Source organism: Bradyrhizobium sp. HKCCYLRH3059, assembly GCF_051168035.1.
GTDB lineage: Bacteria > Pseudomonadota > Alphaproteobacteria > Rhizobiales > Xanthobacteraceae > Bradyrhizobium.
In genome coordinates this window covers 337,528-564,783 of sequence record NZ_JBNPUF010000003.1, presented here as the reverse complement: position 1 = coordinate 564,783, position 227,256 = coordinate 337,528, and the positions used below count along the sequence as shown (strand labels likewise).

General features: G+C 65.3%; 202 protein-coding genes, 1 tRNA gene and 1 riboswitch (2 of these 204 cut by a window edge). Of the genes, 98 read left to right on the top strand and 105 right to left on the bottom strand.

The features are described 5' to 3' along the window. From ACQR13_RS13350 to ACQR13_RS13335, 4 genes are all read left to right on the top strand, one after another. A protein-coding gene (locus ACQR13_RS13350) for an ABC transporter ATP-binding protein (RefSeq protein WP_316193134.1) crosses the window boundary here: on the top strand, window positions 1-800 show its 3' portion. 766 nt of this gene lie to the left of the window's left edge; 800 of the gene's 1,566 nt are visible here — the last part of the coding sequence; its start codon lies beyond the left edge, outside the window; it ends in the stop codon at window positions 798-800. Continuing rightward, a complete protein-coding gene (locus ACQR13_RS13345) occupies window positions 784-1,875 on the top strand; it encodes an ABC transporter permease (RefSeq protein WP_316193135.1) in 1,092 nt (363 codons plus the stop codon). Before ACQR13_RS13350 ends, ACQR13_RS13345 begins: the two co-directional genes overlap by 17 nt. Next, window positions 1,862-2,779 carry an ABC transporter permease gene (locus tag ACQR13_RS13340; protein WP_315717789.1) on the top strand — a complete coding sequence of 306 codons (918 nt, stop codon included), beginning with the start codon at window positions 1,862-1,864 and terminating at the stop codon, window positions 2,777-2,779. Before ACQR13_RS13345 ends, ACQR13_RS13340 begins: the two co-directional genes overlap by 14 nt. A gap of 81 nt (window positions 2,780-2,860) precedes the next feature. Beyond that, window positions 2,861-3,940 carry a BMP family ABC transporter substrate-binding protein gene (locus ACQR13_RS13335; RefSeq protein WP_316171707.1) on the top strand — a complete coding sequence of 360 codons (1,080 nt, stop codon included), beginning with the start codon at window positions 2,861-2,863 and terminating at the stop codon, window positions 3,938-3,940. 75 nt (window positions 3,941-4,015) lie between these two features. Here the strand turns inward: ACQR13_RS13335 and ACQR13_RS13330 are convergent, their stop codons facing one another. Next, the gene (locus tag ACQR13_RS13330; protein ID WP_315717791.1) at window positions 4,016-5,362 is read right to left on the bottom strand and encodes an 8-oxoguanine deaminase; all 1,347 of its coding nucleotides are present in this window, start codon (window positions 5,360-5,362) and stop codon (window positions 4,016-4,018) included. Window positions 5,363-5,502: 140 nt separating this feature from the next. On the opposite strand from ACQR13_RS13330, the gene ACQR13_RS13325 reads away from it, so the two are divergent. Both ACQR13_RS13325 and ACQR13_RS13320 read left to right on the top strand, forming a co-directional pair. Further along, complete coding sequence (locus ACQR13_RS13325) at window positions 5,503-6,327, top strand: FAD binding domain-containing protein (RefSeq protein ID WP_316171706.1); 825 nt, start codon at window positions 5,503-5,505, stop codon at window positions 6,325-6,327. Next, on the top strand, window positions 6,324-9,038 hold the full coding sequence (locus tag ACQR13_RS13320) for a molybdopterin-dependent oxidoreductase (protein ID WP_316193136.1): 2,715 nt from the start codon (window positions 6,324-6,326) through the stop codon (window positions 9,036-9,038). The genes ACQR13_RS13325 and ACQR13_RS13320 overlap by 4 nt, the downstream gene beginning before the upstream one ends. Window positions 9,039-9,061: 23 nt before the next feature. On the opposite strand, the gene ACQR13_RS13315 is transcribed toward ACQR13_RS13320, so the two are convergent. Continuing rightward, entirely contained in the window at window positions 9,062-9,364 is a 303-nt protein-coding gene (locus tag ACQR13_RS13315; RefSeq protein ID WP_316171704.1) for a hypothetical protein, read from the bottom strand. A 199-nt stretch (window positions 9,365-9,563) separates the two neighbouring features. Between ACQR13_RS13315 and ACQR13_RS13310 the strand changes: the two genes are divergently transcribed. Next, a complete protein-coding gene (locus ACQR13_RS13310; RefSeq protein WP_316193137.1) occupies window positions 9,564-10,748 on the top strand; it encodes a urate hydroxylase PuuD in 1,185 nt (394 codons plus the stop codon). A gap of 432 nt (window positions 10,749-11,180) precedes the next feature. After that, window positions 11,181-11,480, top strand: coding sequence for a hypothetical protein (locus ACQR13_RS13305; RefSeq protein WP_315717796.1), 300 nt, complete (start codon window positions 11,181-11,183; stop codon window positions 11,478-11,480). A 310-nt stretch (window positions 11,481-11,790) separates the two neighbouring features. Here ACQR13_RS13305 and ACQR13_RS13300 read toward each other — a convergent pair whose 3' ends face one another. Next, entirely contained in the window at window positions 11,791-12,429 is a 639-nt protein-coding gene (locus tag ACQR13_RS13300; RefSeq protein ID WP_316173039.1) for a TetR/AcrR family transcriptional regulator, read from the bottom strand. Window positions 12,430-12,744: 315 nt separating this feature from the next. Here ACQR13_RS13300 and ACQR13_RS13295 point away from each other — a divergent pair, with 315 nt between their 5' ends. The 4 genes from ACQR13_RS13295 (at window position 12,745) to ACQR13_RS13280 (ending at window position 19,380) form a co-directional block, all read left to right on the top strand. Continuing rightward, entirely contained in the window at window positions 12,745-13,866 is a 1,122-nt protein-coding gene (locus tag ACQR13_RS13295) for an efflux RND transporter periplasmic adaptor subunit (RefSeq protein ID WP_316173038.1), read from the top strand. After that, window positions 13,866-14,939 (top strand): efflux RND transporter periplasmic adaptor subunit, encoded by a 1,074-nt coding sequence (locus tag ACQR13_RS13290; RefSeq protein ID WP_316226412.1) that lies wholly within the window; start codon window positions 13,866-13,868, stop codon window positions 14,937-14,939. Before ACQR13_RS13295 ends, ACQR13_RS13290 begins: the two co-directional genes overlap by 1 nt. Next, window positions 14,936-18,013, top strand: coding sequence for an efflux RND transporter permease subunit (locus ACQR13_RS13285; RefSeq protein WP_316173036.1), 3,078 nt, complete (start codon window positions 14,936-14,938; stop codon window positions 18,011-18,013). Before ACQR13_RS13290 ends, ACQR13_RS13285 begins: the two co-directional genes overlap by 4 nt. 92 nt (window positions 18,014-18,105) lie before the next feature. Continuing rightward, window positions 18,106-19,380 (top strand): DUF2130 domain-containing protein, encoded by a 1,275-nt coding sequence (locus tag ACQR13_RS13280; protein ID WP_316173035.1) that lies wholly within the window; start codon window positions 18,106-18,108, stop codon window positions 19,378-19,380. 113 nt (window positions 19,381-19,493) lie between these two features. Here the strand turns inward: ACQR13_RS13280 and ACQR13_RS13275 are convergent, their stop codons facing one another. The 6 genes from ACQR13_RS13275 to asd all read right to left on the bottom strand — a co-directional run bounded on the left by ACQR13_RS13275 (window position 19,494) and on the right by asd (window position 26,438). Then, entirely contained in the window at window positions 19,494-20,387 is an 894-nt protein-coding gene (locus ACQR13_RS13275; protein WP_410052122.1) for a DUF3313 domain-containing protein, read from the bottom strand. A 176-nt stretch (window positions 20,388-20,563) separates the two neighbouring features. Beyond that, a complete protein-coding gene (locus ACQR13_RS13270; protein WP_315750263.1) occupies window positions 20,564-22,768 on the bottom strand; it encodes a xanthine dehydrogenase family protein molybdopterin-binding subunit in 2,205 nt (734 codons plus the stop codon). Window positions 22,769-22,772: 4 nt separating this feature from the next. Further along, complete coding sequence (locus tag ACQR13_RS13265) at window positions 22,773-23,789, bottom strand: FAD binding domain-containing protein (RefSeq protein WP_315750262.1); 1,017 nt, start codon at window positions 23,787-23,789, stop codon at window positions 22,773-22,775. Further along, window positions 23,786-24,301: a (2Fe-2S)-binding protein gene (locus tag ACQR13_RS13260; protein ID WP_315750261.1), complete on the bottom strand. Its 516-nt coding sequence runs from the start codon at window positions 24,299-24,301 to the stop codon at window positions 23,786-23,788. The genes ACQR13_RS13265 and ACQR13_RS13260 overlap by 4 nt, the downstream gene beginning before the upstream one ends. A 153-nt stretch (window positions 24,302-24,454) precedes the next feature. After that, the gene (locus tag ACQR13_RS13255) at window positions 24,455-25,447 is read right to left on the bottom strand and encodes an NUDIX domain-containing protein (RefSeq protein ID WP_315750260.1); all 993 of its coding nucleotides are present in this window, start codon (window positions 25,445-25,447) and stop codon (window positions 24,455-24,457) included. 115 nt (window positions 25,448-25,562) lie between these two features. Further along, complete coding sequence (gene asd, locus ACQR13_RS13250; protein ID WP_315750259.1) at window positions 25,563-26,438, bottom strand: archaetidylserine decarboxylase; 876 nt, start codon at window positions 26,436-26,438, stop codon at window positions 25,563-25,565. A 35-nt stretch (window positions 26,439-26,473) separates the two neighbouring features. Between asd and ACQR13_RS13245 the strand changes: the two genes are divergently transcribed. Continuing rightward, window positions 26,474-28,138, top strand: a complete 1,665-nt coding sequence (locus tag ACQR13_RS13245) for an aminotransferase class III-fold pyridoxal phosphate-dependent enzyme (RefSeq protein ID WP_409998622.1) — start codon at window positions 26,474-26,476, stop codon at window positions 28,136-28,138. A gap of 285 nt (window positions 28,139-28,423) precedes the next feature. Here ACQR13_RS13245 and ACQR13_RS13240 read toward each other — a convergent pair whose 3' ends face one another. The 3 genes from ACQR13_RS13240 to ACQR13_RS13230 all read right to left on the bottom strand — a co-directional run bounded on the left by ACQR13_RS13240 (window position 28,424) and on the right by ACQR13_RS13230 (window position 30,997). Further along, window positions 28,424-29,056, bottom strand: coding sequence for a hypothetical protein (locus ACQR13_RS13240; protein ID WP_315717806.1), 633 nt, complete (start codon window positions 29,054-29,056; stop codon window positions 28,424-28,426). Between the two features lie 144 nt (window positions 29,057-29,200). After that, window positions 29,201-29,890, bottom strand: a complete 690-nt coding sequence (locus ACQR13_RS13235) for a class I SAM-dependent methyltransferase (protein WP_315717807.1) — start codon at window positions 29,888-29,890, stop codon at window positions 29,201-29,203. 51 nt (window positions 29,891-29,941) lie between these two features. Beyond that, on the bottom strand, window positions 29,942-30,997 hold the full coding sequence (locus ACQR13_RS13230; protein WP_315750258.1) for a glycosyltransferase family 4 protein: 1,056 nt from the start codon (window positions 30,995-30,997) through the stop codon (window positions 29,942-29,944). Between the two features lie 357 nt (window positions 30,998-31,354). Here ACQR13_RS13230 and ACQR13_RS13225 point away from each other — a divergent pair, with 357 nt between their 5' ends. From ACQR13_RS13225 to ACQR13_RS13210, 4 genes are all read left to right on the top strand, one after another. Then, window positions 31,355-32,053 (top strand): L,D-transpeptidase, encoded by a 699-nt coding sequence (locus tag ACQR13_RS13225; protein WP_315717809.1) that lies wholly within the window; start codon window positions 31,355-31,357, stop codon window positions 32,051-32,053. Between the two features lie 253 nt (window positions 32,054-32,306). Beyond that, the gene (locus ACQR13_RS13220; RefSeq protein ID WP_315717810.1) at window positions 32,307-33,944 is read left to right on the top strand and encodes a DUF4403 family protein; all 1,638 of its coding nucleotides are present in this window, start codon (window positions 32,307-32,309) and stop codon (window positions 33,942-33,944) included. 319 nt (window positions 33,945-34,263) lie between these two features. Continuing rightward, a complete protein-coding gene (locus ACQR13_RS13215; protein ID WP_315717811.1) occupies window positions 34,264-35,004 on the top strand; it encodes a response regulator in 741 nt (246 codons plus the stop codon). Between the two features lie 24 nt (window positions 35,005-35,028). Next, a complete protein-coding gene (locus ACQR13_RS13210; protein ID WP_315750257.1) occupies window positions 35,029-36,441 on the top strand; it encodes an ATP-binding protein in 1,413 nt (470 codons plus the stop codon). Between the two features lie 68 nt (window positions 36,442-36,509). Here the strand turns inward: ACQR13_RS13210 and ACQR13_RS13205 are convergent, their stop codons facing one another. The 3 genes from ACQR13_RS13205 to ACQR13_RS13195 all read right to left on the bottom strand — a co-directional run bounded on the left by ACQR13_RS13205 (window position 36,510) and on the right by ACQR13_RS13195 (window position 39,405). Continuing rightward, window positions 36,510-37,040, bottom strand: a complete 531-nt coding sequence (locus ACQR13_RS13205; RefSeq protein WP_315750256.1) for a PRC-barrel domain-containing protein — start codon at window positions 37,038-37,040, stop codon at window positions 36,510-36,512. A 461-nt stretch (window positions 37,041-37,501) separates the two neighbouring features. Then, window positions 37,502-37,768 carry a hypothetical protein gene (locus tag ACQR13_RS13200; protein WP_315717814.1) on the bottom strand — a complete coding sequence of 89 codons (267 nt, stop codon included), beginning with the start codon at window positions 37,766-37,768 and terminating at the stop codon, window positions 37,502-37,504. 122 nt (window positions 37,769-37,890) lie between these two features. Beyond that, on the bottom strand, window positions 37,891-39,405 hold the full coding sequence (locus ACQR13_RS13195) for a hypothetical protein (protein WP_315750255.1): 1,515 nt from the start codon (window positions 39,403-39,405) through the stop codon (window positions 37,891-37,893). A 216-nt stretch (window positions 39,406-39,621) separates the two neighbouring features. On the opposite strand from ACQR13_RS13195, the gene ACQR13_RS13190 reads away from it, so the two are divergent. The 7 genes from ACQR13_RS13190 (at window position 39,622) to ACQR13_RS13160 (ending at window position 46,462) form a co-directional block, all read left to right on the top strand. Continuing rightward, complete coding sequence (locus ACQR13_RS13190) at window positions 39,622-40,413, top strand: lytic transglycosylase domain-containing protein (RefSeq protein ID WP_315750254.1); 792 nt, start codon at window positions 39,622-39,624, stop codon at window positions 40,411-40,413. Between the two features lie 79 nt (window positions 40,414-40,492). Next, window positions 40,493-40,603: riboswitch (TPP riboswitch) on the top strand. Further along, entirely contained in the window at window positions 40,591-41,604 is a 1,014-nt protein-coding gene (locus ACQR13_RS13185; protein ID WP_315717817.1) for an FAD-dependent oxidoreductase, read from the top strand. (Overlaps the previous riboswitch by 13 nt.) Next, the gene (thiS, locus tag ACQR13_RS13180; RefSeq protein WP_434862894.1) at window positions 41,595-41,792 is read left to right on the top strand and encodes a sulfur carrier protein ThiS; all 198 of its coding nucleotides are present in this window, start codon (window positions 41,595-41,597) and stop codon (window positions 41,790-41,792) included. Before ACQR13_RS13185 ends, thiS begins: the two co-directional genes overlap by 10 nt. 103 nt (window positions 41,793-41,895) lie before the next feature. Continuing rightward, window positions 41,896-42,678, top strand: a complete 783-nt coding sequence (locus ACQR13_RS13175) for a thiazole synthase (RefSeq protein ID WP_316191907.1) — start codon at window positions 41,896-41,898, stop codon at window positions 42,676-42,678. Beyond that, window positions 42,665-43,273, top strand: a complete 609-nt coding sequence (locus tag ACQR13_RS13170) for a thiamine phosphate synthase (protein WP_315717820.1) — start codon at window positions 42,665-42,667, stop codon at window positions 43,271-43,273. Before ACQR13_RS13175 ends, ACQR13_RS13170 begins: the two co-directional genes overlap by 14 nt. A 324-nt stretch (window positions 43,274-43,597) precedes the next feature. Then, a complete protein-coding gene (gene thiC / locus ACQR13_RS13165; protein ID WP_434862893.1) occupies window positions 43,598-45,499 on the top strand; it encodes a phosphomethylpyrimidine synthase ThiC in 1,902 nt (633 codons plus the stop codon). 576 nt (window positions 45,500-46,075) lie between these two features. After that, window positions 46,076-46,462: a RidA family protein gene (locus tag ACQR13_RS13160; RefSeq protein WP_315750250.1), complete on the top strand. Its 387-nt coding sequence runs from the start codon at window positions 46,076-46,078 to the stop codon at window positions 46,460-46,462. 288 nt (window positions 46,463-46,750) lie between these two features. Here ACQR13_RS13160 and ACQR13_RS13155 read toward each other — a convergent pair whose 3' ends face one another. After that, window positions 46,751-47,095: a hypothetical protein gene (locus ACQR13_RS13155; protein WP_315717823.1), complete on the bottom strand. Its 345-nt coding sequence runs from the start codon at window positions 47,093-47,095 to the stop codon at window positions 46,751-46,753. 662 nt (window positions 47,096-47,757) lie between these two features. Here ACQR13_RS13155 and ACQR13_RS13150 point away from each other — a divergent pair. From ACQR13_RS13150 to ACQR13_RS13140, 3 genes are all read left to right on the top strand, one after another. Next, the gene (locus tag ACQR13_RS13150) at window positions 47,758-49,017 is read left to right on the top strand and encodes an acyltransferase family protein (RefSeq protein ID WP_434842853.1); all 1,260 of its coding nucleotides are present in this window, start codon (window positions 47,758-47,760) and stop codon (window positions 49,015-49,017) included. 226 nt (window positions 49,018-49,243) lie between these two features. Beyond that, window positions 49,244-49,498 carry a hypothetical protein gene (locus ACQR13_RS13145; RefSeq protein WP_315717825.1) on the top strand — a complete coding sequence of 85 codons (255 nt, stop codon included), beginning with the start codon at window positions 49,244-49,246 and terminating at the stop codon, window positions 49,496-49,498. Window positions 49,499-49,692: 194 nt separating this feature from the next. Beyond that, a complete protein-coding gene (locus ACQR13_RS13140) occupies window positions 49,693-49,962 on the top strand; it encodes a hypothetical protein (RefSeq protein ID WP_315827115.1) in 270 nt (89 codons plus the stop codon). 33 nt (window positions 49,963-49,995) lie between these two features. Here the strand turns inward: ACQR13_RS13140 and ACQR13_RS13135 are convergent, their stop codons facing one another. Beyond that, on the bottom strand, window positions 49,996-50,616 hold the full coding sequence (locus ACQR13_RS13135; RefSeq protein WP_315717828.1) for a glutathione S-transferase family protein: 621 nt from the start codon (window positions 50,614-50,616) through the stop codon (window positions 49,996-49,998). 109 nt (window positions 50,617-50,725) lie between these two features. Here ACQR13_RS13135 and ACQR13_RS13130 point away from each other — a divergent pair, with 109 nt between their 5' ends. Beyond that, entirely contained in the window at window positions 50,726-51,232 is a 507-nt protein-coding gene (locus ACQR13_RS13130; RefSeq protein ID WP_434842852.1) for a mismatch-specific DNA-glycosylase, read from the top strand. Between the two features lie 996 nt (window positions 51,233-52,228). On the opposite strand, the gene ACQR13_RS13125 is transcribed toward ACQR13_RS13130, so the two are convergent. Continuing rightward, entirely contained in the window at window positions 52,229-52,669 is a 441-nt protein-coding gene (locus ACQR13_RS13125; protein ID WP_315717830.1) for a hypothetical protein, read from the bottom strand. A 449-nt stretch (window positions 52,670-53,118) separates the two neighbouring features. Between ACQR13_RS13125 and ACQR13_RS13120 the strand changes: the two genes are divergently transcribed. Both ACQR13_RS13120 and ACQR13_RS13115 read left to right on the top strand, forming a co-directional pair. Then, a complete protein-coding gene (locus ACQR13_RS13120) occupies window positions 53,119-53,388 on the top strand; it encodes a helix-turn-helix domain-containing protein (RefSeq protein ID WP_315717831.1) in 270 nt (89 codons plus the stop codon). Between the two features lie 161 nt (window positions 53,389-53,549). Further along, window positions 53,550-54,077 (top strand): collagen-like protein, encoded by a 528-nt coding sequence (locus ACQR13_RS13115; protein ID WP_315717832.1) that lies wholly within the window; start codon window positions 53,550-53,552, stop codon window positions 54,075-54,077. Window positions 54,078-54,107: 30 nt separating this feature from the next. Here the strand turns inward: ACQR13_RS13115 and ACQR13_RS13110 are convergent, their stop codons facing one another. Next, window positions 54,108-54,380, bottom strand: a complete 273-nt coding sequence (locus ACQR13_RS13110) for a DUF2277 domain-containing protein (protein WP_315717862.1) — start codon at window positions 54,378-54,380, stop codon at window positions 54,108-54,110. A 96-nt stretch (window positions 54,381-54,476) separates the two neighbouring features. Here ACQR13_RS13110 and ACQR13_RS13105 point away from each other — a divergent pair, with 96 nt between their 5' ends. From ACQR13_RS13105 to ACQR13_RS13085, 5 genes are all read left to right on the top strand, one after another. Further along, a complete protein-coding gene (locus ACQR13_RS13105) occupies window positions 54,477-55,538 on the top strand; it encodes an alpha/beta fold hydrolase (RefSeq protein WP_316173033.1) in 1,062 nt (353 codons plus the stop codon). Window positions 55,539-55,559: 21 nt separating this feature from the next. Further along, entirely contained in the window at window positions 55,560-55,913 is a 354-nt protein-coding gene (locus ACQR13_RS13100) for a hypothetical protein (protein ID WP_409977983.1), read from the top strand. Window positions 55,914-56,100: 187 nt separating this feature from the next. Further along, window positions 56,101-57,222, top strand: coding sequence for an efflux RND transporter periplasmic adaptor subunit (locus ACQR13_RS13095; protein ID WP_315717834.1), 1,122 nt, complete (start codon window positions 56,101-56,103; stop codon window positions 57,220-57,222). Beyond that, window positions 57,223-60,297, top strand: coding sequence for an efflux RND transporter permease subunit (locus tag ACQR13_RS13090; protein ID WP_315717835.1), 3,075 nt, complete (start codon window positions 57,223-57,225; stop codon window positions 60,295-60,297). Then, window positions 60,294-60,605, top strand: a complete 312-nt coding sequence (locus ACQR13_RS13085; RefSeq protein WP_316173032.1) for a DUF3240 family protein — start codon at window positions 60,294-60,296, stop codon at window positions 60,603-60,605. The genes ACQR13_RS13090 and ACQR13_RS13085 overlap by 4 nt, the downstream gene beginning before the upstream one ends. 95 nt (window positions 60,606-60,700) lie before the next feature. Here the strand turns inward: ACQR13_RS13085 and bfr are convergent, their stop codons facing one another. Together bfr and ACQR13_RS13075 are read right to left on the bottom strand one after the other, a co-directional pair. After that, window positions 60,701-61,186 (bottom strand): bacterioferritin, encoded by a 486-nt coding sequence (gene bfr, locus ACQR13_RS13080; protein ID WP_315717837.1) that lies wholly within the window; start codon window positions 61,184-61,186, stop codon window positions 60,701-60,703. A 120-nt stretch (window positions 61,187-61,306) separates the two neighbouring features. After that, on the bottom strand, window positions 61,307-61,591 hold the full coding sequence (locus ACQR13_RS13075; RefSeq protein WP_315717838.1) for a (2Fe-2S)-binding protein: 285 nt from the start codon (window positions 61,589-61,591) through the stop codon (window positions 61,307-61,309). A 629-nt stretch (window positions 61,592-62,220) separates the two neighbouring features. On the opposite strand from ACQR13_RS13075, the gene ACQR13_RS13070 reads away from it, so the two are divergent. Both ACQR13_RS13070 and ACQR13_RS13065 read left to right on the top strand, forming a co-directional pair. Beyond that, a complete protein-coding gene (locus tag ACQR13_RS13070; RefSeq protein WP_315717840.1) occupies window positions 62,221-62,541 on the top strand; it encodes a hypothetical protein in 321 nt (106 codons plus the stop codon). Between the two features lie 214 nt (window positions 62,542-62,755). Then, window positions 62,756-63,037: a hypothetical protein gene (locus ACQR13_RS13065; protein ID WP_257169446.1), complete on the top strand. Its 282-nt coding sequence runs from the start codon at window positions 62,756-62,758 to the stop codon at window positions 63,035-63,037. A gap of 87 nt (window positions 63,038-63,124) precedes the next feature. On the opposite strand, the gene ACQR13_RS13060 is transcribed toward ACQR13_RS13065, so the two are convergent. The 3 genes from ACQR13_RS13060 to ettA form a co-directional block, all read right to left on the bottom strand. Beyond that, on the bottom strand, window positions 63,125-64,312 hold the full coding sequence (locus tag ACQR13_RS13060) for a lytic murein transglycosylase (protein ID WP_316167576.1): 1,188 nt from the start codon (window positions 64,310-64,312) through the stop codon (window positions 63,125-63,127). Window positions 64,313-64,443: 131 nt separating this feature from the next. Then, window positions 64,444-65,022: a TIGR00645 family protein gene (locus tag ACQR13_RS13055; RefSeq protein WP_434862892.1), complete on the bottom strand. Its 579-nt coding sequence runs from the start codon at window positions 65,020-65,022 to the stop codon at window positions 64,444-64,446. Window positions 65,023-65,164: 142 nt separating this feature from the next. Next, window positions 65,165-66,814, bottom strand: a complete 1,650-nt coding sequence (gene ettA / locus ACQR13_RS13050; protein ID WP_434862908.1) for an energy-dependent translational throttle protein EttA — start codon at window positions 66,812-66,814, stop codon at window positions 65,165-65,167. A 304-nt stretch (window positions 66,815-67,118) separates the two neighbouring features. Here ettA and ACQR13_RS13045 point away from each other — a divergent pair, with 304 nt between their 5' ends. Then, window positions 67,119-67,337, top strand: a complete 219-nt coding sequence (locus tag ACQR13_RS13045) for a hypothetical protein (RefSeq protein WP_315717844.1) — start codon at window positions 67,119-67,121, stop codon at window positions 67,335-67,337. A gap of 124 nt (window positions 67,338-67,461) precedes the next feature. After that, a complete protein-coding gene (locus ACQR13_RS13040; RefSeq protein ID WP_434862891.1) occupies window positions 67,462-68,424 on the top strand; it encodes a D-2-hydroxyacid dehydrogenase family protein in 963 nt (320 codons plus the stop codon). An 81-nt stretch (window positions 68,425-68,505) separates the two neighbouring features. On the opposite strand, the gene ACQR13_RS13035 is transcribed toward ACQR13_RS13040, so the two are convergent. Next, window positions 68,506-69,726 carry a L,D-transpeptidase gene (locus tag ACQR13_RS13035; RefSeq protein WP_316167573.1) on the bottom strand — a complete coding sequence of 407 codons (1,221 nt, stop codon included), beginning with the start codon at window positions 69,724-69,726 and terminating at the stop codon, window positions 68,506-68,508. A 364-nt stretch (window positions 69,727-70,090) separates the two neighbouring features. Here ACQR13_RS13035 and ACQR13_RS13030 point away from each other — a divergent pair, with 364 nt between their 5' ends. Beyond that, entirely contained in the window at window positions 70,091-71,104 is a 1,014-nt protein-coding gene (locus ACQR13_RS13030; protein WP_434842847.1) for a hypothetical protein, read from the top strand. 14 nt (window positions 71,105-71,118) lie between these two features. Here the strand turns inward: ACQR13_RS13030 and sseA are convergent, their stop codons facing one another. The 3 genes from sseA to ACQR13_RS13015 all read right to left on the bottom strand — a co-directional run bounded on the left by sseA (window position 71,119) and on the right by ACQR13_RS13015 (window position 73,799). Further along, window positions 71,119-71,976, bottom strand: coding sequence for a 3-mercaptopyruvate sulfurtransferase (sseA, locus tag ACQR13_RS13025; RefSeq protein ID WP_434862890.1), 858 nt, complete (start codon window positions 71,974-71,976; stop codon window positions 71,119-71,121). A gap of 113 nt (window positions 71,977-72,089) precedes the next feature. After that, window positions 72,090-72,503, bottom strand: coding sequence for a rhodanese-like domain-containing protein (locus ACQR13_RS13020; RefSeq protein WP_315717849.1), 414 nt, complete (start codon window positions 72,501-72,503; stop codon window positions 72,090-72,092). 120 nt (window positions 72,504-72,623) lie between these two features. After that, window positions 72,624-73,799 (bottom strand): vWA domain-containing protein, encoded by a 1,176-nt coding sequence (locus ACQR13_RS13015; protein WP_434842845.1) that lies wholly within the window; start codon window positions 73,797-73,799, stop codon window positions 72,624-72,626. A gap of 115 nt (window positions 73,800-73,914) precedes the next feature. On the opposite strand from ACQR13_RS13015, the gene ACQR13_RS13010 reads away from it, so the two are divergent. Together ACQR13_RS13010 and ACQR13_RS13005 are read left to right on the top strand one after the other, a co-directional pair. Beyond that, window positions 73,915-74,160 (top strand): GlsB/YeaQ/YmgE family stress response membrane protein, encoded by a 246-nt coding sequence (locus ACQR13_RS13010; RefSeq protein ID WP_315717851.1) that lies wholly within the window; start codon window positions 73,915-73,917, stop codon window positions 74,158-74,160. Between the two features lie 97 nt (window positions 74,161-74,257). After that, entirely contained in the window at window positions 74,258-75,100 is an 843-nt protein-coding gene (locus ACQR13_RS13005; protein ID WP_315717852.1) for an AAA family ATPase, read from the top strand. Between the two features lie 27 nt (window positions 75,101-75,127). Here the strand turns inward: ACQR13_RS13005 and ACQR13_RS13000 are convergent, their stop codons facing one another. Both ACQR13_RS13000 and ACQR13_RS12995 read right to left on the bottom strand, forming a co-directional pair. Continuing rightward, the gene (locus tag ACQR13_RS13000; protein ID WP_316167567.1) at window positions 75,128-75,511 is read right to left on the bottom strand and encodes a response regulator; all 384 of its coding nucleotides are present in this window, start codon (window positions 75,509-75,511) and stop codon (window positions 75,128-75,130) included. Then, entirely contained in the window at window positions 75,504-79,196 is a 3,693-nt protein-coding gene (locus ACQR13_RS12995; protein ID WP_434862889.1) for a PAS domain-containing protein, read from the bottom strand. The genes ACQR13_RS13000 and ACQR13_RS12995 overlap by 8 nt, the downstream gene beginning before the upstream one ends. Before the next feature lie 232 nt (window positions 79,197-79,428). Between ACQR13_RS12995 and ACQR13_RS12990 the strand changes: the two genes are divergently transcribed. Beyond that, window positions 79,429-80,943: an ATP-binding protein gene (locus ACQR13_RS12990; RefSeq protein WP_315750236.1), complete on the top strand. Its 1,515-nt coding sequence runs from the start codon at window positions 79,429-79,431 to the stop codon at window positions 80,941-80,943. Between the two features lie 45 nt (window positions 80,944-80,988). On the opposite strand, the gene ACQR13_RS12985 is transcribed toward ACQR13_RS12990, so the two are convergent. Further along, window positions 80,989-83,118 (bottom strand): phosphocholine-specific phospholipase C, encoded by a 2,130-nt coding sequence (locus ACQR13_RS12985; RefSeq protein WP_434841300.1) that lies wholly within the window; start codon window positions 83,116-83,118, stop codon window positions 80,989-80,991. Window positions 83,119-83,390: 272 nt separating this feature from the next. Between ACQR13_RS12985 and ACQR13_RS12980 the strand changes: the two genes are divergently transcribed. Further along, the gene (locus tag ACQR13_RS12980) at window positions 83,391-84,983 is read left to right on the top strand and encodes an ATP-binding protein (protein WP_315717857.1); all 1,593 of its coding nucleotides are present in this window, start codon (window positions 83,391-83,393) and stop codon (window positions 84,981-84,983) included. Window positions 84,984-85,799: 816 nt separating this feature from the next. Here the strand turns inward: ACQR13_RS12980 and ACQR13_RS12975 are convergent. Continuing rightward, the gene (locus tag ACQR13_RS12975; protein ID WP_316194326.1) at window positions 85,800-86,915 is read right to left on the bottom strand and encodes a helix-turn-helix transcriptional regulator; all 1,116 of its coding nucleotides are present in this window, start codon (window positions 86,913-86,915) and stop codon (window positions 85,800-85,802) included. A 324-nt stretch (window positions 86,916-87,239) separates the two neighbouring features. Between ACQR13_RS12975 and ACQR13_RS12970 the strand changes: the two genes are divergently transcribed. Further along, complete coding sequence (locus tag ACQR13_RS12970) at window positions 87,240-88,919, top strand: methyl-accepting chemotaxis protein (RefSeq protein WP_315718062.1); 1,680 nt, start codon at window positions 87,240-87,242, stop codon at window positions 88,917-88,919. Window positions 88,920-88,963: 44 nt separating this feature from the next. On the opposite strand, the gene ACQR13_RS12965 is transcribed toward ACQR13_RS12970, so the two are convergent. After that, a complete protein-coding gene (locus tag ACQR13_RS12965) occupies window positions 88,964-90,142 on the bottom strand; it encodes a cytochrome P450 (protein WP_316226436.1) in 1,179 nt (392 codons plus the stop codon). Between the two features lie 89 nt (window positions 90,143-90,231). Beyond that, window positions 90,232-91,023, bottom strand: a complete 792-nt coding sequence (locus tag ACQR13_RS12960; protein ID WP_315718060.1) for a helix-turn-helix transcriptional regulator — start codon at window positions 91,021-91,023, stop codon at window positions 90,232-90,234. A gap of 179 nt (window positions 91,024-91,202) precedes the next feature. Between ACQR13_RS12960 and ACQR13_RS12955 the strand changes: the two genes are divergently transcribed. Further along, window positions 91,203-92,348, top strand: coding sequence for an ABC transporter substrate-binding protein (locus tag ACQR13_RS12955; protein WP_434862888.1), 1,146 nt, complete (start codon window positions 91,203-91,205; stop codon window positions 92,346-92,348). A gap of 126 nt (window positions 92,349-92,474) precedes the next feature. On the opposite strand, the gene ACQR13_RS12950 is transcribed toward ACQR13_RS12955, so the two are convergent. The 5 genes from ACQR13_RS12950 to ACQR13_RS12930 form a co-directional block, all read right to left on the bottom strand. After that, window positions 92,475-94,109 (bottom strand): GMC family oxidoreductase, encoded by a 1,635-nt coding sequence (locus ACQR13_RS12950; protein WP_316173022.1) that lies wholly within the window; start codon window positions 94,107-94,109, stop codon window positions 92,475-92,477. A 63-nt stretch (window positions 94,110-94,172) separates the two neighbouring features. Further along, entirely contained in the window at window positions 94,173-94,766 is a 594-nt protein-coding gene (locus ACQR13_RS12945) for a GNAT family N-acetyltransferase (RefSeq protein ID WP_316173020.1), read from the bottom strand. Between the two features lie 112 nt (window positions 94,767-94,878). After that, window positions 94,879-95,805, bottom strand: coding sequence for an SMP-30/gluconolactonase/LRE family protein (locus ACQR13_RS12940; protein ID WP_315828293.1), 927 nt, complete (start codon window positions 95,803-95,805; stop codon window positions 94,879-94,881). A 171-nt stretch (window positions 95,806-95,976) separates the two neighbouring features. Further along, a complete protein-coding gene (locus ACQR13_RS12935; protein WP_315828294.1) occupies window positions 95,977-96,816 on the bottom strand; it encodes an AraC family transcriptional regulator in 840 nt (279 codons plus the stop codon). A 78-nt stretch (window positions 96,817-96,894) separates the two neighbouring features. After that, entirely contained in the window at window positions 96,895-97,275 is a 381-nt protein-coding gene (locus ACQR13_RS12930; protein WP_434862907.1) for a hypothetical protein, read from the bottom strand. A gap of 134 nt (window positions 97,276-97,409) precedes the next feature. Between ACQR13_RS12930 and ACQR13_RS12925 the strand changes: the two genes are divergently transcribed. After that, entirely contained in the window at window positions 97,410-97,682 is a 273-nt protein-coding gene (locus ACQR13_RS12925) for a hypothetical protein (protein ID WP_315718054.1), read from the top strand. Between the two features lie 23 nt (window positions 97,683-97,705). Here ACQR13_RS12925 and ACQR13_RS12920 read toward each other — a convergent pair whose 3' ends face one another. The 3 genes from ACQR13_RS12920 to ACQR13_RS12910 all read right to left on the bottom strand — a co-directional run bounded on the left by ACQR13_RS12920 (window position 97,706) and on the right by ACQR13_RS12910 (window position 99,928). Beyond that, window positions 97,706-98,182, bottom strand: a complete 477-nt coding sequence (locus ACQR13_RS12920) for an HXXEE domain-containing protein (RefSeq protein WP_315718053.1) — start codon at window positions 98,180-98,182, stop codon at window positions 97,706-97,708. 308 nt (window positions 98,183-98,490) lie between these two features. Beyond that, window positions 98,491-98,925 carry a cupin domain-containing protein gene (locus ACQR13_RS12915; protein WP_315718052.1) on the bottom strand — a complete coding sequence of 145 codons (435 nt, stop codon included), beginning with the start codon at window positions 98,923-98,925 and terminating at the stop codon, window positions 98,491-98,493. 349 nt (window positions 98,926-99,274) lie between these two features. Continuing rightward, the gene (locus ACQR13_RS12910; RefSeq protein WP_315718051.1) at window positions 99,275-99,928 is read right to left on the bottom strand and encodes a glutathione S-transferase family protein; all 654 of its coding nucleotides are present in this window, start codon (window positions 99,926-99,928) and stop codon (window positions 99,275-99,277) included. 190 nt (window positions 99,929-100,118) lie between these two features. On the opposite strand from ACQR13_RS12910, the gene ACQR13_RS12905 reads away from it, so the two are divergent. Beyond that, a complete protein-coding gene (locus tag ACQR13_RS12905) occupies window positions 100,119-101,339 on the top strand; it encodes a polyhydroxyalkanoate depolymerase (protein WP_315828296.1) in 1,221 nt (406 codons plus the stop codon). Here ACQR13_RS12905 and ACQR13_RS12900 read toward each other — a convergent pair. Then, entirely contained in the window at window positions 101,329-102,372 is a 1,044-nt protein-coding gene (locus ACQR13_RS12900; RefSeq protein ID WP_315718049.1) for an AraC family transcriptional regulator, read from the bottom strand. The genes ACQR13_RS12905 and ACQR13_RS12900 overlap by 11 nt on opposite strands. A gap of 131 nt (window positions 102,373-102,503) precedes the next feature. Between ACQR13_RS12900 and ACQR13_RS12895 the strand changes: the two genes are divergently transcribed. The 3 genes from ACQR13_RS12895 (at window position 102,504) to ACQR13_RS12885 (ending at window position 105,684) form a co-directional block, all read left to right on the top strand. Next, the gene (locus ACQR13_RS12895; RefSeq protein WP_315718048.1) at window positions 102,504-102,953 is read left to right on the top strand and encodes a cupin domain-containing protein; all 450 of its coding nucleotides are present in this window, start codon (window positions 102,504-102,506) and stop codon (window positions 102,951-102,953) included. 291 nt (window positions 102,954-103,244) lie between these two features. After that, window positions 103,245-104,732, top strand: a complete 1,488-nt coding sequence (locus ACQR13_RS12890; protein WP_316169160.1) for a flavin-containing monooxygenase — start codon at window positions 103,245-103,247, stop codon at window positions 104,730-104,732. Window positions 104,733-104,889: 157 nt separating this feature from the next. Further along, a complete protein-coding gene (locus tag ACQR13_RS12885) occupies window positions 104,890-105,684 on the top strand; it encodes a substrate-binding domain-containing protein (RefSeq protein ID WP_315718045.1) in 795 nt (264 codons plus the stop codon). Window positions 105,685-105,763: 79 nt separating this feature from the next. Here ACQR13_RS12885 and ACQR13_RS12880 read toward each other — a convergent pair whose 3' ends face one another. The 4 genes from ACQR13_RS12880 to ACQR13_RS12865 all read right to left on the bottom strand — a co-directional run bounded on the left by ACQR13_RS12880 (window position 105,764) and on the right by ACQR13_RS12865 (window position 109,424). Further along, window positions 105,764-106,561: a transporter substrate-binding domain-containing protein gene (locus tag ACQR13_RS12880; RefSeq protein ID WP_315718044.1), complete on the bottom strand. Its 798-nt coding sequence runs from the start codon at window positions 106,559-106,561 to the stop codon at window positions 105,764-105,766. Window positions 106,562-106,726: 165 nt separating this feature from the next. Continuing rightward, window positions 106,727-106,960 (bottom strand): hypothetical protein, encoded by a 234-nt coding sequence (locus ACQR13_RS12875; protein ID WP_315718042.1) that lies wholly within the window; start codon window positions 106,958-106,960, stop codon window positions 106,727-106,729. Between the two features lie 149 nt (window positions 106,961-107,109). Further along, window positions 107,110-108,069 carry a cysteine rich repeat-containing protein gene (locus ACQR13_RS12870; RefSeq protein ID WP_316194320.1) on the bottom strand — a complete coding sequence of 320 codons (960 nt, stop codon included), beginning with the start codon at window positions 108,067-108,069 and terminating at the stop codon, window positions 107,110-107,112. Window positions 108,070-108,230: 161 nt separating this feature from the next. After that, entirely contained in the window at window positions 108,231-109,424 is a 1,194-nt protein-coding gene (locus ACQR13_RS12865; protein WP_315750223.1) for an MFS transporter, read from the bottom strand. A 62-nt stretch (window positions 109,425-109,486) separates the two neighbouring features. Between ACQR13_RS12865 and ACQR13_RS12860 the strand changes: the two genes are divergently transcribed. Further along, the gene (locus tag ACQR13_RS12860; protein ID WP_315750222.1) at window positions 109,487-110,293 is read left to right on the top strand and encodes an AraC family transcriptional regulator; all 807 of its coding nucleotides are present in this window, start codon (window positions 109,487-109,489) and stop codon (window positions 110,291-110,293) included. A 126-nt stretch (window positions 110,294-110,419) separates the two neighbouring features. Next, the gene (locus tag ACQR13_RS12855) at window positions 110,420-111,769 is read left to right on the top strand and encodes a malonyl-CoA decarboxylase (protein ID WP_315718038.1); all 1,350 of its coding nucleotides are present in this window, start codon (window positions 110,420-110,422) and stop codon (window positions 111,767-111,769) included. Between the two features lie 845 nt (window positions 111,770-112,614). Here ACQR13_RS12855 and ACQR13_RS12850 read toward each other — a convergent pair. After that, window positions 112,615-113,031, bottom strand: a complete 417-nt coding sequence (locus ACQR13_RS12850) for an SRPBCC family protein (RefSeq protein WP_434862887.1) — start codon at window positions 113,029-113,031, stop codon at window positions 112,615-112,617. 133 nt (window positions 113,032-113,164) lie between these two features. Here ACQR13_RS12850 and ACQR13_RS12845 point away from each other — a divergent pair, with 133 nt between their 5' ends. Next, a complete protein-coding gene (locus ACQR13_RS12845; protein WP_434862886.1) occupies window positions 113,165-113,440 on the top strand; it encodes a hypothetical protein in 276 nt (91 codons plus the stop codon). 8 nt (window positions 113,441-113,448) lie between these two features. On the opposite strand, the gene ACQR13_RS12840 is transcribed toward ACQR13_RS12845, so the two are convergent. Genes ACQR13_RS12840 through ACQR13_RS12830 form a run of 3 tightly spaced genes read right to left on the bottom strand, consistent with a single transcriptional unit; the run spans window position 113,449 to window position 114,964 of the window. After that, window positions 113,449-114,414 (bottom strand): hypothetical protein, encoded by a 966-nt coding sequence (locus ACQR13_RS12840; protein ID WP_434862885.1) that lies wholly within the window; start codon window positions 114,412-114,414, stop codon window positions 113,449-113,451. 6 nt (window positions 114,415-114,420) lie between these two features. After that, the gene (locus ACQR13_RS12835; RefSeq protein ID WP_434862884.1) at window positions 114,421-114,675 is read right to left on the bottom strand and encodes a hypothetical protein; all 255 of its coding nucleotides are present in this window, start codon (window positions 114,673-114,675) and stop codon (window positions 114,421-114,423) included. A 19-nt stretch (window positions 114,676-114,694) separates the two neighbouring features. Continuing rightward, window positions 114,695-114,964 (bottom strand): hypothetical protein, encoded by a 270-nt coding sequence (locus tag ACQR13_RS12830; RefSeq protein ID WP_434862883.1) that lies wholly within the window; start codon window positions 114,962-114,964, stop codon window positions 114,695-114,697. A 247-nt stretch (window positions 114,965-115,211) separates the two neighbouring features. Between ACQR13_RS12830 and ACQR13_RS12825 the strand changes: the two genes are divergently transcribed. Then, a complete protein-coding gene (locus ACQR13_RS12825) occupies window positions 115,212-115,451 on the top strand; it encodes a hypothetical protein (protein ID WP_315828305.1) in 240 nt (79 codons plus the stop codon). Between the two features lie 203 nt (window positions 115,452-115,654). On the opposite strand, the gene ACQR13_RS12820 is transcribed toward ACQR13_RS12825, so the two are convergent. The 4 genes from ACQR13_RS12820 to ACQR13_RS12805 form a co-directional block, all read right to left on the bottom strand. Next, complete coding sequence (locus ACQR13_RS12820) at window positions 115,655-116,710, bottom strand: hypothetical protein (RefSeq protein ID WP_434862882.1); 1,056 nt, start codon at window positions 116,708-116,710, stop codon at window positions 115,655-115,657. A gap of 402 nt (window positions 116,711-117,112) precedes the next feature. Then, window positions 117,113-117,367: a DUF3297 family protein gene (locus ACQR13_RS12815; protein WP_315718031.1), complete on the bottom strand. Its 255-nt coding sequence runs from the start codon at window positions 117,365-117,367 to the stop codon at window positions 117,113-117,115. After that, entirely contained in the window at window positions 117,364-117,840 is a 477-nt protein-coding gene (locus ACQR13_RS12810) for a glutathione peroxidase (protein WP_316193159.1), read from the bottom strand. Before ACQR13_RS12810 ends, ACQR13_RS12815 begins: the two co-directional genes overlap by 4 nt. After that, the gene (locus ACQR13_RS12805) at window positions 117,840-119,234 is read right to left on the bottom strand and encodes an amidase family protein (protein WP_434862881.1); all 1,395 of its coding nucleotides are present in this window, start codon (window positions 119,232-119,234) and stop codon (window positions 117,840-117,842) included. The genes ACQR13_RS12810 and ACQR13_RS12805 overlap by 1 nt, the downstream gene beginning before the upstream one ends. A 363-nt stretch (window positions 119,235-119,597) precedes the next feature. On the opposite strand from ACQR13_RS12805, the gene ACQR13_RS12800 reads away from it, so the two are divergent. After that, entirely contained in the window at window positions 119,598-120,701 is a 1,104-nt protein-coding gene (locus ACQR13_RS12800) for a lactonase family protein (protein ID WP_315828309.1), read from the top strand. Between the two features lie 80 nt (window positions 120,702-120,781). After that, on the top strand, window positions 120,782-121,216 hold the full coding sequence (locus ACQR13_RS12795; RefSeq protein WP_315828337.1) for a group III truncated hemoglobin: 435 nt from the start codon (window positions 120,782-120,784) through the stop codon (window positions 121,214-121,216). A gap of 54 nt (window positions 121,217-121,270) precedes the next feature. Here the strand turns inward: ACQR13_RS12795 and ACQR13_RS12790 are convergent, their stop codons facing one another. Then, a complete protein-coding gene (locus tag ACQR13_RS12790; RefSeq protein ID WP_315718026.1) occupies window positions 121,271-121,528 on the bottom strand; it encodes a DUF6894 family protein in 258 nt (85 codons plus the stop codon). A 305-nt stretch (window positions 121,529-121,833) separates the two neighbouring features. Here ACQR13_RS12790 and pqqA point away from each other — a divergent pair, with 305 nt between their 5' ends. The 10 genes from pqqA (at window position 121,834) to ACQR13_RS12740 (ending at window position 132,674) form a co-directional block, all read left to right on the top strand. Beyond that, on the top strand, window positions 121,834-121,914 hold the full coding sequence (gene pqqA / locus ACQR13_RS12785; RefSeq protein WP_012029362.1) for a pyrroloquinoline quinone precursor peptide PqqA: 81 nt from the start codon (window positions 121,834-121,836) through the stop codon (window positions 121,912-121,914). 215 nt (window positions 121,915-122,129) lie between these two features. Then, window positions 122,130-123,059 (top strand): pyrroloquinoline quinone biosynthesis protein PqqB, encoded by a 930-nt coding sequence (gene pqqB, locus ACQR13_RS12780; RefSeq protein WP_315718025.1) that lies wholly within the window; start codon window positions 122,130-122,132, stop codon window positions 123,057-123,059. A 20-nt stretch (window positions 123,060-123,079) separates the two neighbouring features. Further along, the gene (pqqC, locus tag ACQR13_RS12775; protein WP_409977980.1) at window positions 123,080-123,835 is read left to right on the top strand and encodes a pyrroloquinoline-quinone synthase PqqC; all 756 of its coding nucleotides are present in this window, start codon (window positions 123,080-123,082) and stop codon (window positions 123,833-123,835) included. A gap of 245 nt (window positions 123,836-124,080) precedes the next feature. Further along, on the top strand, window positions 124,081-124,389 hold the full coding sequence (pqqD, locus tag ACQR13_RS12770) for a pyrroloquinoline quinone biosynthesis peptide chaperone PqqD (protein WP_315718023.1): 309 nt from the start codon (window positions 124,081-124,083) through the stop codon (window positions 124,387-124,389). Then, on the top strand, window positions 124,386-125,579 hold the full coding sequence (gene pqqE, locus ACQR13_RS12765; RefSeq protein ID WP_434862880.1) for a pyrroloquinoline quinone biosynthesis protein PqqE: 1,194 nt from the start codon (window positions 124,386-124,388) through the stop codon (window positions 125,577-125,579). The genes pqqD and pqqE overlap by 4 nt, the downstream gene beginning before the upstream one ends. After that, window positions 125,572-126,561 (top strand): prolyl aminopeptidase, encoded by a 990-nt coding sequence (gene pip / locus ACQR13_RS12760; protein ID WP_434862879.1) that lies wholly within the window; start codon window positions 125,572-125,574, stop codon window positions 126,559-126,561. The genes pqqE and pip overlap by 8 nt, the downstream gene beginning before the upstream one ends. Before the next feature lie 177 nt (window positions 126,562-126,738). Further along, window positions 126,739-127,410, top strand: a complete 672-nt coding sequence (locus tag ACQR13_RS12755) for a DUF4286 family protein (RefSeq protein ID WP_316226453.1) — start codon at window positions 126,739-126,741, stop codon at window positions 127,408-127,410. A 458-nt stretch (window positions 127,411-127,868) separates the two neighbouring features. Continuing rightward, complete coding sequence (locus ACQR13_RS12750) at window positions 127,869-129,668, top strand: FAD-dependent oxidoreductase (RefSeq protein ID WP_316193161.1); 1,800 nt, start codon at window positions 127,869-127,871, stop codon at window positions 129,666-129,668. Next, the gene (locus ACQR13_RS12745) at window positions 129,638-131,488 is read left to right on the top strand and encodes a 2-oxoacid:acceptor oxidoreductase subunit alpha (protein WP_315718017.1); all 1,851 of its coding nucleotides are present in this window, start codon (window positions 129,638-129,640) and stop codon (window positions 131,486-131,488) included. Before ACQR13_RS12750 ends, ACQR13_RS12745 begins: the two co-directional genes overlap by 31 nt. Before the next feature lie 130 nt (window positions 131,489-131,618). Continuing rightward, complete coding sequence (locus tag ACQR13_RS12740) at window positions 131,619-132,674, top strand: 2-oxoacid:ferredoxin oxidoreductase subunit beta (protein WP_315718016.1); 1,056 nt, start codon at window positions 131,619-131,621, stop codon at window positions 132,672-132,674. A gap of 368 nt (window positions 132,675-133,042) precedes the next feature. On the opposite strand, the gene ACQR13_RS12735 is transcribed toward ACQR13_RS12740, so the two are convergent. Continuing rightward, a complete protein-coding gene (locus ACQR13_RS12735) occupies window positions 133,043-134,314 on the bottom strand; it encodes a TMEM143 family protein (protein WP_315750209.1) in 1,272 nt (423 codons plus the stop codon). 147 nt (window positions 134,315-134,461) lie between these two features. On the opposite strand from ACQR13_RS12735, the gene ACQR13_RS12730 reads away from it, so the two are divergent. After that, a complete protein-coding gene (locus tag ACQR13_RS12730; RefSeq protein WP_315750208.1) occupies window positions 134,462-134,872 on the top strand; it encodes a VOC family protein in 411 nt (136 codons plus the stop codon). 25 nt (window positions 134,873-134,897) lie between these two features. Here ACQR13_RS12730 and ACQR13_RS12725 read toward each other — a convergent pair whose 3' ends face one another. From ACQR13_RS12725 to ACQR13_RS12715, 3 genes are all read right to left on the bottom strand, one after another. Beyond that, complete coding sequence (locus ACQR13_RS12725) at window positions 134,898-136,436, bottom strand: SpoVR family protein (protein WP_315750207.1); 1,539 nt, start codon at window positions 136,434-136,436, stop codon at window positions 134,898-134,900. Beyond that, window positions 136,433-137,710, bottom strand: a complete 1,278-nt coding sequence (locus tag ACQR13_RS12720; RefSeq protein WP_315718011.1) for a YeaH/YhbH family protein — start codon at window positions 137,708-137,710, stop codon at window positions 136,433-136,435. The genes ACQR13_RS12725 and ACQR13_RS12720 overlap by 4 nt, the downstream gene beginning before the upstream one ends. 225 nt (window positions 137,711-137,935) lie before the next feature. Next, the gene (locus tag ACQR13_RS12715; protein ID WP_315718010.1) at window positions 137,936-139,879 is read right to left on the bottom strand and encodes a PrkA family serine protein kinase; all 1,944 of its coding nucleotides are present in this window, start codon (window positions 139,877-139,879) and stop codon (window positions 137,936-137,938) included. A gap of 602 nt (window positions 139,880-140,481) precedes the next feature. On the opposite strand from ACQR13_RS12715, the gene ACQR13_RS12710 reads away from it, so the two are divergent. Genes ACQR13_RS12710 through ACQR13_RS12680 form a run of 7 tightly spaced genes read left to right on the top strand, consistent with a single transcriptional unit; the run spans window position 140,482 to window position 148,545 of the window. Further along, window positions 140,482-141,003, top strand: coding sequence for a hypothetical protein (locus tag ACQR13_RS12710; RefSeq protein ID WP_316172471.1), 522 nt, complete (start codon window positions 140,482-140,484; stop codon window positions 141,001-141,003). Between the two features lie 9 nt (window positions 141,004-141,012). Beyond that, a complete protein-coding gene (locus ACQR13_RS12705; RefSeq protein WP_316172472.1) occupies window positions 141,013-143,859 on the top strand; it encodes a bifunctional transaldolase/phosoglucose isomerase in 2,847 nt (948 codons plus the stop codon). 14 nt (window positions 143,860-143,873) lie between these two features. Next, complete coding sequence (gnd, locus tag ACQR13_RS12700; RefSeq protein WP_315718007.1) at window positions 143,874-144,911, top strand: phosphogluconate dehydrogenase (NAD(+)-dependent, decarboxylating); 1,038 nt, start codon at window positions 143,874-143,876, stop codon at window positions 144,909-144,911. Further along, entirely contained in the window at window positions 144,908-146,431 is a 1,524-nt protein-coding gene (zwf, locus tag ACQR13_RS12695) for a glucose-6-phosphate dehydrogenase (RefSeq protein ID WP_316172473.1), read from the top strand. The genes gnd and zwf overlap by 4 nt, the downstream gene beginning before the upstream one ends. A 2-nt stretch (window positions 146,432-146,433) precedes the next feature. Continuing rightward, window positions 146,434-147,183, top strand: a complete 750-nt coding sequence (gene pgl, locus ACQR13_RS12690) for a 6-phosphogluconolactonase (protein WP_316172474.1) — start codon at window positions 146,434-146,436, stop codon at window positions 147,181-147,183. Window positions 147,184-147,205: 22 nt separating this feature from the next. Then, window positions 147,206-147,700, top strand: coding sequence for a gluconokinase (locus tag ACQR13_RS12685; RefSeq protein WP_316166626.1), 495 nt, complete (start codon window positions 147,206-147,208; stop codon window positions 147,698-147,700). Between the two features lie 20 nt (window positions 147,701-147,720). After that, complete coding sequence (locus tag ACQR13_RS12680; protein ID WP_316172475.1) at window positions 147,721-148,545, top strand: HAD family hydrolase; 825 nt, start codon at window positions 147,721-147,723, stop codon at window positions 148,543-148,545. 11 nt (window positions 148,546-148,556) lie between these two features. Here ACQR13_RS12680 and ACQR13_RS12675 read toward each other — a convergent pair whose 3' ends face one another. Both ACQR13_RS12675 and malQ read right to left on the bottom strand, forming a co-directional pair. Then, on the bottom strand, window positions 148,557-150,368 hold the full coding sequence (locus tag ACQR13_RS12675; protein ID WP_434862878.1) for a glycoside hydrolase family 15 protein: 1,812 nt from the start codon (window positions 150,366-150,368) through the stop codon (window positions 148,557-148,559). A gap of 41 nt (window positions 150,369-150,409) precedes the next feature. Continuing rightward, on the bottom strand, window positions 150,410-152,362 hold the full coding sequence (gene malQ, locus ACQR13_RS12670; RefSeq protein ID WP_316201588.1) for a 4-alpha-glucanotransferase: 1,953 nt from the start codon (window positions 152,360-152,362) through the stop codon (window positions 150,410-150,412). 355 nt (window positions 152,363-152,717) lie between these two features. Between malQ and treS the strand changes: the two genes are divergently transcribed. The 5 genes from treS to treY are packed head-to-tail and all read left to right on the top strand — an operon-like array spanning window position 152,718 to window position 164,804. Beyond that, the gene (gene treS / locus ACQR13_RS12665; RefSeq protein WP_434862877.1) at window positions 152,718-156,023 is read left to right on the top strand and encodes a maltose alpha-D-glucosyltransferase; all 3,306 of its coding nucleotides are present in this window, start codon (window positions 152,718-152,720) and stop codon (window positions 156,021-156,023) included. Continuing rightward, complete coding sequence (gene glgB / locus ACQR13_RS12660; RefSeq protein WP_434862876.1) at window positions 156,020-158,158, top strand: 1,4-alpha-glucan branching protein GlgB; 2,139 nt, start codon at window positions 156,020-156,022, stop codon at window positions 158,156-158,158. The genes treS and glgB overlap by 4 nt, the downstream gene beginning before the upstream one ends. Window positions 158,159-158,162: 4 nt before the next feature. Beyond that, on the top strand, window positions 158,163-160,238 hold the full coding sequence (glgX, locus tag ACQR13_RS12655) for a glycogen debranching protein GlgX (protein WP_315750201.1): 2,076 nt from the start codon (window positions 158,163-158,165) through the stop codon (window positions 160,236-160,238). Then, window positions 160,235-162,001 (top strand): malto-oligosyltrehalose trehalohydrolase, encoded by a 1,767-nt coding sequence (gene treZ, locus ACQR13_RS12650; RefSeq protein ID WP_434862875.1) that lies wholly within the window; start codon window positions 160,235-160,237, stop codon window positions 161,999-162,001. The genes glgX and treZ overlap by 4 nt, the downstream gene beginning before the upstream one ends. 1 nt (window position 162,002) lies before the next feature. Beyond that, window positions 162,003-164,804, top strand: a complete 2,802-nt coding sequence (treY, locus tag ACQR13_RS12645) for a malto-oligosyltrehalose synthase (RefSeq protein ID WP_434862874.1) — start codon at window positions 162,003-162,005, stop codon at window positions 164,802-164,804. On the opposite strand, the gene ACQR13_RS12640 is transcribed toward treY, so the two are convergent. Beyond that, entirely contained in the window at window positions 164,805-165,116 is a 312-nt protein-coding gene (locus ACQR13_RS12640) for a polyhydroxyalkanoic acid system family protein (RefSeq protein ID WP_316172481.1), read from the bottom strand. 170 nt (window positions 165,117-165,286) lie between these two features. Between ACQR13_RS12640 and ACQR13_RS12635 the strand changes: the two genes are divergently transcribed. Further along, the gene (locus tag ACQR13_RS12635; RefSeq protein WP_006614022.1) at window positions 165,287-165,451 is read left to right on the top strand and encodes a DUF3309 family protein; all 165 of its coding nucleotides are present in this window, start codon (window positions 165,287-165,289) and stop codon (window positions 165,449-165,451) included. Between the two features lie 95 nt (window positions 165,452-165,546). Here ACQR13_RS12635 and ligD read toward each other — a convergent pair whose 3' ends face one another. Beyond that, entirely contained in the window at window positions 165,547-168,237 is a 2,691-nt protein-coding gene (gene ligD / locus ACQR13_RS12630) for a DNA ligase D (protein WP_434862873.1), read from the bottom strand. A 640-nt stretch (window positions 168,238-168,877) separates the two neighbouring features. On the opposite strand from ligD, the gene ACQR13_RS12625 reads away from it, so the two are divergent. Then, the gene (locus tag ACQR13_RS12625; RefSeq protein ID WP_315717994.1) at window positions 168,878-169,759 is read left to right on the top strand and encodes a Ku protein; all 882 of its coding nucleotides are present in this window, start codon (window positions 168,878-168,880) and stop codon (window positions 169,757-169,759) included. Between the two features lie 232 nt (window positions 169,760-169,991). On the opposite strand, the gene ACQR13_RS12620 is transcribed toward ACQR13_RS12625, so the two are convergent. From ACQR13_RS12620 to ACQR13_RS12585, 8 genes are all read right to left on the bottom strand, one after another. Beyond that, on the bottom strand, window positions 169,992-170,270 hold the full coding sequence (locus ACQR13_RS12620; RefSeq protein ID WP_315750196.1) for a DUF6496 domain-containing protein: 279 nt from the start codon (window positions 170,268-170,270) through the stop codon (window positions 169,992-169,994). A 183-nt stretch (window positions 170,271-170,453) separates the two neighbouring features. Further along, on the bottom strand, window positions 170,454-170,633 hold the full coding sequence (locus ACQR13_RS12615; protein ID WP_315717991.1) for a hypothetical protein: 180 nt from the start codon (window positions 170,631-170,633) through the stop codon (window positions 170,454-170,456). 622 nt (window positions 170,634-171,255) lie between these two features. Continuing rightward, window positions 171,256-171,945, bottom strand: a complete 690-nt coding sequence (locus ACQR13_RS12610) for a response regulator transcription factor (RefSeq protein WP_316186787.1) — start codon at window positions 171,943-171,945, stop codon at window positions 171,256-171,258. After that, the gene (locus tag ACQR13_RS12605) at window positions 171,942-174,659 is read right to left on the bottom strand and encodes a sensor histidine kinase KdpD (protein WP_316186786.1); all 2,718 of its coding nucleotides are present in this window, start codon (window positions 174,657-174,659) and stop codon (window positions 171,942-171,944) included. The genes ACQR13_RS12610 and ACQR13_RS12605 overlap by 4 nt, the downstream gene beginning before the upstream one ends. A 52-nt stretch (window positions 174,660-174,711) precedes the next feature. After that, window positions 174,712-175,317 (bottom strand): K(+)-transporting ATPase subunit C, encoded by a 606-nt coding sequence (locus tag ACQR13_RS12600; RefSeq protein WP_316186785.1) that lies wholly within the window; start codon window positions 175,315-175,317, stop codon window positions 174,712-174,714. 122 nt (window positions 175,318-175,439) lie between these two features. Continuing rightward, window positions 175,440-177,557 carry a potassium-transporting ATPase subunit KdpB gene (kdpB, locus tag ACQR13_RS12595; protein WP_434862872.1) on the bottom strand — a complete coding sequence of 706 codons (2,118 nt, stop codon included), beginning with the start codon at window positions 177,555-177,557 and terminating at the stop codon, window positions 175,440-175,442. Between the two features lie 16 nt (window positions 177,558-177,573). Next, a complete protein-coding gene (gene kdpA / locus ACQR13_RS12590; RefSeq protein ID WP_316191928.1) occupies window positions 177,574-179,277 on the bottom strand; it encodes a potassium-transporting ATPase subunit KdpA in 1,704 nt (567 codons plus the stop codon). A gap of 34 nt (window positions 179,278-179,311) precedes the next feature. Continuing rightward, window positions 179,312-179,401, bottom strand: coding sequence for a K(+)-transporting ATPase subunit F (locus ACQR13_RS12585; RefSeq protein ID WP_042340291.1), 90 nt, complete (start codon window positions 179,399-179,401; stop codon window positions 179,312-179,314). Between the two features lie 440 nt (window positions 179,402-179,841). On the opposite strand from ACQR13_RS12585, the gene ACQR13_RS12580 reads away from it, so the two are divergent. Both ACQR13_RS12580 and ACQR13_RS12575 read left to right on the top strand, forming a co-directional pair. Then, window positions 179,842-180,294 (top strand): hypothetical protein, encoded by a 453-nt coding sequence (locus ACQR13_RS12580; protein ID WP_316166610.1) that lies wholly within the window; start codon window positions 179,842-179,844, stop codon window positions 180,292-180,294. A gap of 78 nt (window positions 180,295-180,372) precedes the next feature. After that, a complete protein-coding gene (locus tag ACQR13_RS12575; RefSeq protein ID WP_315717982.1) occupies window positions 180,373-180,675 on the top strand; it encodes a hypothetical protein in 303 nt (100 codons plus the stop codon). On the opposite strand, the gene ACQR13_RS12570 is transcribed toward ACQR13_RS12575, so the two are convergent. The 3 genes from ACQR13_RS12570 to mobB all read right to left on the bottom strand — a co-directional run bounded on the left by ACQR13_RS12570 (window position 180,662) and on the right by mobB (window position 183,931). Beyond that, window positions 180,662-182,317: an OFA family MFS transporter gene (locus tag ACQR13_RS12570; RefSeq protein ID WP_315717981.1), complete on the bottom strand. Its 1,656-nt coding sequence runs from the start codon at window positions 182,315-182,317 to the stop codon at window positions 180,662-180,664. The genes ACQR13_RS12575 and ACQR13_RS12570 overlap by 14 nt on opposite strands. A 710-nt stretch (window positions 182,318-183,027) precedes the next feature. Then, the gene (locus ACQR13_RS12565; protein ID WP_409999286.1) at window positions 183,028-183,291 is read right to left on the bottom strand and encodes a sulfurtransferase TusA family protein; all 264 of its coding nucleotides are present in this window, start codon (window positions 183,289-183,291) and stop codon (window positions 183,028-183,030) included. Window positions 183,292-183,397: 106 nt separating this feature from the next. Beyond that, window positions 183,398-183,931, bottom strand: coding sequence for a molybdopterin-guanine dinucleotide biosynthesis protein B (gene mobB, locus ACQR13_RS12560; protein ID WP_316169186.1), 534 nt, complete (start codon window positions 183,929-183,931; stop codon window positions 183,398-183,400). 241 nt (window positions 183,932-184,172) lie between these two features. Between mobB and mobA the strand changes: the two genes are divergently transcribed. The 5 genes from mobA to ACQR13_RS12535 all read left to right on the top strand — a co-directional run bounded on the left by mobA (window position 184,173) and on the right by ACQR13_RS12535 (window position 188,104). Further along, window positions 184,173-184,802 carry a molybdenum cofactor guanylyltransferase MobA gene (gene mobA, locus ACQR13_RS12555; RefSeq protein WP_316172488.1) on the top strand — a complete coding sequence of 210 codons (630 nt, stop codon included), beginning with the start codon at window positions 184,173-184,175 and terminating at the stop codon, window positions 184,800-184,802. Between the two features lie 9 nt (window positions 184,803-184,811). After that, entirely contained in the window at window positions 184,812-185,402 is a 591-nt protein-coding gene (locus tag ACQR13_RS12550) for a cation transporter (RefSeq protein ID WP_315717976.1), read from the top strand. 184 nt (window positions 185,403-185,586) lie between these two features. Beyond that, window positions 185,587-186,798, top strand: coding sequence for an ABC transporter substrate-binding protein (locus ACQR13_RS12545; protein WP_315828332.1), 1,212 nt, complete (start codon window positions 185,587-185,589; stop codon window positions 186,796-186,798). 83 nt (window positions 186,799-186,881) lie between these two features. Continuing rightward, a complete protein-coding gene (locus tag ACQR13_RS12540) occupies window positions 186,882-187,853 on the top strand; it encodes a Bug family tripartite tricarboxylate transporter substrate binding protein (RefSeq protein ID WP_315750189.1) in 972 nt (323 codons plus the stop codon). A 175-nt stretch (window positions 187,854-188,028) separates the two neighbouring features. After that, window positions 188,029-188,104: transfer RNA gene (locus ACQR13_RS12535), tRNA-Ile, on the top strand. Between the two features lie 21 nt (window positions 188,105-188,125). Here the strand turns inward: ACQR13_RS12535 and ACQR13_RS12530 are convergent. The 3 genes from ACQR13_RS12530 to ACQR13_RS12520 form a co-directional block, all read right to left on the bottom strand. Then, entirely contained in the window at window positions 188,126-188,470 is a 345-nt protein-coding gene (locus ACQR13_RS12530; protein ID WP_316172501.1) for a hypothetical protein, read from the bottom strand. 288 nt (window positions 188,471-188,758) lie between these two features. Next, on the bottom strand, window positions 188,759-189,847 hold the full coding sequence (locus ACQR13_RS12525; RefSeq protein ID WP_316172502.1) for a hypothetical protein: 1,089 nt from the start codon (window positions 189,845-189,847) through the stop codon (window positions 188,759-188,761). Between the two features lie 224 nt (window positions 189,848-190,071). After that, window positions 190,072-191,430: a hypothetical protein gene (locus ACQR13_RS12520; RefSeq protein WP_434862871.1), complete on the bottom strand. Its 1,359-nt coding sequence runs from the start codon at window positions 191,428-191,430 to the stop codon at window positions 190,072-190,074. 107 nt (window positions 191,431-191,537) lie between these two features. On the opposite strand from ACQR13_RS12520, the gene groL reads away from it, so the two are divergent. From groL to ACQR13_RS12505, 3 genes are all read left to right on the top strand, one after another. Beyond that, window positions 191,538-193,160 (top strand): chaperonin GroEL, encoded by a 1,623-nt coding sequence (gene groL, locus ACQR13_RS12515; RefSeq protein WP_434862870.1) that lies wholly within the window; start codon window positions 191,538-191,540, stop codon window positions 193,158-193,160. 156 nt (window positions 193,161-193,316) lie between these two features. Continuing rightward, window positions 193,317-194,171, top strand: a complete 855-nt coding sequence (locus ACQR13_RS12510) for a universal stress protein (RefSeq protein ID WP_434862869.1) — start codon at window positions 193,317-193,319, stop codon at window positions 194,169-194,171. A 104-nt stretch (window positions 194,172-194,275) separates the two neighbouring features. Continuing rightward, complete coding sequence (locus ACQR13_RS12505) at window positions 194,276-194,701, top strand: DUF2267 domain-containing protein (protein ID WP_316169622.1); 426 nt, start codon at window positions 194,276-194,278, stop codon at window positions 194,699-194,701. A 193-nt stretch (window positions 194,702-194,894) separates the two neighbouring features. On the opposite strand, the gene ACQR13_RS12500 is transcribed toward ACQR13_RS12505, so the two are convergent. The 4 genes from ACQR13_RS12500 to ACQR13_RS12485 all read right to left on the bottom strand — a co-directional run bounded on the left by ACQR13_RS12500 (window position 194,895) and on the right by ACQR13_RS12485 (window position 198,833). Then, complete coding sequence (locus ACQR13_RS12500) at window positions 194,895-195,242, bottom strand: c-type cytochrome (protein WP_315718648.1); 348 nt, start codon at window positions 195,240-195,242, stop codon at window positions 194,895-194,897. Between the two features lie 58 nt (window positions 195,243-195,300). Further along, window positions 195,301-195,630 (bottom strand): hypothetical protein, encoded by a 330-nt coding sequence (locus ACQR13_RS12495; protein WP_434862868.1) that lies wholly within the window; start codon window positions 195,628-195,630, stop codon window positions 195,301-195,303. Between the two features lie 76 nt (window positions 195,631-195,706). Then, window positions 195,707-197,422 carry a DNA polymerase/3'-5' exonuclease PolX gene (polX, locus tag ACQR13_RS12490; RefSeq protein WP_434862867.1) on the bottom strand — a complete coding sequence of 572 codons (1,716 nt, stop codon included), beginning with the start codon at window positions 197,420-197,422 and terminating at the stop codon, window positions 195,707-195,709. A 67-nt stretch (window positions 197,423-197,489) separates the two neighbouring features. Beyond that, on the bottom strand, window positions 197,490-198,833 hold the full coding sequence (locus tag ACQR13_RS12485) for a nicotinate phosphoribosyltransferase (protein ID WP_434862866.1): 1,344 nt from the start codon (window positions 198,831-198,833) through the stop codon (window positions 197,490-197,492). Between the two features lie 162 nt (window positions 198,834-198,995). Here ACQR13_RS12485 and ACQR13_RS12480 point away from each other — a divergent pair, with 162 nt between their 5' ends. Next, window positions 198,996-199,214 carry a ChaB family protein gene (locus tag ACQR13_RS12480; RefSeq protein ID WP_315714354.1) on the top strand — a complete coding sequence of 73 codons (219 nt, stop codon included), beginning with the start codon at window positions 198,996-198,998 and terminating at the stop codon, window positions 199,212-199,214. A gap of 11 nt (window positions 199,215-199,225) precedes the next feature. Here the strand turns inward: ACQR13_RS12480 and ACQR13_RS12475 are convergent, their stop codons facing one another. Further along, the gene (locus tag ACQR13_RS12475) at window positions 199,226-199,888 is read right to left on the bottom strand and encodes a phosphoribosyltransferase (protein WP_315714353.1); all 663 of its coding nucleotides are present in this window, start codon (window positions 199,886-199,888) and stop codon (window positions 199,226-199,228) included. Between the two features lie 52 nt (window positions 199,889-199,940). Here ACQR13_RS12475 and ACQR13_RS12470 point away from each other — a divergent pair, with 52 nt between their 5' ends. Continuing rightward, on the top strand, window positions 199,941-201,056 hold the full coding sequence (locus ACQR13_RS12470) for a hypothetical protein (protein ID WP_315827734.1): 1,116 nt from the start codon (window positions 199,941-199,943) through the stop codon (window positions 201,054-201,056). Window positions 201,057-201,078: 22 nt separating this feature from the next. Here ACQR13_RS12470 and ACQR13_RS12465 read toward each other — a convergent pair whose 3' ends face one another. The 4 genes from ACQR13_RS12465 to ACQR13_RS12450 form a co-directional block, all read right to left on the bottom strand. Beyond that, window positions 201,079-202,071, bottom strand: a complete 993-nt coding sequence (locus ACQR13_RS12465) for a ribose-phosphate diphosphokinase (protein WP_315714351.1) — start codon at window positions 202,069-202,071, stop codon at window positions 201,079-201,081. A 51-nt stretch (window positions 202,072-202,122) separates the two neighbouring features. Then, entirely contained in the window at window positions 202,123-202,689 is a 567-nt protein-coding gene (locus ACQR13_RS12460; protein WP_315714350.1) for an HPF/RaiA family ribosome-associated protein, read from the bottom strand. A gap of 182 nt (window positions 202,690-202,871) precedes the next feature. After that, entirely contained in the window at window positions 202,872-203,294 is a 423-nt protein-coding gene (locus tag ACQR13_RS12455; RefSeq protein WP_315827733.1) for a hypothetical protein, read from the bottom strand. A 537-nt stretch (window positions 203,295-203,831) separates the two neighbouring features. Continuing rightward, window positions 203,832-204,761 (bottom strand): hydrogen peroxide-inducible genes activator, encoded by a 930-nt coding sequence (locus ACQR13_RS12450; RefSeq protein WP_315714347.1) that lies wholly within the window; start codon window positions 204,759-204,761, stop codon window positions 203,832-203,834. Window positions 204,762-204,990: 229 nt separating this feature from the next. On the opposite strand from ACQR13_RS12450, the gene katG reads away from it, so the two are divergent. Next, on the top strand, window positions 204,991-207,171 hold the full coding sequence (gene katG, locus ACQR13_RS12445) for a catalase/peroxidase HPI (protein WP_315714346.1): 2,181 nt from the start codon (window positions 204,991-204,993) through the stop codon (window positions 207,169-207,171). Between the two features lie 95 nt (window positions 207,172-207,266). On the opposite strand, the gene ACQR13_RS12440 is transcribed toward katG, so the two are convergent. Beyond that, entirely contained in the window at window positions 207,267-208,082 is an 816-nt protein-coding gene (locus tag ACQR13_RS12440; RefSeq protein WP_409977953.1) for a lytic murein transglycosylase, read from the bottom strand. Window positions 208,083-208,259: 177 nt separating this feature from the next. On the opposite strand from ACQR13_RS12440, the gene ACQR13_RS12435 reads away from it, so the two are divergent. Beyond that, window positions 208,260-208,505 carry a hypothetical protein gene (locus tag ACQR13_RS12435; protein WP_434862865.1) on the top strand — a complete coding sequence of 82 codons (246 nt, stop codon included), beginning with the start codon at window positions 208,260-208,262 and terminating at the stop codon, window positions 208,503-208,505. 190 nt (window positions 208,506-208,695) lie between these two features. Further along, the gene (locus tag ACQR13_RS12430; RefSeq protein WP_315714344.1) at window positions 208,696-209,283 is read left to right on the top strand and encodes a PepSY domain-containing protein; all 588 of its coding nucleotides are present in this window, start codon (window positions 208,696-208,698) and stop codon (window positions 209,281-209,283) included. A gap of 9 nt (window positions 209,284-209,292) precedes the next feature. Here ACQR13_RS12430 and ACQR13_RS12425 read toward each other — a convergent pair whose 3' ends face one another. The 9 genes from ACQR13_RS12425 to ACQR13_RS12385 form a co-directional block, all read right to left on the bottom strand. Beyond that, window positions 209,293-209,985 (bottom strand): TetR/AcrR family transcriptional regulator, encoded by a 693-nt coding sequence (locus ACQR13_RS12425; RefSeq protein WP_315714343.1) that lies wholly within the window; start codon window positions 209,983-209,985, stop codon window positions 209,293-209,295. Between the two features lie 148 nt (window positions 209,986-210,133). Further along, window positions 210,134-210,856: an HAD-IA family hydrolase gene (locus ACQR13_RS12420; protein WP_315714342.1), complete on the bottom strand. Its 723-nt coding sequence runs from the start codon at window positions 210,854-210,856 to the stop codon at window positions 210,134-210,136. After that, complete coding sequence (cbbX, locus tag ACQR13_RS12415; protein WP_434844558.1) at window positions 210,853-211,797, bottom strand: CbbX protein; 945 nt, start codon at window positions 211,795-211,797, stop codon at window positions 210,853-210,855. The genes ACQR13_RS12420 and cbbX overlap by 4 nt, the downstream gene beginning before the upstream one ends. A 170-nt stretch (window positions 211,798-211,967) precedes the next feature. Further along, window positions 211,968-212,384, bottom strand: a complete 417-nt coding sequence (locus ACQR13_RS12410) for a ribulose bisphosphate carboxylase small subunit (RefSeq protein WP_315714341.1) — start codon at window positions 212,382-212,384, stop codon at window positions 211,968-211,970. A gap of 75 nt (window positions 212,385-212,459) precedes the next feature. Then, the gene (locus tag ACQR13_RS12405; protein WP_434844498.1) at window positions 212,460-213,920 is read right to left on the bottom strand and encodes a form I ribulose bisphosphate carboxylase large subunit; all 1,461 of its coding nucleotides are present in this window, start codon (window positions 213,918-213,920) and stop codon (window positions 212,460-212,462) included. A 35-nt stretch (window positions 213,921-213,955) separates the two neighbouring features. After that, a complete protein-coding gene (fba, locus tag ACQR13_RS12400; protein ID WP_316191936.1) occupies window positions 213,956-215,038 on the bottom strand; it encodes a class II fructose-bisphosphate aldolase in 1,083 nt (360 codons plus the stop codon). Between the two features lie 44 nt (window positions 215,039-215,082). Beyond that, the gene (tkt, locus tag ACQR13_RS12395) at window positions 215,083-217,110 is read right to left on the bottom strand and encodes a transketolase (RefSeq protein ID WP_434844497.1); all 2,028 of its coding nucleotides are present in this window, start codon (window positions 217,108-217,110) and stop codon (window positions 215,083-215,085) included. Next, window positions 217,107-217,982 carry a phosphoribulokinase gene (locus ACQR13_RS12390; RefSeq protein WP_315714337.1) on the bottom strand — a complete coding sequence of 292 codons (876 nt, stop codon included), beginning with the start codon at window positions 217,980-217,982 and terminating at the stop codon, window positions 217,107-217,109. The genes tkt and ACQR13_RS12390 overlap by 4 nt, the downstream gene beginning before the upstream one ends. A 35-nt stretch (window positions 217,983-218,017) precedes the next feature. Beyond that, a complete protein-coding gene (locus ACQR13_RS12385) occupies window positions 218,018-219,073 on the bottom strand; it encodes a class 1 fructose-bisphosphatase (RefSeq protein WP_315714336.1) in 1,056 nt (351 codons plus the stop codon). Between the two features lie 146 nt (window positions 219,074-219,219). On the opposite strand from ACQR13_RS12385, the gene ACQR13_RS12380 reads away from it, so the two are divergent. Then, the gene (locus ACQR13_RS12380) at window positions 219,220-220,140 is read left to right on the top strand and encodes a LysR family transcriptional regulator (RefSeq protein ID WP_315714335.1); all 921 of its coding nucleotides are present in this window, start codon (window positions 219,220-219,222) and stop codon (window positions 220,138-220,140) included. Between the two features lie 48 nt (window positions 220,141-220,188). Here the strand turns inward: ACQR13_RS12380 and bchJ are convergent, their stop codons facing one another. The 8 genes from bchJ to puhB all read right to left on the bottom strand — a co-directional run. Continuing rightward, window positions 220,189-220,854: a bacteriochlorophyll 4-vinyl reductase gene (gene bchJ / locus ACQR13_RS12375; RefSeq protein WP_315714333.1), complete on the bottom strand. Its 666-nt coding sequence runs from the start codon at window positions 220,852-220,854 to the stop codon at window positions 220,189-220,191. Window position 220,855: 1 nt separating this feature from the next. Beyond that, window positions 220,856-222,460, bottom strand: coding sequence for a magnesium-protoporphyrin IX monomethyl ester anaerobic oxidative cyclase (gene bchE, locus ACQR13_RS12370; protein WP_316172511.1), 1,605 nt, complete (start codon window positions 222,458-222,460; stop codon window positions 220,856-220,858). Window positions 222,461-222,554: 94 nt separating this feature from the next. Continuing rightward, window positions 222,555-223,766 carry a 5-aminolevulinate synthase gene (hemA, locus tag ACQR13_RS12365; RefSeq protein ID WP_434862864.1) on the bottom strand — a complete coding sequence of 404 codons (1,212 nt, stop codon included), beginning with the start codon at window positions 223,764-223,766 and terminating at the stop codon, window positions 222,555-222,557. After that, window positions 223,763-224,806: a putative photosynthetic complex assembly protein PuhE gene (gene puhE, locus ACQR13_RS12360; RefSeq protein WP_316169204.1), complete on the bottom strand. Its 1,044-nt coding sequence runs from the start codon at window positions 224,804-224,806 to the stop codon at window positions 223,763-223,765. The genes hemA and puhE overlap by 4 nt, the downstream gene beginning before the upstream one ends. A gap of 13 nt (window positions 224,807-224,819) precedes the next feature. Then, window positions 224,820-225,881 carry a magnesium-protoporphyrin IX monomethyl ester (oxidative) cyclase gene (gene acsF, locus ACQR13_RS12355; RefSeq protein WP_316169205.1) on the bottom strand — a complete coding sequence of 354 codons (1,062 nt, stop codon included), beginning with the start codon at window positions 225,879-225,881 and terminating at the stop codon, window positions 224,820-224,822. Continuing rightward, complete coding sequence (locus ACQR13_RS12350; RefSeq protein ID WP_315714327.1) at window positions 225,878-226,183, bottom strand: hypothetical protein; 306 nt, start codon at window positions 226,181-226,183, stop codon at window positions 225,878-225,880. The genes acsF and ACQR13_RS12350 overlap by 4 nt, the downstream gene beginning before the upstream one ends. Further along, window positions 226,180-226,647 carry a photosynthetic complex assembly protein PuhC gene (puhC, locus tag ACQR13_RS12345; protein WP_316169206.1) on the bottom strand — a complete coding sequence of 156 codons (468 nt, stop codon included), beginning with the start codon at window positions 226,645-226,647 and terminating at the stop codon, window positions 226,180-226,182. Before puhC ends, ACQR13_RS12350 begins: the two co-directional genes overlap by 4 nt. Window positions 226,648-226,663: 16 nt before the next feature. Beyond that, window positions 226,664-227,256, bottom strand: partial view of a photosynthetic complex putative assembly protein PuhB gene (puhB, locus tag ACQR13_RS12340; protein ID WP_315714325.1) — the 3' portion only. Its footprint extends 58 nt past the window's final position; 593 of the gene's 651 nt are visible here — the last part of the coding sequence; its start codon lies beyond the right edge, outside the window — the gene reads right to left on this strand; its stop codon occupies window positions 226,664-226,666.

The following is a 227,256-nucleotide window of genomic DNA, read 5'->3' as shown; positions in this document are numbered from 1 at the left end:
AGCGGCACGCCACCGTGCCGCGTCTGGTCGTCAATGATCTCACCCTCGCCCCCAGCGAGCCGCATGGCGTGGGCCTCAAGAACATTTCCCTCGAGCTGAAGGGCGGCGAGATCCTCGGCATCGCCGGTGTCGCCGGCAACGGCCAGGACGAGCTGTTTGCTGCGTTGTCCGGCGAACGCCTCGTCAAAGAGCCCGGCGCGATCATCATCGACGGCCTCGCCTGCGGCAATCTCTCGATCACCGAGCGCCGCAAGATGGGCGCGGCGTTCGTGCCGGAGGAGCGGCTGGGGCATGGCACCGCGCCGCGGATGAGGTTGTCCGAGAATGCGCTGCTGACCGGACACGCCGCGGGCGACATGGTCCGGCACGGCTTCATCAACGCCGCAGCGACATTGCGGACGGTCGATCTGACGACCGAGACGTTCGATGTCCGCAAGGCCAAGCGCGATCCGGAAGCGGCGAGCCTGTCCGGCGGGAATCTGCAGAAGTTCGTCGTCGGCCGCGAGATCCTGCGCACGCCGGCGGTGCTGGTCGTCAACCAGCCGACCTGGGGCGTCGACGCAGGCGCCGCCGCGATCATCCGCCAGGCGCTGATCGATCTCGCCAGCGCGGGCGCTGCCGTCCTCGTCACCAGCCAGGACCTTGACGAACTGCTCGAGATCGCCGACCGCATCGCGGTGATGTTTCACGGACACTTGTCGGAGGCGCTGCCACGCGCGGAGGCGACCCGGGAAAGGCTAGGCCTGTTGATGGGCGGCGCCAGCCTCGAGAAGGAGGCGGCGCATGCAGCTCGTGCTTGAGAAGCGCGCCGAGCGTTCGCGCACCATCGCGCTGGTTTCGCCGCTGATCGCGATCGGACTGACGCTGGTGACCATGAGCGTGCTGTTCGCCGTGCTCGGCAAGAACCCGATCACCGCGCTCGGCGTCTACTTCATCGCGCCGCTCACCGACGGCTATTCGCTACAGGAGATCGCCGTGAAGGCCACGCCGCTGGTCATGATCGCGATCGGCTTGTCGCTGTGCTACCTCGCCAACGCCTGGAACATCGGTGCCGAGGGCCAGTTCCTGATCGGGGCCGTTGCCGGCAGCTGGATCGCGGTGAAGACGCAAGGCACCGAAGCGGGACACTGGGTGCTGCCGGCGATGCTGGTCGCGGGCGCCGCAGCCGGCGCGCTCTATGCGCTGATCCCCGCGCTGTGCCGCGTCAAGTTCGGCGCCAGCGAGATCCTCATTAGCCTGATGCTGGTCTATGTCGCCGATCTCCTGCTCGACTATCTCGTTCGCGGCCCCTGGCGCGATCCCGCCGGCTTCAACTTCCCCACCACGGCGGAGTTCGATCCGGTCGCCACCGTGCCGGTGCTGATCGAGGGCGGACGCCTGCATCTCGGCAGCATCATCGCGCTGATTGTCGTTGCCGGCGCCTTCGTGCTGCTCGAGCGCACCATCAAGGGGTTCGAGATCCGAGTCGTGGGCGTGGCGCCGCGTGCGGCGCGCTTCGGCGGCTTCAATGCGAACCAGCTCATCCTTCTGACGTTCGCCGTGTCGGGCGCATTGGCCGGTCTCGCAGGGATCATCGAGGTGGCGGGACCCATCGGACATCTGCAGCCTGGCATCTCGCCGGGCTATGGCTTCACCGCGATCATCGTGGCCTTCCTCGGACGGCTCAATCCGGTTGGAATATTGATTGCAGGGCTTTTTCTCTCATTGACGTTCATTGGCGGCGAGCAGGCCCAGATCACGATGAAGATTCCGCTCGATGTGACCAAGGTGTTCCAGGGCATCCTGCTGTTCTACGTGCTCGCCTGCGATTCGCTCATCCTCTACCGTTTCAAGCTCGTCTTCGCCGCGCGGCAGGTGCAAAGTGGTGCTGGTTGAAGCAATCATCCTGTCGGTGCTCGCAGCATCGACGCCGCTGCTGCTGGCGGCCACCGGCGAGCTGGTCACCGAGCGCTCGGGCGTCCTCAACCTCGGCGTCGAGGGCATGATGATCGTCGGCGCGGCCTGCGGCTTCGGCGGGGCCTGGCTGTCCGGCTCGATCATCGTCGGCGCGCTGTGCGGCATCGTCGCCGGCATGCTGATGTCGCTGATCTTCGCGTTCATGACCCTCGGCCTCGCCGTGAACCAGGTGGCGACGGGCCTCGCGCTGACCATTCTCGGCACCGGTCTGTCCGGCCTGATCGGCGCGCGCTTTGTCGGCGAACGCATCAGCACCGCGCCGCACCTTTCCATTCCCGGCCTCAGCGACATCCCGCTGGTCGGCCGTATCGCGTTCGGCGAGGATGCGTTCGTCTATCTGTCGCTCGTCTTGATCATCGCCGTCTGGTGGTTCCTGTACCGCACCCGTGCCGGCCTGGTGCTGCGCGCCTGCGGCGACAACCATGTCTCCGCCCACGCGCTCGGCTATCCCGTGCTGCGCATCCGTTTGCTCGCGGTGCTATTCGGCGGCGGCTGCGCCGGGCTCGCCGGCGCCTATCTGCCGCTGGCTTATACGCCGTTCTTCATCCCCGGCATGACCGCGGGGCGCGGCTGGATCGCGCTGGCGCTGGTCGTGTTCGCATCCTGGCGACCGGGCCGCCTTGTCATCGGCGCCTACCTGTTCGGTGCGGTGACGATCCTGCAGCTGCATGCGCAGGGCGCCGGCGTCGGCATCCCCTCGCAGTTCATGTCGGCGCTGCCGTACCTCGCCACCGTGATCGTCCTGGTGCTGCTGTCGCGCGCCCGCACCGGCGGCTCCACCGCGCCGGCAGCGCTGGGGACGGTGTTCGTGCCGGATCGCTGAACCAATCATCCGGAGCGCCAGCGATGGGGCGCTGCGCTCTGGCTCACGAGGTTTTCCCCGGATTGTTTGGAGGCATGGACGATGATGAAAAGGCTTCTGGGGGCTGCCGCCGCGCTGGTGCTGGCGGGAAGCGTCGCCGGCGTGGCGCACGCCGCCGACAAGCTGAAGGTCGGCTTCATCTATCTCGGGCCGATCGGTGACCTCGGCTGGACCTATCAGCATGAGCTCGCGCGCCAGGCGTTGGTGAAGGAGCTCGGTGACAAGATCGAGACGACCTATCTGGAGAACGTACCGGAAGGCCCGGACGCCGAGCGCGCCATCGAGCAGTTGGTCCGCGCCGGCAACAAGCTGATCTTCACGACCTCGTTCGGCTACATGGATCCGACCCTGAAGGTCGCCAAGAAGTATCCCAACGTGCATTTCGAGCACGCCACGGGCTACAAGCGCGACAAGAACATGTCGACCTATTCGGCGCGCTGGTATCAGGGCCGCTACATCCAGGGCATCATCGCCGGCAAGATGTCGAAGGCCGGCGTGCTCGGCTATATCGGCTCGTTCCCGATCCCGGAGGTCATTTCGGGCATCAACGCCACCATCATCGGCGCGCAGACGGTCAATCCGAACATCAAGGTCAAGATCATCTGGGCCAACACCTGGTTCGACCCGGGCAAGGAAGCCGACGCCGCCAAGGCACTGATCGACCAGGGCGCCGACATCATCATGCAGCACACCGACAGCCCGGCTGCCATGCAGATCGCAGCCGAGCGCGGCAAGCTCGCCTTCGGCCAGGACTCCGAAATGATCAAGTTCGGCCCCAAGGCGCAGCTCACCTCGATCCTCGACACCTGGGGCCCCTACTACATCGCGCGCGTCAAGGCCGAGCTCGACGGCACCTGGAAGTCGGAGGACACCTGGGGCGGCCTCGATTCCAAGATGTTCGAGATGGCGCCCTATACCAACATGCCCGATGACGTGAAGAAGCTGGCCGAGGAGACCCAGGCCGCGATCACCGCCGGCAAGCTGCACCCGTTCAAGTGCCCGGTGCTCGGCCAGGACGGCAAGGAGATCGAGTGCAAGGGCGGCGACCATCTCGCCGACGGCCAGATCCTCGGCATGAACTTCTACGTCAAGGGCGTCGACGACAAGGTGCCGGGCAAGTAGACGCAGCACCCGGCAAGAACTCCCCCCACACGTCGGGGGGAGTTCTCAAGCGGATATTTTCCAACGCTGCGCGCTTCACCCTCCCCGCATGGCCTTGGCGGCCGCGCTGTGCCGATCGATCAGCCCGCCGACGTCCAGCCCCGGAATGGCACCGTCGATCACGGTCCATCTTCCGCCGACCATCACGCGATCGGCGCGATGCGCACCGCACAGCACCAGCGCCGCGATCGGATCCCCTGAACCCGAGAAGCGCAGCTCGTCGAGCTTGAACAGCGCGAGGTCGGCGGCCTTGCCGACCGCGATCTCGCCGAGCTCCGGCCGGCCGACGCAGGCGGCCGAGCCCTTCGTCGCCCAGCGCAGCGCATCCTTGTGGCTGATCCGGCCAACGCCGTAGCGCGCCCGCTGCAGCAGGAACGCGGCACGCACCTCCTGCATCAGGTTTGAGCCGTCGTTCGACGCCGAGCCGTCGACGCCGAGGCCGATCCCGACGCCCGCCTCCTCCATCTCGCACACCGGGCAGCAGCCGGATGCGAGCAACTGGTTCGAGCAGGCGCAGTGAGTGATCGCGGTCTTGGCCTTGCCGAGCCGTTTCATCTCCTCGGCATTGAAGAAGATGCCGTGCGCCAGCCAGGTTCGCGGTCCGAGCCAGCCATGCTTCTCCAGATAGTCGAGCGGACGGCAGCCGAACATCGCCTCGCAGAAGCGGTTCTCGTCCTCGGTCTCCGCGAGATGGGTATGCAGCCGCACGTCGAGCTTGTCGGCGAGATCGGCCGTCTTCTGCATCAGCGATCCCGTGACCGAAAACGGCGAGCATGGCGCCAGCGCGATCTGCACCATCGCATCCGGCCCGCGCTCGTGATAGGTCGCGACCACGCGCTCGCTGTCGGCGAGGATCGTATCCTCGTCCTGCACCACACTGTCCGGCGGCAGTCCGCCGTCGCGCTCGGACAGGTTCATCGAGCCGCGGGTCAATAGCACTCGAATGCCCAGCCGCTTCGCAGCCGCCACCTCGATGCCGACCGCGTCCTCGAGGCCGGCCGGAAACACGTAGTGATGATCGGTCGTCGTCGTGCAGCCGGACAGCATCAGCTCGGCCATCGCAACCGTGACCGCCGCATCCAGTGCCTCCGGCGTCAGCTTCGCCCAGATCGGATAGAGCGCCTTCAGCCAGGGGAACAGCTCGCGGTCCATCGCAGCCGGCAGCGCGCGCGTCAGCGTCTGGTAGAAGTGATGATGGGTGTTGATCAGCCCGGGGATCACGACATGCCCGCTGGCATCATAGATCGCCGCATCAGCGGTGGCCGGCTCGGCCCCGGCAGGCACCAGCTCGGCGATGCGGCCGTCCTTGACGACGACACCGCGCGCAGCACCCTCGGCGAGAATGGCGAGCGGGTCCTTGATCCAGATCGGCGTCGTGCTCATGGCTGCCTCGTCTCGGTGATTGGGCGTTTGCATGTGCCGGTAACTTGCAAGCGGAAGGCCAGCGTCATCCTATTGCCAGTTGGCGCTGGTCTTGCAAGGATTCCACCCGCGATAGGCTGCGCCCACGAGCTGGCTTCACCATGGATCTGAACACCATCACGGCGGTCGTGCGCCCGAGGACGCGGGCCGAACTGCCCAGCTGGCAGGCAGGCGATGCCTGGCTGGCCGGCGGCACGTGGCTTTTCTCGGAACCGCAGCCGCGCCTGTCGCGGCTGATCGATCTCAGCGATCTCGCCTGGCCGTCTCTCAGCATCAGCGATCAGGGCCTGTGCATCGCCGCGACCTGCAGCGTCGCCGATCTGGACGCGCTGCCCTGCCCGGCCGAGTGGATCGCGGCGCCGCTGATCGATCGATGCTGCCGCGCGTTCCTCGCTTCGTTCAAGATCTGGAAGACGGCGACCGTGGGCGGCAATCTCTGCATGTCGCTGCCGGCCGGGCCGATGATCTCGCTGCTCGCCGCGCTCGAGGGCGTCTGCACGATCTGGAAGAACGACGGCAGCGAGCAGCGCATCCAGGTCACCGACTTCGTCACCGGAAACAACAGCAACGTGCTCGCGCCTGGAGATCTGCTGCGCCAGATCGACGTTCCGCTGGCCGCGCTCAAGCGCCGCACTGCCTTCCGCCAGATCGCCCTCACACCGGTCGGACGCTCCGGCGCGCTGCTGATCGGCACCTCGGGCCGCAGCGGCGACCTGCTGCTCACGGTAACCGGATCGACGATCAAGCCGCAGCAGCTGCGCTTCGCCACGATGCCCGACCCAACCGAATTGCGCGCCGGCATTCTCGGCAGCATCCCAGACGCGTCGTATCATGATGATGTTCATGGCAAGCCCGCCTGGCGCAAGGCGATGACTCTGCGCCTCGCCGAGGAGATCCGCGCCGAGTTCGCGGGCTTCAGGCCATGAGCGTGATCGTGGATGGCAAGGAGGTCGATGCTGCCCCGCGCCCCGGGCAATGCCTGCGGACCTTTCTGCGCGACACCGGCCATTTCGGCGTCAAGAAGGGCTGCGACGCCGGCGATTGCGGTGCCTGCACTGTGCTGCTCGACGGCGAACCGGTGCATAGCTGCCTGATCCCTGCCTTTCGTGCCGATGGCAAGGCGGTCACGACTGTCGAAGGCCTCGCGACCGATGACGGCCTGCATCCGATGCAGCAGGCCTTCCTCGATGCGCAGGCGTTCCAATGCGGCTTCTGCACCGCCGGCATGATCGTCACCTGCGCCTCGTTGAACCAGGCGCAGAAGAAGGATCTCGGCGCGGCGCTGAAGGGCAATCTATGCCGCTGCACCGGCTATCGCGCCATCGAGGACGCGCTGCTCGGCCACGTTCATGTCGAGCAGGTCACAGCCGGCGAAGCCTTCGGACGCAGCCTGCCCGCCCCCGCCGGCCCCGACGTCGTACGCGGCCGGGCGCGCTATACCTTCGACACGACGGTCGAAGGCCTGCTGCACGTCAAGCTCGCGCGCTCGCCGCACGCGCATGCGCGCATCGTCGGCATCGACAAGAGGGCTGCGCTGGCCGTGCCCGGCGTGCATGCGGTGCTGACGCACGAGGATGCGCCGGCGGCGCTGTTCTCCACCGCGCGCCATGAGCAGGCGTGGATGGATCCGGCCGACACCCGCGTGCTCGACGATCTCGTGCGCTTCATCGGCCAGAAGGTCGCGGCCGTCGTCGCCGAGACCGAGGCAGCGGCCGAAAAGGCCTGTCGGTGTCTCGTCGTCGACTACGAGATCCTGCCTGCCGTGGTCGATCCCGCTGACGCGATCGAGCCCGGCGCGCCGGTCATTCACGCCGGCCGTGGCAGCGCGCATCGCATCGCGGACGTCGCCCGCAACATCGTCGCCGAGACCCATGGCGAGTTCGGCGACGTCGCCGCCGCGCTCGCGTCCGCCGCCGCGACCTATGAAGGCACCTTCACCACCCAGCGCGTGCAGCATGCGGCGCTGGAAACGCACGGCGGTCTCGCTTGGCTCGACGAGAAGGGCGTGCTCACCGTCCGTTCCAGCACGCAGGTGCCGTTCCTGACGAAACGGGCGCTGTGCGAGATCTTCGACCTCGCGCCCGATAATGTCCGCGTGTTCTGCGAGCGCGTCGGCGGCGGCTTCGGCGGCAAGCAGGAGATGTTCGTCGAGGACATCCTCGCGCTCGCCGCGCTGAAGACAAAGCGCCCCGTGAAGCTCGAATTCACCAGAGAGGAGCAGTTCATCGCGACCTCGACGCGGCATCCGATGCGCGTCACGGTCAAGGCCGGCGCCGACAAGGATGGCAAGCTGACCGCGCTGCAGCTCGATGTTCTTTCCAACACCGGCGCCTACGGCAATCATGCCGGGCCCGTGCTGTTCCATGCCTGCGCCGAGTCGATCTCGGTCTACAATTGTCCCAACAAGAAGGTCGACGGCCTCGCCGTCTACACCAACACGGTGCCGGCCGGCGCCTATCGGGGCTACGGCCTGCCGCAAACCACCTTCGCGGTCGAAGCCGCGATCGACGAGCTCGCGCGGCAGCTCGGCATCGACGCTTTCGAGATGCGACGCCGCAACATCGTCAGGCTGGGCGATGCCATGCTGGCGCCGCCGGCATCGGAGCCCAGCGACGTGCTGTACGGCTCCTACGGGCTCGACCAGTGCCTTGATCTGGTCGAGCGCGCGATGGCCGAGGCCACGCCGACGCCGGAGCTGGCGGCCGAGTGGCTGAAGGGCGATGGCATCGCGCTGACGATGATCGACACCGTGCCGCCCGATGGCCATATCGCCGATGCCACCGTCAGCCTGCGCGACGACGGCGGCTTCGTGCTCACCGTCGGCACCGCCGAATTCGGCAACGGCACCAGCACCGTCCATCGCCAGATCGCCGCGACCGTGCTCGGCACCACCGTCGATCGCATCACGCTGAAGCAGTCCGACACGGCGCATGGCGGCCACGACACCGGCGCCTATGGCTCGACAGGCACCTTCGTCGCGGGACGCGCGACCCAGGCTGCGGCCGAGGCGCTGGCCGAGACGATCAAGCGGTTCGCTGCCGACAGGTGGAACGTCGCTCCCGGCGCCTGCGTGATCGCCGATGATGCAATCACCTGCGGCGCACACCGTCTCGCTTTCGCCGAGCTCGCGAACGCCAGCGGATCGCCGCTCACCGCGAGCGGCAGTTCGCAGGGCACGCCGCGCTCGGTCGCGTTCAACGTCCAGGGTTTTCGCGTCGCTGTGAACAAGGGGACCGGCGAGGTCAGGATCCTCAAGAGCGTGCAGGCCGCGGATGCCGGCCGGGTCGCCAATCCGATGCAGTGCCGCGGCCAGGTCGAGGGCGGCGTGGCCCAAGCGCTCGGTGCCGCGCTGTACGAGGAGATCGTGATCGACGACACGGGCCGCGTGATCAATCCGCGCTTCCGCGACTATCACCTGCCGTCCTATGCCGACGTGCCGCGCACCGAGGTGCTGTTTGCCGACACCCACGACACGATCGGCCCATTGGGGGCGAAGTCGATGAGCGAGAGCCCCTATAATCCGGTCGCCGCCGCGCTCGGCAACGCGCTGCGCGCCGCGACCGGCATCCGCTTCACGGCCGTGCCGTTCAAGCCGGACCGGCTGCTTCCGCAGTTGCAGGAGAAATTCGGTGAATGAGGCGGTCTGGGGAAACGGCTGCGCTATGGCTTGGGTCGGCGATCGTACGACCAACCGAACAGGCCGCTCCGCTGGGTCTCGGGCTCCGGTTCCGCAGCCGGCTCCGACGGCTGGGCGGCCGCCTGTGGCGGGGCGACGGGAGCGACCGGCTTGGGGATGCTCTCGCATTTCATCGCATAGACCAGCTTGCCGTCCTCGGTTCGTCCGATCGGCGCGCAGGCATCGGCGCGCTTGGCCGTGCTCTGCTTGGGTGCGGTCTGCGCCGCCGCCAGAGGCACACCAGCGAACTGTCCCAACACCAGCATGATCAGAACCAGTCTCGTCATTCCGCCCGTCCCGCTTGTCAGACCGCCACATTGGACGCAATCGCGCCGCCGGAGTCCACCGCATCACGCGCGCATGACAGCTAATCTGTTGTGCACTGACTGCCACAGCGACGCGCTGGAAATCAGATGCGATCGATGCCACAGATGAGACGCCGGCACTCGGCTCTGGACTTGCCCTGTCGAAGGAGATGAGCGCACGATGTGGGCTTCGATCATATCGGAATGGCTGAGCCTGATCTTCCGCTGGCTGCACGTGATCGCCGCCGTCGCCTGGATCGGCAGCTCGTTCTACTTCATCGCGCTCGACCTCGGCCTGAGACCGCGCGAGGGCCTGCCGACCGGCGTGATGGGCGAGGCCTGGCAGGTGCATGGCGGCGGCTTCTACCACATCGTCAAATATCTGGTGGCCCCGGCGCAGATGCCGAGCGAGCTGACCTGGTTCAAATGGGAGGCCTACACCACTTGGCTGTCCGGCTTCGTGCTGATGATCGTGGTGTACTATCTCAACGCCGACCTGTTCCTGGTGGACAAGTCGATCCTCGATCTCACGCCCCTTCAGGCCGGCCTGTTCAGCTTCGGCTCGCTGGCGCTGGCGTGGCTGCTCTACGAGGCCGCCTGCCGCAGCGGCCTTGCCCGGCACGAACTGCCATTCGCGATCGGCGGCTACATCTTCCTCGTCGCGCTCACCTACGCCTTCACCCACGTGCTGAGCGGCCGCGGCGCCTTCAACCAGATCGGCGCCATCATCGGCACCATCATGGTCGCCAACGTGTTCGCGGTGATCATCCCCAACCAGAAGAAGATCGTCGCCGCGCTGCTCGCCGGCGAGTCGCCGGATCCCAAGCTTGGCAAGGCCGGCAAGGAGCGCTCGGTCCACAACAACTATCTGACCCTGCCGGTGGTGGTGCTGATGATCAGCAATCACTATCCGCTCTTGTTCGGCACCCGCTACAATTGGGTGATCGTCGCCATCGTGGTCGCGCTCGGACCCGTCATCCGGCATTTCTTCAACGAGCGTCACAAGGGCAACCCGTCGCCATGGTGGGTGTGGGGCGTGGCCGCCGCCGGCATGATCGGCATCCTGCTGCTGTCCGCGGCCGGCCCACGCGACGCCAAGGTCGCCGCAACGGCACAGCCGAGTTTCGCGCAGGTCGAGGAGATCGTGACCTCCCGCTGCAGCATGTGCCATGCCGCCGAGCCGGTGTGGGACGGCATCGTCAGCGCGCCCCGGGGCGTGCGGCTCGACACCGCCGAGCACATCCAGCGCAATGCGCGGCTGATCGCGCGCAACGCCGCCTGGTCCAACGCGATGCCGCCCGGCAACATCACCGAGATCACCGGCGAGGAGCGCGCCGTGCTTGCGGCGTGGGCCAGCGCGCAGTAGCAGCACGTCTGCCGATCGTCTTGCTGGCCATCTCAAACAGCCGGTCTCGTCGGGTACTGATGCGCAGAAACGCATTTGATCCGTTACTCGGAGAGATGACGCGGCTTCGCGTTGCCGCGACGCGATGCGCCCGGATCGTGCGATATCTCGGCCCTCATCGTAACGAGAGGGCGCAGGGAAGGCCGGACCTCGGCGACGATGGATGCTCGCTTCGGTTCCCCACGACGAATGCGCGAAGCCGGCACAAGGACAACCGGATCTTCGCAACGCGGAGTTGAACTGCGACGCGTGCGACGACGATTGAGCTGGAGCACATCCGATTGTCGTCATGACCTTGCGGCAAAATTTACCACCCATTGGGACGCGGCTTGGCGGCAGAAAACATGGCGCTAGAGTGGCGCCCACAATCAGCTACCAGCGAAACGCCCCATCATGTCGATCTCCGTCAAAGGCCGGCTGGCCATTGTCGCGCTCATCGCGCTTGCCTGCTTCGCAAGCTCGGTGCTGAAGCTCTATCTGGGGCTGCTGTGCATCTCGCTGCTCTTGAGCTTTGCCGTGGTCGGCGTCGTGGCCCGGCTGGTCGAAGGGATCGCCATCAGGCGCGACCGGAGCAGCGAGCGGCGTCTGGCACGTCGTCGCGATCGCTCCGCTCTCATCGACGAGCCGCAGCCGGTGTCGATGACGACGATGGATCATGTCGACACGCCGTCGCCGGCGGGCCCCGTGCGATGAGCGGGATGCGTACGTCCGCGCCGGCCTCGTCGTTCCGCCTGATCGTCAGCATCGTCGCCAGCGCCGAACGACGTCTACGGTCATCGATCCACCGTCTCGCGATCGCGCGCTGAAGGACTGCGATTATCGCACATCGGAGAATGGCAAATGGCGCTACGAGCTCGACCGTTGGAACGTCGACGACCAGATCGTCCTTCCGGCCCAGCCGATCGCGGACACGGCGACGCCGCGCACAGTGGCGATGCATCGGAAGAGCAGCGCGTGGCCGTTCAGATAGCCGCCCTGATCGCATCGATACGCCGCCTGTACCTCATGCCTTCGTCCGCTTCCGCTTCGCCTCGAGAGCGTTCAGATAGGTAGCCATCATCTCCGGCAACGCGGCGACCACGACGTCGCGACTGCGCGGATCCTGCTCGCGCGTGAACAGCAGGGTGCCGAGCACGACGGCATCGAGCGTAGTGGCCGCCTGTTTGCCCAGTTCGTCGCCAAGCCTGGCGCGCATGACGCGGTCGATGACGGCCCTGAACTCGGCATGCACGGTCTGGTCGTGCAGATCGAGCGTCGCCAGCGCATCGGGGTGGCGGACGAAGTAGCGGATCGCCCAGCCGATCAGTTGCTCGATGACCTCGGCGGGCGCCAACGCTGCCCATTCCGCATCGCTCCGCTGCAGCACGCGATCGAATGCCGGCTGCAGCTCGGCATCGTGACGTTCGGCGAGCACATCCAGCATCTGATCCTTGTCACGGAAGAAGTGATAGACCGAGCCGATCGAGGCGCCGGCGCGCTGGGCCGCGGCATGCATGCTGACGGCACCAATCCCGGACTCGGCGATGATGGCGGCTGCGGCGTCGAGCAGCTGCTCGCGCCGCTCACGGCCCCGCGCCTGGCGCGGCGCACGTGATGTCGTGCGCGCGGGGTCATTCAGGTCGGTCGCAGCTTTGCGTCGCACGTTCGCGTCATGCCTTGGCTCACCGCGGCGGCAGCGATGGCCGATGTCCCAACGGGAGCGCCCGGCAACCCACACAGGGGGAATTCGAAACCGCCACGAGAATGTTACTAGACGAAATATTCTAGATTTGATTGTCTAATTCACGCACTGTCAAGAGGATGGTGTTCAACTTTCGCGTGAACCTTGCCTGCAACGGCGGGCGCTGCGCGGATTCTGCGGCGCTGCTGACGACCAACAGGCGCTTTCCTGTCCTTGCGTGCTTGCGCGGCAGGACGGGAATGATCGCCACCACCCAACCGGGCCGAAGATACGACCATGTCTCCAATCACAGGATTCCCCTTCCTTCGGGCGCCGGGCTCACGCCTGCTGGCCGCGGCCGGCTGTGCTGCCGTCGGCCTGCTGCTGGCCGGCTGCGAGCAGAAAACGGCCGCAACCGCACCGCCGTCCCGGCTGGTGCGAACCGAGGTCGTCAAGCTGTCGGAGCGCCGGCAATCAATCACGCTGACCGGCGACGTCCAGGCGCGCGTGCTCGCCGACCTGTCGTTCAGGGTCAGCGGCCGCGTCACGGAGCGGCTCGTCGAGGTCGGCGCGCACGTCAAGGCCGGACAGTTGCTCGCCAGGATCGATCCGGCCGAGCAGCAGGCCGACCTGGATTCCGCCGAGGCCGCCGTGACCGCCGCGGAGTCGCAGGTGAAGGTCGCGACCTCCAACTTCAATCGGCAGCAGACGCTGCTCTCCAGCGGCTTCACGACGCGCGCGACCTTCGACCAGGCCCAGGAGACGCTGCGGACGGCGGAAGGCTCGCTGGAATCCGCCAAGGCCCAGCGCGACACCGCCAAGGACGCGCTGACCTTCACCGAGTTGCGCGCCGACGCCGACGGCACGATCACCGCGCGCAATATCGAGGTCGGCCAGGTGGCACAGGCGGCGCAGTCCGTGTTCACGCTCGCGCGTGACGGCGATCGCGATGCCGTGGTCGACGTCTACGAGGCGGCGCTGTCGTTGAAGTTCGACGGCACCAAGGCCGCGATTGCGCTGCTCTCGGATCCCTCGGTGACGGCCAAGGGTCAAGTGCGCGAAGTCTCGCCGACCATCGATCCCAAATCCGGGACCGTCCGTGTCAAGATGGCAATCGAAAATCCGCCGCCCGAGATGATCCTCGGCAGCGCCGTCAGCGTCACCGGCTTCATCAAGCCGGAGCAACGCATCGTGCTGCCCTGGAGCGCGCTCACCGCGGCCGGCAAGACGCCGGCGGTGTGGCTGGTCGATGCCGCCGACAAGACCGTGTCGCTGAAGCCGATCACGATCGAGGACTACGAGACCGGCGCGATCGTGGTGTCGGCCGGGCTGCAACCGGGTGACCGCGTCGTGACCGATGGCGGCAAGCTGCTCAGCGTCGGCCAACAGATCGTATTCAACGAGGAGAAGCGGTCGTGATGACGCCCATGCGTTGTGTTCTTCCGCTCGGCGCGCTCGCTCTGCTCGCCGGCTGCAACGAAAAGGCCGCCGCTCCCGAGCCGGTCCGGCCGGTGCTGTCGATGAAGATCGAGCCGCAGGCGGCCAACGGCTCGGCCGTCACCGGCACGATCGAGCCGCGCTACAAGGCCGATCTCAGTTTCCGCGTGCTCGGACGGCTGATCGCACGGCCCGTCTATATCGGCGACATGGTCAAGCAGGACCAGGTCGTCGCGGCGATCGATCCCGCCGCGCTCGAGCTCGCCGTGCGTGCCTCGGCCGCCGAGGTCTCGCGCAGCCAGGCGCAACTGACCAATGCGACCGGCACCGAGGGCCGGCAGCGGACCTTGCTGGAAACCGACGCCACCACCAAGGCGACCTTGGAGAGCGCGGAGCAGTCGCGCGCAGCCGCCCAGGCCTCCGTCGTCAAGGCGCAGTCCAATCTCGCCAAGGCGCGTGAGCAGCTCGGCTACGCCCAGCTCAAGGCGGATTTCGCCGGCATCGTCACCGCGGTCGGCGCGGAAGTCGGACAGGTCGTCTCGCCGGGCGTGAGCGTCGTCACCGTCGCGCGGCCCGACATCCGCGAAGCCGTCATCGATGTCGGCGACGACATCGCCGGGGCCTTGCAGGCCGGCACGCCGTTCACCGTGCGGCTACAGGTCGATCCCAGCGTCAGCGCCGCCGGCAAGGTGCGCGAGATCGCGCCGCGCGCCGACGCCACCACGCGCACGCGCCGCATCCGCATCACGCTCGACAATCCGCCCGAGATCATGCGGCTCGGCACCACGGTGACCGCCTCGCTCGATATCGAGCAGAAGACCGTCATCCGGCTGCCGCGCTCGGCTGTGCTCGAGCAGAACGACAAGAGCTTCGTCTGGCTGGTCGACGCTACCAGCAAGACGGTGAAGCGGCAGGAAATCACGATCGCCCGCAACGAGGACGGCAGCGTCCGCGTCACCGGCGGCCTCGAAGCCGGGCAGCGCGTCGTCACCGCCGGCGTGCACAGTCTCAAGGATGGCCAGTCCGTCCGCATCGATCAGGAATCTCAGCCGTGAAGTCCTTCAACCTCTCCGACTGGGCGCTCGAGCACCGCTCGCTCGTCTGGTATTTCATGATCGCCTTCATGGCCGCGGGCCTCTTCTCCTACGTGCATCTCGGCCGCGAGGAGGATCCGTCCTTCACGATCAAGACGATGCTGATCCAGGCCAAATGGCCCGGCGCCTCCGCCGAGGAGATGACGCGGCAAGTCACCGACCGCATCGAGAAGAAGCTGGAGGAGCTGCCGGCGCTCGACTACACCAAGAGCCTGACGGTGCCCGGCCAGACCACCGTGTTCGTCAATCTGCGCGACACCACCAAGGCACGCGACGTCGTCCCGACCTGGCTGCAGGTGCGCAACCTGATCAACGACATCAGGGGCGACTTCCCGTCCGGCGTCGTCGGGCCGGGATTCAACGACCGCTTCGGTGACGTGTTCGGCAACATCTACGCCTTCACCAGCGACGGCCTCAGCCAGCGCCAGCTGCGCGACCGCGTCGAGGAGGTCCGCGCCAAGGTGCTGACCGTGCCCAATGTCGGCCGGGTCGACATCGTCGGCGCGCAGAACGAGGTGATCTATCTCGAATTCTCGCCGCGCAAGGTGGCCGCGCTCGGCATCGACCAGCGCACCATCCTCAACGCGCTGCAGGCGCAGAATGCGGTGTCGCCGTCCGGCGTGCTGCAGGCCGGCCCCGAGCGCGTCGCCGTACGCGTCTCCGGCCAGTTCACCTCCGAGGAGAGCCTCAAGGCGATCAACCTGCGCATCAACGACCGCTTCTTCCCGCTCACCGACGTCGCCACCATCACCCGCGGCTATGAGGACCCGCCGACGTCGCTGTTCCGCTTCAACGGCCAGCCGGCGATCGGACTTGCCATCGGCATGAAGGCCGGCGCCAATCTGCTCGACTTCGGCGAGGCGCTGAAGGAGGAGATGACCAAGGTCGTCGCCGACCTGCCGGTCGGCGTCGGCGTGCATCTCGTCTCGGACCAGCCCAAGATCGTCGAGGAAGCCGTCGGCGGCTTCACCAAGGCGCTGTATGAGGCCGTGATCATCGTGCTCGCGATCAGCTTCGTCAGCCTCGGCGTCCGCGCCGGCCTCGTGGTCGCGATCTCTATCCCGCTGGTACTCGCCATCACCTTCTTGTTCATGGCCTACACCGGCATCTCGCTGCAACGTATCTCGCTGGGCGCGCTGATCATCGCGCTCGGCCTCTTGGTCGACGACGCCATGATCGCGGTCGAGATGATGGTGGCGCGGCTCGAGGTCGGCGACTCCTTGCGCAAGGCCGCAACCTACGTCTACACCTCGACCGCCTTCCCCATGCTGACGGGCACGCTGGTCACGGTCGCCGGCTTCATCCCGATCGGCCTCAACAACAGCGCCGCCGGCGAGTTCACCTTCACGCTGTTCGTCGTGATCGCGGTGTCGCTGGTCGTGTCCTGGATCGTGGCCGTGCTGTTCGCGCCGCTGCTCGGCGTCACCATCCTGCCCGCGACCTTGCCGAGTCACCATGCCGAGGGCGGCCGGCTGACCCGGATCTTCCGCGCCATGCTCAATGCCTGCATGCGGAACCGCTGGACCACGATCGTCGCCACGGTCCTGATCTTCGGGCTGTCGGTGTTCGGCATGCGCTTCGTGCAACAGCAGTTCTTCCCCTCCTCTGACCGCAATGAGCTCGTCATCGACTTCAACCTGCCGCAGAACTCCTCGATCGCCGAGACCAACACGCAGATGGCGCAGTTCGAGAAGGAGGCGCTGAAGGGCGATCCCGACATCGACCATTGGTCGACCTATGTCGGCTCCGGCGCCCAGCGCTTCGTGCTGTCGTTCGACGTGCAGCCGGCCGACGTGTCGTTCGGCCAGATCATCATCGTGACCAAGAGCCTCGAGGCGCGCGACCGTGCCCGCGCCAAGCTGCAGGCCTATCTGACCAAGACGTTCCCCGGCACCGACGCCTATGTGCATCTGCTCGACATCGGCCCGCCGGTCGGCCGCCCGGTGCAGTATCGCGTCAGCGGGCCCGATGTCGCCAAAGTGCGCGAGATCGCGCAGGAATTGGCCGGCGTCCTGCGCGGCAACAGCCATCTCGGGGCGGTCATCTTCGACTGGATGGAGCCGGCGCGCGTCGTGAAGGTCGACGTGCTGCAGGACAAGGCGCGCCAGCTCGGCGTCACCTCGGAGGACATCGCGAATGCGCTGAACAGCGTGCTCGACGGCACCTCGATCACCCAGGTGCGCGACGACATCTATCTGATCGACGTACGCGGCCGCGCCCAGGCCAAGGAACGGCAGTCGCTGGAGACCTTGCGCGACCTGCAGCTCTCCGGATCCAACGGCCAGTCGATCCCGCTCGCGGCGCTCGCGACCCTGCGCTACCAGATCGAGCAGCCGGAGATCTGGCGCCGCTCGCGCCAGCCGACGCTGACCTTGAAGGCCAGCGTGATCGATCAGGTGCAGCCGAACACGGTGGTCGATCAGCTCAAGCCGGCGATCACGGCCTTCGACGCCAAGCTTCCGGCCGGCTACAAGGTCGTCACCGGCGGCAGCGTCGAGGAGAGCGCCAAGAGCCAGGCGCCGATCATCGCGGTCGTCCCGATCATGCTGTTCACCATGGCCACCATCCTGATGCTGCAACTGCAGAGCTTCCAGCGGCTGTTCCTGGTGTTCGCGGTGGCCCCGCTGGCCTTGATCGGCGTCGTCGCAGCACTGCTGCCGAGCGGCGCGCCGCTGGGCTTCGTCGCCATCCTCGGCGTGCTCGCGCTGATCGGCATCCTGATCAGAAACTCGGTGATCCTGATCGTGCAGATCGAGCATCTGCGCGAAGAAGGACGGCCGCCGTGGGAGGCCGTGATGGAGGCGACCGAGCACCGCATGCGGCCGATCATGCTGACGGCGGCCGCGGCCTCGCTGGCGCTGATCCCGATCGCGCGCGAAGTGTTCTGGGGTCCGATGGCCTATGCGATGATGGGCGGCATCATCGTCGGCACGGTGCTGACCTTGCTGTTCCTGCCGGCGCTCTACGTCGCCTGGTTCCGCATCAAGGCGCCGGACACGACGGCGACGTCCGAGGCCACGCCGCACGGGGCGTGAATCGCGGATAATTGCGTGGGATAAGCCGTTCGCGTGGGTTAAACGCCACGCGGCGGCCGGTTAGATTCGGCTTTCATGGAAGGAAGCGAATCATGACCGATCCTCAGATCGTCTGCCCCTCCTGCCGCACCGAGATCAAGCTGACCGAGCAGCTCGCAGCGCCCCTGATCGCGGAGACGCGCCGGCAGTTCGAGAGGCAGCTCCAGGCGAAAGAAGTCGATTTCGGCCGCCGCGAGGCGCAGCTCAAGGCCGCGCAGGAGCAGATCGCGCAGGCCAAGGCTGCGATCGACCAGCAGGTCGCCACCAAGCTGAAGGCCGAACGCGCTGCGATCGCGCAGGCCGAGGCCGAGAAGGCACGACAGGCGGTGGCCGACGAGATGGGCAACCGCGATCGCCAGCTCGCGGAGCTGCACGAGGCCATCGTCAGCAAGGACGCCAAGCTGGCGGATGCGCAGAAGGCGCAGGCGGAGATGATGCGCAAGCAGCGTGAGCTCGACGAGGCCCGCCGCGAGCTCGATCTCACCATCGAGACCAAGGTGCAGGAAAATCTCGTCGCGGTGCGCGACAAGGCGCGGCTCGAGGCGGAGGAGTCTCTGAAGGCCAAGGTCGCCGAGAAGGAGACCCAGATCGCAGGCATGCAGCGCCAGATCGAGGAGCTTCGCCGCAAGGCCGAGCAGGGCTCGCAGCAGCTGCAGGGCGAGGCACTGGAGATCGAGCTGGAGTCACAACTGCGCGCGCGCTTTCCCCGCGACCTGGTCGAGCCGGTTCCGAAGGGCGAGTTCGGCGGCGACGTGATCCATCGCGTGGTCGGCCCCGGTGGCCAGGCCTGCGGCGCGATCCTGTGGGAATCCAAGCGCACCAAGAACTGGAGCGATGGCTGGCTGGTGAAACTGCGCGACGACCTACGCGCCGCCAAGGCCGACATCGCGCTGATCGTCTCGAGCGCGCTGCCCAAGGGGGTCGACGGCTTCGACCTGATCGACGGCGTCTGGGTCGCCGAGCCGCGCTTCGCGCTGCCACTGTCGCTGGCACTGCGGCAGTCGCTGATCGACGTCGCCTGCAGCAAGCTCGCGCAGGAGGGCCAGCAGACCAAGATGGAGATGGTCTACGCCTATCTCACGGGGCCCCGCTTCCGCCACCGCATCGACGCCATCGTCGAGCGCTTCACCGAGATGCAGTCGGATCTCGACCGCGAGCGCAAGACCATGATGCGGCTGTGGGCCAAGCGCGAGGAGCAACTGCGCAGCGTGCTGGATTCGACGGCAGGCCTGTATGGCGACCTGCAGGGCATCGCCGGCCGCGCGATGCAGGAGATCGAGAGCCTCGACGTGCTGCTGATCGAGGGCAAGAGCGAGGCGGCGGAGTAGCGCACACCGGCCGCCGCCCCGATCCGAGGTGTGCCAACACCCGCAGCGCGTTTATGCTTTCCGACGCGGCCGCGTCTCGAATTCCCATGGCGGCATGCGGATGCAGATGACCGCTACTGCTTCGCGATCTGCGTGCTCGCCTGTGCGTCCCTTGGCACAGCGCCCTTGTCGACCCATTCCGGCGGTGCGCCCAGACGGTTGGCGACCATGCCGATGACCCCGGGATCCCTGCCGAACGCCTCGCACGCCGCGTTCTTCGGCTTGCCGCCGAGCGCCGCGCTGATCCGTTCGATCGACGGCAGCTTCGGCACCTTGCCGAACGGGGTCTCGCCGGTCACCAGCATCTGGCCGAAATCAGCGCTGAACGAACCTGCCAAATCATAGGCATCGCCGGCCTGCGACAGCACCGGCGAGTTGGTGAACGAATTGGCGCCGCGCGCCCATACCATTGCGGCCTGCTGCCGGCCCTTGCGGTCGAGCGCTTCAGCCTCGATCGTGAGACTGCCGAGCCCGATCGGCAGCCGCGGCACCGGAACGGGAACGCCGAGCGCGCCCGGCACGGCCGACACGACCTTCGACGCACCGGCGGCGACCGGATCGGTCGGCGTCGCCTGGGTGATGAAGGTGCGCGTCGTCAGATCGGCCCTCTGATTGGGCGCCACGACCGTGAAGCGTTCGCTCAGGTTGAGACACAGCGCGCGGTCGACGGCATTGGCGACGAGCTGCCGCTGCTGGTCCGTCAGCACCGCGCCGGCCTGGCCCGAGAAGGATGTCGGCATGATACGCACGGTCTGGGCCGCGAGCACATTGTCCTTGTCGACGTTGAGCTGCGACTTGGCGAGCAGACCGTTCGATTCCGCCAGCGACTGATAGGATGCGAGCGCGCCGCTCTGCGTCATCTGCGCCGTGGCGCAGCCCGACAGGCCGAGCGCCGCGCACAGCATCATCAGGCGGATGGTGGCGGGGGTACAGGATCTCACGAAAGCCGCGACGTCGATCTCGACCATGCTTCTCCCGCCTCACGCCCACGATGATCGCCCTCTCGCGGGCGGCGCATCCTTCTCCGAGATTTCGGACGGCGTGGGGCGGAAGCATGGAGAGATGTTTCGAAACGGCACCAACAAGGGAGACGGTGTGGCGAGCGCGGCTCGCTCCGGCGCCATTATGGCCGAGAGAAGACGGTTCACCCCACCAGCTTGTCCAACGTGATCGGCAAATCCCGTATGCGCCTTCCGGTGGCGTGATAGACCGCGTTGGCGATCGCCGCGGCGACGCCGACGATGCCGATCTCGCCGACGCCCTTGATGCCCATCTTGTTGATGATGCGATCCTCCTCGTCGACGAAGATCACCTTGATATCGTGAACGTCGGCATTCACCGGCATGTGATACTCGGCGATGTTGGCGTTCATGATGCGCCCGAACCGCTGGTCGATTTGGGCTTCTTCGTGCAACGCCATGCCGATGCCCATGACGACCCCGCCCATGATCTGGCTCAAAGCCGTCTTGGTGTTGAGGATGCGCCCGGCGGCGACGGCATTGACGATACGCGTCACCCTGATCACACCGAGCTCCTCATCAACCTTCGCTTCGGCGAAAACCGCCGAGTGGGTGTTGTGGGCGTGCTTGTCGTCGTCCTCGAAATCCGAGCCGCGCTCCTTCTCGATGCGGTCCTTGCCACCGTGACGCATCACGTCCGACATCGCCAACGACCGGCTGCGATCGGAAATGGCGACGATGGCGCCATCGGCGAGCGTCACTTCGTCGGCGGTGAGCCCCTGCAACGGCGAGCCCGGGATGGTGTGCGCGATCTTCAGCAGCTCCGCCCGGATATCATCGGCCGCGTTGACGATCGCATGCGAGATCGAGGCTGCGGTCCACGAACCTCCCTCCACCGGCGCCTTGGGCAGCGTGGAGTCGCCCAGCTTCACATTGATGCTGTCGAGCGGCACGCCGAGCATGTCGGCGGCGACCTGCGCCATGATCGTGTAGGTGCCGGTGCCGATATCGGAGGTCGCGCTCGCCACCTCGACATGTCCATTCGCCGTCATCACGATCCGCGTCGCGAACGGCATCTGCAATGCCTCCCAGGCACCACTCGCCATGCCCCAGCCGACGAGTTCTCGGCCGTCACGCATCGACCGCGGCTCGGGATTGCGCTTCGACCAGCCGAACGCCTCGGCGCCCTGCTGATAGCACTCCTTCAGCCGCTTGCTGGAGAACGGCAGATCCTTGTCCTGATCCCGAACACAATAGCAGCGCAGGCGCAATTCGAGAGGATCCATCTTCAGCGCGACGGCGAGCTCGTCCATCGCGCATTCCAGCCCGTAGACGCCACTGGCGGCGCCGGGAGCGCGCATGTCGCCGGGCGTCGGCACGTCGAGCTTGGCGAGGCGGTGCGTCGCGCGCGAAGTGGCGGAGGTGTAGAGCACATCGCCCCAGCCGATGTCGTTGCGCGAGAACGCCTCGTGCTGCGAGGTCATCGCAACGGCCTCGTGCGTCAGCGCCGCCAGCGTACCGTCCTCACGGGCGCCGAGCGCCAGCCGCTCGATCGTCGCAGGGCGATAGCACAGGCCATACATCTGGGCGCGGCTGAGCACGACGCGCACCGCGCGCTTCAGCTTCAGCGCGGCCATGGCGGCGAGCACCGCCTGGTATTGCGGCCGCAGGCCGGAGCCGAACGCGCCGCCGACGAACGGCGACATCACCTGGACGTCGTCCTCCTTCAGCTGGAACACGCTGCAGACGTAGCGCTGCACATTCTGCACGCCCTGGGTCTTGTCGTAGACCACGAGCTTGCCGCCCTCGCGCCAGAGCACTGTCGACGCGTAGAGCTCCATCGGGTTGTGATATTCGATCGGGACGCCATAGTCGGCATCGTGACGCACGGCTGCGCCGGCAAGCGCCTTTGTCGCGTCGCCGCGCGGCTTGAGCGGCTTGTCGACCTTGAAAGCCTGCTCGCGCCGCGCATGGAGGTCGGTCGCGAAGCTCTCGGCCAGATACTCTACCGCGACCAGCGTCGCCGCGAAACGCGCGGTGTCCTCGTCCTCGGCGACGACCAGCGCCACCGGCTGGTAGTTGAAATGCACCCGGTCGTCATAGAGCGGACGATAGGGCGAGCCGTCCTCCGGCGCGACCTCGTCGCGAAATGCGTCATCGTTGTCCGCCATCCTGACCCGGTTGGCGTGGGTCAGCACGTCGAGGACGCCGTCGACGGCCAGGGCGCGGCCGGTATCGATGCGCACGACCCGCCCCTTCGGAATGGTGGAATTGACCACGACGCCGAAGGCGAGATCGGGCGCGGTGAACTCGGCGGCATATTTGGCGACACCGGTGACCTTGGCGCGGCCGTCGATGCGGGAGGTGGCTGTGCCGATGCGAGCTGTCATGACATCACCGGATGGTCTTGATGGCTTGAATCTGGGGCGTTGCGTTCGCGGCCTGGGTCAGGGTGCGCACGATGGCGCGGCGCGCCAACGGGATCTTGAAGGCGTTGTGCGTGGCGGCTTTCGCATCGCTCAGCAGGATGTTCGCAGCGCGGCCGAACGCCTGGGGATCCGGCGCCTGCCCGCGCAGCGCGGCTTCGGCCGCCTCATTGCGCCACGGCTTGTGGGCGACGCCGCCGAGCGCCAGGCGCGCCTCGCCGATGCGGCCGCCGTCGAGCTCGAGCGCAGCGGCGACCGAGACCAGCGCGAATGCGTAGGACAGGCGATCGCGGATCTTCAGATAGCTGTGATTCGCGGCGAAGCCCTGCGGGGGCAGCTCGATCGCGGTGATGATCTCGTCGACGCGCAGCGTGTTGTCGAGATCCGGCCGGTCGCCGGGCAGCCGATGGAAGTCCGCAAGGGCGATGACGCGCTCGCCCGAGGAGCCCGCGACCTGCACCTTGGCGTCGAGCGCGGCGAGCGCCACGCACATGTCGGAGGGGTGGGTCGCGATGCAATCGGCGCTGGCGCCGAGGATGGCATGGCCGCGGTTGAGACCGTCGACCGCCGAGCAGCCGGCGCCGGGCGTGCGCTTGTTGCAGGGCGTGGCGACGTCGTAGAAGTAGGCGCAGCGCGTCCGCTGCAGCAGATTGCCGCCGGTCGAGGCCATGTTGCGCAGCTGCGCCGAGGCGCCGGCGAGGATCGCGCTCGCCAGCAGCGGATAGCGGCTCTCGATGAGGGGGTGATAGGCGAGCGTGTTGTTCGGGACCAGCGCGCCGATCCTGACGCCGCCGGCGCTCGTCTCCTCCACATTCGTCAGCGGCAGGTGGCTGATGTCGATCAGCTGACGCGGCTGCTCGACGTGATACTTCATCAGGTCGATCAGGTTGGTGCCGCCGGCGATGAACTTGGCCTCCGGCGTCGCCGCCTTCAGCCTGACGGCCTCGGCGACATCGCTGGCGCGCGCGTAGTCGAAATTGTTCATCGGCTGCCTCCCATCGCCTGCTCGATGGCGCCGACGATGTTCGGATAGGCGCCGCAACGACAGATGTTGCCGCTCATCAGCTCGCGGATCTCGTCCTTCGTCTTCGCCCTGCCCTCGGCGATCAGGCCGGCGGCCGAGCAGATCTGGCCCGGCGTGCAATAGCCGCATTGGAAGGCATCGTGATCGATGAAGGCCTGCTGCAGCGGGTGCAGCTCATCACCCTTGGCGAGTCCCTCGATGGTCGTGATCTCGGCGCCGTCTTTCATGACCGCGAGCGTCAGGCAGGAGAGCACGCGGCGGCCGTCGATCAGCACGGTGCAAGCGCCGCATTGGCCGTGATCGCAGCCCTTCTTGGTGCCGGTGAGGTCGAGATGATTGCGCAGGAGATCGAGCAGCGTGGTCCAGGGTGCCACCGACAGCGTGTGCGACTGGCCATTGATCTGAAGCGTGACGGACAGAGGGGCAGGCTTTGCGGTGGACGCGGCGCTCTGGCGCGGTGGCGACGGGCTCATGCGGGGTCTCCGTTGACGGACCCGCATCAACCCGCGATGGCGCGAATGGTTCTTGGCAATCTTCGAGCAGCGGACAGCAGGAATTGCTCAGCCGGCACGCGCAGAATGTGCACGGCAGAACCGCTTGCCGATCAATCGTTTCGTCAACCAGACTCAGGCGGCGCGGCCGAGCCACGCCCGCATCTTCTGGGCCAGGCTGCGGCGTGGCGCACCATCCAGCGCCTCCGCATCCGCGGCGGCCACGTCTTCGCGCGGCGCGGCGGCTTCTGCGCCGGCATTCGGCACGTCCGACGGCCTGTCCTTACTCGGGCTGCTTTCGGCATCCGGCGCGGCCTTGCTCGGCACGAGCGACTTGATCGCTGCGGCCACGGCCTCGATACGCTCGAGGTCCGCCGGCTCACGCGCGCTTGCAGCGGGTTCGGCCGCCATCGGGACCGGGTGGGCCTCCGCCGGCACTGCTGCCGGATCCGAAGCAGTCGGTTCGGATTGACCGAGGTCGGGCGCCGCAGCCGCAAGCACGGCTTCGGCGGGCTGCTCGCCCGGCACTGCGATCGCGAAGTCGGCGATCTCCGGAGCCGGCGCTGGGGCGGGCTCCACGACCCGGCTGCGGCGCTTCCTGGCGGTTGCAGGCTTTGCCGCGACCGCCGCCGTCTCCGCTGCGACCTTCTCGACCGGCTTCTTGTCAGCGGCGGTCTTCGCCACCACCTCGGGCGCGGACTTCGCCTTGGTCTTGCGGATCAGGCCTGCGAGCGCGTACGGCCCGACGGTCTCCAGGAACGTCTTCTCATGATCGCGCGACAGCCGCCCCACCGCCGCATCGAGCGGCAGCCAGTCGACGGCGCGGACATCGTCCATCAGCGGCTGCGACGGCTCGTCGGCCGCTTCCATGCGCCAGTAGTGCACGACCTTGGCACGCGTGCCGGTATCGTAGACCAGGGTGCCGAGGAATTCATGCACGGTGACCTTGTGGCCGGTCTCCTCCAGCACCTCGCGCCTGGCGGCGTCGCGCGGCGTCTCGCCGTCGTCGAGCTTGCCCTTCGGCAGCACCCATTCGTCGCGCTTGCGCAGGCGCACGACCGCGATGCGCGGCGGCTGTTCCCGCCGCAGCACGATGCCCCCTGCCGCCATGATCGGCGCTCTCGCCATCGCCTCTCCCGAGCCGCAACGACCGCAACTCCCGCGGTCTGATTCGTCAGTTGAACGCTCCGATATAGGACTGCGCAACGCCGAAATCGAGATTCCGCAAGCGTGGACCTGACATTCATCCGGCGGCGACGCGCCTGCGCCACAGTGGCTGTCCGGCCCGGATGCGGGCGCCTTCCGCCACATCGGGGCAGAATGTGAAGTCGCCGGGCGCGAGCAGGATGATGGTGGAGCCGTGCTCGAACCAGCCGAGCTCGTCCCCCTTGCGCACATTGTTGTTACAGGCATAGGCGAGCGGTCGCTCGGTCTGCGCGTTCAATACGCGGTCGAGCGCATGCAGGCGGATACTCGCCACCAGGATCGCCGCCACCGGCACGATCGTGAACGGCTCGCCGGAGGTAAGATGCGTGCGGATCACCGCGCGCTCGTTCTTGCAGAACAGCCGCTCGACCCGCTTCAGCGCGATCGGATTGACGTTCCAGACGTCGCCATGGATCAGGCTGACATGCTCGATCGTCATGTCGGCCGGCGCGTGGAAGCGGTGATACATGCTCGAGGTCAGACGCAAGGTGACGAAGCTGCCGTTGCGATGGGTCTCGACCACGGCCGGATCGGCGACGAGCTCGCGCAGCGAATAGGGCGCGCCCTTGATCTGGTAGAGCTCGCCGTCGCGGATCAGGCCGTGGGCGCCGATGATGCCGTCGGACGGGCTGGTGACGATGGCGGGATCGGGATCGAACGGCCGCAGGCCGGGCTTCAGCTCGCGCGTGAAGCAGGCGTGCAGGCTCTTGAAGCGGCTCTCCTTGGCCTCGGAGAGATCGAGGTCGGAGAACAGCTTCCACAGCGCGATCGACGCGTCCCGGACGAGCGGGTTCTCGATCTTGGAGAACCAGCCCATGAAGCGGGTCAGCGCGGCGCGCGGCACGCGGTTGGTGAGCAGGAAGTTGAGGTCTTCCTGTTGGGTGACGGAGGCGATCAGGCTTTTGACTGTCATGAATCTGTCAGCAGGAGGGGTTAGCGCTTTTGGACATGATGGAAAACTCGATTCCTTATGTATCGCTCGCCGTTGGCGCTGCCGTGACGGCCGCCATGGCCCCGAAGGTCAAGGCCCGCATCGAACTGTCGCGCGCCAAGCACCGCTCGCTGGCGGGCCATTCCAAGATGTCGCGCCGGATCTCCAGGCTGATCCCGCGCTATGAGTTCGAGATCGACGACTTCTTCCGGTCCGACGGCGCACCGCGGGCGATCGCCACGAAGCGCCAGGACGGCTTCTTCCGGCTCGGCGCGCTGTTCCAGGAGAAGTTCGCCAAGAGCCGCGCGCTGACGGCGGAAGCCGCAAGCCGCATCTCCGACCTGCAGTTCACCCAGAGCTACCGGGTCCCGTTCCAGTACAGCCGTCTGGTCAAGGAGCAGCTCGGCGCCGGCTCGTTCATGCAGGCTTCCTCCGGCGTGACCCTGACCGATCTCGACGGCAACCGGTTCTACGATCTCACCGGCTCCTACGGCGTCAACATCTTCGGCTATGACTTCTACAAGGAGTGCATCGCGGCTGCCGAGCGGCGCGCGAGCGCGCTCGGCCCGGTGCTCGGGCTCTATCACCCGGTCGTCGCTGACAACGTGAAGCGCCTGACCGAGCTGTCCGGCATGGACGAGGTCTCGTTCCACATGTCCGGCACCGAGGCGGTGATGCAGGCGGTGCGGCTCGCCCGCTACCACACCGGCCGCACGCATCTGGTCCGCTTCGCCGGCGCCTATCACGGCTGGTGGGGCGACGTACAGCCCGGCGTCGGCAACCCGATCGCGCCGCACGAGACCTACACCTTGGCCGAGATGTCCGAGCGCACGCTGCACGTCCTGCGCACGCGGCGCGACATCGCCTGCGTGCTGGTCAATCCGCTGCAGGCGCTGCATCCGAACGGCAATGCGCCCGGCGACTCGGCGCTGGTCGATTCCTCGCGCAAGGGTCGCTACGACCGCGAAGCCTACACCGCCTGGCTGAAGCAGCTGCGCGAGGTCTGCACGGAACGCGGCATCGTGCTGCTGTTCGACGAGGTGTTCCTCGGCTTCCGGCTCGCGCCGGGCGGCGCCCAGGAGTATTTCGGCGTCAAGGCCGACATGGTGACCTACGGCAAGAGCCTCGGCGGCGGCCTGCCGATCGGCGTCGTCTGCGGCAAGCGCGAGCTGATGCGCCGCTTCCGCGACGACCGCCCGGCCGACATCTGCTTCGCCCGCGGCACCTTCAACTCGCATCCTTATGTGATGGCGGCGATGGACGAGTTCCTGAGCCGGCTCGACAGCCCGAACCTCCGCGCCATCTACGACGGCCTGGATGAAACCTGGAATGGCCGCGCCGCGCAGCTCAACGCCGCGCTGGCCGAGCACGACCTGCCGGTGCGCGTCTCCAATATGCATTCGATCTGGCTGGTCGAATACACCGTGCCGTCGCGCTACAATTGGATGCTGCAATACTACCTGCGTGCCGAGGGCCTGGCGCTGAGCTGGGTCGGCACCGGCCGCTTGATCTTCAGCCTGAACTACACCGACGCCGATTTTGCCGAGGTGACGAAGCGCTTCGTCTCGGCGGCCGAGAAGATGAAGCAGGACGGCTGGTGGTGGAACGACGGCACGCTCACCAACAAGGCGATCAAGCGCCAGATTCTGAAAGAGATGCTCGGCGCCGCATTCGGGCGCTGACGGCGCAACCACCCTCCCCTGAAGGGGGAGGGTCGGCTCGCATGAGCGAAGCGAAATGCGCGCCGGGGTGGGGTGACGGCCTGTCCGCACATGAGGTGCGGGTGAGCAAGTGGAGAGATCACCCCACCCCGACGCGCGCTTCGCACGCGTCGACCCTCCCCCTCCAGGGGAAGGTGGCACGTGCCGCATGGCTGCAAGCTCGCTCGATTTCACCTCACAGCCCCCCACAAACACCGATGCCCGGGACCGGCCCGGGCATCGCTTTACTCTGGGCTTCAAGCCGGCTCAGGCGTGCTGCTCTTCGAGGCCTTCGTTCATCAGGTGCAGGCCGGGGTCGATCAGCTCGCCACGCAGCAGCGCCAGCGGAGCCGCGCGGTACTGCATGAAATCGTTGAACGGGTCGGTGATGATCTTGGTCATCCAGACCAGCCCGGTCTCGACGTCACGGATGAAGAACAAATGAATGGTGCGGAACAGCAGGCCGCCGATACCGATCACGAGCCACAGCTTGGCGGTCTCGCGCACGAATTCCATCGCCGAGGTCCAGGGCGGCAGCAGGCCGAACAGGGTCGGCTGCAGATAGAGCACCACCGGGGCCGCGGCCCAGATCGACATCAGCACGACCTTGCGCTGCAGGTTGTAGCCGACCTTGATCTCTTCCTTGTGCTCGTGGGTCGCCTGGTTGACGTGGTCGTAGCCCTTCGGCTCGAAGAAGAAGTGGCCCGCCTGGCGCGAGGTCATCGACACCAGCCAGCCGATCAGCGCCGAGACCAGCGGGTCGAACACCATCATCACGTAGGCGATCATGAAGCTGAGCGCGCTGACGAAGTGGAGGCTCTGGTTGATACGGCTGTGATGATAGTAGCGATGGTCGTCCCAGCGCTGGATCCGCAGCTGCTCCAGGAAATGCTTGATCATGGTTGCTCCGAAGAATGAGTTGCAGGTCGTTTACAGGGATTCGGTGTAGATCGCATGACATCATCAAGATGTCATGCGATCGGACGCAGCGAAACGTTTCGGACGACGTAGAACGTCGCAGGGCGATAGAGGGCGGCCGCGGCTTCAGGCCGCGGCGGCACGCTCCAGCTTGCGGAAGCGGACCAGCGAGAAATGGCCGAGCGGCGGGATCAGGCGGCGCTCGACCAGCTCCATGCGCTCGGCGCCGGCGAGCCAGCGCAGGTAGCGCGACCAGCCGAACTCGGCGGTACGGAAACCGAGCCGGCGCACCACCGGCTGCAGCGCCTGCTCGATCACCCGGCGCAGGCCGTCATCGGCGCTGACGCGGGTCAGGATGATCAGTTCGCCGCCCGGGCGCAGCACGCGCGCGAACTCGTCCAGCGCGACCTCCGGGTTCGGCACCGCGGTGACGACATATTGCGCCATAACGACGTCGAACGAATCGTCGGGAAAGTCGAGCTGCTCGGCGTCCATCACCGCGAGACCCTCGACGTTCTTCAGCCGCTGGTCGGCGACGCGCCGCATCGCCTTGCCGAGCATCGCCTCGGAGATGTCGGTGCCGAAGACGCGGACATGCGGCGCATAGAGCGGCAGCGAGATGCCGGTGCCGACGCCGACCTCGAGCACGCGCCCGCCGAGCTTGTTCGTGGCTGATATCGCGGCCTTGCGGCCCTTCTCGAACACGCCGCCGAACACGAGGTCGTAGATCGGTGCCCAGCGGTCATAGGCCTGCTCGACCTGTTCGCGATCGAAGTCGAGCTCCCGCGCGCCGCCGAGCTTCATGGTTTCTGCCATCGTTACATCTCACTTGGGTTTGGAATTGATGGAGTGACGCAAAGTTCGCCGTCAGCCGCGCACGGCGCTCTGACCGGCCAGCACCGGTGTCGGACGCACGACGCGGGACGGCTGCAGCACGGCGAGATTGCCGATGAACTGGCGCGCGCTGTTCTCCCAGGAGCGGTCGAGCGCAAATGCCCGACAGGTCTCGCGCGACATCGTCAGCGCCTTCAGGCAGGCGGCGCGCAGGTCCCTGTCGATCGCCCCGATCGGATGATCGGCGATGACGTCGAGCGGACCGGTGACGGGGAAGGCCGCGACAGGCGTGCCGCAGGCCAGCGACTCCAGCTGCACGACGCCGAATGTATCGGTCAGGCTCGGAAACACGAAGACGTCGGCGGCCGCCATGTGCGCGGTCAGATCGTTGCCGGTCTTCTCGCCGAGGAAATGCGCCGCCGGGAAGCGACGCTCCAGCTCCGCCTTTTGCGGGCCGTTACCGATCACCACCTTCGAGCCCGGCAGGTCGAGCGCAAGGAAGGCTTCCAGGTTCTTCTCGACCGCGACGCGGCCGACGGTCATGAACACCGGACGCGGCAGATCCAGCGCGACCGGCGCGTCCGGATTGAACAGCTTCGTATCGACGCCCCGGGTCCAGAAGCCGAGCCGCTTGAAGCCGCGCGACGCGAGGTCCTGCTTCAGCGAATTGGTCGCGACCATGGTCATCGCGGCGGCGTCGTGGAAGCGGCGCATCACCCAATAGCCGACGGCATCGGGAATGCCGGTGCGCACAGCGACGTACTCCGGAAAGCGCGTCGTGTAGGACGTCGTGAACGGCAGGCCATGGCGCAGGCAGTAGCGGCGCACCGCCCAGCCGATCGTGCCTTCGGTGGCGATGTGGATCGCATCCGGCGCCGCCGCCTCGATGCGCCGGGCGATCTCGCGGCCGTTGGTCACGGCGAGCCGCAGGCCCGGATAGGTCGGCACGCCGAACGACGGAAAGCCTTCCGGCGTGAGGAAGGTGATGTCGGCGCCGAGGCCGGCGGCCGCGCGAGCCAGCGAGGTGAGCGTGCGCACCACGCCGTTGACCTGCGGGTGCCAGGCGTCGGTTGCGATTAAGATCCGCATAAGGCGATCCGGAAAGTTGCAGCGATTCTGAACAGCCGCAAATTCCGACATTGTTATTTCAGGCGTGTGACGTCATCGAACTGTCGAAGGGTCTTTTTGCCCGCCAACTGCTGTTTTCCCCGCGATCTGTGGCTGTCCCGCGCGGCTGCTGTCGTGAAACCGTCATGAAACAAACGGTTAAGCCGACGAAACCTTTTTGCGCGCAGCGCGCAAACGCAACGAAACTTTTCTCCCCTATGAGTTGCAACATCGGGCGCGGGTCAATGCGCCGCAGAGAATGATGGCAGGCAACTGATTTTGACGACGCCGGTCGAGACAAGCACGGCGCGCACCAAGCGATCAAACGAGGGGACGTCCATGTTCACGTCAGGCACAGTCGGTTCGCGATCCCGCATCCTGTTCGCTGCGCTGATCGTCGGTACGTTCGCTGCGGCAACGCCGACGCAAGCCGCGCCTCCGGCCCCGCTCCCGTTCCCTTTCCTGCTGCCGCCGCCGATGGCGACCTACGAGCCGCCGGCAACGACGCCGCAACTGATCACGCCGCGCGAGGATGAGGCGACCGCTTATGAGATGCCCGCGCGCCTGCGCCGCCAGGTCGTGAGCTACGCCACCCGCGAGGCACCCGGCACGATCATCATCGACACACCAAACAAGTATTTGTACTACGTGCTCGGCAGCGGCCAGGCGATGCGCTACGGCATCGGCGTGGGCCGCGACGGCTTTACCTGGTCCGGCGTGCAGTCGGTGACCAGGAAGGCGGAATGGCCGGACTGGACGCCGCCGCCGGAGATGATCGCGCGCCAGCCTTATCTGCCGCGTCACATGGCCGGCGGTCCCGGCAATCCGCTCGGCGCCCGCGCGATGTATCTCGGCGGCACCGTCTACCGCATTCACGGCACCAACGCGCCCGAGACGATCGGCACGCATGTGTCGTCGGGCTGCATCCGTCTGACCAATCAGGACGTGATCGACCTCTATGCCCGCGTCAGCGTCGGCGCCAAGGTGATCGTGCTGCCGATGGAGCGCCGCGCCGATCTCGGCCGCATGACCCGCTGACCTGCGCGGGCCGCACCGCTCGTTCCTTCTCCCGGATCCTCCCTGACTGGACCGCCGAGGCCCGAAAGCCGCGGCGGTCATTTCTTTGCGCGCATGCCGCCGTTCACCATCACGGCCGATTGATGATGGTCCGCGTCACGGGCTGCCCTGGCGCGCCTCCGTCCGGCCCTGTAAGCTCGGCAATCTTGTATTAACCGCGATCTCGCCGCTTCCGGCATGGGCCGGCGCGGCAGTTGGAGTCCGTGGATCCGACATGAACCTTCCGACACCGCGACCGGATTGGCAGAGCAGGCCGCATCCGCTCGCCCCGAAAACGCAGCGGCCGCCGCGGCGCTCGCCGCCTCGGCTGCGGCTGATCCTGATCGGCGCCGCCGGCCTTGCCGCCGTCGTGCTGATCGGCATCATCATCGTGGAGGTGTTTCTGTTCTCGGGCAGCACGCCGGCGCCGCAGCTGACCCAACTGCCGCCGCTGCCGCCGGCCACGCGCAACTCGATCATCATGACGCCGGTATCGATCTCGCTCGGCGCGATTCGTGACGCCGCCGAAAAGGCCACGCCGCGCAATTTCTCCGGCAAGGCCGACAACCCCGTCAACCAGATCCTGCAGAATGCCGACATCGGCTGGACGGTCACCCGCGGCGCCATCGCCGCCACCGGCACCCAGGACACTTTGTCGCTGGCGACGCCGCTCTCGGGCCGGCTGAACGTCACCGGATCGCTGTCCGCCAAAGCGACCGGCGCGCTCGGCGACGCCATCGGCGGCCTGCTCGGCGCGGATGCCGCCAAGCAGATTGGCGGCATCAACATCAAGAACCTGAACGCCACCGCCGACATCAAGGGCAACGTCCTGATCGCGATGCGGCCACGGCTGGCCGCCTCCTGGTATGTCGAGCCGAACTTCACCGCCCAGGTCAATCTCGGCGACACCGCGCTGACCGTCGCCGGCGCCCGCGTCAACGTGCCCGCGCAGATGAAGCCGGTCATAGACAAGACCGTCAACGACCAGCTCAGCGCGCTCAGCGACAGGCTGCGCAAGGACCCGACCATGCGGCGCGTGGCGCAGGCGCAGTGGGCCCGCGCCTGCCGCTCGGTGCCGCTTCAGGGCACCACGCCGGGACTGCCCGCCGTCTGGCTCGAGATCAAGCCGACACGGGCGCTGGCCGCGCAGCCCGCGATCGATGCGAACGTCGTCAGCGTCACCATGGGGATCGAGGCGGAGACCCGGGTCACGGCAGCCGAGACCAAGCCGGAGTGCCCGTTCCCGGACAAGATCACGATCGTTCCGCCCACCGCGGGCACCGTCAACGTCGCGGTTCCGATCGATGTCCCATTCACCGAGCTCAGCAAGCTCGTCGACTCGCAGCTCGCCGGGCGGACGTTCCCCGAGGACGGCTCCGGCCCGGTCACGGTCACGGTGAAGCATGCGACCGTCGTGCCCTCGGGCAACCGGCTGCTGATCTCGCTGCAGGTGAAGGGAAAAGAGAAGGAGAGCTTCTTCGGCCTCGGCGCCGACGCGACGGTGCACATCTGGGGACGGCCGATGGTCGATCAGGCGCAGCAGATCCTGCGGCTGTCCGACCTGCAGCTCGCCGTCGAATCCGACGCGGCGTTCGGCCTGCTCGGCGCCGCCGCGCGCGCCGTGGTGCCACATCTGCAACGCGCGCTGCTAGAGCGGTCGGTGGTCGATCTCAAGCCGTTCGCCGACAATGTCCGCGACAAGATCGCGACCGCGATTTCCGAGTTGCAGAAGAACGAGAACGGCATCCGCGTCGACACCGACATCAACAACCTCGCTTTGACCGACATCGCCTTCGACGCCACCGTGCTGCGCGTGATCGCCTCGGCGGAGGGCACGATGTCGGTTCGAGTCAATACATTGCCAGGACTGTGACGGGCCGTTTCGGAACGTCGCATCCCGTCGCTGCACGCGTTTGCGGACCGTGCAACGACCGGCAATGATTCAATCGGACCTGCCCTGGTCTGGCGACACTTACGAATGTCCGCGCCGTTTCCGGTAACCCGATGCAGCCGTATCGCGCGAGCGTGCGGCGGCCCCGAGGCCATACGTTTCGCGAGGCTTGACGCGCCCTCACGAATTCCGCAACACGGCGCAGAGAGACGTTGTCGGGCCCTTTCCGCGCGCCCGTCGCAGGAAATATTCCGTAACAAAATTCTTCGCAAAACGCCGCGATTCTAGGTCACTTGTCGGTATGGCCCAGACACAACCACACATTCTTGTCGTCGAGGACGACCGCGAGACGCGGACGCTGATCGCGAAATATCTGCGCAACAATGCCTGCAACGTGACCACCGCGACCGACGGCCGCGAGATGACCCGCATCATGGGCGACCACCGTGTCGATCTCCTGATCCTCGACGTCATGCTGCCCGGCGAGGACGGCCTGACCTTGTGCCGCAAGCTGCGCGCGGAATCGCAGGTGCCGATCATCATGCTCACCGCGCGCGGCGAGGACGTCGACCGCATCCTCGGACTGGAGATGGGCGCCGACGACTATCTGCCAAAGCCGTTCAATCCGCGCGAGCTGCTCGCCCGCATCAACGCGGTGCTGCGCCGGCAGGCGGCCGCGATGACGGCGAGCGCAACCGAAGGCGCGACGGCGCTGAGCTTCCTCGGCTGGACGATCGACTTCCGGCTGCGCGAACTACGCAATCCCGAAGGCGCACGCGTCGCGATGACGAGCGCCGAGTTCGATCTGCTCCGCACCTTCTGCGAGCGGCCGGGCCGCGTGCTGTCGCGCGACAGCCTGCTCGACCTGACGCAGGGCCGCAGCGCCGGCTCGTTCGAGCGCTCGATCGACGTGCTGGTCAGCCGCATCCGCCGCAAGATCGAGCCGGACCCGCAGGAGGCCACCATGATCAAGACCGTGCGCTCCGGCGGCTACATGTTCACACCCGTCGTCGAGGTGGTGACTGGCCCGCAAAGCCATTGACCGGCCCGATCGAATGGCGATGTCATGATGTCGTTCGGCTTTCTCAACCTCAAGGGAATCCGCGGCCAGATCACGGCGCTGGTCGCCATTTCGATCGTGGCGCTCCATGCCATCATCACGGCGACGTTCCTGATCTATCGCGCCGAGCAGCCCGACCCCGAAAACGAAGTCGGGCCACTTCAGCTCGCGACCGCCATCCGCATTCTTGGACGCGCGCCCGCTGCCGAACGGCCTCGACTGATCTCCGACATTGCCCGCGCCTATCCTGAGTTCGAGCTCAAGCCTCACGTGGGGCCTCTGCCGGGTGCTTCCGGCCGCCGGCGCGAGCCGGCCGGCCCCGACGTCGAGGCCGGGACCGGTGGCGACGAGCGACGGCCGGCCCCTCCGGAGCTCGCCGACGGACGGCCTCACGGTCCAGGCGGCTTTCGTGGCCTTGGCCCAGGCTATCGCGTCTTCATGCCGCCGCCCGGCTCCCAGACGCGCACCGTCATCTTCGCTCTGCCCGATGGCAACATGGTTTCGGCTCGAATGGCCGACCGGCCGCACCGGCCACCGTTCTGGGGCGCCCCATGGCTGACGACGATCATGTTCGCGCTGATCAGCACGACACTGCTCGGCCTGTGGGCGGCCCGCGCGCTGACCTCACCGCTGTCGAGCTTCGCCAAGGCTGCCGAGAGCTTCAGCCTCGATGGCGATGCCACTGCCCTGCCCGAGCGCGGACCGGAAGAGATCCGGTCGCTGGCGCGCGCCCTGAACCGTATGCGCCAACGCATCACGGCGCTGATGAACGACCGGACCAAGATGCTGGCGGCCATCAGCCACGATCTGCGGACACCGCTGACCCGCATGCGGCTGCGCTGTGAGTTCGTCGAGGACGAGCTGCAGCGCAATCGCATGCTGGCCGATCTCGATCAGATGCATGCGATGCTGGGCTCGGTGCTGTCATTCCTGCGCAACGGCCGCAAGCTCGAGCCGATGACGCTGGTCGATATCGCGAGCATCCTTCAGCTCGTCGCCGACCAATTCGCCGATGTCGGCCACAGCGTCACCTATATCGGCCCGGCGCACGCGATGGCGACGGTGCGTCCCGACGACCTGATGCGTTCGGTCACCAACCTGGTCGAGAACGCCGTGAAGTACGGCAAGGAAACCGTCATCAGACTGGTGGCGTCGGGGAAGTGCCTGACGATCGACGTGGAGGATGATGGACCCGGGATCGCCGATGCGCGCAAGCCCGACATGCTGGAGCCCTTCGTGCGCGGCGACGATGCCCGCAACATGGACGAGGCCACCGGGTTCGGCCTGGGCCTCTCGATCGCGAAGGCGATCGTCCAGGCGCATGGCGGCGAGCTGTCATTGCACGATCGCAAGCCAAGCGGACTGATCGCCCGCATCGAGCTGCCGCTCGGCCAGACCACCTTGCGCCCCGCAGCATGACGCGCGAACGCGCCCGGACGGATCCGGGCGCGCCGCTTGGGCAGTCAGCTAGACGTCAGTGACGCCGTTTACTCCGAGTACTTGAACTCGGGCATCGACTTCAGCTGGTCCTTGGTGGCGTTGATCATCGCATGGTCGGGATACCAGCGATTCTTCGAGGAGCTCATCGACGAGGATGACGAAGTGCCGGTGGCGGCGCCGGTCGTCGTGGCCGGCGGCGTGGTCGCCTTGCCCGAGGCCGGAGCGTTGGAGGCGGTGTTGGCCTGAACCGGCTGGTCCGAGAACTTGACCTGATCGAACGAGACAGCGACGAGGTGCTCACCCATGCCGAGGAAGCCGCCGACGCCGATCACGACGCCCTTGACTGCGCCGCTCTTGTCGATCAGCAGATCGTCGATCGAGCCGACATTCTCGTTGTTGTTGTTGTAGACCTTCACGCCGACGAGCTTGGAGCTGCGCCAGTCGCCCTGATAGGACGCGACGGTGGTGTCGCTCTTGATCGTGGTGTTGGTTGTGGTGGTGGTGCTCTCCGCAGCAAAGGCGGCGGTCGCGAGCAGCAGGGAACCGGCGAGGCCGGCCGCAACAGTCTTCATCATCATGTGGTGTCTCCTCTAGGTGGATGGTGACGAGAGAACGGCAATGGACAGTCGGCGTTCCGCGGGAACCACGATTTCGTCATGCTGCGCGACAAGCAGCCTCAGTGCGCCGCGGCAGTGTCACTTTGTGACGTTCGGGGGATCCGGGTGACGTCGCTCACATCGCCAAGCCGCACCGCCGCGCCTAGCACGGGAGCCCGACTAACAGGTCTACATTGGCTGGAGCTGGTGTAAGCCTATTGCTGCTAGCTCGGTTTCACCTCTCCCCCGCCTGCGGGGTGAGGTCGGATTGCATCGCCAGTTGCGATCCGGGTAAGAGGGTACAGATCTCCCCATCGGCGCTTCCCGTGGGTCTGCCCTCCCCCCAACCCTCTCAGCGCGAGCGAAGCTCGTCGCGCCCCCGTAAGAACGGGGAGAGGGAGCCGACCGTCAGCGCTGCAACGACCCGCAATAGTCAATCGAGCCTACGCCGCCATCGCGCCGTTCTCGTCGACGGACTCGGCATAGAAGGCGATGGTTTCGTAGCGATAGTCGCAGAGGCGGCAGTGCCAGAGATAGGCGGTGCGGCGGCCATCCTTTTCGACCCAGGACGGCAATGCGATCGCCTCGCCACATTGGGCGCAGGGATTGTTGCGCGGCAGATCCACGACGCGAACCGTGGATGGCATCGCGTCGATATCGAATGAATGGTCGATGCTGGGTGAATGATCGTCGGCTGCCTTCACGGCCATGACGCGCTCCCTCTCTGTTCAGTCTTCTTGAATGAGTCAGGCATGCTGTCGAACTGACGGCCCTGATCTTAGCCGCGCGGCGGTTGTTTTGCACGCGCCGGGATGCCGCGCGACATCCGACCTCACGGAGATGGGATCAACGCGTTTGATTCAATTGCCGCCGGAGAGACCGCCGGTTCCGCGACATGACGGGCACCCGCCTTGCGCAGATGGATGGTGGCGATGTCGTCAGCATAAACCTTCTGCCAGCCGTCGACGTGATCGAGCAGCTTGGTCGCAGCACTCTGCGTGCGCAGCAGGGTCGCCTCGATGCCGTAGTCCTTGAGCAGGCGGAACAGATTGTCCGGCTCCATCAGGCCGGACGCGGCGTTGTGATCGACGAAGAACTTTTCGCCATAGAGCTCTGTGCGGCCGTCGATGAACGGCGCGACACCGGCTGAGATCAGGTAGCCGCCGAAATCATAGTCATTGAGAACCCGCGTGAGGTTGAGCTTCTTCAGCTCGGTCACGGCCGCGACCGGGGTGCCGCGCATGTTCGGCGTGTAGTTCAGGATCGAAGCCGAGGCGACCGTGCCGGCGCCGAGCGCGAGCATCACTGCCGCCGTCAGCGCCGCTCCCGACGCGCGCCCCGGCGGCAGCACGGGCGACGCGCCCGCCTGCCGCGCGAGCGGTGCGGCGAGCACCAGCGGGCCGACCAACGCCAGGATCTCCGCCGCGCGCGCCTGCGCCAGCGCCATGTGCAGCAGGCCGAGCAGCATCAGGATCCGCACCGGAGGCAGCCTGAGACCATGGAACAGCGCGACCCCGATGGCGATCAGCAGGCAGATCTCGAACGGACCGAGCCCCTGGAAGTCGGTCGCCTTCCATTCCACGATCAACGGCAACGCCTGGCCCAGCGAGAGGATCTTCTGCGACGCCAGCAGCGCATTCCAGCCATAGGGCGTGCAGCAGCTCGCCGCCAGCGCGAGCGCCGCAAACCCGGCCCAGCGCAGCGCAAGGCCGGAGCGGACCGAGCGATCGGCATTCACCAGCGCGTCGAGCGCGGCGGGCGCGATGAAGAACAGGCCGAACACGAATCCGCCATGCAGATTGGCCCACAGCGCGATCAACGGCACCAGCTGCCATGGCGGCGCAGCCCTGCGATCGGCCGCATCGACAAGTCCGGCGATCCAGGCGACCAGGATCGGAAACGCCAGCACATGCGGCCGCGCCAGCAGATGCGGCAGGCAGAGCAGGAACGCCGCGACCACGAACACCAATGTCGTGGCGTCGCGCAGATGCCGACCGAGGGCGCGCGCGAACAGCGCGAAGGACAGCGCGGTCGCCGAGGCCGCCAGCACCACCGGCCCGGTCCAGCCGGCGAACGTGTAAGCGGCGGCATAGGCGACCTGCGCCAGCCACTGCGTGGAGATCCAGGGCGCGCCGCGCATGGTGAAGGAATAGACGTCGACCTCCGGGACCGCGCGATGATCGATGATCCACTGCCCCACCGTGATCTGCCACAGCGTGTCGGGATCGTTGAGCAGCCGATTGCCGGAGATCAGCAGCAGCGCATAGGCGCCGGCGCCGACCCATAGTGGCAGCAGCGCCTGCGCGCGCCCGGCGGTCGCTTCGGTGTGGGTGACGGACAGCGTCATCGCGGCATGGCCCCGTTGGCGGAATTGCTCCGCCCAGCCAAGCATGCACGGCATAATTCGCGGTAAACCGCCGGCGCATCCGGACCCGACCGGGCGTCTTCGCCCCATTGTTGCCACATTATCGCCCGGCGTTTGCGCCAATTACGGTGTGCAAAGTGTAAAGCGCGTGCTGGGGGGCTACTCGGCATGCGTGTGGTTCCCGGGGGATCCTGACACATGAGACGTCTTGTGCTGACGGCCTGCATCGCAGGCTTCGCGATGGCTGGTCCCGTGCCGTCTGCAATGGCTGCCGATGATGCGAGCACCGCATCGGACAGTGCGGCCAAACCGAAGGCCGGCAAGGTCAAGCTCGCCCATGTCCGCTCTGACGGAACCAGGGAGCTGGCGGCACGCAGCGCGGTGACCAAGGCCGCGCGCGAGGTCGAGGCGATCGAGGCCGTCAGCAGCGCCGACACCTCCCCGCCGATGGACGCCAATGCCTCAGCGCCCGCCGACACCGATGCCATCCCGGCCGCTGCGGCCGAGCCCCGCGAGGCCGAGCGCAAGGCGGCCGAGGCCAAGCCGCGCCACATCGACACCGGCCATCCGCACATCGACGCGCTGGTGGCGGTGCATGCCGCCGCCAACAACATTCCGGAATCGCTGATCCACCGCGTCATCGTGCGCGAGAGCAAATACCAGAAGGACCTGGTCGGCCGCTGCGGCTGCATCGGCCTGATGCAGATCAAGCTCGGCACCGCGCGCGGCCTGGGCTACACCGGCGACGCACAGGGCCTGCACGATCCGAACACCAATCTCACCTATGGCGTGCGCTATCTCGCCGGCGCCTATCGTGCCGCCCGCGGCGATCACGACCGCGCCGTGCTCTACTTCGCCAGGGGCTACTACGAGGAGGCCAAGCGGCAGCGCTTGGCCGACGCGCGGCCCGCCGGCCGCTCCGAGCGGACGAGCGGCCCGCTCGACATCACCCCGAAGATTGCAACCGGCCGCCACGCGCGGGCGCACTGATCGCCATTGGTTCCAAGGGCCACCGGCTTTGTCTTTCCGTGACACTCCGTTGACACGGGGGGATATCGGTCTATTTTAAGTGCGTTCCGAGGGGAGCTCCGAGGGGAGCTGAGATACCGCAGCGTGATGCGGTGACCCTTTGAACCTGATCCGGGTCATGCCGGCGAAGGGACAGGGATGCAGCAGACAACCACGCGCGGGGATGTCCCCGTTTCCATCATCGGTGCGGGCATCGCGGGTGCCTGGCAAGCCTTGCTGCTCGCGCGCGCGGGCCGCGAGGTCACGCTGCACGAGCGCAGCGACGCCGATCTGATGCTCTCCACCAGCCATTGGGCCGGCGGCATGCTGGCGCCTTATTGCGAGAGCGAGGTCGCCGAGCCGATCATCAGCCGGCTCGGGCTCGCCTCGCTCGACATCTGGCGGCGCGAGCTGCCGGACACGCCGTTCAACGGTTCGCTGGTGATCGCGCATGCCCGCGACCGCGCCGACTACGACCGCTTCGCCCGCCGCACCTCCGGCTATCAGCGGCTCGACGCGCAGCAGCTTGCGGCGTTGGAGCCGTCGCTGGAGGGCCGCTTCCGCGAGGGCCTGTTCTATCCGACCGAGGGCCATGTCGAGCCACGCCGCGTGCTGCCGAAGCTGCATCAGCGCATCGTCGAGGCTGGCGGCCGCGTGCTGTTCAACAGCGACGTCACGGCTGATGATCTCGACGGCCTCGTGATCGACTGCCGCGGGCTGGAGGCGCGCGACGCCGAGCCCGAGCTGCGCGGCGTCAAGGGCGAGATGATCCTGATCGAGACCGCCGAGGTGCAGCTCGCGCGGCCCGTGCGGCTGATGCATCCGCGCTTCCCGCTCTATCTGATCCCGCGCGAGGACAACCTGTTCATGCTGGGGGCGACTTCGCTCGAGGCCGAGGACACCGGCGTCAGCCTGCGCTCGGCGCTGGAATTGCTCGGTGCCGCCTACTCGGTGCATCCGGCGTTCGGCGAGGCGCGCATCCTCGAATTCGGCTCGGGGCTCAGGCCGGCCTATCCCGACAATCTGCCGCGCATCACCATCAAGGGCGAGCGCGAGATCCGCGTCAACGGCCTCTACCGCCACGGCTTCCTGATCGCGCCGGCGCTGGCGCAGGCGACCTTGAACTATCTCGCGCACGGCCAGATCGACAACGAGGTGATGCGATGCGCGTGACCGTCAACGGCGAGGCCCGCGACATCAGCGCGACCAGCGTCGCCGCGCTGCTCTCCGAGCTCGACTACGAAGGCACCCATTTCGCGATCGCGCTGAACTACGACGTGGTGCCGAAGAGCCGCTGGGCCGAGACGCAGCTCAAGACCGGCGACGAGATCGAGATCATCGCCCCCCGGCAGGGAGGGTGATGCTCATGGAGCTCGCGCCACAACCACCACTGTCATCGCCCGCTTTCGCGGGGATGACAGGCTTCGTTGCGGCGACCACCGTCCGACATGACGGAGACCATTGATGCCCACCTTCTACGACAAGACTTTCGCCTCCCGCCTGCTGATCGGCACCGCGCTCTACCCATCGCCTGCGATCATGCAGGATGCGATCCGCGCCTCGGGCGCGCAGATCGTCACCGTGTCGCTGCGGCGCGAGTCGGCCGGCGGCAAGACCGGCGATGCGTTCTGGAAGCTGATCAACGCGCTCGATGTCACCGTGCTGCCGAACACCGCCGGCTGCCGCAGCGTGCGCGAGGCGGTGACGACGGCGAAGCTCGCGCGCGAATTGTTCGGCACGAGCTGGATCAAGCTCGAAGTGATCGGCGACAACGACACCCTGCAGCCCGACGTGGTTGGTCTCGTCGAAGCCGCTGATATCCTGATCAAGGACGGTTTCGAGGTGTTCCCCTACTGCACCGAGGATCTCACGGTCGCGATGCGGCTGGTCGATGCCGGCTGCAAGGTCGTGATGCCCTGGGCGGCGCCGATCGGCTCGGCCAAGGGCATCATCAACCGCGACGCGCTGAAGCTGCTGCGCGACCGCCTGCCCGATATCACCCTGGTGGTCGACGCCGGCCTGGGCGCGCCGAGCCACGCGGCGGAAGCACTTGAGCTCGGCTACGACGCCGTGCTGCTCAACACGGCGATTGCCAAGGCTGCCGACCCGGTGGCGATGGCCCGCGCCTTCCGGCTCGGGGTCGAAGCCGGCCGCACCGCCTACGAGGCCGGGCTGATGGACGCCCGCGATTTCGCCTCGCCCTCCACCCCTGTCGTTGGGACACCGTTCTGGCATGCCGTATCCTGATCGCTTCTATCCCGTCGTCGACAGCCTCGCCTGGGTCGAGCGCCTGACCAGGCTCGGCGTCGGCACCGTGCAGCTGCGCGCGAAGGACCTCAACGACGGCGAGGCGCTGCAGATCGTCACCGACGCGCTGGCGATCACCAAGGGCACGGCGACGAAGCTGATCGTCAACGACTACTGGCGCGCCGCGATCGTTGCCGGCGCGCAGCACCTCCATCTCGGCCAGGAGGACCTCGCCGACGCCGACGTCGCCGCGATCAAGGAGGCCGGCCTGACGCTCGGCCTCTCGACGCATGACGATGCCGAGCTGGAGACCGCGCTCGCCGCCAAGCCCGACTATGTCGCGTTGGGGCCGATCTTCCCGACGACGCTGAAGGCGATGCGCTTCGCCCCGCAGGGCATCGCGAAGATCGGCGAGTGGAAGAAGCGTGTCGGCACCATCCCGCTGGTCGCGATCGGCGGCATCAAGCTGGAGCAGGCCGCGGAGATCTTCGCCGCCGGCGCCGACTCCATCGCCGTCGTCAGCGACGTGACGCAGAACCCCGACCCCGACGCCCGCGTCCGCGCGTGGCTCGATGCGACCAAGGAGCCGGCATGATGCGCGCGGATTTTGCGAATGCGTCTGAGAATTGTTGCAGGAGATCACCTCCGCGAACGCGGTGTGCCCCCCTCCCCCTTGCGGGGAGGGGTCGGGGGTGGGGGTCCACGCGCACAGCTCTCCATGTGACGTCACGTCCGGCACGCTGCAGCTCTAAGGAATCGCCCACTCATCAGCATCGCATTCCGGGCACCCCCACCCCCAACCCCTCCCCGCAAGGGGGAGGGGGGCGCACTGCACTCGCCGCAAGACCTCCCGCCAACACATCGCCTCTGAACGCCGGGCGCTTTGGCCGGAATAACAACAATTGAGAAGGAGGATCCCATGAACATCCGCTCCAATCCCGACACCACCCTGCCCGCCGTCACCACCGGCCCGCTGCCGTCCTCGCGCAAGATCTACGCAACGCCGGACTCCGCGCCCGACCTGCGCGTGCCGCTGCGCGAGATCATCCTCTCGGAAGCGGCCTCCGAGCCGAACCTGCCGGTCTACGACACCTCCGGTCCCTACACCGATCCGACTGTGACGATCGACGTCAACGCCGGCCTGTCGCGCGCCCGCACCGCCTGGGTGCGCGAGCGTGGCGGCGTCGAGGAGTACGAAGGCCGCGACATCAAGCCCGAGGACAACGGCAATGTCGGCGCCGACAAGGCCGCAAAGTCGTTCACCGCGCATCACAAGCCGCTGCGCGGCCTCGACGGCCACAAGATCACCCAGCTCGAATTCGCCCGCGCCGGCATCGTCACCAAGGAGATGATCTACGTCGCCGAGCGCGAGAATCTCGGCCGCAAGACCCAGCTCGAGCGCGCCGAAGCTGCGCTTGCCGACGGCGAGAGTTTTGGCGCATCCGTGCCCGCCTTCATCACCCCGGAGTTCGTGCGCGACGAGATCGCGCGTGGCCGCGCCATCATTCCCTGCAACATCAACCATGCCGAGTTGGAGCCGATGATCATCGGCCGCAACTTCCTCACCAAGATCAACGCCAATATCGGCAACTCGGCGGTGACATCCTCCGTTGAAGAGGAAGTGGACAAGATGGTGTGGGCGATCCGCTGGGGCGCCGACACCGTGATGGATCTCTCGACGGGCCGCAACATCCACACCACCCGCGAATGGATCCTGCGCAACTCGCCGGTGCCGATCGGCACCGTGCCGATCTACCAGGCGCTGGAGAAGTGCAACGGCGATCCGGTCGCGCTGACCTGGGAGCTCTACAAGGACACCCTGATCGAGCAGTGCGAGCAGGGCGTCGACTACTTCACCATCCACGCCGGCGTGCGTCTCGCCTACATCCACCTCACCGCGAACCGCGTCACCGGCATCGTCTCGCGCGGCGGCTCGATCATGGCGAAGTGGTGCCTCGCGCATCACAAGGAGAGCTTCCTCTACACGCATTTCGAGGAGATCTGCGACATCATGCGCAAGTATGACGTCTCGTTCTCGCTCGGCGACGGCCTGCGCCCGGGCTCGATCGCGGATGCCAACGACCGCGCCCAGTTCGCCGAGCTGGAAACACTTGGCGAGCTCACCAAGATCGCGTGGGACAAGGGCTGCCAGGTCATGATCGAGGGCCCCGGCCACGTGCCGATGCACAAGATCAAGATCAACATGGACAAGCAGCTCAAGGAGTGCGGCGAGGCGCCGTTCTATACGCTCGGGCCGCTGACCACCGACATCGCGCCGGGCTACGACCACATCACCTCGGGCATCGGCGCCGCCATGATCGGCTGGTTCGGCTGCGCCATGCTGTGCTACGTGACGCCGAAGGAGCATCTGGGCCTGCCGGATCGCAACGACGTCAAGACCGGCGTCATCACCTACAAGATCGCCGCCCACGCCGCCGACCTCGCCAAGGGCCATCCCGCCGCGCAACTGCGCGACGACGCCCTCTCCCGCGCCCGCTTCGAGTTCCGCTGGACCGACCAGTTCAACCTCGGCCTCGACCCGGACACGGCCAAGAGCTTCCACGACGAGACCTTGCCGAAGGAAGCCCACAAGGTCGCGCATTTCTGCTCGATGTGCGGCCCGAAATTCTGCTCGATGAAGATCACCCAGGACGTCCGCGACTACGCCGCGACGCTGAATGATCCAGCCACCGTCGGCATGACCATCAGCGGCACCATCGAGGACGGCATGGCCCAGATGAGCGCCAAGTTCAAGGAAATGGGCGGCAGCGTGTATCTGGATGCGGAGAAGGTGAAGGAGAGCAACAAGGCGTTGTCCTGAAGCCCGCTCAGTTCCACTCTCTCCGTCGTCATGGCCGGGCTTGACCCGGCCATCCATCGAAGCCGGGCGCAAGCCCGGCTTTCTTGTTTGAGGTCTGCTCGGTCCTTCGATTTCGCAATTGATGCGTTGGTTGCCGCTTGTTGCGACAATGACGGAAGGTCGCTGATGTCCGCCTTCTCAATTTCAGCGACAAGGAACGGTCGACGAATGCAGAAACAGCCTCCTTCACGTTCCCAATCCACAACTATCCGCAAGGAACGCGAGTAAGTAAATCCAAGGGATTAGATCAATTTCGGTTTAGTGGCCCGTTAAACCGACCGCCAACTAAGTTATTTCATCATTGTACTTTGTAGGAAAGGACATCACCTTCGCGGCGAAAGAAGCAGGAGAATCTGATGTCCGGACGGTCTTCCCGCGAGCCAAAGCAGCACTGGTTGTTCGGTCTAGCCGCCTGCCTGTGGCCGGTCGCCTTTGCACTAGTAGGAATTTTCGGTAGCCTGCCGAAATCCACTGCCCAGGTCCTAGCGCGTGCTTTGCGCCTCTTGTGAATAGTTACGAGATCGAAATGGACGTCCCATGCCCATCCACCACATCCCCGCCCCACCCCACATCAAAGCCCCGCCGCTGTCGTTTGGCACCCGGATCGGCGACCTCCTCTTCATCTCCGGCATTCCCGGCTTCGATGCCCACGGCAACCTGCCCGCCGAGTTCGACGCGCAGTTCACCAATGTCGTGACCAACTTCACTCGCGTCCTGACCGAAGGCGGCGCGACCATCCGCGAGTTGGTCAAGGTCAACGTGCTGCTGACGCGAGCCGCTGATGTCGCGACCATGAACCGACTCTATGCCGCGGCGTTCGGGCCGGCACCCTACCCCGCGCGCACCACCTGCGTGGTCGCAGCGCTGCCTGATCCGAAGATGTTGATCGAGATCGAGGGTGTCGCGGCGGTCGCGAAACGGTAGGGTGGGTTAGCGGACGGCAACCGACGATCTCTCCACGCTCGCACATGGCTGAACGCCGTTCGCGTAACCCACCATTCCAGGCGGCGGGTTACGCGCCCTGGCAAACATTCCCTCCGCGGTGAAATCGTCCCGCGGGCGCTAACCCGCCCTACGTTCTGCCCGATCCGAAGATGCTGATCGAGATCGAGGGTGTCGCGGCGCTCGTCGTAACGTGAGCTGGTCAGGCCGAGGGCGTTGCGCGATCCGCTTCGGCGCGCGCGAATGCCCCCCACCCGACCGTCGACCGACCTACGGCACGTTGATCTGCTTCCTGCTCGTGGCGCCGATCACTTCGATCCCCTTCGTGCCGCGCACGTGTGTGATGTCGAGGACAACGTGATACGGCGCGGTCTGCGGCAAGCCGATGCCGCTTTGGCAGCCGACCACCTCGATGCCCCAATATTCGGGTTGCCGGATATAGATCAGCGGATGCAATTCGACCTTCATCGTGACCCAGGGCTTGGTGCCGGTGACGATCAGGAAGTAGGTGTTCGGAACGATGCCGGGCACCACGGTCGCGCTGTCGAACGTGATGATCCTGCATGAGGTGGACTGAGGTAGAGCCTCGAAAGCCTTGATATGCGCTTCTTCCATGACAAGCTCCGTTGAAATGAAACTCAAAAATTTGCCGCGCTCAAACAATCGCGGATTTTAGACTTCAATTCCGTGAATTACAACCAATGATTGTGACTCCATGTTGGTGACACTGACACCGTCGTGGACGCGCATTCACCCGTCTAGCGCCCCCACTCCAGAAGATGCTGATCGAGGACGTCGCGGCGGCCGCGACACCGCAGGGTGGGCAAAGCCGCCGTCGGCGCTCGCAGAGCGGCGGCGAAGGCGCGCCTACCGCGGAGAGCATGGTGGGCACGCGTCAGCCGACGCGCGGCGATGCAGCGAGACGTCGCTTCGCCCACCCTACGGTTTGGCCGATGAGGCGACGGTCAATGACTATGATCGTCGTCCAGCGATCGTGCTGCCGATCAGCGGACGCCGCTCTGCCGTTCACGCGACCTCGACGAGCGGAAGATGCCGGTCGAGCAACACGCCGTTGCGCTCCGCAGCAGCACCGCGAGTTTCCCTTCGCATCACCTGCACTGACGCCGCCGTTTGCCGCCACCGCGGCGGCCTGCCTCATTCCGCCGCAACCCTGCGTCGTGATGGCCCCCGGTCTGCTATTTCGTCTCTTGCGGTCGATTTAAATTTTAAATAAGATTTAATAGTCCGAAACATTATCTCCGAAAATTTCACGATAGATGTTTTATTCATTGCCGATCCATGCCCTGTTGCGCCTCGTCGGCGCCGCCACGGCGCCATTGCGGGAGGCGATCCGGGAGGCCTTCCAGGCCCAGGTCTATCCGCTCGGCTACGTTCCCTCGCATGACGGCATGCGCGGGCTGATGACGCTGGGCGTCGTCACGGCGCATGTCTCCCACAGCCTCGTACCGGGCGCGGTGCTCTATATCGACCTGTTCTTCGTCGCCAGCGCCTATTACATCACCGGCCTGCTGCTGCGGGACATCGACAAGCACGGCCACATCAGGTTCCGTCAGTTCTACGCCCGGCGCTTCGCCCGGATCGTGCCGCCGCTGCTCCTGATGCTCGCGGCCTATCTGCTGTTCACCTGGCTGCTGCGGCCGCCATTGCTGCCGGCGGTCGAGCGCGCGGCGATCGCGCTCTCCTACATTGCCAACTACTGGTACGTGCTCGATCCGAAGACGATCGAGGACATCGGCCACACCTGGACCCTGTCGACCGAAGAGCAGTTCTATCTGCTGTGGCCGCTGACCTTCGCCCTCCTGGTGAAGCGGTTCGGCGTGACCTGGCGGCTGGTCGGCGCCATCTGCGCCATCGCGGCCGCAATCTGGGCCTGGCGCGTGGCGCTGGTGATGGATGGCGCGGAGTGGCGTCGGCTCTACACCGCGTTCGATACCCGCGCCGATGCGCTGATGGCAGGCTGCGCCATGGCCGTCGTGCTCAGGCTGGTGCCGCAAGGCGCCTATCCCGCGCTCGATCGTCTGTGGCCTAAGCTCGCATGGCCGCTGTTGATCTACTGGATCACGGTCACCTTCCTGTTCTGGCCAGCGGACGGGCCGAGCATGAACTACTATCTGTTCGGCAGCATGGTGTGCGGCGTGCTTCCGGGCACCCTCGCGCTGACCATGCTGGGGCGGAGCCACGGCACGATCTGCCATCGCATCTTCGAATGGCCGGTGGCGATCTTCCTCGGCCGGATCTTCTACGGCATCTATCTCTGGCATCTGCCGATCCTGAACTTCCTCGACAGCTACGGCGTCTGGTGGCCGCTGCGGCTCGCGATCGGGCTGCCGCTGTCGATCGTGGCGGCGACGCTGTCCTACGCCTATCTCGAGCGCCACTTCCTGCGCCGGCGCGCGCAGCCGGTCACCTCGCCGCCGATCGTCGCGGGCGCGTCTCCGGTGCTGGTTCCGGCAGCGAGCTTCGGCGCGGATCTCCGCTTTTCGTCGCACGCGAGCACCGAAGGCGTCCGCCCCTGAGCCGTGCGCCGAGGTCGCCGAAACGACCGCGCCAGCCCCGCAATCAAGTCGACGCGCCGAGCCTGCAAACCCGCCTCCCCTTCCGCCGGGATCATCAGGAGTGATCAGGTGACCACGATCGCGCGCTTTTGACGCACGCGTTCTGCAGACTTGCCTTCAAAATGAACGAGACCGCTCCGACATAGGGCCACCCGCTGGCCGGGCCAGTTCGTTGCCGGAGTTGACGATGCCTCGTTTCACCACAATCTTTTTTGCTGCATCTCTCGCGGCCGCGCTGCTCGCCGCCGCGCCCGCCCAGGCCGGCTACTACATCATCCGCTGGGACAACACCGGCATCTGCCAGGTCTGGAGCGAGGCCTTCGCCTTCAAGCCGGTCGCATGGCCGTCGAGCTATCAGGTCATCAGCCGGCCGGTGCCGACGTTCAACGACGCCGTGACCCGGCAGATCAGGCTGCGCCAGCAGGGCCGCTGCACGCTGTGAGCCCGCGCGCGCCTTATGGCATCACGTGACGGCGGCAAGTCGTCGTTTCACATCCCGGACATCGCTGTGAATGACGGCACGCGCGGCTTGCGTTGCGCGCGCTTTTGTCGCACCACTTTGGCCTTGGTCCGGCCGCAAGGCCGGTGGCCCGCGCAGGCGGGCGATTGTCGTTGTTTTGTTTGAGGAGATTGATGATGCGTCGCCTGACCACGCTCGCCGCCGCCGCGGCCATTGCAGCCGCCTCGATCGTGCCCACCGCCTTCGCCGCGCCTGCGCCCAAGTCCGGCTACTACGTGATCCGCTGGGACAACACCGGCATCTGCCAGATCTGGAACACCGAGCTGCAGTCGAAGCCGGTGGAGTGGCCGTCGACCTACAAGATCGTGTCCAAGCCGGTGCCGACCTTCGTCGAGGCGACCAACATCCAGCTCAAGCTGCGCGACGAGCGCCGCTGCTTCCTGTAAGCGGCGTTCGCACGCAGTCGTACATGGCGGCGGTCAGGCTGCGCTGACCGCGCTCGCCTGCATCGGCACGAAGCCGGGCAGATCGGCGATCCGCGCCAGCCATGCTTGCACGTTGGGGTACGGCGTCAGCGATACGCCGCCTTCGGGCGCATGCGCGGTGTAACTATAGAGCGCGACGTCGGCGATGGTCGGCGTCGCGCCGGTCAGATAGGGTCGCGCGGCAAGTTCGCATTCCATCACCCCGAACAGGCTGTTGGCGAGCTGGTGCGCCCGCGCCATGTCCAGCGGCACGCCGAACAAGGTCGCAACCCGCGCCGCCGCCGGGCCGAACGCGAGCGGACCGGCCGCGGCCGACAGCCAGCGCTGGACCTGGGCCTGGCCGAGCGGATCGCGCGGCAGCCACGTGCCGGAGCCGTCATAGCGGCCGGCGAGATAGACCAGGATCGCATTGGAATCGGGGATCACGGCGTCGCCGTCGACCAGCACCGGCACCTGGCCGAACGGATTGAGCGCGAGGAAGTCCGGCCGCTTGTGCGCGCCGCCCTTGAGGTCGACCTCGACGAGCTCGCAAGGCAGGCCGAGCAGGCTCAGCATCAGCCGCGCGCGATGCGCGTGGCCGGAGAGGGCGAAATAGTACAGACGACGTTGCGACATCAGGTGCTCCCGTGGCTCCGCGTCACCTAGACCAGGGACGCCGCAGCAACAATGCGGCCTCCCTGCAACAGGCTGTTGCAGCGGCTGCAACAATGCGACAACGCCAGCCATGGACCGCCTGCCCGACCAGCTCCAGCCCGGCCTGCGCCTCGTCTTCGTCGGCACCGCCGCGAGCGAACGCTCGGCGGCGACCGGGCACTACTACGCCCATCCCGGCAACCGTTTCTGGCGCACGCTGTTCGCGGTCGGCCTGACACCGCGGCTGTACCAGCCGCAGGAATTTCCGGCGCTGCTGTCGCTCGGCATCGGCTTCACCGATCTGTGCAAGCTGGGCGCGGGCATGGACCATGTCGCGCTGAAGGCCGGCGTCGACGTCGCCGGTTTCGCCGCAAAGATCCGACACCATCGGCCGGCAACCGTCGCCTTCACCAGCAAGAAGGCCGCGAGCCTGTTTTATGGCAAGCCGATCGGCACGATTGCGCTGGGGCGGCAGCCGGAGCGGGAGCAGGATGATTTCCCGACCGTGTTCGTCCTCGCCTCACCGTCCGGCGCGGCGTCGGGTGCGTGGACGGAGCAGCCGTGGCTGGAGCTGGCGGCGCATGTGGCAAAGATCTGAGGCAAGCGATTTTGCCTCAGATCCCATGATGACCTCAGATCCCATGATGATGAGTAACATCATCATCACTGCGAGCAAACTACTGGCGACCTCCGCGCAGTGCCAATGACTGCGCCCTCGCCCCTTGTGGGAGAGGGCATGTAGGACAGAGCGGCAAACTCGCTTGGGTGAGGGGTTTACCTCGACGAGTTCAACTTGCGGAGGAGCCCCCCTCACCCAACCGATTACGTTGGTGGGCCGGCGATACCCTCTCCCACAAGGGGCGATGGCGCTGTGTTGTACAGCGCAACGCTCGAGCGCAAACGACTGATGTGCCCCGATCTCAGAACGGCCCTATCATTTTCGACCCTTACCCGACGGGCAATCTCCGCATCCCCGCCATGCACCAACTGCCCGTCGTGTTAGTTTGTCGCACGTCCGCGCGCTTGCCATGTCGGGCAAATCAGGACGATGTTTCCGCTCAACCCGCCTCATGCAGAGGGACGTACGCGTCGTCACGATACGTGGAGGTGGGCCGCGGTGGACGTGATCGCTGCGCCCGACGAGCGCGGCTGTCACGTACGGCGAAATCGTGATGTCCTGATACCCCGAAGCTGGTATCACGTGCGTGCTCATGCGGAAGCGTGACGCGTGCAATGGCGGCCAACAAGCCGGCGCGCCAGGGAGACCACGTATAAGCCGTCAGACCATGCGCGCAGGGAAGGCCGGGATGTCTCCGCCGAACCTGTGGTTCTGCCGCGTGCTTATCTGTTGCACGCGGACCATGGGAGCGGCGAGCTCCCGGCCTTCCCTGCCCCTCTCAATTTTCGATGGGGCTCGCACGATGCATCCCTCGCGCACGCGGTGCGGCGAGAACGCGGACTTATGAGCAGGAGTGAGGGAGAGAGATGGTGTTGGCAGTGCTCAGCACGCAACGACGGTCCTCGCCCGCGCAGGCGGGCGATGACACCTGTTGTGAGTTGCTACGCAGCCACGATGACGACGACGATGACGCAACTACCTGATCGTGATCGCGAGCCCGGACAGATCGACGTTCGCCAAGAGGCCGATCTGTTCACCCGAGAGTTCCAGCACCGCGCCCTTCTGGTTGGTCAGCACGATGCCGCGCACGCCGCGGCCGACGGCGAGGCCCGCGCCGGCGGCGCCGTAGACGCCCTCGACGTCGGACGGACGCCAGATGTTGCTGACGCGGCCGCGCAGCACCGTGCGCGAGCCGCCGAACACCAGGCCCCAGTCGAGGCCGCCGGTCGACAGCGGATAGGCGCGGCCGTGGAAGTTCAACACGCCGCTGCCGCCGGAGCCGCCGATGATCCACCCCGCCTTGTAGATGGTCAGCGTAATGAAGCCGCCATCCGCGTGCGCCGTGGCCGGAATGACGGCGCCGCAAGCAGCCGTCAGTGCCACCAGCAGACCGCGAAGCGAGGATGCAATTGTCATGGATGAAGTCTCCAGCGAAGTGAATTTGGGCTTGAGGTCATTCGATGGCCGTGTGTGACGATCGTGCCCCACCAAGCGAATCGATCGGGCCGAATTTAGCCCTTTGCGCGGCACCACGCATGCGCCGCCGCCGGTGTGTTCGAAATGACGCGCTCTCACCGCAGGAATTTGGCAATGCAAACGGCCCGCCGCCGACATTGACGATGGCTGTCGGAGGGCATGCCGACCGGGCGGGCCGTGATGTGCCGCCGGCCGCCGGCGAAATGGGTCGAGACCCGCGCAGAACCAAGGCGATTTCGGGGTATTTGGCGCGCTGGAGGCGGCCGGACGCCGGCGTTAAGGCCCCATTAACCTTGTCCGACCACGGTGATTTACGGGCTGGATGTTTAGTTGGTCTCGATGTTTACGCGTCGTTTCAGTGGCGGCGCGGGCGTTGATCGGGAGGAGTTATGTCGCAAGAGTTGTCATCCGAAGCCGCAAGTCCGTCACTCGTGCCGCTTGCCATGCCACCGTCGCGCTCCGCGGCGGAGGTCCTGCCGCTGTTGATCGGCACGCCCTTGTCCGAGATCGAGCGCGAGCTGATCGTGCAGACCCTGGCGCGCTGCAACGGCAATCGTACCCACGCCGCAAGGCTGCTCGGCATGCCCGTGCGTACCTTGCGCAACAAGATCCGCATCTACACGGCCGACGGCATCGCGGTGCCGGCCTATTCGGCCTGATCCGACGGCGGCCACGCGATATCCCATCGCGTGGAACTCATCAGGATGCGGCGCCGATTGATGTTGATCAATCGGCCTCGCAGCCCTGCTGCAATTGCTGCCGTCGTCGCGGCTCTGTTAGGCTTCGCTGCGAATCAAAGACGTGTAGCGGAGTTGCGGTAGTGGCAAGGAATCCGGCCGGACGCGGCCTGCAGGGCCCGGTGGGTCCACGTGGCCCGCAAGGGCAGCCCGGGCGGCGCGGACCGGATGGTCAGCGCGGCAAGCCCGGTCCCGACGGCAAGGCGGGTCCGCAAGGCAGGCCCGGTCCGCAGGGGCCCCGCGGCGAGGCCGGTCCGCCCGGCAAGCCGGGACCTGCCGGACCGCAAGGTCCGCAGGGCGAGCCGGGAGCGCCAGGCACGCTGCCGACGATCGATCAGCTGATGCCCTGGCTGGAGCAGATCTTCGCCGCCTATGACGACTACAAGCGCAACCGCGATCGCGAGGCGCATGAGCGCGAGGCCGAGCTGGTCGCGGTGCGCGACATCTTCGCCGCCACCACGCATGACGACGCACTGGACGAGGCCTTCGAGGACGACGATCCGCACGACATCGACCTCCCGAAGAAGAAGAAAAAGAAGAAGGGCAAGAAAAAGAAGAAGCACGACAAGCACGCCCAGGGGCGCGACGACCACGACGACGAGGGTTTCTGAGCTTCGCCCTCCGTCAGGGCACGATGGGCCTCAGCGCGGGCCGAACCGGGCCGCCGAGCGTTCCCGCGCCTTGGCCGCCTCGATCTCGCGGTCGCGCGGCGGCGCCTGGGTCTGCAGCGAGGTCAGGAGCCGCCGCGCGGCGTCGGCCACCTCCTCGACCGCGCGGGCGAAGGCGGCCTCGTTGGCCTGGGAGGGCGCGTTGAAGCCGGACAGCTTGCGCACGAATTGCAGGGCCGAGGCCTGAATTTCAGCCTCCGTCGCCGGCGGCTCGAAATTGAACAGCGTCTTGATGTTGCGGCACATGATGAGTCCCATCAATCCGGTACTGAACCAGGTCGCAGACCGTGCTATCATGCCTCCGACGCGGCCGGAAGAGTCGCGCATGATCAGGGGGAGTCCATGTTTCGACCGCTTGCCGCCGTTCTTGCCGCCGTCGTCGTTGTTTGCGCGCCGGCCCGCGCCGCCGACTATCCCGCCCCGAAGCAGGGCGACTTCGTCGTCAAGGATTTCAAGTTCCACACCGGCGAGACGCTGCCGGAGCTGAGGCTGCACTATACGACCGTCGGCGAGCCGACCGGGCAGCCGGTGCTGGTGCTGCATGGCACCGGCGGCTCAGGCGGAAGCATGCTGGTGCCGACCTTCGCCGGCGAATTGTTCGGCAAGGACCAGCCGCTCGATGCGAGCAAATACTACATCATCATTCCCGACAGCATCGGCCACGGCAAATCGTCAAAACCCTCCGACGGGCTGAAGACGAAATTTCCCGCCTATGACTATGCCGACATGGTCGACGCGCAGCACCGCCTGCTGACCGAGGGGCTCGGCATCAAGCACCTGCGGCTCGTGATCGGCAATTCGATGGGCGGCATGCATAGCTGGGTGTGGGCCACGCGCTATCCGGACTTCATGGACGTCGCGGTGCCGATGGCCTCGCAGCCGACCGAAATGGCGGCCCGCAACTGGATGCTGCGCCGGCTGATGCTGGAGACGATCCGCAACGATCCCGACTACAACGGCGGCAACTACACCGCGCAGCCGCGCATGATGAAATACGCCGTCACGGCCTATGCCACCGCCTCGGCCGGCGGCACCATCGCCTACCAGCTCGCGGCACCGACCGCCGCCAAGGCCGACAAGCTGGTCGAGGAGCGCCTCGCCACGCCGATCCCCACCGACGCCAACGACTTCATCTATCAGTGGGACTCCTCGCACGACTACAATCCGTCCGCCGATCTCGACAAGATCAAGGCAACCGTGATGCTGATCAACTCGGCCGACGACGAGCGCAATCCGCCGGAGACCGGCGTCACGGTCGACGCGATGAAACGCGTCGCCAACGGCAAGCTCTTCCTCATCCCGACCTCGGCCGAAACGCGCGGCCACCTGACCACCGGAAATGCGAAGTTCTACGCCGAGCCGCTGCGCGACTTGCTGGCGACGGCGCCGCAGCGCGGCATGTAGATCGGCGGAGGGAGCAAACGAATGCGCAGGACGATGCTGGCCGCTGTCACGATCGGCTCGTTCGCCTGCGCGACCGTCGCGGCCGCCTTCGACAACGGGCAGTTCGACAACGTCCCGCCCGACATCCGCGCGTGGTTCAAGAGCGTGATCGCGCCGAACGGCGTGCCATGCTGCGATGTCTCCGACGGCCACCGCACCACCTATGACGTCCGTGACGGCACCTATTGGGTACCGATCGAAGGCCGGTGGATGCCGGTGCCGGAACGCGCCATCATCCGCGACCGCGGCAACCCGATCGGCGAAGCCGTGGTGTGGTACGTCCATCACCGCGGCGACATCATCATCAGCTGTTTCGTTCCCGCCGATGCGGTATGACGCGCATGTGCGCCATCTGACTGCGACTGCTGCGAGTCGTTGGCGACAAGACAGGTCTCAAGCGAGATTTTCAGCTCGGCTCGCGGGCTCGTGACCGGACCCTGTTGACGCAGGTCAACAAATACGGAAATTGGCCGAAATAGTGTGCAGAATGCGTCATGCATGAACGCGAAGATTCCTGATCGAAATGCTCAAGCGATTGTTTTTCCGGTCCGCAGGCCGTCTGGCCCGCGCGTCTCTCGCGCTGGCTCTCGTCGTCGCGTCCTGCGCTGCGTTGGCCGATGATGAGCTGAAGCTCACGCCAAGCCAGGCGCAGAACCTCGGCGTGCGCGTGACGCATCCGATCTCCAGCCGGATGGACAGGACCCTGCCTTATCCCGCGCAGATCGTCATTCCCACGCCTCAACTATGGGTCGTCAGCGCGCCGGTCGCGGGGATGATCACCAACCTCGCTGTTGCCCGCGGCGATCGCGTGACCGTCGGACAGCCGCTGCTCACGCTGGAGAGTCCGAGCTTCGTCTCGCTCCAGCGCGATTACCTGCACGCGCTGGCACAGGAGGGACTCGCGGCTCAGCAGTTGAAGCGCAACGCCGACCTGTTCGAAGGCAAAGCCATCCCGCAACGCGTGCTGGAGTCGAGCCAGGCCGAAGCGCGCCAAGCCAGCATCGTCGTCGCCGAACGACGGCAGATGCTGCACATCAGCGGGCTGTCGGACGAAGCCATCGCCCGGCTCAGCAATGAGGCGGCGATCAGCGCGACACTCACCGTGACGGCGCCACGCGCCGCGTCCGTGGTCGAGATCGCGGTATCGCCGGGCCAGCGCCTTGAGCAGGCCGCGTCCCTGGTAAAGCTTGCGCGGCTGTCGCCGCTATGGGCCGAGATCGCGATCCCCGCGACCAACATCGGCGCCATCAAGACCGGCGCCAAGGTCGACATCGAAGGCTATGCGACACCGGGCCAGGTCATCCTGGTGTCCGAGACGACAGATGCCGCCACGCAGACCATTCTCGTCCGCGCCGAGATTCCAAACAACGGTGAGCTGCATTCCGGACAGATGGCGGCCGCTCGCATCGGCTTCATCTCGGCAGGCGAAAGCGCATGGGAGATTCCCTATAGCGGCCTCGTCCGTCGCGGCGAGCAGACCTCGGTGTTCGTCGCCACGGAAGGCGGTTTCCGGCTCGTCCCCGTGACGCTGCTCGCGGAGGATCAGGATCACGTCGTCATCGCCGGCCCCCTCACGGACAAGGACGAGATCGCCATCGGCGGCATCTCGGCGCTGCGCGGCATCCTCTCGCGACTGGGGCAGTAGATGCTGCAGCGGCTTGTCGCATTCGCGCTGTCGCAGCGGCTCTTCGTCATCCTGAGCACACTGCTGGTGATCGGCGCTGGCGCCGTCGTCCTGCCGAGCCTGCCGATCGATGCCTTTCCGGACGTCTCGCCGGTCCAGGTGAAGATCATCATGAAGGCCCCCGGTCTGACGCCGGAAGAGGTCGAGCAGCGCATCACGGTCCCGATCGAGCTGGAGCTGCTCGGATTGCCGAACAAGAAGATCCTGCGCTCGGCGACGAAATATGCGCTGGCCGACATCACCGTCGACTTCGAGGACGGCACCGACATCTACTGGGCCCGCAATCAGGTCTCGGAGCGGCTCTCCAACATTTCGCGCGACTTCCCCGAGGGCGTGAGCGGCGGCCTTGCGCCGATCACGAGTCCGCTCGGCGAGATGTTCATGTTCACGATCGACAGTCCCGATCTGTCGCTGGCCGAGCGCCGGACCTTGCTCGACTGGGTCATCCGCCCGGCCCTGCGCACCGTGCCCGGGGTTGCCGACGTCAACGCGCTCGGCGGCTATGTTCGCGCCTTCGAAATCGTGCCGCGGAACGATGCGCTGGCGGCGCGCGGCATCTCGTCCGAGCTGTTTCGCAAAGCCATCGAGGCCAACAGCCGCAACGACGGTGCCGGGCGGGTCAACCAGGGCGAGGACAGCGCGCTGGTCCGCATCGAGGGCAGCATCCGCGGCATCGACGACATCCGCGCGATCATCGTCGACACCCGCGACGGAATCCCGATCCGGGTCAGCGACGTCGCCCGGGTCAAGATCGGCGCCCTCACCCGCTATGGCGCCGTCACGAAAGACGGCAAGGGCGAGACGGTCGAGGGGCTCGTGCTCGGCTTGCGCGGGGCCAACGCCGGACAATTGGTGCGCGACGTTCGGGCGCGGCTGGATGAGCTGAAGCCGTCGCTACCGAGCAGCGTCACCATCAACGTGTTCTACGACCGCAGCCGGCTGGTCAACCGCGCCGTCGGCACGGTGGTGCGGGCGCTTGGCGAAGCCACGGTGCTCGTCGTCGTGCTGCTGCTGCTGTTCCTCGGCAATTGGCGCGCCTCGCTGGTGATTGCGCTCAGCCTGCCGCTCGCGATCGTGATGGCGCTGATCGTGATGCGGGCTGTCGGCATGTCCGCCAACCTGATGAGTCTCGGCGGCCTTGCGATCGCCATCGGCATGCTGATCGACGCGCTGGTCGTGGTGGTCGAGAACATCGTCGGCAATCTCGCAAAGCACGATCACGCAAGCACCACGCCGCTGATCCACATCGTCTACCGCTCGGTCTGCGAGGTTCTGCAGCCGGTCGCCTCGGGCGTCCTGATCATCATCATCGTGTTCGTTCCGCTGCTGACCTTGCAGGGGCTGGAGGGCAAGCTCTTCATTCCGGTCGCGCTGGCGATCATCTTCGCCCTGGCCGCGTCGCTGCTGCTGGCGCTGACGGTGCTTCCGGTCGCAACATCCTTCGTGCTCACATCCGCGTCGCATGACGATCCATTGCTGATCCGCGCAGCACAGCGCGTCTATGCGCCCGCGCTCGACTGGGCGCTCGGCAACGAGCGCAAGGTGATCATCGCGGCGCTGGTCTGCCTCGTTGCCGCGGGATATGGCTACACCCGGCTGGGCAAGACCTTCATGCCGACGATGGACGAAGGCGACGTCATCGTCAGCGTGGAGACGCTGCCGTCCGTCAATCTCGACGAGTCCCTCGCCATCAATGCCCGGCTGCAGACGGCGTTGATGAAGGTGCCCGACGTCGCCGGCATCATCGCGCGCACCGGCTCGGACGAGCTCGGGCTCGATCCGATGGGACCCAATCAGACCGACACGTTCTTGGTGCTCAAGCCGGCAGACCAGCGGCAGACCAGCGACCGGGATGTCCTGCTCGAGACGCTTCGCGAGGTTCTGACCGGCTTCCCCGGTGTCTCGCTCAGCTTCACGCAGCCCATCGACATGCGCGTGCAGGAGATGATCAGCGGCGTCCGCGGCGACGTCGCGGTCAAGATCTTCGGCCCGGACATCACCAAGCTCAACGAGATCGCAGCGAAACTGTCGGCGATTCTATCCGATATCGATGGAGCCCAGGACGTCTACACGACCCTTAACGAAGGCGCGCAGTACTACACGATCGTCGTCAACCGGATGGAGGCGGGCAGGCTCGGGCTCACGGTGGACTCGATCTCGGCCTCCCTGCGCACGCAGATCGAAGGCCGAACGATCGGCACCGCGCTCGAGGAGGGACGCCGGACGCCGATCCTGGTCCGCGGCGGCGAGGCCACGCGGCAGGCGCCGACGATGCTGGCGGCGCTGCCGCTGACGCTTGCGTCCGGCCAGCATGTTGCGCTCTCGCAGGTCGCACGCATCCAGCGGGTCGATGGCCCGGTGAAGATCGATCGTGAGGACGGCAACCGCATGAGCGTGGTTCGCAGCAATGTTCGCGGCCGCGACATGGTCGGTTTCGTCCAGGCGGCTCAGCAAAGGGTCGCAGCCGAGCTGCCGCTGCCGTCCGGCTATCGGCTGACATGGGGCGGGCAGTTCGAGAACCAGCAACGTGCGGCCGCGCGTCTGTCGGTGGTGGTGCCGGTGGCGATCGGCTTGATCTTCGTGCTGCTCTTCACCACGTTCGGCTCGGTGCGCCAGGCCCTGCTCGTCCTCGTCAACATTCCGTTTGCGCTGATCGGCGGCGTGTTCGCGCTGGTCTCGAGCGGCGAATACCTCTCCGTTCCAGCCTCCGTCGGCTTCATCGCACTGCTCGGAATCGCCGTGCTCAATGGTGTCGTGCTGGTGTCTTATTTCAACCAGTTGCGCGCTCACGGGGTCCCCGAGCAGCGCATCGTGGTCGAAGGCGCCAAGCGCAGGCTGCGGCCTGTGCTGATGACGGCGAGCATCACGGCGCTCGGTTTGATCCCGCTGCTGTTTGCATCGGGGCCCGGATCGGAGGTCCAGCGTCCGCTCGCGATCGTCGTGATCGGCGGCCTGCTGTCGTCCACGCTGCTGACGCTGATCCTGTTGCCGATCCTGTATCGCCGCTACGGCGCCGCTGCGAAGGAAGCCACATGAGCAGCCAAGCCGTCTGCCTGACCCTGATCGTGCCGGATGCGCTTCACAGCGAGGTGCTCGACCATCTGAGCGAGCAGACCGATCTCGTGACGGGCTTCACCGCCTCGGAAGCAGCCGGACACGGTGCGCGCGTCCGGCTGCGGAGCGCTGCAGAGCGGGTGAAAGGACATGCCGACGAGGTCGTCGTGCGGATCGTGTTGGCGGAAGAGGATCTCGAGCGGCTTCTCGAGCGGCTCAGAAGCGCGTTTGCGGGAACGCAACTCGTCTATTGGGTCGTACCCGTCACTGCCTTCGGCATCATCGCGTGAGCGGGTTCGACGTCAGGGGCGGTCGATTCAAGGCTTGAAACACCAGCCCTGAATCGCCACCCGTTCCGAAGCGGACTGCCGCCTCGCCGACGCCGTCAGTGCTCGCTCTCGAGGCCGCCGACGTGCTTCTGCGTGTAGAGTTCGAGACCGATGCGGTTGATGAGGTCGAGCTGGGTCTCGAGGAAGTCGATGTGATGCTCCTCGTCCTTCATCAGCTGCTCGAACAGGTCGCGCGACACATAGTCCTTGACGCCATGACAATAGGTTGCGGCTTCCTGATACAGCGTCCGCGCACCGATCTCGGCGGCGAGATCGCATTCGATGATCTCCTTGACGTTCTGGCCGATGCGCAGGGGATCGAGCACCTGCATGTTGGGGAAGCCGTCGAGGAAGAGAATGCGGTCGGTGAACTTGTCGGCGTGCTCCATCTCCTCGATGGATTCCTTGCGCCAGACCTTCGCCATGTCGAGAAGGCCCCAATTGTTCAACAGACGATAGTGCAGCCAATATTGGTTGATGGCAGTCAGCTCGCTGCGCAATCCCTTGTTGAGATATTCGATGACCTTGGGGTCGCCCTGCATGGATAAGCTCCGAAAAAGTTAGAGGCCGCAGGCGCTCAATAACAGGTTCGAAGTGCGGAGACGACCCCCGTTCATGTGCATTTTTCGGGCGGAGAACGATGCGACTGACGGCAATGCCTGTCAGCAGGCAGCGAGCGCGAAACGGCTCTGAAGGTCGTCATCGATCGCCTTCACCGGTGTCGTCCCATGGTGGTGGCCGTGCTGACAGCCGGCCTGGCAGGCGCGAGCACAGGGACCCAGCGCCTCGTCGATGATCGTCTTGATCGTGCGCGCACAGCGGCCGCATTCCGCGCTGCACCCCAGGCAACCGTAGACCTGCTTGGGGTTCCGCGGCAGTTCGTCCGCGGACTTCACCGCGTTGCGGATATCGTGATCGCTGATGACGTTGCAGGAACAAACAATCATGAGAAACCGGCCAATCGTCCTTGGTCAGGTATCGATAGTCATCCGCAGCTACCCGCGCAAAGGGAAAACGGCGCTTTTGAAGCTATTCCAATTTCCCGATCAATCTAGAATGCCTCCAACTGTACGAGCTTGCCGCAGATCAAAGTTACCGCCGAATAACAATGGTGGGCGGCGATCGAGCAGGCGCAACTCAGTCGCCCCCACCACCGTCCCCTCCACCACCGTCGCCACTGTCACCTCCGCCGTCGATCGGGTTTCCCATGACGTCCGACGAGGTATTGGAAAACCAACCTGCGAGACCGCCCCCCTGACTGGAGCTGGACCCCCCGTCGGAGTCGGCGCTGGCGCTGTCCGCGGACGAACGACGGCGGTTGGGCCTGCGGTCGGCACGAACCAACAGCGCGTAGCAGACGGCCGAGGTCAATCCGATCGCCACGACCATCGCCATCGTGGGGGTCATGCCGGCTCCAATGCGGCAGTGAATTTTGTGCAATGCAGCATTGAACGTATCCTGGACATGGGTCGTCCAATGGGACGCCCCCGTTCATTGATCATTCAAGCGGGATGTGTGAACCTGCCGTATCGCTTGATACGCGATCCGCCGACCTGGAGTGAGAGAGGTTAAGGTCATGAAGAAGACTCTTGCGGCCCTGGCCGCCGTCGCAACGCTGTCGACCGCAGCGCTGGCCCCTGCTCCTGCTGAAGCGCGCAATGGTCGTGTCGCCGCCGGTGTCGCTGCCGGCCTGCTCGGGGGTGCCCTCATCGGTGGCGCCATCGCTGCGGGCAGCAATCCCTATTATTATGGGCCCGGATATTCTTACGAACCGGGCTACTCCTATTACGGCGGGCCTGCCTACGTCGCCGATCCTGGCTACGCCTGCTATTGGCAGCGCCAGCGCTTCTGGGACGGCTACGGCTGGCGGATTCGCCGCGTCCGGGTTTGCGAGTGACCGTTCACCTTCATTAATTCCATGACCTTGCACCGGAATTTCGAGAACGGCGGCCGGCACGGCCAGAAAAAACCGTTTTTCCGTCGCATCAGGTCGAACAGAGTTTACGAAGGGTTGACGGATTGTCGTGTTTTCTCACGATGCTGACGGCCCAGATCGTGCGTGAATCACCAACCCGGCGCCTGCGAGGGCGCCTTCCAGGAGATCTCGGAACATGAAGAAGATCCTGACCGCAGTGCTTGCGGTTGCGACCATCGCCGGTTCGCTGAGCGTGACGGCACCGGCCGCCAAGGCTGGCGACGTGGGTGCCGGCGTGGCTGCCGGCCTGATCGGCGGCGCCCTGCTCGGCGGCGCGATCGCGTCCAGCCGTCCGGCCTATGGCGGTCCGGTCTACGTCGAAGCCCCTCCGCCGGGCCCGCCGCCGTGCGTGTGGCGCCGTGAGCGCTATTGGGACGGCTATGGCTGGGTGTCCCGCCCGGTTCGCGTCTGCTACTGATCCTGACGATACATCTCGATGCGAAAAGCCCGGCCTTGCGGCCGGGCTTTTTACTGCCGGCTCCGGCCTTCGCACCGAATCGGCCGCTCAGCGCGCGGCGTTGATCGCCTGCAGCACCGATTCGCTCGGCCAGCAGTCGACCTTCAGGCCGGCCTTTTTCTGAAATGCGCCGAGCGCGGCGCGGGTCTGCATGCCGGCCTTGCCGTCGAGCTTGTCGCCGTAGAGACCGAGCCGCGTCAGGCCCTTCTGCATCGCCTCGACGTCCTTGCTCCGAAGCTGCTTTGACGCCGACCATGGTGTCGCGAACGGAGCCGGGCTCGTCATGCGGTCCGCGAGGTGACCGACGAACAGCACATAGAGATCTGAGAAATTGTATTCCTTGATGACGAAGTAGTTCGCCGTCGTCAGGAACGCCGGACCATAGATGCCCTCAGGCTGCAGCAGCGACGCGGGCTGCTGCTGCTCGGCTGCGCTGAGCCGCTGGCCGCGTACCGGGACAAAGCCGGCGCGCAGCCATTCGCCGATCGGCTTCTTCACCTCCGGCACGCCGATCGCGCAGTCGACAGTCGCCGGCGGCTTGACCTCGTAGGCCCAGCGCAGGCCGCGCTGCCACCCCTTGTTGGCAAGCTGCAGCGCCGCCGAGCCCAGCGCGTCCGGCACCGAATGCCAGAGATCGACCTTGCCGTCGCCATCGAGATCGACACCGTGCTTGTAGTACTCCGACGGCAGGAACTGGGTGAGCCCGACCGCCCCGCCCCATGACGCCCTGAGATCGCGGCGCGACACCACGCCGTCGCTCAGCATCTTCAGCGCCATGATGAACTCGGTGCGGTACTGGTCCTTGCGGCGGCCGACATAGGCCTGCGTCGCCAGCACGCGCAGCGCATCGTAGGGCAGCGCATAGCGGCCGAAATCGGTCTCCCGGCCCCAGATCGCAAGCACGACCGGCCCCGGCACGCCGAAGCGGCGCTCGATCTCGGCGAGCGCCGGACGATATTGCTGGATCAGCTTCTCGCCGTGCGCGGCCAGCCGCGCGATCGACGCTTCCTTGATGTAGTCGGCTGGCACCTGCACGAACTCGGCCTGCGCCGGCGCCCCCGTCGCGGGCCGGCCGGGCAGCAGCAGATCGGGAAGCTTGTAGTCAGGCTCCAACCCGCGCGTCTCCGCCTCGAACGTCGCACGGGAGACGCCCTGCTCCTCGGCTTCGGGCCAGAGCGAGTTGATGAACTGCGTGAAGGCGGCGTCGGCCGCGCTCGCTTGGCCATCGCCGAACATGCAGAGCGCCAGACCGACGAGAACGAGCCTGCGCAAACGGAGTAGCAGCTGCCGAACCATACCTCAGGGCTACCATAGCCCGCGGCACTTGTGAACGTCAGCAGGCCACCGACGGAACCCGAGGCTGCCGCTCAATGCCCCGCCTGCTTCGCCTCTTCGATCGCGGCATTCGACAATTTGTCGACCACGGCGATGCCGATCGCGGAGAGGATGAAGACCGTGTGGATGATCGTCTGCCACATCACGCCGGTCTCTGTGTAGTTCGACTTGCCCGACGAAAGCGCGCCGGCCTCGATGAAGGTGCGCAGCAGGTGGATCGACGAGATGCCGATGATGGCCATCGCCAGCTTGATCTTCAGCACGCTGGCATTGACGTGGCTGAGCCATTCCGGCTCGTCGGGATGGCCCTGCAGATTGAGCCGCGACACGAATGTTTCGTAGCCGCCGACGATCACCATCACGAGCAGGTTCGAGATCATGACCACGTCGATCAGTCCGAGCACGGCGAGCATGATCTGCTGCTCGGAGAAATCGAAGGCGTGGGCGAACAGGTGCCAGAGCTCCTTCAGGAACAGCACGACATAGACGCCCTGCGCGAAGATCAGCCCGACATAGAGCGGCAGCTGCAGCCAGCGCGAGCCGAAGATCAGCATGGGAATGGGGCGCAGCGCTCCGCCCTTGGAGGACAGGGTCGCGTCGGAGGAAGACATGTGAAGAATCTCGCGGCTGGGAGGGATTGCGGATCATGTATCTACGCAATCGCAGCACGCGGAAAAGCGACAACTGGCCGCAGCCGGGGCGCGACGCTTTGTCTCGGAACAGAGACCGCGTCGCGCCTCGCGAGATCCGGGATCAGCGCGTCAGCTTCTTGTACTTGACCCGGTGCGGAATCACGCTGTCCTGGCCGAGCCGGCGCATCTTGTCCTTCTCGTAGTCCTGGAAGTTTCCTTCGAACCATTCGACATGGCTGTCGCCCTCGAAGGCCAGCATGTGGGTCGCGATGCGGTCGAGGAACCAGCGATCGTGGCTGATGATGACGGCGCAGCCGGCGAAATCCTCCAGCGCCTCTTCGAGCGCACGCAGGGTGTCGACGTCGAGATCGTTTGTCGGCTCGTCGAGCAGCAGCACGTTGGCGCCCGACTTCAACATCTTGGCGAGATGCACGCGATTGCGCTCGCCGCCGGACAGCGCCCCGACCTTCTTCTGCTGGTCGGCGCCCTTGAAGTTGAACGCCGAGCAATAGCCGCGCGAGTTCACTTCCTTCTTGCCGAGCAGGATCAGCTCGTTGCCGCCGGAGATCTCCTCCCACACGGTCTTGTTGCCATCGAGCGCGTCGCGCGACTGGTCGACATAGCCGAGATGCACGGTCTCACCGATGGTGATGGTGCCAGCGTCCGGCTTCTCCTGCCCGGTGATCATGCGGAACAGTGTGGTCTTGCCGGCGCCGTTCGGACCGATCACGCCGACGATGCCGCCCGGCGGCAACTTGAAGGTGAGATTGTCGATCAGCAGGCGGTCGCCGAAGCTCTTGGACAATCCGTCGAAATCGACAACGTTCTGGCCGAGCCGCTCGGCGACCGGAATGATGATCTGGGCGGTCTGGGTCTGCTTCTCGCTGGCCTTCTTGAGCAGCTCCTCATAGCGCTGGTAGCGCGCCTTGGACTTGGCCTGGCGGGCCTTCGGCGAGGCCGCGATCCACTCCTGCTCGCGCGCCAAAGTGCGCTGATGCGCGGCATCCTCGCGGCCCTCCTGCTCCAGCCGCTTCTGCTTCTGCTGCAGCCAGGACGAATAATTGCCCTCGTAGGGGATGCCCTTGCCGCGATCGAGCTCCAGGATCCAGCTGGTGACGTTGTCGAGGAAGTAGCGATCGTGGGTCACGATCAGGATCGCGCCCGGATAATTGCGCAGGTGACCTTCGAGCCAGGACACCGATTCGGCGTCGAGATGGTTGGTCGGCTCGTCCAGCAGCAACAGCTCGGGCTGGTCGAGCAGCAGCTTGCACAACGCGACGCGGCGGCGCTCACCACCGGACAGCTTGGTGACGTCGGCATCGTCGGGCGGACAGCGCAGCGCATCCATCGCCTGGTCGACCTTGCTGTCGAGATCCCAAAGGCCCTGCGCCTCGATCTCGTCCTGCAGCTTGGTCATCTCGTCGGCGGTCTCTTCCGAGTAGTTCATCGCCAGCTCGTTGTAGCGATCGAGGATCGCCTTCTGCTTGCCGACGCCGAGCATGACGTTCTCGCGCACTGTGAGCTTCGGATCGAGCTGCGGCTCCTGCTCGAGATAGCCGACGCGGGCACCCTCGGCCACCCAGGCCTCGCCGGTATACTCCTTGTCGATACCGGCCATGATCTTGAGCAGGGTCGACTTGCCCGAGCCGTTGACACCGAGCACGCCGATCTTGGCGTCCGGATAGAACGACAGGTGAATGTTATCGAGCACCTTGCGGGTCGGGTAGGTCTTGGACAGACCCTGCATGAAATAGACGAACTGGCGCGCCATCGCGTGTCCCTTGAAGCCTGCCGGAATTTTCGGAAAATGGTTGCCGCTGATGTAACCGCGCGGTCCCCAAAGGGCAACCGGCGAGCCGGTCTCGGCGGGAACAAATGCCGGGAGAATCACGGTCGTTCCTGCGCCGGCCCGGCCTGCCGCCCACGGACGAATACGGGTCCATTACCTTGTGTGTGGCGGATCACGACAATTGCAACCATCTTTTAATTAATTCGGCGGGACACTCGGTCTCGGCCCGCAAGACCCCGCGCGCCCAAGCGGCAAAAGCCGCGACCGACAACAGCGAGAGCCCGTCATGGCAGCCTTCACGTCAGCCTCTCTGCCCGCTCCGGCGGCACACCGCAAAGACCGATCCGGGATCGCGGACGACATCCGCGGCTTCTGGCGCGAATTCGTCGCACGCGCCTTCAACCCGTACCGGCCAGAATTGCACTACATGCGCGGCCCCGGCCCCGCCTGGCGCGCCAAGTACGGCCATGACGCCGCGTTCAGGCTGAAGACCCGCCTCGACTGATGTCTCCTGGTTCCGCGTGAGAGCGTGACGATGCCTTGCGCAACCAGCGCGTTGCGCGCAAGCATGGCGCCATTCCTGACGGCATTCACCATTGCCGCCGTCGCCCGATGAATGGACCCTGCCGATGACGCGGCTGCGCTGTGCGATCCTCGACGACTATTACGATACGGCCCTCTCATTGGCCGACTGGCCCCGGCTGGCCGACAGAGTGGATGTGACGGCTTTCACACAGCCGTTCGGCAACGAGGAAGCGGCCGCCGGCGCGCTCACCGATGCCGACATCATCTGTGCGATGCGCGAGCGGACGCCATTGCCGCGCTCCCTGATCGAGCGGCTGCCGAAGCTGAAGCTCCTGATCACCTCGGGCATGCGCAACGCCGCCATCGACATGGAGGCCGCCAAGGCGCGCGGCATCATGGTCTGCGGCACGCAATATGGCCGTGACCCCACCGCACCGCTGACCATGGGCCTGATCCTGGAGCTGACCCGCAGGATCGGCCAGGAGAATGCTCGCATGCATGCCGGGGAGCCCTGGCAGACGCTGGGTGGCGTGGAGATCGAGGGCAAGACGCTGGGCGTGATCGGGCTGGGCAAGCTCGGCACCAAGGTCGCCGGGCTCGGCAAGGCGTTCGGCATGAACGTGATCGCCTGGAGCCCCAACCTGACGCCCGAACGCTGCGAGGCGGCGGGAGTAGGCTACGCGACCAAGGAGGAGCTGTTCACCGCCGCCGACGTCATCACCGTCCACGTCGTGCTCAGCGACCGGTCACGCGGGCTGGTGGGCGCGGCCGACATCGCGCGCATGAAGGCCACCGCCTATCTCGTCAACACCTCGCGCGCGCCGATCGTCGACGAGGCCGCATTGCTGCAGGCACTGCGCGACAAGCGCATCGCCGGCGCCGGGCTCGACGTGTTCTCGGTGGAACCGCTGCCCGTCGCCCATCCGCTGCGCCGGCTCGGCAATGTCGTGCTCACGCCGCATCTCGGCTACGTCACCGAGGAGAGTTTTCGCGCCCATTACGGCCAGATGGTCGATTGCATCGCCACCTGGCTCGCAGGAGCCGAGCCGCCGCGCCGGCTGGCTTGACGCAGGCGAGCGCGGCGCTCACAGCAAAACACCCTCCGCGAGGAGGGTGTTTTCAACGTAATCAGCTCGCGCACGCCCGCCTCAGCGGATCGTCACCGGCGGCGGCAGCGGCTGCATGTTGGCGGGCTGGCCAGCCGCCGGCACAGTCGCCTGGGCCTGGACGGGCGCCGGAGCCGGTGAGGCCGCGGCAGCAGCCATGTTCTTGCTGGAACCCGGAGGCGCACCGCCCGGCATCACGACCACGCGGGTGCCGACCTTGACCCGGTCGAACAGGTCGGCGACGTCGTCGTTCAGCATGCCGATGCAGCCGGAGGACACGAACTTGCCGATCGTCGACGGCTGGTTGGTGCCGTGGATGCGGTACACGGTCGAGCCGAGATACATCGCGCGGGCACCGAGCGGATTGCCCGGCCCGCCGGCCATGAAGCGCGGCAGATAGGGCTGCCGTTCGATCATCTCGCTCGGCGGATACCAGTCCGGCCACTCGGTCTTCTTGGTGATCTTCTGCACGCCGGTCCAGGTGAAGCCTTCGCGGCCGACGCGGACGCCGTAGCGCATCGCCCGGCCGTTGCCGAGCACCAGATAGAGGTAGGTGTTGGGCGTATCGACGACGATCGTTCCCGGCGGCTCCTTGGTGACGAAGTCGACCTCCTGGCGGCGCAGGTTCGCCGGCAGCGGCGCCGGCGCCGCATCGGGTTGTTCCTCAGGCGGCAGAGCTGCTACCGTCATCGGACGATCCCCGGCGGACGGGGCCTGCGCCGCGCCCACGACGGCGCCGGGCGGCCGCGGCGCGCCTGCGTCGCCACTAGGCGCGCTGTTGCCATAGGCGCCACCATAGGCCTGTTGGCTGGAGGCGGGACGATCACCATAGATCACCGGGGGCGGACCAGCCGGGCGGCCATACCGCGGATCATCCGGGGACATCACCGGGCCGGTCGGAGCGGCCCCATAGACCGTCGCACCGGCCGGACGTCCGTATCGGGGATCGTCGGGAGAAAGGATGGGACCGGTCGGAGCCGCAGCACCATAAACCGGCGCATTGGCTGGACGACCGTAGCGCGGATCGTCCGGCGAGATCACCGGGCCGGGCGGCGGCAACGCCGCGGAATTGCCGGGCGCATCCTCATCGTCGAGCGCGTCAAAATCCTGCCCCTGCCCGCGCGCGTCGGCCGGGTAAGGCGTCGGCGCCGGTGAATACGCTCCAGGCGCGGTCTGATAGACCTGCTGTGCCTCGGCAAACGAAGTTGCCGTCACGCCCGCTGCCGCGACCGCGCAAACCGTCAGGATTTGTCTGATCATCATCGCCCTTGCAGTATCCCCAAGCCGCCGATTGGGACCTTTGCTGTGCCAGATGGCCGAAGATAGCGGCGCATTCAAGACAATTCCGGCCAGAGCGGCCCGACTTCGGCAATTTGTGATCATGTCTCCGTCGTTGCACGGAAGTCTCACGCCGCCGAAAAAGTGCGGCGTAGCCCCCGCAGGCCCTATCGATGCCGTGATTTGCCGAGCGAGCGGGAACACTTCCGGTATTCTGACCTGAGCCTGATTCGCGATGCACGGCAGAAGCCGGCCTCGTCGCGAACGCGGCTATTCCCTGTGATCACCGCGTTCCCTACTGGCTCGAATGTCTCGGCAGTCCCCGCTGCCGTGGCGAGAGTTACCGTCAATGCTTCCCGGCTTTCGTTTTCTGGTCGCCGCGATCGTCTGTTCCATCTCTCTCACCATCTTCGGCATGGGCGCCGCGGCCCTGTTGCGCGCCGCCCACGAGCAGTTCGCCAGCAACGCGTCCTGGCGCACGACTCAGGCGTCGGGCTTCACGACCTTCCTACCGCCAGCCGAGCCCACGCCGGTGCTCGCAGTGCTGCGGGTGGATTCGATTCCGACACCGCCGGTGACGCCGCCGCCGGTCGTTGCCGATGCTGCCCCGGCAACGTCCGAACAGCCGAGCGCGCCGTCGGCGGCGGCGCCGCTCACAGAAGCGCCCGAAGTGACACCCGTTGCGGTGGCCACCGACGTGCCGACGCCCTCGCTGCCCGCGGAAACGGTCGACACGTCCCGCACCTCCGCCATTGTCGCGACCGCGTCCGCGACGAACGACCGGATCGAGAGCACCAAGCCGGAGCGCCCCATTCCGGACACGACCGCTTCGATCGTCGCTCCGGTCGAAAAAGCGTCCGACAGGCCGAGCATGGACAGCTCGCCCGAGACTGCAGCGCCGGTCCCGCCGCGGGCGCCGAGCGAAGCAGCGGCCGCCGTGGTCGCACCACCGCCGCCAGTTCCTCAGGTCATCGCCAGCGCCGATCCGATGATGACGACCGCAGCCGCCGCTTCAACCCCGCTCGCGCCCGTTCCGGCGGTGCTCGATCCGATCGCGGCCAAGCTCGCCGCGCTGGCCGAACAGCCGGCTCAGGAGCGGCCTGCCGCCAGCGAGCATCGTGCCTCTGTGAAGGTCGCGAGCGTTCAGTTGCGCCGGAGCATCCTCAAGAAGCGCCAGGCCCGGGAGAAGCAGATCGCTGCGCGCCGCGCCAAGCAGCGGCGCATCGCCCAGCGGCTCCGGTCGGCTCGGCAAGCCGCGGCCGCCCAGCAGCAACAGACTGCCTTCCCCGATCCATTCGGACAGCAGCCGTTTGGTCAACCGCAGGCGGTCGGCCAGCAGGCTGCCGGGCCGCGCACGCGATAGGCGGAGCCAGCCGATCAGGCCGGCCCCGTCGCAACCGGCGGACCGTTCTCGATGCCCCACTCCGACCACGAGCCGTCGTAGAGCGCGGTGTCGCGGATGCCGAGACGATAGAGCGCCAGCGTCAGCACGGCCGCCGACACCCCGGAGCCGCAGGAGGTGACGATCGGCCTGGCGAGATCGACGCCGGCAGCGCCGAATGCCTCGCGCAACCGGTCGAGCGGCTTCATCACGCCGGTCGCCGCGTCAAACAGCTCCGCATAAGGCAGATTTCGGCTGCCGGGGATATGGCCGGATCGGAGGCCGGGCCGCGGCTCGGCGACCTCGCCCGCGAAGCGCGGCGCCTGCCGTGCATCGATCACCTGCTCGGCATTGCCGGCGAGATTGGCAACCATCTGCTCGATCCGGCGCACGCGCGCGGCATCGAACTTCGCGCTGAACGTGCCGAGCGCCGGCGTGACCTGTCCGCTCTCGACCGGGCGCCCCTCCGCCATCCACTTCTTCAGCCCGCCGTCGAGCACGCGCACATCCGTGTGGCCGAATGACAGGAACATCCACCAGGCGCGCGGCGCGGCGACCCAGCCGCCGGAATCATAGACCACGACCGTATCGCCATTGCTGACGCCGAGCCGGCCCGCGTCGCGGCCGAACTGCTCGGCGCTCGGATACATGTGCGGCAGCGGATTGGAATGGTCGGAGACCTCGTCGACGTCGAAGAACACGGCGCCGGGGATATGCGCCTTCAGATAATCGTCCTTCGGCAGCGGCAGCACACCTGGCATCTTGAAGGTCGCGTCGAGCACCTTCACCTTGGGATCGCCCAGATGCGCAGCGAGCCAGTCGGTGGAGACGAGGGGGTCGTCGTGAATGGTCATGCGCAAAAGCTCCGGACTTCACATTCAGTCGTCATCGCCGGACTTGAGATCCGGCGATCCACCTTGTCGAAGCGATGGACACGCGGGTCAAGTCCGCGCGGGATGGGCAGCGATCAATCCTTCTTCTTCGGCGCCCAGGCCTCGACCGGCCCGCCGGCGTCGCGCCACGCCGCGAAGCCGCCGCCGATATGGGCGACCGGCGTCAGACCCATGTCCTGTGCGGTCTTGGCCGCGAGCGCCGAGCGCAGGCCACCGGCGCAATGAAAGATGAACGTCTTGTCCTGCTGAAAGATCGGCTTGGCGTAGGGGCTCTGCGGGTCGATCCAGAACTCCAGCATGCCGCGGGTGCACGAGAACGCGCCGGGAATCCTGCCCTCGCGCTCGATCTCCCGGGGATCCCTGATATCGACGATCACGACATCGTCGCGCTTCGCCGCCGCGATCGCCTCAGCCGCCGAGAGCGTCTCGATCTCGGCGTTGGCTTCATCGAGCAGCGCCTTGATGCCGCGCGTGATGGTCTGGGGCATTCTCTCGTTTCCTCTTGGCGTCATTCCGGGCCGATACGAGGCATCGAACCCGGAATCTCGAAGTGGCAGGGCAATGTCGGGATTCCGGGTTCGCCCTTCGGGCGCCCCGGAATGACAGCATCACCGGACCAGCTCCTTCATCGCCGCTTCCAATCCCTCAATCGTGATCGGATACATGCGCTCGGAGAAGATGCGGCGAATGATGGTGGTGGACTCAGAATAGTCCCAGTGCTTCTGCGCCACCGGATTGAGCCACACCGCGTGTGGATAGGTGCGGATGACGCGGTCGAGCCACACCGAGCCCGGCTCCTCGTTGACGTGCTCGACCGAACCGCCGGGCACCATGATCTCATAAGGCGACATCGAGGCGTCGCCGACGAACACGACCTTGTAGTCGTGCGGGTACTTGTGCAGCACGTCCCAGGTCGGCGTGCGGTCGGTGAAACGCCGCTTGTTCTGCTTCCACACGCCCTCGTAGAGGCAGTTGTGGAAGTAGAAATATTCCATGTGCTTGAATTCGCTCTTGGCGGCCGAGAACAGCTCCTCGACCTGCGCGACGTGGGAATCCATCGAGCCGCCGATGTCGAAGAACACCAGCACCTTCACCGCATTGCGCCGCTCGGGACGCATGTGCACGTCGAGATAGCCGTGGTTGGCGGTTTCGCGGATCGTGGTGTCCAGATCGAGCTCGTCGGGCGCACCGGTGCGGGCGAACTTGCGCAGCCGGCGCAGCGCCACCTTGATGTTGCGGATGCCGAGCTCGACATTGCCGTCGAGATCCCTGAACTCGCGCCGGTCCCACACCTTCACGGCGCGGTTGTTGCGGTTCTTCTCCTGGCCGATGCGGACGCCCTCGGGGTTGTAGCCATAGGCGCCGAACGGCGAGGTGCCGGCGGTGCCGATCCACTTGTTGCCGCCCTGATGGCGGCCCTTCTGCTCCTCCAGGCGCTTCTTCAACGTCTCCATGAGCTTGTCCCAGCCCATGGCCTCGATCTCTTTCTTCTCCTCCTCGGTGAGGTATTTCTCGGCCAGCTTCCTCAGCCATTCCTCGGGAATCTCGGCCTTCTCCATCGCGTCGAGCAGGTTCTCCAGCCCCTTGAACACGGTGCCGAATACGCGATCGAACTTGTCGAGATTGCGCTCGTCCTTCACCAGCGCGGTGCGCGAGAGATAGTAGAAGTTCTCGACCGAATGCTCGGCGAGGTCGGCGTCGACGGCCTCCATCAGCGTGAGATATTCACGCAAGGAGACCGGGACCTGCGCATCGCGCAGCGCTGTGAAGAATTGCAGGAACATGCCCATTAGATCGCGCGGCTGGGAGGGCGCGTCAAGGGCCGCTCCACGCCCCACGCTGGACCCGCCGGCATTTTGCTCTACAATCCCTGGAACAACAGGTGGAATGGGGGCTTTGATGGGTATTATTGCAGCACTGATCATCGGCGCCGTCGCGGGCTGGCTGGCGGGGCTGATCGTGCGCGGCGCAGGTTTCGGCCTGATCGGCAACATGGTCATCGGCATCATCGGCGCGCTGGTCGCAAGCTACGTGCTGCCGGCCCTGCACATTGCGCTCGCCAGCGGCACGCTGGGGGCGATCCTGGACGCCACGATCGGCGCCGTCATCGTGCTCGTGATCCTCTCATTGATCAGGCGCGCTTGATTATTTCTGCTTCCGATGGCAGCCATCATCTTAAGGCCGCAGCGGCGTTGCCGCTGTGTAGCCACTCAACACAAGTTCGAACGATGAGCGAGACGCAATGAAATTTACCGGCACCCAGGACTACGTCGCCACCGACGACCTCAAAGTGGCCGTCAATGCGGCGATCGTGCTCGAGCGCCCGCTGCTGGTGAAGGGCGAGCCGGGGACGGGCAAGACCGTGCTGGCCGAGGAAGTCGCCAAGGCCGTCAACGCGCCGCTGCTCACCTGGCACATCAAGTCGACCACCAAGGCGCAGCAGGGCCTTTACGAATACGACGCCGTCTCGCGGCTACGCGACAGCCAGCTCGGCGACTCCAGGGTGTCCGACATCAAGAACTACATCAAGCGCGGCAAGCTGTGGGAGGCCTTCACGGCCGAGCAGCGACCGGTGCTCTTGATCGACGAGATCGACAAGGCCGACATCGAGTTTCCGAACGACCTGCTGCTCGAGCTCGACCGGATGGAATTCCACGTCTACGAGACCAACGAGACCATCAAGGCGAAGCTACGCCCGATCGTCATCATCACGTCCAACAACGAGAAGGAGCTGCCGGATGCGTTCCTGCGCCGCTGCTTCTTCCACTACATCAAGTTCCCCGATCCGGATACGATGGGCCGCATCGTCGACGTGCACTTCCCGAACATCAAGAAGCGACTGGTCGAGGAGGCCCTGCGCATCTTCTTCGAGGTCCGCGACGTGCCCGGCCTGAAGAAGAAGCCATCGACCTCTGAGCTGCTCGACTGGCTCAAGCTGCTGCTCAACGAGGACATCGGTCCTGAGCAGCTGCGCGAGCGCGACCCGCGCAAGCTGATTCCGCCGCTGCACGGTGCGCTGCTCAAGAACGAGCAGGACGTCCACCTGTTCGAGCGGCTCGCCTTCCTCAGCCGGCGCGAGGTGTGAGGCGCCCAGCTCCATCCGACCGGCGCGTCATTGCGGCGCCGTCCTCTCGATCAGGCGTCCGAGCGCGCGCATGATCCCGTCGACGGCAATCGGCTTCTCGCAGCGGAGGATCTTCGAGAAGCGGTCCGGGATGACCGATTCGTCGTAGCCGGTGGTGAAGACGAAGGGCACGCCGCGTTCGACCAGCAGATCGGCAACCGGAAACGCCATGTCGCCGCGCAGGTTCACGTCGAGAACGGCGCCTTCGATCCGCCCCTCGCGTTTGATCAAGGCGAGCGCGTCGGGAACGGTTCCGACCGGGCCCAGGATCGTGCCGCCGGCGTCGCCAAAGGCGCAGCGCAGCTCGTCGGCAAGCATGTACTCGTCCTCGACGATGAGGATATGACGGTCGCGAAGCGAGCGTTCAGGCATGATCCTCGAGCTCCAGTGTGGCGAGCGAAACGGGAATCGATATCGTGCAACGGACACCGTCGGATTCGAAGGCGTACGAGGTCCTCGCGCTGAGCTGATAGGGCAAGGCCTGTTCGATCAGCTCGCGCCCCTGCCCCGTGCCGCTGGGCATCGTGGCTGGCGGCGGCATGTCGACGCCGCTTTCGCGCCACTCGATATGCAGCCAGGGCTGTCCCTCCGCGCCTTCGCGCTCGAGCGACCAGACCACGCAGAGCCGGCCCGACGGCTGCGCCAGCGCGCCATACTTGACCGCGTTGGTGGCGAGCTCGTGCAGCGCCATGGCAAGGGTCTGAACGGTCGACGACCGCAGCCTTACGCCGGACGGCCCCGACAGCCCGATGCGCTCCGGACCGCCGGCGACAGCCGACAGCTCGCTACGGATCAGATCGTCGAAGGTGACGCGATCATGCTCCTTGAGGCGGGACAGCAGGCCCTGGGCGCGTGACAGCGTATCCAGCCGATCACGGAAGCGGGCTCGAAAATCGCCGAGATCGGTGCTGGCGCGCGCCGTCTTGTCGGCCATCGAGCGGACCACGCCCAGCAGGTTGCGGGTGCGATGCTGCAGTTCGGCCACCAGCACCTTCTGCCGCTCCTCCCATTCACGCCGCTCGGTCACGTCGACCATGGCGCCGGTCATGCGGATCGGTCGTCCCGCGTCGTCATAGAAGAAGCGCCCACGGCCGTAGAGGTAGCGAATTGCGCCGCCCGGATGCACCACGCGAAACTCGCTGACATACTCTTGGTGCGCCTCCATCGCGCGGTGAAGCGCAGCTTCGGCTGCGGGACGATCGTCGGGATGGATGCGTGCCGCCCAGGCCTCGTAGCTCGGAGTCAGTTCGCCAACGCCATAGCCTTCCATGCGGAAGTGCTCGTCCGACCAGTAGACCTCGCCGGTCGCGACGTTCCAGTCCCACAGGCCGAGCCGACCGACCTCGACCGCGCTGCGCAGGCGCTCCTCGCTCTTGCGCAACTCCCGTTCGGCCTTGTTCTGCTCGGAGATGTCGCGCGCCGTCCCGAACCACTCGATGATCTCGCCGTCACGCCCGAGAATGGGGATGGCGCGCGAATGGATCCAACCGAGGCTGCCATCGATCCGGATGACACGGTGCTCCAGCTCGAACATGCTTTTCGTCGCGACCGCCCTGCTGATCGCCGCAGTCACCTGCGCCTGATCGTCCGGATGAATGTATTTCGCGAGCCAGCCTTGGCTCGGGTTCATTGTATCGGCGATGAAGTCCTTGCCCTGCAACTGGCGCATCTCCCGCCAGTCGGGGCTCATGCGATAGATGACGTCGGAACTCGCGGTTACGAAAGCGCGATAGCGCTCCTCGCTGGCGCGCAGCCGCTCCGTCGCTTCGGCACGCAGACGAGCCATCTTGAGATGCGCCTCGACGCGCGCCAGCAGTTCACGCGCACTGAACGGCTTGATGAGATAGTCATCCGCACCGGCCTCCATGCCTTCGACGCGGCTCTCTTCTCCGGCCCGGGCCGACACCAGGATCACCGGAATGGTGCCGACCCGTTCATCGGCGCGCAGCCGCGCAAGCAACTGCATGCCGTCGATGCGCGGCATCATCACATCAGACAGAACGAGGTCGGGCTTGTCGCGGGCGATGGCCGCGAGCGCGGCTTCACCATCGGCGACGGTCTCGACATCGTAGCGCGTGGCGAGCAGGCGGCGGACATAGTCGCGCATATCGGCATTGTCGTCGGCCAGCAGGATACGAGGGCGCGGCCCGGCCCTGTCGGCTGACGGGGTGGTGATGTCGATGTCCGGAACGGCATGCGCGTCGAGCGGCGGCGGATCCGGCAGCCAGCGCAACGCCTCCTCGATGAAGGGCCGCGCACCGCGAAGGATCGGTTCCTGCGCTGGCGCCGCGTCGACCTGGTTGAACGGCAGATGACTTCGTCCCCTGGGAATCCTGACCGCGAACGTGCTGCCCTGCCCGGCTTCGCTGGTCGCTGCGACGGATCCGCCGTGCAGCTTGGCGAGCTCATGCACCAGCGCGAGCCCGATTCCCGAGCCTTCATGGGTGCGGCCGAACGCGCCGGCGACGCGATGGAAACGCTCGAACAGCCGCGGCAGCTCGTGCTGCGGGATGCCGGTCCCGGTGTCCTTCACGCTCAGTTCGAAATGACGATCGCAGGTGACGAGCCGGACCTCGATGTCGCCCGCAAAGGTGAATTTGAACGCGTTGGACAGCAGGTTGAGGACGATCTTCTCCCACATTTCGGGATCGACATAGGCCGGCTCCGGCAGCGGCGGGCAATCCACCATCAGCCTGAGGCCGGCGGCCTCGATCGCCGAGCGGAAGGTGCTGGCGATCTCCGCGGTCAGGCTCGCGAGGTCCACCGGCGCGTAGACCGCCTGCATCCTGCCGGCCTCGATCCGCGAGAAATCCAGCAGCGTGTTGACCAGCTTGAGCAGCCGCAAGGCATTGCGCTCGGCGATCTCCAACCGGTCGCGATCCGCAGGCGGCAAGGCCTGCGACCGCAGCAGGACATCTTCGAGCGGACCGAGCATCAGCGTCAGCGGCGTGCGGAATTCGTGGCTGACATTGGTGAAGAACGCGGTCTTGGCCCGATCGATCTCGGCGAGCGCCTCTGCGCGGCGCCGCTCCTGTTCATAGGCCAGCGTCTCCGCAAAGGAGCTGCCGAGCTGAGCGGCCATCAGATCGAAGAAGCCCTGGTGCTCGGCATCGAGGGCGCGGCGCGGATTGACGCCACAGATCAGGATCGCCGTCGCCTGCTCCCGGCCCGTCGCAACCGGCAGCACCAGCGCCAGCTGTGGCGGCTCGGGCCATGCGCCGGTCGGCACGCCGGCAAATTTCCCACGATCCAGCACGACGCGAATCGGCGCCACCGCGCGCGCCGCCGCCCGGATCGGCCACAGCCCGTCACAGTCGAGGGCAATCTGCGCCGGCGCGATTGCACTGTCCGGGTGCCCCCCCGCGGCGCTCAACAACCGTGCCGATCGCTGATCCTCGCTGAGTTGGTAGATCAGCGCAAACGGGACATCATGCGGATTCTCGGCGAGGACGTCGGTGGCTTCGCGACAAGCATGCGCCAGACTGTCGGCACGGCCGCGCGCGGCGAGATCGCGCAAGGTCCGCATACGGCGCTCGCCTACGACCCGGGCCGTCGTCTCGATGACGGGGGTGAAGACGCCGCCGACGCCGCCGGTCTCATCGCGAATCGGCGAATAGGAGAACGAAAAATAGGTCTCCTCCAGGTAGCCGTGGCGGTCGATGAACAGCGGCATGTCGCGTGAGCGGGTCGCTTCGCCAAGCCTAACGACGTGCCGCAGCATCGGGCCGATGACCTCCCAGATCTCGGACCATACCGCGCGCCCTGGCGCCCCCAGCGCCGCGGGATGCTTCTGCGAGCCGAGGATTAGGCGATACTCGTCATTGTAGAGCATGACGAGCTCCGGGCCCCACCAGATCAGGATCGGGAACGCGCAGTCCAGGCAGGTGCTGATCGAAGTGCGCAAGGACTGAGGCCAGCTCTCGGGCGGCCCCAACGGCGTCCGCGACCAATCATGGATGCGCATGAGCGCCCCCATCTCCCCGCCACCCTGCAGGAAGTCGGCTCCGCGCGCGAACGCCTTGAACGTCGCGTGACCGGCATCCGAATGCTCGTTCACTCCTGGCCCCTTTTTCGCCGCACAGTACCGTCAAATGCGCGCGGGCCCAAGCGCCGGCCCTCACGGCGAGAGGCGCGTCGACAGGGAACTGGGCAGCCCGCGATCGGGTTCCATCTGCGAACCATCCACAGCCCATCCCGCGATCTGGGACAGTCCATTGCAAACGCTCGACGTGCGCGCCCGCGCTTGTTAAGCGCCAGCCTCTGCGTGAAGCGGGCTTGAGTCGGGGCACATGACGGTTGCAATCGAGATGGGGCAGACGGCGGCGGGATCGCCTGCCGCCCTGGACCTCGAGGAACTGCTGGCGACCCGGCTCCTGGTGCAGGGCAATTCCGGCTCCGGCAAGTCGCATCTCCTGCGTCGCCTGCTGGAGCAGAGCGCGCCCTGGGTGCAGCAGACGATCATCGATCCGGAGGGCGACTTCGTCACGCTGGCCGAGCGATTCGGCCATCTCGTGATCGCGGCCGAGGACCACACCGAGCGCGCGCTGCAGGTCGCCGGCGAACGGGCGCGGATGCATCGCGTCTCGACGGTGCTCAACCTCGAAGGCCTCGACGCCGAGAATCAGATGCGGCGCGCGGCCGCCTTTCTCAACGGCCTGTTCGAGATCTCCCGCGACCACTGGTACCCGATGCTGGTCGTGGTCGACGAAGCCCAGCTGTTCGCCCCGGCCGTCGCGGGCGAAGTCTCCGACGAGGCCCGCAAGGCCTCTCTCGGCGCGATGACCAACCTGATGTGCCGCGGCCGCAAGCGCGGGCTGGCGGGCGTGATCGCGACGCAACGACTGGCGAAGCTCGCCAAGAATGTCGCGGCCGAGGCCTCGAACTTCCTGATGGGCCGCACCTTCCTCGACATCGACATGGCCCGCGCCGCCGACCTGCTCGGCATGGAGCGGCGCCAGGCGGAGGCGTTCCGCGACCTCGAGCGCGGCCAGTTCATGGCCTTGGGGCCCGCGCTGTCGCGCCGTCCACTCGGCCTGCGCATCGGCCCGACCGATACCAAGCCGCGCAACGCAACGCCGCGGCTGATGCCGCTGCCGGAGGCTTCGCTCGAGGACGCCCGCGCGGTGATTCTCGCCGCACCGCCGCCCGAGACCAACGCGCGGCCGCAGCGCAAGCCGCAACCGGAGTTGCTCGACCAGCTCATGGCGGCGAAGTCCGCCGCGCTCGAGCTGCGCCCCGAACCGCCAGCACCCGCCGTCAGCGAGGAGGAGCTCGCCGAACGCAAAGCCCGCGTCGAGCGCGTGCTGCGCGCGGTCTTGGCCGAGCCCGACGCCGGCTTCCGCGCCGTCGGCGTGCTCTACCAGGAATTCGTCGTCCGCTGCCGCATCGAGGGGCTGGGCACGGCCGTGCCCGACCTCAACGAGTTCCGCCGCATGCTGACCCGCGCCCGCGCCGGGCTCGGCGGCGACGAGACGGCCGACGATGCCGGCTGGCAGGACGTCACGCTGCGCGCCTCGCTGCTGCCTGAGGACATGCAGGGCGTGTTCATGATGATCGCCCGCGCCGCCAAGGACGGCCGCCCCTGCCCGAGCGATGCGGCGATCGCCCGCGCCTATGGCTCGCATTCGCTGCGCCGGGCGCAGCGCCTGCTGACCTATATCGAGGACCAGGGCCTCATCGTGTGCCAGCTCGACGGCGCCGGCCGCCGCATCGTCACCCTGGTCGAACTTGCCTGGGCGACGGCGCCCGGCGATCCCAATGCCGACGACGCAGCCCCCGAAGGTCTCGTCACCTCGTCATCTTGAGGATGCGCCCAAATCGCTCCGGGCGCATCCCGATATCGTTCGCGATCAGGTCGCGGCGATCCTGCCCATCGCCGGGTCGCTGATGCTGGGCCGGCCGTTCTCGACGTGACCCGCGAGCTGCCAGTTGAAGTTGGCATCGCTGTCCGTCGTGACCGTCAGGTCGTACCAGCCATGGGTCTGCTGCAGGCGAACCCGCGTCTCCAGCCGCTGGCCACGCTGCAGGCGGTGCCGCTCGCTGCGTCCCGTATAGTTGTCGGCCAGTGTCACGAGGCAGTTCGCCCCCTTGTTGGTGAGCGCGATCGCAAGGCTGCGCGAATCGTCGTCATCATCCCAATCACAGAGATGGACCGTATCGACGTCGACCAGCGCGGCCGTGGTGGCGATGCCGCCCTTGAAGTGGCGGAAGAAGCCGTTCGGGCCGTACACCGACAGATCATACTGGCCGGCGCTGGCGGCGAGGTCCCACACGCCGTGCAGCGACTTGCCGGCCTCGACCGTGTAGCTCCACGGGCCGGTCGCGGTGTTGCCGGAGCGGACGTGGAAGCAGGCGCCCGCCTGCCCCGGATTGGCGAAGCGGATCGCGAACGTCTTGTGCGCAGCATCGGCGTCGCCATCGACCCTGAGATCGTAGGGCAGCGGGCGCGCCGGGCGAATGCCCGGCTCCTGCTGCGGCAACGCCTGCTTGGCCGGCGGCACCGGATGATAGTCGTCGAAGCGGGCACCGGAGGTGATGTCGGCGGCCGGCGGCTTGTAGCCGGCCGTGCTCGGCAGCGGCGCCATGCCTTCGTTGGGCGAAGTGAAGTTGAACGCCGAGGTGAGATCGCCGCACACCGCGCGCCGCCACGCCGGGATGTTGCTCTCGAACAGATCGGGCGCCTTGTGATGGAAGCGGCGCTCGATGAAGCGGATCACAGACGTGTGGTCGAACACTTCCGAGCACACGAAGCCGCCGCGCGACCACGGCGACACCACCAGCATCGGCACGCGGACGCCTAGTCCGTAGGGGCCGGCAACGTGGCTTCCGTCGCCAGCGAAGAGGTCCGTGCTCACATCGACGGTCGACTGGCCCCAGGCCTGCGACATCGCCGGATACGGGCCGACGACATGGTCGAAGAATCCGCCGCCCTCGTCGTAGTTGATGAGCAGCGCGGTCTTGCTCCACAGCTCGGGGTTCGACGTCAGGATGTCGAGCACCTTGGAGATGTACCAGGCGCCCGGCCCGGGCAGCCAGTTCGGATGCTCGCTGAACGCCTCCGGAGCTGCGATCCACGACACCTGCGGCAGGGTGCCGTTGCGGACGTCGTTGCGCAGCCCGTCGAACAGATTCTCGAACGTGCCGCCATTGGCGATGTTGCTGCCGCGCAGCGCCTTCTCGTACAGCGGGCTGCCTGCTTGCGAATTCTGGTACTGGTGGAAATACAGCAGCGAGTTGTCGCCGTAATTGCCGATCCAGGGATTCTGGGTCCAGCCCCAGGAGCCTTCCGCCGTCAGGCCGAGACCGATGTCCTGGTAGACCTTCCAGGAGATGCCGGCCTTCTCCAGCCGCTCCGGAAACGTGGTCCAGTCGTAGCCGGCTTCCGCATTGGTGATGACTGGGCCGCCGCCCTTGCCGTCGTTGCCGTCCCAACCGGTCCACAAGTAGTAGCGATTCGGATCGGTCGGGCCCATCACCGAGCAGAAATAGGAATCGCACACCGTGAAGGCGTCGGCCAGCGCATAGTGCCAGGGCAGATCCTGCCGGTTCAAGCAGGTCATGGTCGTGGTGCCCTTGTTGGCGATCCACTTGTCGTAGTTGCCGTTGTTCCAGGCCTTCTGGCCGTCGTTCCAGCCATGGGCGACGTCCTCGACATAGACCTGGCCGGCATTGTCGACGCGGAACGGCATCACTGCCCCCGCGCCGTTCGGCTGCTGCCACACCGGATTGCCATTCGGCAGCTTCACGGCGCGCGGATCGTTGAAGCCGCGGACGCCGCGCATCGCGCCGAAATAATGATCGAAGGCGCGGTTCTCCTGCATCAGCACCACGATGTGCTTGACGTCCTCGATGCTGCCGTGGCGGTTGAACGCCGGAATGGCATGCGCGCGCTCGATGCTCTGGCCGAGGGCGGCGGTCGCAGCCGACGCTCCGAGCAGCCGCAGGAACTCGCGCCGGTTGTGCGCGATCGTGTTCGACATCTCGTTCATTCCCCATGGTGATGACGGTGTCGAGCGGCTTAGGTCGGCGCGTTAACAACCGCGTGACCGGGCGGTAAAGGATGTGTGGCAGGCTTTTGACGCCGCGCGGCGGAGCGGCATTCGCGGCGAGGGCGCCCTGCCGCGATGCGCGTCGAAGCCGCCATTGCCCTTGCGCCGGAGACGAAAAGCTGAATGATCCGTTCGGGTTGCGACGACGACCGGCCGGGCCGCCCCCGGATTTGGCGCGCTGCGTTGTTGAGGATGATTTGCATATGCCGACGTTGACGGTGCAAGCGGCGGGTCTGCAGGGAGCGCCGGTATGGGCATGGCTGCAGGTCGTATCCAACGGACTGATCGCCAGCGCCTTCTTCACCATCGCCTTCGTCGTCGGCACGTTCCTGCGGCGGCGCTGGCGCGACGTCATGTTCCGCGGAATCGTCGGGGCGCTTGCGACCTTCGTGGCCGTCGTCGGGGTCACCCGCCTGCTTGCGATCGTCGATCTCTGGGTACCGACCTCGACCATCACGGACGTCATCAACGTCTTTCTCGGCGTCACCTCGATCGGAATCATCGTCATCATGATCAAGATGCTGCCGCAGCTTCTGGTGCTGCCGACGCGCATCACCTTGCAGAAGGCCTATGCGCAGCTCGAGGAGGAGATCCGGCAGCGCCGCGCCGCGGAAGCGATGGTGCGGCGATTCCAGGAAATCGAGGCCAACGAGGCCCAGGTCCGTCAGGCGCAGAAGATGGAGGCGATCGGCCAGCTCACCGGCGGCGTCGCGCACGACTTCAACAACATCCTGACCGTCATCACCGGGACGATCGAGATCCTTGCCGATGCGGTCAAGGACAAGCCCCAGCTCGCCGGCATCGCCGGCATGATCAGCGCCGCCGCCGAGCGCGGCGCCGATCTGACCCGGCACCTGCTCGCCTTCTCGCGCCGCCAGCCGCTGCAGCCGCGCGCCACCGACATCAATGCGCTCATCGTCGAGGCCGGCCGTCTGCTGCGGCCGACGCTCGGCGAGCAGATCGAGATCGAATCGATGCTGGCCCATGACAGCGCGCCGGCGCTGATCGATCCGAGCCAATTGTCGACCGCGATCCTCAACCTCGCGCTCAATGCGCGCGACGCGATGCCGGACGGCGGCAAGCTGACCCTGGAGACCAAGAACGTCACGCTCGACGAGCACTACGCGCAACTGAACCGCGACGCCAAGCCCGGAAGCTACGTCATGATCGCGGTCAGCGACACCGGCCAGGGCATTCCGGCTCCACTGCTCGACAAGGTGTTCGAGCCGTTCTTCACCACCAAGGACGTCGGCAAGGGATCGGGCCTCGGGCTGAGCATGGTCTACGGCTTCGTCAAGCAATCGAACGGCCACGTCAAGATCTACAGCGAGGAAGGCCACGGCACGACGGTCAAGCTCTATCTGCCGCGCGCCGCCGGACTGCCGGAGACGCCGGCCGCAGAGCCCGGCCGGCCGGCGGTCGCGCGCGGCGACGAGACCATCCTGATCGTCGAGGACGATGCGCTGGTGCGCGACTACGTCGTGGCTCAGGTGCGCCGTCTCGGCTATCGCACGCTGTCGGCCAGCAATGCCGCCGATGGGCTGACAATCATCGACAGCCAGGAACGCATCGACCTGCTGTTCACCGACGTCATCATTCCCGGCGGCATGAACGGCCGGCAGCTCGCCATCGAGGCCGAGAAGCGCCGCCCCGGACTGAAGGTGCTCTACACATCTGGCTACACCGAGAACGCGATCGTGCATCATGGCCGGCTCGATGCCGACGTGCTGCTGCTGGCAAAGCCGTATGTCAGCGCCGATCTCGCGCGCATGATCAGGACGGCGCTGGAAGCGTAAGGCGAACCGCGATGGTGGCGCCGGTCGATGTCTCGTTTGCCAGAGCTCGCGCGTCACGACCGGTGTCGTCCCGGCCTTGCGCCGGGACCCATGGCCACCGGCCATGGTGGCGAAGCGAAATCGATCCACCAGCGTGCCTCACACAAATTCCTGGGGTTATGGGTCCCGGCGCAAGGCCGGGACGACGGCTGAGGTTGCGGTTGGCGCCTTCCATCACACTGTGCCCGAGACATCCCATAAGACACGACGCCGCCTTCCCGCCGCCCATGAGGCCCAGGTGATGCGGCAATCATGCCCCTCCTGAACAACGAGAGGGCGCGAGGAAGGCCGGACCTCGGCTGAGGCCCGTGGCCCGCCTGCTCAAAAGAATGCAGGCGGCAGGTACCACAGGTACAGCCGGACAGACCCGGCCTTCCCCGCGCAACGGTTTTAACGGTGTCCTTCGTGCTCTCCCTGGGGATCGGCTCTCTTGCCCCCATCGCCCGCGCGTGCCGTCAAGCAACGACCACGGACTTGACCTCAGCGTCGAGAGGCCAGGACCACACGACTTCGCCGTCCGTGCCGCCTGCGCTCGTCTGGCACAGCCGTCACGTCCATCGCAGCCCACCTCCACGTTCGTGACGACGCGTACGTCCCTCTGCTCGAGGCGGGATGGGCAAGACCATCGGTCTGATTTGCCCGACGACGCAAGCCGGCGCGGCTGCGGCAAACTAACTCGACGGGCATTTCGCGCATACGAAGCATGCGGAGATTGCTCGTCGGGCACATCTGGCCGGTGCTCCATCCAGACGTGATGCCGTGAAGGTCGGCTGACGATCAGCGGACGGACGGAGCAGCGGCGGCTTCACCCCGCGCCGCCAGCGGCAATGACGCCTGCCTCAGACTTTCCGACGGGGTCTCACCATAGATCTTTCGATACTCCCTGGCGAAATGCCCCGGATTGCTGAAGCCACATCGCAGGGCGATCGACGTCACCGTGTCACCCGCTTTCGCATCATACAGCATGCGGTGCGCATGTTGGATTCGCGTCAGCTTGATCTTCTCGGCCAAGGACACGCCACTCTTCGCGAAGTACTGATAGACCGTGCGGGGGCTGACGCCGTAGCGAACCGCGAGTTGCTGGATCGATATCTTCTGATCCCAGTTCGTCTCAATGTGTTCCAGGATCCTGCGAATGGGCTCCGGCACCTGGCGATCGCGATCGAGATGATCCGCGGTGACGTCGATCGTCGCGCCGACGAGATGGGTTCGTCCGTCGGACGGGCTGTAGACGGAGGTCGCCATGCCACGGACCCAGCGCACCGCACCGGCTTTGCCAAGCACCCGGTAGTCGCGCGTGTAGCCGGTTCGCTTCATGATCGCACGACGGATGACCTGCGCGAGCCCGTTCCGATCCTCGGGATGCACATGGCACAACATGTCGCGCAGCGACGATGGCGACGCCGGCGGAAAATCTCCCTTGGAATCGTCTGCATCGACGATCAGGTTGAACGTCGACAGCCCAGCGAGCTTCTCCGCAGCCGCAAGCTGTTCTTCCAGGATCCTGGTTGTCGTGATGTCCTCGACCACGGCGCAGAACCACTTCAGGCGGCCCCTGGCGTCCCTGACGGGATTGACGGTCACGCGTCCCCACACGACGCTTCCGTCCGGCCGAAGATAGCGCTTGTCGAGCTGATAGGTCGCGATCTCGCCTGCAAGCAGCTTGTCGTGCTGCAGCCGATTGCGCTCCCGGTCCTCTGGATGCGTCAGATCGACAAAGGTCAGCCCATCGGTCTTGAGCTGCTCCAGCGTGTATCCGACGATCCGGCAGCATTCGGCGTTCGCAAACCGGATATGTCCCGTTGCACTGTCGATGATCGAGATGCCGATGCCGAGGCTGTCGAGAAACACCCTCGGCACCGCGATGACTTCGGCAATGTCCTTCTCTGGCATGTCGAAGCCGATACCATCCAATCTGGTTGGAGCCTAGCGCCGAGGATCATGTCGATCGTGATCTAAGGCAATCCCGGCCCTGCGACACTTGAACACGCCCCGCAGATTCACGGCCATTCCTGCACAATCAGAACATCTCTGCAGATTGCTGCCTAACCGAATCTTACTGACGAGCTGTTAGATTGAACAAAGCCCCCGGGAATTTACGGGAATCATCGAGTTCGGGAATGATCGCAGTCAGCGCCGTCTCTGGATCACAGCAACTACCGCGTGATCACGAGGATGTGCACATCGCTGGCGTGATCGTTTGCACAGGAGACCATCATGTTTGGCCGCAAGAACAACGCCGCATCCCTGGCCGCCCTGGCCGCAAACGCGATCACCGCGAAGGTGATGGTCGCTGACGACAAGCTCAACATCGTCTACATGAACGAGGCGGTACGGGCGCTGATGCGTGAGGCGGAGGCCGATCTCAAGACGCAGTTGCCGAACTTCCGCGTCGACGGCCTCATCGGCACCAACATCGACGTCTTCCACAAGGACCCGACCCACCAGCGCCGCATGCTGCAGGCCCTCGCCTCCGAGCACCGGGCCACCATCAAGATCGGCAAGTGGACGTTCGATCTGATCGCGCAGCCCTTGAAGCACCCGGACGGAAGCCGCGCCGGAACGGTCGTCGAGTGGTCCGACGCCAGCGTGCGGCTGCAGAACCTCGACTACAGCGCTCAGGTCGCGGCCATCGGCCGATCACAGGCCGTGATCGAATTCAACCTGGACGGCACCATCGTCACCGCCAACGACAATTTTCTGAATGCGCTGGGCTACAGCCTTCCGGAGATCCAGGGCAAACATCACAGCATGTTCGTTTCGCCGGAGGAGCGCAACAGTGCCGCCTATCGCGAGTTCTGGGCCGCCCTGAACCGCGGCGAATATCAGGCCGCGGAATACAAGCGAATCGGAAAGGGCGGCAAGGAGGTATGGATTCAGGCGTCCTATAATCCGGTGTTCGATCAGAACGGAAAGCCCTTCAAGGTCGTCAAGTTCGCCACCGACGTGACCGCTCAGAAGCTTCGGAATGCCGATCTCGCCGGACAGATCGCCGCCATCAGCAAATCGCAGGCCGTGATCGAGTTCGAACTGGACGGCACCATCATCGACGCCAACAACAATTTCCTGCAGGCGCTCGGCTATACGCTGTCCGAGATCAAGGGCCGCCATCATTCGATGTTCGTCGATCCGTCAGAGCGCGACGGTGCGGCCTACCGCAACTTCTGGGCCGCCCTGAACCGCGGCGAATATCAGACCGCGGAATACAAGCGGATCGGAAAGGGCGGTCGCGAGGTCTGGATTCAGGCCTCCTACAATCCAATCCTCGACCTCAACGGCAAGCCGTTCAAGGTCGTGAAATACGCCACCGACGTCACCAAGCAAGTGCTGGTGCGGATGGGCAATGAGCGAGTACGCGGCATGATGGAGTCCGTCGCCGCGGGTGCCGAGGAATTGAACGCCTCGGTGCGCGAGATTTCCGAGGCCATGACGAAGTCCCGCGAGACCGCGATGGGGGCGGCTGACCGGGTCGCCTCCGCCGATTCGCAGGCCAAGCGCCTGAGCGAGGCGACGCAGGCGATGAGCGGCATCGTCGAGCTGATCGGCAACATCACCGGGCAGATCAACCTGCTGGCACTCAATGCCACGATCGAATCGGCGCGCGCCGGCGATGCCGGCCGCGGCTTTGCCGTGGTCGCGTCGGAGGTCAAGAATCTCGCCACGCAGGCCAAGGCCGCCACCGACAAGATCGGCGCGGAGATCGCCGGACTGAACGGGATCTCCAGCGAGGTCGTGAATGCGCTGAACGCGATCAAGGTCGAGATCCAGAACGTCAGCGAATACGTCACCTCGACCGCCGCCGCCGTCGAGGAGCAGAGCACGGTCACCGGCGAGATGTCGTCCAGCATGCAGCGCGCAGCCGCAGAGGCGCAGGCGATCGCAGCAGGCAGGGCGTAGAGGCCGCCTGAGCACGGCGCCCCCCGCAAGGGCCGCGGCGAGGATCAATCCTGCGTCGCGTCCCAGGTCACCGGCAGATTGAGCAGGCCGCGAAAGGCCCAGCCGCCGATGCGCACCGGCTCGGTGTCACGCAGGCGCAGGTTCTTGAGCCGCGCGAACAGCGTCGGGAGCGCGACGTCGGCGATCATCGCGCGCGAGGCCCAGGCGCCCGCACAGAAATGCGGGCCTGCGCCGAAGGCGATGCTCTTGGAGACGTCGCGGCGGATGTCGAAGCGATCGGGGTCGGTGAAATGCGCCTCGTCGCGATTGGCCGAGCCGAACATCAGGAACACGCGCTCCTCCGGTTCGAAGGCGACGTCGCGAATCGTCCAGGGCTTGGCGATGCGCCGGGGCGACATGCCGATCGGCGAGATCCAGCGGGCATATTCCTCGAACACCTGGAGCCAGCGCACCTCGCCATGGATGGCCAGCGCGAGCTGCTCGGGATGCGTCAAAAGCGCCCACACCGTGCCGGCGATCGCATCGCGCGGTTCGTTCTGGCCGCCCGAGATGGCGAGCTTGATGTTGGCGCGGATGCTCTCCATCGGCATTTGCGTGGCGAGCATCACGCCAAGCAGGCTCTGGTTCGGGGTCTTCTCCAGCACCGGCAGCATGTCGTCGATGGCAGCGTCGATGCCTGATGTCGCGGCGTTGCAACGCGCCTCGACCGCGGGATCCCCGGTGTAGTTGGCGATGCCGTCGATCATTGCCTGCGACCACGCATTCATGTCCTGGAAGCGCATGTTGGTGAGGCCGGTGATCAGCTTCAGGCACTCGGCCGAGAACGGCAGCGCGAAATCGCCGACGAGATCGACATCCCTCGCCGGGTCGAGCGCATCGAGCAGCCGGTCGGCGTGGGCCTGGAACTGCGCCAGCCAGTGCACGCGCACGGCGCGCGGCGACACCGCCGGCGCGATCGCCTGGCGCTCGGCCATATGCGCCGCGCCGTCCTTGCGCATCATGTTGTGGCCCATCAGCCGGTTCATCAGGCCCTGCGGCTGATGTGAGCTGAAGACGTCGATCTGCTTCTCGGAGACAAAGATGTCGTCGCGACGGCACAACAGCGTGCTGCCGAGCTGCGGCACGAAGGCGATCGGCGTCTCCTGGCGCATGCGAGCCAGCGCCGGATAGGGATCGGCCCAGAACGCGGCGGTATCGATGTCGAAATGCGGTGCTGTGCTCACTCTCGGTCTCCGGTTCTGACGGCGCAGGCTAGCCGCACGCTCCGGCAACGTCTGTCCCGGCGATGGGTGACAGCGGGCGAGCCCCTCGCTCAGTTCAGCGGCCGCGGTGTCGTCATCAGGCGGAGGGCGATCGCGAACAGCTCGTTCTGCGAGGCGATGCCGAGCTTCTCATAGGCGCGCTTGCGATAGGTGAAGACGGAGTTGAGGGCGATGCCGAGAGCCCCGGCGATCGCCTCGGAGGTGAAGCCTTCGAGGATGCGACGGCAGACGTCCTTCTCCCGCGCGGTGAGGACCGACAGCGGTCCGCCGGCGGCGAACAACGAAGCAAATCTGTCGGCCGGATCCATCGCGGCAGCGCGATCCTGGCAATGACGCGCGACGATGGCCCCCACGATCGGGGCGACCGCGGCGATGCGCTGGCGCTCGTGGGGCGCAAAACCGCCTTGGGCAGCAGTGCGATAGAAGTTCACGTAGGTGCAGTGCTCGCCGACCCAGATCGCGGTGGCGGCCTTGTCGACGATCTCGGAGTCCTCGAAGAACAGCTTCCGGTAGCCCTTCGGGTACATGCGGCGCGCGAAGTTCGGCAGCAGGATGTGGCGCGCCTCCGCGCGCTCGCGAAAGATCGTATCCCGGTTCGGATCGGCGATGTGGAAGTGCTCCGAATAGGCCGCGCCGAGGTCGGGCCCGATCGCGATGTTCCCCGTGCTGAGCAGGCAGCGCGCCGAGCGCTGGTCCTCGAAGGCGAACACCATGCAGTGGCCGACATCGGCAACGATGCGCAACGTCTCGATCAGGACTTGCGGAAATGCGGGCTGTCCGATCGCGAGCACCATCGCGCCGACGGCACCGGCCGCCTCGATGCCAGGCTCCTGAGCCTCCATGCGTTCCTCCCGGATCTCTTTGTTCGCCGAAACCTAGCAGCAACCCGCCCTGGCTGGAAGCGCCGCGCCCTGCGTCACCAACCACGGGGACAGACACGAGGCCGCCGGTCCGGCTACGCTCATCGGCCAAAGTCTCGGCCAGTCAACGCGCCGAGCACGCTCAACGGGGAGGATATGCGATGAGAGCCGCGCTCACGGCGATCGGAATTGCTGCAACGATGGCTTTCGGCTCGCCCGCGTGCGCCGACATCAAGGTCGGTATCGTGGTGTCCGCAACCGGGCCCGGCTCGGCGCTCGGGCAGCCGCAGATCAAGGCGGTGGCTGCGCTGCCGAAGGAGATCGACGGCGAGAAGATCGTCTACATCGCGCTCGACGACGAATCCGACAGCGTGAAGGGACTGCAGAACGCGCGCCGCCTGGTGATCCAGGACGGTGTCGACGTCATCATCGGCTCCTCGCTGACGCCGGTCACCATGCCGATGCTCGACGTCGCGCTCGAAAGCAGGACGCCGCTGCTGTCGCTGGCGGCCTCGACCGCGATCGTGCAGCCGATGGACGACAAGCGCAAATGGGCATTCAAGGTCGTGCCCAATGACGACATCATGGCCGCGGCGATGCTCAAATACATCGCCAAGACCGGGGTGAAGACGCTCGGCTTCATCGGCGTGTCCGACGGCTATGGCGAGGGCTATTATCAGGAGGTGACGAAGCTGGCGCCGAAGCTCGGGCTCACGGTGACGACGCACGAGGTCTATGCGCGCGGCGACACCAGCGTCACCGGCCAGGCGCTCAAGGTGATCGCCACCAATCCGGATGCGGTGTTCATCGCCTCCGCCGGCACGCCGGCGGTGCTGCCGCAACAGGCGCTGCGCGAGCGCGGGTATGCGGGGAGGATCTTCCAGACCCATGGCGTCGCGACGCAGGAGTTCATCAAGCTCGGCAAGGAGAATGTCGAGGGCGCGGTGTTCGCCGGCGAAGCGTTCTCGATCGCCGACGATCTGGCGCCCGAGGATCCGTTCCGCCGCGCCAACGACGCGTTCGTCTCCGCCTATCAGGCCGCCAATGGCGACAAGCCCAACATCTTCGCCGCGCATCTGTGGGACACCGCAACCCTGCTCAAGGGCGCCATTCCCGGCGCGCTGAAGGCCGCCAAGCCCGGCACGCCGGAATTCCGCGCCGCGCTGCGCGACGAACTCGAGCGCGGCAAGGATATCTATCTCAACAACGGCCTCTCCAACATGAGCCCGACCGACCACAACGGCTACGACGAACGCTCGGCGTTCCTGATCAAGGTCGAGGGCGGGAGATTCAGGCTGGTGAAGTAGTCAAGCTCGTGATCGGAAGCATAGTCTGCCGCGCAGGCGGTGCACTCCCCTCCCCGCTAGGGGGAGGGGGGCGCACTGGTCGTGCGGCACGACACGGGCTCGAACGATAAGCGGCGACGGCCCCAACTACGCCGACAAACTCTCCGCCACCGGCGCCTTGCCCAAAATCAGGTCCGCCGCCTTGTCGCCGATCATCAAGGTCGCGGCGTTGAGGTTGGCGGAGATCATGCGCGGCATGATCGAGGCGTCGGCGACGCGCAGGCCCTCGAGACCATGGACGCGGAGCTGGTCATCGACCGTTGCCCAGGTCGAGTCCGCTGGGCCCATCCGGCAGGAGCAGCCGGGATGGAAGGTGGTGGTGGCGCGCTGCGTCGCCGCGGCCAGGAACTCGTCGTCGCTGTTCACCTTCGGTCCCGGGAAATCCTCATAGGCGTAGTACGGCGCGAGCGGGGCCGAGGCCAGCAGCCGGCGCGCCAGCTTCATGCCGGCGACGACCACGCGGCGGTCGAGCTCGGCGGTGAGATAGTTGGTCTGGATCAGCGGCGGCGCGAACGGGTCGGCGGAGCGGATGCGGACGTAGCCGCGGCTCTCCGGGCGCTGCTGCCAGGAAGCGACCGTCATGCCGGGCTCGTCCTCGAGCTGGCCCTGCACGCCCTCCTTGTAGCTCGCCGGCGTGAAGGTGAGCTGCAGGTCGGAGCGCTCCGCGGTCTCGCCGGAGTGCCAGAAGCAGTAGACCATGGTCGGCGACAGCGACAGGATGCCGCGCCGCGTCACCGCCCATTTCAGCGCCTCGCCCCATAGATTGAGGCCGCGCGCGAGCTCGTTGACGGTCTTGATGTTCTTGACACGCGCCACCGTGCGCGGCGCGTAATGGTCCTGCAGGCCCTCGCCGACGCTGTTGAGCGCATGGCGCACCTCGATGCCATGCTCCTGCAGCAGCGCGGGCGCGCCGATGCCCGAGAGCTGCAAGAGCTGCGGCGAGTTGTAGGCACCGCCGGACAGGATCACCTCTTTTCGCGCGCGCACCTCGACCGGCGCCCCACCGCGCCCGCCGCGGCTGTAACGCACGCCGACCGCGCGTTTGCCTTCCAGCACAATGCCGGTGGCATGGGCGTGGGTGCGAACCTCGACGTTCGGCCGCTTGCTGGCCGGACGCAGGAATGCGGTCGCTGACGACACGCGGCGGCCGTTCTGGATGGTGCGCTGGACGTATGAGACGCCTTCCTGGATGGCGCCGTTGTAGTCCGGGTTGCGCGGGATACCGAGCGAGACAGCGCCATCCATGAAAGCCTCGCACAGCGTGTCCTTCCACTCCATGGTGGTCACGATGAGGTTGCCGTCGCGGCCGCGATACTGGTCCTCGCCGGCGCCGATGCGCTTCTCCATGCGCTTGAAATTCGGCAGCACGTCGGAATAGCTCCAGCCGCGATTGCCCATCTGCGCCCAGGTGTCGAAATCCTGGCGCTGGCCGCGATTGTAGACATGGCCGTTGATCGAGGAGGAGCCGCCGAGCGTCTTGCCGCGCGGCGCGTAGATGCTGCGTCCCGCCGTGTACGGCCCCGGCTCCTGCTGATAGCCCCAGTTGATGCTCTTCATGTAGAAGGTCTTGATGAAGCCGGCGGGCAGATGGATGTAGGGATGCCAGTCGCGCGGCCCCGCCTCCAGCACGCACACCGTGACCTCAGGGTCCTCGCTGAGGCGGCTCGCCAGCACGCAGCCGGCGGAGCCGGCGCCCACGATCACATAGTCGAAGGTATCCATCTGGTCGTTCGTCCCGGTCTCGTCATCATCAGCCGCGCGAGGCGGCAAGCGGCCATAGCGCGGTCAGCGCGGCTTGTCATTCAATTGGTAGTCGAGATGCGCCTTCACGGTCGGCCATTCGGCCGCGGTGATGCTGTAGACGACGGTATCCCGCAGCGTGCCGTTCGGCGCGATCTGGTGGCTGCGCAAAATGCCGTCCTGCTTGGCGCCGAGCCGCTCGATGGCGCGCCGGCTCTGGTGGTTGAAGAAATGGGTGCGGAACTCGACGGCGATACAGTCCATCGCCTCGAAGGCGTGCGCCAGCAGCAGCCGCTTGCACTGCGTGTTGAGCGCGCTGCGCTGCACCCGCTTCGCATACCAGGTCGAGCCGATCTCGACGCGGCGGTTGGCGGCATCGACGTTCATGTAGGTGGTCATGCCGGCGACACGGCCGTCGGCATCGAGCACCGTGAACGGAAGCATGCTTCCCGTGGCGAACAGGCCGAGCCGCCGCTCGATCTCCTTGGTCATGGTCTCGGGTTTCGGAACTGCGGTGTACCACAGCTTCCACAATTCGCCGTCACTGACGGCCTCGACCAGCGCGTCGTGATGGTCCGCCGACAGCGGCACAAGGCTCGCATGCGGGCCGCGAAGGGTGACTGGTTCAAGAAAGGGCATCAGCAGTGTCCGTCATTGCGAGGAGAGCGAGCGACGAAGCAATCCAGAGTCGCATGTGCCGCTCCGGATGGCTTCGCTGACGCTCGCGATGACGGAACTATCACGTAGAGCGTCACTTGTTCAGAAAATTCAGCGCCAGGCCCGGTCGCGGCCAGTCCATCGCCACCAGCTCACCCCTGCCCGACAGCGTGATGTAGGCCGTCTTCAGCTCGGGACCACCGAAGGCGATGTTCGTCGTGACTCGGTCACCGGTCGGCACCTGCTCTACCAGCGTGCCGTCGGGCGCGATGACGCTGATGCAGCCGGTCACCAGCGTGGCGACGCAGACATTGCCGTTCGCCTCGACCGCGAGCGAATCGAACATCTGGTAGCCTCCGAGCCCCGCGATCGGGCGGCCGCGCTCGCCGCGATAGATCACCTCGCGCGGCTTCACGGTGCCGGGCTCGGCGAGATCGTAGGCCCAGAGACGTGCGGTCGGCGTCTCCGCGATGTAGACCGTCTTCTCGTCCGGCGATAGCCCGATGCCGTTGGCCGGCAGAATGCCGTGGACGGCCTCGATGATCTCGCTCATGCCGGGCTTGAGGTAATAGAACGCGCCGACGTCCATGTCGCGGGCGCGGCGCTTGCCGAGGTCCGAGAACCACAGGCCGCCGTGACGGTCGAACACCAGATCGTTCGGCCCGCGCAGCGCGTGCTCGCCGCAGCGGCTGACGACGGTCTCGATCTTGCCGCTCTGCAGATCGACGCGCTGGATCGAGCCGCCGAGATAGTCCTCGGGCTGTGGGCCCGGCATGATCATCTTGCCGGTCGGAATCCAGGAAAAGCCGCCATTGTTGCAGATGTAGATCTTGCCGTCGGGCCCGAGGGCTGCGCCGTTCGGCCCGCCCGGAATCTGCGCCACGATCTCCTTGCGGCCGTCGGGAAACACCCGCGTCAGGCGCTTGCCGCGGATCTCGACCAGCACCACCGAGCCGTCGGGCATCACCACGGGCCCTTCCGGAAATTCCAGATCTGTGGCGAGCACGCGCATGTCGGACATCGGACGACCTCCCGCTTTCGTCGCCGCGCTGCGGCGCATGGTTGTTAGGCGTGAGTTATCGCAAAGCCGGCACGGCTTGCCAAGCAAGCGGCTGAGCGCGAGACCGCAGAGCAGCCCTGCTGAGGGAGACGCTTGCAGCGTGTCGACGCAAGTTGGTACCGCGCGCGATGTTTAGCGGATCACCGGCAGCCAGATTTCCAGGCCGCCATTGCCGGTGAGCGGGTCGAAACGCCGATCATAGCGCTCGAAGTTCGGCGCATCGGCGACCTCATAGCCCGACTGGGGCAACCAGCGATTCCAGATCGTGTGTACAGTGCGGCGGATCGACGAGACGTGGCCGGCATGGGTGAACACGGCGAACGTCGCCGCCGGAACCCGCACGCGGCTGAAGGTCCGAAGCAGGTCGGAAAAATCGGCCACCTCGACGCCGGCGATATAGTCGAAATTGCCGGCATCGTCGCCGTTGCAGCACACGCCATAAGCCACCACGCCGCGGCGCGCCGGAACCTCGTCCACGATCTCGTTGAAGCGACGCCACAAGGCCGGGATGCCGGCGCCATTGTCGACGCTGACGCGGTCGCCGAGGCCGGCGACGAGCAGCGGCTGCGCGGTGACGAAGCGTGGGGCGGCGAGATCATCGAGCGGGGTCTGGTCCATCAGGATCGGCTCCTGCAGTGCGAGGCCATCGAGGCGCGCACGGGCGCGCACCGCTTCCGGCGTGACGCCGAACTGGTCGCGGAACGCGCGCGTGAACGCTTCGTGGGAGCCGTAGTCAGCCTCGAGCGCGAGACTGAGAATGTCGGGTGCGCCAGAGGCCAGAGCCCGTGCCGCCTCGCTGAGACGGCGCAGCCTGACATAGCGCATCACCGAGACGCCGGTCGCCGCCGCGAACGCGCGCACGATGTGGAAGCGCGACACGCCGGCGATGGCCGCGACCTCATCCAGCGTCAATGGCGCCGACAGATGGCTCTCGATGAACCAGAGCGCTTTCTGGGCCGGGTTGGTGGACACGCCTCTCTCCTATCGAAGCGCCCGATCCTGCGCGCGGAGATCCACATGCGCTTGATCGTTGTTGCGCTGCGGGCCGTGCTATTTGCCGGCCGGCTTCGCCGGCGCCGCGTCCTTGGCGGCCGGCGGCGCATCGGCCTTCTTCCTCAGCTCGTCCGCAAGTTTCGCCTGCGACGCCTTGAGTTCGTCGATCAGGCCCTGCTGCGAGATCAGCGCAGCCTTCAGCGCCTGGATCTGCCGATTCGCCGCATCGAGCTTCTGCTGCTGATCGAGCGATTGCTTGGTCATCGTCTTCTGCAGGAAATCGATATTGCTCTGCAGACATGATGTCCGTCGATCCATCGCCTTTTCTGCAGTGCAGATTTCGATGCCCGGAATATCCTGCGCATGTCCGGCAGAACTCACACCTGTCGCGAGCGCGCTCGCGGCAAAGATGATTCGCGCGGCAATGAATTTTCGCATCACAATTTTCTCATTGGCTTGCCCAACACATGATTTTGCGTGGAACTGACGGAGTTTCCTGATTGATACCATACTGAGACCTCAATCGCGCATTGAAGTTCCGGCTGGGACCCGTTTTTAGGGAGATGGACAGAATGGCTACGCGCGAAAAACGGCTGGCGCAATTCGACGGCAGCGGTGAGCCGCCGCCCGGACAGACGGTCGAGGTGCTGTGCGAGGATCACAGCGGCACCTATCAACTGCCGTTCCCCTGCTTCTACATTGATGGCAAATGGCACAACAAGGAATCCGGCGGCGCGCTCGAAGCCACCGTCATCGGCTGGCGGTTCCCGCGCGCGCGATTTGACGAGCGCAATGGACGCCGTCCGCAGCCGAGCTTCGTTGCCGATCGCGCTTCGTCTTATTGATCATGCCGGGCCCTGAGTTCTGCTCAGGGCCGGTCTTGCCGAAAATATGGTTTTGAACGCAGATTGAGCATCACGACCGGATAGGCCATCAGCAGCGAGCCGGCGACGATCGCGAGGGCAGCCGTTCCAACGTCGAGCACACCGTCACCCCACGCTCGCCGCCACATCGCAATTGCAATCGGAAAGAACAGAATCAGCGCCGTCGCCAGCCCCGGCGAGAATCTGCCTCCGCTGCGCAGGAACGGCAGGATGTGGAAGAAGACGGCGTTGATGATCATCAGCGCCGCGTAGGTGAGCGCAGCCGGCGGCCACGTCTCGGCAAGCTCTGCCTGCACCGCGCCGAGCACGACCACCAGCGCGTTCGTCACGTAGAAGTCGCTCCACTCGACCGGCAGCTTCATCACCGTCCGCGCCCAATTGCGCCAATCGAACGTGTATTCCTCGAGAATATGCGCGCCGTAGGCCGCGAGCGCGAGCCAAGCCAATGTGGTCAATGTCATGATCGATGCTCCCCTCGCGGGTGATGGACCGGCGCCAGACCGGTCGCAAGGGGCAATGTAGAGCACCAAGGCGCGAGACGGGCAGCGCGCGTGCCGTGTTTCAAAATGCGACGGCGCTTCCTTGCAGTCTTAATCCTTGGAACGCTGCTGGAACGAATCGCGTCCGAATCGGATGCCGCATCTGGTGCGCGATCTGTTCACGCTAGATGTCGGACACATCGGAGACGACCCACCACATCGTGAGAGGAAGCCTCCGGCCGCTTGCCGCAACCGGATGCCAAAGACTAACGGAGAGGCAGATCTGGCGCTCAGGTCCAGGGCGTGACCGGCGGCACGTTGTCGGTCGCCGGCGGCATCTCGACCGTCTTGAAGTCGGCCGGGCTGACGATCTCCATATATTCCATGTCAGGGGAATAATCGTAGAGGTAGTGCACGATGCCGGGACGCTGGTGCACGACGTCGCCGGCCTTCACCAGGGTCGGCTTGTCCTCGTACATGAAGCGGGCCCAGCCCTTCATCATGATGACGATCTGGAAATCGCAATCATGGCGATGCCAACCTGTGCCATCCACCGGCGGACAATCCGGATTGGCCTTGACGAGGTGGCAGATCACCTGGCCGCCGGTGGCGTCGGCGATGCCGAGATCGCGGTACAGGAAGAAGTCGCGCAACCCACCGCCCTTGTAGTCGGTGTCCTCGGGCTTCACGTGCGAGAACTTGGTCACCACTGCATGCTGGTTCATGACGGCCTCCACCGGTTGATCGCGACATCGGCGACCGTTGCGGCCCATCGATCGGCCACAGCGGCCACCACGTCCGAAAGCGGATTGTGCCATGCGAAAGCCACGCCACGCTCTGTCTGCAACGCAGAGATCGGTAGGCCAGGGCGGCATCGCGAGCCGAACTGATTGCCAACAACCGGGTTTTGGCCGACGCCACACGGCAATGGTGACGTGCTGACAGCTCGCGCCACGCGCCGAGAAGACGCAAATCCGGCTTCAAATTGAGCAGCCGCTGCCCGCGGCGTGAGCCGTTCTCGCTGGAGCCGCGGCTGCAAAGGGCCGCGGGCACGCGCCGCTGACGGCAGAACACCTAGTACTCGACCTCCAGCTCCTCGATCTCCTCGGGCTCGGCCTTGGCGGCCTCGATCCATTGCTGCATCTCCGGCATCGCCATGATCAGGTCGGCATAGGCCCTGAGCCGCGGCTCGAGCTTCACGTCATAAGTCACGAAGCGCGTCACCACCGGCGCATACATCGCATCCGCCATGCCACGCTGGCCGAACAGAAATGGGCCGCCGGATATGTCCAGGCAGTCGCGCCAGATCGCCCAGATGCGATCGATGTCGGCCTGCGCCCGCGTCCAGACCTTGAAGCCCGGAAAGTGGCCCTTGAGATTGACCGGCAGCGACGCCCGCAGGGTCGTGAAGCCAGAATGGATCTCGCCCGAAATCGAGCGGCAATGCGCGCGCTGGATGCGGTCGGCTGGCAGCAGGCCCGCCTCCGGAAAGGTCTCGTTGAGATACTCGCCGATCGCCAGCGTATCCCAGATCGTCGCACCATCGTGGCGCAGGCACGGCACCAGGATCGAGGACGACAGCAGCAGGATCTCGGCGCGAGCCGATGCGTCGTCCGGACCGACGATCACCTCGTCAAAATCCAGTCCGGCAAACCTGGCGAGCAGCCAGCCGCGCAGCGACCACGACGAGTAATTCTTGCTGCTGATGGTCAACGTCGCTTTGGCCATGTCGCCCTACCCTCTTGCCGCATTGTCGTTTGTCGTTCGCCCATCGTGCCGCTCGTGCGACCGGCATCATGCGCGGAGCCGGATACGTCGGAGATATCATCGAGCAAGCGACATGCCAGTTTTTCAGGCAAGACTCGGCCGTTCTGGCTCCGATATTGCATACAGCAATGCATGTAATGGATCGGACGCGATGGCGCTGCTGTACCAAGCCTATCAGAACCACATGGACCTGACCGAGCCGTGGCGCCAGAGCGCGGCAGCCGCCATGCGCTATCTCAACCTGATCCCATCAGGGCTATCCAGCCGCGCCATGCGGCGTCTGTCCGCCGCGCTCGAGCTGATCTCCCGCTCAGCCTTGACCTACGCCCGCCCGGCGTATGGCATCGATAGCGTAATGGTCGGCAACCGCGAACTCGCCGTCACCGAAGAGGTCTCGTTCAAGACGCCGTTCGGCTCGCTCCTGCACTTCAAGAAGGACGCTGCGCCGGAGCAGCCCAAGGTGCTGCTTGTCGCGCCAATGTCCGGCCATTTCGCCACCCTGCTGCGCGGCACCGTGAAGACACTACTGCAGGATCACGACGTCTATATCACAGACTGGCACAATCCGCGAGACATCCCGCGCGATCATGGCCGCTTCGGTCTGGAAGATTACACCGATCATCTCATCAGTTTTCTCAGCCAGCTCGGTCCGCGGCCGCACATGGTCGCGATCTGCCAACCGTCGGTGTCGGCACTCGCGGCCACCGCCGTGATGTGCGAGGACGACCATCCGTCGCGCCCCGCCACCTTGACCTTGATGGCCGGACCGATCGACACGCGGATCCAGCCGACCAAGGTCAACGAGTTCGCCAAGAGCAAGCCGATCGACTGGTTCGAGGACAACCTGATCCACTACGTGCCCTTTCAATGCAGGGGCGCCTTCCGAAAGGTCTATCCGGGCTTCGTGCAGCTCACGGCCTTCGTCTCGATGAATCTCGAGCGCCACGTCAAGCAGCACATGGATCTCGCCAACCATCTCGCCAAAGGCGAGGTCGAGAAGGCCGAAACGATCAAGACCTTCTACGACGAGTACTTCGCGGTGATGGATCTGCCGGCGGAGTTCTACATCGAGACGGTGCGCGACGTTTTCCAAGAGCATCTGCTGCCGCAAGGCAGACTGATGCATCGCGGCCGTCCCGTCGACCCGAAGGCAGTCCGGCGCATCGGCCTGATGACGGTCGAGGGCGAGCGTGACGACATCTGCTCGATCGGCCAGACGCTCTCGGCGCAGGACATCTGCACCAATGTGCGCGCCTATCGCCGCGTCCATCACATGCAGGCCGGCGTCGGCCATTACGGCGTGTTCAGCGGCAAGAAGTGGAATAACGAGATCTATCCGCTGCTGCGGGATTTCGTGCACGTCAATTCGTGAAGCGACCGCGCTGCACGCGTTGCAGCGTGGCCGACGGCGCCTCCCCGAACTTGTTGCGATAGGCCCCCGCCATCCGCCCGAGATGGGTGAAGCCAAGGTCGAAGGCGATGTCGATGATCCGCGCCTCCGGTGGAGCCGCCATCAATTGCGCATTGAGCCGCGCCAAGCGGATGTCGAGCAGCATGTCGGAGATCGACATCCCGAAATGGCGGCGAAAGCCGCCCTGCAGCGCCCGGATCCCCACGCCTGACGACGCCGCAAGTTGCGCCAGATCGAGCGGTTCGGCTGCGTGCGCTGCCAGAAGATCACGCGCCCGGCGGACGGCCTGCGGCAATGTCTCGACCCGGCCGGAATGCAGCCTGATCGCTTCCGCCAGGCCATTGCCGGGCTGCTCGAACAGAATGTCCAGCAGCGTCTCGCGCCAATTGGCTGCCGCAACCGGTGGCAGGCCGCGCCCACCGCCGAGACGCTCGGCGAGGTCCGCGAGCCCGAGCATGTGAGCCCGGAGCCGCGAGCCAGGACATCCCGACAACGCGATTGCGGGATCGAATTCGATCGGTTGCACCGCGCGCCCGGACAGCGCTGCTGCGCGCTGTTCCACGAGACGGCGGTCGAGCAACAGGATCAACTGAGCGCAAGCGTCCCAGACCATCCGCGTGGGCAATGTCGGCGACAGCAGTGATGCCGCATGGTCTGGCGCCGTCGCGACCTCGCCGGCCCCGGCAAAGACCCGCGCGGTCCCCGCCAGCGGGAGCTGCAGCAGAAAGAAGCGGTCGAGACAGCCCGGATCGATGGTTACCGCACCGCCATAGGCGACGTAGTTGATGGAAAAGCCATCGAATGCCGCGCAATTATGCAGAGCGAGGAAATCGCGCGCAGTATCCGCCTCCGGTTGCAGCCCATGCGGACAGAAGATGCGGCCTATTTGTTCAGCCGCCTCATCGACATCGTGCGTTGCAACACGGCCATAGGCTGTAAGCCGCGGCACAGCCGGAGACTTCCAACTACGATCAGCGGCTGCATCTGCAGTCATGGCCTACGTCGCCCGTCGAGATCGTTTGAAACCTATAATAATTAGCAACTGACGTCGAGGGATTCGTTTTCTGGATAGACTCGGCGTCGCCCCGGCTTGATCCTCCCACGCGTGCAGCAAGGAGATCCGCCATGATCACACTCGAAAAAGGCATCACGCGCGCAGGTACCGGCTATGCCGGCAAGACCTGGAATATCCTGGGTCAGCTCTATTATCCGAAAGCCGTCACCGACTCCACGTTCGCCTTCGAGACCAACAGCGAGCCCGGGCAGTTCGTGCCGGTTCACGTTCATCCCACCCAGGACGAGTTCATCCTGGTGCAGGAAGGCGTCCTCGACCTCAAGCTCGACGGCGTCTGGGTCAAGGCGAATGCCGGCGACCTCGTGCGCATGCCGCGCGGCATTCCGCATGGCTACTTCAACAAATCCGACAAGCCGGCGCGCGCGCTGTTCTGGGTCTCCCCGATGCAGAAGCTGGAAGCGCTGTTCAACATGCTCGACAATCTCGCCGATCCAGCCGAAGTGGTGCGGATCTCGGCGGAACACGAGGTCGACTTCCTGCCCCCGGAGGCCAACGACTAGGCGGCGGCGCGGGCCCCAGCGGGCGCCCCCGCCCTTTTGTTGCGGTACGAACGGCGCGCGATCATCGCTATCGGCTCCGTGCGCCTGCGGCATGAGCAGCGGCTGCGCTCGAACGAGATGCGATCGGCGAGATCCTTCTCGCCCTGATTTCGATGCTGCCCCATCCGTCGGCATCGCACGCCTCGGTCGCGCCGGGCGACCTTCGTCACCATCAAACTCTCGCGGGCTTCTGCAGCGCGGCGGGCGAATGCCGCCCGAACGCGGCTGCGCGCTCGACAACAAGGAGGTCCCATGATCAGCCGAAAGAATGTCTGTGTGATCGGCGCCGGCGTCTCCGGCCTGGCTGCAGCCAAAGCATTCACCGCCCGCGGGCACGACGTCACCATCGTCGAGCGGAGCGTCGATCTCGGCGGCGTCTGGGAGCCCGCGCGGTCCTATCCCGACGTGCAGACGCAGAGCCCCAAGGAGCTCTATCGCTACACCGACAAGGCGATGCCGGATCACTACCCCGAATGGCCGAAGGGACCGCAGGTCCATGCCTATCTTGCCGACTACGCGAAATCCCACGACCTCATCCGCCTGATGCGGTTGAACACGACCGTGCTTGCGATGCAGCGCCGCAGTGACGGCAAGCCTGGATGGAGCCTCGACCTCAAAACAGGAGACCGGACGCGCCGGGAGGATTTCGATTTCGTCGCCGTCTGCACCGGTCAGTTCAACGAGCCGCAGACGTTGTCGCTTGGCGGCGAAGATCAATTCGCGGCCGCCGGCGGCTTGATCCTGCATTCCTCGAAATACAACGATGCCGCGCTCACGAAGGGGCGCGACGTGGTGGTCCTCGGCGGCTCGAAATCGGCAACCGACATCGCGGTCAACGCCGTGCGCTCCGGCGCGCGCTCGGTCACGATCGTGCTTCGTGAAGCGGTGTGGCGCATTCCCTACTTCATCGGCGGTCTGATCAACTTCAAGCGCATCCTCTATATCCGCGCCCAGGAGCAGATGTTCCCAAGCTGGGGCATGGGCCCGCTCTCGCGCCTTGCCCATCTGCTGGCCAAGCCGCTCGTCTGGGCCAATTGGCGCGGCCTGGAAAGCCTGCTCAAGATGCAGTTGAAGCTCGCCAAATGCAACATGGTGCCGAAGGGCAGGATCGAGGACGGCGTGAACTGCTCAGTCCCGATCGCGACGCCCGACTTCTTCCCGATGGTCGCAGACGGCCGGATCAAGGCCGTCTACGGCACCTTCGGCCATTACGAGCCGAACACCATCGTGACCAGCGGCGGCGAACGAATTCCGGCCGACGTCGCGATCCTCGCCATCGGCTACAAGCTCGGGGTCCCGTTTCTGTCGGATGCCGACCGCGCCAGACTGGTCGATCCGGACGGGCAGTACCGGCTCTATCGGCTGATCGCCAATCCCGATCTTCCCGACATGGGATTCGTCGGCTTCAATTCGAGCTTCTGCACCGTGCTCTGTGCGGACATGGCCGCCAACTGGCTGGTGCGGTATGCCGACAAACAGCTGGCGCATCAACCGAGCGAGCGCGAGATGCGCGACAACATCGAGATGATGCTGCATTTCAAGCGGATCGAGCGCCCTGCCGCGGGCGTGTATGGCGGACTTTGCGTCGCGCCCTATCACTTCAAGCATTTCGATGAACTGCTTGCCGACATCGGCGCTCAGCGCCGACGGCGCAATCCATTGGCCGAGATGTTCATGCCCCCCGATGCGGACGCGTATAACGACTTTCTCGCATCCGCGCCGGCCTATCAGGCCGGCTGAGGTGGCGGCGAACAGTCTCGCCGCGCTGCAGACACAGTGACGCCGCAAGCGCGACGCATTGCAGAGGGATGGCCGGCCCTGTGGAGCGCTGGCCTTCCCGACACAGTCGGGCTATCCAAGGCGCCCCGGCCTCCAGCCGTTCGCCTCGGAGCCTGCCATGATCCTCTCGACCCATCTCCGCACCATCGGTCTCGCCGCTTCGGCCGCGTTCCTCCTGACCACCGCGGCCCAAGCCGCAGAAGTCCACGTCATGATCTCCGGCGGCATGACCGCTGCGTTCAAATCCCTGGTGCCGGAATTCGAGCGGCGCTCGGGTCACAAGGTCACGATTGCCTACGGCCCGTCGATGGGAACAACCACGAATGCGATTCCCGTTCGCCTCGAGCGCGGCGAACCGGCCGATGTCCTCATCATGGTGGGCTACGCGCTCAGCGATCTCACCACCAAGGGCAAGGTGACGCCGGATAGCCGCGCGGACCTCGCCAACTCGCCGATCGGCGTCGCGGTCAAGTCGGGGACGCCGCATCCCGATATTTCGAACGCGGAAGCCGTGAGACGCATGCTGATCGCCGCCAAGACCATCGCCTATTCGGACAGCGCGAGCGGCGTCTACGTCTCCACCGAGATGTTCGACAAGCTTGGCATCAAGGACGAGATGAAAGGCAAGGCGCGGATGATTCCGGCCACTCCCGTCGGCGAGATCGTCGCCCAGGGCGAAGCGGAGATCGGCTTTCAGCAGATCAGCGAGCTCAAGCCGGTGAAGGGCATCGACATCGTCGGGCCGCTGCCGGCCGGACTGCAGAAGATCACCGTGTTCTCCGCCGGCATCGCTACGGCCGCCAAGGAGCCGGAGGCCGGCGAGGCGCTCATCAAGTTCCTGCAATCACCGGACGCGCGTCACGTCATCGCGGAAAGCGGCCTCGATCCGATTGTGAGGCGGGCGCCGAACTGACGATGAAGCGTGTCGGCTGAGACGATGGCTCTCCCCCGCCGGTGGCGTGGGAGAGTCGGCCACGCAGCGTCGGGTGCGCTTACTGGGTGAGCAAAGTCGACTCGCTCAGATTGTTGGCGCCGTAGGCCTTCTTGAGCAGACCGTTCGCCTTGGAATCCGTCATGAACTTGGTGACGAAGGCCAGCGACTGCGGATGCTTCAGCGGCACCGCGACCGCGGTGTCCGTCTTCTTGAAGGTCTCGGCGAGCACCTTGGTGCCGGAAATCTGCTTGGCGATGAGATTCAATTGATCGCGCGCCAGCGCGAGCGCGTCGATCTCGCCGGCGCTGAGCAGCGCATAGACTTCCTCGTAGGATTTGAAGCCGGTGACGGTCGCCTTCTTCAGGAAAGCCTTGGCACCGCGCAGCACGGTCGTGTCGTTGATGGCCGCAACCTCGGTGCCGGCCTGGTCCAGCGCGGCGATGTTGGCGACGTCGAGACCGGCGCGGATGATGAAGGTGGTCTCGACCGAATCGTAGACCGGACCGAACGAGACCTTGGTTTCGCGCTCCGCGTCCTTCGGCATGAAGGCCACATCCCAGACGCCCCGAGCAGCTTCATCGGTGATCGCATTGGAATTCGGATGCTCGACGAACTCGACGGGCACACCGACCTGCGCGGCCATGGCCTTGCCGAGTTCGACCGGAACGCCTGAATAGCCGCTGTCCGACTTGACGCACCAGAACGCACCGCCGGCGGGGCCAACGGCAATGGCGACACGAAGCTTGCCGGTCGGCGCGATTTCTTCCTTCAAGCCGGCTGCGCCGGCGGCGTTGCCGGCAAACGTGACTACCGCAGCTGCCAGGGCTGCGTCACGCAGCCAGCGCCAAAACGCCATGGCCCTCTCCCATTGGATTGCAGGTTGGATACGAGCCGCACCTTGCCGGGAGCACCGTTAAATACAACTTACCTCGCTTGCGCAAAGCAGCATGCGACGCGCAAAACTTGCGCGTCGCAATTACGGTTTCAAATAACTCGATACCGAAAACCGATTAAGCGTCGCTTAAACGCAGCGCCGAACCGCGACGCCATTGACGATGACCGTGCGGCACGCCGCAGCCGCCACCGGCGGCTTGCGAACCACCACGGCGCCCGCCGCACCGGCGCAGCCGGCCCGCACGACGCCCCGAGCGCAGACCACGGCGTTGGCATCCGACATCGACACGAACGGCATCGCCGCCAGGATGAACAATCCGCACAGCGTGGAAATAATGGCACGTGAGACAATGGCGCTCATCTTCAAACTCCTGATCATGATCTCATTGGTCAAATATCCACCCCGTCGCGACCTTGCCTGGGACTTCCCCGCCCGACAATTGTGACAATTTGGGTGGATCGCGCTCGTATGCATCTCGGATGGTAACCATGGACGGCAGCCGCTCCGCATCAGCGATTGGCCGCGAACTGCGCGAGCATGCCCTTGCAGCCAGGCGTCAGCGCGCCGGCATTGGCCGCGAGGCACTGCGCGATTCGACCGCCACCCGGCTCGATGCCGCTGCACAACGCCCGCGCGTCGGCGCCGCAGGCGGCCCTCACGATGCGCAACTCCTCGAGCGGCCGCAGCGGTCGCAGCACCAGCGCCGGCGCCGTCGGTGCAGCGGTGGTTGCCACCGCCGGCGCGGCGACAGCCGCAGTCGCCGGCGCGGCGCCGCCGCGCGAAGACGCCATCGCCTGGGCGCAGGGAGCGGACAGCTTGGCCTTGTTCTGCTCCAGGCATTGCAGCGCCGCGGCGCCGCCCGGCGGCACGCTGCTGCAGACCTTGCGGTAATCGGAGCCGCAGGCACTCCGGATCGCGGCCACCTGCGCCTCGCTCGGTTGGGCTGCGGGCGCTGACGCCGCTGCAGCCGGCTTGGCCGCCGGGGACTGCGTAGGCACGGCCGCAACGGCCGCGGCCGGCTGCGCCGCTGCCTTCGGAGGCTCGGGAGGCTTGCTCGCCTCGGCGACGGCCGGCTTGGCCGGGGCGGACGGCGCCGAAGCCGGCTTGGCTTCCGCGGCAGGCTTGGTTTCCGCCGGCGGCTTGGCCTCCGCCGCGGGCCTGGTCTCTGCCGCGGGCTTGACCTCTGCCGCAGGCTTGGCCTCTGCCGCGGGCTTGGCCTCCGCGGCAGGCTCGAGCGCCTTGACCGCCGTCTGACAAGATGAGGACAGGCTCGCGATGTTCTTCTGCAGGCATTGGAACGCCGCCGTGCCGCCGGGCGGCACGCTCGCGCATTTCGCCATGTAGTCGGACCGGCACGCCGACTTGATCGCGTTGCGCTGCGCATCGCTCTGCGCCAGCGCCTGCGTGGCTGCAAGGCCGGCCGCCGCGGCCATCCCGAGCACCAGCATTCTCCTGAAGCGATTGATCATCGGTCGATCCTCAATGGTGTCGTGCTTCAATGACTTGTCGCCAGCGCAGCCGCCCGCATGGTGGCCAATCGGGTCTCATCAGTATGCGCACGCGCATATCGGCCCAGGCTGCGCCGGCGGCGGATGCCTGGCAATTGGGAAAATTTGGGTGGATCGCATTCTCACTCCGCCGGCGCCGGCCGCAGCGCCGGCTGCGCCGCCGGAAGCTCCGGCGGCAGGATCAGCGCGGCGATGACCGCAACCAGGCAGAGCGCGGCGAAGGCCTGCAGCATGGTGACGAAGCCGCCGCGCTCATACAGCCAGGCGACGAGGCCGACGGAGGCGCCGGCCGCGGTGAAGCCGATGAAATAGCGCACCGCATAGGCGCGCGAACGCCATTCCTCGGCCGTGTACTTGCCGACCATGGCGTCGTTGACGGTGACCTGCCCGAACGCACCCATGACGATGCCGATCGAGGCCACGATCAGCGCCCAGTCGCGCGCGTCGGCGGCGAGATACAGCAGCGGCGCCAGCACCAGCGACAGCGGCAGCGCGATCGTCTTCAGCGCGTGGCGATCGAGCAGCCGCCCGATCGTGTACTGCGTCATCGCGCCGAACACGTAGACACCGGCCGCGATCACGCCGAGCAGTGCCGGGCTCTGCGTCAGCCCCGCCAGCCGTTCCGCGAACAGTTTTGGCAGCGCCACGGTGATCGCGTTGAACGTCGTCGAGATCGCGATCACCACCAGCAGCAGCGCCAGCACCACGCGCCACATCTGGTCGCGCGCGACGCGGGCCTGCGCCGCCGCCTGCTTCGATCCCCGGCGGTCCTCATGCGCAACCGCCAGCGCGAATACCACGCCGATCGCCACCGTGATCACCCCGGGTACGACGAAGGCGAAGCGCCAGCCGAGATATTGCCCGACCACGCCGGTCACCAGCGCAGACGAGGCGACGCCGAGATTTCCGAACACGCCGTTCAGCCCCATGTCGCGGCCGAGCCGGTCGGCATAGGACACCAGCATCGCGGTTCCCACCGGATGATAGATCGAGGCGAACAGTCCGATCGAAAGCAGCGCCGCGCCGAGCTGCCACGGCGTCCGCACCAAGCCGACCGAGATCATCGACAAGCCGATGCCGAGATAGAAGATCAGCATCATGTGCCGCCGGCTCCAGCGGTCGCCGAGCCAGCCGGTCAGGAGCGACCCGGCGCCGAAGGCGATGAAGCCCGGCGTCGCATAGGGCAAGAGGTCCGCATAGGCCATGCCGAGCGCCGGGCCCATGATGATGACCGCGGCTGCGAAGATCAGCATCGCATAATGGTCGATGAAATGGGCCGCGTTGACGAAGCCGATGACGCGGCGGGCGCTGTTCATGGGAGCTGTCCTCGATTCCTGACGGATCGGTTATAGTCGACGCGACCAACGAGAAGCCGCCAATGACCATCGTGGACACGCCATTGAAGCCGCTCGGCGCCGACCGGGTGACGACCGAGCCCGGCGTCCATCTGATCGCGCGCCTCTATCAAAAAGGTGCGCGGCTCGATCCGCACATGCACCGTGAATCCCAGTTGATCTACGCCTCGCGCGGCACGATGCAGGTGACGACGCCGCGGGGACGCTGGCTGGTGCCACCGGACCGCGCGGTCTGGGTGCCGGCGCGCCATGGCCACGCCATCGACATGCTGGCCGACAGCCAGATGCGGACGCTGTATTTCGAGCTGGACTGGCTGAAGCGGGAGACGCGGGGCGCGCGGCTCGACCGCGAGTTCGTGGTGCAGGTCTCGCCGCTGCTGCACCAGGCGATCCTGGCGCTGTTCGCGGCGGACGGCGGGCCCGAGCGCACGGCGCTGCTGGTGCGGCTCGCTCTGCTCGAATTGCGCCGCGCCGAGGATTCCTCGACCTTCATCCCCTTGCCGCAGGATCCGCGCGCGAGACGTGCCGCCCAGCTCGTCCTCGCCTCTCCCGCGAGCGAGGAGGACCTGGCGACCCTGGCGGGCAAGGTCGGCAGCTCGGCCCGCACTTTGTCGCGGCTGTTCGCGGCGGAGACGCGGCTGAGCTTCAAGGCGTGGTGCCAGCGCGCCCGGATCGCCGCCGCGATCGAGCGGCTGTCCACCGACCGTCACCTCTCCGTCAAGCAGCTCGCCGCCGATCTCGGCTATGCCAGCGTGCCGGCGTTTTCGCATGCCTTCAGGCAGGTCACCGGCCGCACTCCGACCGAATTCGCGGAGCAGACAGGTGCATGACTCGCCGGCCGCATATGCACGCCGCGACGGCGGCGTTGACGATTTGTTATGTTTGAATGTCGCCAGCTTTGCCATAAATCCATGTAACATCGCCCTCATCACGCTCCGGGATTCGACCGACATCAGATGGCCAATGCCTTTTTCACCGACCTGATCACCACAATTTCCGAGCGAGGCCGGACGCTGCTGCGCGGCGGCGGCGCCCCTGTCGACAAACATGATGCGAAAAGCCTGGCCGAGCTGTGCGAGGCGCTGGTGTCCGGCGCCGGCGAGGCCTCGGGCACGGCGATGGCCCGCGACGTTCTCGACGGCTATCACGATCTCGACCCCGAGGGCCGCAAGGCGTTCTTCACCGCGCTGGTGCATGATTTCGGGCCGGACAAGGCCAGGCTCGCCAAGGCGATCGACGACTGGCGCGCGACGCCTTCGGACGAAGGCGCGAGCGCGCTGCATTTCGCCTCCGAGCCGCGCCGGCAGGAGCTGATCCGCCGGCTCAACCGCGCGCCGGGCGGCACGCCCGAGCTGGTGGCGATGCGCACCGATCTCCTGGATCTCATCAAGGGCAATCCGGAACTCGCCGCGCTCGATCGCGACGTCGTGCATCTCTTGAGCTCATGGTTCAACAGGGGGTTTCTCGTGCTGCGTAAGATCGACTGGTCGACGCCGGCGAACATTCTGGAACAGATCATCCGCTACGAGGCAGTGCACGAGATCCACGACTGGGACGATCTGCGCCGCCGCATCGATCCGGTCGATCGCCGCTGCTACGCCTTCTTCCATCCGGCGATGCCCGATGCGCCCTTGATCTTCGTCGAGATCGCGCTGACCGAGACCATCCCCGGCGCCATCGCGCCGCTGCTCGCGGTCGATCGTCCGCCGGTGCCGGCCGACCGCGCCCGCACCGCCGTATTCTATTCGATCTCCAACACCCAGCGCGGCCTCGGCGGCATCTCGTTCGGCAACTTCCTGATCAAGCAGGTGGTCGAGGAGCTGCGGCGCGAGCTGCCGAAGCTGGACACCTTCGTCACGCTGTCGCCGGTGCCCGGCTTCATGCACTGGCTGAAGTCGACGACCGATGCGACCGAAGAGGATCGCAACGTGCTCAAGCTGCTGAACGAGCCGCGCTGGGTCGAGGATGCCGAGATGACCGCCGAGCTGCGCCCGGTGATCGAGCCGCTCGCCGCGCACTACTTCCTGAAGGCGCGGACGTCGAAGGGCAAGGTGATCGATCCCGTCGCCCGCTTCCACCTCGGCAACGGCGCGAGACTCGAGCGCATCAACTGGCTCGGCGACCTCTCGTCCAAGGGCCAGCGCGAATCCGCGACCGTGATGGTGAACTACCTGTATCGGCTCGAGGACATCGAGAAGAACCACGAAGCCTATGCCAATGACGGCGAGGTCGTGGCCTCGAGCGCGGTCAAGAAGCTGCTGCGCGCCGAGGGCCGGCGGCTGCTGGATATGCGGCTGTCGTCGTAGGACTTGCGGCAGACTGCAGCACTGTCTCACATCCACCTCGCGCCATTGCTGGGCACGCCGCCCACTCGGTCGTTGCGAGGAGCGAAGCGACGAAGCAATCCAGAGTCTTTCGCGTCGCCCTGGATTGCTTCGCTTCGCTCGCAATGACGCCGGTGAGAGACTGTGCTTACGCCACAGCCACCATCGTCATCCCGGCGAACGCCGGGATCCATAACCACAGGTCGTCGTTTGAGGCAGGCCAGTCGTTAGACCTCGCCAAGCCACATCCGCCGCGGCGTATGGGTCCCGGCGTTCGCCGGGACGACGATGAGGTTGGACCGGTTTCACATTTCAAACAGCTTGGGGACGCGCGATCATAGCCTCGCGGCGCATGGCGCCCGAGTTGCTGCGAAGCATGTCCCTCCGACAAATACAGAGGGCGCAGGGAAGACCGGGTGCTGGCCGCAACCCATGGCCCCCGTGCGTGAGAAAGTGCACGGGGCAGGAACCACAGGTACGACCGGTGCATTCCGGCCTTCCCTGCGCGATGGTTTGAACGGTGTCCTTCGTGCTCTCCCTGGGGATCGGCGTTCTTGCCCCCATTTTGCGACAACGCGCCTTTGGCGCGTTGCGCAGACCTCAGCGTCGAGAGGCCAGGACCACACGACTTCTCCGTCCGTAGCGACGCCGGTCGTCCACCGTCGCCGCTGCGGCCACCGCATCCCTATCCCGACGTTCGTGACGACGCGTACGCCCCTCTGCGAAAAGGACAGGACATGCGCATCATTGCTGATTTTCGGAATTTGTCAAGGTGAAAGATTCGGGCACCGCTCGCGGTGCCCGCCGGGACCTCGGCCCCCTCGCCCTCACGACGCCTTGCGTTTCGCTTCCACATGGCGCGCGAAGCTGTCGAGAATGGCCTGCCAGCCGCCCTGCTGCAGCTCGACGGAATGGGTCGTTTCGGCATCGAAGGCGACACGAACGACAACGCCATTCGGGCCGGGCTCGAAGTGGACCTCGGCCTTCCGGTCGCCGAAGGCATATTCGATCAGCTTGTGCTCGACGATCTTCGTGTAGGTGCCGGCGAAGTCGAAGCCCATGCTGCCGTCCTTGGCCTCCATCCGCGACGAGAACGCGCCGCCCTCTCTCAGGTCGACCGTGGCCTTGGTCGTATGCCAATCGTCGGAGGCCGCGTTCCATCTCACGATGTCGGCCGGCGTCGTATAGGCACGCCAGACCTGATCGATCGGGGCTGCGACGTTGGTTTCGACGGTGATCCTCATGAACATTGCTCCTAGTTCGTGTTGAACGATCACTGCACTTGTGCAGGAGTGATGCTCGAAGGACGATGGGGACCGGCCGGTCCCGACAGACGGTAGGACAAATCTTGCCTCTTGGGATACCGCAGGATTTTCGATGGGAAAAGCGATACGAGTGTCATTCGTTGCCGCCGCAGCGCTGACAGGCGGCGCTTTTGGAGCGGTCGGTCTCGGCTACGCGGCCTTGGCAGTCGGCTTCTTTGCTCTCAGTTTCGCGCCTGGGGGCATTCACAGCGACTGGAGCATGCTCGCGCTGTTGGGTGTCGTGGTTGGTGTCGGTCTCGGCGGCCTCCTTGGAATTTGGGCGGGCGTCCAACTCGCCAAGGTCCTGCTCCGGACTAAGCAGGAGCCCCAACGCCTGAACGACACCTGACGGTGCTTTTATCGGCGGACCGAACATTTGCCGCCGTCATCTCGCCTCCAGATCCTGGACGACTTTCCGGAAAGACCGTCTTCGAGATTTGATCTGAATTCGGGCGTAAGATCGCCGAGCGCGAGGACACGCTGGAGCACAGATTGCAACTGAGGCGACGCGTAGTCGCAAATGATCGCGACCGGAGGAAATGGCCGAAAGGCCCAAGCAAGATCATCCGAAGAGATCAGGTCCCGGTCACGCAAATCGACCATCTCTCGAAGGAAGCTAACATAGTCCTCGGTGCTGAGTTCGAGTTTCGGCCAGACGGCGATCGCGCGGCGGACGGTTTGCTGATCGGGTTCGGCGATGAAGCGGATAGCGAAATCTGGATGCTGGACTGACAGCTGCTGCAGCCTCTTGAAACTCGCTATATCAAGCCAGGGTTTCGACGGCCCGCTCAGAAGGAGGCCTACAGTCGGAGAGAACACCCCGCTGAAATCCTTTTCGACAGCGATGATCTGGTTGGTATAGGCTTGGTAGCTGTCGGTCTGCGCCAACAGGCGGGCCTGAAGATCGTCGGCGCGCGACTCCGCGGTCCAGCCAGCAACGACGCAGCCGCACAGCAGCAGACACGCCAGCATGACCTGCAGACGTGTCGACAGCCGCGTGCGGCGTTCCCGACCCGGGCTCGTGCGACCGCATTTGGCGCTCGGAGTGGTGCGCTCGTCCATCTCTACGTCGTCAAGGCCGGGCTTGTCCCGGCCGTCCACGTTGTCCTGCGCGCTGAGAACCACGTGGATGCCCGGGCCTTCGCCGCACCGAAGCGGCTTCGGCCGCGCAGGCGGGACAAGCCCGAGCATGACGGCGTCACTAACGTCAAACGTTATTCGTCGCGACAGCTCCGCATGTCCGTATGCGATAGCCTTGCGACCGCGCCGGAGCGTTGATTGCATGGGCGCCGTCGACAGATCAGACGGCTTGCCGTGCGACATCGCTGATCACATCCTCGGCTTGTCGATATGAAGTCCTCGCGCCGCCAGCGCCTCGATCAGATGCGGCCGGCGCTCGTCGATCCATTCGACGCACTGTTCGGGAATGACACGAATGCCGTCATTGACCATCCGCGCCAGCGGGCCCGGAGCCCACGCAAGGATATGGCTGGTAGTGGGCCCCTCCTGCAGGTAGGCCACCCACGTATCCCAGGGCGGCACGTTGCCTTCGGTGAAAAAGCCTTCGGTCTCGTCGTGGGCCACGCCACAATCGAGACTATCGTCAGGAAAAAACGCAAGCAACCGGCCTTGAAAGCTGCAGATGTTTGGGGGGGGTGATGTTGCCGCCACCCAGGCGGCAACGGCGCTGCTGGGCGACCGACTGAACCCAGGCCTTCCGCGTTCGGCTGCCGAATTCGGGCGCGATGTCGGCGCTCCGGAATGTCGTCGAGGGCCACCACGGGCGCGGACGCGAGGCGCACCAGGCGATGGTCTCGGCCAGATGCTGGATGACCTCGTCCAACGTGTGGCCGTTCTCGTGATCAAGATTCATGGCGGGCTCATGTCGTTGCTGTCAGTCGAACGCTAGCATCCACCGGCCCTCGCCTCCTGTCCAGCATAGCACTGCGTCCGAAGCTCCCGCGGCACACTGGCGATTCATCATTGCTCTCTGCGCAACGATTCATGCACTGTCGTTAAGATTTCACGGACACACGTGATGCGCTGTCTCACGCAAAATTCGTGACACGGTCTCGCCATGTGGGGCATAGTGACATAGGCTTCGCCTGAGGATGCATGACGTGAGGACTTCAGAGCTGATACGACTGCTGGCTGGTCACGGAATCTCAAGACAGGCTTTCAGCATCGACGGGGTTGGGGCCTGCGAAGAGCAGTACAGACTGGACCGGGACGGCCCCCTCTGGAAATTCTACTACTATGAGCGCGGCGAGCAGGCGGGAGTTCGGCAGTTTGCCAGCGAGGATGAAGCGTGTCGTTTCATGCTCGACACCCTGCTGGCGGATCAGACGACGCGGCGCTGAGCCCTCTCGCGCGAGCGATCTGAAGGTGAGTTGATCCGGAAGAGGCGCACAACTTGATCACAAGCACTCATAGTCGTGCTCTCCGGCCCCGCTTGCTCACTTGAGCATTCGGGCCTCATTGTTCTCAAGGCGATGCGAGAGCACCGCCTGAACGCGCCGCGCGCGGCACTCCTCACCATGAGGGTGTATGCTGTCGCCGCGCCTCACCCGACCGCCCCCTGCGGCCTCAGCCGCAGTATCGCCGGCGGGAGGTTCGCTGCCAGCCATTCCGCAATCACCTTCTGCTTTCGGTGATACGCCAGTCCCACCGCGACCACCGCGACGCCGATCAGCGACAGTGCGAACGGGAACAGCAGCGAGTCCTTGAAGACGACGTCGGCGAGGTGGCCGAGATACATGGTGATGCCGATGGCGCCGAACACGGCGTAGGCGCGGCGGACGATGATGACGGCGATCGCGAGCAGGCCGACGTTCAGCAGGCAGTAGATCGCCTTGCCCAGCTCGGTCGCGCCTTCCGTGGCGCTGACGCCGCCCCAGAAGGCCATCAGGCCGAACAAGTGCAGCCAAAAGCCGAAGTCGCGGCTGTGGCTGGTGTAGTCGACGATCCACGCCACCGCGAGAATGCCGAGGCCGAACCAGATCGACACGACGCGGCGCATCTCCCAGTCGAAATGGCTGACGTTGAAGATCCAGGGCGTGAGGTCCATCGACATGAACCACAGCGCGACCGACATGATCGCGACGATGAAGGGTACGCGATAGAAGCGCAGCGCGATCGCGCCCGCCGCGATGGTGGCGATCTCCATGAACAGCCAACTGCCCTTGATCCAGACGTAGAAGTCATGAACCGTGCCGGGCTTGCCGAACTTGCCCCACCAGCCGAATTCGGCCTGGACGCCGTAGACGGCGAGCGGTGCCATAGACACGGCGATGGCGATCAGCAGGCCGCCGGGGACGCGCAAGCTCCGGCGCCAGAGGTGGTCGCCGGCGAAGCCGAACGCGGCGGCATAGGCGAGCGCGCAGGCCGTCAGGGCGCGGCCCCCCATCTGCGAGAAGGCCACCGTCGAGAACAGGCCCATGGCGCCGATCACGATCAGCGCGCCGGCGTACCAGAGCAGATGCGCGGCATCGAATTTGGCGTGCGCCGCCGGACCCGCCTTCGCCTGTTGCTCGAGGTAGGTCAGCAACCGCTGCAACTCGTCGGGCCCGATCGCGCCTGCCCCGGCGGCGGCGCGCAGATCTTGTTCCGAATAGGCCATCGTCATCACCCTCTGTGACCCCGCCGGGAGACGGCACGCAGGGGTCCGATCGCGCAAACGCCTGGGGACGTCGCGCCTCGGGACCGGTGCCGACGGGGCGGATATGGGTGAGTGTAGCGGATTGTGAGCGACGTTCAATATAATTTTGAACGACGCTCAAATATCTACGACCAACGTTCTAAAATACCCATCGCGACGCGGGGGCTAAAGCTGCTTCGACCCCGCCCTTCTCCACACCGTCATGGCCGGGCTTGTCCCGGCCATCCATGTCGTGCACCTGGAATGACGACGGGGATGCCCGGGACAGGCCCGGGCATGACGAGTCCTGGGTTGGCGGTTTGCCTCATCGCTGAGGGCAGAGGTTGGCGGATACGACCACCACAGGCCCGCGGCGCAGTCGCCTCAATCCTTGAAATACGGCTCGACCGGGCCGTGGACCTTGATGGTCAGCGGGTTGCCGTGGCGGTCCTTGGCATTCCCTGCGGCGACGCGGATCCAGCCTTCGCTGATGCAGTATTCCTCGACATTGGTCTTCTCGGCGCCCTTGAAGCGGATGCCGACGTCGCGCGACAGGATCTCCGCATTGTAATAGGGGCTCTTCGGATCGACCGACAGCCGGTCAGGAAATGGGGTCGCAGTCGTCTCGTTGTCGCTCACAGCAGTGCCTCGATCTCTTTCTTCAACGCCTCGGGCGTGGTGGTCGGCGCATGGCGCGACACCACATTCCCACGGCGATCGACCAGGAATTTGGTGAAATTCCATTTGATCGCCGACCCCAAGAGGCCGGTCTTCTCGCCCTTCAGGAACTTGTAGAGCGGATGTGCATCGGTACCGTTGACGTCGATCTTCGCAAACAGCGGGAAGGTGACGTCGTACTTGCCGGCGCAGAACGCGCCGATCTCCTCGGCCGTGCCGGGCTCCTGGGCGCCGAACTGGTTACAGGGAAATCCGAGCACGGCAAAGCCCCTGTCCGCATAGGCGCGGTGCAGCGCCTCGAGGCCGCGATATTGCGGCGTGAAGCCGCAGGCGCTGGCGGTGTTGACGATCAGCAGCACCTGGCCTGCGAAGCGCTTCAGCGGCACCTCCTCGCCCTTCAGCGAGGTCGCGGTGAAATCATAGATGCTGGCCATCAGCCCAGCACCGGATCGATCGGCGACGGCGGGGTACCGCCAGCCTCGATCGCTTCGCCAGCGAGAAGGCACGCGTCCTCGCGAAAGCGCTGGCCGACAAGCTGGACGCCGACCGGGACGCGGCCGACCATGCCGGTCGAGACCGTCAGGCCCGGCAGGCCGAAGAACGGAATCGCGATCTGCGTGAGCTGCGCGTGCCAGACCTGCTGGAAGGACTCCTCGTCCTTGCGGTCGAGCTGATCGGCGAACGGCAGCATGCCCGACACCGGCATCAGCAGCAGCGGATGCTGCTCCATGAACAGGAGCCATTGCCGGGTCAGCGCGGCGCGGCGCGCGAGCGTCTGCGACAGGTCGAATGGGTGAACCTTGTCACTGACGCCGCGCAGGCAGGCCAGCGCGCCCGGGTCGCCCTCCTTCTCGGCCGCTGCGAGTTGCGCCTCGTAGCCGTCGCCGAGCCAGAGACGGGTCTGCAGCAGCGCGGCCTCCTGCATCGGCGGCGTGTCCGCGATCTCCTCGACGGTCCAGCCGGCGGCTTCGAGCCGCCTGGCGGCATCGCGCAAGGCGGCCACGACCTCCGGCACCGGGTTCAGCCCGTCCGGGTTGACGCAGAGGGTGACGCGCTTCGGCAGCGGCGGGCCCTCGAGCGGCACCGGCATCCACCAGACATCGCGGACGTCGCGCGCCGACATCGCGGCCAGCGCGATCCTGACGTCGTTGACCGTGCGGGCGAGCGGGCCGGAGACGGCGCTGATCTGCGGGCCGATCGGGCGCTCGGGGAACTGTGTATTGAAGGCCGGGATGCGGCCGACCGTCGGGCGCAGGCCGTGGATGCCGCAGGCATAGGCGGGATAGCGGACGGAGCCGGCGATGTCGGTGCCATGCCCGATATGGCCGATGCCCGCCGCGGTGGCCGATCCTGCGCCGCCCGAGGAGCCGCCCGGCGTGATGCCGGGGTCGCGTGGGTTCTTGGTGTGGCCGTGGATAAGGTTACTGGTGAACCAGCGATAGGACACCGCCGGGGTGTTGGTGCGGCCGAGCAGCACGGCACCGGCCTTGACCAGGTTGTTGACGACCGGATTGTGCGCCGAGGCGATCGCGTCCTTCTGCAGATTGAGGCCGTTGGTGGTGGCGAAGCCGGCCTGGTCGACATTGACCTTGATCGTCACCGGCACGCCGGCGAGCGGCCCCGGATCCTCGCCGCGCGCCAGCCGGGAGTCGATGGCGTCGGCCTGTTGCAGCACGTCCTCGGGGCGATGGTCGACCACGGCGTTGATCGCGGGGTTCACCGCATCGAGCCGCGCCAGCGCCGCGGTCGCGGCATCGCGGGCGGAGACCTGCTTCGACTTGATGAGGGCGGCGAGGTCGGCAGCCGGCAGGCGCCAGAGATCGGTCATGGGGAGCTCCGTGGTGTCGGGGCTTGTTCTAGCGCGAGCACTTGTCGGGAGAAAGCCGTCGCGGCGCGGCACTCCAGCATAGCTTCGGCAGCAAACCGCATGGGTCTTGTTGCACTCGCCCTCTCCTCCTCGTCATGGCCGGGCTTGTCCCGGCATCCACGTCGTGCAGCGCGCGTGGACCGACGTGGATGCCCGGGACAAGCCCGGGCATGACGGAGAGCCAAACTGGCCGCGTGTTAGGGGTGCGAAGTGCGGTCGCGATCAATACCCATCCTGCATCGATCGATCCGGAATCAGGCTTGGTCAAGCTTCACGTTCGACTTTAAGAGCTGAAGCAAGCACATCACAAAAGGGGGAAACCATATGATCAGACCGGGCACCATCATGGCCGCAACATTCGTTCTCGCCGCTGCAGCAACGCTGGCGCCGCGCGCGGGCCACGCCGAGACCTATGCCTATGTCGGCAACGCCGACAGCAACGACATCAGCGTCTTCAAGTTCGATGCTTCCACCGGCGAGATGACCCCGGCGCAGACGGCTTCCTTCGTCGGCGTCGACAAGCCGGGCTCGTCGACCCCGCTCGCGGTCAGCCCGGACAAGACGGTGCTGATCGCCGGAATCCGCTCGCAGCCGTTCCAGGCCGAGAGCTTTGCGATCAATGCCAAGACCGGTCAGCTCAGCCACATCGGCAACGGCCCGCTCGCCGACAGCATGGCCAACATCGCCTTCGACCGCACCGGCAAGGTGCTGTTCAGCGCCTCCTATGGCGGCAACAAGGTGGCGGTGAATCCGATCCAGGCCAATGGCGTCGTCGCGGCGCCGAGCCAGGTGATCCCGACCGGCCTGAACGCCCACGCCTTCCTGCCCTCGCCCGACAACCGCTTCGTGTTCGCGACCAATCTCGGCTCCGACCAGGTGCTCGGCTTCGCCTTCGACGCCGCGACGGGCACGCTGACGGCCAAGGAGGCGCTGACGGTGAAGACGCCGGAGAAGTCAGGGCCGCGCCACTTCATCTTCCACCCGAACGGCAAGTTCATCTACCTTCTGCACGAGCTCAACGCGGATCTCGCGGTCTATGCCTATGACGCGGAGAACGGCACCTGGAGCGAGCAGCAGCGCACCACCGCCCTGCCCTCAGGCTTCACCGGCAAGCCCTGGGCGGCCGATCTGCACGTGACGCCGGATGGCAAGTTCCTCTACGCCTCGGAGCGCGGCTCGAACACGATTGCCGGCTTCAAGGTCGATGCGGCCAGCGGGCGCGTGAGCCTGATCGGCAGCGTGCCGACCGAGACCCAGCCACGCGGCTTCGCCATCGATCCCACCGGGCGCTATCTCGCCGCCGTCGGCGAAGTGTCGAACGGGATGACGGTGTATCGGATCGACCCGGCCAGCGGCGCGCTCACGAGCCTGAAATCCTACGCCGTGGGCAAGAAGCCGAACTGGGTGGAGTTCGTCAGCCTGCCGTGAGCGAACGACAGGGCCGCCACAAGATCGGACGTGGCGGCCCGGCGTTTCCATCGGCGCTGCGAGTGCCTATATACAACGCCATGACGATGCCTGCCGCCCAGCCTGACCGCCATCCCCTCGCAGTTCAACATCCGGAACTCGACGACGCCTCGATCCGCCTGCTGGTCGAGACCTTCTACGGGCGCGCAAGGGAGGACGAGCTGATCGGCCCGATCTTCAACCGTACCGTGGAGGATTGGGACGACCATATCGGCAGGATCAGCGATTTCTGGTCGTCGATGTTCCTGAAGACCGGCCGCTACAGCGGCGCGCCGATGCGGCCGCATCTGTTGCTATCGTTGCAGGGGCCGCATTTCGACCGCTGGCTGCAACTGTTCGAGGCGACGGCGAAGGACCTGTTCGCGCCGGAGCTCGCGGAGCTCTTCATCGTCCGCGCCCGCCGCATCGCCGACAGTTTCGAGATGGGCATCGCCAGCACGCGCGGCGACATCGCGCGCCCGCGCCATTCGGTCTGATCTCGGCCGCAAGCACGCGGGCGTTCGGGAAACGGCCATGCGGCCGTTCTGCGCTCAATGGCGCGTCATCGATTGCGCCGGCATGTTGAAGATCGCTTCGGAGAACGGGAACTCCAGCACGATCTCACCGTCCTCGTCGGTCACCTCGATGACGGCCGTCATCAGCGCCGCGTTGCCGCCTTCGGTCCGCAGCAGTTCCTTGATCATGTCGCGCGCGACTTCCCAGGCGCGGTCGGGACTGCGCAGCACCTCGCCGTCGGTGTCGGAGACCAGTTCCTCGCCGATCCGTGTGTTGAAGAAATATCTAGGCATCATCAGCTTCCAATGGGGTCGCGCGCTGGGGTTTTGAAGTCTCGAACATCTCACGACTGCTTTATCCGGCCAGCTCAGCCCCCCAAGCTAGGGACCGAATTGAACGGTGTTGCGAAGCCATCGATCACGAATTCGTTGTTTTCACGGCTCGTTCCGACGAAAACGGCAGCAACTCGCATCTGCAACTTCGCACTGCAATAAACAGGCCTGAGAGGCTCAAACAAAAAGATTCCACTGGCGAACTTTTCGTAGCACGGTAGTTTATTGCTGAGGACGATAACCGTCCCGACTTGAAGGAGAGGACAATGGCCTGGAAAGCACCGAAGATCGTTGAAGTGCCGGTCGGCATGGAAATCAACATGTACGCCTGCGCGGCCCGCAAATAATTCGCGGGTGTGACGTCCAGGTCTCGGCGATCAGGACGTCGACGCTTGAGGGTGGGGATCAGCGACCGCGTATGTGCCAGCCCGTACGCTGGTCGGATGTCCCACCCTCGTCACCTTCCCTGCGGGCGGTCCTGACCGTTGGTCAGCCTGCCTGTCGGAGATCCTGCCGCTGGTAATCGCGTGCGCCACCACAGCTGAATTCCAGGAGACGGCTCATGCTTCGCCTCGTCGTCCTGGGCGCCGCCGCGGGCGGTGGAGTGCCACAGTGGAATTGCGGCTGCGCCGTGTGCCGTGCCGCGCGCACCGATCATCCCGAGATCAGCAACAGCCAGGCCTCGGTCGCGGTCAGCGCTGATGGCGCCAACTGGTTCCTGATCAACGCCTCGCCCGATCTGCGCCAGCAGGTTACCCGCACGCCGCAACTGCATCCGAAGCCCGGCGCCCTGCGCCACAGTCCGATCGCCGGCGTGATCCTGACCAATGGCGAGATCGACGCGGTCACGGGGCTGCTGTCGATGCGCGAGAGTTCACCTTTCTCGATCCATGCGCACCCCAAGGTGCTTGCGATCCTCAGATCGAACAACATCTTCGATGTGCTGAAGGACGAGACCGTCAAGCGCGTGCCGATCGTGATCGACGTACCGTTCCGGCCGCTGCTGCAGGACGGCCGGCCCTCGGGCCTGGAGATCACGGCCTTCGCCGTCTCGGGAACGAGCGCGTGGTATCTGCGCGACAAGCAGCATCCCGGCGGCAGCTCCTCGACCGGCGACACGCTGGGCCTGAAGATCGCCGATCTCGAAGGCGGGCAATATTGCTACGTCATCGCCGCCTGTGCCGGCGTGGACGATGATCTGAGAACGAGATTGAGGGGCGCGCCCTTGGTGCTGTTCGACGGCACGGTGTGGCGCGACGACGAGATGATCCAGGCCGGACTCGGCAACAAGACCGGGCAGAGCATGGGACATATCGCGATGTCCGGAGAAAGCGGCGCGATCAAGCAGCTGGCGGACCTCGCGATCGGCAGGAAGGTCTTCCTGCACATCAACAACTCCAATCCGGCGTGGCTGCACGCCTCACCCGAGCGGCAAACGTTGGAACGCGAGGGATGGGAAATCCCCGCTGAAGGGATGGAGATCGTACTGTGAGTGAGGTCAATCTGAGCGGAATGACGGCGCTGTCGATCGGACGCGGCGTGACGCTGAACAGTGCAAGCGAATTGGAAGCAGCACTTCGCCATATCGGCGCGACGCGCTATCACAACCACCACCCGTTTCATAAGCTGCTGCACGGCGGCAAGCTCAACAAGGGCCAGGTGCAGGCCTGGGCGCTCAACCGCTACTACTACCAGTCGACGATCCCGCTGAAGGACGCGATGGTGATGACGCGCTTCCGCGACCGCGCCACGCGGCTGGAATGGCGGCACCGCATCGAGGATCATGATGGCGATGTCGGCAGCGAGGGCGGCATCGAGCGCTGGATCAAACTGACCGAAGGTCTCGGCCTCGACACGGCCTACGTCGAATCGACCGAAGGCATCCTGCCGGCCACCCGCTTCGCGGTCGAAGCCTATGTGCATTTCTGCCGCGACCGCTCGCCGCTGGAGGCGATCGCCTCGTCGTTGACCGAGCTGTTCGCGCCGAGCATCCATGAAGAGCGCATCTCGGGCATGCTCGAGCACTACGATTTCGTCAACAACGACACCATGAGCTACTTCAAGCGCCGTCTCACCCAGGCGCCGCGCGACGCGAACTTCGCGCTGCATTACGTCAAGGAGCACGCCACCACGCCGGAGCAGCGCGCCGCCGTGTGCAACGCGCTGATCTTCAAGACCAACGTGCTGTGGGTGCAGCTCGACGCGCTGTATCATGCCTATGTCGAGGGCCACATCCCGCCCGGCGCCTTCGTGCCGAAGGAGGGCTGAGCGTGGTCTTCGCGGCTCTCTCAAGGGTACCGGTGCCACCCTCCCCTGGAGGGGGAGGGTCGGCTCGCGCGAAGCGCGAGGCGGGGTGGGGTGAAGCCACCTGCCGCGGTGCGCATGGAGAGATCGCCCCACCCCGTTGCGCATCGCGGGCGATGCGCAACGACCCTCCCCCTCCAGGGGAGGGTGGGCACCGCCGATGCCGCGGCATCGGACAGAACGCAACAATCATCGGCTAGAGACCCGCCATGGCCCCGCGTCACATCCAAGTTGCCGAGACCAGCCGCGTGGTGCTGCCGCGGCATGCCAAGCTGAAGTTCGACGAGACCCGGCAGGTCTGGGTGATCCTGGCGCCGGAGCGCGTGCTGGCGCCGGACGAGATCTCAGTCGAGGTGCTCAAGCTGTGCGATGGCGCGCGCAGCGTCGCTGATATCATCGACGAGCTCGCGGCGAAATATGCCGCGCCTCGCGACGTCATCGCGACCGATGTGGTTGCCATGCTGCAGGATCTCGCCGACAAGGGATTCCTGACCGAGGTTCGGGAGACGACATCATGACCGAGCTGACCGACACCTCACCGCCCATCGACAGCAATGACGGTCTCGCCGTGCTGGAGCGGCGCGGTTCCGTGGCCGAAACCTACGGCATTCCGCTCGCCGTGCTGCTCGAACTCACGCATCGCTGTCCGCTGCAATGCCCCTATTGCTCCAACCCGCTGGAACTCGATCGCGCCGGACAGGAGCTGACCACCACGGAATGGAAGAAGGTGCTGTCCGAGCTCGCCGAGATCGGCGTGCTGCAGATCCACTTCTCCGGCGGCGAGCCGACCGCGCGCAAGGATCTGGTCGAGCTGGTGCAGCATGCCAACGACGTCGGCCTCTACACCAACCTGATCACCTCGGCCGTGCTGCTGACGCGGGAGCGGCTGAAGGAGCTGGCCGATGCCGGGCTGTCCCATGTCCAGATCAGCTTCCAGAGCAGCGAGGCCGGCATCGCCGACCGCGTCGGCGGCTACAAGGGCGGCCACGTCAAGAAGCTCGAGGTCGCGCGCTGGACCCGCGAGCTCGACCTGCCGCTGACGGTCAACGCCGTGATGCACCGGCAGAACCTGCATCAGCTGCCCGACATCATCCAGATGGCGATCGATCTCGATGCCGACCGGCTCGAGGTCGCCAACGTGCAATATTACGGCTGGGCGCTGAAGAATCGCGCCAGCCTGATGCCGACCTACGCCCAGCTCGAAGAGACCGACCGCATGGTCGAGGAGGCGCGCGAGCGGCTGAAGGGCACGCTGACGATCGACTACGTCGTGCCGGACTACTACGCGCTGCGGCCGAAGAAGTGCATGGGCGGCTGGGGCCGGCAGTTCTTCAACATCTCTCCCTCGGGCAAGATCCTGCCCTGCCACGCTGCCGAGAGCATCACCGGGCTCGACTTCATGTCCGTGCGGTCGAACCATTCGATCGCCTGGATCTGGCAGAACTCCGAGGCCTTCAACCGCTACCGTGGCACCGGCTGGATGAAGGAGCCGTGCAAATCCTGCGAGTTCCGCGAGATCGATTTCGGCGGCTGCCGCTGCCAGGCGTTCGCGCTGACCGGCGATGCGGGGAATACCGATCCGGCCTGCACGCTGTCGCCGCTGCACGAGAGCATCTTCAAGCAGGCCGAGCGTGACGCGGCCTCGGGCAAGGACCGCTTCCTCTATCGCAACTTCGCCGGCGGCACGCCCGAGAGCAATGATGCCTGACGCCGAAGCCGGCCGCGCCTCCGCGCGCCGCAGCGATCCGTTCGCGCCGCTGACGTCGGAATGGCTGGATGTCTCCGGCGGTCACCAGATCTATGTCGAGAGCAGCGGCTGCGCTGGCGGCATTCCCGCGGTCTATCTGCATGGCGGGCCGGGCTCCGGATGCCAGCCGGATCACCGCCGCCTGTTCGATCCCGAGCGCTTCCATGCCGTGCTGTTCGACCAGCGCGGCGCCGGCCGCTCGCGTCCTGCGCGCAGCCGCGACAACAACACCCTGCCCGACCTGATCGCCGACATGGAGGCGATCCGCGAAAAGTTCGGTTTCGACCGCTGGATCGTCGCCGGCGGCTCCTGGGGCGCCACCTTGGCGCTGGCCTATACGCAGGCGCACCCGACGCGCGTCACGGGGCTGGTGCTGCGGGCAACGTTCCTCGGCACCCGTGCGGAAGTGGAGACGGCCTTCGGCGAGACGCTGGCGCGCTTTCACCCTGCGCTGCACCGCGACTTCCTGGAGATGCTGCCGGAGAACGAACGCGCCAACCCGTGCGACGCCTATTTCCGCCGCATCCTCGATCCCGATCCGGCGATTCATGGCCCGGCTGCGCGCGCCTGGCACGACACCGAGCGGGCGCTGTCCGAGATCAAACCGGCCCGCGCCCATCTGGATCGGCTCGCCATCCGCTCCGGCACCGCCTTGCCGGCGACGCCGTTCATGGAGGCGCATTACTTCTCGCAGGACAGCTTCATGGCGAAAGGCCAGTTGCTGCGTAATGCGAGCAGGCTGAGCGGGATTCCCGGAATCATCGTGCAGGGCCGCTATGACCTGCTCTGTCCGCCCTCCACCTCCGCGCGCCTGGCCGAAATCTGGCGCGACGCCGAAATCCGTGTCGTCGAAGCCGCAGGTCACAATCTTTATGATCCCGGCATCCGCGATGCGGTCATGAAAGCCATCTGCGATATGGCGACGCGCACGACTGCGCCTTAAACACATGGTCATCTCTCCTCATCCTGAGGAGCCATGCGCGGCATGGCGTCTCAAAGGATGAGGCCCCAGACATCCCCCCGCCTCATGGTTCACCGGGCAATGCGCAGCATTGTCCGGGAGACGCGCCAAGTGACGCCCTCACCATGAGGAATTGGCCGCTGAACAAGGACATCTGCAATGCCCATCGCCGGGAAAGGCATGCTTTTGACATCGATGAACATCGATGCTGAGCATGAAGCCGATTTCAACAATTGGTATGACAGCGAACATCTCGAAGAGCGCGTGGCCATCCCCGGCTTCATCGAGGCGCGACGCTATGTCGCCGAGCAGGGCAGCCCGAAATATCTCTGCCTATATTCGACCGAAACGATCGACGTGCTCGACAGCGCGGCCTACCGCGCCCGGCTGGAGTCGCCGACGGAATGGTCGAAGGCGGTGATGGCGCGGTTCAAGAACATGATCCGCAGCGTCGCGCGCATCACGATCTCGATCGGCGCCGGTCGCGGCGCCGTGCTGGGCATCATCCGCCTGCGGCCCAAACCCGGGCAGGACAAAGCGTTGCGCGACGCGCTGCAGATCGAGCTCGACCCAAGCAAGCTGAGGGGCATCATCTCGATGCATCTGCTCGAAGGCGATGCCGACCTCTCCGGTCCCGCCGCTGGAGTTCCTGCGAGCTCGCGCGATGCCGACTGGTTCATCCTCATCGACGGTACCGACAGTCATGCCATCGCCACCTTGATGACCACCCGCTTCGCGGCGATCGACGGTCCGCTGGCGACGCAGATCTCGGCCGGCATCTATCGCCTGATGTGGGACTTGAGCCGCGCCGACATCGCGGCGGCGAAGTGAGTTAGATCCCGCCTCTCTCCACATCGTCATGGCCGGGCTCGTCCCGGCCATCCACGTTGTGCGGCATCCTGGGAACGACGTGGATGCCCGGGACAAGCCCGGGCATGACGGCGGAGTGCGTGGCAGCCCGCGTGCTCCACCCTCCATTCTTTAATTTATCGTCATCCTCGCAATCTATCGTCACCGAAAATGCCGCATCGCAACACGTGGCAGCATCAGGCCGGCAATGCGGCGCCGCACACTGTGCATGAGGGGCAGCTTTGCAAATTTGCCTTTGTGCGCGCCTTGGAATGGCTCTAGTCTGATAAGACTATTCAATTGAGCCATTCAAAAAACAGAAGGGCGACGAACAGGACCTGCTCCGGACCCACATCGATCCCTAGCCGATCCTGAACAAGCAGTCGTCCTCACGTCAGGAAGGCCGCGCGCTCATGGTTCGCCGCGCGGACAGGGTATGAATGAGAGCGACTGATATCTCGGCCCCCGACTACTTTCACAAAGTGGTCGACTGCCAATGGGCTTGTCCCGCACACACTCCGGTCCCTGAATACATCCGCCTGATCGCTGAGGGTCGCTACAGCGACGCCTACATGATCAATTGGAAATCGAATGTATTCCCGGGCATTCTCGGACGCACCTGCGATCGCCCTTGCGAGCCCGCCTGCCGACGGGGGCGTGTCGAGGAAAGCCCGGTCGCGATCTGCCGCCTGAAGCGCGTTGCGGCCGATTTCAAGGACGACATCCATCAGCGCCTGCCGCGCCCTGCCCCGAAGAACGGCCGGCGCATCGCGCTGGTCGGCGGCGGCCCGGCCTCGCTGACGGTGGCGCGCGATCTCGCGCCGCTCGGCTATCACTGCACCGTGTTCGATGCCGACCCAAAGCCCGGCGGCATGATGCGCTCGCAAATCCCCAAATTCCGCCTGCCCGACAGCGTCATCGACGAGGAGACGGGCTACGTGCTCGGCCTCGGCGTCGACTACAAGGCCGGCCATCGCGTCGACAGCCTCAAGACGCTGCTGGCCGAGAACTATGATGCCATCTTCATCGGCTCCGGCGCGCCGCGCGGCCGGGAGCTGAACATTCCCGGACGCAAGGAAGCCGCCGCGAACATCCATCTCGGCATCGACTGGCTCTCCAGCGTCTCGTTCGGACACACCGACAAGATCGGCAAGCGCGTGATCGTGCTCGGCGGCGGCAACACCGCGATGGATTGCTGCCGCACCGCGCGACGGCTCGGCGGCGAGGACGTCAAGGTCATCGTGCGCTCCGGCTTCGAGGAGATGAAGGCGTCGCCCTGGGAGAAGGAGGACGCGCTGCACGAGGACATTCCGATCCTCAACTATCTCGTGCCGGTCGCCTTCAATCACGACAATGGCAGGCTCACCGGCGTCACCTTCCAGAAGGTGAAGGCCGAATATGACGCCAGCGGCCGTCGCTCGCTGGTGCCGTCGGGCGAGCCCGATGTGACCTATGACTGCGACGACGTGCTGGTCGCCGTCGGCCAGGAGAACGCGTTCCCCTGGATCGAGGCCGATTGCGACATCGCGTTCGACAAATGGCACATGCCGGTGGTCGATCCGACAACCTTCGTCTCGACCAACCCGAAAGTGTTCTTCGGCGGCGATGCGGCGTTCGGTCCGAAGAACATCATCTGGGCGGTCGCCCAGGGCCACGAGGCCGCGCTGTCGATCCACCGCCTGCTGTCCGGCGAGGACATCACCGAGCGGCCGCTGCCCGAGGTGCATGTCTCCTCGCAGAAGATGGGCATCCATGAATGGAGCTATGACAACGACGTTTCGTCCGAGAAGCGCTTCAAGGTGCCGCACCGCGACAAGGTGGTCGCGCTGAAGGACATCCGCGCCGAGGTCGAGCTCGGCTACGACGTCAAGCTTGCGCTCGGCGAGGCGCATCGCTGCCTGAATTGCGACGTGCAGACGGTATTCTCCGACACGCTGTGCATCGAATGCGACGCCTGCGCCGACATCTGTCCGATGGACTGCATCACCTTCACCGACAACGGCGAAGAGGCGGATCTGCGTTCGCGCCTGAAGGCGCCGGCGCCGCATCCCGACCAGAGCCTCTACGTGTCCTCGGATCTGAAGACCGGGCGGGTGATGGTGAAGGACGAGGACGTCTGCCTCCATTGCGGCCTGTGCGCCGAGCGCTGTCCCACCGGTGCGTGGGACATGCAGAAATACTTCATCGAGACGACTCACGCAGGTAACGCATGTCCCAGCAAGCGCCGCTCAGCAGCGTAAACGACTTCGTCGTCCGCTTCGCCAACGTCAACGGCTCCGGCTCGGCCAGCGCGAACGAACTCTTCGCGCGCGCCGTGCTCCGCCACGGCGTGCCGGTCAGCCCGCGCAACATCTTCCCGTCGAACATCCAGGGCCTGCCGACCTGGTACGAGGTGCGCGTCACCGAAGCGGGCCATCTCGGCGCCCGCGGCGGCGGCACTGATCTGATGGTGGCGATGAACCCGCAGACCTGGGACAAGGACGTCGCCGGTATCGCGCCGGGTGGCTATCTGTTCTACGATTCCACCAAGCCGATGCCGGCAACCAAGTTCCGCGACGACATCACCGTCATCGGCGTCCCGCTGACCGCGATCACCAACTCGACCTATTCGGATCCGCGCCAGCGCCAGCTGTTCAAGAACATCATCTATCTCGGCGCGCTCTCAGCGCTGCTCGACATGGATCCGAAGCTGATCGAGCAATTGATCGGTGAGCAGTACAAGGGCAAGGAGAAGCTGCTCTCCTCCAACGTCCACGCGCTGCATCTCGGCCGCGACTGGGCGCTGCAGAATTTGAAGTGCCCGATCGGCCTGCGCATCAAGAAGGCCGACAAGGTCGGCGACCGCATCTTCATCGAGGGCAACAACGCCGCCGCGCTCGGCGCCGTCTATGGCGGCGCCACGGTCTGCGCCTGGTACCCGATCACGCCGTCGTCGTCGCTGGCCGAAGCGTTCAGCAACCACTGCAAGAAACTGCGGCACGATCCGGAAACCGGGCAGGCCAAATACGCGATCGTGCAGGCCGAGGACGAGCTCGCCTCGATCGGCATGGTGGTTGGCGCGTCCTGGAACGGCGCCCGCGCCTTTACCACGACATCGGGCCCCGGCGTGTCGCTGATGACCGAGTTCATCGGCCTCTCCTACTTTGCCGAGATCCCGGCCGTGATCATGAACGTGCAGCGCGCCGGCCCCTCGACCGGCATGCCGACGCGGACGCAGCAATGCGACCTGATCGCCTGCGGCTATGCCTCGCACGGCGATACCAAGCATGTGATGCTGTTCCCCGAAGATCCGGCGGAGGCGTTTGAGTTTGCCGCTGCGGCGTTCGACCTCGCCGAGCGGCTACAGACCACGATCTTCCTGATGCTCGATCTCGACATCGGCATGAACCAGCGGCTGTCCCGGCCGCTGAAGTGGGACGACGCCAAGCAGTATGACCGCGGCAAGGTGATGACGGCGGAAATGCTCGACGAAGGCCGCGACTTCGGCCGCTATCTCGACGTCGACGGCGACGGCATTCCGTTCCGCACCTACCCCGGCACGCATCCGACGAAGGGCTCCTACTTCACCCGCGGCACCTCGCGTGACCGCTACGCGCGCTATTCCGAGGAAGGCGCCGTCTATGCCGACAACGTGCAGCGCCTGCTGCGCAAGTTCCAGACCGCGCAGGACATGGTGCCGCGGCCGCTGCAGGCCAATGCGAGCAAGCCGACCAGATATGGCGTGATCTATTTCGGCTCGACCGCGCCGGCGATGGACGAGGCAATCGGACTGCTAGAGGCGCGCGGCTGTCAGCTCGACCGCCTGCGCATCCGCGCCTTCCCGTTCCATTCGAGCGTGGCGAGCTTCATCGCCGAGCACGACTTCGTCTATGTGGTCGAGCAGAACCGCGACGCGCAGCTGCGCCAGCTGATCGTCACCGAGAACGGCATCGACCCGGTCCGGCTGGTGCCGATTCTGCATTATGACGGCACGCCGATCACGGCGCGCTTCATCGCCGATGCGATCGGCGACCACCAGGACCACATCAAGGTCACACCGCTGCGCAAGGCGGTGTCATGACTTTACAGCCACTCTCTCCACGGTCATGCCCGGGCTTGTCCCGGGCATCCACGCCTCTCTTTCCTCGGACTCCCACGTGGATGGCCGGGACAAGCCCGGCCATGACGGCACTGGGCGACAGGGTGCTCTCATGACCTACATCGCAAAGCCGAAATTCCAGCATCCCGGCATCAAGAAGAACGCACTCGGCTACAGCCATCGCGACTACGAGGGCAAGATCTCGACCTTGTGCGCCGGCTGCGGCCACGATTCGATCACGGCCTCGATCATCGAGGCCTGCTTCGAGCTGTCGATCGAGCCGCATCGGGTGGCAAAAATCTCCGGCATCGGCTGCTCGTCGAAGACACCGGACTACTTTCTCGGCAATTCGCACGGCTTCAACACCGTGCACGGCCGCATGCCCTCGGTGCTGACCGGCGCCAACCTCGCCAACCGCGAGCTGATCTATCTCGGCGTCTCCGGCGACGGCGATTCCGCCTCGATCGGCTTCGGCCAGTTCGCCCACGCGATCCGGCGCGGCGTGAACATGACCTATATCGTCGAGAACAACGGCGTCTACGGCCTGACCAAGGGCCAATTCTCGGCGACCGCCGACCGCGGGTCGAAGTCGAAGAAGGGCGTCACCAACACCGACAATCCGATCGACCTGGTCGGCATCGCGCTGCAGCTCGGGGCCACCTATGTGGCGCGGTCGTTCTCCGGCGACAAGAAGCAGCTGGTGCCGATCATCGAGGGCGCCATCCGGCACAAGGGCGCGGCGTTCATCGACGTCATCAGCCCGTGCATCGCGTTCAACAATCACGCCGGCTCAACCAAGAGCTTCGACTATGTCCGCGAGCACAACGATGCCGTGAACCGGTTGGACGTGCTGACCGGGCGCGATCCGATCGAGATCGACCAGGATCCGGGCACGGTGCAGATCGTCGAGCAGCACGACGGCTCCAGGCTGGCGCTGCGCAAGATCGACGCCGACTACGACCCGCACGACCGGCTCGGCGCCATGACCTTCCTCCAGAAACATGCCGCGCAAGGCCAGATCGTGACCGGCCTGCTCTATGTCGACCCTGAGGCCGACGATCTGCACAGCCACCTCAACACGGTGGAGCGACCGCTCAACCGGCTGGAGGCAGCGGATCTGTGCCCTGGGCAGGCCGCGCTCGACAAAATCAATGCGAGTCTGCGCTAGGCAGACCGCTGCGTGGAAAGCGTGTGCTCTGTAGCCGTCCATCGAGACGCCCGCCTCCGGCGGGCTCCTCAGGACAAAGGTGGAGTGCATTGCGCCCGCTTCTGGCGGGGCTATCGCATTTCACAATCGGAGTTTTGCGCTTGTCTATCTCCACGTCATGGCCGGGCTTGTCCCGGCCATCCACGTCGTTCGGCACGCTGATAACCACGTGGATGCCCGGGACAAGCCCGGCCATGACGGAGTAACTAACTGTCAGATCGTTCGTTGCGACAGCTCGGCATATCCTGGTGAGCCGCGCCCTCGCTCCTCATCATGAGGAGCGCCGCAGGCGCGTCTTGAACCATGAGGCCCGTCATCGTTGATGACGATTACGCCCGCAACGCGCTTGCCCAGACGCGATCGAGCTGCGCGATCGCCTCGCGCAGCGGCAGCGCGGACAGCGCGTCATCTCCGCCGGTCACAAGGCCGAACTCCCGCAGCCTGATCAAGGCCTCCTCGACATTGAACGCGCGGCTCAATCCAAACATCTGCTGCAGCAACTCCTCGACATGGCTGCACAATGCTGCACGCGAGAGCGGCACCGACGCCAGCAGCAGGCCGCCATAGGCCAGCATCGCTTCCTTCCAGTCCTGGTCCTCGGCCTCGCCGATCAAATAGTTGAAGATGCCGGAATTGTTGTTGACGTTGCGGAAGTAGATGTTGTCGGTGACCTGCTTCTGATGGATCAGCGACTGGCGATGGAAGTTGCCCCATTGCCGCAGGATGAAGGCGCCGAGCGCGAACAGGCCCGACAGCGCCGCCAGCGCCTGCTCCGTATCGTTGTCGTGCACGGTGCCGCTGAGGCCGAGATAAAAGCCGGCGACGATGAACAGCACGGTGAGCGTCGAAGCCAGCTTGAGCAGGATCGGTACGCCGCCGACCAGCGCCGGCACGCCCAGCGTCAGTTGCTCGCGCAGGCCCATGACGACGCGGACGTTCGGCAGCAGCGCCTCGAGGTCGAAGCGCGCGATGTGGCGGAAATATTTGAACAGCACCGCGCCGCCGCGGATCTTGTTGCGGCCACGCCAGGCGGCGGTCTTGCGCTTCTTCTGAGACGGCTCGTCTGGCCTGGTCGCGACCATCAGGATGATGTCGTCGTAGACCTCGATCTCCTGCTTGCGCCTCCGCAGGCCATACAGCATGGGGACCTCGATGGTCTCTTGATGCGTGCCGCGCCGGAACATGCGGACGGCGCGAAAGTCGGAGACCGGCGCCCTCAGCTTGACCCTGACAAGCGCGTGCTCGGCGAAGGCGCGCTCGATCTCATCGTGGCTGATCTCGATGAAGTTCGCTTCGCTCAGCACCCGGACGAATTCGTCGGTGAGGTTGCAATAGGCGGTGTCGAGCTCCTGAGCGGAGCGATGGCGGCCGGCGGGGACCTCGGGATCGAAGTCGAAATAGACGTCGCGCAGCCGATCGAGCTCGTCGAAATATTCGTGGTGCAGGATGGCGCCGAGCATGTGCGCCAGCTGGCGCAGGTCGGCCGCCAGGGCGTCATCCAGGCCGCCATGCGAAATGACGGTGTCCAGGACGTCGGACTTGCGTATCGGAATGAACCGGTCCCGCCGATCCGTTGCCGCCGTCTCCTTTGGTCCAACCACGCGCCTTACGCCCGAGCTTTGATCATCGTCCGCAACGGCCGGCTGCAACCACCCGGCCAACGGCGGGCACCATAGCGGGCTCATCAGCCTTGCGCCACTCGACGCGGGATGGAAAAGCTTGGTGAGGCCGGCCGGGAGGGAGAGATCGTGACCAATGATGTAAAGAGGGTGTCCGCATTTCGCGCCATTCGCGCCATCGACTACACGGTGATCCTCGCCCGCGACTGGGACGTCATGCGGCAGTTCTACGAGGAGGTCCTGGGCTTTCCGCTGCTCCGGGAACTGTCGCAGGGGTGGATCGAATTTCAGATCGGCTCCAACACGCTCGCGCTCGCTCGGCCGCAGCGGCTGACATCGCACCAGCCGACACCGCCGGGAAGCGCGGCGCTTCAACTCGCCTTCAAGGTGGGACGCGTCGACGTCGACCGCTGCGCGGCCGAGCTGACGGAGAAGGGCGTCGCGCTCCTGGAGCAGCCGAGGGACCAGCCCTTCGGCCATCGGACGCTGTTCTTCAGGGATCCCGACGGCAATCTGCTGGAGATCTTCGCGGAAATCTGACGTCGCTCAGGGCTTGGCGGCCGCGCTAGGCGGCCGCCGGTTGTATCCGGGGATTGAGCACGTACTCCTTCAGCACCTTGTCGGTGGCGGCGTCGACTTCGACCAGCGACACGTCGTAGCTCCAGAGATCGGCGAGATGCTGCAGCACGCGCTTGGTGTCGGTCTCGTTGAGCTGGGCGCCCTTGACCACCGTATGTCGCAGCATCAGGCGGCGATCGCCGGCGAGATCGACATCGACCACCTCGATGTTCGGGTCGATGTAGCCGACATCGTACTGTTTCGACAGCTCGCGCCGGATGCGACGATAGCCGCGCTCGTCATGGATGGCGTCGACCAGGATGCCGGCGCGTTCGGCCGGATCGTCATGCAAATGGAACAGCTTGAAGCGCCGGATCAGGTTGGGGCTGAGGAACTGGCTGATGAAGCTCTCGTCGCGATAATTCGCCCAGACGTCACGCAGCACCGCCATTTCGTCGCCGGTGCCGGCGATGTCCGGAAACCATTCGCGATCCTCGTCGGTCGGGTCCTTCACGATGCGCTCGATGTCCTGCATGATCGCAAAGCCGAGCGCATATGGGTTGAAGCCGGAGAAGCGCGGATCGTCGAACTCCGGCTGGAACACGACGTTGGTGTGCGACTGCAGGAACTCCAGGAAGTTGCCGTCGGTGAGGCGGCCGTCCTGGTGCAGCCGGTTCATGATGCGATAGTGCACATAGGTCGCCGTGCCCTCGTTCATGACCTTGGTCTGGCCCTGCGGATAGAAATACTGCGCGATGTGGCGAACGATGCGCAGCAACTCGCGCTGCCAGGGCGCCAGCCGCGGCGCGGTCTTCTCCAGGAAATAGAGCAGGTTCTCCTGCGGGAGGCCGAGCAGCGCGCGGCGCCGCTCGACGTTCAGCATCGCATTGGTCTTGACCGGGCCGGTCGGCACCGTGCGCCAGAGATCGTTGAACTGGCCCTCCTCGTAGAGCCTGCGCTTGCCGGCGCGCTTCTCCTCCTCGCGGAAGTCGAGCTTCTTCTTGCCCGGATAGCGGTCGACGCCGTGCGACATCAGCGCATGCGCCGCGTCGAGCGTATGCTCGACCGCGAGCCGGCCATAACGCTCCTCGCATTGCGCGATGTAGCCGCGGGCGAAATCGAGATAGTCGAGGATGCCGTCGGCGTCGGTCCACTGCTTGAACAGATAGTTGTTCTTGAAGAAATGGTTGTGGCCGAACGCCGCGTGCGCGATCACCAAGGTCTGCATCGTCGCCGTGTTCTCCTCCATCAGATAGGAGATACAGGGCGAGGAGTTGATCACGATCTCATAGGCGAGGCCCATCAGGCCCTTGCGGTACGAGGCCTCGTGATAGGCGAAGTGCTTGCCAAACGACCAGTGTTTGTAGAACAGGGGCATGCCGACCGAGGAATAGGCGTCGAGCATCTGCTCGGCCGTGATCACCTCGATCTGGTTGGGATAGGTGTCGAGCCCGAGCTCCTTCTCGGCGACGGCTTCGCAGGCATCGTGGATGCGCTGCAGGGTGAGGAAATTCCAGTCTGCGCCCTCGAACAGCAACCCGCTCATGACGCCGCCCTCTCCTGCGTGGTGCCGCGACGCTGAAACAGGTCGTGGAACACCGGGAAGATCTCGCTGCGGTCGCGGACCTTGCGCATCGACAGCGGCTCGCCATTGGCGCGCAGCCGCTCATACAGCGACCACAGCGCCGAGTCGGGCATCTCGAACGAATAGGTGCCGGATTCGCCGACCTCGAGATAGGCGAAGAACTGCGACACCGGCAGGATGTTGTCGGTCAAGAGCCGCGCGACGTTCTCGGAATCCGAGGTGGCGTTGTCGCCGTCGGAGGCCTGCGCCGCGTAGATGTTCCAGTCCGACGGGCGGAAGCGCGAGCGGACGATGTCGTGCATGCATTGCAAGGCGCTCGACACCAAGGTGCCGCCGGACGCCGGTCCGTAGAAGAACGTCTGCTCGTCGACCTCCTCGGCGCGATCGGTATGGCGGATGAAGACGATCTCGACATGGCGGTAGCGCCGGGTCAGGAACACGTAGAGCAGCATGTAGAATCGCTTGGCGAGGTCCTTCATGTGCTCCGACATCGAGCCGGACACGTCCATCAGGCAGAACATCACGGCCTGTGCGATCGGCTTCGGCACGGCCTCGAAGCGCCGGTAGCGGATGTCGATCGGGTCGATGAAGGGGATGCGCTTGGCCTTCGCCTTCAGCGCCTCGATCTCGGCCAGAAGCGCGGCGCGCTTGTCGTCGTCGGTCTCCTGCTCCAGCTGGGCTTCGAGCTCGGCAATCGCCTCCGGCCGCGGACGGCGCAGCGCGACGCGGCGGGCCAAGGCGCGGGTGACGGTGCGGCTGATCGAGATATTGGCCGGCGAACCCGAGGTCGAATAGCCCGCGCGTACCAGCCCCTCGCTCTCGGCCTCGGCGAATTTGCGCTTGGCGAGATCGGGCAGTTCGAGATCGTCGAGGAAGAGGTTGACGAACTCCTCCTTGCTCAGCACGAAGCGGAACGCGTCCTCGCTGTCGCCTTGTCCGGGCGCCGACTTGCGGCCGCTGCCGTCGCCGGAGCGCGGCAGGATGTCGCCTTCGACGAACTTCTTGTTGCCGGGCAACACCATGTCGCGGGTGCCGCCCTCGCGGCGGAAGCGAGGCTCGTCCATGCCGTCGAGCGGGATCGAGACCTCGCCGCCCTCCAGCACGTCCTTGATGTCGCGGTCCTGCGAGGTCTTCTTGACCGCTCCCTGAACCAGGGCCTTGGCGCGGCGCAAAAATCGCTGGCGATTTTCGAGACTTTTGCCGCCCGGATTCAGGCGCCGATCAATGATGTGCATGACCACGTTCCATACGCCTCCTGCTGCAGCGGCTTCGACTCCTGCTCTCCCCCGCCGCGATGCCGCGGTGCAGTATCGGACCCGACACTGCAACGGCACCCTCTGCCTGTCCGACGCCTCCCAGCGAAGCTCAGCGTCGAACGTTTCGCTCGTTTCGTAGCCCTGGCGCCGACGTCAGACCGATGGCCTGCCGCACCTGCAGTGAACATCGGCGCCGGACCACGATCAACCCGCCTGCTTCACGCGCATGTACCACTCGACCAGCCGGCGGACCTGCCGCTCGGTGTAGCCGCGTTCGACCATGCGCGCGACGAAGTCGTCGTGCTTCTTCTCGGTCTCGCCGTCCTTCTTGGTACCGAACGAGATGACCGGAAGCAGATCCTCGACCTGCGAGAATATCCTCTTTTCGATGACTTCGCGGATCTTTTCGTAGGAGGTCCAGGACGGATTTTTGCCACCATTCTGGGCCCGGAAGCGCAGCGAGAACTTGACAACCTCGTTGCGGAAATCCTTCGGGTTGGCGATCCCGGCCGGCTTCTCGATCTTGGTCAGCTCCTGGTTCAACAGCTCGCGATTGAGCAGCTGTCCCGTATCGGGATCCTTGAAGTCCTGATCTTCGATCCAGGCGTCGGCGTAGTCGACGTAGCGGTCGAACAGGTTCTGGCCGTAATCGGAGTAGGATTCCAGATAGGCCTTCTGGATCTCGTGACCGATGAACTCGGCGTAGCGCGGCGCCAGATCCGCCTTGATGAATTCGAGGTAGCGCTTCTCGATCTCCTCGGGCAGTTGCTCGCGCTTGATCGACTGTTCCAGCACGTACATCAGATGCACGGCATCGGCCGACACTTCCGCCGTGTCGTGATTGTAGGTCGCAGCCAGCACCTTGAAGGCAAAGCGGGTGGAGATGCCGTCCATGCCCTCGTCGACGCCGGCGGCGTCGCGATATTCCTGCACGCTGCGCGCCTTCGGATCGGACTCCTTGAGGCTCTCGCCGTCATAGACCCGCATCTTGGCGTACAACGTCGAATTCTCGTGCTTGCGCAGGCGCGACATCACCGAGAATCTGGCGAGCGTGTCCAAGGTCGCGGGCGCGCACGGCGCGGCGGAGAGCTCGGAGCCCTGGATCAGCTTCTCATAGATCTTGCGCTCCTCGGTGACGCGCAGGCAGTACGGCACCTTGATGACGCAGATGCGGTCGATGAAGGCCTCGTTGTTCTTGTTGGTCTTGAAGCTCTGCCACTCCGCCTCGTTGGAGTGGGCGAGGATCACGCCATTGTAGGGAATCGCGCCGATGTTCTCGGTGCCGATATAGTTGCCCTCCTGCGTCGCCGTCAGCAGCGGATGCAGCATCTTGATCGGCGCCTTGAACATCTCGACGAATTCGAGGATGCCCTGGTTGGCGCGGTTGAGGCCGCCCGAATAGGAGTAGGCGTCGGGATCGTTCTGGGCGTAGGTTTCGAGCTTGCGGATGTCGACCTTGCCGACCAGCGAGGAGATGTCCTGGTTGTTCTCGTCGCCGGGCTCGGTCTTGGCGATGCCGATCTGGCGCAGCCGCGACGGCTGGATCTTGGCGACGCGGAACTGCGAGATGTCGCCGCCGAAGGCTTCGAGCCGCTTGTAGCACCACGGGCTCATCAGGCCCGACAGGCGGCGGCGCGGAATGCCGTATTTCTCCTCGAGCATCGGGCCCAGCGTGTCGGGATCGAACAGGCCGAGCGGCGACTCGAACACGGGGCTCAACTCATCTCCCGCCTTGAGCACGTAGATCGGATGAGTTTCCATCAACTGCTTCAACCGTTCGGCGAGCGACGACTTGCCGCCGCCGACCGGTCCGAGCAGATAGAGGATCTGCTTGCGCTCTTCGAGACCCTGCGCGGCGTGACGGAAGAATCCGACGATGCGCTCGATCGTGTCTTCCATGCCGTAGAAGCCGGCGAACGCGGGATACAGCCGAACCGTCCGGTTCAAAAAAATACGGCCAAGGCGTGGGTCCTTGGCCGTATCGATCATCTGAGGCTCACCGATCGCAGCTAGTAGTCGTTCAGCGGCGTTCGCGTATCGCATCGGGTCGGTTCGACACGATTCTAGATATTCCTGCATCGACATGTCGGTCTGGCTGCGTGCCTCGAACGACCTTGCGAACGCGTTGAACAACGAATCGTTGTACATGATCCCTCTCCACGTAGGTTCCGCTGCACTGCTGCAACGGGCCGAGATCCAAGTACGTTCCTGCTGATCCCGAACCGACTCAGAGTGAAGCGCGCTAGCCCCCATTGGGCACCGTCTTCGTCCTTTTCCGCAACGCAAAGTGCATGCAGCATATGCCCTATCAACATGCACTTCGCTCAATAGTTCGGCAAAAGCCGGCCGACTCTCCCCATTTGTACCCCATTGTCTCTGCTTCGCAACATCCGCAATACCCCGGCACCGTAGTCTTCCTGCGCCGCACAAGGTGTTGTGAAGCCACGTGAACTGGTGGCGTGACAGCTCCGGGATCAGTCTGTCTTCCGGAAGTGAACCGCGAGTGAACGCCAACGGTCGCGCAGCTGCGCCAGGCAGCGAATGTCTCATTCGTGGCGCGACATGATGCGCGCCGGCCACTGTGGTCGAACCAATGGCCCCGCTGCGAGCACGTCAGCCATCGCTCACGCGACGCCATCGTGATCAGGCGAGCGATGAACGCGCGCATCTCACAGCCATCCGCACACATGTTCACCGCTAGAACCGAATGTCGTGACGTAACGCGCGGCCGAACCCGGACGGATCACTCGATGCTGATCATTGCCATGATCAGCTTGCGGCTCGCCACCGAATGTCTGCAAGCAGAAAGCATCATGGGTTATCCGCCGATCACGAGCCGCAGCCGACGCGACAATCGCATGACGCTCGCCTTGATCCGTGACGTGAGGCACCATTACCCAGAACACATGTGGCCGCTTTCCGGCATTGCAAGGCGGAGAAGGTTTGATCGACGGCATTTGCTCGCCACGATGGGAGACCTCCGGCGCGCGGGTGTCGCGGAGGCCGACGCGAGCCGAACGCTGGCCGCGCTTGGCGAACCTTCGCCACGCCTTGGTCGAACGGTCGGCAGCAGGCTTCAGGCTGCCTGCACGTCTCCCGCGGGGCGCGCGCCGCCGGCACGTCGAGCCCGGCGCGAAGCTCTTGGGATTCCAGAGGGATCAATCCATTATGAATGGCGTTCTCCTGTGGGCTGGCGCATAGTTGTTCATGTGAGGTCCACGACCTGGCAGGCCGCCAGGCGGGAACCCGAAAAAGCAAGCCGACGCACATAGATAGGCATCATGAATCCGGTCAAAGCTCTCGAAGAACACGGCCAGGCGGTCTGGCTCGATTTCCTCGCACGCGGCTTCGTCGCCAAAGGCGACCTGAAGCGGCTGATCGATGAGGATGGCGTCAAGGGCGTCACCTCGAATCCCGCGATTTTCGAGAAGGCGATCGGCAGCTCCGATGAATATGACGCGCCGATCGCCACGGCGCTGAAGAACGGCGATCGATCGCCGACGCAGCTGTTCGAGGCCGTCGCCGTCGAGGACATCCAGAATGCTGCCGACGTGCTGCGGCCGGTCTACGACCGCTTCGATGGCAATGACGGCTTCGTCAGCCTCGAAGTCTCGCCCTATCTGGCGATGGACAGCAAAGCGACCATCACCGAGGCCGAACAGCTCTGGAAGGCGGTCGACCGCAGGAATCTGATGATCAAGGTGCCGGCGACCGACGCCTGCCTGCCGGCCATCCAGCACCTGATCTCCAAGGGCATCAGCGTCAACATCACCTTGCTGTTTTCGCAAGACGTCTACCGGCAGGTCGCCGAAGCCTACATTGCCGGCCTCGAGGCCTACGTCGGCGCCGGCGGCGATCCGTCGCATGTCGCCAGCGTGGCGTCGTTCTTCGTCAGCCGCATCGACAGCGTGGTCGACAAGCAACTGGACGAGAAGATCGCCCAGGCCAACGATCCCTCGGAGAAGGAGCGGCTGGCGGCGCTCAAGGGCAGGATCGCCATCGCCAACGCCAAGATGGCGTATCAGGATTACAAGCGGCTGTTCGCAGGCGCGCGCTGGGAGCGGCTGGCCGAGCAAGGCGCCAAGCCGCAGCGGCTGCTCTGGGCCTCCACAGGTACCAAGAACAAGGATTACAGCGATGTCCTCTATGTCGAGGAGCTGATCGGGCCGAACACCGTCAACACTGTGCCGCCGGCCACGCTGGACGCCTTCCGCGATCACGGAGAGGTGCGCGACAGCCTGGAGGAAGACGTCGATGCCGCCCAGGCCGCCCTGGAGGATCTGGCGAAGACCGGCATCTCGCTCGACGACATCACCGCAGATCTCGTGGTCGACGGCGTCAGGCAGTTCGCGGACGCCGCCGACAAGCTCTACGGCGCGGTTGCGCACAAGCGCGCCGTCGTGCTGGGGACAGGACTTGGGCAGCAGACGATCGCCGTTGCTGCTGATCTCGAGAAGAAGGTCGCCTCCGCGACCGAGGACTGGCGCAAGGACGCCAGGATCCGCCGGCTCTGGCACAAGGATGCGACGGTCTGGACCGGCCATGACGAGCACAAATGGCTGGGCTGGCTGACCAGCGCGGAGAAAGCCGATATCGCCGATTATGAGGACTATGCGCAACGGGTGAAGGGACAGAAGTTTTCCGACGCCGTGGTCCTCGGCATGGGCGGCTCCAGCCTCGGGCCGGAAGTGCTCGCCGAGACGTTCCCGCGCAGGGCCGGCTTCCCCAGGCTGCACGTGCTCGATTCCACCGATCCCGCGCAGGTGCGCGCGATGGAGAAGGCGATCGACATCACCCGTACGGTGTTCATCGTCTCCTCGAAGTCGGGCGGCACCACCGAGCCGAACGCGATGAAGGACTACTTCTTCGCGCGCGTCTCCGAGGCGATCGGGCCGAAGAAGGCCGGCCATCGCTTCATTGCCGTGACCGATCCCGGCTCGTCGCTGGAGAAGGCGGCCAAGGCGCAAGGCTTCGCCCGCATCTTCCACGGCGAGCCGACCATCGGCGGCCGCTATTCGGTGCTGTCGCCGTTCGGCCTGGTGCCGGCCGCCACCGCCGGCATCGACGTGCGCAGGCTGATTACGCAGGCGCTGTCAATGGTGCGCTCCTGCGGGCCCGACGTGCCGCCGCTGCAGAACCCGGGCGTTCAGCTCGGCTTGGCGATGGGTCTCGCCGGCCTCGAAGGCCGCGACAAGATAACGATCTTCGCCTCGCCCAAGATCGCCGATTTCGGTGCCTGGGCCGAGCAGTTGATCGCGGAGTCCACGGGCAAGGAAGGCAAGGGCCTCATCCCGATCGATGGCGAGCCAGTCGCCTCGCCCGAGGTCTACGGTCATGATCGCTTCTTCATCGACATCAGGATCGGCGGCGACGACGTGGCCGGCCATGATGCAAAGCTCGCCGCGCTCGAGGAGGCCGGCCATCCGGTCGTGCGCATCGTCATGAAGTCGATCGACCAGCTCGGCCAGGAATTCTTCCGCTTCGAAATGGCGACCGCCGTTGCCGGCGCCGTGCTCGGCATCAACCCGTTCGACCAGCCCGACGTCGAATCGGCCAAGATCAAGACCCGCGAACTGACGGCGGCGTTCGAGCAGAGCGGCGCGCTGCCGGCCGAGGAGCCGGTGGTCTCGATCAAGGGCTGCGAGCTCTACACGGATGCACAGAACGTCGAGAGCCTGCGCGAGCATGGCGCCGACGGCACGCTCGCGTCCTGGCTGAAGGCGCATCTCGGCCGCGCCGGCGACGGCGACTACATCGCCCTGCTCGGCTATATCGACCGCAACGCAGGCAATATCGACACGCTGCAGCGGATCCGGCTGAGGCTGCGCGATGCCAAGCACCTCGCCACCTGCGCCGAGTTCGGTCCGCGCTTCCTGCACTCGACCGGCCAGGCCTACAAGGGCGGCCCGGACAGCGGCGTGTTTCTCCAGATCACGGCCGACGATGCCCAGGATCTGCCGATCCCCGGGCAGAAGGCGAGCTTCGGCGTGATCAAGGCGGCGCAGGCGCGCGGCGACTTCGACGTACTCACCGAGCGCGGGCGTAGGGCTCTTCGGGTCCATCTCAAGGGCAATCTGAAATCGGGCCTGAAGATGCTCGACAGCGCGATCAGTGAAGCGCTGAGCTAGGAAGGGCATCGTCGATGCAATTGGGAATGATCGGTCTCGGGCGGATGGGCGGCAACATCGTGCGCCGCCTGATGCGCGCCGGACACGCCTGCGTGGTCTATGATCGCGACGCAAAGGCCGTCGCCGCGCTGGTTTCCGAGGGCGCCACCGGCGCCGCGAGCCTCGAGGAGTTCGTCGGCAAACTCGCCCTCCCGCGGCACGCCTGGGTCATGCTGCCGGCCGGCAAGATCACGGAAGCCACCGTCGAGCAGCTCACCAAGCTGATGAGCCGAGACGACGTCGTCATCGACGGCGGCAACAGTTTCTGGCAGGACGACGTCCGCCGCGGCAAGGCGCTCAAGGAGCGCGGTCTGCACTACGTCGACGTCGGCACCTCCGGCGGAGTCTGGGGCCTCGACCGCGGCTACTGCATGATGATCGGCGGCGACAAGCCGGTCGTCGACCGGCTCGATCCGATCTTCGCGACGCTAGCGCCAGGCATCGGCGACATCCCGCGCACACCGGGCCGTGACGGCCGCGACCCGCGCGTCGAACAGGGCTACATCCATGCGGGGCCGACTGGCGCCGGCCATTTCGTCAAGATGATCCACAACGGCATCGAATATGGCCTGATGCAGGCCTATGCCGAGGGCTTCGACATCCTCAGGAATGCGAACAGCGCGGCGCTGCCCGAGGCGCATCGCTTCGACTTCGATCTCGCTGACATCGCCGAGGTGTGGCGCCGCGGCAGCGTCATTCCGTCCTGGCTGCTCGACCTCACCGCCAGCGCGCTCGCGCGGCAGCCCGGTCTGGAGAAATATTCCGGCTATGTCGAGGATTCCGGCGAGGGCCGCTGGACCGTGAATGCGGCGATCGACGAAGCGGTGCCGGCCGAGGTGTTGACCGCCGCCTTGTTCGCCCGTTTCCGCTCGCGCCAGGAGCACACCTTCGCGGAAAAGATTCTCTCGGCGATGCGCGAAGGCTTTGGCGGGCACAAGGAGCCTGAACAGCACCCAGACCCGGCGCGCCAGAGCGCGCCCGAGATCGTCAAGCCCAGGGACGACCGCGCGTGACCCCGCTGCATCCGCACCAGCCGCAACATCAGAAGCCTGACGCTTGCGCCTTCGTGATCTTCGGTGTGACCGGCGATCTGACCCATCGGCTCGTCTTGCCATCGCTTTACAATCTCGCGGCCAATCATCTGCTGCCGGACAGGTTCTGCATCGTCGGCATTGCCCGCAAGGGCATGTCGAGCGAGCAACTGCGCGACAATCTCATGGAAGGCCTACGCAAATACGCCACACGCCCGATCGAGGATGAGATCGCGCAGCGCCTGTTGCAATGCGTGACTGCGATCGAGGCCGATCCGAAGGAGCCGGAAAGCTTCGATCAGTTGAAGGCGAAGCTGGAAAAGCTGGAAGCCGCGCGGGAGACCCACGGCAATCGGCTGTTCTATCTCGCGACGCCGCCGAGCGCCTTTGCGCCGATCGCGCAACAGCTCGGGCGCGTCGGGTTGCTGCGCGAGGACGGCAAGGCTTGGCGCCGCCTCGTGGTGGAAAAGCCGTTCGGCACCGACCTCGCCTCGGCCAAGAAGCTGAACGACGAGCTTCTGCAGCTCGTGACCGAGCACCAGATCTACCGGATCGATCATTACCTCGGCAAGGAGACGGTGCAGAACATCCTGGTGCTGCGTTTCGCCAATGGCATGTTCGAGCCGATCTGGAACAGGCATCACATCGACCACGTGCAGATCACCGTCGAGGAGAAGCTCGGCGTCGGCACGCGCGGCAGCTTCTACGACGCGACCGGCGCGCTGCGCGACATGGTCCCCAACCATCTCTTCCAATTGCTGTCGCTGGTGGCGATGGAGCCGCCGGCACGGTTCGATGCGCATACCGTCCGCTCCGAGAAGGCGGAGGTGCTGTCGGCGATCCAGCCGTTGAGCGAACGGGAGGCGCTGCTCAATTCGGTGCGCGGCCAGTACACGGCTGGCATGATCGGCGACGCCGAGCTGCCCGACTATCTGAGGAGCAAGGACGTCCGCCCCAACAGCACCACCGAGACCTATGCCGCCTTCAAGCTCACGATCGACAATTGGCGCTGGGCCGGCGTTCCGTTCTATCTGCGCACCGGCAAGGCGCTCGGCGCCAAGCGCACCGAGGTCGCGATCAAGTTCCGCCAGGCGCCGTTCGCGATGTTCAGTTGCACGCCGATCGAGACCTTGGCCGAGAACTATCTGGTCATCGGCATCGAGCCGACCCAGAGCATCACGCTGCAGTTCAACACCAAGGTGCCCGGCCCCACCATCCGCACCGATGGCGTGCAGATGAAGTTCAATTACAAGGACTATTTCCAGGCCGAGCCCGCCACCGGCTACGAGACGCTGATCTATGACTGCATGATCGGCGACAACATCCTGTTCCAGCGCGCCGACAGCGTCGAGGCCGGCTGGAAGGCCGTCGAGCCGTTCATCGGGGCGTGGAAGAAGGCCGGCCGCGATGGCCTGCATTCCTACGCGGCCGGCAGCGAGGGACCTGAGGCGGCGGCCGATCTCCTGGCCCGCGACGGCCGCAGCTGGCGCAAGCTGGTTTAGCCGTGGTCGGGCCGCAGAACCGCAAACTCGTGCGAGTCGCGGACCAGGCGACGATGGCGAGGGTCGCGGCCGAACATCTCCTGGCCCGCATCGACGCAAATCCGGGGACCATAGCCGTCTGCCTCACCGGGGGATCGAGCCCGAGGCAGCTTTATCAGCTGCTGGCGACGGACGCCTATCGCGAGCGGATTGCATGGCCGCGCGTGCACTGGTTCATCGGCGACGAGCGCTATGTTCCGGCCGGAGATCCCCTGCACAACATGACCATGGCCCGCCACGCGTTCCTCGATGCCTGCGCGCCGGCCGCCAACATCCACCCGATCGCGACCGATAGGTCGGACCCGGAGGCCAGTGCCCGCGACTATCAGCGCACGCTGGAAGCGTTCTACGGCGCCGGGCGGCTCGCCCCCGCGCGGCCGCTGTTCGACCTTGTGCTGCTCGGCATCGGCCCCGACGGCCATGTCGCGTCGCTATTCCCCGGTTTTCCCGCCGTTGATGTCGCCGATCGCTGGGTCGTCGGCGTCGACAAGGCTCACGTCGCTCCCTTCGTGCCGCGGATCAGCCTGACCTTGCCTGCGCTCGCCTCCTGCCGAACCATGCTGTTTGAGATCGCCGGTACCGACAAGCGCGCGATCATGACGCGGGTGCTGGCCGGTGAGGACCTGCCGGCCAATCGCGCCCGCTCAAATCGGGAGACGATCCTGCTCATCGACAGCGAGGCCTGGCCGGAGGGGCGAAGTGGCGACATCTGACCTGCCCCATGCGCTCGTCATCATGGGCGTGTCCGGCTCCGGCAAGAGCACGATCGGGAAAACATTGGGGCAACGCCTCGGCTGGCGCTTCGAGGATGGCGACAGCTTTCACCCGCCCGCAAACGTCGCCAAGATGAGCGCCGGCCACCCGCTCACGGACGAGGATCGCTGGCCCTGGCTGCAGGCGATTGCCCAGGAGATCGCGCGTTGCCGTACTGCGGGCCAGCACATCATCATCGCCTGCTCTGCACTCAAGAAGGCCTATCGCGATATCCTGGTCGGCGGCTGTAACGATGTCCGCATGGTCTATCTCCAAGGCAGTCAGGAGCTGATCGGCAGACGGATGAGCCATCGCAAGGGGCACTTCATGCCGCCGGGCCTGCTCGCCAGCCAATTCGCCACCCTGGAACCACCTGACGCCGCCGAGCGTCCCATTACAGTCTCGGTCGACGCGCCAGTCGCGGCGATCGTGGACGACATCATGCAACAGCTTCACGCCGGTCGGGGCTGCGCCTGACCCGCGAACAGGAAGGGCTCATGACCCGCATCGCTCTCGTCGTATCCGACGTCGACGGCACGCTGCTGACCAAGGACAAGGTTCTGACCGAGCGGGCCGCGAAGGTGGCGCGACGGCTGCACGAATGTGGCGTCGCCTTCACGCTCACCTCGAGCCGCCCAGCGATCGGAATGCGCTTTCTGATCGAGCCGCTGCAGATCAGCCTTCCGGTCGGCCCGTTCAACGGCAGCTCGATCATCGACGCCGATATGCGCCCGCTCGAGCAGAGCCTGATCCCGCCCGCCGCCGCCGCGCGCTGCGTCGATCTTCTCCAACAATCCAGGGTCGACATCTGGGTCTTCACCAATGATGCCTGGCTGACGCGCAATCCGGACGGCGAATACGTCCCGAACGAGCGGCGCGCGATACGCGCGGAGCCGACGATCGTCGACGATTTCTCCCCCTATCTGTCGAACGCCTGCAAGATCGTCGGCGCCAGCAGCGATTTCGAGCTGCTGGCGCACTGCGAGAGCCAGATGCAGCAGACGCTGGGGACCGAGGCGACGGCGGTCCGCTCGCAGAGCTACTATCTCGACATCACTCCGCCCGGGCGCAACAAGGGCACCTTCGTCACGGCGATGGCCAAGCGGCTCGGCGTTCCGCTCGACCAGGTCGCGACCATCGGCGACATGCACAATGATGTCGCGATGTTCGAGGTGAGCGGATTGTCGATCGCCATGGGCAATGCCAGCGACGAGGTGAAGAGCAAGGCCAAGCGCATCACCACGTCCAATCAGGACGAAGGCTTTGCCAATGCCATGGAGATGATCCTGGCGGAAAACGCGCAAGGCTCATCCGCAAGCTGACGCGCGGCAGCTCAGGCTCCCGACCGCTGCCTTGCGGGTTTGTCGCTGGCCTTCTTGGCGCTGCTCAGATTTTGCGCCGTGTTGATCAGCGCGATATGGGTCAGCGCCTGGGGAAAGTTGCCGGTCTGCCGCCGTGCCTCGGTGTCGTATTCTTCGGCCAGCAGTCCAACGTCGTTGGCGATGTTCACCACGCGGCGGAACAGCGTCTCGGCCTTCTCCGTATCGCCCGCCAGGACATGGGCGTCGGCCAGCCACAGCGTGCAGGCCAGGAACGCGCCTTCGATCGGCTGCTGCTCGTCCGGCGGGACCTCGCGCGGATCGTGCCGGAGCACGAAGCCGTCCCGCAGCAGATGCTCCTCGATCGCGTCGACCGTGCCGCGAATGCGCGAATCGGAGCACGGCAGGAAGCCGACCGCCGGCAACAGCAGCAGGCTGGCATCGAGCAGCCGCGAGCCATAGGACTCGACGAAGCTGCCGAGGCTTTCGTCGTAGCCCTTGGCGCAGACATCGCGATGAATCGTCTCGCGCAGCCGCCGCCAGCGCTCCAGCGGCGCCTTGAACCCGAATTTCTCCGCGCTCTTGATCGCGCGATCGAACGCCACCCAGGTCATCACCTTGGAGAACACGTAGTGACGGCCATCGCCGCGGCGTTCCCAGATGCCGTGGTCGGGCTGGTCCCAGACGTCGGTGAGATGGTCGAGCACCGCGCATTCCAGGTCCCAGGTGCCGTCGTCCAGCTTGAGCTTGGTCATGCGGGCCTGATGGAAGGCATCCATCAGCTCGCCGTAGACGTCGAGCTGGAGCTGCGCATGCGCGGCATTGCCGATCCGCACCGGCTGGGCACCCTCGTAGCCCGGCAGCCACTCGGCCTCCCACTCCATCAGCCGCCGCTGGCCCATGATGCCATACATGATCTGCATGTAGGCGGGAGCGCCCGCCGCGGCGCGCAGCAGCCAGTTGTGCCAGGCCAGCGCTTCCTCGGTGTAACCCGAGTTCATCAACGCGAGCAGCGTGAACGTCGCGTCACGCAGCCAGCAGAATCGGTAGTCCCAATTGCGCCGGCCGCCGAGCTTCTCCGGCAGTGAGGTGGTCGGCGCCGCGACGATGCCGCCGGTCGGCGCGTAGGTGAGCGCCTTCAAGGTGATCAGCGAGCGCATCACGAGTGCGCGATGCTCGCCCTGATAGGTGCAGCGCCGCGACCAGTCGGCCCAGAATGTTTCGGTGTCATCCAGCGCCTGATCCGGATCGATCGCCTTGGGCGCCGGCAGATGCGACGGACCGTAGGTGAGCACGAAAGGCACGGTTTCGCCGGCGGCGACCTCGAACTCCGCCACCGTGGTCATGTCCGCGCCGCGGGTCGCGACGGGGGTATGCAGCACCGCCATGTCCTGGCCGCAGATGGCGAGCAGCGCGGAGCGATCCTCGGAACGCTTGACCCAGGGAATCTCGATGCCGAACCCGAAGCGGATGATCAGCTCCATCCGCATGGCGACCCGGCCGGAGACGCCGCGGACCAGCCGAACGACATCGGAGGCCCTGCCCCGTGGCGGCATGAAATCGATCATCTCGACGGTGCCGGTCGCAGTTTCGTATCGCGTCTCGAGGATGAGGCTGTCGCCGCGATAACGTCGAGACGTCGATCGGACGTCGCCGCGCGGCTCGATCAGCCAGCGGCCATGGCTGCGATCTCCCAGCAAGGCTGCGAAACAGGCATCCGAATCGAACGCCGGCCAGCACAGCCAGTCGATCGACCCGTTCCGGCTCACCAGGGCAGCCGTCTCACAATCGCCAATCAGGGCGTAGTCTTCGATCCTGCAGGACATTTGGCATCCGCGTGCAACTGCCCCCCCGCAATCCCCCCGTTCTAAACGCCGGCCGGGCTGATCCGTTCGGCGGTCGCCGCCTTCAACGCTGCGACGCTGGTCGCACCGGCGATGTCCTCGAGCTTGATCGGCATCTTGCGGCGCCAGTTCGGATGCTCGTCGATCGTGCCGGGAATATTGGGCTGATCGACCACCTCCAGCAGATCCTCCAGGGAAATCACCAGCAGCCGGGACCGCGTCCGCGACAGGAAGGCGATCGCTGAGTGGACGTCGTTGGCTTGAATGCCGTGTTGGCGGAGCACCTCGTCCCAGAGCCCCAACGCATCCCAGCGATCCTGGTCGCTTTCACCGGGATCGATGCCCAGCCCGCGTTTGGTCTTGAGATCGCCGAACGAGCGCCAGCCGGCGTAGGTCGAGAGGTCGTGGGTATTCAGCGTCACCAGCGCGTTCGGCGGATAGAAGTCGACATCGCGGAAGCGGCCGTTGTCGTCGCGTTCGAAGATCATCACCTTGTAGGACCACAATCCCCAATCGGCCATCTGTTCGCGAAAGCCCTCCGGCACGGTGCCGAGATCCTCGCCGATGACGATGCATTCATTGGCGACGCTCTCGATGACGGTCGCGGCCAACAGCGCCTCGAACGGCATCTGCACGTACGCGCCCTGCTTGGCCGGAAATCCGTGCGGCACCAGATAGAGTCGCTTCAAACCGAGCACATGGTCGAGCCGGATCGCGCCGGCATGCCGCATCGACGCCCGAACCATCTCCCGGAACGGCTCGAAATTCTTCAGCGCCAGTCCGGGCGCGTTGAACCCGGCGAGCCCCCAGTTCTGCCCGACCGTGTTCAAGGGATCGGGGGGCGCCCCAACCGAGAGCGTGCGCGAAATGGCGCCCTGCTCGTTCCAGGCATCGAAGCCGTCGGATTGAACGCCGACCGCGACGTCGAGATACAAGCCGACCTTCATTCCCAGCCGATGCGCGAGATCCCGGCAATGGCGCAATTGTCGCTCGGCGAGCCATTGCACATAGGCGATGAACTCGGCCTCCCTCCGGTCGGGGCCGCTGAGCAGCGCCGCGCAGCGCGCAGCATCGGGCTGCCGCCACTCCTCGGGCCAGTCCCACCAGGGCTTCTGGAAGCGATGCCGCAACACCTCGAAGCAGGTGAAGCGGGCCAGCAGCTCGCCACGCTCGGCCCGATAGGCCTTGAACTCCGCAGCGGCCGCGGCGTCGGGCGCAGCCATGAAAGCGTCGAAGGCGGCACGCAGGGCCGGCCATTTCAACGCCGCCACACCCTTGTAGTCCACCAGCTCGGCCTGCCGCAGCGGCTCCAGCACCTTGCTGCCGGGCCCCTTCGCGAAGCCCGGGGCCTGCTCGACATCGACATAGAGCGCATTCAGGAACAGCCGGCTGTTCGGCGCATAAGGGCTGAAATCGCCCGGCCGATCGTCGAACAGCGCGTGCAACGGATTGAGGCCGACGCCATCGGCGCCGAGTTCGGCGCAAAGCGTGATGAGATTGGCAAGGTCGGTGAAATCGCCCATGCCCCAGTTGCGGCCGGATCGAATGCCGTAGAGCTGCACCGCCAGCAGCCAGACACGGTCGAAATCACCGGCGAAGGCCTTCGCCGGTGCGACGAGCAGCGGCAGCTCCTCGCGGTACGACGACGCATCCGCCAGCTCGAGGCGGTAGCTGCCGACCGGCAGATCACCCGGCCACTCGACCAGGGCCTCGCCGGCGTCTCCCTTCGCGATCTCAGCGTCGCCACGCCTGATGGTCCACCTGACCGGCAGCTTCGCCGCCTCGGTCAGGCGGCTGCGCGCGGGCTGCCCGGAGCGAATCACCACCGCATCGCTCAGCAGCCGATGCGGCGTGGGCCGGGGAAAGGCCTCCACGATGATCTTGAGGGCCGCTTCGTCGGTCACACGACGGTGCCCCTGACCATCGTAGAATTCTGTCAGGATTCCGAGACTATGGGCTTCGCTGTAGAGATCCATTCGGCACGCGATCTGGACGTAACGGGAAGTCGTACGTCGTAAAATTGTTGTGGGACGGCAAGAGGATAAGCCCCTAACGCCGCGGCAAGGCCGTCGTTCCCCGGGGAACAAAACGAGCCTTGCGGCTTTGTAATTGGGGTCGTCTCGGTTTCTAGCGAACCGGGACGCCGTTTTATTGTCAATGGCATCACCGTGAACAAATTTGCGCACACGTTCGAGAGCGTCGCCCTCAAAGACGCTTTCTCCCCTATTCTGCCCTCTTTTGAGGAGAGCCGCATCTGTCGAGGCCGAGACATCTTTCGAGACGCCTCCGATCGCAGCCGCATCATCATCCTCTCTCCTAGGTGAGGGCCTCATGAACCTGATGTCATCCCTGGATTCGCCCAGCCTGCAGACCGAGCCCGACGGCGACGGTCTCTGGTACAAGGACGCGATCATCTATCAGCTGCACGTCAAGGCGTTCGCCGACAGCAACAATGACGGCGTCGGCGACTTCGCCGGCCTGACCGACAAGCTGGACTATCTGCAGGACCTCGGCGTCACCACGCTGTGGCTGTTGCCGTTCTACCCCTCGCCCGGCCGCGACGACGGCTACGACATCGCCGACTACGGCAGCATCAATCCCGATTTCGGGACGATGAAGGAGTTCAAGCGCTTCATCCAGGAAGCCAAGCGGCGCGGCCTGCGGGTGATCACCGAACTCGTCGTCAACCACACCTCCGACCAGCATCACTGGTTCAAGCGCGCCCGGCGCAGCCCGCCCGGCTCCAGCGCCCGCAACTGGTACGTCTGGAGCGACACCGACCAGAAATATCTCGGCACCCGAATCATCTTCACCGATACCGAGAAGTCCAACTGGACCTGGGATCCGGAGGCCGGCCAGTTCTACTGGCACCGCTTCTTCTCGCACCAGCCGGACCTCAATTTCGACAATCCGCGCGTGGTCAACGCGATCATCCAGGTGATGAAACGCTGGCTCGATGCCGGCGTCGACGGCTTCCGGCTTGACGCCATCCCCTACCTCTGCGAGCGCGACGGCACCAACAACGAAAACCTCCCGGAGACGCATGCGATCATCAAGCGCCTGCGTGTCGAGCTCGACAATTACGCCAAGGACAAGCTGCTGCTGGCGGAAGCCAATCAGTGGCCGGAGGACGTTCAGGAATATTTCGGCCAGGGCGACGAATGCCATATGGCCTATCACTTCCCGCTGATGCCGCGCATCTACATGGCGATCGCCCAGGAGGACCGCTTCCCGATCACCGACATCCTTCGCCAGACGCCCGACATCCCCGCGACCTGCCAATGGGCGCTGTTCCTGCGCAACCATGACGAGCTGACGTTGGAGATGGTGACCGACGTCGAGCGCGACTATCTGTGGTCGACCTACGCCAACGATCCGCGCGCACGCATCAATGTCGGCATCCGCCGCCGCCTCGCGCCGCTGATGGACAACGACCGGCGCAAGATCGAGCTGATGAACTCGCTGCTGATGTCGTTCCCCGGCACGCCGATCATCTATTACGGCGACGAGATCGGGATGGGTGACAACATCTATCTCGGCGACCGCAACGGCGTACGAACGCCGATGCAATGGACGCCCGACCGCAATGGGGGCTTCTCGCGCGCCGACCCGGCGCGGCTCTACGCGCCGATGATCATGGACCCGGTGTACGGCTACGAGGCGGTCAATGTCGAGGCGCAGTCGCGCAGCCTGTCGTCGCTTTTGAACGCCACCAAGAAGCTGATCTCGATGCGCAAGTCGACGCTGGCCTTCGGCAGGGGCACCATGACCTTCATCCGCCCGGCCAACCGGTCGGTTCTGGCCTACGTCCGCCAGTACAAGGACGAGGTCATCCTCTGCGTCGCCAACCTGTCGCGCTCGGCGCAGGCGACCGAGCTCGATCTCTCGCCGTTCAAGGATCGCGTCCCGATCGAGATGCTCGGCCGCTCGCGCTTTCCCGCGATCGGCGAGCTGCCTTACATGATCACGCTCGCGCCCTACGGATTCTACTGGTTCCAGCTCAAGGAGCGCGAGAAGTCGGAGCCCATCATCCAGCGCGCGGTGCCGGAGTTCGAGACGCTGGTCGTGCCGCTCGGCTCGACCTGGGTATCGCTGGCCCGCACCCGCAGCGTGTTCGAACGCGACGTTCTGCCCGGTCATCTGGCGCGCGCGCGATGGTACCCCGAGCGCTCGGCGGACGCGATCCATCCGACGCTGACCTCGGCGATCCCGTTCTGCGACATCGGCGACAACCGGCCCTGGCTGATCTTCTTCAAGGCCGCCGAGCGCGACGAGAAGCGGCGCTATCTGCTGCCGATGCAGATCGAGTGGGTGCGTTTCGATCGCGATCGTTACAATCCGCAGGCCTTCGCCGCCGTGCGCCAGGGCGCCCGCGAGGGAACGCTGCTCGATGCAGCGACGAGCCCGATCTTTCTTGCGCTGCTCCTGCACAATCTGAAGCAAGCGTTGACGGTCGAGGAAAACGGGGTGCGCCTCGAATTCCGGCCGACGTCGCGGTTTCCCGACAAGCAGATCCGCGAATCGGAGCAGGTGCGCGTGGTCGAGACCGACCGCTGCAGCAGCAAGGCGGTGGTCAACAACGAGTTCTTCATCAAGCTCCGCCGCGAGCTGGAGGCTGGTCCGCACCCGGAGATCGAGATCGGCGGTTTCCTCACGGAAACCGTGGGCTTCGCCAATGTACCGCCGCTGCTCGGGAGTATCGAGGTGATCCAGGAGGGCGAGCGGCAGACCGTCGGCTGCGTCCATGGTTTCATCGAGAACCAGGGCGACGGCTGGACCGTCAGCGCCGCCTATCTCGATCGCTACGTCGACGACCAGCGCGTGTTCGCCGCGAGCGGCGACGAGCGGCAGAGCGAGGAGCTGTCGCCCTATCTGCGCTACATGGCGCAGGCGGGCCGTCGCGTCGGCGAGTTGCATGCGGCGCTCGCCTCGCGCAGCGACATCGTCGATTTCGCGCCCGAGCCCACGAACGCAGATCATCTCGATCACTGGATCGACCGGCTGCGCGGCCAGGCTGACCGGATCCTCACGGGCCTGAGCGAGCGCCGCGATCACCTCAAGGATCCGGAACGAGGGCTGGTCGACCAGGTGCTCGCCAGGCGCGGCGAGCTGTCGGAGCGCCTCAGCAGCCTGATCCCGCACCATATCGGCGGCTGCGACATCCGGCTGCATGGCGATTTTCATCTCGGCCAGATCCTCATCGTCAAGGACGATATTTTCATCATCGACTTCGACGGTGACGAGGAGCAGCCGCTGGCCGAGCGTCGGCGCAAGGCGCCGCCGGCGCGCGACATCGCAGGCTTCCTGCGCTCGATCGATTGCTCGGTCCGCGTCGCCCAGGAGCGCGCCCTGAGGGCGAGCCAGGACGATCACGGCCGTATCGCCGCCGCGCTGTCGGAATGGCGCGACCAGGCCGCGACCGCCTTCTTGGCTGGCTATCGCGAGATCAAGGCCAGTCAGCGCCTCTGGCCGGACGATCCGCATACGGCGGAGGCGCTCCTTAACTTTTTCATGCTGGAAAAAGCCCTCGGAGCGCTCGAATATGATCTGGCTCACCGGCCGGACTGGTTGCGCATCGCATTGAGCAACCTGCTTCGCGTCCTGTCCGAGCCAGCATCAGCCAGCGAGTCCTCATGACCCATCTTTCTCCCGAGGCGTTTGCGATCATCGAAGGTCGGCATGCCGACCCGTTTCGCTATCTCGGTCAGCACAATGTCGACGGGCGGGCCGTCGTGCGCGCGTTCCTGCCCGAGGCCTCCCGCGTCGAGGTGGTCGGCGAGCACGGCGACGTCGTCGCGCTGACGCGCATCCATGATGCCGGCCTGTTCACCGGGACCATGCCCTCGCTGCAGCGCTATCGGCTTCGGGCGACATTCGGCGACCACGTCACCGACCTCGAAGATCCTTATCGTTTCCTGCCGATCCTGAGCGACTTCGACCTGCATCTGCTCGGCGAAGGCAATCATGAGCGGCTCTACGACAAGCTCGGCGCGCATCCAATGGTGCTCGACGGCGTCGACGGCGTCGGATTCGTCGTGCTCGCGCCGAACGCGCGTCGCGTCAGCGTGGTCGGCGATTTCAACTTCTGGAATGCGCGGCGCCACCCGATGCGGGTCCGCGGCAACGGCTACTGGGAGCTGTTCATTCCCCGCGCCAGGGCCGGCGACCACTACAAGTTCGACATCATCGGCCCGCAGGGCGAGCACCTGCCGCTGAAATCGGACCCGATGGCCTTCGCGGCCGAGATGCGTCCCAAGACCGCATCGATCGTGGTCGACGAGTCCAGCCTGCCGCGACCTCGGCCCGCGCCGCATGACATCAACAAGCTGAACAGGCCGGTCTCGATCTATGAGGTGCATCTCGGCTCGTGGCGGCGCAAGGACAATAACCAGTGGCTGACCTATCGCGAACTCGCCGAGCAACTGCCGTCCTATGCACGCGACATGGGCTTCACGCACATCGAATTCCTGCCGGTCAGCGAGCATCCGTTCGACGGCTCCTGGGGCTATCAGCCGACCGGCCTGTTCGCGCCGACCAGCCGCTTCGGCAGTCCTGAGGACTTCTGTGCGCTGGTTGATGCGTGCCACCGCGAGGGCCTCGCGGTGTGGCTCGACTGGGTGCCGGGCCATTTCCCGGATGATCCGCACGGCCTCGGCCATTTCGACGGCACCGCGCTGTACGAGCACGCCAACCCGATGCAGGGCCGGCATCTCGACTGGGGCACGCTGATCTACAATTACGGCCGCACCGAAGTCGCCAATTTCCTGCGCTCGAACGCGCTGTTCTGGCTGGAGCGCTACGGCATCGACGGTCTGCGCGTCGATGCCGTAGCCTCGATGCTCTATCTCGACTACAGCCGTCCGTCCGGTGGCTGGATTCCGAACAAATATGGCGGGCGCGAGAACCTCGAGGCCATCGAGTTTCTGCGCCGGACCAATATCGACGTGTTCGGCCATTTCCCGCAGGCGACGACGGCTGCCGAGGAATCCACGGCGTGGCCGCAGGTGTCTCGCCCGGTCGACATGGGCGGGCTCGGTTTCGGTTACAAGTGGAACATGGGCTGGATGCACGACACCTTGCGCTACATCAGCAAGGACCCGATCCACCGCAAATATCACCACGGCGAGATCCTGTTCGGCCTGCACTACGCCTTTTCGGAAAACTTCATCCTGCCGCTGTCGCATGACGAGGTCGTGCACGGCAAGCGCTCCATCCTTGGCCGGATGCCGGGCGACGACTGGCAGCGTTTTGCCAACCTGCGCGCCTATTACAGCTTCATGTTCGGGCATCCCGGCAAGAAGCTCCTGTTCATGGGCTGCGAGCTCGCCCAGGAGCGCGAGTGGAATCACGATACCTCGCTCGACTGGCATCTGCTCGGCGACGCCAAATATGCCGGCATCCAGGCCCTGATCCGCGACCTCAACCACCTCTACCGCAACGTGCCGGCGCTGCATGAGCGGGACTGCGAGCCGGACGGCTTCGAGTGGTTGATGACCGACGACTCCGACCGAAACGTCTTCGCCTGGGTGCGCAAGGGCTTCGATGAGCACGCGCGCTGCGTCGTGGTCGTGAACTTTTCGCCCAACGTGTATTACAATTACCGGGTCCGCGTGCCGTTCGGCGGCAGATGGAGGGAAGCTTTCAATTCCGACTCCCTGCATTATGGCGGCAGCAATGTCGGCAACGTCGGCCAGGTCCATGCCTCTGAAGAACACCAGCTCAACCTCATCCTCCCGCCCATGGCAGCGGTATTTCTCCTCCCGGAAGCCTGACGCAATGCGCCTGGCCGCTGGAAGCCACGCCCGTCTCGGAGCAACCTGGGACGGACGGGGGACCAATTTTGCCCTGTTCTCCGCCAATGCCGAGAAGGTCGAGCTCTGCCTGTTCGACAGCCAGGGCCGGCGCGAGATCGAGCGCATCGAACTGCCGGAGCGGACGGAGGATGTCTGGCACGGCTATCTCAACGATGTCTCGCCGGGGCAGCTCTATGGCTACCGTGTCTACGGTCCTTACGAGCCGGAGCAGGGCCACCGCTTCAATGCCAACAAGCTGCTGCTCGACCCCTATGCCAAGCGGCTCGCCGGCCGGCTGGTCTGGAGCGACGCCCATTTCGCCTACCGCGCCGGCTCGCCGCGCGAGGATCTCTCGTTCGACCGGCGCGACAACGCCCGCGGCATGCCCAAGGCTGTCGTCATCGACGAGACCTTCAACTGGGGCCGGCGCGAAATGCGGCCGCAGATCCCGTGGGAGGACACGATCATCTACGAGGCCCATGTCAAGGGCCTGACCAACAAGCGCGACGACGTCCCACCCAATCTGCGCGGCACCTATGGCGGGCTGTCGTCGCCGGCGATGATCAAGCATCTGAAGCGGCTCGGCGTCACGACGATCGAGCTGCTTCCCATCCACGCCTTCATCGACGACCGCATGCTGGTCGAGAAGAAGCTGGTCAACTACTGGGGCTACAACACGATCTCGTTCTTCGCGCCGGAGCTTCGCTACGCGCAGGACAATCCGCTCGATGCCTTCCGGACGACGGTGGCAAGGCTGCACGATGCCGGCATAGAGGTCATGCTCGACGTCGTCTACAACCATACCGCCGAGGGCAACCATCTCGGACCCACCCTGTGCTATCGCGGCATCGACAACGCGTCCTACTACTGGCTGAAGCCCGACAATCCGCGCTTCTACGACGATTTCACCGGCTGCGGCTCGTCCGTTAACCTGACGCATCCGCGTGTGCTCCAGATGGTGATGGACTCGCTGCGCTACTGGGTCGAGGTCTGCCACGTCGACGGCTTCCGCTTCGACCTTGCCACCACCCTGGCGCGCGAGAAGCACGGCTTCGACCGGCGCAGCGGCTTTCTCACCGCGATCCGCCAGGACCCGGTGCTGGCGAGCGTCAAGCTGGTCGCTGAGCCCTGGGACGTCGGTCTCGGCGGCTATCAGGTCGGCGCATTCCCCTCGCAATGGTCCGAATGGAACGACCGCTATCGTAGCGCCATGCGTCGCTACTGGAGTGGCGAAGGCAGCCTGATCGGCGAGGTGTCGAGCCGCATGACCGGCTCGTCCGACATCTTCAACCATGACGGCCGCACCCAGCGCGCCAGCGTTAATCACGTCACCGTCCATGACGGGTTCACGCTGGCCGATCTCTTCAGCTACAACAGCAAGCACAATGAAGCGAACGGCGAGGACAATCGCGACGGCTCCAACGACAACCACAGCAACAATTTCGGTCATGAGGGGCCGACCGACGACGTGACGATCACGGCGCTGCGGCGGCAGTCGCGCAAGAACCAGCTCGCCTGTCTGTTCCTCGCACAGGGCCTGCCGCTGCTGCTCGCAGGCGACGAGGTCGGCAACTCGCAGCATGGCAACAACAACGCCTATTGCCAGGACAACGAGGTCGGCTGGGTGGACTGGAGCGGTATGGGCCGCGAGGGCGATGATCTCATCGACTTCATCGCGCACATGACCGAGCTGCGCCGCCGCTTCGGCCAGATTCGCGCACGCCGCTGGCTCGATGGCCGCCGCCCGGACGGCAGCTTCGGCGTGCTGTGGCTGACGCCTTCGGCGGAGGAGATGACGCAAACCGACTGGACCTTTCCCGACGGACGATTTCTCGCCTATGTGCTCGCTCCGGTGGAACAGGAACAGGCTCCGATCTTTATCGTTCTGAACGCGGCCCCCGAAGAGATCGGATTCAAATTGCCCAAGCTTGCCGAGTACAAGACGTGGCAACAGGTCCTGAACACCACCGAAGCCCAGCAGACGCCGATCGATTTCGCGTCCGGTGCGGACCTCAAGGCCCCGTCCCGCTCCGTGCTGGCGTATGCGGGCCAGTCATGAACGGCCGTCAATTCGGACCTCGGCTCACGCAGGACGGCACGACGTTCCGGCTGTGGGCGCCCGCCGCCAGGCGCGTCGATCTGATCCTCGACGTCAAGCATGAGATGCAACGCGGGGATGGCGGTTGGTATTCGCTCGACGTCGCCGGCGCCGGCGCCGGCACGCGGTATAAGTTCCGTATTGACGATGAGCTCGACGTTCCAGATCCCGGCTCGGATTTCCAGCCGGAGGATGTCTCCGGCCCGAGCGAAATCATCGACCACCGTGCCTACACCTGGCGCTCCGAAAACTGGCGCGGTCGTCCATGGCAGGATGCCGTGTTCCTCGAAAGCCATGTCGGCACCTTCACGACGGAAGGCACCTACCGCGCAATGATCGACAAGCTCGATCATCTCGTTGAAACCGGCATCACCGCGCTCGAACTGATGCCGCTGGCGGACTTCGCCGGCTCCCGCAACTGGGGCTATGACGGCGTGCTGCTCTACGCGCCGGACAGCGTCTATGGGCGTCCCGATGATCTGCGCGCGCTGATCGACGAGGCGCATCTGCGTGGCATCATGGTGTTTCTCGACGTCGTCTACAATCACTTCGGCCCGGAGGGAAACTACATCGGCCGCTATGCGCCGACCTTCTTCACCGACGCGCATACGCCGTGGGGCAGCGCAATCGACTACCGGCTCTCCGAAGTGCGCGCCTTCGCGATTCAGAACGCGTTGCATTGGCTGACGGACTATCGCTTCGACGGCCTGCGCTTCGACGCCGTGAATCACATCCTGTCCAACGAGGGTGAGATTCCGATGCTGCACGATCTCAGTGCCGCCGTGGGCAAGCTGGTCGAAGCAACCGGGCGGCACATCCATCTCGTGCTCGAAAACGGCGACAACCGCGCCAGCATGTTGGATTCCGCAGAGGAGCCGCCGCGCGGCAAATTTCGCGCGCAGTGGAACGACGACTATCATCACGCCTGGCACGTGATCCTGACCGGCGAGAGCGGCGGCTATTACGGCGACTACCAGCAGGCGCCGCGCCGCGATCTCGCTCGCGCGCTCGCCTCCGGCTTCGTCTACCAAGGCGAACCCGCGGCATTCTGGGGCGGCGATCCGCGGGGCGAGCCGAGCGGTCATCTGGCCCCCGGCGCGTTCGTCAACTTCCTGCAGAACCACGACCAGATCGGCAACCGCGTGTTCGGCGACCGCCTGGAGGCGCTGGCGTCGCCGGAAGGGATCGCGGCGGCACTCGCGGTGACGCTGCTCGCGCCCACCGTCCCGATGCTGTACATGGGCGAGGAATGGGGCTCGAAGCAGCCGTTCCCGTTCTTCTGCGACTTCCAGGGCGACCTCGCGCATGCCGTGCGCAACGGACGCCGCAGGGAGTACGAGTGGGCGTACGCCAAATATGGCGACGAGGTTCCCGATCCGCTCGACATCGAAACCTTCCAGTCCGCAATCATCGACTGGGACTCCCGCAATGAGTCGCCGGGGCGCGAGCGTCTCGCGCTGGTGCGCGCGCTCCTTGCGGTGCGTCACAAGGAGGTTGCGCCGCGGCTTCCGGGAGCGAAATTCGGCGAGGCGGACGTGACCGATGACGGTCGCCTGAGCGCGCATTGGCTGATGGGCGATGGCAGCCGGCTAAATCTGCTTGCCAACGTCTCCGACAAGGAACTCGCGGCTTCGCCGACCGGCGTCCCGGGCACCCCGATCTGGGGCGGCACGCCTGGAGACCGCCTGCCGCCGTGGTCGGTGTTCTGGAGCATCGGGGGATAGCATGCCTCCGGCCATTCCTCTCGCGACCTATCGCCTGCAGCTCGCGGGTGATTTCGACTTCGAATCGGCCGCACGCGTCGTGCCATATCTGAAGGCGCTCGGGATCAGCCACGTCTACGCTTCGCCCTTCATGACGGCGCGGAAAGGCTCGACACATGGCTACGACATCACCGATCATTCCAAGCTCAATCCCGAGCTCGGCGGCGAGGACGGCTTTGCGAAACTGTGCGCGGCGCTGAAGCAGCACGATCTCGGCCTCATCCTCGACTTCGTGCCGAACCATGTCGGCGTGCATTTCGACGACAATCCATGGTGGCTCGACGTGCTCGAATGGGGCCAGGCTTCGCCGCACGCCGCCTCGTTCGACATCGACTGGGACCAGTTGCCGTACCGCGCGCGCGGCGGCGTGCTGCTGCCGATCATCGGCACCTCCTACGGCCACGCGCTCGAACATGGCGACATCGAGCTGCGCTACGACCCGGACGAAGGCTCGTTCTCCTGCTGGTACTTCGAACATCGGCTGCCGATCGCGCCCGAGCGCTATGGCGAGGTATTGCGCATCATCGTCAAGGAGGCCGGTGAGGAGAGCAGCGAGGCCGGCAAGGCGATCCTCGACCTGGCGTCGCGCTATCGCGGCTTGCGCCATCCGAACCGCAAGGAAGCGCCGGCGTTCAAGGCGGCCCTCAAGGCCATTCCCGGCGCGGCCGACGTCATTGCCCAGGGGATCGCGGCCTATAAGGCCGGCCCCGACCGTGGTGCGCAGACGCTCGCTCTGCATCATCTGCTGGAGCGACAGCACTACAAGCTCGGCCATTGGCGGCTTGCGTCCAGCGACATCAACTACCGCCGCTTCTTCGACGTCAACACGCTGGCGGGCCTGCGCGTCGAGGATGCCGGCACGTTCGAGGCTATCCACCGGCTGGTCAAGAAGCTGATCGCGGATGGTCAGTTGCAGGGTCTGCGGCTCGACCATATCGATGGCCTGCGCGATCCCGCACAATATTTTCAGCGCCTGCGCCGGCTGATCCGCGACGCTCGGGGGCCCGCAGCCGGGCCGTTCTACGTCGTCATCGAGAAGATTCTCTGCGAGCACGAGAAGCTGCCGGGTTTTGCCGGCGTGCACGGCACCACCGGCTACGAGTGGATGAACGTCATCACCCAGGTGCTGATCGACGGCAAAGGTCTGGAGCCCTTGGACGAGATCTGGCGCCAGATCAGCAACAAGCCGCCGAAGCTCGCGCCTGTGATCAAGGAGGCCAAGCGGCGCGTGCTGGAGACGCTGCTGACCAGCGAGTTCACCGTGCTGACCCGCCTGCTGGCGCGCATCGCCAACGGCCACTACTCGACGCGCGACTATTCGGAAGACATCCTGCGCCAGGCGCTCGAGCTGTATGTTCTTCACTTCCCGGTCTATCGCACCTATCTCACCACAGCCGGCCCGACCGAGACCGACCGCAAGCTGATCGACCACGCCATCGCAGGCGCCCGGGCCGAATGGTTCGCCTCCGACGGCTCGATCTTCGAGTTCCTGCGCGATGCGCTGACCATGGATCTCATCAAGCGCGACCGCAGCACCAACCACAGCGTCCCGCGTGTGCGCCGCTTCGCCCTCAAGGTGCAGCAGCTCACCGGGCCGATGATGGCGAAGTCGCTGGAGGACACCGCCTTCTACCGCTTCCACCGACTGCTCGCGCTCAACGAGGTCGGTGGCGATCCAGCGGCGCATGCTCTGGCGATCGCCGACTTCCACAAGCTGATGCGGGACCGCGGCAGGCATTGGCCGCACGGCATGACCGCCACTGCTACCCACGACACCAAGCGCGGCGAGGATGCGCGCACGCGGCTCGCCGCCATCACCGAGCTGCCCAACGATTGGACGTCCGCAATGGCGCGCTGGAAGACCTTGAACGCGCCGCACGTCATCACGGATGGCAAGATGCGCGCGCCCTCGGCGGCGTTCGAATACATGCTGTATCAGACACTCGTCGGCATCTGGCCGGCAAGCGGCACCGATGGCACCCTGCCCGAGCGGCTGCAGGCCTATGCGCTGAAGGCCGCGCGCGAGGGCAAGGAGGAGACCAGCTGGCTCAATCCGAACGAGGCCTATGAGAACGGCCTGCGCGCCTTCATCGACCGCATCCTGGATCGCGAGCGCTCGCCCGAGTTCCTGCAGTCGCTGGAGACGCTTTCCAGGCGACTCGCTTTGCTCGGCGCGCTGAACTCGCTGACCCAGCTCACGCTGAAGGCGACGATGCCCGGCGTGCCGGATTTCTATCAGGGCACCGAGTTCTGGGACCTTTCGATGGTCGATCCGGACAACCGCCGCCCGGTCGATTTCGCCGCGCGTGAGCACGCGCTGCGTGCGTGCGAGACTCCCGACTGGGCCCACCTCGCGGACCATTGGCCGGACGGCCGCATCAAGCTCGCCTGGACGCGGGAGCTGCTGAAGCTTCGCAACCAGATGCCCGCCGTGTTCACCGACGGCTCCTACGAGCCGCTCGAGGTGAGCGGACGTCATGCCGATCACGTCATTGCCTTCGCACGGCGGCGTGGGCGGGACGCCGTCGTCGTCGTCACTGTGCGCAACTTTGCACCCTTCACCGACGGTGGCCGGGTGTGGCCCCACGCAGATGGTTTCGACGCCGAGGTTCATGCCCGCGGCTACATACCGGCAGACATGCAGGACGGCATCCTGGCGGTGTCCTCCATCTTCACGCATTTGCCTGCAGCGGCGATCCCGGCGCGGACCGACGCGGCAGCCCACCCGCCTGGTCGACGTCGGACAGCAGCGGCGCCGACCTGATCAGCTCTTCTTCGTCAACAGCAGCTGGCCGCGGCTGCGGATCGCGGATTGCGCCACCTCGGCAAAGCGCTGCAGCAGCCAGGGCAGCACGACCTCGACACGCACGTGATCGTCGGCGACGTCGACATGGCCCGAGGCCGCCTGACCGAGCGCGCGAACGCGAAAGATCATCTTGTCGCCCTCCCAGCGCTCTTCGTCGACCTTCAGGACCGGAACGCTGGTCGCGGCGCGGCTGAGACCGGCCTGGAGCCGGCGCACGGCCTCGTCCTTGCCGAGGCGATGCGGAATGGAAACGACAAGCGGTCTTGACATCGCGATCTCCTGACTAACAACCCTCTCTACGTAGTCATCGGTGACTACGACCGCAAAGACACACGCTGCATTTTACTTGTTCCCACGCGGAACTTTCGAAGTTCCAACCAGTTTCCTCGGCGAAGGCAGAGCACGTTGTCGCCCCGCTGCCGGGCACTGGAGGGAAGCACATGTCCATCGGAACTATCATCCTCATCATTCTCATCATCGCCCTGCTCGGCGGCTTTTCCGGCATCGGCGGCGGTCCGTTCTACGGCACCGGCTACTACGGCGGCGGCGGCCTCGGCCTGATCATCGTCATCGTGCTGATTCTCGTCCTGCTCGGACGCATCTGATCCGATCGATCTCATAGCCATCCAACTGATCAGCTCGGGCTGACGTGGCCGCGCCACGTCGGCCTGGCCTTGATTGCGCCCCCGCATCGTATCCCTTACACTTCGTTCGCGAGCTTCCTCATCGCCGGCTTGATCGCTCCGGCCGCGTCGTCATAGCCCTCCCACGCCTTGGTCTTGGGCAAGAGCGCCGGCGCGGTTCGGACCGTGTACCGCTCGGGTTCGAGCCCGTTCTTCACCTGCGCCCAGGTCAGCGGCATCGACACGGTGGCGCCTTCGCGAGCGCGCGGCGACAGCACGGCGACCGCCGTCGACATCCGGTCGTTGCGCAGATAGTCGAGGAAGATCTTCCCCTTGCGCAGCTTCTTCGACATGTTGAGCAGGTACTGCTCCGGGCGGTCGTTCGCCATCCATTGGCACACGCCCTGTGCAAACGCCTTCGCTTCGGGCCAGCTCACCTTGTCGCGCGCTCCGTGCAGCAACGGCGTCACCACATGCAGACCCTTGCCGCCCGTGGTCTTGCAGAAGCTATCGAGTCCGAGGCTCTTCAAGCGCTGGCGCATCTCCTTGGCGGCCGCGATCACCTCCTCGAACGCGACGTTCGGCGCCGGATCGAGATCGAACACCAGCCGACCCGGCACGTCATAGGCGTCCGGCGCGCAATTCCATGGATGCAGCTCGACGGCGGCGACCTGGGCCACCGCGATCAATCCCTCGACGCGGTCGATCTGCAGATACGGTTTGCGGTCGCCCGAGACCTTGACCAGCTCCAGCAGGTCCGACATGCCCTGCATGCCGTGCCGCTGGAAGAATTTTTCGCCACCGATGCCATCAGGCGCACGCACGATCGAGCACGGCCGCCCCCTCAGATGCCCGATCATCCAGTTGCCGACGGCTTCCAGATAGGTCGCAAGATCAAGCTTGGTGACGGGCTCGCCGTCGCCGGCGTCCGGCCACAGCGCCTTGTCGGGCTTGGAGATTGCAACGCCCATCACGGTCGCCGAGCCCTTCGTGCGTGACGGCGTCTTGTGCAGCGTGGTGCCGACGGTCGCGATGCTCGCGGCGGCCCGCGCCACCGGCCTGGCAACCTTCGTCGTCACCACCGGCGCCTCGGCAACGACCTCGCGGGCCGGCTTGTCCTCGCGCAGTCCCTTGAACGAGGCCTGCCTGACATTGCCTTCGCCGGTGAAGCCGGCAAACTCGATCTCGGCGACCAGCTCGGGCTTGAGCCAATGCACGTCACGCGACTTGCGCGGCGCGTTCTTGCCGCTGAACGGGCTCTTGTCGGATGCCGCCGCCTTCAGCGCCGGCATGATCTCCTTCACCGTGTCCTGGCCGAAGCCGGTGCCGACGATCCCGACATAAGCGAGATGATCGTCCTTGTTGACGCCGACCATCAACGATCGGAATTTGCCGTTGGTCGTCTTCCAGCCGCCGATGACGACCTCGTGGCCGGGCCTGGTCTTGGCTTTGGTCCAGCTCTCCGTCCGTCCCGAATGATAGGCCGAGTCCAACTTCTTCGAGACGATGCCTTCGAGGTTCAGCTTGCGCGCCGACTCCAGCACGGCTTCGCCGTCGCTCTCGAAATGCTCGACGTAGCGGATCCGCGGTGTCTTGCCCTTGATATGCGCCTTCAGCAGCTTCGCCAGCCGTGCCTTGCGCTCGCGCAAAGGCTGGCGGCGCAGGTCGAACTCCTCGGCGAACATCAGGTCGAAGGCGAAGAAGATCAGCTCGTCGGTTTCACCCGCCGAGATCGCCGCCTGCAGGGCGGAGAAGTTCGGATTGCCGTCCTTGTCGAGCGCGACGATCTCGCCGTCGATGATCGCGTCCGGCAGCTTCGCAGCCTCCTCCGCAATCGCGCCGAACTTGGCGGTCCAGTCCAGGCCCTTGCGGGTCTTCAGGGTTGCCTCGCCGCCCTCGACCCTGATCTGCACGCGGTAGCCGTCGAACTTGATCTCATGCCCCCAGCCCTCGCCGCTCGGCGGTTGCGCGACCGACGTGCAAAGCTCGGGCGGCACGAAATCGGGCAGCGACGATACCGTCTTCGGCGCAACGCGGGCCTTGGTGCCGTTTGCCTTCGCGGCCCTCGCTTTCGGCGATGAGGCCTTCGTAGTCGGCTTGGTTTCGCTGTCACTGCGGTTGGAGTGCCACACCGCATCCGCGTTCATGCGCTGCGTCTTGGCGAGCATGAACGGCTTCGGCGCCTTGCCCTTGCCGGCCGCGATCTGCTCCATCGTGCGGCCCGAGGCGACCGACTTGTCGGCATCCAGGATATCGTTGGCCTCGCCTTCCCGGGCAAACTCGTCGCGATGCTTGATCAGCAGCCAATTGGTCCGCTTGCCGCCGGTGCGATCATGGCGCATCCGCACCAGCACCCAGCTGCCATGCAGCTTTTCGCCCTCGAGAGTGAATTTGAGATCGCCCTTCTTGAACCCGCGCTCCGGGTCCTCGCTGTCCCAATAGCCGCGGTCCCACAGCATGACGGTGCCGCCGCCATACTCGCCTTCCGGGATCGTACCTTCGAAATCGCCGTAGTCGAGCGGATGATCCTCGACCTCGACCGCCAGCCGCTTGTCGTGCGGATCGAGCGACGGCCCCTTGGTGACGGCCCACGACTTGAAGACGCCGTCGAATTCGAGCCGCAGGTCGTAGTGCAGGCGCGTTGCATCATGCTTCTGGATGACGAAGCGCGGCCGCGCCGTACGCGCGACCTTGGCGTCGCCGGACGGCTCCGCCGTCTTGTCGAAATCGCGCTTCTTGCGATAGGTGGAAAGCTTCCCGAGCGCCACGGTGATCCCTCGCGTTGAGTGGTAGCGTAGCAAAGCCGGCGAACTCGTGGAACCGGCCGCATCGGCAGGATAACTTCGGGCAAAGTTCCGCGTTCCCGCGGCTCATGGAGGGCCCAGGCTGTGCTGGCGTCCGCCCTCTGCCAGTCGAGAGGGCGCAGGGAAGGCCGGGAGCTCGCCGCCCCCATGGCCCGCCTGCAGAAAGAAATGCAGGCGGCAGGTACCACAGGTGCAGCCGAGACATCCCGGCCCTCCCTGCGCGACGGCTTTAACGGCTGCTTCGCGTTCTCCCCGGTGCGCCGGGCTTGTTGGCCACCGTGTCGCGACAATGCGCCTGCGCGCATTGCGCTGGATACCAGCATCGGGGTATCAGGACCGTGCGACTTGACCGTGCATGCCGGATTGTTCGTCGGCGCGACTGAATCACGCTGCAACCCGGCACACCCATCGCATTCCGCTGCCGACGTCCGTGACGACCGCGATACGTCCCCTCCGACGCAACGGAACGGGTCGGACCATAATGCTGATTTTACGAAGTCGTCAAGCGAATTATTTTTTCCCGAAGCGACCTTCGCCGGGCCCATGGAACCCACACCGATGCTTGCCCGTTGCAGCCTCGTCCGGATTGTCCAAGGAGACCACGATGGCCCCCCGCGCCTACTGGAAAGGCTCGCTCAAACTCTCGCTCGTCAGCTGCCCCGTCGTGCTCTATCCGGCGTCGACGTCGGTCGAGAAGACGCGCTTCCATCTGATCAACCGCGAGACCGGCAACCGGCTCAAGCAGCAGATGGTGGACGCCGAGACCGGCGACATCGTCGAGGGCGACCAGAAGGGCCGCGGCTATGAACTCGCCAAGGGACAGTATGTCGAGATCGAGCCGGAGGAGCTCGAGGCGGTCCAGATCGAGAGCAACCATACGATCGACATCGACAGCTTCGTGCCGCGCGACGAGATCGACCAGCGCTATCTCAACCACCCCTACTACATCGCCCCCGACGGCAAGGCGGCGCTCGACGCCTTCGCGGTTATCCGCGACGCCATGAAGGACCAGGAGCGCGTGGCGCTGGCGCGGATCGTGCTGACCAACCGTGAGCACGTCATCGCCATCGAGCCGATGGGCAAGGGCATGCTCGGCACCACGCTGCGCTTTCCCTATGAGCTGCGCGACGAAGCCGAGTTCTTCGACGACATCAAGGCGCCGAAGATCAGCAAGGACATGGTCGAGCTGGCCGGCCACATCTTGCAGACCAAGGCAGCCCATTTCGACCCCTCGGAGTTCAAGGATCAGTACGAGACCGCGCTGAAGGCGCTGGTGAAGCGCAAGGCCTCGGGCAAGCCGATCAAGCTGCCAGAGCCGGCGGAGCGGCCCGACAACGTCGTCAGCCTGATGGATGCGCTGAAGCAGAGCCTGAACGGCAAGAGCCGAAAAAAGACAGCGCGTGCGGCGTCGCGGCGGACGCGCACGCATCGACGCCCGGCGAAGAAGGCGCATCGGTCGGCGGCGCGGCAGAGGAAGGCAGGGTGAAAGCCAGCAGCTGCCTGCGTGGCGCAAGCGGCCTCCACACCCACCGCCGTCGTCCCGGCGAACGCCGGGACCCATACTCCGCGGCGGGTGTTGTAAGACTTGTCCCACATCCCGCGCAATAACATCTCCCTGGGGTTATGGGTCCCGGCGTTCGCCGGGACGACAGCGGAGAATTTTACGACGGCTGCGGGTCATGGCGTGCGCGATGATCGTAGCCCGAATGATCGCCTCGTCAGCTCTTCTTCGACTTCTTCTTCGTCGTTTTCTTGGTAGTCTTCTTCGTGCTCTTCTTGCTCGCCTTCTTGGCCGTCTTCTTCGCTGAGGCCCTCGCGCTCTTTTTCGCGGGCACCTTCTTGCCTTCGCGGCGCGCCTCCGACAGGCCGATCGCGATGGCCTGCTTGCGGCTCTTGACCTTGCGACCGGAACCGCCGCTGCGCAGCGTGCCGGCCTTGCGCTTCTTCATGGCCCGGCCGACCTTGGCCGATGCCTTGCGCGAGTATTGTCGTGCCATGAACATCCTCCCGATTGCGACACGTAAACCGCGTCGGCGAGACGAAAGTTCCAAAGCGCAAGCTGATGCCGCGTACCTCCACCCATGCTTTCACGATCGCGGGAATCGAAGCCCGTCGATACATCGAGATTCCAATGCAGCTTCGCGCTCATCGTTTCGATGACGGATAGACCGAGAAGCCAATCAGACGTTCTGATCCGCCGCATGAGGCGCAACTGGACAAGGCGACGGTCCGAATGATGCGTCCCTGGCCTCTTCCTCAGTCAGCAATTTCAGGAGCACCGTCCGCTTGGACTCATCGTTGAATTCAGCGAGACGTTTCCTGAACAGGATGAGGTTCTGCAGATGAATGTATTCTTCCATGACCGACCTCACTGATGGGAGCCAAGAACGACGTCGATGGACGAACGGCAAACGAAATCCAGGTGTGCAATATCTTTGATCTCATCGGGTCTTCCGAACCCGTCAAGGTCTGGATCTTGTGCTGCGATCTCGAACAGTCCCTGCAGGCTGAAAGATCGAACGCGCAGAACCCCTCACCGGGACATAGGCCGGCCTTCATGCCAAAGCGGCACCGCAACGCGTCGGGCTGACCTTGATTGAGATGAATTTCGGGCATGATGCTCTTCCCAGTATCGCCGATGACAATCTCTGCGCCGCAGTCGGCAGCCTCGCCCCCCCAAATTCAGATCGTGTTCTGACAAGCCGAGACATGGCACGTCCCGTGTTTACACCGTCGTGCATGCAAACGCACGATCAGCTGCGCCGATGAGGTGGCACGACCGCGGTCTCGATCATCCGTTGATCCAGAGAACGGGCGCCTGCGGACGTACTGTGCCGCAGCGCGAGATGACCGGCTGGTCAAAATTGCTCGAAAATATAACGAAACGAGCTGATGCCGCCCGCGGGACACGCAAGCTCGCCCATCGAATGGCGATGCCAACGCCCCTGACACACAGGACCAGTCGGCCGATACGGCCAAAGCTCAGTCCGGCGCACGCAAGCGATAGCCGATGCCGGTCTCGGTCAACACGAATTGCGGGCGCTCGGGATCGGTCTCGATCTTGTGCCGGAGCTGGCGGACATAGACGCGCAGATATTGCGCGTCGGTCAGTTCGTCCCACAGCTCCTTCAGCAGGAAGCGATGGGTCAGCACCTTGCCGGCGTGCTGCACCAGCACGCGCAGCAGATCGTACTCCTTCGGCGACAGCTTGATCTCGCGCTCGCCGACCTTGACGATGCGACGCACCAAATCGACGGAGAGATCGCCGGTGCGGAACACCGGCCGCTCGCCCTGCACCTGCAACTGGTGCCGCAGCGCCGCGCGCAGCCGCGCCAGCAGCTCGTCCATGCCGAACGGCTTGGTAATGTAGTCGTCGGCCCCGAGATCGAGCGCCTGGACCTTGCCCGCCTCGTCGCCGCGGCTGGACAGCACCACGACCGGCACGGCCTCATTGCGGCCACGGATGGTTCGCAGCAGCTCGAGCCCGTCGACGTCGGGCAGGCCCAGGTCGAGAATGATCAGCGCCGGCTCCTGGCCCAACAGCTCCAGCGCGATCCTGCCGTTCGAGGCTTCGAGAATCTCGTAGCCCTGCGTGGTCAGGCCCATCCGCAGCAGCTTGCGGATCGGCGGCTCGTCGTCGATCACGAGCACCTTGATCGGAGCGCCGGTCATGCGGCCGTATCCAGCGGTCTGGCCTGCGCCGGCACGGGCAGGCGGATGGTGAGGACCGCGCCGGGCCGATCGGTGCGGTTGCCGGCGAAGATGCGGCCATGCATCGCCTCGATGAAGCCGCGCGAGATCGCGAGCCCCAGACCGGTGCCGGGCCGCACCTGGTCGCCCTTCTGCACGCGATAGAACTTGTCGAACACGTGCTCGACCTCCGCGGCGGGAATGCCGTCGCCTTCGTCACGGATCTCGAGCATGATCCAGTTGTTGTCGCGGGACGCGCGGATCGCGATCGAGGTCTCGGGAGGCGCATATTTGGCGGCGTTGTCGAGCAGATTGAACAGCACCTGCTCGAACAGCACCGCGTCGACCTCGACCATCGGCAGATCGGGCGCCAGTTCCAGCGAGACATGATGACCGGCGAGGATCTTGCTCGCGCGCCGCAGCGCGCTGCCGACGATCTCGCCGACGTCGTGGAGCGCGGCGTTCGGCACGATCGCGCCGGATTCCAGCTTGGTCATGTCCAGGAGATTGGCGATGAAGCGGTTGAGCCGTTCGGATTCGTCGATGACGGTGGCAAGCAGGTCGAGCTTCTCCTTGTCGGACAGCTGGGCCGCGAGATCGCGCATCGTCGAGGCCGCGCCGAGCACGGAGGCGAGTGGCGTCTTCAGATCGTGCGAGATCGAGGTGAGCAGCGCCGAGCGCAGCCGGTCCTGCTCCATGGTGCGCTTGACCTTGTCCATGTCTTCGACCAGCAGCACGCGCTCGATCGCGAGCGCGCCCTGGTCGACCAGGGCATCGAGCAGCCGGCGCTGGTCCGGCGTCAGCAGCGGCCCGGTGCGATCGTCATCAATGCCGATGACGCCGATCGAGCCGCGCCCGGTGCGCATCGGCAGGAACAGCCGCTTGGCGCCCGGCAGCGTGTCGGAGCCGCGGCCGGCGGCGCGGTCGTTGCTCCAGGCCCAGCTCGCGGCGGCGAGGTCGGCGTCGTCGAGCTGATCCTCCGGCGGGTAGCCGGTCATGACCGTGAGCTTGCCGTCCTGCGGCAGCAGCAGCACGACCCGTACCTTCAGCATCAACGCCGCCTGATAGGCCGTGGCCCACAGCACGTCATCGAGGGTCGCGGTGCCCGCAAGCTTGCGGCTGAAGGCGTAGAGCTGCTCGGTGGTCCGGACGCGGTGGGTGGCGGCGTCAGCCTGAACGCGAACGCGCGCGGCGACGTTGGACACCAGGATCGCGATCAACATGAAGAAGAAGAACGCGCCGATGTTGGTCGGATCGGTGATCGTGAACGTATACAGCGGCGGCAGGAAGAAGAAGTTGTAGCAGAGCGAGGCGGCGAGGCTCGCCAGCAGTGACGGCCACAGGCCGTAGCGTGCGGCGACGCCGACCACGGCCGTGAGGAACACCAGATCGACGTTCTCGATGCCGAAGACGGGCTGGATCAGCTCGGCGAGGCCAAGGCCGACAGCCGTGATCAGCAGCGCCTTCAGATAGGGCTTCGGCTGCAGCGGCTCGTTGCGTGCTCGCGTCTGCACCGAGCTGCTCGTGGTGTCCGGCGCCTCCTCGCCGGCGATGACGTGGATGCTGATGTTGCCGGCGCGCCTGACGAGGTCGTGGACCACGGAGCCCCTGATGATCTCGAACAGGCGCGAGCGGCTCGACTTGCCGATGATGATCTGGGTGACGTTGTTGGCCTGCGCGAAGTTGATGAGGTCATCCGCGATACGCCGGCCGACGCCCGGAATCGTCAGCGCCTCGCCGCCGAGAGTCTCGGCCAGCCGCAGCGTATCGGCGAGCCGGTCGCGCTGCTTGTCCGTGAGCTGCAGGTTGCGCCGGGTCTCGATGGTAACGGCGGTCCACGGCGCGTGGACACGGTCGGCGAGCCGCTTGGTGTAGCGCACCAGCCCTGTCGCCCGCGGATCCTCCGACACGCAGACGAGGATGCGCTCGCCGGCTGCCCAGGGGCCGGCGATGGCATTGGCCTGCATGTGGGTAAGCAGTTGCTCGTCGACGCGCTCGGCCGTCCGGCGCAGCGCGAGCTCGCGCAGCGCGGTCAGGTTGCCGGGCGAGAAATAATGCTCCAGCGCCCGCTCCGCCTGCTTGGGCACATAAACCTTGCCCTCCTTCAGTCGCTGGATCAGATCGTCGGGCGTGAGGTCGATCAGTTCGATGGCGTCGGCGCGGTCGAGGACCGAGTCCGGGACGGTCTCGCGCACGCGCACATGGGTGATCTGGGCGACGACGTCGTTGAGGCTCTCGATGTGCTGAACGTTGACCGCGGTGTAGACATCGATGCCGTGCGACAGCAGCTCCTCGACGTCGAGATAGCGCTTGGGGTGGCGGCTGCCGGCGGCATTGGTGTGCGCGAGCTCGTCGACGATCGCGAGCTTGGGGCGGCGCGCGATCACGGCATCCAGATCCATCTCCTCGACGATCTGGTCCTTGTAGGAAATACGTTTGCGCGGGACGATCTCCAGGCCGCGCACCAGCGCCTCGGTCTCGGCGCGGCCATGCGTCTCGACGAAGCCGATCACGACGTCGACGCCGGCCCTCAGCTTGGCATGCGCGCTCGACAGCATCTCATAGGTCTTGCCGACGCCGGGGGCGGCGCCGACGAAGATCTTGAGCTTGCCGGCAGGACTGTCCTCCCGCCGGGCCGCTTCGAGCAGGGCCTCCGGCGAGGGACGTTGGTCAGGATCGCGGCGTTGACTGGCCATGCGGCATTATAGACGGAGGGACCTCGGCGCCAAGACCAAGACCTTCAAGGCGTCATTGCGGTTTGGCAGCATCGAGTGCCAGGTTGAGCGCCAGCACGTTAACGCGGGGTTCGCCGAGCAGTCCGAGCAGACGGCCCTGGGTCTGCCGAGCGATCACGGCCTGGACGCTCGCCTCCGGCAAGCCGCGTGCCTTGGCCACCCGCGGCACCTGGAACAGCGCCGCCTCCGGCGAGATGTCCGGATCAAGCCCGCTCGCCGAGGTCGTCACCAGATCGACCGGCACGGCCTGCGCGGGATTCTCCGCCTTCAGCCTGTCGACGTCCTCCTTGACGCGGTCGGCCAGCGCCTTGCTGGTCGGGCCGAGATTGGAGCCGGACGAGTTGGCGGCGTTGTAGGGCGCAGAAACCGTCTTGGTGGAGTCGTTCGGATCGGCGGCCGAGGTCGCCGACGGACGGCCGTGGAAATATTTGTCGTCCTTGAACTCCTGACCGATCAGCGCCGATCCGATCACCTTGCCGTTGCGCGTGATCAGGCTGCCCTCGGCCTGCGCCGGAAAGATGGTGCCGGCGACGACGGTCATGGCGAGCGGGTAGAGCAGCCCGGTAATCAGGGTCAGCGCGAGCAGGACCAAGATGGCGGGACGGATTTCTTTGAGCATGGGAATCTCCTGTGTCTCTCCCGTCATTGCGAGGAGCGAAGCGACGAAGCAATCCAGAGTCGCGTGGTCCGAGACAGTCCTGGATTGCTTCGTTTCGCTCGCAATGACAACGGTTGTGGTTGTCAAGCCAGATGCAAGGCGGTCACGATCAGGTCGATCGCCTTGATGCCGATGAAGGGGATGATGATGCCGCCCAGCCCGTAGATCATCAGGTTGCGGCCGAGCAGCGCGCCGGCGCCGATGGCGCGGTAGGCGACGCCCTTCAGCGCCAGCGGGATCAGCGCGATGATGACGAGCGCGTTGAAGATGATCGCCGACAGGATCGCGCTCTGCGGACTCGCCAGGTTCATGACGTTCAGCACGTTGAGCTGTGGGTAGAACGCCAGGAACATTGCCGGGATGATCGCGAAATATTTGGCGACGTCGTTGGCGATCGAGAACGTCGTCAGCGCGCCGCGCGTCATCAAAAGCTGCTTGCCGATCTCGACCACCTCGATCAGTTTGGTCGGATTGGAGTCGAGATCGACCATGTTGCCGGCTTCGCGCGCGGCCTGCGTGCCGGTGTTCATGGCAACGCCGACGTCGGCCTGCGCCAGCGCTGGCGCATCGTTGGTGCCGTCGCCGCACATCGCCACCAGCTTGCCCTTGGCCTGCTCGTCGCGGATGAGCTTGAGCTTGTCCTCAGGCGTCGCCTGCGCCAGGAAATCATCGACGCCGGCTTCGGCGGCAATCGCCGCCGCGGTCATCGGGTTGTCGCCGGTGATCATGATGGTGCGGATGCCCATGCGGCGCAGCTCGGCGAAGCGCTCGCGGATGCCGCCCTTGACGATGTCCTTGAGCTGGATGACGCCGAGCAGGCGCCCGTCCCTGGCGACCGCGAGCGGCGTGCCGCCGGTCTTGGCGATGTCGTCGGAGATTGCACGGATCTCGCGGGTGAGTTCGCTGTCGACCGGCTGGACCGCGCGCGCCGTGTTGCCGGAGACGGGCTGTGTCGGGCCGCCGCCGATGGAGTTGAGGATGGCGTCGACCGCACCCTTGCGCACCGAGGAGCCGCCGGCATCGACGCCGCTCATGCGGGTCTGCGCCGTGAACGGCACGAAGGTGGCGCCGAGCTCGGCCATGTCGCGGCCGCGGATGCCGTATTTGTCCTTCGCCAGCACCACGATCGAGCGGCCCTCCGGTGTCTCGTCGGCGAGCGATGCGAGCTGCGCCGCGTCGGCGAGCTCCTGCTCGCTCACGCCCTTCACGGGACGGAATGCAGTCGCCTGGCGATTGCCGAGCGTGATGGTGCCGGTCTTGTCGAGCAGGAGCGTATCGACGTCGCCAGCGGCCTCGACCGCGCGACCCGACATCGCCAGCACGTTGAAGCGCACCAGGCGGTCCATGCCGGCGATGCCGATCGCCGACAGCAGCGCGCCGATCGTGGTCGGGATCAAGGTCACGAACAGCGCCACCAGCACCACCACCGAGATCGAGCCGCCGGCATAGGCCGCGTAGCTCGGGATCGTCACCGTCGCGAACACGAAGATGATGGTGAGGCCGGCGAGCAGGATGTTGAGCGCGATCTCGTTCGGCGTCTTCTGCCGCTCCGCGCCCTCGACCAGCTTGATCATGCGGTCGATGAAGGTCGAGCCTTGCGCGGCCGTGATCCTGACGCGGATCCAGTCCGACAGCACCTGCGTGCCGCCGGTCACCGCCGAGCGGTCGCCGCCGGATTCGCGGATGACGGGAGCGGACTCGCCGGTGATGGCGGCCTCGTTGACCGAGGCGACGCCCTCGATCACCTCGCCGTCGGAAGGGATGGTGTCGCCGGCCTCGACCAGCACGAGATCGCCGACCTTCAGGCTGGTGCCGGGCACGAGCTTGTAGGTGTGATCGGCCGGGTTCGTGCCCGTCAGCAGCTTGGCCTGGCTCTCGGTGCGCGTCTTGCGCAGCGAATCCGCCTGTGCCTTGCCGCGGCCTTCGGCGACGGCTTCGGCGAAATTGGCGAACAGCACGGTGAACCACAGCCAGAGAATGATCTGGAAGGTGAAGCCGAGATTCGCTCCGCCGGTCACGACGTCGCGCAGAAAGATCACCGTGGTGAGCGCGGCGACGACCTCGACCACGAACATCACCGGGTTTCTGATCATCAGCCGCGGGTCGAGCTTGACAACCGCGGCCCTGATGGCCGGCAGCACGATCTTCGGGTCGAGCATCGTCGACATCGACGAGCGCTTCTGCAGTTTCATGGTGTCCATGGAGGTTGCTCCGAGATCAGAACACGGTGCCGGCGGCCATCGCGAGATGCTCGACGATCGGACCGAGGGCGAGAGCCGGGAAGAAGGTGAGGCCGCCGATGATCAGGATGACGCCGACCACGAGGCCGACGAACAGGCCGCCCGTGGTCGGGAACGTGCCGGCCGAGGGCGGGATCGACTTCTTCCCGGCGAGCGAGCCCGCGATCGCCATCGCCGGAATGATCATGAAGAAGCGGCCGACGAACATCGAGGACGCGAGCGTGAGGTTGTAGAAGAAGGTGTTGCCCGTGAGTCCTGCGAATGCCGAGCCGTTGTTGGCGGTCGCGGAAGTGTAGGCGTAGAGCACCTCGGTGAAGCCGTGCGGACCGGCATTGGCCATCGACGCGACGGCCGAGGGCAGCACCACCGCGACCGCGGTCCAGCCGAGATACATCAGCGGCAGCACCAGGATCGCCAGCATCGCCATCTTGACCTCGCGCGCCTCGATCTTCTTGCCGACATATTCCGGCGTGCGCCCGACCATCAGGCCGGCGACGAAGATCGCGAGCACGACGAACAGCAGTATGCCGTAGAGCCCGGCGCCGACGCCGCCTATGATGATCTCGCCGAGCTGCATGTTGATCAGCGGGATCATGCCGCCCAGCGCGGTGAAGCTGTCATGCATGGCATTGACCGCGCCGCAGGAGGCGGCCGTCGTGATCACGGCGAACAGTGACGACGCGACGATGCCGAAGCGGACCTCCTTGCCTTCCATGTTGCCGCCCGTCAGTCCCAGCGCGTTCAACGTGGTCGTACCGTTGGCCTCGGCCCAGTAGGTGATGGCCACGCCGGCGATGAACAGGACGCCCATCACGGCGAGGAGCGCCCAGCCCTGGCGCTGGTTGCCGACCATGCGGCCGAACACGTTGGTCAGCGCGGCACCGAGCGCGAAGATCGAGAGCATCTGGATGAAGTTCGACAGCGCGTTCGGGTTCTCGAACGGATGCGCGGCGTTGGCATTGAAGAAGCCGCCGCCATTGGTGCCGAGCATCTTGATCGCGACCTGCGAGGCCACCGGGCCGACCGCGATGGTCTGCTTCGCCCCTTCCAGCGTCGTGGCCTCGACATAGGGCCCGAGCGTCTGCGGGATGCCCTGCCAGACCAGGAACAGCGTGTAGACGATGCAGAGCGGCAGCAGCACATAGAGCGTGCAGCGGACGACGTCGACCCAGAAATTGCCGACGGTCCGCGCCGAGGCGCGCGAGAAGCCGCGGATCAGCGCGATCGCGAGCACGATGCCGGTCGCGGCCGACAGGAAGTTCTGGTGCGTGAGCCCGAGCATCTGCACGAGATAGGAGAGCGTGCTCTCGCCGCCGTAGTTCTGCCAATTGGTGTTGGTCAGGAAGCTGATCGCGGTGTTGAAGGAGAGATCCTCGGCGACCGCAGACTGTCCCGCGGGATTGAACGGCAGCACGGCCTGCAAGCGCATCACGCCGTAGATGATCAGGAAGCCGCCGACATGGAACAGCAGCATCGCGACCGTGTAGGTCAGCCAATGCTGCTCGCGGCGCTCGTCGACGCCGCCGATCCAGTAGATTGCGGACTCGACCGGCCGCAGCACCGGCGACAGGAAGGTGCGCTCGCCATTGAAGACGCGCGTCATGTACCAGCCGAGCGGCTTGGCAAGCGCGACGATGACGGCGCAGTAGAGCAGGATCTGGATCCAGCCGATCACAGTCATGGGGATGTTGTCCTTGAAGGTGCGACGGTGGCGGTCAGAACCGCTCGGGCCGCAACAGCGCGTAGGTGAGGTAGATCAGAAGGCCGAGCGATACCGCGCCGGCGAGCGAATAGTCGAAGATCATGGCTCGTCTCCTAGAGCCGCTCGCAGGCGTAGGTGTAGCCGATCGCCAGGGCGAACAAGCCGGCGGCCAGCGCCAGCAGCAGGATGTCCAGCATGGTGTGCTCCTCATGCGCGCGAAAGACGCGCAACGCTTGGAGCGGCCGGGAGCGCCGGTGCGGCCACGGTCCGTTCCATGGCGGACAGATGGCATCCGGCCTCATAGGTTTTCGAGACAGCACTGCCGACAGAGTTATAGGAATCTCATAAAGACCGCGGCGTTCTCGCGCCCCCCGGCAGAACCGCGCGGCCGCAGCCGCATATGAACCGGCCATGCCGCCGAGGCGTCTTTATGCGCCGGCTATTTCTTCGCGCCTTCGCCCCTCTCGCATTCCTACGCCGCCGTCGACCACATTGCCGATCAAGGCCCATCGGGCCATCGCTCACTGACGACGGGAGGCCGGCATGGCTGCCTTGACGACACGACCGGATGTGCCCGAGCGGGTACAACTCGCGCAGACCACGACGGCGATGCTGACGGCCCTGCTTGGCGAAGACGAGGACGTCTCACCGTTGTCGGCGCGAGGGCGACGCCGGCTGCGGATCGCACGATTGCTGGAGACCGACGCGCGGATCGATGCCGCGCTGGAGCTGGTCGCGCTGCAATTGCCACGATGGCAGCTCCGGCGCATCGCCTATGATGACGGCGAATGGCACTGCGCATTGTCGCAACAGCGCGAATTGCCGGACTGGCTCGATCATTGCGTCGAAGCCCGCCACGCCGATCTCGCCCTCGCCATTCTCCACGCAGCGGCCGAGGCCCGCCGTCTCGAGCCCGGCGTCTCGCAGACTGACGCAAGGCGCGGCGTCCAGGCCGAACCGGGGCTTGCCGACCTGCTCTGCTGCGACAACTTCTGAGCCGGTGTTACCTGCTCGACGCTGATCTCCACCGACAAGCCCGCTGAGCGTCCGGCGGCCAGGGTCCTGCTGCGAGTTGTGCTGCGACTAGCAATCCTCATCCTGTTCGCCACGTTCGGCCGCATCGGCTTCGGTCGCAGCCTCGCCGCCCTGCTCTGGATGACCATGATCCTGTGTGCCATGCTTGCGGTGCTGCGCCGCAAGGGCGTGTTCGCCGCGGGCCTGAACCATTGGGACGAGATGATCGGCTACACCGCGCTCTTTTGCGCGACGATGGCGCTGATCCAGTCGTCCGGAAACCAAGCCTCTGCGCCGCAAAAAAAGGGGCGGCCGATCCGGCCGCCCCGCTTGTCTCATCGCCGATCGGTCAGAAGATCTTGACCGCGCTTTCCAACGTCTTCCAGACACCCCATGCCAGCGGCACGCCGACGAAGGCCCAGAACAGGGCGGCCTTGACGTCGAGACCGCCCTTGCCGATGCCGAACGACCCGTGCTGGATCGCCGACTCGTTCTTGGCGAGCTCTGCCTGGTACTTCGCGACTTCGTCCGCGCTCATGTTCCACTTGTCATCGACAGGCTTGATCAGGAAGTTGCAGATCAGGCCGGCGAGCAGCATGGCGCAGAGAATATACATCGTCGTGTTGTACAGCTGGTCGCGCGGCACGCCGGCGGCAAGCTGGAACTCGCGGATGTAGTTGACGACCACCGGACCGATGATGCCGGCCGTCGCCCAGGCCGTCAGCAGACGGCCGTGGATGGCGCCCACGAACTGGGTGCCGAACAGGTCGGCCAGATAGGCAGGCACCGTCGCGAAGCCGCCGCCATACATCGAGAGGATGATGGCGAAGGCCGCCACGAACAACAGCTTCGAACCCATCGCTGCGAAGGTCGGCGCCAGCGCATAGAGCACGATGCCGATCAGGAAGAAGCAGTAATAGGTGTTCTTGCGGCCGATGTGGTCCGACAGCGACGCCCAGAAGAAGCGGCCGCCGATGTTGAACAACGACAACAGGCCGGCAAAGCCTGCCGCGATGCCCGCGATCGCGGCCTTCTGGCCGGCGTCGAGCTGGTTGAAGCTGACGTCGGGCAAACCGATCAGCTTGCCGGCGAAGATCTCCTGCAGCATCGGCGAGGCCATGCCGATCACGCCGATACCGGCCGACACGTTCAAGCAGAGCACCCACCAGACCAGCCAGAACTGCGGAGTCTTGTGCGCGTTGTCGAGGTGCACATGGTGCTCCGAGATCATTGCCTTCTTGACCGCCGGCGGCGTCCAGCCTTCGGGCTGCCAGCCCACCGGAGCGACGCGATAGGCAAAGGCACCGATCATCATGAAGACGAAGTAGATCACGCCCATCGTGACGAAAGTCTCCCAGACACCCACCGAGGTCGGGGTCTTGAAGTAGTTCATCAGCAGGTTGGCGAGCGGAGCACCGATCATCGCGCCGCCGCCGAAGCCCATGATGGCCATGCCGGTCGCCATGCCGCGCCGGTCCGGGAACCATTTCACCAGGGTCGACACCGGCGAGATGTAGCCGAGGCCGAGGCCGATGCCGCCGATGACGCCGGCACCGAGCCACATCATCCAGAGCTGGTGAACATAGATGCCGAGCGCCGCGATCAGGAGGCCACCGCCCCAGCAGCAGGCCGCGACGGCACCCGCCTTGCGCGGTCCGGCCCGCTCGAGCCAGCCGCCCCAGACGGCAGCGGAGCCGCCCAGCAGCACGAAGAACAGGGTGTACATCCAGCCGAGGCTCGCGACCTTCCAGTCGCAGGTCGTCGTGAACAGCTCCTGCACCAGGGTCATGTCCGGGCAGGCCTGGGTCTTGGTCACGCCGATCGCGCGCGACAACGGCAGCCAGAACACCGAGAAGCCATAGGCCATGCCGATGCAGAGATGGATGCACAGCGCAGCCGGAGGAACCAGCCAGCGGTTGAACCCCGCCTTGGCGACCGTGTGCTCACGATCGAAGATCCCCGCCTGCGCGCCCGGGAGCGTGCCCGCGCTTTCAATGGTAGCCATGCATCCCTCCCCTACGGACTCTCGTCCAACGCAACAACGTCATGTTCTGTCCCCTTGATCAGAATCAATACGCCCACTCACCCCGCCCGCTATCGCGTACCAGAGCAGTCTTGCAACGCACAAACGCTCATCACTGCCTCGATGCGCATAACACCCCACCCGAGACGTTATGCCCTCACCATTCTTGTGCCGCTGGTCTGCCTGGCCCGCTCCCCAGCGGGCATGACTCGTCTCCCGCAACCTCCGCGGAAAGCGCCCCAATTGGTGCAGAACCGAGGCAAATTGTCGATAGTAAAATGGTAATAATCGGTCAATCTTGGTGGATTGATCGCACTGCAGCGCGAATGTGTTGCTAACACACACACAAATTCACGTGCAACCAACGCGACCGCCACTCCCGGCTGTAGTCATGTTGCTCTCGATTACTTTCTCGACGCGTCACGACCATCCCTGATGAAATCAACTAATGAGATGTACCGACCGTCAGCGACGGACACGCTCATAGCCGCATGCGCGCGCTCGCGGAAACGTGAAGAAGGAACAACTTGTCCTTGCCTTGCAACAGCGTCGCAAGCCTGGACTGAGAACGCGGCATTGTTGTGAGCTCGGGTTGGCGCCGCTGCGACGATAGGAAGCAGCGCAATCTCTTGACAGTCCGACCAAGACAGCGCGCGAACTACGTAGTTCGAGCAGCCCGCAGCAGAGGATGTTCACCGCCGCACGGATCCGGCCGGTTCCGCGGCCTTCTCGATCCGAAACAGAATGCCGTGCTCGGTGCGATCGACGCTCTCGACCCGATCTCCGGTCTCCCGCACCAGATTCGGGATGTCGATCACGGCAAGCGGGTCGGTACAGCACACTTCGAGCCGCTCTCCCGCCTTGAGCGTCTGCAGCGCCTTCCGGGTCTTCAGCACCGGCAATGGGCACTTCAGGCCCGTCAGATCCAGCCTCGTCATCATCATGCGCGCGACCATGGAGAAGCGGTTCCGGGACGTCAACCGGGGCGGCAGCCTCCTATGGAACTCGGAACTGGGTTCCTGGGATGCCAGAAGATACAGGTGCGAGCTCGCGCGAGCTCCATCACGGAACACCAGGTTTGTCGCACAGCGCGAGAACGTCCGCCCGCGGCGTCGCCAGATGTAGGACGAGCGCCGCGATCGCCGGAATGTCGTCGAGATGAACGCGCGGCAGCGCCGTCTCGACATCGCCGTCGCTGGCGAGCCCGACAATGCCTGGATCGTCGGGAAACAGCAGCGGCTTGCCATTGGCCGCGCGATGCACCTCGATACGGCGATGCGGCCCGGCCTTGTACCCTTCGATGACGACCAGATCGACGGGAGACAATTTCGCCAGAAGCTCCGCGAGTGCGGGCTCCCTTGCTCCGCGCAGCTCGTGCATCAGCGCCCAGCGCGTGCCCGACGCGACGAGGACCTCCTCGGCCCCGGCCTCGCGATGCCGCCACGAATCCTTACCCGGGACGTCGACGTCGAACTTGTGATGGGCGTGCTTGATCACCGAGACGCGCACTCCCTGCCCCCTGAGATGAGGAATCAGCCGCGTCAGCAGCGTGGTCTTGCCGGCGCCGCTCCAGCCGGCGAGGCCGATGACTTTCATCGCGGTCTCCAGAAAGGCCCCGGCGTTTTTCGCACAGCCAGGAGCGCGGGATCGATCGATGGCCCGAAGGCCCCGTGGAACGCCACGTCCACTCTTGGCAATGTCATGCCAGCAGCCCCATGGACCAGGCAAGGGCCCGTGGGGAGGGCCATGCCGGCATGGCCGCCGGGCAGGCGCAAATGGTGGATCGCGCGCGGCGCAACGCTGACGCCCTGGCAGCAGTCGTGGTAACGAACCCGCGATGACAGCCATGACCTCGACTTCGATCCCCGGCGTGCTGCTCGCCGGCGGTCGCGCGCAGCGGATGGGCGGCGGCGACAAGCCGTTGCGCATGGTCGACGGCCGCACCATCCTCGAGCGCGCGATCGCGCGGCTGGCGCCGCAGTGCAGCCGGCTGATCCTCAACGCCAATGGCGACCCCGCGCGGTTCGCAGGCAACGGTCTGCCCGTCGTGCCGGATGGCGTCGCAGGCTTCCCGGGCCCGCTCGCTGGCATTCTCGCCGGCCTCGAGTGGGTTGCGACGCACATGCCGGAGGCCCGGTGGATGCTGAGCGCCGCCGGCGACTGCCCATTCCTGCCGCGTGATCTCGTCGCGCGGCTGGCGACAGCGCAGGCGGCCGAGCAGGCCAAGCTGGCGTTGGCGGCGTCCGGCGGACAGATCCACCCGGTGATCGGACTGTGGCCGGTCGGACTGTGCGAGGATCTCCGGCACGCCCTGGTCGCGGAGGACATCCGGAAGGTCACCCGCTTCACGGCGCGCTACAAGGTCGCGATCGTGAGCTGGCCGACGGTGCCGCTGGATCCGTTCTTCAATGCCAATACCGCAGTCGACCTCGCCGAGGCGGAGCGGCTCGCAGCTCTCGAGGATTGAGGACGCCTGATGGACGCGACAACCATCGTTCGCCGCGCCGTGCTTGCCGTTGCCGCGCTCAATCTCGGATATTTCGGCATCGAGTTCGCCGTGGCGCTGGCGATCGGCTCGGTGTCGCTGTTCGCCGACAGCGTCGACTTTCTGGAGGACGCCTCGGTCAACATCCTGATTGCGCTGGCGCTGCGCTGGAGCGCCCCGCGGCGGGCGCTACTCGGCAAGGTGCTGGCGCTGATCCTGCTGGCGCCGGCGGTCGCCGGACTGTGGACCGCCGGCGAGAAGTTCTTCACGCCGATCGTACCCGCACCGCTGCCGCTCACCGTGACCGGCCTCGGCGCGCTGATCGTCAATCTCGGCTGCGCGTTGATCCTGGCGCGGGTCAGGGACCACCAGGGCAGCCTCACCCGCGCCGCCTTCCTGTCCGCGCGCAACGACGCCTTCGCCAACATCGCGATCATCGCGGTCGGTCTCGTGACCGCCTTTGTGTGGCCCTCGATCTGGCCCGACCTGATCGTGGGGGTCGGTATCGCGCTCATGAATGCGGACGCCGCGCGCGAGGTGTGGGAGGCTGCGCACGAAGAGCAAAAGACCGCCAAGGCCTGAACGGCCGAGAATCCTGCGCGCGCGCGACGACCTCACTGCTTGCGGCATTGCAGCGCACGGGATCGCTCCACCGCTCCGCCGTCCGGCATGATTGACGGCCGCCCTGGATTGATTGCAGATAGGCGGACCGGCCGGCAGAGCCGGAACAAACAACGGCGTCACGCCGCTACCGGTGGAGGACTGATTGCAACTCAGCTGTTTGAAGCGGGCGGCGTGGGCCGCAGCCGCGCTGCTGGTCACGACCGCCGCGCAGGCCGAGATCTCCGACAACGTCGTCAAGATCGGCGTGCTCAGCGACATGAACGGCCCGGCCTCGACGCCGACCGGACAAGGCTCCGTCACCGCGGCGCAGATGGCGGTCGATGATTTCGGCGGCAAGGTGCTGGACAAGCCGATCAGCGTCATCGTCGGCGATCATCAGCTCAAGCCCGACATCGGTGCCGCGATCGCGCGCCGCTGGTACGACACCGAGCAGGTCGATCTCATCGTCGACGTGCCGGTCTCCGCGGTGGGCCTCGCCGTGCAGACCATCGCCACCGAGAAGAAGAAGCTGTTCATCACCCAGTCGACCGGTGCCGCCGATTTTCACGGCAAGTTCTGCTCGCCCTACGCGATGCAATGGGTGTTCGACACCCGCGCACTCGCCACCGGCACGGCGAAGGAGGTCGTCAAGCGCGGCGGCGACAGCTGGTTCTTCATCACCGACGACTACGCCTTCGGCCATTCGCTGGAGCGCGACGCCTCCAGCGTCGTCACCGCCAATGGCGGCAAGGTCGTGGGCGCGGTGCGGCCGCCATTCGCGACGCCCGATCTGTCGTCCTTCATCCTGCAGGCGCAGGCCTCCAAGGCCAAGATCATCGGCATCGCCGCCGGCCCGCCCAACAACATGAACGAGATCAAGACCGCATCCGAGTTCGGCCTGCTCAAGGGAGGCCAGCAGATGGCGGCGCTGCTCGCGCTGGTCACCGACATCCATTCGCTCGGCCTGCCGGCGGCGCAGGGGCTCCTGCTCACCACCTCGTTCTACTGGGACATGGACGACAAGACGCGCGAATGGTCGAAGCGCTATTTCGCCAAGATGAACCGGATGCCGACGATGTGGCAGGCCGGCGTCTACTCCGCCGTCATGCACTATCTCAACGCCATCAAGGCGGCGGGCAGCGACGATCCCCTCGCGGTCGCCGCGAAGATGCGGGACACGCCGGTCGAGGACTTCTTCGCCCGCAACGGCAAGCTGCGAGCCGACAATCTGATGGTGCATGATCTCGTGCTGGCGCAGGTCAAATCGCCGGAGGAGAGCAAATATCCCTGGGACTACTACAAGATCCTCGCGACCATCAAAGGCGATGACGCGTTCGGCCCGCCGGATCCGGCGTGCCCGCTGATCAAGAAGTGACGGCGCACTGAACGATCGGCGGCCGGGGCGACCGGGCCGCCGCATGCGAGCTGAACGACAACAATCAATGGGGGAAGACGAGCATGAAGCTGGCGCGCGCGCTGCTGTTCGGGTTGATCGTCGCGGCGGGACTCGCCGCCAAACCGGGACCGGCGCTCGCCGCCTATCCGGACCGTCCCATCCGCTGGCTGATCGGCTTCGCCCCCGGCGGGCCCGTCGACATCGTCGCCCGCATCATGGCGCAGTGGCTGTCCGACCACCTGGGCCAGCAGGTCGTGGTCGAGAACCGCACCGGCTCGGGCGGCAACATCGCGGCCGCCGCCGCGATCAACTCGCCGCCCGACGGCTATACGCTGCTGTTCGTCGCGCCCAACAACGCGATCAGCACCTCGCTCTACAAGAAGCTGCCCTATGACTTCATCCGTGACACCGTGCCGGTCGCCAGCATCATGCAGCTCACCAACATGCTGGTGGTGAGCAACGACGTACCGGCCAAGACCGTCAAGGAGTTCATCGACTACTGCAAGGCCAACCCGGGCAAGATCGCCTTCGCGTCCTCCGGCAACGGCACCTCGGTGCACATGGCGGCCGAGCTGTTCAAGGCGATGACCAAATGCGACATGCTGCACGTGCCCTATCGCGGCTCGGCGCTGGCCTTTCCCGACATCATCTCCAACAAGGTGCAGTTGATTTTCGACAACCTCCCGACGGCGCTGGAACAGTCGCGCGGCGGCAGCGTCCGCGCGCTCGGCGTCACCTCGCCGCAGCGCTGGCCGACGGTGCCGGACGTGCCCGCGATCGCCGAGACCGTGCCGGGCTACGAATCGGTCGGCTTCTACGGCATCTCGGCGCCCAAGGGCACGCCGCCCGACATCGTCGAGATCCTCAACAAGGCGGTCGGCGAGGCGCTGAAGGACCCCAAGCTGGTGGCGCGTCTCACCGAGACCGGCGGCATCCCGCGCGCGATGACACCGGCGGAGTTCGGCAAGCTGGTCGTCGACGAGACCGAGAAGTGGCGCAAGGTGGTGGAATTCGCCGGGGTTTCGGTGGACTAGCGTCGCGGCGCGCCGGGACGGACCGGCGTCGACGGAAGCGCGCCAAAACAATCGGGCAGCGGCATTGCCGGATGGCTGGCCAGGCTGTAAACGGAGCCCGAGCCGTCGTTGGGGTTCCGACGCCGCGCCGGACAGGCCCGCTCCTGCCCGCCGCCGGCAAGACCTCAGCGTCGCGGGGCCTGTAGCTCAATGGTTAGAGCCGACCGCTCATAACGGTCTGGTTGCAGGTTCGAGTCCTGCCGGGCCCACCAATGAGCTCAAGAGTTTACGGCTCACGCGCCAAGTGTTTTTCGAGGTGAACCACCGTTTCGACCACCGATACGTTCTGCTTGCGATCCCTCGAGGTAATCGCGGCCGCGGCCTCGCGCATGCAGTCCGGGATGATGATGGCCGAAGGTGTCGAGCAGCACCTTGACCGACATTCCGAGAAGGCCTGAGACCTGCCCCGGATAGCGTGCCGCTGCATGAGCCACGTCGCCGCCGTGTGGCGCAGCGTGTGCGGCGAGATCTTCCCCTCCTTCGGCAACAGCCCTGACAGCCGCACGCGTCTGTATGGCACGGTTGGCTTCACGTGCGGCGAGGACGCAGAGCCGGTCGTTAAGCTGGTTGGCCCGCACGGCAGCTGTACCACGCTGCCGGGCTGGACGCGCACTTCAGGCTCTATCCTGACGTGCGCCACGAGATGGAAATGACGCCGGCAATGTGGAACGATGTCTTGGACGTGTTCCGAGGCGCACCTGGTGCCGATTGACGTGTTGAGCCCGCCGCATGCGCCGCAAGGCCTGCGATGCACCTGTGAGCGCGGCACCCGGCGGCGCACCTCGCGCAAGACCGCTTCGTATGTCCCTGCACTTCAACCTGCGATCCACTGAACGATCAGCGGATCGATACTGCATACGGTTGCCTCAAGAAGCTGGCCCAGCAGGACTCTTATTTCCGGCAACAGGAACACCGTGCAGCGGCGCGTAGTTGGCTGCGAAATCCGAGCAGAGCTTGTTCTGGTACTCGATAGGTAACGACGCAAGCACCGATGCGGCCGCCACCGCCCTTGCATCGTCCTTTGATTTCACGGTGATGTAGGCGATCATTCGGTGAAGTGTCAGAAAAATCGAGAAAAAGTTCCGTGTATTGACGTAGAAGCAATGATTGCTTTCGAGCTTTGTGCCCGGCCGGTCCTGCCAATGCCGCTGCACGATTGCGGTCCCCGCATCGAAATCTGTAACGGCAAAATTGCCGTAGCCGAGCCGAGTAAATAGCGGACGATTGCTGAGAAACTTGGCAAGGTCGAGCTCCTGTCCACGCACGGCCCCGATCAGCAGCATCTGATCCGCTACAGGAATGTTCTCACGGATCTGAAATCCTTTCGACAGTTCAAGCGCGCAGACTACGTAGCGCGGAAGGCGGGTCGTTTCCATCGCCTTTCCCTGTGCGGCCGGCGTGCACAGATCCTGCCTGACGAGTTGGGAGAGATGAGCGAGCGCGCCTGATACCCCGACCGCCTTCCCCTTCAAGAGCAAAGGCGCCGGGTCTTTCTCACGCAACGCGATTCCAATATCCAGCAGGCCGTCAAATTCATCGTCTGCAGGCAGGTCGATCTCGAGCGTGGAAGACCAGCCGAACGGCCACAGCCAGATGGTTGACCGCACTTTCCCCGTCGTGTGCCACACGGCCTCGTTCAGCGTTAAGTCGAGATTCTTGGGCCTGCAGCGTAGAGGCCACACGAGATCGCAGGCATCTCCAAACGAGGTTATGGTCCCCGGGATATTGCTAGCGACCGCCTGATAGCGCGGCCAGAAGTGATTCCGGCGCAGGTCGAATTCATCATTCAGTGGAAGAAGGACAAGGTTCGCGAGCTCGATCCTGGCCCCCTGGCTGCGCATCTCGCGATAATCACGAGAGGACCAAAGGAAGTGAACCCGTGGATCAAAATCGGCCGCAACGAACGGCTGCGACCAGAGGTGAACGTCAAAAACACAATAGACAGCGCGCGCCATTATCGATTTCCTCACAAGATCGATTTCCTCACAAGCGCAGCATCCCCGGCATCTCGCTTCGCCGGTCATCCGCAAACCATTGTCTTCTCGCGCTTTGCGCGCTATTCTCAACGAGCTGTACAGCTGGGCGACTGCCCAAATATGTCGCCAGTGCTTACCGACCAGGCGAGCAAGGCGGCAGCGATCTCCTGGGACCGGCCGCAAGGCCGGTCCCGGCCGGCTCTTCAGGTTAAGGTGAGCGGTTTCATTTGTGCAAGATCCTCGCGCCCGGCCGGCAACCGCGCTGCCTTTTCGTCAAAGTACATCCAGAGAAATTCGGTCGGCTCAAGATTGCCGGCTCTTGATTCCTTGATCGGGTCGAACATGGTCGGTTCGACTCCCCATCGGGCTGCTGCATCAATGGGTTTGATGAACTCGTCTTTATCGAACCATTCTTTCATTTCCGATCGGCACTTCGCATCAGGCGCCTTGAGCTGAAACCAGCCGAGCAAAATCCTGCCGCCATTGCTTGCAGGCACGACAAGCGAGCCGAAATATTGCTTGCCATCCGCGATCATCATAACCGGATCGAGCTTGCCCCCGGCCGCACGCACGGCTTTCTGAATGATCGGGCCGACCCTGTCGGTTTCCTGGACAATGCGCGCGTTGCGCTCCCGGGCGCCGATCATCGAAATACCTTGCAAGACGGCAGCCAAGATTCCGCCAAGCACAATTGCAGCGCCACACAGCGCGAGAAACGCGATCGCGCTCACAGTCGATCCGATCCCCGCAAAATGCAGCTGCAAGGAAGGAATGAGGTACGCCGTCCCAAGGAACAAAAGAGTCGAGATAAAGATGCTGAGTGTAACGGACTCGGTCGCGCCCAGTTCAACTCTTGACTCCTTGGGGGCGAATAGCCGCAAAATCATCAAGAAGAACGTGCCGGGAATGACGTACGACGCGAGGCGGAGCGAAACACCGCCCACGCTCTCAGTCCCGAAAAGACCGATGCTCATCTTCTTTTCCGCAACAGATGCGCCGGCGATCGTTTTGTTGTCCTTCACGTTCTGGAGCGAATAACTGACACTGAACGCCAGGTTCTCGTCCCGCTCTGCGATGCTGGAATCGGCCTTGAGGCACATTCTGCTGCGCACCAAGGTCGAACCGGGCTCAACGGTGCCGAGACCGATGGTGTCTTTTACGTCGCATGTGCCGTCTGGCCCGAGGCTTCCGATCTTCAAAGAAGGAGGACCAAACAAGCTAAGACCCGCGTCCATGATCCTGGCTTCGGTCGCATTCTCGATCCATATGCTGAAGCCCATCGTCTGGCCGGCGAGGATTTCATTGCGCGCGAGAATAACCGTCAACGCCGGCTTGCCGGGAGCATCGGCCCAGGTGAGGCCGGGAAGCAAGCAGGCCACCAGTTGAAGGACGATGGTCCAAAAAGCCCCATTGAGCCGAGGAATTGGAATAGAGCGCACGTCCCGCTCCCAATGAATTTCGCGGCGCAAGCTGCGCGGCGCGTTACCGCAGCAAAGCTGTTTTCTACTAAAGCTTGCAACAGCGTAGGCTTGCTCGGGGGGCAATGCAAGGCCGCTCGGCATCCGACCGGCGAGTTGCTCCCAGGCCTAGGCTTGATCAGGATCAAGCGTTCAAAACGGCGTCACTTCTATCTTGATCCGATGAAAGCCGTCCTTCTGAGGAGCGATTGATGCCTCACAAGCAGGTGCTGTTTCATTCCGCGGCCCGTGAAAAGATCCTGCGCGGAGCCTCGCTGCTTGCGGACGCGGTGCGCGTGACGCTCGGCCCCAAATCAAAATCAGTGTTGATCCAGAAGAGCTGGGGCACCCCGATCGTATGCAACGACGGCGTCACGATCGCCAAGGAATTTGACCTCAAGGATCCGGAGGAGAATCTCGGAGCGCAGGTGCTGCGCCAGGCCGCGGAGAAGACCGGCGATCTCGTTGGCGACGGAACAAGCACCTCGACGATCCTGGCACATGCGATTCTTGCCGACGGCGTCAGGAACGTGGTCGCCGGCGCCAGTGCCATCGATCTGAAACGGGGCCTCGACCGCGCTGCCCACGCGACGATAGCGGCCCTCCATGCCATGGCGCGCCCCGTCAAGACAAAGGCGGAAAGAGCTCAGGTCGCCACCATCTCGGCTCACAATGATCCATCGATTGGCGCGCTGGTCGCCGATGCGCTCGAGAAAGTCGGGAGCGATGGAGTGATCTCGGTGGAGGAATCCAAGACCACCGAAACGTCGCTCGACGTGGTGGAAGGGATGAAATTCGACCGCGGCTTCCTGTCGCCCTACTTCGTGACCGATGCCGATCGCATGGAAGCGGTTCTCGAAGAGCCATTCATCCTGTTGTGCGACCACAAGATCAGCGCCCTGCGCGACATCATTCCGCTGCTCGAACAGATCGCAAAATCGGCACAACCGCTCCTGATCATCGCTGAAGACATTGAAGGCGAGGCGTTGGCCACGCTCATCGTCAATCAGCTTCGCGGCGTGCTCAAAGGCTGCGCCGTCAAGGCGCCCGGTTTTGGTGAGCGACGCAAGGCGATGTTGCAGGATATTGCAATCCTCACCGGCGCCCAGGTCATCTCCGACGATCTTGGTTCGAAGCTTGAAAACGCCACTTTGCAGCAGTTGGGACATGTCGCCCGTGTGGTTGCCGACAAGGAAAACACCACGCTGATCGGCAGCAAGGGCGAACGCAGCCAGATCGATGCGCGGCTGCAACAACTCCGCCGCGAGATCGAGAAAACGACCAGCGAGTACGACAAGGAGAAGCTTGAGGAGCGGCTCGCCAAGCTGTCGGGCGGGGTTGCCGTTATCCGTGTCGGAGCGCCGACTGAAGCTGAGATGAAATCACGAAAAGAGGCGCTTGACGACGCCATCAGTTCGACGAAGGCGGCCGTTGCAGAAGGTATCGTGCCGGGCGGCGGGCTTGCCTTGCTTCGATGCATCGAAGCCGTCGGCAAGGAGGAAGCACTCTGCGAAGGCGACGAAAAGACCGGTGTACAGATCTTGAAGCGCGCGCTCGAGGCCCCCGCTCGCCAGATCGCGGAGAACTCGGCAACGGATGGCGGCGTGGTCGTGGCGCGCATGCTGAGTGGCGTCGGCAGTTTCGGGTTTGACGCCGCGCGCAAGCAATATGTCGATCTCGTCGAGGCCGGCATTGTCGATCCCGCGAAGGTCGTTCGGACAGCCCTCGAGAACGCGGTGTCGGTTGCCGGCATCCTCCTGCTCACCGAGGCGACGATGACCGAAATCGCGGAGCCAAAGCGCGAACGGTTAGCGGAACCCGAAATTCCGGTGTGACGCTAGACCACGAAACGGGGCCGTGCCCCCTCCCCCGAGCGGAGCACAACTTTGCGGCGGACCGGTTAGTGACGGCCGGCCATTGACTGTTGATTCAAGTCAACATGCCGCTTCATCCGACGGAGAGTATGGAGTGGGTCCCGGAGGGAGGTCGTCGTGATCAATATCAACGACATTCTCGTGCATATTCCGACCGAGCAGCCACCGCAGCCTGTCGTTGATGCCGCCGTCTCGTTGGCTGCCCGGTTCGACGCCCATCTCGATGCGATTGCAGTCGGATACATCCCGCCCAGTAGCGCGTATGTGGTCGATGGAGGCGCGGGCGCAGCAGTCGCCGCTTCAGAGATCTTCGAAATGGAGCGGCAACGCGCCGCCCAACGCAGCGCGGCTGCACTCGCCATTTTCGAGACGGAAGCCCGGAATGCGAACATCTCTCACGCAAGCCGCTCGGTCGAGGACCTGCCCGGTGAAGCCGCGTCCGCGCTCGGCGCTGCGGCCAGGCTCTATGGACTGACGGTGGTCCTGCAGACGGACGCAACACAGGACAGCTACGACACTAGGACTGCGACGGAGATCCTGCTCCAGGCGGGCGGACCCGTCCTGTTCGTGCCGCATATCTTCCGCGGCCCCTTCAGGGCCAACCGTATCGGCATCTGCTGGGATGGAAGCCGCCTTGCCGCCCGCGCTTTCAAGGACGCAAGACCGTTTCTTTCTCAAGCAGAAGCGCTGGTCACGATTTCGATCAATGAGGCGCAGGTTGCTCCCACCGAGGCCTCAGCGCGGAAATTGACTGAACACATGGCTCGCGCCGGACTTACGACAACGCTGCTCGAGCTGACGGCAGAGCATTCCGAAATTCAGCCGTCCATCCTGTCCCTGGCCGCCGACGAAAGTCTCGACATGCTGGTGATGGGGGCATATGGGCATTCCCGCCTGCGGGAAGGCGTTTTCGGCGGCGTCACCCATGAAATGCTGAGAACGATGACGATCCCGACCCTGCTGTCGCATTGAATCGAGGCCGGCATCCGTGCTCACCGATCATGACAACGGACGTGATTGCGGAGACGCCGTCGATCCGGGATGCCTCTATTGTGGCCAATCTAGGAGAACGCATCATGAGCGTAACAGGCGTCACCGCGCTGGATCACACCATTCAGGAGACCAATCTCTGGCTCAAGGCGATCGAGGAGAAGCTGGAGCTCGGTAGTCGTCAACAGGCCTACAACGCGCTCCGGGCTGTTCTGCATGCGTTGCGCGATCGCGTACCTCCGGAGGTGGCGATCAAGCTTGGCGCCCAGCTGCCGATCCTTCTGCGCGGGATCTACTACGAGAACTGGCACGCGGCGGGAACGCCGACCAAGGAGCGACATGCCAGCGACTTCGCGGATCACGTCGCCATGGAGCTGCCCCAGCAGTTTCCCATCGCGCCGCTGACCGTCATTCGCGGGGTGTTCGAGATCGCGTGGGAGAAGCTCGATCCCGGTGAATTTGAGAAACTGATGCACCATCTGCCGGTGCAGCTCCGCGAATTGAAATCCTAATCCGGTCATCTGGCCCCGCCCGGCACGTCCGCCGCGCACTCAGCGACGGGACGCCTTCGTACCGGCCCAATCGCGTGTCGCCAGACCAGCGGCGATGCCGTCAGACCGTCGAATGGACCGCGCAGCCGGCCAAGTGAGCTTCCCAAGTGAGCTTCGATGTGCAGGGATCAGCGCTTTCCTGAGCAGCGAGCATTCATTTCCTGACTGCAAGAATGTAGAGGTAGCTCATGATCGCGTACACGTCCTCGTCGGAAAATTCGATTTGCGGCATGTCCCTGTGCTTCGACACCATGCCTTCCGACAGCTCCGCCTGCAACTCGCGCCGATTGAACCGGGCGTAGATATCGCGCATCGGCGGAGCATTCTCGAGCGGGCTTTCGCCAACCGATTTGATCGCATGACAGCGCCCGCATCTTTCCTGCAGGATGGTCCTGCCTCGTTGCGCGGCCTTGCTGAGGTTCGCGGCGTCCACGTTTGTCGGCCAACACGAGAGCAGTCCGACGAAGAGGCCCAGAGCCCGAAACTTGAAACGCCCCGACATGCGTCTGGCTCTCCGCGGCAATATAACAGCCCCGCCCGTTGCTCGAGTGCAAGCGAACTTAATAGCAGACCCGCACGTAATGCACATGCCGCCTGTGCCGGACAGCTCGGACATAGCAGTCGCCGTATCCGTACGGTCCCCAGAACGGACCTGGCCCCCAATACGGTGTCGGTGGGTAGTAATAGACTGGCCCCGGATAGCCGTAATAGGGATACGGCCCCCAATAGCCGCCGCCGAGGGCCGCGCCGAACAGCGCGCCGGCAGCCAGGCCGCCGACGATTCCCGCGGCAATGCGCCCGTTGCGAGCGTCGGCACCCGTGGGGGCAAGCAGCGCGAGGGTCAGGACGGCCGCGGTCGCAACCGTGCCAATCTTCTTCCCGAAGCTCATTTCACCCCTCCTGTGCTGTCATCTAAGATGAGCGCAACATCGCGTGCGCCACGTTGCGAAGGATCAAACAATCCGGCTAGCGCTTCAGCATTTTCTTCGCCCGCGACAAGGGTTGAGTGTTGATGACGTCTGCGGCTTCGAGCCAGCCTCGGCGCGCCTGATCGACGCCGAAACGCATGTTGGCGAATCCAGCCGTCGAATGTGCGTCCGTCGAGATCGCCAGCTTGACGCCCGCGGACTTGGCGGCATGAACATGGATATCGTTGAGATCGAGCCGGTCCGGGTCGGCGTTGAGCTCGAGATGACAGCCGCGCTCGCCCGCCGCCGCAATGACGGCTTCCATGTCGATCTCGTAAGGCTCGCGGTCCCCGATCAACCGTCCGGTCGGATGGCCGATAATCGAGACATGGCGATTGTCCATCGCCCGGATGATGCGCTCGGTCTGCATCTTGCGCGAGAGCTCGAACTTGTAGTGGACGGAAGCAACGACCAGATCGAGCCGCGACAGGATCTTGTCGGGCAGATCAAGCCGTCCGTCCGCCAGAATATCGACTTCGGCGCCTTTCAGCACCGTAAAGCCATCCAGCCGGTCGTTCAAACGATCGATCTCGTCGATCTGACGCGACAGACGTCCGGCATCGAGACCATGGGCGACAGTGACGTGTTGGCTATGGTCGGTCAGAGCCATATAGGCATAGCCTCTTGCCTTGGCGGCAGTCGCCATCTCGGCGATCGCGGCGGTGCCGTCGGTCCATTTGGAATGGACGTGCAGGTCGCCTCGAATATCGGACAGCGTAATCAGTTTCGGGAGCTTCTTTGCCTTTGCGAGCGCGATCTCGCCGCGATCCTCGCGCATCTCGGGCGGAATCAGGGGCAGCCCGAGCTTGCCATAGATCTCCTCCTCGGTTGCTCCGGCGATGCGCCGCTTGCCGGCGAACAGGCCATATTCGTTCAGCTTCCAGCCGTGATCGTTAGCGAGTCCGCGCAAGGAGATGTTGTGCGCCTTGGATCCGGTGAAATACATCAGCGCGGCGCCGTAGCTGGCCTCAGGAACAACGCGCAGGTCGACGTGCAGCCCGGAGCGCAGCACCACTGCCGTCCGCGTATCGCCATGAGCGAGCACATTGGCGACATTGTCGTATCGAGAGAGTCTCCCGCCGGCGGCGTGGCCGTCACGTGCCACCATCAAGATATCAAGATCACCGACGGTATCGCGCCTGCGACGGTAGCTTCCGGCGACGATCACCTGTCCATCGGTCGCGTCTGGCCTCAGATAAGTGAGGAGTGCTTCCGCTTCGGCTTCGGCCTCGGATAGTCGGAAGCGCCTCTCGGCTCGAGGCTTGGCCAACGCCGCGGTGAGCTTTTCCTCGCTCTTGGGACCGAAGCCCCGAAGCTCTCTCAGGCGACCCGACCTCACCGCGCGCCTGAGGTCCGCGAGTGACCGCACGCCCAGCTTGTCGTAGAGCGGTTTGACGCGTTTCGGACCCAAGCCCGGGAGTGCCGCGATCTCTCCGAGATCGCCGGGCAGTTCACGCTTGAGCTTGTCCAGCACATCGAAATGATGGGTCGCGACGATCGTTTCGATCTTTCCTGCCAGATCCTTGCCGATACCTGGCAGCTCGGAAAGATCCTCACCCGCCTTCAAGAGGTTGGTGATGCTCCTGGGCAGACGTTCAATCACCCGCGCAGCATTGCGATAGGCCCGCGAACGAAACGGATTGTCGCCTTTGATCTCGAGAAGTTCGGCGGTCTGGTCGAACATCTCTGCAATTTCGGCATTCTGTACCGGCATCGACGCACCTCCGTCGCTTGACAGGCTAGAGAGGGATCGAGCCGCTTCCCTTGATGCAGATCAGAATTCAGGGACGCGAGCCTATCCGGTCGGCGACAGCTGCCAGCTGTTCAAGATGGCTTGAAATCTGCACCGGATAGGGCGCGACCGCTTTGGAGGTTCTCAGCTCCGGAGGCAGCAGATCGAGCTGCCGGCGCGCGTGAGCCCGGATGTCGTGAAGTGAAGGTTGAGAGGCGATAGGGCGTCCGCCGAGCATCACCGCCTGGATCAGCGTTTCCCCCTCTTGTTGGTCCTCCTCGGTCGAAAGAATGTCTGCGAGCATGCGGCCCTTCCTGTCATACCGGCGCCAAACCTGCTTGCGGCCGGGCCAGGTGGCCTTTCCCGTCGAGCGCTTGCGACGGGGCAAGCCCGCATACTCCTGCAGCTTATAGGCACAGTCGAGTGCTGGCGCATCGGACGACGTGACGAGGCCCGTGCCGATGCCGATACCGTCGATCGGCGCCGCATCCCGAGCGAAGGCAATCAGGGTACCCTCCTCTATCCCGCCACTGACGAAGATGTCGGTGTCCTTGAGTCCGCCGGAATCCAGAATGCAGCGCACCTTCTTGGCGAGCGCAGACAGATCCCCGCTGTCAAGCCGCACGGCGCTGACCGCAATTCCAAGCTCCTTCAATCGGGGCGCCAGCATGACGACCTTCCTCGCGGCCGCCTCGGTGTCATAAGTGTCGATCAGCAGGACGAGATTCTCTGGCCTGGCGCGCGCAAACGCCTCGAATGCTGTAGCTTCGTCATCAAAGGATTGAACAAACGAATGCGCCATGGTGCCATAGGTCGGAATGCCGAATGACTTCTCGGCCAGGAGGGTTGCCGTACCGGAGAACCCAGCGACATAGCTCGCGCGGGCGGCCAGCAGCCCTGCCTCGGCACCATGGGAGCGACGCAAGCCAAAATCGACCAGGAGCTTGTCTGGCGCGAGTAAGACCATGCGCGCGGCCTTGGAGGCAATCAGCGTCTGAAAATGCAGGATGTTGATCAGGCGCGTCTCGACAAGCTGCGCCTCCGGTAAAGGAGCCGTAACCCTAAGGATCGGTTCGTTGCCAAAGAACACGGTGCCTTCCGGCATCGCGTGAACCTCGCCGGTGAAGCGGAAATTGGCGAGATAGTCGATCAACGACTTGCTGAACTTTTCCGTTCGCTCAAGCCAGCCGAGTTCGTCTTGCGAGAACCGTATGTTTTGCAGGAAGTCGAGCGCCTGCTCCAGTCCGGCCGCCATCAGGAAGCTGCGCTGAGGCGGCAGCTTGCGCACAAAGAACTCAAATACGGCTGTATCAGTCTGGCCCGATTCAAGATACGCTTCGATCATGGTCATCTGATACAGATCGGTTAGCAGCGCGCTCGGTAACGGGTCCATCGATGTCCTCGGCGCTCACATGACGTCAGCCATCCTGTCGATGTCTGCGCATCCCTATTTGACGCCGGTCAAGAGGCGGAAGCAAGTTGCCTCTATCCTCTTTGGTGGAAACGCCGCGGCGTCGCGAGCAAGGCGCGGCAGTGAGCGTCCGAGGCAAGAGCCATGCCCTATCGCACAAACATCGATCTTCCCCCTGCTGTTCGCGCTCACCTCCCATCGCACGCGCAGGACATCTATCGGGAAGCATTCAACCACGCCTTTGCCTCCCATGCGGAAGACGAACGGCAGGAAGAGATTGCTCACCGCACAGCCTGGGCAGCGGTGAAGCGATCCTACGTGAAGGTCGGCGACCGCTGGGAGCCGCTGCCCCACGACCATTAGGCGCCGGCTCGTCAGGAGGCGTGCATGGATCTGCTTGATGGAAACTGCCTCAAAGTGGCAATCACCTCGTCGTCGCTGACCTGATGAAAGTCGCGATAGAAATAGCCGATCGCGCCAAACTCCTGAGGCTCATGCAGACAGACGACGGCATCGACTTCCGCATGCAATTTCCTGATGGCGTCCGGCGGCGCGACCGGGACCGCAAGCACGAGCTCTTTCGGTTCCTGCTTCCGAACAGCCTTGATGGCGGCAAGCGTGGTTGCGCCTGTCGCAACGCCGTCATCGACGATGATCGCAACCTGCCCCTTGACTTCGGCGCGAGCCCGATCGCCCAGATAGCGCTTGCGGCGCCGTTCGATCTCAGCACGTTCCTCCCTGCAGACGACCTCAAATTCTTCGGAGGTGACGCCGGATAGCTCGATCACGTCCTGGTTACGTATGGTGGTCATGCCCTCACCATCCGCGATGGCGCCCATTGCGAGCTCCGGCTGCCCCGGCAGCCCGATCTTGCGGACCAGCAGCAGATCGAGTGGCGCATTGAGGGCTGCTGCGACTTCCGCCGCAACCGGCACGCCGCCGCGTGGCAGCGCAAGAACGACCGGGTGCCGCCCCTTGTATTTGAGCAGCGCCTCGGCGAGTTGCCGGCCGGCATCGGTTCGGTTCTGGAACAGCATGGCAGACCTCATGCGGAAGAGGGGCAGGATATGAGCCGGACAACCACTGCTATTGATCCGTATCAAGCTGCCGGCTGCCTCGATTGGCGATAGGCATCATATGCCCGGATGGCAGAATGAACCCTGGGGCGAGGACGCTGAGAATGGCAGCGCGACCGCTCTTGCTCGCAAGGTGGCGTTTCTCAGCCGGCCGGACAGTTATGTCCCGGTGCCCGACGCTGTGATCACGCGGGAGACCCACATGTCCTGGGTCTTCATGGTTGACGAGCGCGTCTACAAGCTCAAGAAGCCGGTTCATTTTCCATATCTCGATTTCTCCAGCCTTGAGCGCCGCGCAGAGGCCTGCCGCGCTGAGGTTTCGCTGAACCGAAGGCTGGCGCCCGACGTCTATCACGGCCTGGTGCCGCTGACGGCTGCGCCGGGTGGTTACGCCATCGGAGGAGGCGGACACATCGTTGATTGGCTCGTCGTCATGCGCCGGCTCGACGAAGGCCAAACACTCGAAGTCGGGCTTCGCGATCGCAAGGTCTCCCAGGCCCAGATCGATGGTTTGGCAAGTCGCTTGAGCCGCTTCTATTCGCATGCGCGCCGGATCATGATCAATCCGGAGAGCTACATGGTGACCCTGCAAAAGGCAGTTCTGGCGGATCGGCGAGGTTTGCTCGAGTCGGCCTTCGACCTGCCCCGCGGCACCATCGAGCGCATCGCCAACCTGCAATGCCGTTTCCTGCGGCAGCGGACCGATCTACTGGCGCAGCGGGTGCATCACCGGCTCGTCCTCGACGGCCATGGCGATCTGCGGCCGGAACATATCTGGTTGAGCCCTCCCTTCCCCATCATCGACTGCCTGGAGTTCAATGCCCGCTTGCGGACGTCGGATGCACTGGACGAAATTGCCTTCCTGCACTTGGAATGCGCTCGACTGGGAGGACCGTGGGTCGGTGAGAGGCTTCGGCGATATCTGGCCGTCCAGCTCAATGATGACCCGGCCAGCGGACTGTTCTTGTTCTATCGGATTGGCCGCGCCATGCTGCGCGCCAGGCTATCCATCGCTCATCTCGCCGACGCCCATCCACGGACGCCGGAAAAATGGCCGCGGCTGGCGCGCACCTATCTCAAACTTGCCAAGGCGGACGCAGCGCAGCTTGAGCGGCAGCTCACGGCGTGAGCCAGAATTTGAATTGCGGGGATCAATCCTGATACGGAAGCAGCTCCGTCAGCGGCTCGTTGTGGTGCAGCCGACGAATGGTCTCTCCGAGAAGGGGCGCCGCCGAGACAATCTCGAGCTTATCGCGAACCGCGCCCGGCGGAAGCCTGAACGGTGGCACGCTGTCGGTCGCGATGATGCGGCCGATCGCAGGGTCGGCGAGCGTCGTTGCCGCGCCCGGCATGAACAAGCCGTGCGCCACGCAAGCTATCACCTCTTCGGCCCCATGGGCACGGGCCGCCTTCGCCGCCCGCACCAGGGTTCCACCGCTGCTGATGAGATCATCCACGATCACGCACAGCGCGTTCGCCACCTCTCCGGCGAACAAGTCGCCCGAAACGACGCCGGAGCTGCGATGCTTCTCCACGAATGCCTTGCCGATCGGACGGCCGAGCGCTTTCCCCAGAACCTCGCGGAGCAGGTCCGCGCGCTTGCCGCCTCCGAGATCCGGCGAAACCACGGCAATCGGCCGATCAGCCGCGATCGCCTTGATCCTGCCGATCAAGAGCGGCGCCGTGCTCAGCGCTACCGATGGGCAACGGAACGCGTTCTCGAACGCGGCCTCGTTGTGAACTTCGAGGGTCACCACTGCGTCAACACCGATCGCCTCGAACATGGTCGCAAGATAACGGATCGTGACGGGGTCATTGGCCTTGGTGCGACGATCCTTTCGCGCATAGCACAGATACGGTGCGACCGCCGTCACCCGCGCAGCACCGGCATCCTTCAACGCTCCGACCAGGAACAGCAGCCGGCACAGCTTGTCGTTCGGACTCTCGTCAGGACCGCCATGGAGGCTATGCAGAACGTAGACGTCGCAGCCGGCGACAACTTCCAGCGGCCGCACCTTGTGTTCGCCGTCCTCGAAGCTGCGTTCTTCGACAGCGGCGAGACGGCATCCGAGCGCGTGAGCGATTTTTTCGCCAAGCCCTTCCGTGCCATGAAGACAGAACAAACGCAGGCGATCACCAATCATCGGTTACCTCCAACGTCAAACCTGCTCGCCGCTCGCGTCTCGGCCGCCGATCTAAGCCCGCAGCCCATGTTTCCCGAGCAATCTGACTGTGCTCGCCTGCGGTCCTTTTTCTCCGATCTCCTCGACGTAGCTTACGCGGGCGCCGGGCACGATGCTTGGTCCACCATCAACGACACTATTGCAGTTGAAATAGACTTCGTGGCCGTCGGCGGCTTCCAGAAAGCCGAACTGGCCGCTTGGATCGATACGCGCAACGGTTCCGATCGGTTGAGGCTCGTGCGTCTTGACATCGCCACGCATCAGTCGCGCCCGGTCCTGCAGTTGTCGACGCGCGCGTTTGAATGCGTTGTCCACGGCGAAGGTCAAGTCGACGTACCGTTCATCCAGCTTCGGGGTACGTCCAACGTGGACTTCCCGACCGTCGGGCAGCGCCAGCCGAACGCTCACCAGATATTGACCGCCGGTTTGGTGATGGCCGCCCGGACCTTTGACCATGACGCGCGCCGCGGTGATCCGGCCGAAGCGGCTCTCCAGTTCCGCGACATGTTGCTCAACGGCAGCCCGGATTTCAGCGGAGACGCGAATCCCTTCAAATTCGATTTGAACTGGTGTTTGCATTTCCGGCTCCTCTCCCGTGTCGAACTTATTGGACCACGGGAGCGAGGAGCAGCTTTGAGCAAGATCAACTTGCCTTTAGCGTTCTGGCTGCCACGCGATCACGATCAGCTCGCAGCAAACACGAAATCGTCTGCGCGATCGCTCGCGCAGACGCCAGGGCATCCGGAACCAATCAGCCGATCTCACCAGGGGCCGCCCCACGGACCGCCCCAGCCATAATAGCGATGCCGCCAATACGGACGGGCATAGTAGGGACGGCCGTAATACGGCCCGTAGCCGACGCCGACATAGCCGTAGGGCGGACCATAATAATAGGGATCGTCGTAGTAATAAGGCGATGCCGTCGCCGCGATCCCGGCGCCGAGAAGCGCGCCGGCCGCGAGCGCGCCTGCTCCCCAGCCCCAGCCGCCGCCACGCCAACCGCCACCACGCCAGCCGCCGCCATGCCAGCCGCCATAGCGGACCTGAACCGTGCTGAGCGGCGCAACGTCGGCCTTCGCCGCGGCCGACAGCGCAGTGACGGGTGCAGACAACGCCGGAGCGCTCGCTCCGGCCAGCAGCGCGCCGGACAGGGCCAGCGCTCCCACATAGTTCAAGCTTCGCATCGCAAGGACTCCTCGACCAAGGTCATCACGCATGACTGCCCGCGAAGGTCATCCGGCGCAGTCCTCCGCCGCGATCGCGGCGACGAGCAAATGAGTTGCTCGTCGCTACGAACCACCTGTCGGCGCGACTGTTCCATTGCAAAAGCGCGATCGCCGGCGAGACATCCCTTCAATGCCGGCCGAGATTGCTCGAGCTGCCGGAATTGTCGTCGCCGGAGCTCGGGCTGTTGTTGTCGAGCAAGCCGGTGGCGTCATTCGGCGCCGATGGCGTGCGCCCCGATCCGTTCCCCGCCGCACGGCTCCTGCCGCGCCCCACCCCATTCCGGTCGTCCCCGTCGCGTTTCCGGGTCCGCCCGGCGTTGAGGTTGTCGCGTCGCGGGAGGCGCCGGCGCTGCTGCCACCCGTGCCGCTGCTATCAGCCAAGGCGAGCTGCTCGACAACGCGAGCGCAGCAGCGGATGCGATCAAGGCCAATTTCATGAGGATGTCCTTCCTTAAGGAAGGACAACGCCGCCTCGGACGGGATGGTCCCGAAGGATCAGCTTCGCCGTTTGCGGCCCTGCGCTGCCGCGGCCTGCTTGCGCAGACCCTCGGCCGCGCTGCCGACGATCTCGGAAATCTGCATCAGTTGCTTGGCGAGCGGGCTGGTCTTGCGCCAGACCATGCCGACCGTGCGCTGCGGCTGCGGATCGGCGAAGCGCGCCAGCGACACCGACGCCGACCGCGTCTCGACGCCGACCGCCATCTCCGGAATCAACGTCACGCCCATGCCGGCGCCGACCATCTGCACCAGGGTCGACAGCGAGGAGGCATCGAGCATCTCGCGCGGCGCCTGCATGTTGCAGAACGACAGCGCCTGGTCGCGGAAGCAGTGCCCCTCCTCCAGCAACAGCAGCCGCATCTCGCGCAGCATCTCGCTGCTCGGCACCGCCGCGCCTTCATATTCCGGCGGCCGCACCAGCAGGAAGCTCTCCGCGAACAGCGCGACCTCGGTCAGCGACGGCTCCGACACTGGCAGCGCGACGATCGCGGCATCGAGCCGGCCCTCGACCAGTTCCTCGATCAGCTTCGGCGTCTTGGACTCGCGGACGTGGATGTCGATCTCGGGATGTCTGCGCGTCAGGTTCCCGATCACCTTGGGCAGCAGATAGGGCGCGATCGTCGGGATCATGCCGAGCCGCAGCCGGCCCGTGAGCTTGTCGCGCGAGGCGCGGGCGAAATCGCCGAGCTCATCGACCGAGCGCAGGATCTCGCGCACGCGCTCGGCGAGCTGCTCGCCGAATCGCGTCAGCACCACCTGGCGCGCATTGCGCTCCAGCAGCACGCCGCCAAGCGCGTCCTCCATCTCCTTGATCTGCATCGACAGCGCCGGCTGCGAGATCGCGCAGGCCTCCGCGGCGCGGCCGAAATGGCCGAGACGCGCCAGCGCATCGAAATAGCGAAGCTGCCGCATCGTCAAATGTATCATCAGTTTATCTTATCGTTCACCGCCGCGGAGTCAATTTTCCCTGACCACAATCTTGAGATGCAGCGGTCATGCACCGTGTCCATATGCGTTTGAATGGCGTCAGACCAGGTTCATCAGATAATCTTATCGTTGCGATCACCAATCTCAATTTCCCCTGATCGAAGCAGCCGCGTAGGGTCCCGGCTCCCACCCCAGGGGGGAACCATGACGATCACGTCAGGAGAGAAACATGGATGACGTCAGCAAGTGCCCGTTCTCGGGCGGCTTGAAGGGATTTTCGAACAAGGATTGGTGGCCGAACCAGCTCAATCTGTCGGTGCTGCATCAGCACTCGAACCTCTCCGATCCGCTCGGTGAGGCGTTCGATTATTCCAAGGAATTCAAGAGCCTCGATCTCGACGCGCTGGTCAAGGACCTGCACGCGCTGATGACCGATTCGCAGGACTGGTGGCCGGCCGATTTCGGCCATTACGGTCCGCTGTTCATCCGCATGGCCTGGCACGCCGCCGGCACCTATCGCATTGGCGACGGCCGTGGCGGTGCCGGCACCGGCCAGCAGCGCTTCGCGCCGCTGAACAGCTGGCCTGACAACGCCAACCTCGACAAGGCCCGCCGCCTGCTGTGGCCGATCAAGCAGAAGTACGGCCAGAAGATCTCCTGGGCCGACCTGTTCGTGCTGACCGGCAACGTCGCGCTGGAATCGATGGGGTTCAAGACCTTCGGCTTCGGCGGCGGCCGCGCCGATACCTGGGAGCCCGAGCAGGACATCTATTGGGGCCCCGAGGGCAAGTGGCTCGCCGACGAGCGCTACAGCGGCGACCGCGAGCTCGCAGGCTCGCTCGCTGCCGTGCAGATGGGCCTCATCTACGTCAACCCGGAAGGCCCGAACGGCAATCCCGATCCGCTGGCTGCCGCGCGCGACATCCGCGAGACCTTCGCCCGCATGGCGATGAACGACGAAGAGACGGTGGCGCTGATCGCCGGCGGTCACACCTTCGGCAAGACCCACGGCGCGGGTGATGCGTCGCTGGTCGGGGCCGAGCCGGAAGGCGCCGACATCGCGCAGCAGGGTCTCGGCTGGGCCAGCAAGTACGGCTCGGGCAAGGGCGGCGATACCATCACCTCCGGCCTCGAAGTGATCTGGACGACGACGCCGACCAAGTGGAGCAACAACTTCTTCTGGAATCTGTTCGGCTACGAATGGGAGCTGACCAAGAGCCCGGCCGGCGCGCATCAGTGGAAGCCGAAGCACGGCGCCGGCGCCAACACGGTACCGGACGCGCATGACAAGTCGAAGCGGCATGCGCCGTCGATGCTCACCACCGACCTCGCGCTGCGCTTCGATCCGGCCTACGAGAAGATCTCGCGCCGCTTCCTGGAGAACCCGGATCAGTTCGCCGACGCCTTCGCCCGCGCCTGGTTCAAGCTGACCCATCGCGACATGGGTCCGAAGGTGCGTTACCTTGGCCCGCTGGTGCCGAAGGAGGATCTGATCTGGCAGGATCCGGTGCCGGCCCTCGATCATCCCGTTGTCGACGACAAGGACGTCGCGGCGCTCAAGGCGAAGATCCTCGCCTCGGGTCTGTCGGTGTCGCAACTGGTGTCGACGGCCTGGGCCTCAGCCTCGACCTTCCGCGGCTCGGACAAGCGCGGCGGCGCCAATGGCGCGCGCATTCGCCTGGCTCCGCAGAAGGACTGGGCGGTCAACAACCCGGCCGAACTCGCCAAGGTGCTCTCGACGCTCGAGGCCATCCAGAAGGAGTTCAACGCGCAGGCCTCCGGCGGCAAGAAGATCTCGCTCGCCGACCTGATCGTGCTGGCCGGCAATGCCGGCGTCGAGGCGGCCGCCAAGAAGGCCGGCGTCGAGGTGACCGTGCCGTTCGCGCCCGGCCGCACCGATGCCTCGCAGGAGCAGACCGACGTCGAGTCGTTCGCGGTGCTCGAACCGACCCATGACGGCTTCCGCAACTATCTCAGCGGCAAGCAGTGGCTGTCGGGCGAGGAGCTGCTGGTCGACAAGGCGCAACTGCTCACCTTGACCGCGCCGGAGATGACCGTGCTGGTCGGCGGCCTGCGCGTGCTCGGCGCCAACGCCAACGGCTCCAAGCATGGCGTGTTCACCGAGCAGACCGAGACGCTCTCCAACGACTTCTTCGCCAACCTGCTCGACATGGGCGTGGCCTGGCGTCCGGTCGATCAGGGCGAGCACACCTTCGAGGGCCGCGACCGCAAGTCCGGCGCGATCAAGTGGACGGCGACCCGCGCCGACCTGATCTTCGGCTCGCACTCGCAGTTGCGCGCGCTGGCCGAGGTCTATGCCAGCTCGGATGCCAAGCAGAAGTTCGTCAAGGACTTCGTCGCCGCCTGGACCAAGGTGATGAACCTCGACCGGTTCGATCTGAAGGCCTGAGGCGACAAGCCGACTGACCGACACCAAAGAGAAGCGGCGCTTCAGTGATGAAGCGCCGCTTCTTTCATTGGACATGTCTATCAGTCGCGGGCCCGTCAGCGCGCCGCGGCCGAGCCGCCGCCGTCGATCTGGCGGCCCATCAGCGCGATCGCCTTCTGATAGACGCCGGCGGCGTTCCAGGCCTCGATGGCGGCGAAGTTCGGCTCGCCCGGCTGATAGCCGGCGCCTGCCTTCCAGCCGTTGGCGCGCAGGAAGTTCGCGGTCGAGGCCAGCGCGTTGGCGGCGACGTCGAGATTGCCGACGCCGTAAGCGAGGATGTTCTTCGGCATGAATTGCGTCTGCCCGACCTCGCCATGCATCGAGCCGCGGGTGTTGCCCGAGAGCACGCCGCGGTCGATCAGCTTGAGCGCGGCATAGAGCTGGTCGGTGAAGAACTCCGGACGGCGGCAGTCATAGGCGAGCGTCGCGATCGACGACAGCATGTGCTGATTGCCGCGCTGGCTGCCGAACGCGCTCTCCATGCCCCAGATCGCGATCAGCGGTCCGGGCGGCACGCCGTAGCGCTGCTCGATCGAGGCGAACATCGCCGCCTGCGACTGCTTGAGCTGGCGGCCGCGCGCGACGATCGCAGCAGCCCCGCGCTTGGCGAGGAACTGATCGAGCGACAGCGAGAAGCTGCGCTGGCCGCGATCGGCGGCGATCGTCGCGGAGGCGTAGTTGGTCTGCATCAGCGCGGCGATCGCGGCGCCGCCGACGCCCTTCGCCCGCGCCTCCTCGCTGAATTCGCGCTTCCACGCCTCGAACCCCGCCGGCGACGAACCGCACTGCGCCGCCTGCGCAACGCCGCCGCAGGCTGCGAGCAGCGTCGCGACGGTGAACGTGAAGGTGATCATGGCCCGGCGCTTAATCATTCAGACTCCTCTGGTCGCGTCCGCCGATGCGGCCTGCATCGTGACCCCTGTCGGGACATCGGACGCCGCTGCGCGGCAATATCGGCCGCTCCCGGTTGAAACGGCGACAACCTATCGGAAATGGAAGAAAATCATAGCCGGCGGCGTATTAGCCGCAGATGAACGCGCCGAGCACCCGTGATTGCGCAGCCGGCCATCGACATGCGTGGCCGTGCGGGTTCCAAGGATGCAGCTCCCGCAATCGTGATCAGCGCCATCTACATCATCATGACCGGCCGGACGTCCACCGGTTTCCAGCCGGTCGAAAACAGCGCCAAGGCGATCGCGATCCGCTCGCTGGCCATGAAGAGCAAACGCGAGATCCAGAGCTATCTCCCGCCACCTATCAGTTCGCCAGGCACAATGGCTTGGCCTTCAACATGACGGCGATCGCCCCTCCATCCCCGAGGGCCACGGCGTCGGCTTCGACACCGACTACATGACGCCGCCGGTACCGTAACCTTGACATATACGCTGCCCTTAATTATAAAACGATACAGTTTCGTTTTACCACAACCGTTTTCCGAGGGAATGCTCTACAAGCACCGACCGAGATCGGAGACAGCAGGCCGTCATGAAACGAATCATTCTGTTGACCTTGATCCTGCTGTCATGGGCGCCCCTGGCGCACGCGGTCGCCGGGACCGGCTCCGGCATGCAGACCGAGAGGGATCCGTCAGCCTCCACCGATCCGGCACTGAGCCAGGAGACGATCGATCGCGAGCTCGACAAGTTCCGGCGGACGGAGGTGTCACTGCACCAGGCGCTGCGGATCGCCGAAAGGATTCATCCGGGCTCCAAGACCGCGGACATCAGCTTCGAGGGTGGGCTCGACGCGCCCGTCTACAAGGTCCGAACCCTGCAGAGCGGACGGATCTGGGAATCCGACATCGACGGCACCACGGCGAAGGTGCGCAACAGCGTGCTGTTCTCCACTGTGGATGGACTGAGCGAAAGCGATCGTAACAGCCTGGCTGCCCTCACCACGGTCCGGCTCAAGATGTCGGATGCGATTCGGATCGCCGAGCGCTCGGCGGCCGGCCGGGCGATCAGTGGCGGCCTGATGAACAAGGACGGCAAGCTCGCCTTCGTCGTGGTCGTCGTCAGCGGCAACGATCTCAAGCAGGTGACGCTCGAACCGTCATCGCTCCGGCGACGCTGATCGCGCTGCTCAGACCTTCGGCTGCAGCGCCAGGAACGTCTTGACCCGGTCACGGACGAAGCCGGGCAGCTCCCTGCGGATCGTCCTTTCGCTCTCGCCCATGAGCGAGCGCATGATCACCGGCATGACGATCAGATCGATGAAGATCTCGGCAGAAACGGCCGACGCCTTCGACGGCGTCCGGCGAGCGGTCGTGGCCGAGGCGCCGATCGTCTCGCCGAGCAGCACCGCCACAGCATGGGTGGCCCGCTTGCGCGAGACGTCATGAAACTGACAACTGAGATCGGGAAACCGGTAAGCCTCCCCGATCGTGACCCGTAACAATCCCAGCGAGTCCTTCAGCGCGCGATCGACGATGGCGATGGCCAGTCCAACCAGCTTTTCCTGTGCGGTGCCGGCCACCGGCGTGTAGGACCCAAGATTCATCACGTCGTTGATGGAGCGCGCGACGACGGCGGCAAACAAGGCGGCCTTGCCGGTGTATCGGGCATAAATCGTCGGCTTGCTGGCGGGGGCGCGCTCGGCGATCTCGTCGATGCTGGCGCCGTCAAAGCCGCGCTCGAGAAACACCGCGCGCGCAGCGTCCAGAATACGTTCCTCGATATTTCCAGCCAGCGCCTTCGGCGGCCGTCCCACCCGCCCGCGAAACGCTTCCGTGCGTGCAACGTCCGTACGTTTCAATTTGGCCTGCGTGCGGGCCATACTCAACGACCTCGACTCGACATGAAGATATGTCGTCAAGGGATTACACGTTCTTGTCGAGACGGCAATAGAACGACCACGCCACGCGGCTATGCGCATGGTGGCGTACATAATCGGCAACGCATCAGCACAAACACCTCAAAATACCTCAGGTAACAAGCTCCCCGAGATCGTCGAACACGGCAAGCGCACCGTCGAACGCGTCGTCATGAAAGTAGAGGCTGCGCGTGATCAGCACGGGAACGCCGGCGCGGGTCGCAGCCATCAACCCGTTACCGGAGTCCTCGATCGCGATGCAACTGGCCGCGGGTAGATCGAGCTGCGACAAGACCTCCAGGTAGACATCGGGCGCAGGCTTCTTGCGCACGACATCGTCGGCCGCCACGACGGCGGCAAATCCTGCCTCCCAGTTCGCGCCCAGCGCGGGCGCCAACAGGGCATCGATATTGGCGCGCGTGGTGGTCGTCGCGATCGCGAGCCGCTGCCCGCGGGCCGAGGCAGCCTCCAGTAATGCTTGAACGCCCGGGCGCAACGGGCAGCCCTTGTCGGCCATCAGCGCGGCAAACCGCTCCGTCTTGATGCGATGAAGCCGGGCAACGACGGCGTCGCTGAGCGGCGGACCCGTGCGCCGCATCTGGTCGAACGCACGGACGCGCTCCTTGCCACCGGTGACACGCAGCAGCTCCTTGTAGATGCGGCGGCCCCAGTGCCAGTCGATGCCCACCGCGACGAACGCCTCGTTGAAGGCCTCGCGATGGATCTCCTCGGTCTCGGCCATCGTGCCGTCGACGTCGAAGATCAGTGCGCCGGCGTCGGCGATGCGGCGCCGGAGGTCGTCGAGCGGCGCGTTCCTCACCAGAGCCAGACTCATGGTTGCACCTCCACCCTGCCGTCTCCCGCGTCGGCCCCCTTGGCGAACACGCGGCTTGCCAGCACGTCGCTGGCTTCGATCGACATCACGTCATCGGACGTCAGCACGCGGTCGAGCCGCGACACCAGCCGGTTGGCCTGGCGCAGGCGGATCCGATCCAGCGCGTTGCGGATCGAGCGCGCGTTGGAGAACATGGGCTGGGTGCGCCGGACGGCGATGTATCTTTCGAAAGCGGCGCGGGCCTCCGGCGTGAAGCGATAATTCTGCCCTTCCAGCATCATCTCGGAGATCGTCAGCAGCTCGGCCTCCGAATAGTCGGGGAAGTCGATGTGATGGGCGATGCGCGAGCGGAAGCCGGGATTGCTCTGGAAGAACTTCTCCATCCGGTCGGCATAGCCGGCAAGAATGACCACGAGATCCTCGCGCTGCGACTCCATGATCTGCAGCAGGATCTCGATCGACTCCTGGCCGTAGTCGCGCTCGTTCTCGGGACGGTAGAGATAATAGGCCTCGTCGATGAACAGGACGCCCCCCATCGCCTTCTTCAGCACCTCCTTGGTCTTCGGCGCGGTGTGGCCGATATACTGGCCGACGAGGTCGTCGCGGGTGACGCTGATGACGTGGCCGCGGCGCACGAAGCCGAGCCGGTGCAGGATGCCGGCCATGCGCAGCGCGACCGTGGTCTTGCCGGTGCCGGGATTGCCGGTGAACGACATGTGCAGGGTCGGAAACGTCGTCGCCAGCCCCATCTTGCGGCGGATCCGCTCCATCATCAGCAGCGACGCGATCTCGCGGATTCGCGTCTTGACCGGGGTGAGCCCGACCAGCTCGCGGTCGAGCTGCTCCAGCACCGGCGCAATATCGACGCTCTCGAACTCGCGGCGCAGGTCGACGGTGTCGACCGGCGTCGCCTCGGTGGTGTCCGTCTGCGTGGCCTGCATCATCGACTGGTGCTCCGTTCTGGACGTTCGCATCAGATCGCCGTGCGTTCGATTGCGAACCTGGCAACAACGAAGCAACGGCAAATACAAGGTGATATGGCCGCTCCGGGCGGAGATCCCTGCCACGCCGCAGACCCGCAGACGCAGCAGCGACCTCCGCCCGCCAGGGATCAGTAACGCTGGCCTTCCGGGCGCTCGGCCGCGTAGGACCGCGTCGAATAACGCTGATTGCGCCCGACGGTTTCCTGCCGGTCGAGCCGGAAGCCCGGCTCGTTCTGCGGCCGGTTGACGATGAAGGACAACCGGGTCGATTCCCAGCCATGGCTGGAATCGAAGGCCGAGATGCGGATGTAGCGGTCGCCGTAGATCTTCCGGCACTCGGTCAGCTCGCGCATGATGCCGGCAGCGTCACGCAGGTCGAACATCGGCAGGCCCCACATCTCCCAATAGGTGTTGCGGGGATGCGGATCGTCGGTGAACTCGATGTTCACGGCCCAATTCTTCTCGAGGCAATACTGGATCTGAGCGGAGATCTGCTCGTCGGTCAGATCGGGCAGGAAAGAAAAGCAACCCTGGGTCACGCGCATGTTGATGTCTCCTGATATCGCTGAAACGGGCGAGCCGGTGTCCGGCTCGCATCGCGGCGTCGCATCGAACGATTGTTAGGCGGCAGGCGTCACTGTCGGGACGAAGTCCGGCGAATCGGTCGATTCGTAGTTGAAGGTGACGTCCTTCCAGATATCCAGCGCCTCGCGCAGCGGCGTGCAGGTCTGTGCCGCCTTGGCCAGGATCTCCGGACCTTCATGCACGTAGTCGCGGCCCTCATTGCGGGCGAGGATCATCGCTTCCAGCGCGACGCGGTTGGCGGTCGCACCGGCGGCGATGCCGCGCGGATGGCCGATCGTGCCGCCGCCGAACTGCAGCACGACGTCCTCGCCGAGCAGGTCGAGCAACTGGTGCATCTGGCCGGCATGGATGCCGCCGGAGGCCACCGGCATCAGCTTGTTCAGGCTGGCCCAGTTCTGGTCGAAGAACACGCCATGCTCCAGCCGCATCGGATTGAAGTCCTCGCGGCAGATGTCGTAATAGCCGCGCGTGGTGTTCGGATCGCCTTCGAGCTTGCCGACCACGGTGCCGGCATGGATGTGGTCGACGCCGGCGAGCCTCATCCATTTGGCGATGACGCGGAACGACACGCCGTGCGCGCGCTGCCGCGTGTAGGTCGAGTGACCGGCACGATGCAGATGCAGGATCATGTCGTTCCGGCGCGCCCATTTCGCCATCGACTGGATCGCGGTGTAGCCGATCACGAGGTCGATCATGACGATCGTCGAGCCGAGCTCCTTGGCGAACTCGGCGCGCTCATACATGTCCTCCATCGTCGCCGCGGTGACGTTGAGGTAGGTGCCCTTGATCTCGCCGGTCGCCGCCTGCGCCTTGTTGACCGCCTCCATGCAGTACAGAAAGCGCTCGCGCCAATGCATGAACGGCTGCGAGTTGATGTTCTCGTCGTCCTTGGTGAAGTCGAGCCCGCCCTTCAGCGCCTCGTAGACGACGCGTCCGTAGTTGCGGCCGGACAGGCCGAGCTTCGGCTTGACGGTGGCGCCCAGTAGCGGCCGGCCGAACTTGTCGAGCCGCTCGCGCTCGACGACGATGCCGGTCGCCGGCCCCTGGAACGTCTTCACATAGGCCACCGGCAGCCGCATGTCCTCCAGCCGCAGCGCCTTCAGCGGCTTGAAGCCGAACACATTGCCGATGATCGAGGCGGTCAGATTGGAGATCGAGCCGGGCTCGAACAGATCGAGGTCATAGGCGATATAGGCGAAATAGCTGCCGGGCGAGCCCGGCACCGGCTCGACGCGGTAGCACTTGGCGCGATACTTCTCGGCCGCCGTCAGCCGGTCGGTCCACACCACGGTCCAGGTCGCCGTCGAGGATTCGCCGGCGACCGCGGCGCAGGCCTCGGTCGGATCGACACCGTCCTGCGGCGTGACGCGGAACAGCGCGATGACGTCGGTGTCCTTGGGCTGATAGGACGGCTCCCAATAGCCCATCTTCTTGTATTCCATCACGCCGGACTTGTAGCGATCCTTGCCGCGCACCGTGATCGATTGGTCGTTCATGTGTTCCTCCTGGATTTTCGTTGTGGCTGTGGACGTCACGCAGCTTCGGTCATTCCCCCAATTCGTGGATCGAGCGCGCCGGAGCGATAGCGCTTGGCCATCTCCGACAGCGGCAGCACCTTGATCCTGGATGCATTGCCGGCGGCGCCGAACTGCTCGAACCGCTCGCGGCAGAGCTCGCGCATCGAATCCATCGCGGGCTTCAGGAATTTGCGCGGATCGAACTCGCTCTTCGACGACGCGCCGACTTTTCGGAAGATGGCGGTCATTGCCAGCCGGCAGTCGGTGTCGATGTTGACCTTGCGCACGCCGTGACGGATGCCGCGCACGATCTCCTCGACCGGGACGCCCCAGGTCTGCGGCATCTCGCCGCCGAACTGGTTGAACATGTCCTGCAGGCTCTGCGGCACCGAGGACGAGCCGTGCATGACGAGATGCGTATTCGGCAGCCGGCGATGGATCTCCTCGATCACGTTCATGGCGAGAATCTCGCCGTCCGGCTTGCGCGAGAATTTGTAGGCGCCGTGCGAGGTGCCCATCGCGATCGCCAGCGCATCGACCTTGGTGGCGCGGACGAAGTCGACCGCCTGGTCGGGATCGGTCAGCAGCTGCTCGCGGCTGACCTTGCCCTCGAGGCCGTGACCATCCTCCTGCTCGCCGCCGCCATGTTCGAGCGAGCCGAGCACGCCGAGTTCGCCCTCGACCGAGGCGCCGACCCAATGTGCCATGTCCGTGACGCGCCGGGTAATGTCGACATTATAGTCGTAGTCCGCCGCGGTCTTGGCGTCGGCCTTGAGCGATCCGTCCATCATGACAGAAGTGAAGCCGTACTTGATCGCGGTGGCGCAGGTCGCCTCGTCATTGCCGTGGTCCTGGTGCAGGCAGAGCGGGATCTGCGGATACATCTCCTCCAGCGCGTCGATCATCTTGGACAGCATGATGTCGCCGGCATAGGAGCGCGCGCCGCGCGAGGCCTGGATGATCACGGGGGCATCGACGGCCGCGGCCGCCTCCATGATCGCCAGCCCCTGCTCCATGTTGTTGATGTTGAACGCCGGCACGCCGTAGCCGCGCTCGGCCGCATGGTCCAGCAATTGTCTGAGCGTGATCCGCGCCATGTTGGTCTCCGTCCCTGGTTCGATGTTCTGTTTGGCGGCGCGGCTCAGGAAGCCCGCGCCCGGATGATGTTGCGCATCGCCGCATCGGCCACCGCCGCAGGCGTGATGCCGAATTCGCGGTACAGCACCTCGGCCGGCGCCGAGGCGCCGAAGCCGTGCATGCCGACGAACTCGCCGGCATCGCCGAGCCAGCGCGCCCAGTCGCCCTCGATCGCGGCCTCCACGCCGATGCGCGGCACGTGGCCGAGCACCGCGGCGCGATACTCTGCCGACTGCTCGCGAAACAACTCGAAGCACGGCGCCGACACCACCGCCGCCTGGACGCCCTCGGCCGCCAGCAGCTTGGCCGCCTCCAGCGCGATGGCCACCTCCGAGCCGGTCGCAATCAAAGTTACGTCGCGACCGGCCTCGGGCTCGATGACCACGTAAGCGCCGAGCGCTACCTTGTTGTGATCCGATGCCTCGGTGCGGAAGGCCGGCAGGGCTTGCCGAGACAGGCACAGCACCGACGGCGAGGTCTCCGCGCGCAGCGCGCAGTCCCAGGCTTCCGCCGTCTCGACGGCGTCGGCCGGGCGGAATACCAGGAGGTTCGGAATGGCGCGCAAGCTCGCGACATGCTCGACCGGCTGATGCGTCGGGCCGTCCTCACCGAGGCCGATGGAATCGTGGGTCATCACGTGGATAACGCGGATGCCCATCAGCGCGGCCAGGCGAATCGCCGGCCGGCTGTAGTCGGCGAACGCGAGGAAGGTGCCGCCATAGGGAATGAAGCCGCCATGCAGCGCGATGCCGTTCATGGCAGCAGCCATCGCGTGCTCGCGCACACCATAGTGGACGTAGTTGCCATCCATTGCGGCCGGCGTGACGGATTTGTGCGTCTTTGCCTTGGTCAGGTTGGAATGCGTCAGGTCCGCCGAGCCGCCGAGCAGATTTGGCAGCACTGTCGCAATGACATCGATGACGTTCTGCGAGGCCTGGCGGGTAGCGATCTTCGGCCGCTCGGCCGTGAGCTGCGCGATGAACTGCGCCATGCGCTCGGTATAGGCGGCCGGCAGCTTCTTGTTCAGCGCGTCATGGCACGGCGATCGGTCCGCGGTGCACAGCTTGCGCGCACGCTCCTTCCAGGCCTGGCGCACGCTGCGGCCGCGCGCGCCGATCTCGCGCCAGCTCACCAACACATCGGCTGGCACCTCGAACGGACGGTGCGGCCAGTGCAGTGCCGCGCGGGTCTTCTCGACCTCCTCCGGCCCGAGCGGCGCGCCATGCGCCTTCTCCGAGCCCTGCCGTCCGGGTGAGCCGAAGCCGATCGTCGTCCGGCACGCAATCATGCTCGGGCGGTTGCTCTGCCGCGCCGCCGCGATAGCAGCCTCGATGGCTTCGGGATCATGGCCGTCAATGCGGGACGTCGACCAGCCCGACGCCGCGAAGCGTGCGAGCTGATCGTCGGAGCAGGCAAGACCCGTCGAGCCGTCGATCGAGATGCCGTTGTCGTCGAACAGCACGATCAAGCGATTCAGCTTGAGATGGCCCGCGAGCGAGATCGCCTCGTGGCTGATGCCCTCCATCAGGCAGCCGTCGCCGGCGATCACATAGGTGTAGTGGTCGACCAGATCGTCGCCATAGCGCGCGTTCATCAGGCGCTCGGCGAGCGCCATGCCGACCGCCGTCGCGATGCCCTGCCCGAGCGGACCGGTGGTGGTCTCCACACCAGGCGTGTGGCCATACTCAGGATGCCCCGGCGTCTTGGCGCCCCATTGCCGGAACCGCTTCAGCTCATCGATCGTGACGGCCTCGTAGCCAGTCAGATGCAGCAGCGCATAGAGCAGCATCGAGCCGTGTCCGGCCGACAGCACGAAACGGTCGCGATCGGGCCAGGCCGGATCGGCGGGATCGAATTTCATGAAGCGTGAGAAAAGGACGGTTGCCACGTCGGCCATGCCCATCGGCATGCCCGGATGACCCGATTTCGCCTTTTCGACTGCGTCGATGGCCAGGAAGCGGATGGCATTCGCCATCTCGGCATGGCTGGGATCGGCTTTCGGAGCCAGCGTTTGCACGGCGGTGGCGGTCATAGCGTGCGCCTCTTTCGGTCCATCAGTTGCATGATCATGGGGGTGAGAATGAGCTGCATCGCGAGATCGAGCTTGGCGCCGTGGATCACGATCGAATTGGCGCGCGACATGAAGCTCTGCGGAATCATCGAGAGCAGATAGGGGAAGTCGATGCCGCGCGGGTTCTTCAGCCGGATCACGACCATCGATTCATCGGGCGTCGGGATCCAGCGGGCGACGAACGGGTTCGAGGTGTCGACCGTCGGCACGCGCTGGAAGTTGATGTCGGTCTCGGAGAACTGCGGGATGATGTAGTTCACGTAGTCCGGCATACGGCGCAGGATCGTGTCGGTGACCGCCTCGGTGGTGTAGCCGCGCGACGCGCGGTCGCGGTGCAGCTTCTGGATCCACTCCAGGTTCATCACCGGAACAACGCCGATCTTCAGATCGGCGTGCTGCGCGATGTTGACCTTGTCCGTGACAACGGCGCCGTGCAGGCCTTCGTAGAACAGCAGATCGGAATCCTCCGGCAGCCGGCTCCACTCGGTGAAGTTGCCGGGCCTTGTGTCGTAGAGCCGCGCCTCCTCCTCATCGTGAACGTAGTGGCGCGTCATGCCGGTGCCGGTCTCGGAATAATCGCGAAAAGTCTTCTCGAGCTCCTCGAACAGATTGGTGTCGGGGCTGAAATGGCTGAAGTGCTTGTTGCCGATCTCGGCCTCCTCGACCATCTTGCGGCGCATCTCCTCGCGATTGTAGCGATGGAAGGCGTCGCCCTCGATATAGGCCGCCTTGACGTTCTCGCGGCGGAAGATGTTCTCGAAGGTCTTCTTGACGGACGTGGTGCCGGCGCCCGACGAGCCGGTGATCGAGATGATGGGATGACGACGTGACATGAACTTTCTCCGGAAGGCGCGTTCGGCAGGCGGGCTCAGCGGAACAGGCCGCGCCGCGCGAACAGGGGCGCATCGCTGGTTTCGAACAGCGGCTCGATGCCCTCATGCAACTGGTCGACGTCGCGGACAAGGCGGACGTCGCCCATGATCAGCGGCGCGCGCTGATGCGGCGAGCGCGCCGACAGTTCGAGGATGCGCGAACGGCCGCTCGAGGCCGAGCCGCCGGCCCATTCCATGATCAGCGCCATCGGATGCGCTTCGTAGACCAGCCGCAGCCGGCCCTCGCGATAGCCGGGGCGGGAGTCGGCCGGATAGAGGAACACGCCGCCGCGCATCAGGATACGATAGGCCTCGGCGACCAGCGAGGCGATCCAGCGCATGTTGAAGTCGCGGCCGCGCGGGCCGGCCGCGCCCGACAGGCATTCGTCGACATAGTTGCGCACGGTCCCGCTCCAGTGCCGGCGGTTCGACGCGTTGATGGCGAACTCCGGCGTATCCTGCGGGATGCGGATGCCAGACTTGGCGAGCATGAACTCGTGCAAGGTCGGATGCAGGACGTAGAGATCGACGCGATGGTCGATCGCGAGCACCAGGCAGGTCTGTGGTCCATAGACAAAGAAGCCGGCGGCAAGCTGTGCCGTGCCGGGCTCGAAGAAGCTGGAGAGCACGTCGCGGCCCCGCGGGCGGATCGAGAAGATGGTGCCGACGGAGATGTTGTTCTGCAGGTTCGACGAGCCGTCGAGCGGGTCGATCGCCACGCAAAGTGGGGCAGCAGCATTGACCGTTTCCGGCCGGTCGACCTCCTCGGACAGGATGCCAGCGACCGGAGCCCGGCGCAGCGCATCCCGCATCAGATTGTCGGCGACGATGTCGAGCGCCTTCTGGACGTCGCCGTCGGCGTTCACGGTGGCGGCGCCTTCGTCGACGCCAGACAGCGGTGCGACCGCGATCTGCCGCGCGAGTTCGCGCGCCGCCCCGGCCAGAGCCTCGATGACCGCGGCGCAATCGGCGTCGGCACCCTGCGCCGCCAGATGTGCCTGCAATGTCTGATGTTGATCCATTTGGTGATTCATGGGCCACTCCCTCGCCATCAGCTCCTCTGCCGGGAACTTGATGAAGCCGCACGAATGCGTCGTGCCGCGCTGCTATCAACACTCGATTTGCCTAATTAGGGAAATTTCATTATCTTTGGATAGACCAAAGTTTTCCTTATACTGGCGATCTCATCGAGGGTTCCATGAGCCGGCACTTCTCTCGCGATCTCACCATCCGCCAGCTTCGGGCGCTGGCTGCCGTGCAAAACTCGGGGTCGGTGACGTCTGCGGCCGGCCGTTTGAACCTCACTCAGCCTGCCGTGACCCTGCAGATTCGCAATCTTCAGGAGCTCGCCGGGCTGCCGCTGATCCAGCGCACCACCGACGGCATGATCCTGACCGAGGCCGGCCGCAGCGTCCTGGCACTCGCCGAGCGCGTCGAAGCCGCGCTGCAGGACTGCGAGCAGGCGCTCGACATTCTGGCGGGACGCAGCGGCGGCCGCGTGGCGATCGGCGCGGTCAGCACCGCGAAATATTTCGTGCCGTTTGCGATCGCGGAATTTTCGCGGCGCTTCCCCAAGATCGACGTCACCTTGCGGATCGGCAATCGCGACAGCCTGCGCGAGGCACTGCGCGGCTATGATCTCGACATCGCCATCATGGGCCGGCCACCGGCCGACGTTCCCGTGGATATGCGGCCGTTCGGAAAGCACCCGCACATCATCATCGCCCCAGCCAACCACCGGCTGGCGCGCCGCAAGCGGATCGCGGCCGAGGATCTCGCCGGCGAGGTGTTCATCACCCGGGAGCCGGGATCGGGCACCCGGCTGCTGATGGAGACATTCTTCGAGAAGCATGGTCTGAAGCCGAAGACCAGCATGGAGATGGACAGCAACGAGACCATCAAGCAGGCCGTGATCGCCGGCCTCGGCATCGCCTTCATCTCGCAGCACACCGTCGCCCATGAGCTCAGCGAGGGGCGGCTGGTGACGTTGAAGGTCGCGGGATTGCCGATCATCCGCCAGTGGCACGCGGTGCGGCGCGCCGACAAGCTGCTGCTGCCGCCGGCGCAGGCGATGCTGGACTTCTTCGGCAAGGAAGGAGCGCGGTTTCTGCCGAGCTGAGCGCGACAACCGATGCCATTGCGGTGTCACGTCTCGCATGGCGCCGTCTCACCAGCCGATCTCGAACCGGCAGGCCTCGTCACCCCAGGCTTCGCAGGCAATCTCGCGCGCATGGGCGTCGGGATGCACGAGCCTTGCGAACAGCGTCTCGAACGTCCCAGCGTAGAAGTCGCAGATGGCGTGATCGCCGTGATGGCCGCGGCACAGCGGACAATGGCTGATCTGGTAGATGGTGGGCCGACCTGGGCGTACGGTGAAGGTGCCGGTCCCGGCAAACGTCCAGGCATGCGCGGATATCGCCCGCGTCAGCACGCCGCTCGCGAGCCGGGCCGGCAGCAGCCGGAGCACGCGGTGCGCCGCGGAGGGGATGCGATGCGCGAGCAGATAGGCCGCCGTCAGCCGCCCTGCCCTGGTGCTGACGGCGCGCGCAGCATCGTCGTCGAGCTCGGTCCGAAGCGCACGATGGAGCCGCGTGACCTCGGCTTCGTCGACCATCGCCGCCGGAGGCGTCGCGAGATAGGTGTCGAGCCGCGCGGCCGCGAAGACGCGGCGCGCCGCCTCCTCGCCGTGCAGCTGACGCAAGGCCTCCGCGGTCTGGATGATCGCGTTGGGACCGATGCGGCCGGCGATGTGGCCTTCAGCAACGCCGTCCTGATGGTCAGGCGCGGCGTCAGCACGCGGCAGCGGAACGTGCCGGGCGCACGTGCCGTGCATCTCAATGCACCCGCGTCTCGGTCTCGTCGCTCATCTGCCCGGCGCCGCCGCCACAGGCCATCACCTGCGCCTGCTGCGGTCCGCTCAGCTTGCGATTATGGCTCGTCTTCCATTCGATCTTGCCGGGATCGGCGCGCCTGCGCGACGTATCGAAGCCGAAATCGACCTTGCCCTTGGACTGCGGCCCCCAGTAATTAACGCGGCCGAGATCGTAGAATTTCCGCTCGAAGCCCGACTTCAGGAACGCCTTGAGGCAGCCGAGCAGATAGCGGCGGCGCTCGCCGGAGCCGGCCCAGGGATAGGAGAACAGCGCCTTTAGGATGTAGAAGCGGCGATAGTTGTTCATGACGCCGTCGAGCAGCTCGCCGCGGTCCATCGCGTCCGGCTTCATGATCGGGGTGACGAAATTGTACTTCTCGTAGTCGAAGATCTCGACCTTGTCGCCGAGGTCGCGGAACAGATCGGAGAACGGCCAGGGCGTGTACATCGCCCAGTTGGCGAGATCCGGCTTCCAGTCGCGCGCCATCTGGTAGGTCTCTTCCAGGGTCTCGCGGGTCTCGTTCTCGAGGCCAACGATGAACTGGGCCTCGACGACGATGCCGGCGTCGCGCAAGAGCTGGATCGCCTTCTTGTTCTGCGCGACCGTGGTCTCCTTGTTGAAGCGGTCGAGCTTCATCTGCGCCGCGGCTTCCGTCCCCAGCGAGACGTGGATCAGGCCGGCCTTGCGGTACAGCGGCAGCAGCGCCTCGTCGCGCAGGATGTCGGTGACGCGGGTGTTGATGCCCCAGAGGATCTTGAGGTCGCGGCGGATCAGCTCCTCGCAGAAGGCTATGAACTTCTTCTTGTTGATGGTCGGCTCCTCGTCGGCGAGGATGAAGAAGCCGACATCGTGCTCGCGCATCAATGTCTCGATCTCATCAACCACCTTCTTCGGGTCGCGGATGCGATAGTCGCGCCAGAATTTCCATTGCGAGCAGAAGCTGCAGGTGAACGGGCAGCCGCGCGCCATGTTGGGGATGGCGACCCGCTTGTTCATCGGGATGTAGATGTACTTGCTCCATTCGAGCACGCTCCAATCCGGCGTGATCGCATCGAGGTTCTTCACCGTCGGCGCCGCCACCGTCGCCACGACCTCGCTGCCGTCGCGATAGGCGATGCCCTTGATGCTGCGGCGGTCCGTCGCCCAGCGGCCGTCCTCGCGGGCGCGCATCAGGTCGACGATGATCTCCTCGCCCTCGCCGCGCACGATGGCGTCGATCCACGGCGCCTCGGTCAGCACCTGCTGATACATGAAGGTGGCGTGGATGCCGCCGAGCACGGTCAGTGCGTCCGGGTGCTCCTCCCGAGCGATCTCCAGAAGACGCTCGGCCTTGTAGATGGAGGGCGTGATCGCGGTGCACCCGATCACGTCAGGCTTTTCGCTGCGCAGGATGGCGCGGACCTGATCCTCGGAGAGATCGTTGGTCATCGCGTCGATGAAGCGGAGGTCGGTGAAGCCGGCCGCCTTCAGCGCGCCGGAGATATAGGCCGCCCAGGCGGGTGGCCAGTTGCCGGCGATCTCGGCGCCGCCGGAGTGATAATTCGGATGCAGCAACAAGATCCGCACAGCGTCCTCCCCGACTATCAATTTGTCCATATATCTTAACGTTAAGACATATTGACAATTTGATCTGGCTCAAACGCCGCGCGAAAGCGTCACCTCATGCCGCTTGTGCGAGACCCATCTCGGCCCAGATCTCCGAGAGTGCCGCAACGAGATGCTCGATATCCGCATCGGAATGATAGGGCGACGGCGTGATGCGCAGCCGTTCGGTGCCGCGCGGCACCGTCGGATAGTTGATCGGCTGCACATAGATGCCATAGCGCTCGAGCAGGATGTCGCTGATCCGCTTGCACAGCACAGGATCCCGCACCATCACCGGCACGATATGGCTGGGATTGTCGAGATGGCTGACGCCGGCCTCGTCGAGCCGGCGACGCAGCCGAGCGACGCGGTCCTGGTGCCGGGCGCGCTCGGCATTGCTGGCCTTCAGATGCCGGATGCTGGTCAGCGCCCCCGCCGCCACCGCCGGCGGCAGCGAGCTGGAGAAGATGAAGCCGGAGGCAAAGCTGCGGACGAAGTCGCAGACCGTGTTGGAGGCCGTGATATAGCCGCCGATCACGCCGAACGCCTTGGCCAGGGTACCCTCGATCACGGTCAGGCGATCGGCCACGCCGTCGCGCTCCGAGATGCCGCCGCCGCGCGGACCGTACAGGCCGACGGCGTGGACCTCGTCGAGATAGGTCATGGCGTTGAACTCGTCGGCGACGTCGCAGATGTCCGAGATCGGCGAGATGTCGCCGTCCATCGAATAGACGCTCTCGAACGCGATCAGCTTCGGCGCCTTGGGATCGAGATCCGACAGCTTGTCGTGGAGATCGGCGACGTCGTTGTGGCGCCAGATCCGGGTGTCGCAGCGGCTGTGGCGGATGCCCTCGATCATCGAGGCGTGGTTGAGCTCGTCGGACAGGATCACGCAGCCGGGCATGCGCGAAGCCAAGGTCGACAGCGACGTCCAGTTCGAGACATAGCCGGAGTTGAACAAGAGCGCAGCCTGCTTGCCGTGGAGATCGGCGAGCTCCTCCTCCAGCAGGACATGATAGTGGTTGGTGCCGCTGATGTTGCGGGTGCCGCCGGCGCCGGCACCGCAGCGGTCGAGCGCCTCGTGCATCACCTCCAGAACCTTGGGGTGCTGGCCCATGCCGAGATAGTCGTTGGAACACCACACCGCGACATCGCGCTCGCCATGGGGGCCACGATAGGTCGCACGCGGGAAGGCGCCGGCCTTGCGCTCGAGGTCGGCGAACACGCGATAGCGTCCTTCGCGCCTGAGACCGTCGAGCTGGCGGCGGAAATAGTCTTCGTAGTTCATGGTACTCCCCCCTGTGCTGTCGTGTTCGGATCGACCGGCGGCGTGACCGGCACCGCGGCCAGTCCGGTGATGGTTTGCGCCTGCGCGTCAGCGCGGGCCTGGCGATAGGCTTGGCGGAATTGCTCTTCGAGCCGCTGCCGTGCTGCGGCTGCTGCATTCTTCTGAACAGAGACGGGACGCTCGGCCTGCGGCGCAGGAGAGACTACCGCGAGCACCGGCCGGACCAAAGGCGTCGCGGGCACTGGTGCGGGAGCGGCAGCCACGACCGCCATCGCAGGCACGGCAGGCTCGACTGGCGCGCTCCAGCGCCACAGATTGATCACCGGCATCGGCAGCGCCATGAAGCCATGCTCGAGCAGGCCGAGCGCGATCAACGATGCGAGCAGTGACAGCGCGACGCCGTCGAACGATGACGTTGCGCCGATCGCGGCAGCGGCGACCATCACGGTCGCGGTGGTCGCCGCGGCAATCGAGAACGGGAACAACGGGTTGGTGGACTTCTTTGCAAAATAGCTGCGCATGAAGCGGACCTGCTGCGGCAGCAGCTCGTCGTTCAGGGTGCGCACGCCAAGGAACAAATTGATCTTCGCGCTCTGCCTGAGCACCAGCAGCGCGGCGAAGGTCCACCAGCTGAGACGGTTGGGCGCGCCCGATGTCACCGCGAAGACGAGGCCCGCGGTCGCGATCAGCGCCAACTCGTGATAGGCGATCGCCTGCAGCGCGAAACCGACGCGCGAGGCCGGTGTGCAGTCCCGCGGGCACGACTCGGGCCGCGGGCCGGTGATCCAGCCGGCGAGCAGCGACATCTCGACCGTGCCCCACAGGAGAATGGCGCAGGTGAAGGCGCAATAGGCGTTGGCATCCTCCGCCGCCTGGCTCGACACCGCGACGCCCGACAGGGCCGCGACGAACGCCGCGGCCGTGCCCCATTTGAACGCGGCCGGATGGCGGGCGGCGAGCCCGACCAGCGCCAGCACGGCGCCGGTCGAGAACCACCAGACGAACACGACGTAGGGAATGGCAATCGCGGTCGCGCCCATGGCCGGCTCCTTGTCACCAGGCGGGTTGCAGCCTGATCTCCCGTGGCAGCTCGTTGCTCTTGGCCGGCAGCATGTACAGCCGGCCGAAGGTCAGCGCCGCCTTGAGCGGCAGCACGGCGCGCTTCAGCGTGCCCATGATGCCCCCCTGTGCCTTGGCATCGGCAATCGCCTCCGACACCTGGCGCAGCTGCTTCAAGCCGGCCCAGAAGCGCGGATTATCGATGTCCAGCATGACCGGGAAGACCTGACGCGAGATCTCCGAGGTGATCCGGAACACGCGCATGTCGTACTCGTCCACCGGCATGCCGAGCGCCTCGTAGAAGGCGGGGCGCATGTGGTCGCGGACATGCATCGTCGCGAACACCGCGAGCAGGAAGAACTTGATCCACAGCTTGTTGAGGCCGCTGAGCAGCTTCGGATCGGCGCGCATGAGAAGCGCGAACGCCTCGCCGTGCCGGAACTCGTCGTTGCACCACCGCTCGAACCACTTGAAGATCGGGTGGAACTGGCGCTCCGGATGCCGCTCCATCTGGCGATAGATGGTGATGTAGCGGGCGTAGCCGATCTTCTCGGACAGATAGGTCGCGTAGAAGATGAACTTCGGCTTGAAGTAGGTGTACTTCTTCGTCTTGGTGAGGAAGCTGAGGTCGACGCCGATGCCGTGATCCTTGAGGATCTCGTTGATGAAGCCGGCATGGCGCGCCTCGTCGCGGCTCATGAACTGGAACAGCTCGCGGATATCGGGATTGGTGATCCGCTTCTTGATCTCGGCATAGAGCACGCAGCCGGAGAACTCGGCGGTCAAGGACGACACCAGGAAGTCCTTGAACTCCATGCGAAGCGCCTCGGGCAGCTCGTTCAGATCCTTCTCGAATTCCGGCGTGCGCACGAAGTGCTTGCGGTTGTGGTCGGCGCGCAGCTCGGCCATGACCGCATCCCATTCGCGGCGCACCAGGTCGACGTTGAGCCGGTCCATCGCCGCAAAGTCGGTGGTGTAGAAGCGCGGCGTGAGGATCGTGTCCTCCAATGCCATCTTGGTGGAGATGTTGCCGCTTCCGCCTTCCATCGCGATCATCTGACCCTCCCGTCCGAAAAGCTGACGTCGTACAATTCCGTGAGCTCGAGATAGCCCGCGACATGCATCATCAGGCGCTTCAAGGGACCTGCCCGCACCACCGTGGCGGTGCGGCGCAGGTTGAGCTGCTCGCCGAACTTCACCACGATCGGCGCGCCCTGGATCAGCACTTCGTCGCCCGGACGAATGTTGACGTCGCGGTCGAGCGTGACATGGGCATGCAAGGTCTCGGAGGTCTGCTCGATCTCGATGCTGCAGCCGATGTCGAAGCGGCGCGGCCCGGCGGCCCATAATCCTCTCATCGCGGCTCTCCCATCGCCATCAATCCCGTGAACCGGCGCATGTTGTCGGCGCCGAACGGCGCGAGATCGATCCGCCGGCCGGTGGCGGGATCGTCCAGTGTCAGATGGCCGTCGGACCAGCGGTTGATCGTGAACGCCGGGCCCGATCCGATCGCGTGACGCTGGCGGTCGAAGGCCATGCTGCGCAGCACGGTGCGCAGGAAGCCATCGCCGCCGGCCTCGACCACGGTCACGAGCTTGCCGCTGTCGGGCGACACCACCGCAATGCCGCCATCGGCACGGTCCTCGAACCGCAGCGCCGTCGACTGCACCGCCGTGACGTGGTCGTTGCGCACCGTGCCGATACCCGTGACCCGGCCGACGCCGGCCGCGAGCAGGGCAAAGGCGACCAGGGCGAAGGCCGCGCGGAGCGCGCCCCTCGGAATGATGATCTCGGCTTCGGCATGGCTATCGGCGTTGCTCATCGCGCCCTCCTCCCGATCACGCCGCGCTGGCGACCGCCGCCGGCGGTGCGCCTTGCGACTGACCATTGGCTGTCGGCAGCGGCTGCGCGGCGACGGCGCCATCCGACGCCGCAACCAGCGCCTTGGCAAGAATCTCGGCGACGTTGCGGGCGTCCGGAACGCCGCGCAGCATCGGCTCGACCTCGTTCAGCCGCCACGGCCGCGCATGCGGCCACAGCAGCAGATACGACAGCCGCTGCTGCGCGGTGACGCCGAGCGGCAGATCGCCGGAGCCATCGGAGAACAGCTTCGCATCCGCCCGTGCCACCTGCTTGAACGGCACGTTCAGGGTCATCGGCAACACGGCGCCGAACTGCAGCAGTACGCGCCGGCTGGTAATGGTATAGCGCGTGGTGCGGCTGTAGAGCACCGCGAGCCCGGTGAGCAGCAGCGTCGCCAGTGCCACCGGCGTCACCAGCGACGAGGCGCCGACGACCGAGGCCGCGAGCGGCTGATGATCGAGCACGCCCGCCACAACGCGCGCGCCGAACAGCGCCGCGAAATAAGCCAGCACGAGGCGCAGGTGGAACACCCGCAGCAGCAGCGCCTTCACCGTGGGCTGTCCCTGCC

What these genes read in the sequence shown, in the direction of transcription:
- ACQR13_RS13345 (WP_316193135.1), top strand. Translation starts at nt 784, where the DNA reads ATGCAGCTCGTGCTTGAGAAGCGCGCCGAGCGTTCGCGCACCATCGCG.
- ACQR13_RS13335 (WP_316171707.1), top strand. Translation starts at nt 2,861, where the DNA reads ATGATGAAAAGGCTTCTGGGGGCTGCCGCCGCGCTGGTGCTGGCGGGA.
- ACQR13_RS13330 (WP_315717791.1), bottom strand. Translation starts at nt 5,362, where the DNA reads ATGAGCACGACGCCGATCTGGATCAAGGACCCGCTCGCCATTCTCGCC.
- ACQR13_RS13325 (WP_316171706.1), top strand. Translation starts at nt 5,503, where the DNA reads ATGGATCTGAACACCATCACGGCGGTCGTGCGCCCGAGGACGCGGGCC.
- ACQR13_RS13320 (WP_316193136.1), top strand. Translation starts at nt 6,324, where the DNA reads ATGAGCGTGATCGTGGATGGCAAGGAGGTCGATGCTGCCCCGCGCCCC.
- ACQR13_RS13315 (WP_316171704.1), bottom strand. Translation starts at nt 9,364, where the DNA reads ATGACGAGACTGGTTCTGATCATGCTGGTGTTGGGACAGTTCGCTGGT.
- ACQR13_RS13310 (WP_316193137.1), top strand. Translation starts at nt 9,564, where the DNA reads ATGTGGGCTTCGATCATATCGGAATGGCTGAGCCTGATCTTCCGCTGG.
- ACQR13_RS13305 (WP_315717796.1), top strand. Translation starts at nt 11,181, where the DNA reads ATGTCGATCTCCGTCAAAGGCCGGCTGGCCATTGTCGCGCTCATCGCG.
- ACQR13_RS13295 (WP_316173038.1), top strand. Translation starts at nt 12,745, where the DNA reads ATGTCTCCAATCACAGGATTCCCCTTCCTTCGGGCGCCGGGCTCACGC.
- ACQR13_RS13290 (WP_316226412.1), top strand. Translation starts at nt 13,866, where the DNA reads ATGACGCCCATGCGTTGTGTTCTTCCGCTCGGCGCGCTCGCTCTGCTC.
- ACQR13_RS13280 (WP_316173035.1), top strand. Translation starts at nt 18,106, where the DNA reads ATGACCGATCCTCAGATCGTCTGCCCCTCCTGCCGCACCGAGATCAAG.
- ACQR13_RS13275 (WP_410052122.1), bottom strand. Translation starts at nt 20,387, where the DNA reads ATGGTCGAGATCGACGTCGCGGCTTTCGTGAGATCCTGTACCCCCGCC.
- ACQR13_RS13270 (WP_315750263.1), bottom strand. Translation starts at nt 22,768, where the DNA reads ATGACAGCTCGCATCGGCACAGCCACCTCCCGCATCGACGGCCGCGCC.
- ACQR13_RS13265 (WP_315750262.1), bottom strand. Translation starts at nt 23,789, where the DNA reads ATGAACAATTTCGACTACGCGCGCGCCAGCGATGTCGCCGAGGCCGTC.
- ACQR13_RS13260 (WP_315750261.1), bottom strand. Translation starts at nt 24,301, where the DNA reads ATGAGCCCGTCGCCACCGCGCCAGAGCGCCGCGTCCACCGCAAAGCCT.
- ACQR13_RS13255 (WP_315750260.1), bottom strand. Translation starts at nt 25,447, where the DNA reads ATGGCGAGAGCGCCGATCATGGCGGCAGGGGGCATCGTGCTGCGGCGG.
- asd (WP_315750259.1), bottom strand. Translation starts at nt 26,438, where the DNA reads ATGACAGTCAAAAGCCTGATCGCCTCCGTCACCCAACAGGAAGACCTC.
- ACQR13_RS13245 (WP_409998622.1), top strand. Translation starts at nt 26,474, where the DNA reads ATGATGGAAAACTCGATTCCTTATGTATCGCTCGCCGTTGGCGCTGCC.
- ACQR13_RS13240 (WP_315717806.1), bottom strand. Translation starts at nt 29,056, where the DNA reads ATGATCAAGCATTTCCTGGAGCAGCTGCGGATCCAGCGCTGGGACGAC.
- ACQR13_RS13235 (WP_315717807.1), bottom strand. Translation starts at nt 29,890, where the DNA reads ATGGCAGAAACCATGAAGCTCGGCGGCGCGCGGGAGCTCGACTTCGAT.
- ACQR13_RS13230 (WP_315750258.1), bottom strand. Translation starts at nt 30,997, where the DNA reads ATGCGGATCTTAATCGCAACCGACGCCTGGCACCCGCAGGTCAACGGC.
- ACQR13_RS13225 (WP_315717809.1), top strand. Translation starts at nt 31,355, where the DNA reads ATGTTCACGTCAGGCACAGTCGGTTCGCGATCCCGCATCCTGTTCGCT.
- ACQR13_RS13220 (WP_315717810.1), top strand. Translation starts at nt 32,307, where the DNA reads ATGAACCTTCCGACACCGCGACCGGATTGGCAGAGCAGGCCGCATCCG.
- ACQR13_RS13215 (WP_315717811.1), top strand. Translation starts at nt 34,264, where the DNA reads ATGGCCCAGACACAACCACACATTCTTGTCGTCGAGGACGACCGCGAG.
- ACQR13_RS13210 (WP_315750257.1), top strand. Translation starts at nt 35,029, where the DNA reads ATGATGTCGTTCGGCTTTCTCAACCTCAAGGGAATCCGCGGCCAGATC.
- ACQR13_RS13205 (WP_315750256.1), bottom strand. Translation starts at nt 37,040, where the DNA reads ATGATGATGAAGACTGTTGCGGCCGGCCTCGCCGGTTCCCTGCTGCTC.
- ACQR13_RS13200 (WP_315717814.1), bottom strand. Translation starts at nt 37,768, where the DNA reads ATGGCCGTGAAGGCAGCCGACGATCATTCACCCAGCATCGACCATTCA.
- ACQR13_RS13195 (WP_315750255.1), bottom strand. Translation starts at nt 39,405, where the DNA reads ATGACGCTGTCCGTCACCCACACCGAAGCGACCGCCGGGCGCGCGCAG.
- ACQR13_RS13190 (WP_315750254.1), top strand. Translation starts at nt 39,622, where the DNA reads ATGAGACGTCTTGTGCTGACGGCCTGCATCGCAGGCTTCGCGATGGCT.
- ACQR13_RS13185 (WP_315717817.1), top strand. Translation starts at nt 40,591, where the DNA reads ATGCAGCAGACAACCACGCGCGGGGATGTCCCCGTTTCCATCATCGGT.
- thiS (WP_434862894.1), top strand. Translation starts at nt 41,595, where the DNA reads ATGCGCGTGACCGTCAACGGCGAGGCCCGCGACATCAGCGCGACCAGC.
- ACQR13_RS13175 (WP_316191907.1), top strand. Translation starts at nt 41,896, where the DNA reads ATGCCCACCTTCTACGACAAGACTTTCGCCTCCCGCCTGCTGATCGGC.
- ACQR13_RS13170 (WP_315717820.1), top strand. Translation starts at nt 42,665, where the DNA reads ATGCCGTATCCTGATCGCTTCTATCCCGTCGTCGACAGCCTCGCCTGG.
- thiC (WP_434862893.1), top strand. Translation starts at nt 43,598, where the DNA reads ATGAACATCCGCTCCAATCCCGACACCACCCTGCCCGCCGTCACCACC.
- ACQR13_RS13160 (WP_315750250.1), top strand. Translation starts at nt 46,076, where the DNA reads ATGCCCATCCACCACATCCCCGCCCCACCCCACATCAAAGCCCCGCCG.
- ACQR13_RS13155 (WP_315717823.1), bottom strand. Translation starts at nt 47,095, where the DNA reads ATGGAAGAAGCGCATATCAAGGCTTTCGAGGCTCTACCTCAGTCCACC.
- ACQR13_RS13150 (WP_434842853.1), top strand. Translation starts at nt 47,758, where the DNA reads ATGTTTTATTCATTGCCGATCCATGCCCTGTTGCGCCTCGTCGGCGCC.
- ACQR13_RS13145 (WP_315717825.1), top strand. Translation starts at nt 49,244, where the DNA reads ATGCCTCGTTTCACCACAATCTTTTTTGCTGCATCTCTCGCGGCCGCG.
- ACQR13_RS13140 (WP_315827115.1), top strand. Translation starts at nt 49,693, where the DNA reads ATGCGTCGCCTGACCACGCTCGCCGCCGCCGCGGCCATTGCAGCCGCC.
- ACQR13_RS13135 (WP_315717828.1), bottom strand. Translation starts at nt 50,616, where the DNA reads ATGTCGCAACGTCGTCTGTACTATTTCGCCCTCTCCGGCCACGCGCAT.
- ACQR13_RS13130 (WP_434842852.1), top strand. Translation starts at nt 50,726, where the DNA reads ATGGACCGCCTGCCCGACCAGCTCCAGCCCGGCCTGCGCCTCGTCTTC.
- ACQR13_RS13125 (WP_315717830.1), bottom strand. Translation starts at nt 52,669, where the DNA reads ATGACAATTGCATCCTCGCTTCGCGGTCTGCTGGTGGCACTGACGGCT.
- ACQR13_RS13120 (WP_315717831.1), top strand. Translation starts at nt 53,119, where the DNA reads ATGTCGCAAGAGTTGTCATCCGAAGCCGCAAGTCCGTCACTCGTGCCG.
- ACQR13_RS13110 (WP_315717862.1), bottom strand. Translation starts at nt 54,380, where the DNA reads ATGTGCCGCAACATCAAGACGCTGTTCAATTTCGAGCCGCCGGCGACG.
- ACQR13_RS13105 (WP_316173033.1), top strand. Translation starts at nt 54,477, where the DNA reads ATGTTTCGACCGCTTGCCGCCGTTCTTGCCGCCGTCGTCGTTGTTTGC.
- ACQR13_RS13100 (WP_409977983.1), top strand. Translation starts at nt 55,560, where the DNA reads ATGCGCAGGACGATGCTGGCCGCTGTCACGATCGGCTCGTTCGCCTGC.
- ACQR13_RS13095 (WP_315717834.1), top strand. Translation starts at nt 56,101, where the DNA reads ATGCTCAAGCGATTGTTTTTCCGGTCCGCAGGCCGTCTGGCCCGCGCG.
- ACQR13_RS13090 (WP_315717835.1), top strand. Translation starts at nt 57,223, where the DNA reads ATGCTGCAGCGGCTTGTCGCATTCGCGCTGTCGCAGCGGCTCTTCGTC.
- ACQR13_RS13085 (WP_316173032.1), top strand. Translation starts at nt 60,294, where the DNA reads ATGAGCAGCCAAGCCGTCTGCCTGACCCTGATCGTGCCGGATGCGCTT.
- bfr (WP_315717837.1), bottom strand. Translation starts at nt 61,186, where the DNA reads ATGCAGGGCGACCCCAAGGTCATCGAATATCTCAACAAGGGATTGCGC.
- ACQR13_RS13075 (WP_315717838.1), bottom strand. Translation starts at nt 61,591, where the DNA reads ATGATTGTTTGTTCCTGCAACGTCATCAGCGATCACGATATCCGCAAC.
- ACQR13_RS13070 (WP_315717840.1), top strand. Translation starts at nt 62,221, where the DNA reads ATGAAGAAGACTCTTGCGGCCCTGGCCGCCGTCGCAACGCTGTCGACC.
- ACQR13_RS13065 (WP_257169446.1), top strand. Translation starts at nt 62,756, where the DNA reads ATGAAGAAGATCCTGACCGCAGTGCTTGCGGTTGCGACCATCGCCGGT.
- ACQR13_RS13060 (WP_316167576.1), bottom strand. Translation starts at nt 64,312, where the DNA reads ATGTTCGGCGATGGCCAAGCGAGCGCGGCCGACGCCGCCTTCACGCAG.
- ACQR13_RS13055 (WP_434862892.1), bottom strand. Translation starts at nt 65,022, where the DNA reads ATGTCTTCCTCCGACGCGACCCTGTCCTCCAAGGGCGGAGCGCTGCGC.
- ettA (WP_434862908.1), bottom strand. Translation starts at nt 66,814, where the DNA reads ATGGCGCGCCAGTTCGTCTATTTCATGCAGGGTCTGTCCAAGACCTAC.
- ACQR13_RS13045 (WP_315717844.1), top strand. Translation starts at nt 67,119, where the DNA reads ATGGCAGCCTTCACGTCAGCCTCTCTGCCCGCTCCGGCGGCACACCGC.
- ACQR13_RS13040 (WP_434862891.1), top strand. Translation starts at nt 67,462, where the DNA reads ATGACGCGGCTGCGCTGTGCGATCCTCGACGACTATTACGATACGGCC.
- ACQR13_RS13035 (WP_316167573.1), bottom strand. Translation starts at nt 69,726, where the DNA reads ATGATGATCAGACAAATCCTGACGGTTTGCGCGGTCGCGGCAGCGGGC.
- ACQR13_RS13030 (WP_434842847.1), top strand. Translation starts at nt 70,091, where the DNA reads ATGCTTCCCGGCTTTCGTTTTCTGGTCGCCGCGATCGTCTGTTCCATC.
- sseA (WP_434862890.1), bottom strand. Translation starts at nt 71,976, where the DNA reads ATGACCATTCACGACGACCCCCTCGTCTCCACCGACTGGCTCGCTGCG.
- ACQR13_RS13020 (WP_315717849.1), bottom strand. Translation starts at nt 72,503, where the DNA reads ATGCCCCAGACCATCACGCGCGGCATCAAGGCGCTGCTCGATGAAGCC.
- ACQR13_RS13015 (WP_434842845.1), bottom strand. Translation starts at nt 73,799, where the DNA reads ATGTTCCTGCAATTCTTCACAGCGCTGCGCGATGCGCAGGTCCCGGTC.
- ACQR13_RS13010 (WP_315717851.1), top strand. Translation starts at nt 73,915, where the DNA reads ATGGGTATTATTGCAGCACTGATCATCGGCGCCGTCGCGGGCTGGCTG.
- ACQR13_RS13005 (WP_315717852.1), top strand. Translation starts at nt 74,258, where the DNA reads ATGAAATTTACCGGCACCCAGGACTACGTCGCCACCGACGACCTCAAA.
- ACQR13_RS13000 (WP_316167567.1), bottom strand. Translation starts at nt 75,511, where the DNA reads ATGCCTGAACGCTCGCTTCGCGACCGTCATATCCTCATCGTCGAGGAC.
- ACQR13_RS12990 (WP_315750236.1), top strand. Translation starts at nt 79,429, where the DNA reads ATGACGGTTGCAATCGAGATGGGGCAGACGGCGGCGGGATCGCCTGCC.
- ACQR13_RS12985 (WP_434841300.1), bottom strand. Translation starts at nt 83,118, where the DNA reads ATGTCGAACACGATCGCGCACAACCGGCGCGAGTTCCTGCGGCTGCTC.
- ACQR13_RS12980 (WP_315717857.1), top strand. Translation starts at nt 83,391, where the DNA reads ATGCCGACGTTGACGGTGCAAGCGGCGGGTCTGCAGGGAGCGCCGGTA.
- ACQR13_RS12975 (WP_316194326.1), bottom strand. Translation starts at nt 86,915, where the DNA reads ATGCCAGAGAAGGACATTGCCGAAGTCATCGCGGTGCCGAGGGTGTTT.
- ACQR13_RS12970 (WP_315718062.1), top strand. Translation starts at nt 87,240, where the DNA reads ATGTTTGGCCGCAAGAACAACGCCGCATCCCTGGCCGCCCTGGCCGCA.
- ACQR13_RS12960 (WP_315718060.1), bottom strand. Translation starts at nt 91,023, where the DNA reads ATGGAGGCTCAGGAGCCTGGCATCGAGGCGGCCGGTGCCGTCGGCGCG.
- ACQR13_RS12955 (WP_434862888.1), top strand. Translation starts at nt 91,203, where the DNA reads ATGAGAGCCGCGCTCACGGCGATCGGAATTGCTGCAACGATGGCTTTC.
- ACQR13_RS12950 (WP_316173022.1), bottom strand. Translation starts at nt 94,109, where the DNA reads ATGGATACCTTCGACTATGTGATCGTGGGCGCCGGCTCCGCCGGCTGC.
- ACQR13_RS12945 (WP_316173020.1), bottom strand. Translation starts at nt 94,766, where the DNA reads ATGCCCTTTCTTGAACCAGTCACCCTTCGCGGCCCGCATGCGAGCCTT.
- ACQR13_RS12940 (WP_315828293.1), bottom strand. Translation starts at nt 95,805, where the DNA reads ATGTCCGACATGCGCGTGCTCGCCACAGATCTGGAATTTCCGGAAGGG.
- ACQR13_RS12930 (WP_434862907.1), bottom strand. Translation starts at nt 97,275, where the DNA reads ATGCGAAAATTCATTGCCGCGCGAATCATCTTTGCCGCGAGCGCGCTC.
- ACQR13_RS12925 (WP_315718054.1), top strand. Translation starts at nt 97,410, where the DNA reads ATGGCTACGCGCGAAAAACGGCTGGCGCAATTCGACGGCAGCGGTGAG.
- ACQR13_RS12920 (WP_315718053.1), bottom strand. Translation starts at nt 98,182, where the DNA reads ATGACATTGACCACATTGGCTTGGCTCGCGCTCGCGGCCTACGGCGCG.
- ACQR13_RS12915 (WP_315718052.1), bottom strand. Translation starts at nt 98,925, where the DNA reads ATGAACCAGCATGCAGTGGTGACCAAGTTCTCGCACGTGAAGCCCGAG.
- ACQR13_RS12910 (WP_315718051.1), bottom strand. Translation starts at nt 99,928, where the DNA reads ATGGCCAAAGCGACGTTGACCATCAGCAGCAAGAATTACTCGTCGTGG.
- ACQR13_RS12905 (WP_315828296.1), top strand. Translation starts at nt 100,119, where the DNA reads ATGGCGCTGCTGTACCAAGCCTATCAGAACCACATGGACCTGACCGAG.
- ACQR13_RS12900 (WP_315718049.1), bottom strand. Translation starts at nt 102,372, where the DNA reads ATGACTGCAGATGCAGCCGCTGATCGTAGTTGGAAGTCTCCGGCTGTG.
- ACQR13_RS12895 (WP_315718048.1), top strand. Translation starts at nt 102,504, where the DNA reads ATGATCACACTCGAAAAAGGCATCACGCGCGCAGGTACCGGCTATGCC.
- ACQR13_RS12890 (WP_316169160.1), top strand. Translation starts at nt 103,245, where the DNA reads ATGATCAGCCGAAAGAATGTCTGTGTGATCGGCGCCGGCGTCTCCGGC.
- ACQR13_RS12885 (WP_315718045.1), top strand. Translation starts at nt 104,890, where the DNA reads ATGATCCTCTCGACCCATCTCCGCACCATCGGTCTCGCCGCTTCGGCC.
- ACQR13_RS12880 (WP_315718044.1), bottom strand. Translation starts at nt 106,561, where the DNA reads ATGGCGTTTTGGCGCTGGCTGCGTGACGCAGCCCTGGCAGCTGCGGTA.
- ACQR13_RS12875 (WP_315718042.1), bottom strand. Translation starts at nt 106,960, where the DNA reads ATGAGCGCCATTGTCTCACGTGCCATTATTTCCACGCTGTGCGGATTG.
- ACQR13_RS12870 (WP_316194320.1), bottom strand. Translation starts at nt 108,069, where the DNA reads ATGATCAATCGCTTCAGGAGAATGCTGGTGCTCGGGATGGCCGCGGCG.
- ACQR13_RS12865 (WP_315750223.1), bottom strand. Translation starts at nt 109,424, where the DNA reads ATGAACAGCGCCCGCCGCGTCATCGGCTTCGTCAACGCGGCCCATTTC.
- ACQR13_RS12860 (WP_315750222.1), top strand. Translation starts at nt 109,487, where the DNA reads ATGACCATCGTGGACACGCCATTGAAGCCGCTCGGCGCCGACCGGGTG.
- ACQR13_RS12855 (WP_315718038.1), top strand. Translation starts at nt 110,420, where the DNA reads ATGGCCAATGCCTTTTTCACCGACCTGATCACCACAATTTCCGAGCGA.
- ACQR13_RS12850 (WP_434862887.1), bottom strand. Translation starts at nt 113,031, where the DNA reads ATGAGGATCACCGTCGAAACCAACGTCGCAGCCCCGATCGATCAGGTC.
- ACQR13_RS12845 (WP_434862886.1), top strand. Translation starts at nt 113,165, where the DNA reads ATGGGAAAAGCGATACGAGTGTCATTCGTTGCCGCCGCAGCGCTGACA.
- ACQR13_RS12840 (WP_434862885.1), bottom strand. Translation starts at nt 114,414, where the DNA reads ATGTCGCACGGCAAGCCGTCTGATCTGTCGACGGCGCCCATGCAATCA.
- ACQR13_RS12830 (WP_434862883.1), bottom strand. Translation starts at nt 114,964, where the DNA reads ATGAATCTTGATCACGAGAACGGCCACACGTTGGACGAGGTCATCCAG.
- ACQR13_RS12820 (WP_434862882.1), bottom strand. Translation starts at nt 116,710, where the DNA reads ATGGCCTATTCGGAACAAGATCTGCGCGCCGCCGCCGGGGCAGGCGCG.
- ACQR13_RS12810 (WP_316193159.1), bottom strand. Translation starts at nt 117,840, where the DNA reads ATGGCCAGCATCTATGATTTCACCGCGACCTCGCTGAAGGGCGAGGAG.
- ACQR13_RS12805 (WP_434862881.1), bottom strand. Translation starts at nt 119,234, where the DNA reads ATGACCGATCTCTGGCGCCTGCCGGCTGCCGACCTCGCCGCCCTCATC.
- ACQR13_RS12800 (WP_315828309.1), top strand. Translation starts at nt 119,598, where the DNA reads ATGATCAGACCGGGCACCATCATGGCCGCAACATTCGTTCTCGCCGCT.
- ACQR13_RS12795 (WP_315828337.1), top strand. Translation starts at nt 120,782, where the DNA reads ATGACGATGCCTGCCGCCCAGCCTGACCGCCATCCCCTCGCAGTTCAA.
- ACQR13_RS12790 (WP_315718026.1), bottom strand. Translation starts at nt 121,528, where the DNA reads ATGCCTAGATATTTCTTCAACACACGGATCGGCGAGGAACTGGTCTCC.
- pqqA (WP_012029362.1), top strand. Translation starts at nt 121,834, where the DNA reads ATGGCCTGGAAAGCACCGAAGATCGTTGAAGTGCCGGTCGGCATGGAA.
- pqqB (WP_315718025.1), top strand. Translation starts at nt 122,130, where the DNA reads ATGCTTCGCCTCGTCGTCCTGGGCGCCGCCGCGGGCGGTGGAGTGCCA.
- pqqC (WP_409977980.1), top strand. Translation starts at nt 123,080, where the DNA reads ATGACGGCGCTGTCGATCGGACGCGGCGTGACGCTGAACAGTGCAAGC.
- pqqD (WP_315718023.1), top strand. Translation starts at nt 124,081, where the DNA reads ATGGCCCCGCGTCACATCCAAGTTGCCGAGACCAGCCGCGTGGTGCTG.
- pqqE (WP_434862880.1), top strand. Translation starts at nt 124,386, where the DNA reads ATGACCGAGCTGACCGACACCTCACCGCCCATCGACAGCAATGACGGT.
- pip (WP_434862879.1), top strand. Translation starts at nt 125,572, where the DNA reads ATGCCTGACGCCGAAGCCGGCCGCGCCTCCGCGCGCCGCAGCGATCCG.
- ACQR13_RS12755 (WP_316226453.1), top strand. Translation starts at nt 126,739, where the DNA reads ATGCCCATCGCCGGGAAAGGCATGCTTTTGACATCGATGAACATCGAT.
- ACQR13_RS12750 (WP_316193161.1), top strand. Translation starts at nt 127,869, where the DNA reads ATGAGAGCGACTGATATCTCGGCCCCCGACTACTTTCACAAAGTGGTC.
- ACQR13_RS12745 (WP_315718017.1), top strand. Translation starts at nt 129,638, where the DNA reads ATGTCCCAGCAAGCGCCGCTCAGCAGCGTAAACGACTTCGTCGTCCGC.
- ACQR13_RS12740 (WP_315718016.1), top strand. Translation starts at nt 131,619, where the DNA reads ATGACCTACATCGCAAAGCCGAAATTCCAGCATCCCGGCATCAAGAAG.
- ACQR13_RS12725 (WP_315750207.1), bottom strand. Translation starts at nt 136,436, where the DNA reads ATGAGCGGGTTGCTGTTCGAGGGCGCAGACTGGAATTTCCTCACCCTG.
- ACQR13_RS12720 (WP_315718011.1), bottom strand. Translation starts at nt 137,710, where the DNA reads ATGCACATCATTGATCGGCGCCTGAATCCGGGCGGCAAAAGTCTCGAA.
- ACQR13_RS12715 (WP_315718010.1), bottom strand. Translation starts at nt 139,879, where the DNA reads ATGTACAACGATTCGTTGTTCAACGCGTTCGCAAGGTCGTTCGAGGCA.
- ACQR13_RS12710 (WP_316172471.1), top strand. Translation starts at nt 140,482, where the DNA reads ATGCTGATCATTGCCATGATCAGCTTGCGGCTCGCCACCGAATGTCTG.
- ACQR13_RS12705 (WP_316172472.1), top strand. Translation starts at nt 141,013, where the DNA reads ATGAATCCGGTCAAAGCTCTCGAAGAACACGGCCAGGCGGTCTGGCTC.
- gnd (WP_315718007.1), top strand. Translation starts at nt 143,874, where the DNA reads ATGCAATTGGGAATGATCGGTCTCGGGCGGATGGGCGGCAACATCGTG.
- ACQR13_RS12685 (WP_316166626.1), top strand. Translation starts at nt 147,206, where the DNA reads ATGGGCGTGTCCGGCTCCGGCAAGAGCACGATCGGGAAAACATTGGGG.
- ACQR13_RS12680 (WP_316172475.1), top strand. Translation starts at nt 147,721, where the DNA reads ATGACCCGCATCGCTCTCGTCGTATCCGACGTCGACGGCACGCTGCTG.
- ACQR13_RS12675 (WP_434862878.1), bottom strand. Translation starts at nt 150,368, where the DNA reads ATGTCCTGCAGGATCGAAGACTACGCCCTGATTGGCGATTGTGAGACG.
- malQ (WP_316201588.1), bottom strand. Translation starts at nt 152,362, where the DNA reads ATGGATCTCTACAGCGAAGCCCATAGTCTCGGAATCCTGACAGAATTC.
- treS (WP_434862877.1), top strand. Translation starts at nt 152,718, where the DNA reads ATGAACCTGATGTCATCCCTGGATTCGCCCAGCCTGCAGACCGAGCCC.
- glgB (WP_434862876.1), top strand. Translation starts at nt 156,020, where the DNA reads ATGACCCATCTTTCTCCCGAGGCGTTTGCGATCATCGAAGGTCGGCAT.
- glgX (WP_315750201.1), top strand. Translation starts at nt 158,163, where the DNA reads ATGCGCCTGGCCGCTGGAAGCCACGCCCGTCTCGGAGCAACCTGGGAC.
- treZ (WP_434862875.1), top strand. Translation starts at nt 160,235, where the DNA reads ATGAACGGCCGTCAATTCGGACCTCGGCTCACGCAGGACGGCACGACG.
- treY (WP_434862874.1), top strand. Translation starts at nt 162,003, where the DNA reads ATGCCTCCGGCCATTCCTCTCGCGACCTATCGCCTGCAGCTCGCGGGT.
- ACQR13_RS12640 (WP_316172481.1), bottom strand. Translation starts at nt 165,116, where the DNA reads ATGTCAAGACCGCTTGTCGTTTCCATTCCGCATCGCCTCGGCAAGGAC.
- ACQR13_RS12635 (WP_006614022.1), top strand. Translation starts at nt 165,287, where the DNA reads ATGTCCATCGGAACTATCATCCTCATCATTCTCATCATCGCCCTGCTC.
- ACQR13_RS12625 (WP_315717994.1), top strand. Translation starts at nt 168,878, where the DNA reads ATGGCCCCCCGCGCCTACTGGAAAGGCTCGCTCAAACTCTCGCTCGTC.
- ACQR13_RS12620 (WP_315750196.1), bottom strand. Translation starts at nt 170,270, where the DNA reads ATGGCACGACAATACTCGCGCAAGGCATCGGCCAAGGTCGGCCGGGCC.
- ACQR13_RS12615 (WP_315717991.1), bottom strand. Translation starts at nt 170,633, where the DNA reads ATGGAAGAATACATTCATCTGCAGAACCTCATCCTGTTCAGGAAACGT.
- ACQR13_RS12610 (WP_316186787.1), bottom strand. Translation starts at nt 171,945, where the DNA reads ATGACCGGCGCTCCGATCAAGGTGCTCGTGATCGACGACGAGCCGCCG.
- ACQR13_RS12605 (WP_316186786.1), bottom strand. Translation starts at nt 174,659, where the DNA reads ATGGCCAGTCAACGCCGCGATCCTGACCAACGTCCCTCGCCGGAGGCC.
- ACQR13_RS12600 (WP_316186785.1), bottom strand. Translation starts at nt 175,317, where the DNA reads ATGCTCAAAGAAATCCGTCCCGCCATCTTGGTCCTGCTCGCGCTGACC.
- kdpB (WP_434862872.1), bottom strand. Translation starts at nt 177,557, where the DNA reads ATGGACACCATGAAACTGCAGAAGCGCTCGTCGATGTCGACGATGCTC.
- kdpA (WP_316191928.1), bottom strand. Translation starts at nt 179,277, where the DNA reads ATGACTGTGATCGGCTGGATCCAGATCCTGCTCTACTGCGCCGTCATC.
- ACQR13_RS12585 (WP_042340291.1), bottom strand. Translation starts at nt 179,401, where the DNA reads ATGATCTTCGACTATTCGCTCGCCGGCGCGGTATCGCTCGGCCTTCTG.
- ACQR13_RS12580 (WP_316166610.1), top strand. Translation starts at nt 179,842, where the DNA reads ATGGCTGCCTTGACGACACGACCGGATGTGCCCGAGCGGGTACAACTC.
- ACQR13_RS12570 (WP_315717981.1), bottom strand. Translation starts at nt 182,317, where the DNA reads ATGGCTACCATTGAAAGCGCGGGCACGCTCCCGGGCGCGCAGGCGGGG.
- ACQR13_RS12565 (WP_409999286.1), bottom strand. Translation starts at nt 183,291, where the DNA reads ATGGTCGCGCGCATGATGATGACGAGGCTGGATCTGACGGGCCTGAAG.
- mobB (WP_316169186.1), bottom strand. Translation starts at nt 183,931, where the DNA reads ATGAAAGTCATCGGCCTCGCCGGCTGGAGCGGCGCCGGCAAGACCACG.
- mobA (WP_316172488.1), top strand. Translation starts at nt 184,173, where the DNA reads ATGACAGCCATGACCTCGACTTCGATCCCCGGCGTGCTGCTCGCCGGC.
- ACQR13_RS12550 (WP_315717976.1), top strand. Translation starts at nt 184,812, where the DNA reads ATGGACGCGACAACCATCGTTCGCCGCGCCGTGCTTGCCGTTGCCGCG.
- ACQR13_RS12540 (WP_315750189.1), top strand. Translation starts at nt 186,882, where the DNA reads ATGAAGCTGGCGCGCGCGCTGCTGTTCGGGTTGATCGTCGCGGCGGGA.
- ACQR13_RS12525 (WP_316172502.1), bottom strand. Translation starts at nt 189,847, where the DNA reads ATGGCGCGCGCTGTCTATTGTGTTTTTGACGTTCACCTCTGGTCGCAG.
- ACQR13_RS12520 (WP_434862871.1), bottom strand. Translation starts at nt 191,430, where the DNA reads ATGCCGAGCGGCCTTGCATTGCCCCCCGAGCAAGCCTACGCTGTTGCA.
- groL (WP_434862870.1), top strand. Translation starts at nt 191,538, where the DNA reads ATGCCTCACAAGCAGGTGCTGTTTCATTCCGCGGCCCGTGAAAAGATC.
- ACQR13_RS12505 (WP_316169622.1), top strand. Translation starts at nt 194,276, where the DNA reads ATGAGCGTAACAGGCGTCACCGCGCTGGATCACACCATTCAGGAGACC.
- ACQR13_RS12500 (WP_315718648.1), bottom strand. Translation starts at nt 195,242, where the DNA reads ATGTCGGGGCGTTTCAAGTTTCGGGCTCTGGGCCTCTTCGTCGGACTG.
- ACQR13_RS12495 (WP_434862868.1), bottom strand. Translation starts at nt 195,630, where the DNA reads ATGAGCTTCGGGAAGAAGATTGGCACGGTTGCGACCGCGGCCGTCCTG.
- polX (WP_434862867.1), bottom strand. Translation starts at nt 197,422, where the DNA reads ATGCCGGTACAGAATGCCGAAATTGCAGAGATGTTCGACCAGACCGCC.
- ACQR13_RS12485 (WP_434862866.1), bottom strand. Translation starts at nt 198,833, where the DNA reads ATGGACCCGTTACCGAGCGCGCTGCTAACCGATCTGTATCAGATGACC.
- ACQR13_RS12480 (WP_315714354.1), top strand. Translation starts at nt 198,996, where the DNA reads ATGCCCTATCGCACAAACATCGATCTTCCCCCTGCTGTTCGCGCTCAC.
- ACQR13_RS12475 (WP_315714353.1), bottom strand. Translation starts at nt 199,888, where the DNA reads ATGCTGTTCCAGAACCGAACCGATGCCGGCCGGCAACTCGCCGAGGCG.
- ACQR13_RS12465 (WP_315714351.1), bottom strand. Translation starts at nt 202,071, where the DNA reads ATGATTGGTGATCGCCTGCGTTTGTTCTGTCTTCATGGCACGGAAGGG.
- ACQR13_RS12460 (WP_315714350.1), bottom strand. Translation starts at nt 202,689, where the DNA reads ATGCAAACACCAGTTCAAATCGAATTTGAAGGGATTCGCGTCTCCGCT.
- ACQR13_RS12455 (WP_315827733.1), bottom strand. Translation starts at nt 203,294, where the DNA reads ATGCGAAGCTTGAACTATGTGGGAGCGCTGGCCCTGTCCGGCGCGCTG.
- ACQR13_RS12450 (WP_315714347.1), bottom strand. Translation starts at nt 204,761, where the DNA reads ATGATACATTTGACGATGCGGCAGCTTCGCTATTTCGATGCGCTGGCG.
- katG (WP_315714346.1), top strand. Translation starts at nt 204,991, where the DNA reads ATGGATGACGTCAGCAAGTGCCCGTTCTCGGGCGGCTTGAAGGGATTT.
- ACQR13_RS12440 (WP_409977953.1), bottom strand. Translation starts at nt 208,082, where the DNA reads ATGATTAAGCGCCGGGCCATGATCACCTTCACGTTCACCGTCGCGACG.
- ACQR13_RS12430 (WP_315714344.1), top strand. Translation starts at nt 208,696, where the DNA reads ATGAAACGAATCATTCTGTTGACCTTGATCCTGCTGTCATGGGCGCCC.
- ACQR13_RS12425 (WP_315714343.1), bottom strand. Translation starts at nt 209,985, where the DNA reads ATGGCCCGCACGCAGGCCAAATTGAAACGTACGGACGTTGCACGCACG.
- ACQR13_RS12420 (WP_315714342.1), bottom strand. Translation starts at nt 210,856, where the DNA reads ATGAGTCTGGCTCTGGTGAGGAACGCGCCGCTCGACGACCTCCGGCGC.
- cbbX (WP_434844558.1), bottom strand. Translation starts at nt 211,797, where the DNA reads ATGCAGGCCACGCAGACGGACACCACCGAGGCGACGCCGGTCGACACC.
- ACQR13_RS12410 (WP_315714341.1), bottom strand. Translation starts at nt 212,384, where the DNA reads ATGCGCGTGACCCAGGGTTGCTTTTCTTTCCTGCCCGATCTGACCGAC.
- ACQR13_RS12405 (WP_434844498.1), bottom strand. Translation starts at nt 213,920, where the DNA reads ATGAACGACCAATCGATCACGGTGCGCGGCAAGGATCGCTACAAGTCC.
- fba (WP_316191936.1), bottom strand. Translation starts at nt 215,038, where the DNA reads ATGGCGCGGATCACGCTCAGACAATTGCTGGACCATGCGGCCGAGCGC.
- tkt (WP_434844497.1), bottom strand. Translation starts at nt 217,110, where the DNA reads ATGACCGCCACCGCCGTGCAAACGCTGGCTCCGAAAGCCGATCCCAGC.
- ACQR13_RS12390 (WP_315714337.1), bottom strand. Translation starts at nt 217,982, where the DNA reads ATGTCACGTCGTCATCCCATCATCTCGATCACCGGCTCGTCGGGCGCC.
- ACQR13_RS12385 (WP_315714336.1), bottom strand. Translation starts at nt 219,073, where the DNA reads ATGGCGAGGGAGTGGCCCATGAATCACCAAATGGATCAACATCAGACA.
- ACQR13_RS12380 (WP_315714335.1), top strand. Translation starts at nt 219,220, where the DNA reads ATGAGCCGGCACTTCTCTCGCGATCTCACCATCCGCCAGCTTCGGGCG.
- bchJ (WP_315714333.1), bottom strand. Translation starts at nt 220,854, where the DNA reads ATGCACGGCACGTGCGCCCGGCACGTTCCGCTGCCGCGTGCTGACGCC.
- hemA (WP_434862864.1), bottom strand. Translation starts at nt 223,766, where the DNA reads ATGAACTACGAAGACTATTTCCGCCGCCAGCTCGACGGTCTCAGGCGC.
- puhE (WP_316169204.1), bottom strand. Translation starts at nt 224,806, where the DNA reads ATGGGCGCGACCGCGATTGCCATTCCCTACGTCGTGTTCGTCTGGTGG.
- acsF (WP_316169205.1), bottom strand. Translation starts at nt 225,881, where the DNA reads ATGATCGCGATGGAAGGCGGAAGCGGCAACATCTCCACCAAGATGGCA.
- ACQR13_RS12350 (WP_315714327.1), bottom strand. Translation starts at nt 226,183, where the DNA reads ATGAGAGGATTATGGGCCGCCGGGCCGCGCCGCTTCGACATCGGCTGC.
- puhC (WP_316169206.1), bottom strand. Translation starts at nt 226,647, where the DNA reads ATGAGCAACGCCGATAGCCATGCCGAAGCCGAGATCATCATTCCGAGG.